This window comes from Vibrio sp. YT-18 (genome assembly GCF_033337345.1).
Taxonomy (GTDB): Bacteria; Pseudomonadota; Gammaproteobacteria; order Enterobacterales; family Vibrionaceae; genus Vibrio; species Vibrio alginolyticus.
This window is the reverse complement of sequence record NZ_JAWOQO010000003.1, coordinates 1-230,686: the sequence shown is the minus strand read 5'-3', so window position 1 is coordinate 230,686 and position 230,686 is coordinate 1. Positions and strand designations below refer to the sequence as shown.

The window sequence follows — 230,686 nt, the reverse complement described above, 5'->3', positions numbered from 1 at the left end:
ACAACCGCATTTTCTGGCGCCGAACAGACGGTCGCTTAATGGAGCACGATGATTGGAACCGTTTAAGCTCTGTCGCACTTCACCTTGGTATCGGTAAAGAAGGGCAAGAGCTGGTCTACCTCATCAACCAAACTAACGCCACAGCTCGCTTTAAGCTCCCCAATGAGCGAAAGCAAGAATGGGTGACGATCTGTGATACAAACGTACGTAATCTCAACCCAGGACATGCTGAAGGCGAAGTCTTGCTGTCACCCACCTCGATGGTGATTTTGCACTATCAACCAAACCAAAGCACACCAAAAGGTGAGCAAACGCATAGCTAAGTTATAAACGCTCCAAAAAAGGAAAGCCGATGCATCTCAGTGCTTCGGCTTTTTTGTTGGTTAGATGTGCCTAACTCATTATTCGCAAGGCGGCGCTAGGTGAATCAAAGCTAACCCACCCAGTGACGTCTCGCGGTATTTCTTGTTCATGTCTTTGCCCGTTTGATACATGGTTTCAATCACCTTATCCAACGAGATCAAACATTTACTATTACGTTTTAATGCCATGCGAGAAGCATTGATCGCTTTCATTGCACCCATTGCATTACGCTCAATACACGGTACTTGCACTAAGCCACCAATCGGGTCACACGTCATGCCTAGTGAGTGCTCCATGGCGATCTCGGCCGCAATACAAATTTGCTCATTGCTGCCACCACGCAGCGCGGTCAAGCCAGCTGCCGCCATGGAAGAAGACACGCCAACTTCGCCCTGGCAACCCACTTCGGCACCCGAGATAGACGCATTGGTTTTGTACAAAATGCCAATCGCACCGGACACAGCAAGGAAGTCTTTAAGCTGTTTAGTATCAAGCTCTTTGATGAAGCGATGGTAGTACATCAATACCGCAGGAATCACACCCGCCGCACCATTAGTTGGCGACGTTACGACTTGTCCACCAGCCGCGTTTTCTTCACTCACAGCAAAAGCAAACAGGTTAATCCAATCCATAATTTCCATTGGATCGTTTTCGATTGCTGCATTTGCTTCAAGCTTCTTCAACAAGTTTGGCGCACGGCGGGTCACGTTCAAGCCACCATCCAAGATACCTTCTGTCTCGAAACCGCGCTCCATGCAACGCGTCATCACACGCCAGATCTGTTCTGCGCGTTGATTGATGGCTTCCATATCCTGAAACGCTTGTTCGTTTTTCAGAATCATGCCGCCAAGGCTCATACCGTTATTCTCTGCCTGCGCCAACATTTCGTCCGCACTGGAGAATGGAAACTCAACTTCTACGGGAGCAGTCGCACTGCCATTTTGCAGTTCATCCGCCGTTGCGATGAAACCACCACCGATAGAGTAGTAAGTTTCAAACCCAACCTGATTGCCGTGCGCATCTAACGCAGTAATCGTCATTCCATTCTCATGCAGAGGAAGGTTCTCTTCATGGAACAACATGTCCGTTTTGTAGTTGAATTCGATTTCATGACGGCCATCGACAGACATCATGCCCTCTTCAATCGCCTTGCGCATCGCTTTATTCGCAGAAGCGATTTTGATGGTATCTGGTTTGTTACCCAACAGACCCAAAATGGTTGCACGGTCAGTATGGTGACCAATCCCTGTTAACGAGAGTGAGCCGTATAAATCGACTTGAATACGAACCACTTTTGCCAAGTTCGATTCAATCAAACGAGTGAAGTGGTAACCCGCGATCATTGGACCATTGGTGTGAGAGCTAGAAGGACCCACACCAATCTTGTAAATATCAAAGATGGACAGCATAAACTTACCTATTACGACAATGCAGCATAAAGCCAATCAGGGAGAACCATACAAGCAGCGATGGTCGCCACAGCGAACACCAACAGCCCGTAATGGCTTGCGGTTGGCTTTGCAAAAAGATGTTTTTGATTATTGGTAAAGATTTGTTGCTCGGCAGTCACAGCGCCCCAACGACGGCTCACTAACACACCAAACAAAAGGAAGACGAACGTACCAATTGGCGCAAACCACGGCCAAGCCACGTCGAGATACATCGCAGTAAACACCGCAATCACACTCATTATACTGCCAACGATCACGCCTTTCTCATTGGCTTTCGCCCAGAATAAGCCAAGCACGAATGAACCCAAACGGATACCAACGAAGATAGAAGTCAGACTAGCGATGGTTTTGAGTACCGATTCATTCGATACTGCCAGAAGAGCTGGCACTACCACCATAGCCGCAGCGAGCAAACTCATCTTTCTTGCGACTTTTTCGTAGTGCTCATCATCGGCACTTTGGCGAACGAAACGCTTGTAGATATCGAACGTCGCGACAGTCGCCATTGAGTTGTAGGTCGAATCCAAGGTCGACATTGCGGCCGCCGCCAACGCGGAAATGATCAAACCAACGACGATTGGGTTAGTGTGGTTGAAGACGAAATCCAAAATCACTTCGTTGCTGTTTTCAAACGATTGATCTTGATAGAAAACACTCAGAAGGACACCGAGTACCGCGAAGAACAAGTACACGAAAAACGCACCGTAACCACACAACAGCATCGACTTCTGCGCCGTCTTTTCACATCTCGTCGCTAACGTGCGTTGGATGATCAATTGGTTGGTGCCGTACACACTCAAATGCAAAAAGCTCACGGCAACCACGCCAGCCCAGAGTGTGGTATCCACGCCCAAATCAAAGTCTAAGTTGATGATATTCAGGTGATCACGAGAAAGGTAATCTGCCGCATTAATCTCTGTCATTAGAATGGCAAAGATAGCGATGCTGCCTGCCACCAATACTGCAGATTGCAACATATCGGTCCAGATAACCGTGGAAATCCCACCTGCATAGGTATAGCAAGCGGTGAAAATACTAATGTAGATAATAGCTTCAGAAATACTGATAGGCAGAACTTGCACTAAGATCAGCGCCACGGCATACAAAATCACACCCGCAGATATACATTGAACCACAATGAACACAATCGAGTTGATGGTTCTTGCATACACCCCAAAGCGGTGCTCAAGATATTCATAAATCGAAGTCAAGCCCAGCTTATAAAAGACAGGCACAAAGAAAATGACGGTGAAAAAGATAACGATGGGATAGTTAAGGTGAATACTCATCGCTTCCATGCCAGAGCTATAAACCCAACCAGGCATCCCTACAAACGTCATCGCACTAATGTAAGTCGCAAGTATCGAAACACCCGCCGTAAACCAGCCAAATTGCTTTCCACCCGTAGAAAAGTCGCCACCATTGCTGTAGCGCTTATTCACTAAATAGCTGATTAATATGGTGATTAACACGTATAACGCAATCACCACAAAACTTGAGTACGTAACCATTTCAGGGTTTCCATAATTCTGGGTGCTAATTATTTGTGCTTGGATATTACTTTAAAAAAGCATATCTAAACGATAATCCCGCCATAACTGTGACTATAATCACCAATATAGACGGTTATATATTCAAAAATGCCAAAAAGACCGATTTAATGAGACTCCCATCACTAAAAACCACTAATTGGGTACGCATTCATTTTAAAATTGATATTGATCACGGATCTAATGACCTTAAAAAAACTATGATTCACACCGACACGAAATCGAAGATGATCCAAATAAGATCGTGTTCTTTAAGTTTGAATTGCAACAAATCCTAAGTGAAATAGAGGTTTATCGGTCATGAATGCCAAAAGACACATGAGCGAAGTTCCTATGATTCAAAGGGTAGCTGCCTATCTAGCGATACTGGTTGGTTACTTTTTCTATTGTTATAACTTTGTAATTATTGACTACGTACGCCCATACATCGTTGAAGCGTATGATGGTATTAGCCTGTCAGACACTGCCCAGTTCTATACATGGCAGTCGGTTGGTGCACTTATCGGTGCATTGAGCTGTGCTTGGTTCGCAACAAAATTTGGTAAGAAATCCACTCTTATTACCATCACAGCCCTAAACGGTGGCGCAACGATCATCAATATGATGTTCACCGACTACACAACATGGGCAGCAATGCGTTTCATCATTGGTTTGTCACTGGGTGGTTACTTCACCGTGGCAGTAAGCCTAATGCTTGTTGGTGGTATCCCACCATTGGCAGCCGCTGTGGTCATGATCTTTGTACTACCTAGCGACAGCAAAGTGATCGCTTACGGTGAAGAAGAGCAAGCAAAAGCAGAAGAATCAAATGCACCAGCGAAAAAAGGCTCTTGGGGCGAAATGCTAAGCAAGCCTTACCGTAAGATCACACTAACGTGTCTATTACTGGCTGGCCTTAACTTCTACGGTTTCCAATTCTTTGGTGGCTTCGTAACCACATACCTACGTGATGTACGTATGTTCGACGGTGCAACCATCGGTCTCATCTTCTCTATCTCAGCGTTTGGCTCACTTTTTGGTGCGTGGTTCTGGGGTTGGGCGGCTGACAAATTCGGTCGTAAGGTGAACGCATTTGGCTTCATCCTCGCGGGCATCATGGTTTCAATCTTCTTTGTTGCACCTGGCGACATGGTGATTGGCGGCCTAAACATGCTGGCTCTACTTGGTCTGATTTACAACTTCGGTCTGTCTTCTTCTGCGGTATGGGGTGGTTACTTCTCAGAACTGTTCCCAGCACACCTACGTAGCTACGGCGCGGCGCTATTCCACGGCGGTCGTATCCTCGGTATGTGGGCACCAATGGTACTTATCTTCATCCAAGAACGTACCGACCTACAAACCGCAATGTGGGGTTCACCAATCGTATGGATCCTTGCTGGTCTTCTATGGCTATCACTGCCAGAGACACTAAAAGGCGGCGTGTTCGATAAGAGCAAAAAAGCCGAAGCAGCAAAAGCGTAACTGAATTTCAAAAACTCCGGCTGGCTCCCCGGCCGGATGAAAAAACTTAATTTCGAGTCCTGTTCCCAAAGCCGACTCGACAGCAAATAAGAGAGTTTATTATGTCTAAATATCAAGAAGCGAAACGCGTTGTACGTGAATACTTCAGCGCAATGGAAAACGCAACTCACGAGAACGTGGCAGAAGTACTAAAAGCACACACTTCAGAAGATTACCTATGGCGTGGTGTTTACCCATTCCGTGAGCAACAAGGCGCTCAAGCAGCGGCTGACGTTTTCTGGGCTCCTTTGATGAAATCAATGACTCGCATGCAGCGTCGTCAAGACATCTTCATCGGTGGTGAGAACGAAGTAACATCAGGTGAAATTTGGGTAATGAGCATGGGTCACTTCATGGGTCTATTCGACGCTGAATACCTAGGCATGCGCCCAACTGGCAAAATCATGAACATCCGCTACGCAGAATTTAACTGTGTTGAAAACGGCAAGATCACTAAGACTGGCCTATTCCTAGACCTTCTAGGTGCAATGGACCAAGCGGGTTGTTACCCACTACCACCATCAACAGGTAAGCACTTCGTATACCCTGGTCCTCGTAACCACGATGGTCTACTGTTCGAAGACGCAGCACCAGAAGAAGGCGTAGCAACACTAGCACTAGTGAACAAGATGGTTGATGACCTATCTGCACTAAACGACAGCGGCGCTATGGGTTGCCCACCAGAAGTTCTTGAGAAGAGCTGGTCTAAAGACATGATCTGGTACGGTCCATGTGGTATCGGTGCGTCTTACACAATTCCTCGTTACCAACAGCAGCACCAATTGCCGTTCCGTAACAACCTGAAAGACAAGAAGTTTAACGGCCACGTATGTCGTTTCGCAGAAGGTAACTTCTCTTGTTTCTTCGGCTGGCCAAACCTATCTAACACGCCAATCGGTGGTTTCCTAGGTATGACAGGTGGTGAAGTACGTGCAGACATGCAAGTGGTTGACGTTTACTACCGTGACGGCGACAAGCTATCTGAGAACTGGGTACTGATCGACCTTCCTTACTGGCTAAAACAGCAAGGTCTAGACGTGTTCGAGCGTACTCAACAGATCCTAAACCCTTCTCTATAAGAAGTCCTAGGGGCGGATTGTCAACCCGCCTTTATGTTGCCTGAATCCCCTCTCGGTTCAGGCGACATGCTCCCAACTCGTGCCTCAAGGATGGGGCACAACCTCAAGATAGAACCCTTATTCAAAACGGGCATGAACGCACGGTGGCTTTCTGCGCCCTGAATAATGAGATTGATGATGAAAAAGTCGACCCTTTCTGCAGTGATTTTAGCAGCGCTTACTTCTAGCTCAGCCTTTGCTGCACACACTTTTGTTAATGACGCTGGCGACAGCCTAACCATCGATGGCCGTTTCGATCTTCGCTACCAAGACCGTGGCGGTGATGACAACGGCGAATGGAACAGCGGCAGCTCACGTTTCGGTTTGAAAGGCCAAATGGGTCTGGATAACGGCTGGACTGGTTTCGGTCACGCGGAATGGGGCTACAACTCTGGCGCGAACGGCGACAACATTTACGACCGCTTGCTATACGCAGGTGTGGAACATGACAAATACGGCAAGATTGCTGCGGGTACTAAGCAATGGTCGACCTTCTACGACGTAGCATGGTACACCGATTTAGGTCGTGTATTCGGTACTCGTGGCTCAGGTGTTTACAACCTAGCTGACTGGGGTATCGCATCCGGTGCTGGTCGTGCGGAAAACTCAATTACGTACCGTAATTCAATTAATGAAAAAGTGAGCTACGGCTTTACTTACCAAACCACGCGTGAAGATGTTGCTCTAGCAAACAATGCGACAGCCTCACTGAAAAACGGCATGGGTGCGTCTATCACTTACAAACCCGTTGATGGCGTAACACTTGGTGCGGCTTACCATCAAAATGAAGTTGCTGATCTAGACGCAAGCGTGGTTGGCGTAGAAAACGGCGACAACATGCGCATCATGCTATTGGGCGCAAACTACAGCAACGGTGGCTTCTACGCGGGTGCGACTTTCCACATTGGCGAAAACTGGGAAGCCGTGAGCCAAGGCGGTACGGACGTAATGTTCGATACCCTAGGTGGTGAAATCTACACTTACTACCACTTCGACAACGGCCTACGCCCAACGTTGAACTACAACTACATGGAAGATCGTGGTGACGAGACACAAGGCTACGAGCGTAACTTGCTGATTCCTGGTCTTGAATACCACTTCCAGAAGAACAAATTCCTAGTTTGGACTGAATACCAGTTCGACCTAGGTAAAGATCAGTACGATGGCAGCAAATTCGAAAACCGTGATGATCAATTCGCGGCAGGTATTCGCTACTACTTCTGATAATACTCATCGCTCACCACCTATACCCAAGTAACCTTAAGGTGGTGAGTGATGAAGTTCTTATCAACACTAAGCAAAGTTATCTTGAAGCCAAGTAGTCATCACTTCACTAATAATTAAAGGCTGCTCAAGCGTAGATAGATGCCCACACTCAGGGATAACATGAAGCGTGACGTTTGGGATGCATCTCTCCATAAGCAGATGATTGTCTAGCGGACAAAGCTTATCTTCTTTACCTGTTATCACCAACGTAGGAGCTTGAATGTCCGCCAATAAAGGTCGAGCATCCGGGCGAGTTGCTAACGCTTTAGCATGTGCTTCAAATGCCTCCAAACCTACATTGACCGCCATGCCTTCTATACGCTCAGTTAACGCTTTGTCTTGCAAACGGCTTGGATGAATCAGCACAGGCATCAGAGTGTCAGGCGTAATGCGTTCAAACTCACCATTTAATGCCTGACTAACCAGTGCATCACGCTTTTGTGTCACCTCTGGCTTTTCATCTGCTGCATTGGTATCCATGAGGATCAAGCCTTTGACTCTGTTTGGCGCTTGACGGTACACCTCAAAGGCAAGAATCCCACCCATTGATAGGCCACCCAAGACAAACTCCTGCGGTGCGTCTTGCAACACTTTCTGCGCCAGCTGTTCCATTGACGGCAATGAGGCCAGCGTCGGGCATGAAGGCTCAACCCAACTTGGCAACGCTCGGTTGACTTCCTCAAACAATGTGCCATCACAAAGTAGTCCGGGTAGCCAAACTAACGAGGTGGGTTGCGTCATTTTATTCTCCTGCCAGCGGCTTTGGTTGATCAGACCCAAGAATGCAATACGTCAAACTATTACCACGCAAGTTCGTCAGTGAGTATGACGCACCTTCTGGAACATTCAGCACATCACCGCGCGTTAAAACAACACTCGCTTGTTCGCCTTGATGCGTGAGGACCACTTCAGTATCGCCATCAAAGTTGATAAGCACTTGTTTTTCTTCTCGGCAGTGTTGAGGAATCGAGCCACCTTCAGAAAGCTCATAAGCCATGATGCTCACTTCATCTTCACTCTTTACTTGGAAGTCATAACTCGCCAAAGGATGACCCGTTAAGGCGTATTGTTTCACGTTGCTTCCGCCGAAATCGCCTTTGATTTCACGATAATCTTTTTGCAGAGCGACAAATGGCATCATCTCTTCTGCGGTGTAGGTATCGAAGGTCGCGAGCTCTTCTTCGGTAAGCAGCGGCATCAATTCTGATTCTTGTGGCACCGGGTCGCCATTAATGGTGTCCACGAGTGTGCCATCGGCTTTGAGGTATAAACCATAACCTTGACTGTCTTTAATAACGTTTGGATGCCAAATAACGCCGCCACCTGAATCGTCGCCGCCAAGTACCGAGAACATAAAGCCGTAATCGCGGCCAACCACTTCAAATCCACGGAAGAGATTGGTTGGAATCGAGATGACGTCACCGTGAGACAACACCGACTCATGCTCTCCATCGTTCCCCCAATAAAAACGGAACTGACCTTTGAACACCAAGAAAAGCTCGGCGGTACGATGAGAGTGCAACGAATTTTTGATGCCCGGCGGTTGGCCTGCGGCACCAATGTTAAAGCCCGCCGTATCGCGAATATGAACATGCTGACGACTGCTTTCTGCCACCCCAGCACCGATAATGCAGAAGTTATCTTTCAGATCACTGCCTGGCGTGCGCGCATCAATAAACGCACTCGTACCCGGAATCAGTTCCATGTAGCGGACCAGATTATTATTCATTTTAGATTGTAGAGTCATTGTAAATCCTTGTTGTCCTTGTTTGGACCTAGCCTTTGAATTGTTAGTTACAAGCCTAAAGTTAGTTACAGACCGAAAGTGTGTTACAGACCTAAAGGTCGCCCACCATCAACCGCGATGGTATTGCCTGTCGAGAAGGTCAGAAGATCTGCCGCGGCGTACACGGCTTGAGCGACTTCTTCATCATTGGCTAAACGCTTAAGCGGTGTGGATTGTTCTTGTTGATTACGCCATGCGTCATCCAAGCCTTTGACAAACTCAGTGTCGACAAGCCCTGGAGCAACAGCCAAAACGCGAACCTCGGGAGACAGAGCGCGAGCTAAAGAACGGGTCATGTTCTCCGCGGCAGATTTACTTGCACAGTAAGCAATGTTGCTCCCCATCGCAGTCTGTGCCGCGATAGAAGTAATGTTCACCACACAACCATTGGCTTGCTTAAGCCAAGGCTCAAACGCTCGAACCATGGCAAAAGGCGCACGAACATTCACTTGGAATATTTGGTCAAACAGCTGGTCATCTAAGCTTTGCAAATCAGAGTGCGCGACGAATTTCGTCATCCCCGCACAGTTGACCAACAGATCCAGCTTGTCGCTTATTTCACTGACTTGATGTTTAAGCTGTTCAATCGCACTAGAATCTGCCACGTTCAATTTGAATGCTAGATGCTCGTTACGTGGCAGCGAGGAAAGCACATCCTCGGCCGCTTTCTGATTACTGTTGTAAGTCAGAATTACGCGATATCCCGACTCAGCTAGCTTGCGACAAATGGCGGCACCCAGTCCGCCACTGCCGCCTGTGACTAAGGCAAGTTTCGACATATTACGCCTCTTCTACTTTGCCTTTGTAACGGCGCACACGAATATCCGCTTGCTCTTTGTGGCCAGCAAAACCTTCGAGTGCACACAAGCGAGAGCAGTACTCACCGACTTTTAGCGACGCAGCTTCCGTTACACGCTGGTAAGTACAGGTCTTGATAAATTTACCTACCCAAAGACCACCGGTGTATCGCGCCGCTTTCTTCGTTGGCAGTGTATGGTTGGTACCAATACATTTATCGCCGTAAGAAACGTTGGTTTCACGACCTAGGAACAAGGCACCGTAGTTGGTCATGTTATCTAGGAAGTATTTAGGATCTTCGGTCATAACTTGAACGTGTTCAGACGCAATATCGTCTGCCACTTCCACCATTTCTTCGTAGCTATCGCATACGATCACTTGTCCGTAATCTGCCCACGCTTTACCCGCAACTTCAGCCGTAGGGAGAATGGTTAACTGACGTTCGATCTCTTTAATGGTTTCTTGCGCAAATGTTTCGCTATTGGTCAACAATACAGCGGGAGAGTTGTAACCGTGCTCAGCCTGACCAAGCAAGTCTGCCGCTGCCAATTCCGGGTCACAGCCTTTCTCATCAGCAATGACCAAGGTTTCCGTTGGCCCTGCAAACAAATCGATACCAACGCGACCAAACAACTGACGTTTTGCCTCTGCTACAAATGCGTTACCCGGCCCTACAATCATATCGACTGGCGCAATAGTCTCCGTGCCCAATGCCATAGCTCCTACCGCCTGAACACCACCGAAGCAGTAGATTTCATCCGCACCCGCCATTGCCATCGCAGCGACAATCGCGACGTTCGGCTGGCCGTTAAACGGAGGCGCACAAGCAATAACACGTTTTACGCCCGCGACTTTCGCCGTCAGTACACTCATGTGAGCGGATGCAACCAATGGGTATTTACCGCCAGGGATGTAACAACCCACGCTGTTGACTGGAATATTTTTATGCCCCAGTACCACACCAGGCATGGTTTCTACTTCGACGTCTTTCATTGAGTCACGTTGAATTTGAGCAAAGTTTCGAACTTGTTGCTGAGCGAACTCGATATCATGACGAGTCGATTCATCAAGCGCATCCACACAGGCTTGGATTTGCTCTTCTGACAGGCGGAATTGCTCCGGCGACCAGTTATCAAACTTTTCAGACAACTCACGTACAGCGCTATCACCTTTCGATTCAATATCAGCAAGAATGTTTTCAACAATCTGACGCACTTTTGCGTCGTTTGATGCTGATGCTTCTTCAGTGATTCCGTTTTTTAAAATGCGTGCCATTGGGTTTCTCCTTGAACATTGAGGCTGACGAACGGTTACTTTTATACTTTTGGATACGAATGCAAAATCAGATTAAACACTTAATTAACATTTGACAAGTTAAGTCAACAAAACACAAAAACCATCCTTAAGCCTTTGTATTAATTAATTTAAATAAATAAAAGCAAGTAATAAGGACCTTGATTGAGTTTAATTTTTAATCAAAAATGAGTTTTAGATCACATCATTTTTACTCATCATTTACATTTCTCCGTGTTAGTTTTTGCATACCTTTGCAAAGGAGATAATCATGAGCAATTTTAAGCAACGTCTGACTAAAGAAACGCTATTAGGTACATTTGTTAAAACCCCTCATCCTCACATTATCGAGGTATTGGCACTGGCAGAATTGCCTTTTGTGGTACTGGATGCAGAGCACGCACCTTTCGATCGTTCCTCGCTTGATCTGTGCATCATGGCGGCCAGAGCGAATGACCTCGCGTGCGTGGTACGAGTACAAGACAGCGCCCCTTCAACCATTTTGAACGCGCTTGACTGTGGCGCGGCGGGTGTACAAATTCCCCATGTTTGTACTGCTGAGCAAGCGACGCAACTGGCGAAAATCTGCCATTACGGCGAAGGTGGCCGAGGGTATGCTGGTTCCAGTCGAGCAGCGCAATACGCCACTAAACCCATGGTTGAACACTTAAAAGACAGCCGTGCGAATACGATTGTCATTGCACAAATTGAAGACCCTCAAGGGGTTGAAAATGTTGAAGCGATTGCCAATGTTGAAGGTATTGATGCGCTCTTCATTGGCCAAGTTGATCTCACTGTCGCTTATGGTGCTGATAGCGTTCATGATGAGAAAGTCGCACAAGCAAGTATGCGATTAATCGAAGCGGCCAGAGCCGCCAATAAACCTGTTGGCATGTTTGTCGCGACGGCTCAACAAGCTCGGGAATGGCGTGAACTCGGCGTTAGCTTCTTTTGTGTTGGGTCTGAACACAAAATGATCATTGATGGCTTCAAACAAGAGAGAAATGTGATGAATTCTTGAGTTTTCTCTGATATTTACGCCTTATCAATGTAATGCTCTAGACACAGAAATCCCCTAGCCCATACACTCAGTACGTATGAGCAGGTTCAATGGCCTTAAATAAGGAGTATCACCATTAAAGCGAAAGTAACTTCGATCGACGTCGCGAAGATGCTCGGCGTCTCTCAATCGACGGTATCTAGAGCATTCAGCCCGACTGCGAGTATTAGCGAGAAGAAACGCAAAATGGTGATGGATGCCGCAGCTAAGCTCGGATACACACCGAATGCCATCGCCCGAGGTCTGATTTCGAATCGTTCAGGCTTAGTGGCGATTGCGTTAGATAGCGAATCAAACCCAATGTACGACATGCAATCTCGTGCTTTGGCTGTCGAAATTCAAAAGCGAGGCGGACAAGTTGTGCTTTGCCCTATCGACAAGGACGACCTCGATCTCGCCATTTCACGCGCCATTGAATACCAAGTGGACGGACTCGTTATCGCCACCAGCCGTTTAACTTCACGCGCGTTTGCCCAATGCGAAAAGTTTGGCGTTCACTTAAGCTTGATCAACCGCTACGCCGAAGGCATTAATGCCAACAGCTCTGGTATTGATAACCGCTTGGCGGGCCAACAAGCAGCCGAGTATTTAACGCAGAAAGGCGCAAAACAGTGTGCTTACATCAGTGGCGATGCTGGCTCCATGACCAGTGAAGAGCGTTGGCTGGGTTTCTCTTCAAAATTGCAAGAACTCGGCTCCCCGTCACCAACCTTTATCCAAGCCAAGTACAGCTTTGAAGCAGGCTTAAAAGCGGCGAAAGCGATCTTGTCGCATACCAGTAAACCCGATGCAATTTTTTGTGCAAACGACATCCTCGCCATGGGTGTGATGGATGGCTTGCGACAAGCCGGAGCAAAGATCCCCCAAGACTTCTCTGTGATGGGTGTAGATAACATTCCGATGTCTGCATGGCCGAGCTATGATTTGACCACCATTGCTCAACCAGTCGACAAAATTGTTAAACGAGCGGTTGAAGACTTGATGAATCGAATCAACGGCAACCTGGATGCAACTGGCGAATACCTTTTCGAGCAAGGCACCTTGATCGAACGTAGTAGCACCATTTAATAAATCCATTTTTATTCATTCTTCATAAACAAAATGTCTTACTTTCAAGTAAGGCATTTTCTGTGATCGCGATTAAATTTTCACCAATCGTTATTTAATTCCTCATCAATTCATCAATTTTGTTATTGACTTGTTACTTTAATGTTTTATTTTGGATTCGTATGCAAAATGGATATGAATTGCTCAACTAATTTATAAAAACATAAAAAGTTGTGTGACTTGCCGACGAATGCCCATGGCAGGTCATACCAGAAACAAGGAAGAACGATGAAGAAAGCAATCCTTACTTCACTTACCGCACTGGGGCTTGCATTTAGCAGCATGAATACGTTTGCAAACAGTGTTATTCGTCTTGCTCATGACAGTCAAGAAACCTCTCCCGTACACAAAGCAATGCTCTATTTCGAACAAGAAGTGGAAGCTCGCTCAAACGGTGAGATAGAAGTTGAAATCTATCCGGCAAGACAACTAGGCGATGTGCGTGAGACGACTGAACTCGTACAGCAAGGCAACTTACAAATGACGTTTGGTGCGTCAGTTTTACTCTCTCCCTACGTCCCAGAGTTTAACGTGCTCGACGTGTTCTACCTTTTTGATAGCGAAGAGCAAGCACACAAAGCGCTCGACAGTGAGAAGATCGGACAACCATTGTTGAATGCTATGGAATCAAAAGGCTTTCATGGACTTGGCTTTATGGAGGTCGGCTTTCGTAGCGTGACCAACAACAAACAGCCAATTGATAGTATTGAGGACCTGAAAGGGCTAAAGATTCGCTCGGCATCTAACCCCACTCAAATAAGCGCGTGGAAATCTATTGGTACTGCGCCAACACCTCTGTCTTGGGGAGAAATTTTTACCTCGCTCCAACAAGGTCTGATTAACGCTCAAGAAAGCGGCATCTATTCAATTTATGCCGAACGCTTTTATGAAGCGCAGAAATACCTCTCTTTGACTAACCACATTTACACTAACTACGTGCTGTTCATGAACAAATCGTTTTGGGATTCACTTCCTGCAGAGCAACAGGCGCTGATCAGTGAAGTAAGCAAAGAAACCATCGCAAAACAGCGTGAGCTCGCCGCGCAGCAAAACCAAGAAGTAATCAAAGAGCTCGAAGCAAAAGGCATGACGGTTAACATCGTCCCAGACGAGGTACGCAGCATCATGAAAGAGAAAATGAATGCGGCCGTGTACCAGGACTTGCGCAGTAAAACGGGTAAAGACTTGTTTGACAACGTGATGGCCGAGATAGAACGCCTATAACTCCCACTCTTTTGCACGATCTGGCAACAGGTCGTGCTTTCTCGTTTTGGAGGTGAACATGAAGTGGTTTCGCTTACTAGACAAATACCTAGAACCAACCCTTATCGTTATCGCGATCTCAACGATGACAACTTTACTGTGCTTGCAAATCGCCCTACGCTTGTTCGATGCAACGATCGCGTGGGCAGAAGAACTGGCACGTTATTTATTCGTATGGGCGATGTACCTGAGTATCAGCTATTGTATCCGAGATGATCGACACATCCGCATTCGTGTGTTCATCGATAAACTTCCGGGCAATTGGACGCAATTCAGTTTGATTGTCTCTGATCTTATCTACCTTGCCTTTAGTGCCACTGTCGCCTGGTTTGGATTTAAGGTTATAAACCGCAGCCTGCAACTCGGTCAGATTGCACCCGCAATGGAAATTCCTATTGCGTGTTTGTATGCCTCTGTTTTAGTTTGCGCACTATTAAGCTGCGCGCGCCTAGTGACAAGCATTTATCAACGTGTGAACGCGTGCTCCACCAGCAATGAAAGAGTTCGCTTTTCTCGACAACGCTATCGCCATATCAAAGCAAAGTACCGTACTTCTAACCGACTATTGGAGTTTAACGCATGACGTCTGCACTTTTGTTTGGCAGCTTTGGTCTGCTTCTGCTCATTGGCGTTCCGGTCGGTATTGCTCTGGCGGCAGCCAGTATGGTCGCGATACTCAGTCTGCCGTTTCTTAACATCGAGTTTTTAGTCCAAGGAATGGTAACAGGGCTCGACTCTTTCCCTCTCCTCGCCGTCGTTCTATTTACCTTGGCAGGTAACCTTATGAGCCAAGGAGGGATCTCAAAACGATTATTACACGTGGCGGAGGTCTTCTTTGGCCACTTTACTGGCGGGCTTGGCATCGTGGCCATTGTGGCGTGTATGTTCTTCGCTTCCATCTCTGGTACAGGGTCTGCCACTGTTGCCGCTATCGGCCTGACGATGATTCCCTCGATGGTGAAGAAAGGCTACGACCGCAGCTTTGCGGGTGCTTTAATCGCTTCCTCCGGCGGAATTGGCGTCATTATTCCACCCTCTGTGGTGATGATCGTCTACGCGATCACAGCTGAAGTCTCGGTAACTAAAATGTTCATGGCAGGCATCATTCCTGGCTTGGTCGTCGGTATGGTATTGATCGGCTATTGTCTAATTGTCTCAAAAATGCGGGGCTACACAGGTAACGAACGCAAAGCCACTTGGTCAGAGCGTCTTGATGCACTAAAAGAAGCCAGTTGGGCAATGCTACTACCCGTAATCATTCTCGGCGGTATCTATTCCGGTATCTTCACGCCTACCGAATCCGCAGCGATTGGCGTGCTCTATGGCTTATTCTTTGGCATGTTTGTTTATAAAGAGCTCAAACCAGCGCAAGTTGTGAAAATCATTCTAGAGTCGTCACTGTTAGTTGGCGCAGTGCTCGTCATTGTGGGTGCGTCCGTGACGTTTGGCCGCATATTGACCCTAGAACGTCTACCGACCGAGATCGCTCAGTTCATTCTATCGATTACCGAAAACAAACTGCTGATACTGCTTTGCATCAATGTCCTGTTGTTGCTCGTCGGTACCTTTATGGAAACGCTGGCAGCGATTGTTATTCTCACACCAATTCTGTTACCCATTACGTCAGCACTCGGCATGGACCCCGTTCATTTTGGTATCGTGATGATCGTGAACTTGGCCATTGGCTTTGTTACGCCTCCTCTGGGTGCTAACCTGTTTATGGCAAGTCAGGTAGGAAAAGTACCGATAGAGTCGCTCTCTAAAGCCATCATGGGTTGGATTGGTGCAATGATAGTGGCCTTGATGTTGATTACCTTCATCCCTGCCATCTCGCTATCGTTACCTGCGCTTTTATCCTGATCGTTGCACTCATAGAGCGCTTATGACTGTTATAGCCACTAGATAAACACCTTTCTAGTGGCTTATTCGTTATTTACTTCCGATTTAATAAAAAAGCCTTTAAGCATTCGTATGCAAAAGGAAAATTTGAAAGATATAAGGATAATTGACACCAAAATAGCTGAATATTAGCGATAAAGTCTATTTGGGTGCCTTGATCTGCATGATTATCAGTTTTGGCTTAATCATTTGTTTCCATTCAAACAGATAAAAATAAATTAAGCGATTAAAAAACAATAAGATATTAGGAAATTCATACAAAAAACTTTGACCTCCTTTCTTATTAACACGTCTCGATAAGAGATAGCTTCCATCTCTCCTGTACTTTTTTAGTTTGTTTTCCGCTCAATTGTTAAAAGTCTGATCATCAGCACGCTATTTAAACAATCAAAAAAACAATCCGTTGACAAAATGGCAACATGATATATTTTGAATACGTAATCAAAACATAATTATTCAATTACGGAGGTGATTTATGGCCATGGTTGGCTTCGATGAAAAGTGGCGTGATTTTCCCGACTACATTCTTGGTATTACAAAAGAGATTTGGGAAGACCGAGGTTTAAACACCTTAGAACACTACTACTCTCCCGACATTGTTGTGCGTACTCCACTCTCTATCGTTCAAGGAAACGAAGGGGTGATCAGTGCAACAATGGCGACACTGGCCGAGTTTCCCGATCGCACGCTATATGGCGAAGACGTCATTTGGTCAGGCACCCCGGAACAAGGCATGCTTTCTTCTCATCGAATCATCTCTACTGCAACACACAGTGGCAACGGCTTCTATGGGCAAGCTTCGAACCGCAAGCTTCGTTTCCGTATTATCGCAGATTGCCATGCTATCAATAACCAAATCAATGACGAATGGTTGGTTCGCGATCAAGCCGATATCGCGAAACAACTGGGCATGACGTCAGAAGAGTTTGCACGCCAACAAATCGAATTTGAAGGTGGCGTGGAATCAAGCCCATTTCCGTTCACACCTGAAGTCGACATTCCTGGACCTTATTTGGGCGTAGGCAACGACAACGAATATGGTCAGCGCTACGAAGCAATTCTCAGAAGCCTTATGAATGCCGAGTTCTCTATAGTACCGAAAGAGTACGACCGCGCTTGCATCGGCGAATACACTGGCGGTCAAACTGCCCTATCACACTCGGAAGTCGATCATTTTTGGATGGCACTTCGTGCGTCTTTCCCAAATGCTCAATTTACCGTTCACCATCGTATTGGCCGAGATGACGACATGATGTCACCACGCGCTGCAATTCGATGGTCTTTGCACGGTAAGCATGAGGGATACGGGATGTTTGGTAAGCCTTCAGGAAAAGAGGTTTACATCATGGGGATCAGCCACGCTGAGTTTGGCCCTTGGGGTCTTCGTCGCGAATTCACTTTGTTTGACGAGACCGCAATCTGGAAGCAAATCCTGCTTCAGCAAGGCTAACGGCTGACTAAACACTATTTATTAAAATCACAGACAGTAAGGAAGCAATATGTCACTCAACATCATCGAACAGTTCTACCAGAACTACTTCAAAGCCGCAGACATCGAGCAAAAACAGGCCGCTCTGCAAACTTTGAACCCTGACGTAAAATGGTGCGTGGCGCACCCTGTGAACGATCTTAATGGCCCAGATGCAACCCACGAATCTTTCCTCTCACTACTTGTGAATGCTTTGCCTGATGCCGAGCGCCGACCAATGATCGTAATGCACGGCGAATACGAAGGCCGCACTTGGTACAACTCTACCGGCTACTTTATCGGTACATTTGAACAACCACTGTTTGGCATCCCAGCAACAGGGAAAACACTCTACTTGCGTTACACCGAAATGGTGTGTGTGGAGAACGACCAAATCATCGAATCTTACATGATCCCAGACTTCATCGACGCGATGAATCAAGCAGGCTGCAACCCTCTTCGTAAAAGCTTGGGTCACGATGGCTTGGTTCCTTCTCCTGCAACTTCTAACGGTATTCAACAATCTGTTGTGTCTTTGGAAGAAAGTGAAAAGAGCGCCCAGCTGGTTGAAGATATGCTGTCTTGCTTGGGTCGTTTTGATGGCAAAGATCTTTTCTCGATGGATTTAGAAAACTACTGGCACAATGACTTCATGTGGTACGGCCCAGCAGGTATTGGCACGACGCGCGGTGTCAAAGGTTTCCGTAACCACCACCAAGCGCCATTTGTGTTTGCGTTCCCAGATCGAAGTGTCGATATTGAGGTCAATTTTTTGGCCAAAAATGACTACGTATCCACAGGTGGTTGGCCACATATGCATGGTACTCACACTGGTCACAGTGGCTGGCTCGGTCTCGCCCCGACAGGAAAACACATCGAACTTCGCGTTATGGACATTTGGCGACGCGAAGGCGATTTACTGAAGGAAAACTGGGTGGCGATCGACATCGTTCATATCCTGCTGCAACTTGGCTATGACGTGTTTGCACAAATGAAAGAACAGTTAGAAGGACCTAATTATGCATGAGTTTGGCGCACTTAACTGGAGCATCCTTGGTGGATACATAGCCCTAACGCTAGTATTGGGTGCGGTGATTGGTAAGCGAGTCACTTCAGCTAGCCAATTCGCTTTGGGTGATAAGAGCATCCCTTGGTGGGCGATCGGTATTTCTGTCGTTTGTACTTACGTGAGTGCCATGTCTTTCCTTGGTGGGCCAGCTTGGTCTTACAAAGAAGGCCTGTCGGTTATCGCGATTCACCTCAATTATCCGCTGGTGATCTTCTTCATCGTGGCTGTGTTTATGCCGTTTTTCTACAACAACGGTTTAACCTCTATCTACGAGTATCAAGAACGACGCTTCGGCAAGGCTTCACGACTGACTTTGTCGTTTATCTTCCTTATCAAACAAGCATTGAGCTCGGCAGCCGTACTCTACGCGACAGCAATGATTTTAGAGTTCATTACTGGTATCGACGTGATGTACTGCATCATGATCGTCACTGCAATTGCCCTTATCTACACCGTAATGGGCGGTATCGCGGCTGTCATTTGGACCGATGTGATTCAAGCAGTAATCTTATTTATTGGCGCATTCATCATCATTGAAGCCGTTTGGAATGGCATGCCTGCTCCAATGACGGAGGTCATGGCAGAACTCAAAGCGAAAGGAATGACCGATGCCCTACAAACAAGTTTTGACCTAAGCCAAGTAACGACTGTATGGGCCGGCGTTATCGCAATGACGATGTTCCACACCACCGTGTATGGCGGTAACCAGATGATGGTACAACGTTGTATGGCCGCGAAAAACATGGGCGATGCGAAAAAGGCAATGTTGATGATGGGCTACGTGGCCTTCTTTATTTACTTTGTCTTTATCTTGCTTGGCGTCCTGTTCAACGCTTATTACGACGGTAAAGAGTTTGAAAACGGCAACACCATCATTCTTCATTATGCGAGTGAATATGGAATGCCAGGCTTGATGGGCATCATTGCCGCTGCGATTCTGGCGGCAAGTATGTCGAGTCTCGATTCCGCATTTAACTCAATGGCGACCGTTTCTGTGGCTGACTTTTACAAACGCTTCTACAAGCAAAACGAGTCGGAAGAGCATTACTTAAAGGTATCGCGTTTATTCACGGTGGCGTGGGCGATTTTGGTCATCATTCCAGCGATCATGTTTGCCACCAGCACAGGCTCGGTACTGGAAGTGCTGAGTAAGGCAGGCTCTTACTTTGTCGGTGCGAGCTTCTGTATGTTCGTCCTTGGTTTCTACTCAAAACACATTACGGAAAAAGGCTTGTTAATTGGCGTTGCTGCTAGCTTCTTGGTGATCTGGTATGTAGCCGTTGCGACCGATATTGCGTGGCCTTGGTATTGCGTGATTGGCGTCCTTGTGAATGCCGTTGTCGCTTACATTGCTAGCCTTCTCCTGACGGGTAAACAAGATGAAATGCATCTTTACACAGTGAAAGGCCAGCAAGCGGAATATGCTCGTCTAAATAAACCAATCAAGGAAGATGGTTGGTATGTCGTTCCCGGCAAAATCGATGCTCCATGTTATGGCTTACTAGTGATGTTTGTATTCTCGATCGTGATGCTTTGGGGGATCAACGCGTTTACCGACAACGCTCCTATGCTGATTAACTTTATGCGTGGCTGCTCTATTCTTGTCGCTACCGCTTGCATCGGATACATGGGGTATTCACTCCTCTCCCCGAAACGTAAAGTTGCAGTCAAACAAGCAAATTAATGTTCTTTACGTAGATACTGTACGTCCAACAAACGGACAGTATCTACGCTCTAGATCTAGTGCTAGCTCAAAGCAAATCGAATGGGTTAACCCACATTTTGCTTTTTAACACTCCAAAGCCATTATTCTACTTAGGATACCCCGTCAGAACATTTATGAATACGTACCTATTTATGCTAGTCTTATGACCTCAATTACTGGCAACTAAGTTTTATTCATGAAATCAATTAAACACGTAGTCACATCAAAAGATGTGGCAAAGATGGCAGGCGTCTCTCAATCTACTGTATCGCGCGTGTTTGTTCCGGGTAGCTCAGTATCCGAAAAGACCAAGCAAAAAGTCTTTGAAGCGGCTAAAGCCCTTAACTACCGCCCTAACGCCTTTGCACGTAGCCTGACCACAAACGAATCGAAATTGATAGGTTTGGTGTTTCCTGATGCGGATTACCCTATCCATATGAAAACACTGCAGTTAATTTCCAGTGAGTTACAGAAAAAAGGTTATTCTGCCGTATTGATTCCATGGCAAGTGGATGAAGAAGAGGGCCACTCAATCCCAAATATCTTCCAGTATCGCGTCGATGGTGTCATTGCTGCTTCCGCAACCTTCAATAAGTCCCTTTATGAAGAATGTGAAGAGTTTAATATCCCAATTGTTCAATACGCACGAGTTGTTGAAGGTACTAGGAGTAGCTACGTTATCAGTGACAACTACGAAGCAGGCCAACAAGCCGCGCAACTTCTGCACAAAAGTGGCGTGAAGAACGCGGTTTATTTGACGGGAGAAGTGCCAACCTTTACGAATGACGAACGCCAAAGCGGCTTCTGCTCTGAATTTGAAGACCTAACCGGCAAGACGCCACGCATCATTGAAGCCAGCTATGACTACGCGAGCTCACTTGATAAAGTCCGTGCCATACTGGCAGACAAAAATCGGCCTGAAGCAGTGTTCTGTGCAACCGATAACCTTGCGATGGCGGTCATGGATATCGCCCGTATAGAATGCGGGTTGAGGATTCCTCAGGACTTACAAGTCATTGGTTTTGATAATATTCCTCAGACAGAATGGTTAAGCTATCAATTAACCACGTTCCGCCAGGATTTCCGTCGCCTCGCTCGCGAGTGCGTGAAGATCATTGTTGATCAAATTAATACGAAAAACGGCAGCCTAGTAAAAATGATGGTGCCAGTGAAGTTAATCGAGCGCCAGACAACAAAAGCTTAAATAGCTATAGCCAGCCATTCGGTTGTCTTTTTTATTTGCCTCTGACTCCCAAACGGCTCATTTAGTGTTGTAAGCATTAATGAACCCATGTATATTTATGAGCTATTACACTATATGAACCAAACAAAAAAAGGCTCATAATCCTTATGACCACGTATCTTTACACTCGTTATTCGCCAAAAAATCGAGCTTACCAAGAGCACCTTAATACTCTAAAAGCTTTTGCTCCCGAAGCTCAGCATTTTGAGGATAAGGTTCGTGGTTGCATGCCTCCAACCGAGAGAGAGGCATTCTTACAACTGCTCGATTCCGTCAGAACTGGGGATACGATTGTGCTCTGGTGGCTGACCGCATTTGGTCGCGACTTTAGTCAAGCATTGAACACAATAAAAATGCTACTCGATAAAGGGGTAACATTGAAAACCGTATGTGAATCACTAACTTTTGAGCCAGGTTCTGTTCAAACTCAAACACTACTCACAGTGTTATCTGGATATGGGAAAGTGCAGACTGAACATCGCCTGTTTGCCGCAGAGCAAGGGCGACAGGCCATTAAAGAGCAGCCAGAATTATGGAAACAGAAGTTTCGCGGCCGCCCCGCAAACAAAACCAAACACCAACAGATCGCAACGTTGCTGCTAGAAGGCTACACATTGCAAAACGTAGCAGAGCAATGCGAAGTCAGTCTATCGACTGTGAAGCGGGTCAAAGCAAAGCTAAATGAAGTGGATGACGAAGGCGGCTTAAGATCACGACGCCAAAAAGGTTGTTTGAATGGAGACCAGTCATGAGTCGCCCAATCAACTCTCATACTATACTACTCGCCTGTCTTATTATTAGCGTTGGCCAGTTGAGCATGGGGCTAGTCATGCCCTCTTTGCCATGGATAGCAAAAGACTTTTCCATCTCCCTCGACCAAGCTCAACTACTTGTGAGTATTTATTTGCTCGGCTTTGGCCCCTCTCAATTTATCTACGGGCCAGTGTCAGATGCTTTAGGACGAAAAAGAGTATTACTTACCGGTTTACTCATCGCGATGTCTGGTCTGCTGATGATTATTTTCTTCAGTGACACATTTACAGGGATGGTGATGGGGCGCTTTTTACAAGGGTTAGGTACAGGATGCTGCGCGGTACTCGCGAGGGCGTCGACTCGAGATAGATTTAGCGGGGATGAACTCCCAGTGGCAATGTCTTACATCGCCATGGCGGCTTCAATCACGCCACTTATTGCACCTGTGATTGGCGGCTTTATCAACTTCCACTTCGGTTGGAGTATGGTGTTTATTTCTCTATTGGGCTATGTCTCGCTGGCCTGGGTAATCATCGCCTTTAAGTTCACAGAAACCATCACAAAACGTTCTGTCATTCCGTCACCCCGAAAAATGTTACTCCAATACAAGAGCTTACTTACGTCTCGTTACTTTATGAGTTTCGCCAGTATCAGTTGGTTAAACTTCAGCTTAATGATTACGACAGTCTCTGTGATGCCATTTATCATGCAAGATCAAATTGGCATGACCTCCGCTCAATACGCGATATGGGCGCTCATTCCCGCTTTGGGTATGTTATGTGGTACCACGATTTGTAACCGAGTAAGGCCAATTATTGGCAATAAAAAAATGCTGCTTTGCACCCCATTTCTTCACCTCGCTGCCGCAATATGGTTATTTTTCTGCCCTGTTGAGCCTCTATTTCTGATGCTAGGACAGCTATTAATGATCTTGGGTAATGGTATTGCCCTACCTTGTGCACAAGCGATGGTAATGCAACCTTATAAAAAGCAAGCAGGTGCCGCAGCGGCAATGTCTGGTGGTGGACAAATGGTCGTCTCCTCATTGGTCAGCTTAACTCTGGTGCAGCTTGGATTGAGTCAAGCATGGCATCTAGCGATCGTTATCGTAATATTTGCATCGCTTACCTTCACCAACATTCAACGTGGCTTTAGTGCAGAGCAACCTTCAGAACAATAACAACAAACATACTATTGTCCTTATAGCTACAACAAATCGTATAAATTTAAATTTAGGAAAAGTTGGCGGATACTAACATGATGTTGCATTTAAGAATGGGCGCCGTAACACTCGCCACATTGATATCCGCTGGTACTGATGCGAGCGCCAACGAGAACTGGCAGTTCGAGAGTGACAAGAATGGAATCACAATTTACTCCCGAGAACATAGTGACGGTTTAGTTGAGATCCGTGCCCGGATGTTCACACCCACCAGCTATGGTGCATTTTTAACGCTACTGGAAGACAGTGACAACATCCCGAACTGGATTGACAATGCCAGTCATAGCCGGGTTTTAAATCAGATATCGGCCACCGAGAACATCGTTTACACCCAGTTTAAAGCACCATGGCCTGCCAAAAATCGGGATATGGTCACCTACTCAAAGTACTGGGTCGATGAGCTGGGATTCACCGTAGAAATCAAAAGCGCACCTGACTCATATCTTGCTGAACAAAATGGTTATGTTCGAATTCGCTCGGTTGATGCGACTTGGGAGTTACAAAAACTCACAAACGATACAACACTCGTGGAATACAAGGCGTTTGCTGATCCCGGAGGTCTATTGCCAAACTGGCTGATCAACAAACTTTCAAAAGAAAGTGCATGGGCGACATTTGGTAACTTAAGAAAAGAGTTACCTGAATATCAGCAATACTCTCATCCTCAAATAGATGAGTAAGCGTCGCTCTTCCCACTCGCTTTTTAATGCGGTACATAATAACAAAAGGCGGCATATGCCGCCTTTTTCTACTCAATGTGTTACTGTTGTGCAACCGTTACAGGTTTAGTTGCACCACGGTAATCAAACTCAAAACCAATACCTTGGTCTGTCACGTCCATCGTCATACCACCAACAAGCTCGCCTTGTAAGCTTTTGACAACATCATCCGGAACCGGCTCCCCAGTGATTGACGACGCACTCTCTAACACTTCCAAAATACGCTCTGAATCAAAATCAAAGCTGAACAAGCCATTTGGAGAAAGTGATTGCGCCATCACTTCTTTGCTTGCTTCCGCAGCACTATCACCACTGTAAAGGGTGAAATGGTTTTCGTTTAGACGAGCAAACACGTCCACCTTCATGCCAGTATGCATTTCTAATAGGTCACTGACATTAACAGGTTGGTTATCCGGTTGAATTTGCAATTGAGCAAGTTCAGGAACGAACATTTGCGCAGTTTGAATAAGCATCATTGGATCATTGGCAGAAAGAGACAACATACCATCTAGCTGGCTAAATACTTCACCATGCTGAGCATTAGTATCTACTTTGATATCAAACATTTGCAGGCTTAAGCCTTTGAGGCCGTTAACCATGCCTGACCCCATGCTTACAGCGGCTGCTGGATTCTGGCCGCCCATCTCTTGCTGCATTTGTGTCAATAAAGAGCATTGATATTGAGGCTGGGTCAAGTCAGCCCAAATCTGACCAATCGATGGCGCTAGCGTATTAATGTCTAAACCAAGCGCCATACTAAAGAAACTCTTATCACTTTTAGACTCTGCCAATACACCACGAATCGACTTGAGCGCATCTAGAATCACTTTATTGTTGGACTCAACAACAAAAGAACCTTTAATGAACGCCTGATCGCCTTTCATCTTGTATTCTGCAAACGCGACGGACTGAGGCCAGTTTTCTGCAACTTGAGTAAGCTCAGTATGGCAGGCTGGTGAACGCATTTCCTCAATAGTTGGTTCAGGATCTATTGCATCCAACGTGCTGATTTGACGAGCAAACATATTGCCATCTTTCGTCGTCAAACCTTTAATCACTTCGCGATGATCAAAGTAACCAAAAGAGTTGTTGTTTTCACCGTATTTGGCTTGCAACGCCTCAAGGCGTCCACTGTCAGCAATATTTTGACTTGGTGCTTCAAGCCCTAATGCCATTTTAATCGGGTTTTGAACGCCCAGTTGCGGAACATCAACCGTTAACGTAAGCACGTTATCAACCACGGCTACAACCAAGCCAATACCGTCCTGCGGGTCAATTGAATCAGTCATCTCGTAACGACGATACTCGACTTCACCAAGCTTAACCAACTCATGCTTAGCGCCGCTCATCTGCTCTTCATGATCCAGTGTTTTCCATAACGCGGCAGGGTCTTCAATATCCACTTTGTACACCGGTACCATACCAATTGTGTACAACACAGGATTAATGTTTTCCCCGGTGCCCAAATAAGCTTTTAATGTTTCTGGCGACGCAGCACTCTCTAGGTATCCATCGAATAAGTTAACTGCAAACTGCTGTTGTGGAGACAGTGGTTCATCGGCAAAAAGTTCTGCAATCGAGCCTTGATTCGCCGTACCGAATGCGTTCATGTATTTATAATGGTTAAAAGGTTCAGTCTGATACGTCACCATAAGTGAATCTGCAGGAACTTGCGTTAACAGTGAGCCTGCATCACTCGCGGTAGTATTGTTTTGGTACAGGTAGCCAGCGCCCCCTGCTGCTGCGACCACTGCTGTAGCCAATAGTAGTTTTTTCACGACCAACTCCGTTGTCATAGTTATGTGTTCCTAAACGAAATGTAACGCTTAGGTTTAAAGCCAATGAATAGTGCTTTATATCAACCGCTATCATAAACAAGTTATCGATGTAATGAATGTCGGTTTGATAAATTATCCAACATTTATAAGGCAAACCGTGAAGTAAGTTGAATTGCGTGCGGATGCTATTGGCAATATTCACAATCCAATTTCTCGGATAACCGCCTTAAAAATCATAATATTCAGTTAAATGAAGCGATTTGGAGTAATTACGACCAAAATCAGCAGAATATTAAATCTTTATTGAGTCTTTTATCTAATATCTGAAAACGCCTCACGACCTGACACTTCTTTCCAATTTGCCTCTGGCAGTCCCTACTCGTTTTCCTTACATTCCTACTAACTCAGTGACGAGACGTATACCAAATACGAGCAATAGAAGACGATGAAAGACCAGTTGACGATCTCTATATCAACTATCAATGGCTCAAGACATTGGTACTTCAGTAAAAGGATGCAACGCAACATAAAAACGTTTTTCGTTTTTTTTGTTGTTGCTCTGGCCGCGACCGTAATCTTAATTCATCACTTGTACACTCGCGTTGATAATGCAGCGTTAAAACAAGCTGAATTGACAGAGCATTCACGCACCATGGGTGAAGAGCTCAGCACACTGAAAACACTTAAATCAGAGCTAGAAAATGACCTTTCAGAACGGGAAGAACGGGTACAACTTGTTTCGGAACGTTTGGGTGAATTAGAGAAAGTGCTTGGGGTTGGAGAACATACCTCGACAAATAACTTGGATGCTAGGCTCGATGCAGCGGCGATAACCTCAAACGTTCGCATGGTGTTATTAAACCAAATACCAAGTGGCTCTCCAGTCGGCAACGTACGGCTATCTTCCGGATTCGGTAAGCGTATCCATCCGGTGACAAAAGTTGCCAAAATGCATCGTGGGCTCGATTTTGCCGTAAATATCGGTACCAAAATTTATGCCCCTGCCGATGGGGTAGTGGAAGTTACCCGCCGCAGTAATAAAGGCTCTGGTAACTTCCTCAGGCTACAACATTCTTTCGGTTTTTCGAGTTCTTATTCGCACTTGAAAGCGTTCAAAGTAAAAAGTGGTCAGTTCGTCAAAAAAGGGCAGCTGATTGCAATTTCCGGCAACAGTGGGCTCTCTTCTGGCCCTCACCTGCATTACGAGGTGCGATTTGTTGGGCGAGCACTGAATCCGAAACCATTTGTCGATTGGAGCCTTAATGATTTCGAAGACATTTTTACTAAGGAGCGAAGAATACGATGGGAATCTTTAATCAAAACAGTGGAACAACGAGTAGCTCAGCAGCTTCAACTCTCATCGCCAAAGGCTGTTCTCTTAGCGGAGAACTCAAAGTAGAAAACGATGTCCAGATTGATGGCATCGTCGATGGTCAAATTAACGTGGAAGGCACTCTCGTTGTCGCAGAAAGCGGGCGAGTAAACGGTGAAATCTACGCTAAACAGCTGATCATTAATGGCATGATGGACGGAAACTGTCACGCAGAACACATTCAAGTGCTTGCCAAGGGACGCGTAAGCGGTAGGATCTGGAGCAATAACCTCAGCATTGAACCTGGTGGCAAATTCTTTGGTGAAGCAGCCGAATTACCTGAAAAGGAAGTGGTAACGTTAAAGGGTAAGGCTCAAGACAGTGCGATCACAAAAGAAAATAACACCAACAATGAAAAGCGACTTTCGCGTAAATCAGCATAAAAGCTTTGATTAAAGTGCTTAAAAAAGACGGCTTTCACGCCGTCTTTTTTATTACTATTGCCACGATTTTCGTCAGAAACTACGTGATTATTCGGCCGGATTTAAAACCATTACCGAGCGTTTTGCTTGTGGACCAAAAGCTGATTTTGCATGCGCTTTCACTTCATCTAACGTCACACTTTTAGCCACTTTCTCAACGTCAAGCAACACATCGACGCCGTAATCATGCACCAAATAACGAGTATATGCCCATGATCTCTGTGCTGGGTTGTCATCCAATCCTTGCATCGCGACTGCCAGTTGTTTCGCGGCCGTATCCACTTCTTTTTGGGTAATATTTGACGCTAAACCATCAAACACTTTGCCTAGTTTACTCTCTAAAAGTGCCACGTCTTCGGGCTCAACTTGAGACTCCAAGAGCCAATCAGAGATGGGTTCGCGATCTTGTGTCATGGTGTAAATGCTCGGGCTGTAATCAAGGCTAGACTCTTCTCGCACAATATCCAAAACACGTGCATTACTAATACGTTGCAAAATATCTTCGATAACCGTGTCTCTTGCCGTACGTTGGTAATCGCTCGTATTAGTCAAACGCATTACATACAACGATGAAGGTTCATGCCCATCCGCAACCACAGTTCGCTCCGGCACTTCCGGGTTAAACGCAACGTGATAATCAATCGAACGACTCGGTTTCATTTCGATAGAGGCCACATATTTACGCAAAAGTGGTGTAATTTCTTCCGGCTCTACGTTTGCAACAATAACCATCTTAAAACCATCATTGGTTTTGAAAAGTTGCTCATGCACCGCTAGTATCTGCTCGGAAGTCACTTGTTCAACATCATCACTGGACACTATACGATGACGACTACCCGGCAAATAAGAATTGCCGTTTGCTTTTTGAATCAGTTTTCCCATCGGTGATTCAAAAAAAGCGCCGCTCTGCTGTTTAAACTCTTGCTTCGCTGCTGCCATCTGGCGCTCGTCGACTTTAATCTCCGTCGCTAGGTTGTATAGTCCATTCAAAGCATCAGTTAGGTGCGTATTTGGCGCCGTAATTTGTGCTCCGTGACTGGTCGCATCAAGCATCGCGCCAAGCGCAATGTTGTTTTTGCGTAAGTAGCTATCTAGCTCTGAACCAGAAAATGCCCCTAACCCACTGCGTATTGCCGTTGTTGCTGCGATTTCATAAGCGGCATACAACGTCGGATCAACAGCGGCTTTACCACCTTGGCTCGCATAGTAAATATACGCTCGACCACCCGCTTTAGTATCTTTTTGGAACCACACTTCGACACCGTTTGATAGCGTATAGACTTGAAAACCACCCGCTTCCTGACGCATGCTCGTGATGCTGCCTTCCTGGGTAGGCTTTAAGAATCCATCCACTTTGTCATACATCTCTAACGGTTTTTCGCCAGTTTGAAGATAGGCACTGTTTAGAGCGGCAAATACACCATTGAACTGTTCTGACGTTTCGCTTTTCCCCAAACCAATAAAAAAGCTTGGCTGCTGAGATAACAAAGCCGCCAATTGTGTGTTAATGCTCTCTAAATTCTCGTTGTTGATGAATTCTGCCAAACTCTGGGCATAATTCTCTTTTGATTGGCTGACACTGTCTTGTCCAATTTGAAAAACACGTGCTTCTGCGTAACTGTTTGGCTTACGCTGACTCCAATCTGAATCAATATTTGCAAGTTCACCTTGCCAATTTGACATAACGCTATCTAACTCGGATTGAGTCGCACCATAATCTCTCAACGACGCCAAGGTACGAATGAAAGTCTGGTGCATTTGTTCGCGGCGATCTGGTGCAAACGAAATCCCTGCCGACATCATACGCTGATAGTTAGAGTAATAGGGCTCTGCATAAGCGTATTGAAAAGGTTCAGCGGCATCACTGAGTACACGGATCAAACGCTGTTGAATGAGTTGTGTTGCGACTTCATCACGCCACACTTCATGTTGTTGCTCAATCGTCGTGCCGCCACTTAGACCACGCTCAATCACTAAATGAAGACTTGGTGATTCCATCGTGTTACTTGGCAAGATTCTGTTTTCGTTGTTCACTCGAATATCACGGCGCTTCTCTATTACCGTATCCGAGGTACTTTCCCAGTTCGAGAACTTGCTTTTGATAATCTTGGACAGTGAATCTACGTCGATATTACCAGTCACAATCAACTCGGCATTTTGTGGCTGGTACCACTTGTCGTAAAACGCCTTTAACTTACTCGAGGAAGCGTTTTGAATCGCTTCGCGAGTACCAATTGGGTCATGTTCACCATACATAGTGCCTTCAATCGAGGCTTGGTAAGCATGCATAGAAAAGGACTTATCATCTGGATTAGCACGTCGCCATTCCCCAAGAATCACCCCTTTTTCTTTCTCTACTTGCTCAGGAGCAAACTCAAGTCCGTTACCGATATCTCTCATCCACTTCAGGGCATCTTCTAGCTTCGTATTATTCGCAAGGTCAAGTTGGTAAGACGTTTGCTGATAACTGGTAAAAGCGTTGATATCAGCGCCAAAGCTACCACCAGATTGCTCAAAAAGTTTGACAACGTCGTTACCGGTAAAATGCTCACTACCATTAAACGCCATATGCTCAACAAAGTGAGCGTAACCCTTTTGAGAAGATGTTTCTTGGAATGAGCCGATATTCATCACCAAACGGACCGAGACTTCTTGGTCTTCTGTTGGATAGAGATGGTATTTCATACCGTTCGATAACTGGTCCACGTGCCAGTTGGCGTCAGGTTGAATCGGCGTCGACTGTTGTATCAGAGCACACCCTGACACTAATAACGCGGGGACTAACAATATACTGCGCATAACGATTGCCCATAACAATGATTAAGCTAATCAATATATATCCGGTGCTATAACCTTCACATTTTTAATGGATTATCAGACACGCAAATGTGATAAAGATCACCATTTATTGAAATCAATTCTCATTTACAAAAATCGACAAATCCTTACTTTACAAATACATAAATAATATCGTTCCAAATCCTTTTGCTTATTTGGTGTAAAACTCAAATTCGCGACATGGAGTCAGTATTTATTTTGAGCAATAAAATATAATTATTGAACAGATTCGAATCTGACTTTCTGCTGCATATTCAACAGCGCAGAGAGCACTGATGAGAATAAAAACACAACAACTATTATTCAAAGATCTATTATTCGCTTTATGTTCAAAAATCTATCATTAAAAAACAAACTGGCAATCTCTGCCAGTGCCGCCATCATTCTAGGGGGAGTGCTGGTAGAGGGGCTGTCTTTTCGAGATTCATTAAATAGGCTCGATGTCGAAGTCGCACAGCGACTAGAAAGCACTAGCGCATCTTACAATCAATACGTAAAGGACTGGCTACTCTCTAAAGAGCGCGCACTAACTTCACTCTCTTCTGATTCAGAGAAACGTTCTCTGGTTACGCATTTGAAACAAGTCCGAGACTCTGGCGCGTTCGATAACGTTTTCCTCGCTTACCCGGACGGGTCACAAGACAACGCTAATGGGGTGGTTTTGCCACCAGGTAATAACGATCCTCGTAAGTGGGGCTGGTACACCAATGCAATCGCCAACCCATCGAAAGTCTTTATGGATAACCCGACCGTCGCAGCTGCCACGGGGGCTAACGTCGTGTCGCTCGGTAAAGCCCTGCAATTGCATGGTCAAACCGTCGTTCTGGGTGCTGACGTAGAGATCGGTGATATCCTGAACAGTCTCAACCAAGTGATCCTACCGGGTGAAGGTTATATGTTTATTGCCAATGAACAGGGCAATATTTTCACTCATAACAACGGTAAACTGCTGAATCAACCGGTTAGCAAGCTGGGCCTCAACAACAACGACATTACGTCTGCCGCACGTTCAGGTACAGAGCGTCGCGTCTCTATTAACGGCACCGAATATGTGATTTACGCGCGCCACATAGAGGGTACCAAGCTCACAACAGTGACGGTGTTAGATCAAAACTCGTTGGTTGCCCCACTTTACGATGCTGTTTGGGATCAGATCATCGCAACCACCATCGTCGTCGTTATCTGCGTAGCTTTGTTTAATCTGCTATGTAACATCTTGTTCCGTCCGCTCTACAACGTTTCGAATGCGCTTGCACAAATCGCAAACGGTAGCGGCGACCTAACTCAACGCATCAAAGTAGAAAACCGTGACGAAGTTGGTGAGCTGGCTGAAAACTTCAACCAGTTCGTTGAAAGTTTGCAGCAACTTATTGGTCACATTCGTCACCAAGCGGAAGAACTGAGCCAACAATCGGAGCTGAGCACGAATCGCGCGAATCAATCGGTTTCCGATCTGAACCATCAGCAACAAGAAATCACTATGGTGGCGACCGCTGTGACTGAAATGGCATCAGCAACGCAAGAGATTGCAGCACATGCAGAGCAGACGGCTAAGGCCGCTCAAGACTCTTCAGCAAGCACACAAAACGGTCATGAGTTGGTGATCAATTCCAAATCGTCCATCAATAATTTGTCTTCTGAAGTCAACCAAGCGAGCGTTGTCATCGGTGAGCTCAACCAGCACGCGCAAGACATCTCAACCGTGCTATCAACGATTCGAGACATCGCAGAGCAAACCAACTTACTGGCTCTAAATGCGGCTATTGAAGCGGCTCGTGCAGGTGAGCAAGGTCGCGGTTTTGCCGTTGTTGCAGACGAGGTTCGCGTGCTATCACAACGCACACACACCTCAACCGAAGAGATTCGCTCGACGATCGAGACCTTGCAGCAAACCACACAACGCGCAGTGACCATCATGGATACAAGCTCTCAGCTCGCGCAAGGTTCGGTGGAAGATGCTGATCGCGCAGCACTGGCTCTGGATGAAATCAACGCAGCCGTTGCGCTGATCAGCGATATGGCAACGCAAATTGCGACCGCCGCCGAAGAGCAAACGCACGTAACCAATGAAATCACGCAAAACGTCACGTCCATTAAAGATGTGACCGATCACTTGGTAGTTGGTGCCGAAGAATCGATGAATCAATCTGCTGAGCTGAAATCGCAAGCTGAGGATCTCAACTCGAAAGTAGCAACATTTAAACTGGCTTAAACGCCACGTTAAGAACGCTCTTAAAAACAACCCCCGCTAGCAACTTGTTACTAGCGGGGGTTGTTTTTAAGGAACGACGTTTTTATTGCAGATGGCTTTCGAAAGACGTAAACCTACACCGCCACACACATCGGCGTGCCTGAGATTGGGTCGTTAAATACTCTCGCTTGTAAATCAAACACCGATGACAACATGCCTTCTGTCATTACCTCTTGCGGCGTTCCCTGCGTGACTAACTGACCTTTTTCCAACACCACCAAATGATCGCAGTAACGGCACGCTTGGTTTAGATCGTGCAGCACTACCACCACAGTTTTGCCTTTGTCGTTCATCTGCCTCATGAGTTTCATCAGCTCAACTTGGTGAGAAAGATCCAAGTAAGTGGTTGGCTCATCAAGCATCACTACGTCGGTATCTTGCGCCATTACCATCGCAATCCACGCCCTTTGCCTTTGACCGCCAGACAGCGATTCAACTGGCTTGTCAGCAAACTCAATCACGCCAGTATCTTGCATTGCTTGCTCGACTAAGGTCTTGTCTTGTTGACTTAACCGGCCCCAATGAGAGAGATAAGGCGAGCGGCCATATTCGACCAGTTTTCTGACGGTAATACCTTCAGGACTGACAAGAATCTGCGGCAGCAAAGACAACGAACGCGCCAAGCGTTTATCACCGTAGCTGCTTAGTGGTTTGTCGTCATACAACACTTGGCCAGAAGCGGGTTTATTGATGCGTACCAAGGTTTTTAATAGTGTCGATTTACCGCAACCATTTGGACCAACTAGTGCGGTAATTTTACCTTGAGGAATCGACAAAGAGAGATCTGGAATGATGGTCTGTTTGCCGTACGCGACGGATAAGTTCTGCGTTCGTAACATGCTTACCAACCTCTATAACGATACAAAAGAAAAATGAAATATGGTGCGCCAATAACAGATGTCAGCACTCCCGCTGGTAGCTCAATTGGCGGCTGTAAGCCTCTCGCTAAACCATCGGCGCAAATCACCAACAAAGCGCCAAGGGTTGCAGCGGCTGGAATCAACAACTTGTGGTTGTGGCCAAACAGCAAACGCGCAAGATGCGGCGCAAGCAGGCCAACAAAGCTGATCGTGCCTGCCACAGACACACTGATACTCGCCAATAGCACGGCAGAAATCAACGCAATAATTTGGATCTGTCTTGGTTTCGTGCCAAGTGTAGTGGCGCTTTCTTCTCCCAGTCCCATAACATCTAGCCGCCAAGCCAGCCAAAACGCCAATGGTAGTAGCAGCAATAAAGCACTCCAAATAAACGGCACTTGTTGCCAGTTTCGTCCCCACAAACTGCCGGTTAGCCATACCATCGCCGTGTTGATTTCAATAGGGTGCACAATCAGAAGAAAATCGATACCGCTGGCTAAAAATGCGCTGACAGCAACACCAATCAGCGCCAAACGTGCTGGTGTTGGTTTCGACCAGTAAGCCAGCACAGCAATAAAGCCAGCAGCAAGCAAGCCTCCCGACATGGCGACCATCGGCAACATTGCCACTGGCGCATTCGGATACAGCACCAAACAAGCGGTAGCCGCCAGTCCTGCTCCGGCGCTTATCCCCATTAAATCTGGTGAGGCAAGTGGATTACGGATGACGCCTTGAACTAAAACGCCTGACAGCCCCAACCCAGCGCCCACGCCAATGGCGAGCAACATTCTCGGTAATCGATATTGGTGAATCACAAAGTCCGAGTCAGAGAAAGAAAACAGCAATGCAAAAACCTGTTGAGCCGACATGTTCGCCGCGCCAACAAACAGCGTGAGAGAAGACGCAATCAGCAACAATCCAACTAATGCAAACAGTTTGGTTTGATTCATCATGATGATTTCCTCATTGCAATCGCGATAAAGCAAGGTGTGCCCAACAGCGCGGTAATCACGCCCACTGGCGTTTCAGCCGGAAAGGCAATCGCGCGTGATAAAGCATCTGACCACGTGACCAATGCCGCGCCACACAAGGCGGAAACCGGAATGAGAATGTGATAGTTGTGACCAACAATCGGGCGTACCAAGTGCGGCACTAACAACCCGACAAAGCCAATTGGTCCAGCAATCGCTACGCTAGTTCCTGCCAACAGCACAACCGCTAAACCACTGATTAATCGCGTAAGACGAATGTTACCACCCAACCCGACAGCAACTTCGTCCCCCAACGCGAGTAAATTTAAGTTTCGCGCTAAGCCCATGGCGAGCACCAAACCTAAAGTCGCAAAAGGCCACAGTTGCTGCCACTGCTCAGAATCTACCGCGGAGAGTGAACCCGTTAACCAATGCAACACGCTGTAAGCCATGTCATCCGCCAAAATTACCGACGCACGAGTTAACCCTATCAGCAGTGCACTGATGGCAATGCCCGCTAGCACTAAACGCAATGGGTGAGAACGCGCGGAGAAAAAACCGCCCAACAACATGGCCGCACCACCACTTAGTAGCGCGCCGAGTACTGCGTTGATGATTGGGTTCAATTGACTAAAGAATGGTACGCCGATGGACGCCAAGGCCATAAAACACGCCGCACCTGCATTAATGCCGAGAATGGATGGCGACGCCAAAGGGTTACGAGTCAATCCTTGCATCAGCACTCCGGATACCGCAAGCGAAGCGCCAATTAATAACCCAGCATAGGTACGAGGCGCACGCAGCGTCGCGAGGATTTGATGCAGCATATTGCCCTCATCAAACGCAAACCAATAGCTTGTCAGATCATTAACGCTCAAAGAAAAGTTGGACCAGCCAATCATTGAGGCTGCATAGCCTGAGAGCGTACACAACGCCATAGCACAGACAAACAAGCTCGCTTTCCAATGCGATTTGCTAACCGAAGACGCGCTTTCCGAGCTTATCGCCGAACTCATGAGCGCTCCAATAACGCTTCAAGATTGCGGGCAATTTCTTCCGCAGCCAACATGCCGCGATTTAACGACCACAGTTCAGGAGATACCTCAACAAGTTGCTGTTTTTTCGCAGCGGTTAGCAGCTTAAATAATGGGTTTTTGCGCCACTCATCCACAATATTTGGTTGAGAGTAAAGTCCAACTAACAACCAATCAGGGTTGGTTCTTAGTAAAAGTTCGAAACTGGTTGGGATATACGCTTTTTGCTCAGATGGAGCCAGCGGGCTTTGGATGCCCAGCGTACTCAAAACGCCCCCAGCGTAAGAAACCGGGCTATGCAGCCACATCCCTTTGTCAGAAACCACACCAAACTGAATGGTTTCTTGTGTCGCAAAATGCTGTTTGAACTCCGCCATTGTCTGTTTGTGCTGCTCAATTCGTTGTGTCATTTTCGCTTGCTTGCCAATCGCAACCCCGATTTTCTGTGCAGATTCGAGGTTTTCTTTATACGTCTCTCCACGGCTTTTTAACAGCAAGGTTGGCGCAATTCGCTGCAAATCTTGATAAATCGCGCGATGACGTTCGGCATCGGCAATGATCAAATCCGGCTTGAGCACCGCAATCGCCTCTAAACTCGGTTGTGAACGCATGCCGACCGATTGCCAAGGTTCAATCTTGGCGCGAACAGCAGGGATGACTCGTGTGGCATCGTTGTCATCGGCGACGCCTACAGGTGAGACATCGACTGCCGCTAATGCATCGACAAACGAAAATTCTAAAACCACAATACGTTGAGGTATCGCTTCTAGCTCAAAAGTGCCTTGCTCATCTTGCACGCTGCGCACCTGAGCACTTGCGGAAAATGACATAAAAACTGAGCTCAACAGCATCAGCAAAACGGTTGAAAAGTGTTTGATCGTAAATTGTTTTTTATTTTTCATCTTGCTTTTTTCCAGTGCTAAGTGTTTTCCAGTACCTAAGATCGGCAAAGTCGCCAAGGTAAATTGGCGACTTTTCTTTTCAAACTCGGTGAACGAAACGCTTAAAACTGATAGTTCAGATCCAGTGTGTAAGAGCGTCCCGGAGCTGGGTACCGACCAACTGGGCTGGTATCAATCCCACGGAAGTAATACTCCTCGTCAAACAAGTTGTTTACTGCAACATTCATGCGTAACTTGCCTTTGTCGTCTTTGTATAAATCCGTACCTAAGTTGAAGTTCCACACCATGTAAGACGGCACTTTGCCCGTTGCACCTGTTGCGTCTTCGGCACTGGTGTTGGCGTTATCGGTATACGAATCACTGAAGTAGAAGCCCGATAGCGTGGTGTCCATGCCGTAAAACGCGTAGGTCGCATCCCAACCAAGTTGATGTTTAGAGGTGTAAGGCAGCTGGTTACCTTTATTCGCACCCTCTTCTTCAAGCGTGGCATCGAGGTAGTTGTAACTTGCGCCCAAGCTCAGAGCAGGTAGAACTTCAGGCACGTAACGAGCAGAAAGTTCTAAACCTTGGTGAAGTGTTTTTCCGATGTTATCGAAGGTCTGCGTTGAGCTTTGCCATTGCAGTTGGTCTTCAAAATCGATGCGATAAAGTGCAGCGTTAAAACTGGTCGCATCTTGGGTGTAACGCGCGCCGACTTCGTAGTTCCAAGCCAGTTCGCTCCCTTCTTCACCCAAGCCTCGGATGTAGGCAATTTGTGGCGCACGAAGTGATTTTTGCGCGTTCGCATACGTCACCCACTGATCAGTTAAGTTGTATGCCACCGTCAAACCTGGCAACCATTCCGTCACGGTGTTGTCTGCTGTTTGTTTTTTACCACGATCGGTAAACGTCATTCGAACCGACTCAACACGCAACCCAGGCGTTACCTTCAATGTATCATTGAACAAACCAATTTCGTTGCTAACGTATCCAGCAAACGCGTCCGTATCTAGATGCCAATCACGCGGAACGCTGGTTGCACCACCGGCGATTGGAGTCTGAGTGAGTTTGTAGTCAATGTCTTCATTAACATAACGGGTACCCACGATCCAGTTTTGAGTAACGGATTTACCTTCGCCAAAGTACATCGCCATTTTTGGCTCTATACCATACACGGTAAATTCACGTGGAGAGGTACGAACGTCCGTCGCTGGCAGAGCCGGATCCGCCCAATGGCCACCCGCGCTGTTAAAGCCCCACTTGAAAAGACGCTCTGACTTATGGCCAAACGTTAGCACTTCTAGCTCGGCACTGTCGGCAAATGGCAAATCGTGGATGTACTTAACACTCCAGCGCGTCGACTTACCTTCATAATCATCGTAAGGACGTTTCGATTGGTGACGATCTTGCTCGTAATCTTGTGGCGAAAGTGCGCCCGGCATTTGCGTTTCAGCATCGTAACGTTGCAGGAATGCTTGAATCTCTTGAGTGTCACTCAGTAGCCACTGTGCTTTGGCTTGGAAGTTCTTCACGTCCGTATCGGAATGTTCACGGAAGCTTTCACCTTTTAGGAAGTTACCTTCCAACTGTAGTGCAAATGTGTCGCTTAACCAGCCGCCCGTGCGTAGGTAAAAATCATTCAGCGGCGCATCACCGCCATCAAACACGGTAAGGCGGTTACTGATTTCAGTTTGCCACGTGTGTGGAATCGGTTTGGTCACTAAGTTGATCACACCACCGACGTTGTTTGGGCCGTACTGTACTGCGGCACCACCGCGTACAATGTCAATACGATCAAGCATCGACAGTGTTGCTGGGAAGATAGACTGACCAGTGTGACCATATGGCGCAAGTGTTAGCGGTACACCATCCATCAAGAACTGAGCATGACCACTACGGCTTGCTTTCAAACCACGTACGGAAATGTTAGGCAATACGCCCGTTCCGCTTTCATCCTGAACTTTAATACCCGGCACGCGCTGTAGCGCGTTATCAATCGAGCCTGCGGCGGTTTTCTCGATTTGATCGCGGGTAATGACGGTACGAGCACCTGGGTACTCTTTGACGTCTTCAATTTCAGATTTACCAATCACGCTACCAGTGACAACGACGGTTTCCATCGCGGTAGTTTGTTCTTTTTTAGCAGGAGCGGCAACCGCGCTCATGGATGTGGCAGAAGCGATTGCAATCGCAAGCACACTGTAAGTGGTAGACAAACCAGCACGTACACGCACTTTACCATCCAAATTCTGGTAAGACATTAAGGTCTCCTTTGCGAGAAATTGAGCCTCGGGCAAAACATTTCCCGTAGGCTCTCGGGGCTAAAACATCCTCAATAAGAGGCAAAAAATCGGCTAACGTGCGCCAACTACGCACAACAAGCCTAGAACTGGTATCCGTAGCTAAGCATGAACTCGGCTGGTGCGCCGTAGCCAATCTGGTTTAGGCCAGACGTGCCGTTTGTTGCGCCAAGAATGTATTTCTCATCCAAAATGTTGTAAGCGTTCGCTTGGATCTTGTGACGACCAGTGGTGTACGCCGCCATCAAATCCACCGTTGTGTAATCGCCAAGTGCGACGGCTTCGTCGTTACCTGCGTAACGGTCGCCCACGTACTTCACACCACCGCCTAAACGCCAGTTGTCATCCAATTGGTAAGTGCTCCAAAGAGAGAACAAGTGGTCTGATACATCGTTCGGCTTTTTGCCTGTGGCTTTGTCTTCCGCATCTAAGTAGCTGTAACCAACAGAGATGTCCCACTGTTTGGTGATTTGACCGCGAGCCTCTAATTCAATACCTTGGTGACGCACTTCAATTTTATCGATCACATCGCCGTCCACGTTAGTTTGTGGTTGCTCTTGATCAATCTGGAACAGTGCCGCATTCAACATTAATGCGTTATCCAAAAGGTACGCTTTCGCACCCACCTCTTTTAAGTCGGTGTGGAAGAATTCCGCCAATTTTGGATTGATGTAGATACCAGCGTACGGTAACTGCCAAGAGCGCGCTAAACTGGCGTATACGGATGTGTCGGAATTGATGCGGTATACCAAACCAGCACGGTAGCTGACTTTGTCATCATCCAATTTTTCCTTATCTGAGCCCGCTTTTTGTTGTTCGAGTTCCATCGAGTCGTAACGCACGTTACCGATCAAAGAAAGGTCACCCCACGTATAGACGTCTTGCACATACAAACCTGTCGTGGTGGTGGTATTGTCACGAAATGGCTTAAAGCCCGGATCAGGCGTTGGACCAACGACTGGGTCGTAGATATTTTGCGGAGGAAGCGTTTTGTCACTTGCCAACGTTAGGTCGATATCGATCTGGTTGAAATCTGCACCCACCATCAATTGATTGTCCCTGGTTTCCCAAACCAACTCCGATTGTAAAGTGGTCGTAGTACGTGGATCGTAACCAAAGTTGTTGACGGTTTGAGACACTTCATTACCCGTCACTTTGCCCTGACGCGTGCCTTTTTGCTCAAGTTCGATATGGTTGAACGCCGCTCGGTTGTTCCATACCCATTGATCATTCAGACGCCATTCGTAATCCACCGCAATACGGAGACTGTCTGACTCCTGATAGTCGTTTGTGCCGCCAAAGTAAGTGCTTACTGGCAAATCAACTGGCTTGCCATTTTTTGATGGCACACCACGATACGGCACTAGTTCTTGATGGGCGTATTCCACGTCAATATCAATGGTGTGACCGTCCGCTGGTAACACACGAATGGTCGGTGCAATGAAGAAATCGTTTGAATCAACATGATCAACGTACGAGTCGGCTTGACGGTATTCCAAGTTAATACGCCCGTTGACCTTATCTGTAAACGCCATTGAGCTGTCGACCTGACCAACATACTGGTTGTTGCTGCCTACACTACCGTTTACGTGAGTAAAATTCTCACCGTTAGCGCGTTTCGTCACCAAGTTGATGATGCCCCCAGCCGAACCGCGGCCATACAAAGCACCCGCAGGGCCTTTCACAATTTCAACGCGTTCAACGTTCGCTAAGCTGCGGTAAGACTGCAACGTACCGTCATCTCGCAAGCCATCACGGTACATATCGTTGAGTGAATCAAAACCACGGATCATGAACTGATCGCGGCTGCCTTCGCCCAAGGTGTTATTGACCCCGGCTACCCCATCTAGCGCATCCACTAAACGCACCGCGCCTCGGTCTTGCATTTCTGTTTTCGTTACTACGGATACCGCTTGTGGCACATCAAGCCATTCCACATCGGTTTTGGTGCCTGATTGAGGCATGTGTTCAGCATAACCTTCGTACTGATGACCGAAGACTTGAATCGTTTCAGTTGCTGATGAGGTTGAGTTCGTCTCTTCTGAAGCCACTGCGCTTGGTGCTACTAATGAAGAACCAATCGCGACCGCCAAGGGGGTCAGGGTCAATAATTTATTCATTCCATAATTCCGTTTAGTTGTTATAAAGCCAACGAATGTAAATAAGAACAAATATTATTTCTATTTGCAATATTAATTTTATGCTCTATATTTATTTACCCTAAAAACACAACTAACAACAAAAAAAACCAAATATCATAACAATAAATACTAAAACTTCTGCCCTCCGTCTCGAGAGAGGCACATTGGAAGACGACCGTGAGCGACTTTATCAACGTTAGAAGAAAATGTTAGAAAATTAGGAAAGCTCATGAAATCTACGATGATTATCGTAAGTCATGTCGTTAACGATGCAGTCACTCACGGCTTTGTGCCTGCAGCTAAAGCGATGGACCTTCACGTCGTTCTTATCACCGACCACAAGCTAAGCCATTTAGAGCTGGCGAGTCGTGATAGTCACTTTAATCCGGATACCATTCTAGAATGTGATGTCTTCAACCCATTAGAACTCATCGAAACCATCACGGAGCATGAATTAAAGCCAGACGCTATTTTCAGCAATAGTGATCACTTACAAACTTCCACCGCCATCTGCGCGCAATTTTTTGGCCTCCCATCCAAAGATTGGTCTGTCACGTTAAAGGCCAAAAACAAACACTTAACTCGACAGGTGTTAAATGAAAAATCCTTACCCAACACACAAAGCTGTTTGCTGCATCGCCATTCGAATGTGGCATTAGGCATGGCCTTCCCTGTCGTAGCAAAACCCAAAGAAGGCGTGGCAAGTTTAGATGTACAGCGCTGTGACTCCCAAAGCGAGCTCGATGCTTACTCCGAGGCGTTTTGGCAAAAGCACCCAAACACCGCCATTCTGGTGGAGCAGTTTCTTCAAGGACCGTTGGTTACGCTCGAAACTTTAGGAGACGGTAACCAACTTATCGCCGTGGGCGGTTTTGATGTGTCGCTCTCTGAGCCGCCTTACTTTATCGAAACCGCCGCAGACTGGAACGGACCAAACGGCATTGCTCACCGAGAAGCTTGCTTGGCTCAACTTAAAGCGTTCGGCGTTGGTTTTGGAGTTTGCCACAGCGAATTTATCATTACGGAAAATGGCCCGGTTCTGGTGGAAATTAACTACCGCAGTATTGGAGATGGCCGCGAATTCTTGCTCAACAATCTCGTTCACTTCGGTTGGTTTAGCACAATTTTGGGTCTGCATTTGGGCCGAAGATTGGCCGGCGATTACCAAATTCATGGGTCAGCGCACGTGCACTATGTGGTTGCGGAGCACAGTGGTGTGATTGATGGAGATTCAACCTCCTTCATCCAACACGATGACGATATCATCACTCAGCAACAGGTACTAAAAACCGCTGGAGAACACTTCCAACAGAGTTATTCCAATAAGGATTATCTCGCCCGAATTTCGATTGTCTCACCATCAGGGCGAAACCTCGACCAAGCGCTGCAGAACGCGCTTAGCAATTTCGATCTCGCTCCGACTCGTGAGGTGGCAGCATGAATGACGACGCTTTGTATCTAACGCAACGATTGATCGACACTTGCTTACGCGAAGACATGTTTGGCATTTTGTCGAAAGCCAAGTTCAGTAGCGACGCGCCAAAAGGGGGAATTGTTCCTCAAGGCGAGCAAGTCTGGCTGATATTTGCCAACTCTGATTTCACGTTGTATTTACCCGTTGCGCCAACGTATTACATGCAGCACTGGCGCTACGGTCACGCCAATGAAGAAGCACCACAAGGTTGGTGGGTGGAGAAAAATGGCCAAGTCGAACATCAACAACATTACAAAGAGTGGATTGCACTACTAACGACACTGGCGCATGACAGCTCTCACGAATTGTTGGCGGGATACCTTCAAGAACTGGAATGTGCAGAGAAACACAAAGCGCTGTGTGACCAAGCGTTTCATCATCACGCAGACCACATTTCTCAACCAATATCCGAGCTTGGTTCTTGGCATAAAAAGCTGCTGCTAGCCGACCAGATCGCTTCTTACCTTGACCATCCGTACTATCCAACTGCGCGGGCGAAGTTTGGTCTGAGCGATAAAGACCTAGCTAAGTACGCGCCCGAGTTCGCACAAAGCTTTGCTCTGCATTGGATTGCGATTGAAAAATCACTGGTAACATTAACCAGCGGACAACCTGATTGCTGGCCAACCATGGAGCAAGTGGGGCTTCCTGCTGATTTTGCACTGAGCCACGTTCTGTTCCCTGCACACCCGCTCACCCTGCGATCTTTAGAAGCCTTACCCGAAGGTGTGATAGAAGCGCCTTTAACGTATCTAGACGTGACGCCGACGCTTTCCGTTCGTACTGTGGTCGTCAACGAGGCACCGCACATTCACATCAAGGTTCCGCTGATCATGCGATCGCTAGGCACGAAAAATATTCGCTTAATCAAGCCTTCAACACTGTATGACGGCCACTGGTTTGAACGCCTACTCAGCCACCTTGAACAAACGGACGCCGATTTAAACAGTCGCTTGTTCCATTGCAACGAAAAACACGGTGGACACGTCGGCGAGGATAAGACCTTTGCGTACATCGTACGTGAGTATCCACTTATTCATTGCGAAGACAAAGCGCTAGTTCCGGTTGCCGCACTGGCAAGCCCAATGCCTGACGACCGCTTGTTTTTAGAACATTTGGCGGAGCAGTACTATCAACAAGATACGCTGGCTTGGTTCCAAGATTACGCCGACCTATTATGCCAAGTGCACCTCACCTTGTGGCTTCGTTATGGCATCGCATTGGAGTCCAACCAGCAAAACGCCATCATTGCATTTGATCAACAGGGCAAAATGACGCTCGCGATGAAAGACAACGACGCGGCGCGAATTTGGCCAGAGCGCTTCCACTTTGCAACAGAGCATGCTGCCCAAAAACACGGCGCAAAACTACTTCCAGTGGATTGCGATGAACTGCTCGATCAACGCATCAAAGTCGACAATGAATTGGCGCTCGGTCAGATGTTTACCACCATCACATTACAATTGGATATCGCAGCGATTGTAGAAGCCATGGCAGCGAAGGGCATTGCCTCTTCAGCATCGCTTTACGCCATCGTGGCCAAAAGCATTGCAGAGCAACTCAACCGATTGGAAGGCGAAGGGTTAGAGACAAAACTGGCTCGCGAGTTACTGCAAGAGGCACCTGATTTGTACGCCAAGTACTTGTTGAGCTCTGGCAGTTTGCTCTCGAAAGAAGCCTCCGGCGCGAGTGACATCAATAAGTTCTATGGTTTGTCGGCCCCGAACTTCTTACTGCTTTCTAGCGAAGAAGCGCAGCGCGCCTACTTAGAAGCCATCAAAAAAAGCGTACGTTAAACGATTATGACCAAACTCATCTACAGTGTGTTGTTGTGCCACTTTATCGCTGCGTTTGCCGCGTTAGGTATGCCGCTATTTCTACCCGTCGTGTTGCCAACGTTAGGCGCAAGCATTGATGCGGACTGGGCAGGGGTATTGTTTATCCTACCTACGTTTTGTACTGCGTTGGCAGCGCGATTTTGGGGCAACTTTGCCGATCGCTACGGTCGCCGCCGCTCACTCTTGCGTGCGCAACTTGGCCTTGCAGCAGGGTTTGCGCTGTGCGGCTTGGCAGACAACCTCGCCATGTTTGTGTTTGGTCTTATTGTTCAAGGAACCTTTGGCGGCACCATGGCCGCCTCGAACAGCTACTTATCTAGTCAAATTAAAGAAGCCAAAACACTCGGCAAGTCACTCAATAAAACCCAACTATCTGCTCGCTTGGCGCTGATCGTTGCGCCTATTGGGCTCGGCTGGAGCTTGTCAGAGACCAACCCGCTCAACGCGTACCTTTGGTTATGCGTTTTGCCTTTGATTGCGATGGGCATCACGCTAACACTGCCAGCGGATAAACCCGCCGACCAAAACCTCGAAAAGCCAAACTCAGAACCTCAGCAAGAAAAACCGGTTGCACAGAAAAACGCAATGCATGCCATTCGTTGGATCTTCTTTGCTCAATTCGGGTTTGCGTTTTCTATGGTGGTGACCTTTCCTTATTTCTCGCCGTTTGTGCAGCAATATGGCATCACTAACCACGCATGGATCGGTTTTTTGTACGCACTGCCGCATGGCGTCTATCTGTTGCTGGCAGGAAAAATTCACGTGTTGTCAGATGGGTTGAATCGCCATCAACCGCTGCGCACGTTGTGGCTTGGGTTTGCATTGCTTGCCGTGAGCTCTGCCTTGCATTTGATTGCGTCCGAAACCGCACTCATTGCTGCGAGAATTATCTTCGGCATCGCGATGGTGTGTTGTTATCACGGATTGCATCAGCATCTTGCGAGCAATCTGGATCGCAAACTCAGTGGCAAAGTATTTTCTCGCTTTGATGCCATGTCCAAATGGGGTGGCGTGGCAGCGGGATTTTGCGCTTCTTTCATTTCCAGCTTGGGGCTACTTGAGGTTCCTTTCCTACTTTCTGCGATAGTCAGCGTAATCACCTTGATCGCGCTGGTTCTCCACTCAAAATTTGGAAATCAACATGTTACAAACTCAATCCTCTCAGACTAGCGAGTTGCGCGCGCATGAGGTGCAGCTCAACCGTGAGAAAGCCCAACTCAACACGATAATGGGTGTTCTTAATTGTTACTTACGTGAATTTGCGCTACCGAATCAACAAGTGGAATGGCACTACCAATCGACATCGCTACCCCAAACGTTAAAACGCAACTATCCCGCTAAACAGCGGATAGCCGTTCATCTTTCTCAACAAAATGGCGTGTTGGTTTTGCCGATTCACTACGCGAGCAAACTGGGCAAAATCAAATTGGCAGAACTGCCTTGGGCGAAAATGCCGGGATCTGGTTGGGCGAAATTGGATGCCACGCAAACTCTTACGCTTTTGCTTAACTATCTCAAGCAGGTATTGGCTATCCCGTTTAACCATGAGCTGATCGAACAACTGGAAAATAGCGTGCTGGTTACCGAGCAGTTTCTCAACGTCGCGCCCAAATCGCATCACAACGAATTTATCGCTTCGGAACAATCTCTGATTTGGGGGCATACTTTCCATCCGACCCCGAAAAGTCGTTCGGGCGTCACCATGGATGATCTCTTAGCGTTTTCTCCAGAAGTCGGCGCGCAAGTCCCGCTGTACTGGTTTGAAGTGGATACGTCCTTACTTGATGTGCTGAGTTCCGACGGAGAAGCTAACCCTGCGCAACGCATGCTACAACAGCTCGCGCCACAACACGCCACCAGCGATGGGAAGACCCTCTACCCTTGTCATCCTTGGGAAAGCTACACCATTTTGAGCAACCCAAGCGTGAAGCGTGCCATTGAACAAGGCAAGATCACGCCACTGGGTTTAGGTGGTGAAAAGATGCAGCCGACCTCTTCAGTTCGTACTCTCTACCACCCTGACATGGACTGGTTTGCGAAATTCTCCATCAACGTACGATTAACCAATTGCGTGCGCAAAAACGCGTGGTACGAACTCGACAGCGCCGTGCAACTCACGTCGATTCTCAAACCAATTAGAGAAAACGAACAGCTGCACAACCCCGTATTTAAAGTGATGACAGAGCCTTACGCCACCACGTTGAATCTAGAAAGTGTCGCTGAGCACAACTGGGACGACAACACCAAAGCACGCGAATCGTTTGGGATTTTGTATCGCGAAAATTTCTCGCTGAGCGAAGTCGACATCTTGAAACCAACCCTCGCTGGCGCTCTGTTTGCTTACGACAAAAACGGCAACAGTTGCATTGCTCAACGCCTTAAAAACAAAGCGCGTACAACGCAAAATCGCTATTCCGACATCGCGACACTGTGGTTTGAACGCTATTTGCATTGCCTGATCCCGGGCGTGTTTAATTACTACTTCAAACACGGGGTGGCGTTTGAGCCGCATTTGCAAAACACCTTAATTGGCTTTGAGCAAGAGATACCGTGTTGTGTTTGGATTCGTGATTTGGAAGGCACTAAATTACTGCCGGAGTTCTGGCCAGCAGAAACATTAACTGACTTGTCTGAACGCGCGCGACAATCGGTTTACTACAGTCGCGAACAAGGCTGGAATCGCATCGGATACTGCACCTTTATCAACAACATCAGCGAAGCGATTTTCTTCATCGCAGAAGGTGATGAGCCACTAGAGCAAACGCTGTGGAATGCGGTGCAAAGTGCCATTGTGCGTTGGCAGTCAGTGAATGGAAAACAGCCGGAACTAGAAGCGTTGCAGAATGGCGGTCACTTCCCAAGCAAAAATAATTTCACCACGCGTTTGATGCAAAAAGCCGATAAGGAGTCGGGCTATACCCAAGTCGCTGCGCCTTGGCAGCAACACGAAAAAGGAGCGCAACATGTCTAATTCACTCTCTCTACCGACACGCGTTAGCCAGCAAATTCACACGCTCGCACAGCAGCAAAATCAACCCTTGTGCGCGTACTTGTATGATCTAAACGCCTTAGAAGAACACATCAAACAAATGCGCCACGTTTTGCCGAAAAATGTCGAGCTATTTTACGCAGCCAAAGCCAATCCATCAGGCCCGATTCTTAAAACGCTCGCGCCGTATGTCGATGGTTTTGAAGCGGCATCTGGTGGGGAGTTGGCACACCTCCACCAGCAACAACTCGATAAGCCATTGATCTTCGGCGGCCCAGGAAAAATGCCAAGTGAATTGCAACAAGCGATTGAGCTGGATGTCGATGCGATTCATGTCGAAAGCCTCACCGAGCTAAAGCGCATTGGAGCACTAACCGAGCGCCTCAACCGCCCTACTTCGATCTTTTTGCGTATGAACATCGATATTGGCGACATCACGCTCAGCAAGTTGGCGATGGGCGGCAAGCCAACTCCTTTTGGTTTGGACGAGTCCGAACTGAGTAATGCTTTGATGTTGCTGCGCGATTTCCCGCAAGTGTCACTGAAAGGTTTCCATTTTCACTTGATGTCGCATCAGCTCGATGTTGAGCGTCACTTAGCGTTAATGCAGCGCTATTTCCAAGTCGTAAAAGCGTGGCAACAGGAGTTCGAACTCGGTGAGCTAATGATCAACTTGGGCGGCGGCATGGGCATCAACTACCAAAACCCTGAGCAACACTTTCCGTGGATGGAGTTTTGCGACAAGTTGGAATTCCTCATCGCTAAAGAGCAAGCGCAAGACTGGACACTGCGTTTTGAATGCGGACGTTTCATCACGGCGGCATGCGGTTATTACGTGATGGAAGTACTGGATATTAAGCAAAATCTTGGCGAAAACTTTGTCATCGCACGCGGGGGAACTCACCACTTCCGCACGCCAGCAGCGCAGAGTCATGACCATCCATTCGTCATCCTGAAAAGCGAGCAACACCATGAGATTTCTCACCCAATTCAGCATGCACAAGCGACCTTTGTCGGCCAGCTTTGTACGCCCAAAGATGTGCTGGCACGCAATCAACACGTCGCCCATGTCGATATTGGTGATTATGTTGTGTTTACCTTAGCAGGCGCCTATGCGTGGAACATCTCCCATCAAAACTTCTTGATGCATGAACCGCCGATCTTCCACTATTTTTAAACGGCATACTTCGCTTCATTCAAGCCCCAATCATTGGGGCTTTTTTATTCCACTCGGCACAAATTCATTGCCATTAACCGCTTTGCGAAATAGCAATAATGCGTTTTATCAGCTCGTCGGGTTCCATCTTGGGATTGCGGTAAAAACGGAAGATTTCCGAGTTTATCGCTTGCTGGGCAACCGGATTGACCGCCATCGAATCAATCATACTCGGCACAGCGAGGTTGTGTTTAACGCCGTAGTGAAAGTCTTGATATGACTGGACCTGACACGGATTAAAATCGCTGATGTCGATATCGGTACGTACCGGAATCGAGCCTTTTACCTTATTGAACTTAGCTTGAAACTCGACATCTGCCAGCGCGCTTGCGGTTTGCAGAGCCGCCTCGGCAGAAAACGACTTGCTCGACATAAACACCAAGCTGTCCATGTTGTAGAGGAATACACCATCGCTGTCAGACGTTGGGTAACAGCCGACCTCTTGCGGGACTGAGACTTGATTGGCGAGCAGCTCACCTAAAATCCAATCTCCACCGATTTGAAACAGCGCTTGACCGTCGGCTAGCGCTTGGGTCGCCGTATCCCACTTACTGTCGGGTAATTGGTTGTCGATCAACAAACTCAGGCGGCGAAATTGCGTCAACGCTTGGCGCAGGGTATCACTGTCGATGCTGTCTCGCTCAAGTTTAACCATTGCATTGGTGTAGAACTCAACGCCGCCAGTGGAGATCACTAAGTTCTCGAAAAGTTGGGCGACTTGCCACGGCTGCTCACCGACCGCGATTGGCACGATGCCATTTTGCTTCGCAAGCTCCATGGCGGCGAACATTTCTTGCCAATTTTTCGGCGCGGACAGATTCAGTTGTTTAAGCAGTTTGTGGTTGACCCACAACCAGTTTAAGCGGTGCAGCGTGAGTGGCAGGGCGATATAGCCGTTTTGTGTTTTGTTGATTTCGATAGACAGTGGGTAGAGCACCTCGTCCCAGCGCTGCTCATCGGCAACCGCGTTGACGTTGTGCAAAATACCGATGGCATCCCACGCTTTAATACTTGGCCCTTCGATTTGCGCGAAGCTCGGTGGATTGCCCGCCAGCGCGCGAGCTTGCAGTACCGTCATCGCGCTGTCACCACCACCGCCTAACACCGGGCTTTGCAGCAGCTCAATATCGTGCCGTTTTAGCTGAGCTTTAAGTGTTTGCAGCGCTTGCTGCTCGCCGTCAGAAGTCCACCAATGTAAAAACTCTACCCCTTGTGGCGACTCAGCGTGAGCGACGCAAGGGGCGAGCAACAGTGGGAACAAGAATGCCAGTTTGTTCATAGTCAGTCTCTCGGGAAAGTCAGTGTGGCGCAGAGGCCGCCAAACTGAGAATGGCTCAGCGACAAACTGCCGCCGTGAGCCTTTGCAATGCTCTGTGAAATGGTTAACCCCAGCCCACTGCCTTCTTTATCATTGCTAGCGCGGAAGTATGGCTGGCAGAGCTTTTCAAGTAATAAATCGTCAACACCATCACCGTGATCTTCAATTTCAATCTGGATCGACTCTGGGCTTTCACTCAGCGTAATGTCCGCTTGATGGCCGTATTTGAGCGCGTTATCGACCAGATTCTGAATGCAGCGCTTAATCGCTAACGGTTTACCAGCAAAGTGGGTGCGGATTTCACCGTGGATGCGAATTGTGTCCGGCGCATCGGCGATATTGGAGGAAATGTGCTGAATCAGTTGGGTGAAATTGATCGGCTCGATTTCCTCGTGGATATCGGTCTCTTTAATGCATTGCAATGCGCCTTTGACCATCAAGTCTAGGTCGTTACTCAGGCGGATAAAGCGTTCTCGGTCGGCGTCGTCATCTAGCATTTCCGCCCGCAGTTTTAGGCAGGCTATTGGCGTTTTCAGATCGTGTGAAATGGCACTGAACAGCATCTCGCGGTCTTTAATATGGCTGTCGATGCGTCGATTCATTTTGTTAAACGCACGTACCGCCGCTTTCAGTTCGTTACTGCCGCGCTCAGAGACTTCGGGCACGTCTAATCGGCTCGACATCAGGGTTGCGGCTTTTGCCAGCTCTCGAATGGGTTGAATTTCTTTGCGAACGATAAACCAGGTACACAGCAACAGCATTAGCGCGGACACCAATAGCGTCAGCCATTGGCGCAGCTCAAAATAGTTAGTCTCTAGGTTGATGTAAGGCGCGGGTAGCACCGCCGCGAGATAAAACCATTCGTTCTGTGCGACTTCGACTTGCATCACCAGAATAGGCGGATTGAGGTCACCAAACGAAAGCGAATAATGCGCCCACAATAGCGGCAGTTCATCGATAGGTAGCTCGTTGTTGAATACTTTGAGTTTGTCGCGCTGGGTGAACTCCACCTCGATATTAGGAATGCCGCTCAGCTCGCTTTCTAATACCTCGCGAACTTGGTTGATGACCAACGTTTTGCGTTCGCTTTCTGGCAGTGGGTCGACGTCAATCTGGTGATTGTTGAGTGAGACGAAAAAGCGCGTGCCGCCCATGTTGCGCAGTTGATTGAGCACCAAGTGGCGATATTCAGAAGGGAGGGTTTGAAAGAAAGCGATGGTGGAAGAAGCGCTCAGTGCTAAGCTTTTGACTGTGGTGGTCAGGCCCTCTTTATCGCGTTCGCTGGCGTGTTGATACCAGATAATCCCGGATAATACCTGCGCCAGAATGATCACCAGCAACAGGAACACACTGGTGCGAACGACCAGTGATCCCGTCCAGCGTTTAATTCTCATAGTGCACGTCCGTGGTCAGCATGTAGCCTTTGTTACGCACCGTTAGGAGCAGCGAACGGTCTTTATCTTCAAGGTGATGACGCAAGCGGCTGATCTGCACGTCAATGCCGCGTTCAAACGGGTCGGCATCGCGTCCCCAGATCTCGCGCGCAATGTCATCGCGAGACAATATTGATTGCGCGTGGTTGACGAACAAACCGAGCAGCGACAAATCCGCGCCACTCAGTTGCTTGACCTCGCGGCTAGCAATGTGGGTCAGTTGCCGGGTTACGGTATCCAACAACCAATCGTCAAAACGCACTTTACGCGTCAGTTTGCTATTGGCGGTCGATTGGCTGCGTCTCAGAATGGTTTTGATGCGCGCGAGCAGTTCACGCGGGCTGAATGATTTGGTGATGTAGTCGTCAGCGCCCATTTCTAGCCCTGCGACTCGGTCGGCTTCTTCAGTGACGGCGGTCAGCATGATGATCGGGATATCGGAGTTTTTGCGCAGTTTCTGGCACAGGGTAAAGCCATCTTCACCGGGCATCATAATATCGAGGATGATCAAATCGGGATGGTGATCGTTGAGCAGCTGCCACATCACGCCGCCGTTTTCTGCGCAAAGTACTTCAAACCCAGCGCGGCCAAGGTAGTCTGACAACGCTTCGCGAAGGTCGAGGTTGTCATCGACGACCAGTATCTGCTTGTTTTCCATCCGACTTTCCCTGTGTCCGTCCCTTTGCCTGCCCCTGAGTTTGGCGCTGGCCAATATGATGCATTCTTAAACGCCCATGCACAATCGAGCTGATTACAATTTTCACTTCTCGGTGTAAGAGATTTGTAAGCGGCCACTTACAAACTGATTGCCTTTTGTAACCTTAGGCGCCGCCTTGCTCGCTATGATCATCCTGACCTTACGTGAAACAACATGACCTGAAGGAATCAGGTCCGACCACACTGGCATTCGTCAGGAGGAAACCATGTTTGCAAGTATATTTGGACAACTACAAAAAATAGGGCGGTCGTTAATGCTGCCTGTGGCGGTGTTACCGGTGGCTGGCTTGATGCTGGGTATTGGTAACGCGGGTTTTGCGTTTATTCCAGACGCGGTCAACAAAGTGATGCTCGCCGCCGGTGAAGGCGTGTTCGGCAACATGCAGTTGATGTTTTCGGTCGGTGTAGCGCTCGGGTTATCAAAAGGCAATGACGGTGCGGCTGCGCTCGCTGGCTTAGTTGGCCTAATTATTATGAACGCATCGCTCGGTATCGTGACTGGCCTGCGCGGCTTAGAAACTGACGCCACCATCATGGGCGTTGAGACGCTGCAAACCGGGGTGTTTGGCGGCATCTTTATCGGTGCGGTCGCGGCAATCATGTACAACCGCTTCTACAACATCAAACTGCCGGAATATTTGGGCTTCTTCGCGGGTAAGCGATTTGTGCCCATTGTCACGGGTTTATCGGCGATCGTCGTTGGTGCTATCCTCGCGTTTGCATGGCCACCTGTCGGACAACTTCTTGATGCATTTTCTCATTGGGCAGCGTACCAAAACCCTGTTCTCGCGTGGGCGGTTTACGGCGCGGGCGAACGTTCATTACTCCCGGTTGGTTTGCACCACATCTGGAATGCGCCGTTCTTCTTTGAAGTCGGCAGCTATGTAGACCCAGAAACCGGCAAAGAGTTTACCGGTGAGCTCACTCGCTTCTTCGCGGGCGATAAAACCGCAGGTTATCTGTCTGGTGGCTTTATGTACTCCATGTGGGCGCTACCCGCAGCGGCACTGGCGATTTACCACTGCGCGTCTCCTGAGCGCAAGAAAATCGTCGGCGGTTTGATGATGTCTGCGGCGTTGACCTCGTGGTTAACTGGTATCACTGAGCCAATCGAATTTACCTTCCTATTCGTCGCGCCAGTGCTGTACGTAATCCATATTTTCCTAACTGGTATTGCGTTTGCGATCACTGCATTTTTGGAAATAAAACACAGTACGGACTTTGCGCACGGTGCGATTCAGTTCTTCCTTTACTACCCAATGTCGACCAACGCGTGGATATTCATCATCATCGGTCCAATCTGGGCGACGCTGTACTACGGCTTGTTCCGCTTCCTAATTGTGAAGTTGGATCTAAAAACGCCGGGTCGCGAAACCGACATTGCAGAAGTGAAGATCGCCGGACAACCCGATGAAATTGCGGTGGATGTAGTAGCGGCATTGGGCGGCAAAGCCAATATTAAGTCAGTCGATGCGTGTATCACCCGTCTGCGTGTCTCGGTGAAAGACATTGCTAACGTTGATGTTGCTAAGCTAAAAGCACTTGGCGCGCGAGATGTATTAGTGATTGGCGACAGTTTACAAGCGATTTTCGGTACGCAGTCTGACTCAATTAAGTCAGAAGTGCACAGCGTACTCGCCACCTCCTGATCTTATCTACCCCCAATCTAGGTAAGATTTGCCAACCTCCTTGTGAGGTTGGCTTTTTCGTTTTTGGGGTAAAAAAAAGCGAAGCCAATAACCAGCCCTACTTCGCCGCCGCGTTGGTTAAATTGCCCAGCACGCCGCTGATTTTGTTCAATACCTCGTCGCAGCCTTCAATATGATGGCGCTGTTTTAAATACATCGGAGCGTTGTAAGCTAACCACGTTTTGCCTTCAGCATCTTCATACACCAACACTTTTTGGGGTAAATCGAGCGCCACTTCCTGCGCACAGATCATCAGTGGCGTGCCCACTTTAGGTTTTCCAAACACGATAACTTCGGTTGGTCGCAACGTCATATCAACTTTCGTGGCATTCTCTTGATGGTTAATGCGCGCAAAGACGTTCAACCCTTTTTCTTGCGCGATAGCGACAAATTTATCCGCCGTATCTTTTGTTGAATGCGTGCTCGCAACGGTTACCACGCCCTCACCAGCCAACGCACTCAATGACGTCAACGCCACTACCAACCCGATGATTACTTTTTTCATTTGTCGTCCCTTCCTCTCTCTGAGTCGAAAACTAGATATAGAAAAACCAAATATAGGAAAACTATAGAAGTCAGATTCCGCTATCGCGAATTGCACTCTACCCACTCAAGAGTCGACCGTGTAATACGGATTAATTGATTCAGATTAATAAAGCGTTAACTAGCTGAGCATCAAAAGCGTGAAATACGTAACATTTGCCGCCTATTTTAGTAAGAAAGAGAAAAGTAGTGACACGCGATCAATTTGAGTTATTAGCACCCGGTGGTGATTTAGATTCCATCAAAGCCGCCATTGCCGCTGGCGCCGATGCAATTTACTGCGGGCTCGACCGCTTTAATGCTCGTAACCGAGCGACCAACCTCACCTTAGATAACTTAAATGGCGTGTTAACGTTAGCCCATCAGCACAGCTGTAAGATTTTCCTAACGTTGAATGTGCTGATTTTAGAAAGTGAAATTCCAGCGATTGTTCGCTTACTCAGCCAACTGAACACCACCAAAATCGATGGCGTGATCGTACAAGATCTCGGTCTGGCCTACATTCTCAAACATCACTTTCCCGATTTGGATGTGCACGCTTCAACGCAACTGAACACGCATAACGAAGGTCAGATCCTCTTTCTCAACCAGCTCACCGCAAGCCGAGTAAACTTATCTCGCGAACTTAACATCAGTGAGATAAAACATCTGGCGCAATTTGGTCGCGAGCACAACGTAATGATGGAAGTGTTTGTCCACGGCTCATACTGCATCGGATTCTCCGGAATTTGCTACATCAGTTCAGCTCGCAATGGCGCATCAGGTAACCGTGGACGCTGTAGCCAACCTTGTCGCGAACAGTACGAAACGACCAAAACAGGCAACAACTACCCATTCAATATGAAAGACAACTCCGCCTTTGGGGACTTGAAAGCGCTTGCCGATGCTGGCGTGTATTCCTTAAAAGTGGAAGGACGAATCAAGAAATCGCACTACGTCTATACCGTGGTCGACAATTGGCGTCAGCAAATCGATCGCTTGTGCGAAGGTTTGGAACTCTCTGAAGACACCACAGAGTTATACACGGTGTTCAACCGTGATTTCTCCAACGCATTTTTGCAAGGCGATTTCGGCAAGGCGATGTACATCGACAACCCGCGCGACCACGCTGTAAAGCATTTTTCGAAGGTTTATCAATGCCAGTCTGCTGATGATGTACAAGCGGTGAAAAAGAAACTCTACGACGACAAAACCGCGATCATTGAGAAAGTGGCAGAGCAAACTAAGTCGTTCGATGTCACTTCGACACAAGTATCCGGCAGCAGCTTGAAAGGATCGATTGATGTGCCAACTCTGCCAACATTACCTCAACCAGAACCTCGCCAAGGTGCGCCAAAATTATCGGTTCTGATCTCGTCAGCACAAGAAGCCATGCTGTGCGAATACCGCGACATTGATGTTTACTATCAACTGCCAATGGGATTGTCTGGTGAACTGAACGCGATGATTGAGTTGTTCCAAGCCAATCCAATGCTCAAACCTTGGTTCTCAGCCATTTTGATTGGCGAAGACTATCACGCCGTGCGCGTATTTTTGGAAACCATCCAACCTGAGTTGTTGATCACCAACAACTCAGGCGTCGGCATGATCGCAAAAGAGCTCGGCTTAGGCTGGGTGGCAGGCCCACAACTGAACACGGTGAACTCATACGCGTTTAAATGCCTCCAAGACGAGTTCGCGGTAAGTGGCGCGTTTGTTTCTAACGAGCTGAATATGAAGCAGATGCGTCACATAAAGCGTCCGAAAAACATGCGCAGCTTCTACAGCATTTATCATCCAAATACCCTACTCACGAGCCGCCAATGTTTGTTCCAACAAACCGAAGGTTGCCGCAAAATTAAGGTTAACAAAGGCTGTTTGAAGCGTTGTGACAAGCGCACATCGATCATCAACCTAAAAGACAACCCGTATGTGGTGCAAAAACAAAAAGGTAGCCACAATTCAATCTACAGCGAGCACAACGTCTTAAACCTGCAAGTGATGCACGATCTGCCGCAATTGTTTACCGATGTGTTGATCGATCTGCGTGATATCCAGACCGAAACGAAAGTCTCAGCAAGCAAACCTGAGTTGATTGACGCGTTCTTAGCTCTACTTGAAGAGTACAGCGAACAAACCGTCCAAACGCTGAATGCCATGATTCAACCAACAGCCAACGCGCAGTATTTGAAGGGGTTGTAGGCGGTACTTGAAAGTTAAACAACGCATCCACTCTCAACATATCTTGAACACACACAGTGCACTGACTACAATAGCGCACTTTTTACGGAATTTAGGTCACAAACATGACAGATACAGCTAAACCAGCTCTACCAGATCGCCTAGCGGGTAACCCACGTAGCCCATTCTTCATCAAAGAATGCTTCGAGCACCAAATCGGTATTCGTATCAACGGCCAAGAGCGTACTGACGTAGAAGAATACTGCATCAGCGAAGGTTGGGTAAAAATTGCTTCTCCTAAAGCAAAAGACCGTTTCGGTAACCCAATGCTAATCAAGCTTAAAGGCGAAGTTGAAGCGTACTACGTGTAAGCTGACCACGCTTAATATCTTTGAAAGCTCGAGTCTGACTCGGGCTTTTTTAATGCCTGTCATATCCCTTCCTCATTTAATCTCTTCCCTCTTCTTTTCAGTACAAAGTAGGGTCTGTTTATCTTTCGAGATTAAGTTTTGTTCGAGGTAAAATCGTTTTAGGCGAGGCAAGGAGTGTGTAGCCTAGCATCCTAAGTAAATACTCCTTAACAAGGCATAGAACGATTTTAGCCGAACCCTTTGGGCAGCGTTTGTTGGTCATTTCTCCTGCGTTATCAGCTTTTTCATGTAGGCTAACTACACATCAAAGCTTCTGCCTTGCACAAATACCCAACAATTCGCTGCAAAAATCAGCTCGAAAGGTCAACAGACCTTAAACTCGATGTAAATCGCTGTTTTTATCTGATTGTTGTCTAAAGTTTCTAAAGAACGAACTGCAACAGCGATTGCCAAAAGAAACGACACCTTTTGAATACAGGGAGAGGAAATGGAAAGCCCACTTGTCACACTCAAACACGCCAGCAAAAGCTTTGTTGATGGCAAAGAGACACATCGCGTATTGGAAGGGGTCGACTTTACGTTGAACACAGGAGCGAGTGTTGCGCTGACAGGCGCAAGTGGCAGCGGCAAAAGTACTTTACTCAATGTCATCGCTGGCTTTGAGCCACTTTCCGAAGGTGAATTGTGGTTAGATGGTGATAACACAGCGGCTTGGAAAGACCCACAATGGAGCCGATTTCGACACCAAAAACTCGGTGTTATCTTCCAGCAATTCAACCTATTAACGCCGCTCAACGTGCAGCAAAACATCGCCTTCCCTCTGCATTTGAATCAACAGAAATGGAACGACTGGTGCGATTATTTGGTCGAGACTCTGGGCATCAGCCAACTGCTCGATAGACATATTTCTGCCCTTTCCGGCGGTCAACAGCAACGAGTCGCTATCGCACGCGCATTGGCACACAGACCTAAACTGCTACTTGCTGATGAACCCACAGGAAGCCTCGACCAAAAAGCAGGGCTAGAAGTGATGAAACTACTGAGTGAAATCACCACCCAAGGCAATACGGCAGTGCTGTTAGTCACCCACAGTCCTGACTGCGCTGAGTTTATGAAAACACGGCTGCGATTGGATAATAGTCAGCTACAAAACAGTCATCAAGTAAACAAACATGAGCTTCACCATGAAGCAAACTAAGCCATCAAACACCAGATTCACTCATACTCGACTCGCCCTGAATCTGTTTGCAGCGCACTATCGGCAGGCGCCACTGCAAGCCGCCGCGATCCTGATCGGTATCGTGCTGGCTGTAACCTTATTTGTTGCGGTGCAAGCCATCAACCTCAATGCCAAGCGCAGTTATGCGGAGTCTACCGAGCAGCTTAGTGCACAAGCTCAGAACTTAATTATTCCACCAGCAGGGCAAAACTATCTGCCCGAATCGCTCTACTTCACCCTTAGACAAAACGGACTCAGTGCAGCGCTACCTGTAATCGAAGGGCGAGTGAGAGATGAACAAGGTCGACGCTGGTCAGTGCAAGGTAGTGAGTTGATTGCCGCAATTTCCTCACGTTCGCGCTATTCGTCAGAAAACCAACAAAACGTGTCTTTGTTCGACAGTGCTTTACCTTTACCTGAGCTTTTGGCCGGTAAGCCGATCGTGATGATGAGCCAATCTCAACATCAAAACTTAGGGGAGGTACAAACCCTAACTCTGGACGACATCCCAACCCAAGTGGTGGTGCTACCTGACGAATGGCAGTTAGGTAGCCGAATGTTGATGGACATTGGTTTTGCGCAGCAACTGCTCAATAAACAAGGACAGCTCAGTTACATTGCGGTTTTCCATTCGGGTGATAAAGGGAATAAAGACACGCAAGCAAATTGGCAAAGCATCATTGGCGAGCAAGGACAATGGATTTCCAATAACCAAAGTACAGACCTTGGTTCGCTGACCGACAGCTTTCACCTCAACCTCACCGCAATGAGCTTACTTGCCTTTTTAGTCGGGCTGTTCATTGCCTACAACGGCGTAAAATACAGCTTGCTGAAACGCAATCGGCTGTTAGTGCAGATTCAACAGGCGGGCGTTGCGCCGAGCATTGTGTTCTCTGCGCTGTTAGTTGAACTCACGATTCTGGTTACCATCGGTGCTTCCCTCGGTTTTGTGTTGGGCATACAGCTCAGCCATTGGCTGCACCCGACCGTAGCACTGACTTTAGAACAACTTTACGGCGCAACACTGCTGCCCGGCACTTGGCAGTGGCAATGGTGGGCGCAAGCATTGCTGCTCACGTTAGCCGCCACCCTGTTGGCGTGTTGGCAGCACTTTAAACAGCGAGTGCGCCAGCCGCTCTCCTCTCATGGCGGATTTTATCAAGCACCTGAAGCTTCTAACGAAAACCAATTGTTCGTGATAGGTGCTGCGTTGACGACTCTCGCACTCGCAGGGTTATGGCTGAGTGAGCATCACCGCTTCACCATGGCGTGGCTCGGCGTGCTTGTGGTGTCGATTCCTTTGTACCTACCCAAAACACTCAGCGTGTTAGCCAATTGGTGTGAAAAGCGCACCAATTCCGGTTTGATGCAGTATCTGTTTGCTGAGCTGCGCGAGCTGATTTCTCCGCTTTCTCTCGCCATGATGGCGCTGCTACTCGCCGTTACTGCCAATATGGGGATGAACACGCTAGTTGGCAGCTTTGAATCCACCCTAAAACAGTGGTTAGAACAAAGGCTACACGCCGACATTTACGTCAGCCCTTCCCAAGGAGAAATCGCTGATGTAGAGCGAGCATTAGGGCAGTTCGACAAGGTTGAGACCGTCTACAAGCAATACTACGTCGACGATAATCTGCAAGGCTTACCGATTTTGCTTGGCACCAAAGACAAAGACACCTTAGAGCAAACCATGGTGTTCAAATCGCATTTGGAGAACTTCTGGCCGCGCTTTTACCAAGGTGAGTTAGTCGCTATCAGTGAGCCAACCGCGGTCAAACTGGGTTTATCACTGGGTAGCGAGCTCACGCTTGATGCCGTTCCAAATAAGAACCTACTTGTGGGCGCGGTATTCCATGATTACGGCTCACCCAACGGTGAAGTCTTATTAGCACCAAAGTTATGGCAAGAGAGCGGGTTTACCGACCTGCCAACAAGCCTTGGCATTAAAGTCTCGGGGGACCCACAAATCGTCTATGAGCAACTGCGCGAGCAATTGAATCTGCACCCAAGTCAGCTCTACGATCAGGCGCAAATCAAATCCATCGCGTTGGATATTTTCTCGCAGACCTTCGCCATTACGCGGGCTCTCAACGGCGTCACTTTGATGGTCGCGGTGATTGGTTTGTTCAGTGCTTGTTTCATGTTGCTCGACGCGCGCAAAGCCGCCATTGCAAGGCTGTATGCACTTGGCGTCAGCCGTCGTAAATTAATGACCATGGTAGTCGGACAGATCGTCGCTTTGGTCAGTTTTACTCTGGTTATTGCCCTGCCCCTCGGTGCCATGGTGGGTTATGTGCTGACAGACATCGTCACCTTGCGTGCTTTTGGTTGGAGCTTAAATTATCTGTGGAATTGGAGTGATGCCCTTAGCATTGCGGCAATCACCATCTTGGTGGCGGTGATTGCAACCTTGATTCCGCAGTGGCGATTGGTCAGCAAGCCTGTCGTATCCAGTTTGCAAAGCGAGGTGTTGTGATGGTTCGATTAGCAAGCAAACTTGCTCTACTCATAAGCAGCTTATTCCTATTCGGTTGTGAAGATGCCCAACAAAAAAATATGGGCACGCAAAATATGGGCACGTTGCTGGGAAGCGGAGATACGCAAAGCGAGAGCAAACTATTCACCCCCGTAGAAAAAGGAGTTGAACTCACCTTTCCTGCCGCTCATCAAGCGCACCCGAATTTTCGTCATGAATGGTGGTACTTAACCGCTAACTTAATTGATGAAGATGGCACTTCACTTGGCGTGCAGTGGACACAATTTCGCTTTGCTGCTGCGCCGCCAACGGGCGAAGATGACGTGAAGAAAACCGAATGGCAAACTCAACAAATCTACATGGCGCACAGCGCGGTCACGACAACCGACAAACACTACGCCGATGAAAAATGGTCGCGCGACCAAGCCTCTCTCGCTGGCGTCGACACTTCACCGTTTCGTGTTTACCTCGATGATTGGCAGTGGACTTCTTCAACCAACGACCTCTTCCCTGCCACATTGAAGGCGAACTCCGAACAGTTTGGCTATTCGCTGACGCTTACCAGCAGAGCACCTTATCAAAAGCAAGGCGAGCAAGGGTACAGCACCAAAAGTGCCGATGGACAGGTGGCTTCGTATTACTACAGCCAACCGTTTATCGATGTCTCAGGTGAAGTCACCATCGACGGCGAAACCCATCAAGTGTCGGGCAAAGGTTGGATAGATCGAGAGTGGAGCTCGCAATTCTTACTCGACTCACAACAAGGTTGGGACTGGTTTGCCCTAAGATTGAGTGACGACACTAGCTTGGTGGTGTTCCAATTGCGGGATTCCCAAAATGGACAAGCCAGTTATTCCAGCGCAAGGCTGATGCAGCAAGACGGTTCTGGCATCGCTATCTCACAAAAAGACATTCAGTTAAAGGCAACCAAGCAAACAGAAATCCAAGGGCGAAAGTATCCAACCCAGTGGCAAGTGTCGATTCCTAAGCAGCAAATCGAGCTAACCGTTTCTGCCCTCAATCCGAACTCGAAAATGCCACTTTCAGTGCCTTATTGGGAAGGCCCAGTGCGCATTAAGGGCTCTCATTCTGGGACAGGTTATATGGAACTAACGGGGTATTGAAAAGTTGAGTGATTACCCCAATTATTCAGCTAGTACAAACACAGGTAACCGAGTGATACACTGCACCTCAGTGTCATCCAATGAATGATTAAAAGGAAATGCGATGAACCCGATTATTGCGCTGCTAAAAGAGAACAACATCAGCGATGAGCAAATCAACGAGATTTTTCAGACTCTGACGCAAAACCCTCTAGCGGCAATGGCAACAATCAGCCAACTAGGTTTGCCACAAGACAAGCTACAAATGCTGATGGCGCAAGTGATGCAAAACCCTGCGCTAATTAAAGAAGCCGTAGACGAGTTGGGATTGGATTTCTCAAAGGTTGAAGAAGCAAAAGAGAAGCTTCAAAGCCAAAACCAAGGCAACTAAGTCTTAGCCATTTAGCGCTGAATATAGAAAAGGCCGTTACCCCGAACATGTGGGTTAACAGCCTTTTTTGTTAGCTAATTATTAGCGATTTAAAGACGCGAATTGTTCTGCGGTCATACCGTAGTAAAGTTTATCGTCAAAGCCTTGCTCTAGTTTGTAGTAGTCTTTCTGACGGCCTTCTTGAGTAAAACCATTTTTCTCTAACGTCTTGTAAGAACCAGCATTAGAAGCGTAGCAATCGGCACTGACTTTATGGGCGTTTAGCTCAGTAAATCCAATCTCGGTCATCATTTGGCAAGCGCGAGTCGCAACGCCTTTGCCCCATGCGCAAGTAGGTAACTGATAACCCACTTCGTAGTTGCCAGTTAAGAACATCACTGCGGTCACCGCACACATTCCCATGTACTGACCTTGTTGGTCACGAATCACGAACGTTGGGCTGTCTGGCCAAACACCTTCTTTGATCGCTTGTGCCGTATTTTCGATAATAGGGCCCAAGAAACCCTCATATAAGCTGTTGTCAGCAGGTGCGAAGAATAGATACTGATTGACCTTATCGTCGTTCAACATCTCGATAATATCTTGTAGATCAGAGCCTTGAATCAGTTGGATCGTCAAAGATTCATTAAATGGGATGGCTTCGCCTTGTTTTAGTTTTTGATATGACATGTGTTACCTCGTTATCTGCAGAAAATAGTAGCCTAGCGGATAAGAGAAAAATTGGATTTTTGCGACAACTTTCTAGCTGACTAGCAATATATTACGGCTCAAAGTCGCCATAGATATCGATGGTTAAGTCACGCTTTTTCAAGTATTTGCTTGGCGTTTTCCTTAGCTGCTGTTTGAGGGTACGAATCAAATGCGATTGGTCACTGAAACCAAATTGTTGTGAAAAACTCGCCCAATCAATCGCTTCTTGTTGCTTGTAGAGGGTCAAAATCATCTGCTCTAGGCGTGCCATTTGTTGATACTGCTTAACGCTCAACCCCACCACTTGTTTGAAACTGCGCTCAAGCGTTCTGCGAGAACAGGCGCACTGTTTGGCTATCTCATCAATATCCATCGCTAACTCAGGTGAGCGTAGTGCTTGAGCGTCCATCACAGATACCGCTTTTTGCGATGCCAAAAACGGTTTGGTACGACAAGGTTCGATATCTAACGCATCTAAATGTCCCTTGATATAGTCCAGCAAACATTGTGGTGAATCTTGCAACTCTAACTGCCATAGACCTTGTTGAAAGCGCTCATCAAACGCCGTGTTGAGCCAATCAAACCATTCGCATTGGTTAATTGCGCTAACTCGGGATGCATCACGAAACCGCGATTCAATGGCATACAAACCCTCAGGGCGAAAGGTGATACCAATACGCTTGATGGGAGCCGTATCTTCCAACAACAGCAAGTGTTCGTTAGCCGTTAATAAGTGGCAGCCTTTGCCAGCAAGCTTAGTGTCTCCCGTGTCGTAGCTGTAGCCTTGCTCTGGTGGCGTAAAGAGTAAATGAGCACGCGAGTTTGGAATAAGGTGCGGCTTGGGGTCAATGACTTCACCCTCTGGCACTTCCAAGTACCACACTTGATGAATGAGCCATTCGTACTCTGACAGAGACTGTTTCCAAGCTATCATGATTGTCCTAGTGGTTAGTAAAGATAATGAGCGCAACGTTTTTGCTTAAACATCTGCTCGTTGAGTGTGACTGATTGACGCTCATCTCGCCACGCATTTCTCACCCTGCTCCCTTGCAAGCTTGTTGGATTGCGGTAGGCTTTGAGCAGAGAAAACAAGCTGAACAGAACAAGGAAATACCACGATGCGCGTCGACTACCACCAACGACTGGTTCCTGTGATTCGTTATCTAGAACAACACTTTAATGAGCCACTCAACCTGCCAGAAGTGGCCGCGCTGGCGAACCTTTCCCCTTATCACTTTCATCGCACCTTCAAAGCCGTGCAAGGCGAGACATTAGCCGATTTCACTCGACGTTTGCGTCTAGAAGCCGCCGCCGATGACTTATTCAAATCCAAACAACCGGTATTAAACATTGCCCTAGAGTACGGATTTTCTAGCTCACAGAGCTTAGCCAAAGCCTTCAAACAACATTATGGCGTTACACCGACGGCCTTTCGTGACTGCGAAAACTACCAGCAGTTTTCTGAATTAGCACGAAACAGCAAGATTGGACACACGTTGCGCAAGAATGGAAACGAAGTAACACCAAGCGATTCATATACTGGCTCTGAACTCACCAAATGGAGCACGACAATGGAAACGCAAAACTTTGAAAAAGCAAAACTGGCTTACATTCGTGTAAACGGCCCTTACGGCCAAGGCTATGAAGAGCCATCAGGTCGCCTGTATCAATGGGCAGGAATGAAAGGTTTGGCAGGCAATACCTGCATCTTCATCTACCATGACAATCCAGAAATCACGCCAGACGAGAAGTGCCGTACTGACATCTGTCTCATGGTGCCAGAGGACACGGAAGTTCCGAGAGGTATTGAGCTGCAAGACTTCCCCGGCGGTCAGTATGCGGTGATGCGCCAACACATTACTGGCCCGAGCCAATACTCCAAAGCGTGGGATGATGTCATGAGCAAAGTGATTGAATCCGGTATTGAGAACGACGATCGTCCTTGCTTTGAGCTTTACCACAGCTTCGACCCACAAACACACCATGCAGACGTTAGCTTCTGCACTGCCATCAAATAAACCAAAAGCCTGCATCGTTGCAGGCTTTTTCATTTCTTACTCTGGTTGCTTAAATCCGTTCTTCCAAACGCTGTTTATCTTTTAATCCAATTACTTAGAACACGAATGAATACCTCAGTGTTTTCGTGATCCTACTTCGCGTTTTGACCACGCGCGTTCATTTGCTCGGCTGAGTTGGGATTCATTTCACAGATTATTCATGAAGCGAACCTAGACTGAAAAAATTCTATCGACCCCGTTCGACCTACAACGCTAGGCACAATAAAAACTAGGTACTACAGCACCTCTAGGACATTCCATGAAGAAGAACTTACTTGCCATTGCTCTTGGTAGCGTAATTGCGCTGACTGCTGCCCCATACTCTATCGCGGCTAACGATGCTGCTATCCAATCTTCCGCCGACTACTCACAGATCGTCACCAAACGTCAGGTTGTCGACCAACTGCTGAATGATGCGGTACAAGCATTCAAATCCCCTGCGCGTATCTCGCATGCGGGTTTTACCGCCAAAATGCCGAGCAACATGGAGATTGTTACCGACCGCTTACTAGAAGCCTACAAACTTGAGCCGTACCGCACTGACCTACTGATTTCTGCGGCAAACGCACAGATCTACAACAAGAATGCAGACCGCGCGATTGAACTATTTGAACAAGCTCTTTCTGTCGCACCAGACGATGTGGATTTGCACGCTTACTTAGCGGTATGGCAACGCTTTGAGGGCAACCAAGCAGAATCAGCGAAACACATGGCGACGCTCATGAAGCTCAATGCAGGTAAAGCGGCAGATATCCAACGCATCTTCGACACCGTAGACCGCGTACTTGCAACGCCACTAAAAGAGAAAGCCGATAAAGGCAAACTGGATGACAAAGGCGCTATAGTCACGTTGGGATACGCGCTGAACCCAGATGGTTCAATGCATCAAATCTTGGTTGAGCGTCTGGAAACCACGCTAGCAATGGCGAAAGCAAATCCAGACGCGTTGATCGTATTGACGGGTGGTGTACCGAAGAACCACAAAACCGAAGGCAAGTTAATGGCGGATTGGCTGATTGAAAAAGGCATCAGCAAAGATCGCATCATTGAAGAAAACTACGCCACCAGCACGGTAGGCAACGCCCTATTTAGCAGCTACGCATTGGCGCGTCATAACATTAAACACGCGACCATCATCAGCTCAGCGAGCCACGTACGCCGTGGTCAAACCTTGTTTGAAATCGCAAGCTGGCAAACTGGACCACAAGACATCACTTTTGACACTGTGAGCTACCCAGACAAGCCACTTAAAGACTTAGCCAAAGCCAGCGATAGCGAACTGCTTGGTATCTACCGCGATGCACTGCGTACTTACGGCATGTGGAGCTACCGCTCTTACCCGCTAGAGTCGCGTTAAGTATTCTCGACTCATACCAATCAAAAAAAGCCTGCGTACTTGCAGGCTTTCTTGTCTTTGTGCAGTGGTTGAAACCGCTTAAATTGCTTCGCCGTTTACCGTTACTGCCACATCAATGTTGCCACGAACTGCGTTTGAATATGGGCAAACTTGGTGTGCAATGCGCGTTAGCTCTAGCGCTTGTTCTTGTGGCATGTCTAGCTCTACCGCTAGGCTCACTGTTAGTGCAAAGCCACCGTTATCGTTAGGACCGATACCCACTTCCGCTGTCACGGGTGCGCTTTTCAGGTTTACTTTACCTTCACGCGCTACGTGCAAAATCGCGTTAGAAAAACACGCTGAATAGCCCGCGGCAAAAAGCTGTTCTGGGTTAGTTGCTGCGCCTGTTCCGCCCATTTCCTTCGGGTATGACAGCTCTAGATCGAGAAGACCGTCATCAGTTTTTACTTGACCATTACGACCAGCCAAAGCGGTAGCTTGAGTTTTGTATAGAGTAGTCATGCGAGTGTCCTTCTTAATTTAAGTTGTACGCAATTAAATTGCTTGCAATCTTATATCGAAGTAAAGATCGTTTGCAACTATATTGTGCACAATTTATTTTATAACTCTCTTTCTCTGTGATCAGGTAGGCAACGCCAATGAGCCAGTGTTACACCGACAACACCATGACCGACGACGATAAACTCTTACTCGAAAACCAAGTTTGCTTCCCGCTCTACAGCGCAGCAAATGCAGTGATCCGAGCTTACCGACCGTTGTTGGACGAGCTTGATCTGACTTATTCGCAGTACTTAGTGATGATGGTGCTGTGGGAGAAAGACGGTGCCAGCGTGAAAGAATTGGGATCTCAACTTCATTTGGACTCAGGCACACTCACACCGCTGCTTAAACGCTTAGAAGCAAAAGGCTATGTGGAGCGCGGCCGAAGTGAAACCGATGAGCGCGTTCGCGTACTCAACCTCACCGGGCAAGGTCGTGACCTTAAAGAACAAGCTAAGTCGGTGCCAAATGCCATGATGTGTAAAATCACATTAGAGCTGGATGAAATGATCATGCTGAAGAAGCTGTGCGGCAAAGTGCTCGACAATCTGAGCTAACAAGATAGAAGCATCCGCTTCACCACTTCCTATTAGAAAGAGCCTGCCGAGATGCAGGCTCCTTCGATCTTAGTTAGACGATCTACTCAAAGTAATCATCGGTATTCTCTATTGCTAATCTGCCTTCATCTTCAATAAAACCTATCAAAGCAAACTCATCTACATCGGATATGCCTATCAAGTGAAATAGGAAATGGCTATCAATAGGATAGTTACAAGCGATTTTCCTTAAACACACTCCGATGAGAATATACTTTCCGAAAGCAACAACAGCTCAGCTTAAAACATTCAAAGGAAAGTAAATTATGATTAATACTCAAATCAAACCATTTGCAGCTACAGCGTACAAAAACGGTGAATTCGTTGAAGTAACAGAACAAGACGTTCTAGGTAAATGGGCAGTATTCTTCTTCTACCCAGCAGACTTTACGTTTGTATGTCCAACAGAACTGGGCGACCTAGCAGACCACTACGAAGAGCTACAAAAACGTGGCGTAGAAGTTTACTCAGTATCAACTGACACACACTTCACTCATAAAGCATGGCACGACAGCTCAGACACAATCGGTAAGATTCAGTACTACATGCTTGGCGACCAAACAGGCAACATCACAAACAACTTCGGTGTGATGCGTGAAGGCCAAGGTCTTGCAGACCGTGCAACGTTCCTAATCGACCCAGAAGGTACTATCCAAGCAATGGAAATCACTGCTGAAGGTATCGGTCGTGACGCAGAAGACCTACTACGCAAAGTGAAAGCAGCTCAATACGTAGCAGCACACCCAGGCGAAGTTTGCCCAGCTAAATGGAAAGAAGGTGAAGAGACACTAGCTCCATCACTAGACCTAGTTGGCAAAATCTAAGCCACTGAAATTTAAGTTCTAATCAGTTCCGATTTCCTTTTTCTGATTAGAACTGAATTAGAGAGCACTTCAGGTTAGATACCTTGACGACCTTCTGCCTGATTTGCTCTCTCCCCCTCAGGTTTTATCTACAGTAACCACTTTTTATTACCTATCTGAATAAGTAGGTGTGCAGTAATTGCGTAGAAAAAATCGTTTAGAACCAGGCATAGATTTTCGATAGCTAGTTACTCTAACTACAAAATCTATAACGCAGTTATCAACGATTTTAGCTAGCAAGAATGAACAAATACTTGTTTTGATTGGTAACTATTTAATTAAGGTAGTAACAACTATGTTAGACCAAGCGATCCAACAACAACTCAAACAATATCTGGCTAATGTAAAAGAAGAAGTTCGTTTAGTGGTTAGTCTAGATGAAAGCAAAGCATCGAATGACATTTTGTCTCTAGCGAACCAAATCGCAGAGATGAGCGACCTAATCACTGTTGAACGTGACGACAACGCAAGCGCACGTAAACCAGTGATGGCGGTAACTAACCCAGCAAAAGGCACAGCACTACGCTTTGCAGGCTTGCCAATGGGTCACGAATTTACCTCTCTAGTATTGGCACTGCTTCACTCTGGCGGTCACCCAATCAAACTAGAACCAGAAGTGATTGAGCAAATCGAAGCACTAGACAAAGATCTAGACGTAGAAATCTTCATTTCACTGTCGTGTCAAAACTGTCCGGACGTGGTTCAAGCGTTCAACATGATGGCGGCGATCAACCCGAAAGTAAAAGCAACCATGATAGACGGTGGTTTGTTCCAAGATGAAGTGAAACAACGCGACATCATGGCTGTACCAAGTGTATTCGTGAACGGTGAGCTATTCGGTCAAGGCCGTATGTCTCTGACTGAAATCCTAAACAAAGTGGATGACGGCGCGAGCGAGAAAGCCGCGAAAGCACTGAGCGAAAAAGACCCATACGATGTACTTGTTGTCGGCGGTGGTCCTGGTGGTAGCGCAGCTGCTCTATACGCTGCTCGTAAAGGTATTCGCACTGGCGTTGTTGCTAAACGCTTTGGTGGTCAAGTTATGGACACCATGGCAATTGAGAACTTCATTTCGGTAAAACGCACTGAAGGTCCAAAACTGGCAACTGACCTAGCAGAACACCTAAAAGAATACGATGTAGACGTCGTGACTGAGCAACAAGCTGAGAAGCTAATGGGCGCAGCACATACAGAAGATGGTTTGATTCACATCCAACTTGAAAGCGGCGCAACGCTGAAGAGTAAGAGTGTCATCTTAAGCCCAGGTGCACGCTGGCGTGAAATGAACGTTCCGGGTGAGCAAGAGTACCGCAACAAAGGTGTCGCGTACTGTCCACACTGTGACGGTCCACTGTTCAAAGGTAAGAAAACTGCAGTTATCGGTGGTGGTAACTCAGGTATCGAAGCAGCTATCGACCTTGCTGGTATCGTAGAACACGTAACGGTTCTTGAATTCGCAGACGTACTTCGCGCAGACCAAGTGCTTATCGACAAAGCGAACTCACTACCAAACGTAGACATCATCACGATGGCGCAAACAACAGAAGTAGTGGGTGACGGTACTCGCGTAACAAGCTTGAAGTACAAAGACCGCAACACAGATGAAATCAAAGAGATTGAATTGTCAGGTATCTTTGTTCAAATCGGTCTAGTACCAAACACAGAATGGCTAAAAGATTCAGAAGTAGCCCTATCTGAGCGCGGCGAGATTGAAGTCGGTAGCCGTGGCGATACTAGCTTAGAAGGTGTGTTCGCAGCGGGTGACGCAACAACCGTTCCTTACAAGCAGATCATCATTGCGATGGGTGAAGGTGCAAAAGCAAGCTTAGGCGCATTTGACTACCTAATCCGTAAGCAAGGCTAATCTCCAAATTTCTTGGACACAAAGCGCACGGTGCTGTGTTTTCTTCCCCGGAAAACCAATCGGGGCACCGTGACAGCGATGAGTAACAAGAAATAAAATCAAAAAACCTAGAAGCCCAAAGACTTTGCCAGCAGGTACTAACTGCTGGCTTTTTTGGTTTGGGGAGAGGTGTAAGCAAATCTCTCAGCGCTCCGAGTTCAAACTGGAGGGAATGGCTCTACAATCACGGATAATTCAGTTCACTCCACCAGCATCACAACGCGCTGCGAATAGATTCTGAATACTCGCTTAGGCTCCTTCAGAATGACGCTGCTCGTTTAGCTCTCTTTCCGTCATTGCCGCGAACCTAGGTGAGGCTGGGAATCTACTCACCGTAAACTCGATCGAAAATGAGTAGCACGAACAAACAAAAGGTGAAACAAGGTTGCAAGCACCTTACCCAACATTCAACCAGCAACCCCACCTAACCTCCCCTTGTATCAAACTCCGAAGCTCTCAACACGCAGAGCTCAAAAGGGAGGAACTGGTTCTGTGCTCGCGGATAATTCAATTCACAACGCAACATAACAACACACTGAAAGTAGATTCTGAATACTCGCTTAGGCTCCTTCAGAATGACGCTGCTCGTTTAGCTCTCTTTCCGTCATTGCCGCGAACCTAGGTGAGGCTGGGAATCTACTCACCGTAAACTCGATCGAAAATGAGTAGCACGAACAAACAAAAGGTGAAACAAGGTTGCAAGCCCCTAACCCAGCTCTCAGATTCAAAGCACCAAACCCACCGAATCTCTCAATGTATCCAGATCCAAAGATATCAACCCTAAAAAATTTTAAAAAAGCCCTTTACCTCAACTTAACTTGAGGTTTTAGCATATTCATCGTTGGCTAGAAAATGACAAAAAGGAGCACATCATGATCCAACTAGAACATATTAACTTAGTCGTGAAAGATATCCCTGAAATGCTGAAGTTTTACCAAACTGCATTTCCACATTGGTACGTGCGTGATGAAGGTAAAGGCGAATGGAGTGGCAAACCAAGAAACTGGCTACATTTTGGCGACGAGTATCAATACATAGCCATGAGTGACCACGGCGAAGGAGAAAACCGCGAGTTGAGCGGGCACCAAGTTGGGCTAGCGCATTTTGCTTATGTGACCAACAACGTCGATGCAATCATCAAAAGACTAACCGATGCAGGTTATCCGATTGCCCAACCTGGCGCTGATGAACCATACCGCAAAAATGTGTATTTTATTGACCCTGCAGGTTTTGAGATTGAATTTGTTGAATACCTGGTGGATGACCCAAAACTTCGTAACCTGACAAGCTAAAAGAGATGTAAATAATAAAACGCCAGCAGATAGTGACTGCTGGCGTTTTATTTTATCTATCAGGCTTCTTTATCGCATTAGCGCTGTTTGGCGAAAACCTGAGTCCAGTAATACCCGTAACGTGCAGAGTGATTTTCGACAAGCGACGCGCCCATCTGTTCAAAATCCGCACTCATGATATTAAGGCAGTGACCTTCACTCGATAACCACGCGTTAACGACGGCGTTAATGGTGCTTTGCCCTACGGCGACATTCTCACCAATGGCGCTCCAAGCATAACCCGTTGCGTTAACTCGATCTGACATTTTGCTGCCATCAGAGCCTGTGTGGCTCATGAAATCGCTGTTCGCCATATCGCTTGAATGTCGATAAGCGGCGCTTTCCAAATCGTAGCTCCAAGTCAGGGCCCCAACAGGTGGCATGGTGGTTGCGCCACACTGTTGTGTAGTAGAGCGGGCGCTGTTGACCGCTGCAAGCATCTGCTCGGCAAATGTGCCTTGTGACGATGTGGAACCTGTGTTTTGTGAGCCGCTTTCTGCTGGGGCTGACGACTCCCCATCGCCGCCACATGCGCTGAGAAGTAGGGCCAAAGCAGGCACTAAGATCTTAGTTGGCATTGTCTTTCCTTTATGAGTGACGAAGAGCAAACTGCGCTTTTCGATAATAACGCCCAATAAACTAACAAAAACCAATAAAAGCGCCATATAGCTTAGGGGGTTTTAACCAAAGACTCACATGAAGTTTTCAATCGCCTTGGTTCGGTCGATAAATCGGCAACGTTTCAGCCCAAGTATGGAATGGCGTTTCATCCATATCTTGTATTGCTTGAGTGATAAAATCGATGAACACCCTCACTCGGGCAGGCACATATTCCCGGTTGGCATAGAGAAGATACACGCCATTTCCTGCTTGGCGCATGCTCGGAAATATCGGCACTAAACGCCCCGCTTTAAGCCAGTCTCTCGCGATAAAATGAGGGATCTGAGTCAATCCTAAGCCTTCTGCGCAAAGCTCTGCCATAGATTCACCGTCATTTACAATGTAGTTTCTTTCGGGGTCATATTCACTCGCACCGTCTGGTTCTGGCATCCGAATCGGCAACAGTTTCCCCGTTTGTTTAAAACGAAAACGAACCCAAGAATGGTCATTGAATACATCCGAGCCACTCGGAACACCATGGCGCGCTAAGTAATCCTGACTGGCACAAATGATAAAATCGATAGGGCTGAGCTGACGCACAATCAATTGACTATCGTGAACGACACCAGAGCGAATCGACACATCAATACCTTGCTCAATAATATCAACGTAGGCGTCATCGTAATGAATATCGATAGTGATGTTAGGGTAGCGGCGACAAAACTCTTTTAATAAAGGACGAATATAGAGGCGACCGTACGAGACTGGCACATTAATCTTAAGCTGCCCTGAAAGCGCATCATTGTGACTTTTTAATGAATCCTCACATGCCGCCAGCTCCTCCAGTACAAACCTAGCAGTATTTGCGTACCTACGACCAGCTTCTGTCAGGCGGCTCTGTCGCGTAGAACGTTGAAAAAGCTGTATACCCAAATCGCTTTCAAGACGATGTATGGCTTTACTCACGGTCGAAGGGTCAGTGCCATACACTTTGGCAGCCGCAGCAAAACTACCGCCATCTAAAGTGGCAATAAAAAATCGTAGGGACCGTATCTTATCCATATAACCAATGAACTCTATTCATGAATTTTATTCACTTTAGTAAAGACCAAGTGGCTCTTCAATCACTAATTAGCCTAAATATAATGAACCTCAATAACTTGATGCTCTGTTAGCGAGGAAAAAACCATGGGTAAAAACGGATTGAAGAATGCACTACAACTATTGATAGCGACACTAGTCCTATTCTTTGGGGTGCTTCAAACAGCACATGCCGCAGATAAACGAATTGGTATTCTGGTTTACGATGGCGTACTGACCTCTGATGTTACTGCGCCTTTAGAGGTTTTTGGCGTCGCAAGTCGTCTCACTTGGTTTAGTGATTATGACGTGCTCACCATTTCCGTCTCAGATCAGAAAACCATCACCACTGAAGAAGGATTAAAAATTGGTGTGGATGCTTGGATTGGTGATCTGCCGGAACTCGACGTATTGGTTTTAACATCCAGCTATGACATGGATGCACTAATCGAAAATAAAGATCTCATTCACTTTATTAAAACTACCTCAAAGGCGGCAGATTGGATGGCAAGTAATTGCTCTGGCGCGTATTTGTTAGCCGAAGCTGGCCTTTTAAACGGCAAAAAAGCAACAACTTGGGCCGGAGGTGAAAACGGCTTTCAAAGAGATTACCCAGCAGTCAAAGTACAAGTCGACCAGAATTTTGTCATTGATGATGGCGTTATCACTTCGAACGGTAGCCTAGTTAGCTATCAAGCTGCTCTTAAGCTACTTCACCTTATGACTTCAGAGTCTAAAGCTCAGGAAGTCGCAGATGCCATCCAGTACTCACGCTTTTCCAACCAACCATTTTAAGCGTGTAAGAAAGAAATCAGAGCCACCCTTCGATATTTCGAAGGTTAACTCTTCGAATTTATCTTCCTAATCGAACAACCCTTTTTATCACTGTAAAAGCGATAAAAAGGGTTGTCGTTCATCTGGCAGACACAACGTGCTCTCCAAACTTTTTATCTTAATGCTATGGAAAAACATAAACGTTACGAAGCACTGACGAAAGAGCGATACCGAGAGATCTACCGTCTCGCGTATTGGTTATGCAAAGATCACCACCTTGCTCAAGATTTAGCGCAAGAAACCTTTCTGAAAGCGTGGCGATTCTTTGATAAATTAAATGACCCCAACGCCGCGAAGTCTTGGCTCATTACTATTTTGCGTCGTGAGAATGCTCGGCGCTTTGATAGAAAACAGTACGATTTTGTCGACATTGATGAGTGTGCAATACAGACAAAAACCTACCCTGGCAGTGACTACGACATGGCCCAAGATTGGCTTCAAAAACAAATGATGATTCTCGAACCCAAATACCGAGAGCCGTTGCTCTTGAGCTTAGTGGCTGGGTTGAATCATGATGAAATTGCCCAAGCCTTGAGGCTCAACCACAACACAGTGGCGACTCGATTATTCAGAGCGCGTAATCAGATCATCGCACAGAAGGAGAGTCATTAAGACACAAAAAGTAGTCAACCATGTAAACTAACTGGCTATGCTCCGGTCTATTTCATAAGTCGTTACACAACTCGACGCTTTAACGCTTTACATCAAGCGCGACTAGATGAACACTTCTTGTCAAAGTACAATAACAGCCGACATAGAGTAGAGTCAGTAAAACATTATGAGTAACACGACGGCGAAAAAGCCGAATCCCTTATTTGAAATCCTTTTCAACGTATTTATCCCTTCCTTCATTTTGATGAAGTTTAGTGGCGATGAGCATCTAGGGACAGCAATGGCGCTGGTTGTCGCTTTGCTATTTCCTATCATTTATGGCGGTATGGACCTTGTCCGTAACAAGAAATTTAACTTTATTTCTGCTCTGGGCTTTATCAGTGTTCTACTAACTGGTGGCATCGGCTTGTTAGAGCTTGATACACGCTGGTTAGCACTAAAAGAAGCCCTGATTCCTGGCCTGATCGGTTTAGCGGTTTTGGGTTCAACGTTTACCCGCTACCCACTGATGCAGAAGTTAGTACTGAATGACACAGTGTTGAATCTCGCGTTGATTAACCAACGTTTAAAAGAAAATGGTAAAACCGATGCGTTCGAACGTTGCCTTATGTCTTCTAACTACTTGTTTGCAAGTACTTTTGCGTTCTCATCTGCAATGAACTACTTCCTTGCGACTTGGATTGTGACTAGCCCTTCTGGTACTGCTGCCTTTAACGAAGAGTTAGGGAAAATGACGCTGTACAGTTACCCAATGATTGCCATCCCAAGTATGTTGATGATGTTCGGTATTTTTTATTACATTTGGCGTCAAGTACGTGCGATGACATCGCTCGAAACAGAGCAAATCTTCCATCTAAAATAGCCCAATCATTACAAGTAAACCCATAAAAAAGGGAGGATTTTATCCTCCCTTTTCTCAACAGGCTCACTGTAATTCACAGCGTCAAAATGATTTTTCCTGACACTGCTGACAAGCGTCGCTCAACCATTTCAATCGCTGTTTGAAAGTCCTCTAACGGCAGATCATATGCAACGTTTAACTTTATGTCGCTGCTAATAAAGTGTTCTAACATTTCAGCGAACACCGTCTTTCTCCCGCCTTTACCTACCGATTCTTCCCAATACCGCAAAAAGAATGTACTAAAGTCGATGTTGTTGGCCTTCATCGATTCAAAAAACTCAGGCGTATAAGGCGTTAACGACAATGTTCCGTAGTTGATGTATTGGCCATTTTCTTTCAAGGTACGAATGAGATCCGTGCCAGCCTCACCACCTATCGCGTCCAGAGCGAGCGTTGGTTGTGGCAGTTGGCGCGTTTGCAGCTGCGCGTGTAAGTCTTGTTTTGCGTCCAACACTGGAATCGTATCGTACGGATACTCGTCTGGCTTTGAAGTCACAGCAATCAGTTTAAAACCCAGTGAATGGGCGAGCTGGGCAAATATCTTACCGATCGCTGACCCTGCTGCATTGATGATCACCACATCATCTTTGTTCAACTTAGCCACTTTAGTGGTGATCACCCACGCGGTTAGCGCGTTGATGTACAACTGGCAGGCATAGCCGTTATCCAAACTTTCAGGTAACGGAAAAAGATTCTCGGGCGAAGCATCGATGTAGTATTGCCAAGTCCCACTCATCGCCACCAACACTTTTTGCCCAACTTGAAAGCCAGTTTGACCAACAGCACTGACTTCCACCACACGCCCAACCGCTTCAAACCCCGGCACGCGAGGTGGTACGTGAACGCGGCGGTATTGCCCAACACCATGAATGGAAAGCAAGTCACTTGGGTTAATATTGGTGGCTTCCAGTCGCACCCGAACCTTGCCCTGAGCAAGCGGTTTGAGGGGCTCTTTTTCCAACGACAGCGACGTTTTGGGTTGACCAAAACAGAATTGATTCACTCGAGTATTTATCGTTGGTGCCATTGTTATTCATACCATGTAATTGAAATTCAAGAAGGAAGTTTCGTAACTTCTACTCAAAAGCATTAAGTGAAGTCGAAACTCTGTACTTCTACCTGCGCGATGCGCCGTTCACTCTAAACTGTTGTGGCGTCATATCAAAATAGGCTTTAAATGCTTTGATGTAGGATGAGTCGTTTTGATAACCCACTAGGTCTGCAATGGCTTGGATTGACAACGATTCATCTAACAAAGAAAGCGAGTAAATTAGCCGAATTTGTTGCCGCCAAAGTAGAAATGAAGTGTTGAATTCCTTGGCGAACAGCCGTGATAAAGTACGCTCAGACGCCCCAATTTTCTCCCCCCACTCTTTTAGCGAACAGCTCAACGCTGGCTCGTCAGTCAGTCGCTCGAAAATCAGTTTTAGTCGTCTGTCTTGTGGCAGCAATAACTGAAATGTCTGCACGTTGCGTTTCAAAATTTGATCATGCAGCACCGCCAGCAAATGCAGCACTTCTTCGTGGCTTGTCTCACCTTCACACTGTCTGCGGATCTCTTGTAAAAGCTCATTTAAAAACGACGTTAAAGCAATGGTTCTCACTTGTGGCTCGTACGTTGCGCCAAACTCAGGGTTGAGGTAAATACCAACAAATATCGTGTTGCTTAGAGCAATCGACTCGTGTTGAACACCCGCAGGAACAAATAACGCAGAGGTGTGCGGAACCAAATGCTGATAATGCTCCGTTTGTGTTTGCAATAACCCTTTGATAGGAAAGATGATTTGATGCCAAGTGTGTTGATGCAGCGCATCAATGTAACCTTTTGGCATGTCGATGGTTTTCACCAAAACAGGAGAATGGGGATTCGCGTCCATCATCTTATTGGAGGTGACGACGCCTGACTTCGAATCAATTTGGCGAGTTAGCATTGTTAGTTGTCTTTTCATCCCTACACCGACACAAGTTTACTAGGCTATCATGCTCCGCATCGCGAATGAAGGTAAACACTTTATCTCTCATTCAAATAATAAGGAGGTTACATGAAGAAAATCGGCGTCGTAAAAGCAGTGCTAGCAGGGAAAACCGTCCCTTATGCTCATGGTGCGCAAAGCGCAATCAACAAACAAGTGCTGCCTGAGCGCCAGCATGCAACAGAGCTCGGTTTTATCAGTGATGAGCAAGGTGATCCGCGCTTTCATGGTGGCATTCAAAAAGCGCTTCATATTTACCCAAGCGAACACTACCCAATCTGGAAACAAGAATTAGGCGAAAGACCAATTTTCCAATCCGCCGGCGGCTTTGGCGAAAACATCAGCTCCGAAAGCGTCACCGAATCCACGATTTGCTTGAAAGATAAAATTCGCATCGGCTCAACACTACTGGAAGTGTCGCAAGGTCGCATGCCTTGTTGGAAACTTAACGTACGCTTTGACCAACACGACATGGCGAGAAGACTGCAAGATACGCTTCGAACAGGCTGGTATTTCCGAGTGCTGGAAGAAGGCGATATCGGTGCAGGTGACGAGATTATTCTGTGCGAAAGACCTTATCCAGAATGGCCATTGGCTCGTATCATGGGTGCGGTTTTCACTGGCTGTTTAGATAGAAAAGAACTCACTAAGCTGTCTGAGCTGCCGTTAGTCGAGTCTTGGGGCAAGCTGGTCGAGCGCCGCCTAGAAACCGGCGAAGTTGAAGATTGGGAAATGCGCTTGGTTGGCCCAACTGTGAGTTAACACCCCAAAGTAAAATTTTAAGCCACGCTCTGAACCAACTATGCCGCCAGAGCGTGTTTTTTTGGTTTACTTCGCACTCGGGGCTGGGCGTTTCGACTTACCTTGGAACTGCTTAATGCTCTTCTTAGCATGAGTTCGGCGGTTGGCTTTTTTATCGCGTGGCGCGCGTTTGCTCTCGCCAGTTGATGGCTTATCCGTTACTGGAAAACCAACCAGATCTTGCACTAGCAATGCACGTTGAGTCAGGTGACGAATCGCGTTTAGTGCGTCCATTTCACCATGACAAACCAATGACACCGCCACACCTTGTTCGCCTGCGCGAGCGGTACGTCCTACTCGGTGAACATAAGTTTCTGCATGCATTGGCAGTTCAAAGTTGATCACTACAGGTAATTGCTCAATGTGAATGCCGCGCGCTAGTAGATCAGTGGCAATCAACACCTGAATTTGCCCAGATTTAAACTGCGCCAGTGCTTCTTCTCGCTCTGCTTGGCTCTTGTCACCATGCAGTGCATTGGTTGAGATGCCCGCTTTGTTTAGCTTTTTCGCTAAGCCATCAGCATTCTCTTTCGCACCAATAAAGACTAACGCCTGAGTCCACGCGTTTTTTTGAATCAGTTCAATCAATGCCTTGGTTTTACTGCCTTTATTGACCATGTACAACGTTTCAACGATGTCTTGATTCGTGCTGTTTTCTTGATGCGCTGCAACTTGCTTTGGTGCCTGCATAAGCAGCTTCGCTTTACCCTTCAAATCATCTGAAAACGTCGCCGAGAACATTGCGGTTTGACGCTGGTTTGAAATCAGCCCCGCAATATTTTGCACGTCAGGCCAAAAGCCCATATCCAACAGACGATCGGCCTCATCCAACACTAGGTAATGGATATTGCTTAAGTCTAAACCGTTGTTTGCCAGATCAACCAAACGACCTGTCGTCGCGACAAGGATATGAGGATTTGTCGCTAGCGCCTGCTGTTGTTGCTCTTTATCAACGCCGCCACACAAACACACTGCGTTGAGTTCAAGAACTTGACCAACTTGGTTAATTGCTTCACTCACTTGCATTGCCAGCTCACGAGTTGGCACAAGAATCAGCGCTTTTTGCTCTGGATTGACACCCAGCTTTTCCAACAAAGGCAAACCATAAGCAAGGGTTTTGCCGCTGCCTGTATTTGCCAAAGCCAATAGATCTTGACCAGCCAACAGCTCAGGAATGGCCAACGCTTGAATATCGGTCGGTTTCTTGAAGTCTTTTGGCAGTGCGTGAATCAGCTCAGAACTCAATGAGAGAGTAGAAAATGGCATTAGCGAAACCTTGTACTTTTGGTTGAAGAGGCAATAAAAACAATGAAGATGCGGTAAAACGCAGGCGCGGACTTTACCACAATCTGTTAGGTGAACCATCCTATTTTAGGCGCTTAAACCAAGCGGCGCCGATGCAAATCTTCAGAAAACAAAAAAGCGCAAAAAAGCCGTTAGTCTGTACTGCCACAGAGCTAACGGCTAAAAACCCTTGAAGAGAACGCTTCGTCAGCCTTTCACTGCGGCTGAAAAGAAATGTGCAGTTTATTAAAGCACAGCTTTACGATTCGGTAAGAACACTTCACCCAACATGCAACGAACCGAACCACCACCAATAGATTCTATGGTAGAAACGTCGAATGGCAGCAATTTACCGTGCGTTGCCAATTGCTTTCTTTGTGCAGGTGAGAATGCATCGTACGCCGATTGCGACATCGCAATCACCTTGTCGCCGTTGATCGTTTCTAGTTGCAGAATGTTACCGCAGAACTGGTTCATCTGATCAAGCGAAATTGAGATGACTTGCTTGTATTTGGCGAGTGACCTCATTACAAAACGACGCTCAAATTCTGGGATCACTTCGTCACAAATCACGCAAAACTGTTCGCCAACCGCCATCATCACATTGGTGTGATAAATCGGCGCACCAGACGGCAAACGAGTTTGGAAAGAAATCACTCGTTCATAGCCAATACGATCGGCGTAATCTTCTAAAACCAGACGATCACAACGTTGTGAGAGTGCGGCGTAGACCGTTTTATTTAGGTGGTCAAACACCATCACACCCGTGCTTTCTAAATACGCTTGCTCGTCAAGATATTCAGTTAGACTGCTGCGTCGATGAACTTCTCGCCCTGCTTGCGCTAGTGCTGCCACAAGCGCATCGGGACGTACTTCTTTTTGACGGTTTTCACAGGCCATTGGAAAGGTGTACAACGTGCCATCTGGCGTAGTGCTAAACCAATTGTTTGGAAATACCGCGTCTGGCGTCGCAACATCTGAAGTTGGATAATCAAACTCAACAACTTGAACGCCCTCTTGACGCAGCGTTGCAACCATACTCGCGAACTCGGCCATTACTCGACGTGAGACTTCTTCTTGGCTGAGTGACACTTTATGTTGGAACTCATTATCTTGTGCGGTTTCTTCATTAAAACGAAACTCTTTCGGTGGCACCATCACTACGCAGTTTGCGGTTTGGCGCTGAGCACTTTGCGTGCTTTCTTCTTTCCCATTAGCAAATTGGGTCACTGATTCGTGTAATAGCATCCAATATATTCCTTATCACTAGAATGAGGAGATTGTAAATTTATTGTTAACTTCAGTTTTGCTGTTTTGACAATTAATTTAATTGCACAAAAGTGTTTTTTGCTGCATTAAGTTTATTTTTCCCTAAATTTTATTGTCACTTTGCAGGTTTAAGATTTTATGGCACCGTGATGAACATGATAAGAATTCATCATAAGAATCAGAACCATAGACAATCACACTCATAACCAACTAGTTACATTTAAGACACAATCGGTTAGACTATTTTTTCGCCCCTCTCGTCAATCGGTCTGCTTTATCGAGGAGCAGGCAAGAAACTCTCATACACGCGGTTTCGTCCAAAGCAGCGTGAATCGATGGATTTAGCCACCCCATATGGCATTGTTTTAACTTTAGGATGAGTTATGTTTAAACGATTTGAAGGCTTTACAGAGCCGTTCCCCAAATCTACACCGGATCAGCCTCCTTCAGGGATGTTCGCTTTTCTGCGTTATTACACTCGTGGTTATGAAAAGCCTTTGATCATCATGTCTTTGATGGCCACAATTGTGGCTGTTGTTGAGGTAATGTTGTTTGGCGCCATGGGACAATTGGTTGATTGGTTGTCTACCAGCAATCCAGAAACGTTCTTACAAGACAACAAATCGGATTTGATTTTCTACGGAGCCTTATTGCTGGTTGTCATGCCTATATTGGTGATCTTGTACTCGTTGCTCGTTCATCAAACGTTATTGGGCAACTACCCAATGTCTATCCGCTGGCTTGCACACCGGTATTTGCTCAATCAAAGCTTGAACTTCTATCAAGATGATTTTGCAGGTCGAGTCGCAACGAAAGTCATGCAAACCTCATTAGCTGTGCGCGAAACCGTAATGAAAGCTATGGATGTGTTTGTTTACGTTACGGTTTACTTCACCAGCATGATCATTATGTTAGCGACGGCAGACTGGCGTTTGATGATCCCAATGATCGTCTGGTTACTCGCTTACATCGCTATCCAAATCTATTTTGTCCCTAAGCTCAAAGACGTCGCTTCAGCGCAGGCCGATGCACGTTCGACAATGACAGGGCGCATCGTCGACAGTTATACCAATATTCAAACCGTCAAACTGTTTTCTCATAGCCAGCGCGAAACCCAATATGCCGAGCAAGGCATGAAAGGATTTTTGAATACGGTCTATCGTCAAATGCGCCTAGTGACCGGCTTCGACGTCGCTGTAGAGATCTCAAACTATATTTTGGTCTTTTCCGTTGCTGCTTTATCGATTTACCTGTGGTTGGATAGTGCCATCAGCGTTGGCGCGATTGCGATTGCTGTTAGTCTTGCATTGCGCGTAAACGGTATGTCGATGTGGATTATGTGGGAAGTTGGCGCCCTCTTTGAAAACATGGGAACCGTTGTCGATGGAATGAAAACGCTTTCTAAGCCTATTGATATTAAAGATAAACCAGGCGCAAAAGACTTGGTTGTCACTGAAGGAGGCATTCACTTTGATAACGTAAGCTTCCATTACGGCGAGAACAAAGGCGTAATTAGCCATCTCGATCTCAACATCAAACCAGGAGAGAAAGTCGGCTTGGTTGGGCGCTCCGGCGCCGGGAAATCGACTTTGGTGAACTTGTTACTTCGTTTCCACGATGTCGAAGACGGCAGCATTAAGATCGATGGACAGAACATCTCAGAAGTCACACAAGACTCTTTGCGTTCAAAGATCGGTATGGTGACCCAAGATACTTCTCTGCTACACCGTTCAATTCGTGACAATATTTTGTATGGCAATCCAGATGCGACAGAAGAAGATTTGCTGAAAGCCACTAAGCAAGCGCATGCCCATGAGTTTATCGAAACTCTGACCGACCCATTTGGTAATGTCGGATACGATGCGCAAGTTGGTGAACGTGGTGTGAAACTGTCTGGCGGCCAACGTCAGCGTATCGCAATATCTCGTGTGCTACTCAAAGACGCACCATTGCTGGTATTGGATGAAGCAACATCGGCTCTGGATTCAGAAGTCGAAGCGGCGATTCAGGAAAGCTTGAATGAATTAATGCAAGGGAAAACGGTTATTGCTATCGCTCACCGATTATCGACCATCGCACAAATGGATCGCCTCATCGTGCTAGATAAAGGCAGCATCGTTGAACAAGGTTCTCATCAAGAACTCATTGCGAATAACGGCATTTACGCCCAGCTTTGGGCGCATCAAACTGGCGGATTTATCGCTGAAGAACTAGACAATCAACACGCTTCTTAACGAGTGATAAGCTCAATAAAAACGGCGCTTTAAGCGCCGTTTTTTATTTTAATCCATGGCTAGATGCTCATATAGCCATTGTGGTTTCTCATATATGAAACACTCTCCATGATAAAGCTCACACTTTTTCTGCTAATATACCGCCTCGTTGCGTATCCATTGCAATGAACACAATACAGAGTATTGAGCCGTCTTCATTTGTCATTTCACTTTTTGAGAAACAGCTATACTCAATAGATGGCTTAGTTATTATATTAACAATAAGGTAATTAGCTTATGTGTAAATGTGGTTCAATGCAGATAGTACAACTCAAACCAAGTTGGGCTGACAAGCTATTCGGCTACTCAGAAAGATGGAAATGCCAACTTTGTTGTAAGATCTACCGCATCTAAAATTAAAAATAGAATCTTAGTTTTTCTAAGAAAAAGCAGTGGCCCGACAATGATTGTCGGGTTTTGTTTTTCTGAGCATTCATTTTTTGTCCCTTCTCTACAAGATTACTCATCACGGCAAAACCTAGCATCTTAATGTGACTTAGGTATAGAATCAGGCCCACTTATTCTTTCCGATATTCATATATAACTGGTCACTATGAACAAAAGTTTGCTAACGAATGTCCTCGCTATCGCTTTGATGGCTGGAGGTCATCAATTACAAAACGACTATCTTTGGTATGCAGGGCTGTTTGCGTTCTCAGGCGCCATAACCAACTGGCTTGCCATCCATATGCTGTTTGAGAAAGTGCCTGGATTATACGGTTCTGGCGTGATCCCCGCACGATTTGAAGAGTTTAAACTGGCTATCAAAAACCTGATGATGGAACAGTTTTTTACTGAAGCGAACATTGACCGATTCTTGAATAAAGAAATGGCGGGCGGTGTGAACATCGATCTTCAACCAGTAATTGAGAAAGTAGATTTAAATCCAGCATTTGATTCCCTAGTGGAAGTAATTGAAGGCTCTCAGTTTGGTGGCATGCTAGCGATGTTTGGCGGCTCAGAAGCGCTACAACCCATGCGCCAACCTTTCGTCGAAAAGATGCAAGAATCCATCATTGAGTTGAGCAAGAGCGATAACATCAAAGAAGCACTGAAAGAGCAATTCGAATCTCCTGCAATGATGGATGAGATAAAGCAGAACATTGAAGGTATCATCGATCAACGTTTAAGCGAATTAACACCGGCATTAGTTAAAGAAATGGTGCAAAAGATGATCAAAGAACACCTTGGCTGGCTAGTCGTTTGGGGCGGTGTTTTTGGTGGTTTAATTGGCGTTATCAGTACCTTTATCGGGGCATAATCGCTCACCGATTTATTAAAAAAGGAGCTTCGGCTCCTTTTTTAATCGAGAAAAAGTAATATACCAAGCCACGCTAAATAAGGAGGCTCAACACATGCCTCGCCTAACCAAGGAGCTCGGGATTAACACCAAATCCCGTTTTATGTTCTTCTATGACCACTTCACTACGAGTTTGAATCACGCCCGGAAGCGTGCCTAACTTACTCGACATAAACTCCTGATACGCTTTCATGCTCTTAACACGAACTTTTATCATGGTATCGAAATCTCCAGAGAGCGAGTAGCACTCTTCAATTTCAGGCATCAATTCCACCGCTTTCGCAAACTTTTCAAAAATAGAAAAACTGGTTTGGTCTAAACGAATATGGATGAATACTTGCACATCCAGCCCCAACTTTTCCGCATTCAACTCTGCATGGTAACCATTGATATACCCTTCTTTTTCTAGCCGCTTTACACGGTCAGAACATGGAGAAGTCGTTAAGTTAATCAGCTTTGCTAGTTCTACAACTGGAATTCTGCCTCTCGAATGAAGCACTCTCAAAATATGTAAATCAATCCGGTCCAATTGATAACTCATTAACCCACTTCCTTGTAACCACTTAGAAAGCATCACATTAATCGTTGCTCAAACAATTGCAAACCATCAAATGCACAGCATGTGAAATTCAGCAGAGAATAACCAGAAAACAACGAAGGAGGGAAAGAGCTATGATTATTGCCGCTCACTTAGTAACCGTGATATGAAGAGAAAAAGCAACCTAGCGGCTCCCGCGGAGTCGCAAATTTGAAAGCGCATGACACGCCTGTATAGATATGTCGTTCGGGCAACGCCGCCCTATTTAGCCATTAATCATGGCTATCACTCAGAGTTAGAGTGCGGCCGATGTATGCCGTGCAGGATGTGGAACAACCTCTCCAATTGCACGATGATTACAACAACGGCAGTAGTATTGAGGCTCCATCTCGTAATAATGTTCACCTGATACAAATTTCGCCATCAGCTGTGTAAAACTCACCATTTTGCCTGTTAACGAGTCAACAGACTGAGGCTCGCAACGCTTCATAATCACTTTATGTTGCGTTGATTTTCTACAAGCTGCGCAATATATATCCGGCATTTCTCTTCTCCCTACTTTTTCGTCCTACTGACAATTGACATATTTTGTTCAAAATAATTCCACAATTAAAAAGCTCCTTTAATTTTTTGTGCCCTATCTTCAAAAAATTGAACGAAAGTATCAAAAAACTGAGACATTGGTCAGACCTCAACTTTTGTACCATCAATATGAGCAAACGTGCTTATGTGTGTAATAATACGACACATTACACATAAGCAATTGTTCGGGCTTATTATTTAGTAAGGCGCATGACAACTTTACAGCTGGCTAGATCGAGCTTTCGAGACGCCTTGTTATCTTGATTTATCTCGCAAACCAGTTGCTAGCAGCTATAGCCGTCTCATCAAGGAAGAAATGCATGACGATACAACCGACTCTTACTACCGAAAGACTCGTCCTCCGGCCATTCAATATCGATGACTGCCAACAAGTGGCTTTACTCGCTGGAGATAAGCGAATTGCCGACATGACAGCAAACATCCCTCATCCTTATGAGCGACCGATGGCGCAAGCATGGATAGATAGGCACGATCCGATGTATCAGCAGCATCAAGGCGTGGCGTACGCTATTACCTTGCGAAACACTGGTGAGTTACTTGGTGCAGTGAGTTTACCGTGTATCGAAGAGGGCTACGGTACATTAGGCTACTGGGTTGGCGTGCCACATTGGGGGAAAGGCTATGCATTCGAGGCCTCCAAAGCCTTACTCGAATTTGCTCGAATGCACTTTGAGTTAAACGGAATAACCGTGATGCATTTGGTGGACAATCAGCGTTCTAAATCGGTGATCCAAAAACTAAATATCCCTTACATCGGTGACAAAACATTGCGCATGCAAGGCAAAGAACGAAAGGTTTGTGTCTACCAACTCACGTTCGTCGCTTCTGAATAAAGTCGAGGAATATGTCGGATGATTATCCATGAAACTTCACAAAATCTGCCCAAGAACAACCCTTTCTTGCTAGGAACTGTATTGTTGTCGCTGTTCTATTTTTCCTACCTAGCAGACAAGGTCGTCGAGTTTGGACTCGTAGCACTCACAATAATAGGATTGAAACTGCTCTCAACGTACTTCACGCGCCGCGCGTTCAATCCTAAAACGCTAGATATCGATGCAAGCACCAACACCTTGAAGTACCGCCAGGGCTCAACGGTTTACTTCCGTCTACCTCTTGATGACATTGTCAAAGTCCAAATACAGAAAGAGTTCCTCTCTAGCAAAAGTTTGATGCTCTACACAGTCAACGACGCTTACCAAGTGCCGAATTCAGACAATTTCGATTCTCTACAGTTAAAGGATTTAATGAAACAACTTGAAGAGAGAATTGATGATCAATCTCGCTAAAACGAAAAGAGAAGACATTCTAGAATGTTGCCAATTTGGTCTCTAAATAGAAAGACAAAAAAGCCAGCAATAACGCTGGCTTTTCTCTGTATTAGTCTTGTGCGACTTTCACGCGAATTTTGCTTTTTTCTACGTTCGTCAAATTCAGTGCTTCAAGAGCAGAAATGGCTTCTGCTTCGTCCGGCATGATGACAAAACCGAAGCCTTTCGACAAACCCGTGTCTTGATCAAGCACTAGCGAACACAGTTCTACTTTGCCGTACGCTGAGAATAATTTGCGGATATCTTGCTCGGTCATGTGACGAGCCAAGTTTCTTACTAAAAGTTTCATAATGAACCTAGTTGGTTTGATAACGGTTCGATTCTCTCAGTTTCTCTCTGGCAAACCAAGTGAATAATATGACGGCGTTGACTAGATCATTCTAAGTACATCTGTTTAAATGATTTTCCGTTCATTTTTCACCCATAGGAGAGTCGGCATGGAAACGAAACGTCTCAAACTCATCCCTGCTTGTTTAGAACGAGCCGAAGAGGCGCATCAAGCTGTCGTTCGCAGCCAAAAGACTCTCGAAGTCTATCTGCCGTGGGTGCCTCATGTGCTGACATTAGAAGCGATGATAGAAGGGACAGAGAAAGCCATCGCAAACTTTGAAAACTTCGAAGAAGAGCTGCGTTACTACATCATTGAAAAGGAAAGCGATCGCTTACTGGGTGCGGTCGGCTTGATGATTCGAGATCCCGACGTACCATCCTTTGAGATAGGTTATTGGTTAGATGATGCTGCCGTTGGCAATGGTTATGTTGCCGAGGCTGTGCTCGAAGTTGAGCGCTATGCGTTTGATGACTTGGGTGCCAAGAGAATCGCAATTCATGCTGATAGCACCAACCAAAAGAGCCGGGCTGTAGCCGAGCGCTGTGGTTATGAGTTCGAAGGAGAGCTCAGAAACGAACGTCTTACCACATCGGGAGAGCTGAGTAACACCGTTATTTACGCCAAAATTCGTCGCGACTAACACTCCAATCTAACCGAGCAATGCTAAGCTCTGATCTCAAGCTACCACCATTAACGTTAATTAAGTTTCGGATAAAACAAAGCCCGCTAAAATAGCGGGCTTTGTGTTCATATAAGGGAAGTTACTAGTCTAGTTCAACCAGTTTTTTCTCGAACGACTGGTGTTGGTCTAACACGTCTTGCGCAGCACCGCCCGTTGCTTTACTTACCACAATGATAGCAAGCGTAGAGAAGATGATGCCCGGTACGATTTCGTACACATCAAACCAACCGCCAGTTAGCTGCTTCCAAACCACGATAGTGATACCACCAACAAGAATACCTGCTAACGCGCCGTTACGGTTCATACCGCTCCAGTAAAGGCTAAGTACAACCGCAGGACCAAATGCCGCACCAAAACCAGCCCAAGCGTAAGATACAAGACCAAGTACTGAGCTATCAGGCGTCATCGCTAGGAATAGCGCAACAAGCGAAATAACGATAACACCGATACGACCAATCATTACGATTTCTTCAGAAGACGCTTCTGGCTTGAATACTTGCTTGTAGAAATCTTCTGCAAGCGCTGAAGATGAAACAAGGAGCTGTGAGTCAGCGGTACTCATTACCGCCGCTAGGATTGCTGCTAACAACATACCCGCAACGACAGGGTGGAATACTGCGTTAACCAATAGCATGAAGATCTTCTCACCGTCCTCTAGTTGAGTACCCGGATGACCCGTAACCCAAACCAGACCAACAAGACCAACAAGCATTGCACCAACCATAGATAGTGCCGTCCAAATCACTGCGATACGACGTGCAGTCGTTAGATCTTTGTTTGAACGAGACGCTTTAAAACGCGCTAGGATGTGTGGCTGACCAAAGTAACCAAGGCCCCACGCCGCTAGAGAGATAATGGCAATCGCAGACAATGGTTCGCCTTTCGCGTCATTCCATAGCGTTGCAAGTTCTGGGTTGATGTCATGTAGATCAGAACTTAGCTGACCTAAACCACCGTCCATTACCGCTATAGGAACAATCATTAGCGCAGCCGCCATTAGCAGACCTTGCACTAAGTCAGTCCAAGATACCGCTAGGAAACCACCGAATAGTGTGTAAGAAACGACACACACCGTACCGATGATAACAGCGTAGGTATAATCTAGACCGAATACCGTCTCAAACAGTTTGCCCCCTGCGACCAAACCTGAGCTGGTGTAGAAAAGGAAAAATAGAAGAATGAAAAACGCAGAGATTGTCTGAATCAGTTTCGACTTATCGTTGAAGCGACGTGACAGGAACTCTGGCAACGTTAGCGCGTCAGTTTGGATACTGTAGGTACGGAGGCGTTTTGCACTGATGAGCCAGTTTGCCCATGTACCAAGAAGTAGACCGCCGGCTAACCAGAAGGCCTCGATACCCGCAGCGTACGCATAGCCAGGCAAGCCTAGCAGCAACCAACCACTCATGTCTGAAGCACCTGCAGATAATGCAGCAGGCCACGGACCTAGGCTACGGCCACCTAGGAAGTAGTCAGATGAATTGGAAGTCCTCTTATACGCGTAAACGCCAATAGCAACCATAATCAGTAAATACGCCACAAAAGTGGACGTGATAGCAAAGCTATTTTCTATCATTAGATAGTCCTCGTTATAATTATTTCCTTCCTTGCCTGCCCTGATATTTTACCGTCTCAGCAATACATCAGAGTATAAAAAACCAATCTGGACCGGCTCTCAGTCCAGTTACTCCAGATTGGCATTACAAGTCAGGTTAGTGAGTTTCGTTCCCCAACTCGAGTAGAGTTGCGTTACCACCCACCGCGGTAATATTTATCGTTCGAGTGCGCTCAGTAATGAAGCGCAACGAGAGATGAGGATCATGAGCCAATTTCGGTGACTCTAAATCCGTTTCAGAAACTAAGCCGACGATTGCACCGTCACGCTTAGCTAGTTGAAGATTGAGCGCATGCTCAATCTGTGAACGCCCAACATAACCCACACTACGTACATCGCTCTCAAGCAACGGGGCAGACGCATCGTACGCAACAACCTGGACTAAGTTAGATGGGAAGTTTGCCAACGCTACAGCTTGCTTAACCAATTGGTTTAGCTCTGCATTGTCACTGCAAACGACCACACTGTTGCCTGCAATTAAGGCACAGGTGATCATCGCAAAAGCACTGTATAACGCATTATCAGCAGGCTCGATGTTGTTTTCACAAATCACCAAAGCCACACCGCGTCCTGCGGCATACAGTTCGTTAGTTTCCCCTGTAGGGCCAACTAACTGGTGAGTTTCTGCAAGAAGAGCTGATGCTTGTTGCAAGTGGTAAGAAACCACCTTGGCAACGGTAGACTGCTGCCCTTCTAGTGCAGATTTAAATGCCAGAACATGCTCGCATTTGTAATCAAAATCAGTCAGATTCCACTGCTCCCACGCAGAGAATGCATCTTTAAAATAGGTGATCTGATGAACCATAATGCGACTCCTTATGCGTTTTCTGCTTGAGCAAGAAGATGTTGAGTAAAGCGGAATAGGTAGTGTGGACCACCAGCTTTCGGGCCAGTACCCGACAAGCCTTGACCACCAAACGGCTGTACACCAACCACAGCGCCAACTTGGTCTCGGTTGATGTAGCAGTTACCTACTCGAGCATGTTTCTCAATCCAACGGTACGTGGTTTCGTTACGGCTATGGATACCCATCGTCAATCCAAAACCCGTTTTGTTGATCTGCGCAACCACGTTCGGTAATTCAGACGCTTTAAAGCGAACAATGTGCAAGATTGGACCAAATTGTTCTTCTTTCAGCACATCGATGCCCGAGATTTCAAACGCACTTGGTGAGACAAAGTCACCATGCTGGCACGATTCATCCAGCTGTAGCTGAGCGACTTTAGTCTGTGTTTTGCTCATTTGCTCAAGGTGAGCAAGGAGTTTTTGTTTTGCATTGCTGTCGATAACCGGACCAACATCCGTTTTGTGTAGGTAAGGTAAACCAACATACAGCTCATTCATCGCACCTTGAATCAGGTTGATCATACGGTCTGCTACATCTTCTTGTACAAATAGAACACGAAGGGCAGAACAACGCTGACCAGCAGATGCAAACGCCGAACGAATCACATCACGCACCACCTGCTCTGGCAATGCAGTACTGTCCACGATCATTGCGTTTTGACCACCTGTTTCCGCAATAAACGGAACCGGTTTCGCGCTGCGCTCCGCAAGCGTGACGTTAATGCGTTGCGCCGTTGCCGTTGAACCAGTGAATGCCACACCAGCAATAGCATCATGAGAAGTCAGTGCATGACCGATCTCAGCGCCGCGACCAGTAAGTAACTGAATCACACCAGCAGGGAAACCCGCATCAAGCATTAATTCAATAGCGCGAGCGGCAATTAAGCTTGTTTGCTCAGCAGGTTTTGCAACCACAGTGTTACCTGCAATCAGTGCTGCCGTTACCTGACCAAGGAAGATAGCCAACGGGAAGTTCCAAGGGCTGATACACACAAACACACCAAGACCTTCACGGCTAGAAATGCGTTTCACACCGTCAAAACCTTCTAGCTCAAATGGCTGTAGGTTTTGCGCTTGTTTCGCGTAATAACGACAGAAATCCACTGCTTCACGAACTTCATCAATGCTATCGTGAATCGTTTTACCCGCTTCTTTGTGACAAATCGCCACCAGCTCAGCCAGATTTTCTTCCATTAAGTCAGCAAGCTTTTCTAAACAAGCCGCTTTTTGCTCAACAGGAACACCTTTCCAATCAGAGAAAGCACTTTGCGCCGCATCAATTGCAGCGGAAACGTGATCAAGAGTTGCAAATGCCACTTTGCCGACTTCAATTCGGCGATCGTATGGTGCGGTGATGATCTCAGCCGCATTTTCCTTGATCATGCTTTCGGCAAAGCGTTCACCATTGATCATCGGGCCTGCAACCCACTGGTTGTCCATGAAGCTTTCGACCTGAGCTTCAAATGGCTTCGCTTCACTGTCGATGTCAATGTTGACGCCATATGAGTTCTTACGCTCAGGGAAAATATCGGCAGGCAATGGAATTTTGTCGTTGTGTAGCGTGTCAAAACCCGTCAACACATCCACAGGGTGATGGGTCAACTCATAAATCGGACAACGCGCATCAACTAGACGGTGTACAAACGAGCTGTTCGCACCATTTTCAAGCAGACGACGAACCAAGTACGGAAGAAGATCAGCATGGCTACCGACAGGAGCATAAATACGTACTGGCTGACCGTACATTTTCATAACATGGTTATACAGTGAATCACCCATACCATGCAGGCGCTGGAACTCGTATTCTTTGTGCTCCGCCATGACAGCAATTGCCGTAACCGTGTGAGCATTGTGGCTTGCAAATTGTGGGTAGATATTACCGCGAACACCTTCGCTAAGTAGGAAACGAGCACAAGCTAGGTATGCAACGTCCGTCGCTTCTTTGCGAGTGTATACTGGGTAATTTGCATAACCCGCTTGTTGAGACCACTTGATTTCGCTGTCCCAGTACGCGCCTTTAACCAAACGCAGAGGAATAACGTCACCTTGCTCTTTTGCGAGTGCATTTAGCCACACCAAGACTGGTAGCGCACGTTTTGAGTAGGCTTGAATAACCAAACCAAACTTGCCCCAACCTTTCACAAGATCGCTACGGTACACTTTCTCAAATAGCTTCAGAGAAAGCTCAAGGCGATCCGCTTCTTCTGCATCGATTGTGATTGCAACGTCGACTTCAATAGCACGTTTTAGTAGTTGCATTAGTGAGTCATACAACTCTGTCATTACACGTTCTTCATTTGCGACTTCGTAGCGCGGATGTAATGCAGAAAGCTTGATGGAAATCGAAGGCGCAGGGCTGGTGTCGTTACCGTAAGTCTCGCGACCCACCGCTTCGATCGCCATTAGGTAATCTTTGAAGTACTTGTTCGCGTCCGCTGTCGTTAACGCCGCCTCACCCAACATATCAAACGAGTAGGTGAAACCTTTGTCGCGCATTGGGCGACCGTTCTTCTGCGCTTCTTCGATCGTACGACCACGAACAAACTGGTGACCCATTATCTTCATTGCCTGATACATGGCTTTACGAATCACGGGCTCAGAGAATTTATTTACCAGACGGTTTACAGCCTGACCTGGGCTCTGGGTGCCTTGCTCACCAAGACCAACCACTTTACCTGTTAGCATAAGGCCCCATGTTGATGCGTTAACAAACACAGAGTCAGAGTTTTTCAGGTGAGATTTCCAGTCTGCGACACTCAACTTATCTTTAATCAAAGAATCTGCTGTCGCGGCATCTGGGATGCGCATTAATGCTTCTGCAAGACACATCAGCAAGATACCTTCTTGAGTATCTAAGCTGTATTCCAGCAATAAAGCATCAATCATCTGGATTGACTTCTTATCGGCACGAATGGCTTCGATAAGGTGGGTCGTTTGGGTAGTGATCGCCGATTTTTCATCCTCTGTCGGCGTCGCTAGTGGCAATAGTTGCTCTAGCCATTGAGACTCGTCCACCATATATAATGGCGAGATCAGTGACCACAACTTATCAAGCGGCTGCCCGATAAATTCCGGTGTCAACACGTTCGTAGCTGTAAACATGTGTGTTCCTCAATCTCACTCCTCGAAAACCGCTTCGAGGATTATCAATGGCTGGCAGTGTATTTTGAGGCCGATAAGAATACTTGTCAAAAACTACGACATTTTTGCCAAAAACTCGCTTTTATAACAAAACATCCACATAGTCACATTCAAATAGGTAATATTTTGTGTTGTAAATTTTAATTTTTTCATTGCATTCACAACAAAATATCAAGAATATCAATAAGATTTTTGTGAAGAGCTCGTTCTAAGAGAAAATGTAGGATCAAGTGGCATATCAACCACTGCAAAGAACAGAGAATTTAAAAAAACGAGAGATAGGTCACGTGAATAAAACATAAAAAAACCATGCATAGTGCATGGCTTTATTCTAATTGATGATTATTTGACCTAAAAAACGCGTTGTTATCCAACTTGTTTTTTATAACGGGAAGGTGATATTCCCTGTAAGCGAGTAAAAGTATGAGTAAAAGTACTCTGGCTTGAGAAGCCAGTAAACTCGGCAATTTGCCCTAAAGAAAGGTGACCTTGCTCGATTAATTCACGAGCCATGTCGATTCGCTTTCCGAGAACATATTGATGAGGAGTAATCCCCATCTGCTCTTTAAACAAGCAATGGAACTGACTTTCCCCAAGAAACACTCGCCCGGCCAATTGAGCCACACTAATCTTATGACTCAGGTGCTGCTCAATGTAACGATCAATCGCCTCCAAATCAAAGCGCGACTCTTTTCGACTGGTCTCAAATGCCGAGATATGGCGCTGCATTAACGCAATCACAGTGTCGTTACACGCACGACTTAACAGCAGGTCATCCGGATGGTTTCGCATTTCCTGAACCAACATCTGTATCAGCTTCTGAATTTGACTATCTAACTGGAAGTAGACATGGTCTCTCTCCAGGTTATTGATTTTTTGAAGCATTTCAGGATCATCATTTGTCGGTTTGGGCATATTCAGCACCAAAATATCCGATTGATTGATGACGCCACCGAAAGCATGATCAGAGCATGCGGTAACCACACAACCTTGACCAGGGCCGACAAGATTACCTCGCCCGCGCACTTCAAATTCGGCTTGCCCTTTTAAACCAATCACGATCTGCGTATAAGAATGATCGTGGCAATCCATATAAGACGGAAGTGTGATCAGCTCCGCCGGCTTTGGCAGCATAATCTCTTGATATGAAAGGATTTTTTGGTTATCTGAATCACTCATTTTAAACAGTCGTCTTTACACGGTCAGCTTACGTCTTCGCATCATATACCTTCTTTGTTGGGTTGCAACTTTTACCCAACTCAATCGACAAGATCAAATCAGCATGATCAAGTTCATTTACATGATCATAGTTCCGGAACGATGATCATGCGAGGTTAATTTACGGTCAGTGAGCAACCAATTTTATTAACAAAAACGGATAGATAGGCAACACCTTACGTATACATAATCAATCAATGTAAAGATCCTTATTACCGAACAATCCGTTATTTTGTAAAACATCGTGCTCCATATTAGATAGGTCGTCCCTGAAACGGATCGAAACCCACGCTTAAGCTCAACATAGAGGGATTTCCCCCCTTACTAATATGCCTCTGATTCAATACATTAGTTATCGAGCTTTAAGATGCATACGATCTAAAGCTCTCGGTATCTCATTGATACCTCTAACTTACTTAGCAGACCCTCGCTAGGTAATTTAGAACCTCTTCTACACGTCGACAAGATTATATCTTGTGTTGCCAGCCCGTCTTCAGGCTGGCTTTTTTTTCGCTTCTCAACAATGAAAACAATGGCATAAGCTGATATCATAGCTTTTGTCTCACTGTCCCTCTCATATGCTTAGGTGCTGCTCTTTCGCTCACAAGTGATATGAAAGTCAAACACATTACAACTGAGTTGTAGGAAGCATGATCAAGGACGATACGAGTTGTAAGCCGAACATTAGGCGGACATCCGTGAGCGCACATATCTGTAATGAAACAGACCATTTTCCCAATTAAACTCTTCGTTCCATTTCGTCGTTGTCTATGACTACCTGACGAAAACATCGAACACCATGAATTTAATTGGATTGAGCGCCAATCAACGAACGTGTTCTAGCAACGTAACTGCCTACTTGGCAACATCAATACGAGCCATGTAACACGGACGTCTCTGTATTGGTAAAAGCAGTATGTAGTGAGTCCTTTTGTGAATATTTCAGTCGATACCATAGAACAATCCCTCCTTAAACAGCTACCAGGTTGTTGGGGATGCAAAGATAAAGATTCGGTATTCCTATACGTAAACCAGGAATACGCAGAACTGTTAGGGCACACATCGCCCGAGGAGTGCTTGGGTAAAACTGATTTTGATATGGCCAGCCCAACCACTGAATGCGCGCAAGAATTTCAACGCCAAGATAAACACGTTCTCGAAACTGGCGAGTCACTAAAAATTCTGGATATCCACCCTTATCCAGATGGCCGCTGGCGAGCACATATATTTACTAAAACACCGTGGCGAGATGACAAAGGCGACATCGTAGGCACCATTTTCTACGGAAGGGAACTCACCGACACCGCCGTGATTGAAGTCGGGTATTGGGTTTGTCGTGCAATCAGTACCAACCCAAATCAACAATCCATCTTTCGTTTTTCTGACTTACAACCAAAACCAGAGAAGCTCACATGCCGCGAGCAAGAAACGCTTTTCCTCTTGCTCTATGGCAAAAAGCCTCAATTTATCTCTCAGGTCATGGGCATATCAACAAAAACCGTTGAAGGTCACGTCGCACGCTTACGTAATAAGTTTGCAGCGAACAGCAAGAACGAACTAATAGATAAAGCAATGGAAGCAGGCTACGGCTCTGTTGTACCCAAAACGCTGCTTAAGCATCAATTATCGGTTGTGTTGAATGGAGAGCGATAATTCGCATCGCTTCCACCTACAAAAACACCGCCCCAATTCGGCGGTGTTTGTTTATTCATGAGGGACCATAAGCCTATGGCGCTAAACGATCAATGTCCCAACTTCCATCATGCTGGGAGAAAAGAAAACGATCGTGAAGGCGATGTTCGCCACCTTGCCAAAATTCGATGCTCTTTGGTTTTACGCGAAAGCCACCCCAAAAGGTTGGTACTGGTATTTCACCCTTAGCAAACTTCTGTTTTAGCTCTAAAAACTTACCTTCCAACACACCTCTGGCAGAAATACGGCTACTTTGTTTGCTCGCGATTGCGGCCAACTGGCTCTCTTTAGGACGAGAAGTAAAGTATTTCATATTCTCTACGGCGGTAAGCTTTTCAGCCACACCAGTAATATGAACTTGGCGCTCTAACGGGTGCCAAGGGAAGTGCAAACTAATATTGCTGTTATGCTCTAGCTGCTGGGCCTTGCGACTGCCTAGGTTGGTGTAAAACACAAAACCATCTTTGTCGACGTTTTTCAATAGAACAATGCGTTGAAACGGCATGCCATTTTCATCAACCGTTGCAACTGTCATCGCAGTCGGGTCCGTTAAACCCGCTTCAACTGCTTGCTCTAGCCACAGATTAAATTGATCAATAGGATCAGCTTTCAAATCTTTACGACGCAGCCCACCTTTGGTGTACTCACGACGAATATCAGCAAGTTCCATCTTTACTCCTTCACTCGTTTTTGTCGATTGTGCTCCCGATACTGAGGAAATACAAGGACATCATTGTGCTTGTTATCGTTGCCGCTCACAGCATCACAGTGCGTCATTTGATACCATGACACAAAAAACCAGTGAGCCGATCGTGAACTTACTCAACCCCAAAGCCCTACGTCATTTTTTACTGCTACTGTGTGCCGTCGGCATTTCAGGGCTTGCGCTTACTCATCATTACGCAACTCAATACCAACATGATCAATGGCAACAAAAGCTAGAGAGACAAGCCGCGCAAGAGTCACAAGAAGTGGACTACGAACTGGCAAAGTTTGAACAGATACCAAACCTATTAAGTCACGACCCAAGACTACTCAAAGCAGTCGAGCGCGGAACGCCCTCTCAAGAGCTCAACCTACTGTTATCAGATTGGTTGAAGCAAAGTTTGGCCGATACGATTTACGTTCATGACCGTACCGGGTTAGTCATAGCCTCAAGTAACTTTCAGCAAGAAGATACGTTTGTTGGCTCTAGCTTTAGCTATCGCCCCTATTTTAAAAATGCGCGACGCGGTGAGCCCGCTCAATACGTTGGATTAGGCGTACGCTCGAATAAACGTGGGTACTTCTTCTCATCTCCGCTGTGGGTAAATGAGGAAGTCGTTGGCGTGATCACAGTAAAAGTGAATTTGGAGCAATTAGAACAGCGCCTTTCGCAAACCACGACTGACGTACTCATTACAGATAAACACAATGTCGTGTTTATGAGCAATTTACCAGACTGGCGCTATCGTGCACTTTTCCCACTGTCATCGAGTGCAATAAATGAACTTACCGAAACGCGTCAATATGGCGATACCTTACCCGAATATTTTGGTGAGTTAACGGCACACAGTGGTGTCACGGAGTTTGATGACAATCAATTGCTTCTATCACCGAATTACCTCGCATACGCAACACACTTATTGGATAAAGGGTTTCGCGTCGTTGCCTTAATTAACCACAACAGCGTTCTTGCCGCCGTTTTACAGGCCGATATCGTCTTCCTGATCTTATATGCGCTCATTGCTCTAATTGCGTTAGCGTGGTTCCAAACCCTAGTTAACAAAGCGCGCCTTGCTCATCTCAATGTGAGCCTAGAAGAAAAAGTAGTGCAACGGACACTAGTTCTGAGTGAAGCCAACCAAAAACTACAACAGACCATCCGCCAATATGAGCAAAGCCAACAAGAGCTTAAACAAACACAACAAGAACTGACGCAAGCCGCGAAATTGGCATTGTTGGGCGAGCTATCAGCCAGTATTAATCATGAGATAAATCAGCCACTTTCCGCACTAAGAACCTATACCGAAAACTCGCAGCGTTTGTTGGCAATGGAAAAATACCCAATGGTCGCCGACAATTTGGGCAAAATGCTGACACTTAATGACACCATTTCGGAAGTCATTGCCCGCTTAAAAGTCTTTACTCGGAAAGCCACGCACGATTCACACAATGAAATCTCAGTACTGCACGACGCGGTACATACTGCCACCAGCATTTTGAGCAACAAGCTTATTAAGCAAGGAGTAACACTAAAAGTTCCGGCCATCGACTATGATGTGAAGCTGGCCATTCACAGCGTTGAATTAGAACAAGTGCTGATCAATCTCTTCCACAACGCGGCACAAGCGATGGAAAACCACTGTATCGATCCGCAAATATCCATTGCTGTTCAGTGTCATGATGACAGTTGCGACATTCTTGTTTCCGATAACGGGCCAGGGATGTCAGACGAAGCCCTAGCAAAAGTGTTCGACCCATTTTTTACGACTAAGCCGGAGGGTCTTGGATTAGGTTTAACAATCTCCAAGCGGATTATAGAGAGCTATCACGGCTCCCTCTGTGCCTATAAACATCAGAACACAGAACAACAAGCAGGAGGGATGACCTTTATCGTGACGCTACCAATAGTCAATCAGAATAAACGTACCCCAGAAGTGGAAAACGACCATGAATAACCCAGTTTTCTTTGTTGATGACGAACCACACATTCGTGATGCCGTGTCTCAAGCCCTGCTGATTGAAGGGATAGACGTCACCTGCTTACCAAACGCAGTAGAAGCCTTACGCGTAATCGACTCAAATACACCTGCGATTATCATTACCGATATCCATATGCCCGTGATGGATGGCTTGGAGTTTATGCGAACTTTGCGAAGCAAAAACGATCACTTTCAATTCATCGTACTTACTGGACATGGAGATGTGAAAACCGCGGTAGATGCGATGAAAAGCGGCGCGTACGACTTTCTAGAAAAACCGTTTTCAACGGAACAGCTCATGAAATCGCTCAACAATGCCAGCGATAAACTGAACTTGTTGCAAGAAAACATCTGGCTTAAGAAAGAGCTCGACATGCAAACTCATGTTGGTCCGAAAATGATTGGTCATAGTAAGGCCATGGTTAGTATTCGTCGCGCCTTGATCAGTGCGCCTACAAGCCAGCCGCTCATTTTTGTAGGTCAAGATGGTACGGGTCGGCGACTCGCTGCACAATTTGCCCACGACATACATGCAACACCAGATAGTGAGCTAATCGCCGCTTCTGGTGAAGACCTCTATGAGCTTTCATTAGAAGCGCTCGACAAAGCCATACACCGCTTAAGTGAAGGAAAACGCCACTGCAGTTTGTACTTACATAGCGCAGAGCATGTATCATTTGAACAATGGGAATACTTGTTCAAGCACCCGAAACTTGAACGTGTTTTTGGCGCGACCACCCAAGCCGAGCCACCTCTAAAATCCCTGGCGACTCTAATTCACTTACCGACGCTCGATGAAAGAAAGGAAGATATAGGGCCTTTATACAAGCACTTTGTGCGCCACACAGCGAGCCGATATCAGTTACAGCCGCCACATATCAGCCTAGAAGAGGTCAAACACCTCACCAGTCTCGAATGGCCAGAAAACGTTAAGCAGCTACGCCAATTTGCTGAACTTCGTGCCCTCAAGCCAGATACTTTTAGAATGGAAGATTGGAACAGTGAGAAAAGTCTTGAAATTCAGAGTATGACTCAGCGCACAGAATACTTTGAATATTGCTTGTTATTCGATGCATTGCAAAGACATCGCGGCAGACTCAAAGAGGTTCAACTAGAATTACAGGTATCACGCAAAACCTTGTACGACAAACTAAAAAAACATCAGTTGGATAAAGCCAAGTTCAAGGCGTAATAGCTATACTCCGGCGCTAATTATGCTTTTGTTTGATTTAGAAAGTGTAAGAAAGCTCATTTGAAGAGAGAATAACCCTCTTCTCATATTTTATTAGCCGAGCATGCTGACATGATCGGTTAATAATAATAAGATCAAAAAGATAATCCGTAATTATATAAGCAGGGACTGTGATGAGCCGAGATAACTACAACAAACTCAACGATGAAGAGTTGGATTTTGTTGATGACAAAACTGCAGCATTGCTCCTCAATACCCCCAACAGCGCGCGTTTTATGCTCTGGGTTATGGTGCTATTTTTCATTGCAGCAATAGGTTGGGCATCTTGGGCTGAAATCGACAAAGTCACGGTTGGTCAAGGCAAAGTGATTCCCTCCTCACAGATACAAGTAGTCCAAAACTTAGAAGGTGGCTTAGTCAAAGAAATCTTGGTCAAAGAAGGTCAGTTGGTTGAAAAAGGCCAACAGTTACTGCTTATCGACGACACCCGCTTTCGCTCGGATTTTCGTGAACGTGAGCAACAAGTTGCCAACCTTACCGCATCTGTGCTGCAACTATCCGCTTCTATTAACAGTGTTGCCGTTAATCGTGATTTTGAAACGGAAAACTGGCGTCAAAGTGTACTACTTGATTACGGTAAACTGACCTTCCCACCAACCTTGGAAGAGACTCGACCTCAACTCACACAGCGTCAAAAAGCAGAATATCGCGAAGATCTAGATAATTTACGCAACCAACTTTCTGTTATTGACCAACAAGTGCAGCAAAAGCAGCAGGACTTGGTAGAGATCCAAGCACGAGTAAGGAACTTGCGTCAAAGCTACCAATACGCGAAAAAAGAACTCGATATCACCAAACCTTTGGCAGACGAGGGCGTTGTTCCTCGTATTGAACTGCTCAAATTACAGCGCCAAGTCAACGATACCCGTCGTGAAATGACGTCCAGTGAGCTCAAGATTCCCGTATTGCAATCAGCGATTCGAGAATCCATGCTCAACCGTATTGATGTTGCACTCAAATTCCGCTCTGAACAGCAAGAGAAACTCAACAGCGCCCAAGACCAGTTATCTGCCTTGGTTGAATCAGCGGTGGGCTTGGAAGATAGAGTAAACCGAACGGTTGTGAATTCGCCAGTAACAGGCAAAATCAAAACACTGAACATCAATACTGTCGGTGGTGTTATCCAACCTGGTATGGATATCGTCGAGATCGTACCAACAGAAGACACACTATTGGTAGAGGCGAAAATTGCGCCAAAAGACATCGCATTTTTACGCCCAGATCTTCATGCTATCGTGAAGTTTACAGCTTACGACTTCACAAAGTACGGCGGTTTAGAGGGTGAGTTGGAACATATCAGCGCGGATACCACTCAAGATGAAGAAGGCAACAGCTTCTACATTGTTCGTGTACGCACCGAAAAAACAAACTTTGGTCAAGATGCAGATTTACCAATCATTCCAGGAATGACAGCATCGGTCGATATCATCACAGGGAAGCGAACCGTTTTGGAGTATCTACTTAAGCCTATCTTAAGTGCCAAAACTAACGCCTTGAAGGAGTAAACCACATTAAGATACTCGCGATAGGGAGTATTGAGCGATAAGTGATTAAATAAAAAGCACTTATTTCTCACTGACGAACTCTCTAGAAGAGTATACTTGTGATACGAGTCGAATATGCGATCCAATTTGCAGCGTAAAGTTACATTATTAATCAGCTTAAGTTGTTTGTCGTTCCAACTTGGTGCGCTGAACAGTAAAGAACAACGATGGGTCAATACGGTCACAGCGGTGTACGGCGAACGTGCGGGATTGCGCGTAAATACATGGCGAAAGAACCTCGACTTATTTAAACAATTAGAGACTCATGAACAGCTCGCTGGCGTTAACGACTTTTTTAATCAGCTGTATTTCGTTGACGACATAAAACTGTGGGGAAAGACAGATTATTGGGCTACGCCACTCGAATTTTTAGGGAGTAACGCAGGAGACTGTGAAGATTTCACTATTGCTAAGTACTTCTCTTTACTCGAGCTAGGAATACCAGATTCAAAGATGCGGTTAATATACGTAAAAGCCATCGAACTGAATCAGTTTCACATGGTATTAGCTTACTACCCTACCCCAAGTTCTGAGCCGCTCATTCTCGATAATATCAATCCTGACATTGTCCGAGCCTCTAAGCGTAGCGACTTGCTACCGATATACAGTTTTAATGGTACAAACCTGTGGTTGATGAAGTCATCTGCTAGCACTGGAGAGCTGGCAGGGAAAGCATCACGGTTGAGCCTTTGGAATGACTTACGCTCGCGCGAACGTAAGTTGCAGTTAAATAAACCTAAAATTAACTATGACGAGTGAGAAACATGACCCTATATAAGAAGCTTGTGGTGGGGATGGTTACGGTCTTTATACTCTTGTTGGCATCAGTATTCGTAATCCAATTCAACACGACTCGAGACAGCTTGGAGCAACAGCAACGTTCAGAGGTCAACAACACTATTAACACCGTAGGTTTGGCACTGGCTCCTTACCTAAAGGACAAAGATAAAGTCGCGGTTGAGTCCGTGATTAATGCTCTGTTTGACGGCAGCACCTACTCCGTTGTTCGTCTTACAGCATTAGATTCTGACTACCAGATCGTGCGTACTTACCCAGTTAAACCAAGTACGGTGCCACAATGGTTTATCGACATGAATCTATTTAAAGCGATTCACGATAAGCGTGTTGTGACCAGTGGTTGGATGCAGCTCGCCGAAGTAGAAATCATTAGCCACCCAGGCGCAGCTTACGAGCAGCTCTGGCAAGGTTTTATTGGCTTGCTGTCTGTATTCAGTGTTATTTTTCTAGCTGGTTTAGTGGCAATTTCATACATCCTACGTCGCTCGCTAAAACCATTAACGGCCATCGTAAATAAAATGCATGAAATCGCGAATAACCAATTTGGTGAACCGCTTGCTCGTCCAAGAACCAAAGATCTTATCGCGGTGGTAGATGGCATTAACATGATGTCTGCTCAAATCGAGCTATCATTCAAAGAGCAAGCCAAAGAGGCGCAACGTCTGCGTGCTCAGGCTTACCTCGATCCTATATCTAAATTGGGTAACCGCTCATTCTACATCAACCAAATCGACCAATGGCTTGCAGAGCAAACGCAAGGGGGTATCGCGCTACTCCATGCTGAATACATTGGGGACATTTACGAGACCAAAGATTACCAACGCGCAGATGCCCACGTTAAAGAACTGTCTCAACGTTTGAAAAACACCATTGATGTACCGGGTGCCACTATTGCTCGCTTGTCTAGTGATGAGTTCGGCTTGCTTTTCCCTCATATGGATGAGAGCGAGTTACGCATTTTATCGGACAGCATCGTCAATTGTGTGAACGGCCTAAATACTGACCCAACAGGCTTAGCAAAACCTAAAGCGTCACTAGGGGTTGCACACAGCAAAGATCAGAAAACGCGCTCTGAAATCCTCTCGATGGTGGACAACGCACTATCGAAAGCCAAAGCGCAACCAGACAAGCCATACGGCTTCATTGGCAGTGATACACCTTCTAGTTTGATGGGTAAACAGCAATGGAAAGCGTTGGTTGAAGAAGCCATTCATAGTGATTGGGTTAAATTCCGTTTCCAAGCTGCGAAAAACACATGGGGTAAAGTATTCCACAACGAAGTATTTTCAAGCATCGAAAAAGATGGTGAAACGTATCGTGCGAATCAATACCTATTCGCACTAGAACAGTTAGACGCCACCAACATCTTTGACCAGTATGTCATTGAATCAATGATTAAGATGCTAGAAAGTGGTGAACTTAATGACCCAGTCGCGATTAACATCGCGCAAAGCAGCTTGTCTCAACCATCGTTTATTCGCTGGACAACTAGCATGCTGGAAAAACACGCCAAAGTGGCCTCTAAGCTACACTTTGAAATTCCAGAGGAATGCTTTATCGATCAGCCTCACCACACAGCACTGTTATGTAATGCCATTCGCCAATCAGGTGCTGAGTTCGGCGTAGATAACTACGGACGTAACTTCCAATCTTTGGAATACATCCAAGAGTTCCGCCCGAACTATGTGAAGCTCGATTACCTATTCACACACAACTTGCACGACGAAAAACAGAAATTCACGCTAACGTCGATCTCTCGTACTGCCCACAACCTTGGTATTACGACTATCGCATCGCGTATCGAAACTCAAATCCAGTTGGACTTCCTCACTGAACATTTTGTTGAGGTATTCCAAGGATTCATCGTCGACAAGGAATAAAAAGGTTTATCAACGATGAAAGACCCTTTACTGAATTCGCTCATCTACGTTAGCCGTTACTATGGGTTAGCTAACTCGCCAGAAGCGCTAGTCAACGGACTACCGCTATCTGACGGTAAACTGACCCCATTTTTGCTACCAAGAGCAGCGGAAAGGGCCGGATTGGTTGCCAAGGAAAACCGCGCAGAGCTGGAGAGCATCTCTAGCCTAATTCTGCCGGCAATCTTAGTTCTTAAAGGCGGTGACTCTTGCGTTCTCAACAGCATCAATATGGAGAAACGCGAGGCCGAAGTCACCACCCTAGAAAGTGGAATGGTGCCGATCTCTATTCCATTAGAAGACCTACTTGAGCAATACACTGGTCGGTACTTTTTAGTTAAAAAGCAATTCCGTTTCGATGAGCGTTCTCCCGAAGTGCTCAAAACCAACGAAGGCCACTGGTTCTGGTCAACCTTGTGGCAGTCAAAACGCATCTACCGTGATGTTTTAATCGCATCACTTCTCATCAACCTCTTTGCGGTTGCCGCTCCGCTATTCACTCGCTTGGTGTACGACAAAGTGGTTCCGAATCTTGCGTTTGAAACCCTATGGGTACTAGCAAGCGGCATCTTTGTCGTGTTCCTGTTCGACTTCATTCTCAAGTCGCTGAGAAATTACTTCATTGATGTGGCGGGCAAGAAGTCTGACATTCTGATTTCATCCAAACTGTTCAGCAAAGTGATGGGGATTAGAATGGAATCGAAGCCGCCTTCGGTCGGTGCCTTCGCTCGCCATTTACAAGAATTCGAATCTATTCGAGAGTTTTTTACTTCAGCGACCGTCAGTGCTCTCATTGATTTGCCTTTTGCCATTTTGTTCTTAGTGATTATATGGCTAATGGCTGGCGATCTTGTGTATGTACCGATGGTGGGCGTGGTCATTTTGATTATTCACTCGCTACTGATACAAGGGCCGCTGCGCCGCTCCATTGAGGAGGGTTCACGCCTAGCATCGCAAAAATATGCCAATTTGATAGAGAGCTTGGCTGGGTTAGAAACCGTAAAAATGCTCAGTGCGCAAAGCCAATTCCAATACCGCTGGGAAGAGGCAGTTGCGCACATGGCGAACTGGAATATAAAAAGCCGCCGAATTACGGATAGCATTCAAAACGCAGCAGGTTTTGTGCAGCAAAGTAGTAACGTAGGGATGATCATCCTAGGCGTTTACTTGATTGCAGAGGGCGACTTAACCATGGGTGGTTTGATTGCCGCAACCATGCTTAGCGGCCGCGCGATTGGTCCTTTGGTTCAGTTATCCTTACTCTCTACGCGCTACAACCAAGCGAAGTCTTCTATGACAATTATCAATCAAGTCATGGAAATGCCGGATGAACAAGAAGAAGGTAAACGTTACATTCACCGTCCAATAGTACAAGGCAAAATTGAACTTGAACGCGTGACCTTCCACTACCCAGATTCACCGGTGGCGTCGATTCGAGATTTGAGCTTGACCATTAACCCAGGCGAAAAAGTAGCGATCATAGGCCGTATCGGTTCGGGTAAAACCACGTTAGAGCGTCTCATCATGGGCTTGTATCAGCCGACGGAAGGTCATGTTCGCATTGATGATACCGACATCGCACAACTGCATCATGTCGACATTCGCCGTAATATTGGTTGTGTGCCGCAAGATTCGAATCTGTTCTTTGGTTCTATCCGCGACAACATTACGCTAGGTCGCCCATTAACCGATGACCGTGACGTACTAGACGCAGCGAATCGTGCCGGTGTTACTGCGTTTACGCAATCTGACCCAGCGGGCTTAGAACGCCAAGTTGGTGAAGGCGGTGCAATGCTTTCGGGTGGTCAACGTCAAGCAGTCACGATCGCTCGTGCATTTTTGGGTCGTCCTCCTGTTCTACTCATGGATGAACCAACCAGTGCGATGGATAATCGCTCAGAGATGCACATTAAACATCAATTAGCACAGTTGAAACCTAGTGAAACGCTGATTCTGATTACGCATAAAACGTCTATGCTCGACATCGTTGATCGCGTAATTGTGATGGAGAAAGGCAGCATCATCGCAGATGGCCCTAAAGCGCAAGTGCTGAACGATTTGAAACAAGGCAAAGTGCGTGCGGTTAGCTAGCCTGAATTCACATTGATAAAAAACAAGGGCCCCGTTTAACTTGTGTTTAACGGGGCTTATTTTATTGGGAGCCCGAGATAATTAAGTTCTTCAAGCGCGACCCAAACGAGTACAAGGCCAACAATCACGAATAAAATCATAATCGCCTTTTCATCTTCTTCCATTTTTCAACGCCCTAAAAGCTATTTCAATTAATACACCTTAGGTTATCAGGACAAAAGTCATATTCAGCTCGTTTATAAGGAACTAGCGTCATAGAATGTCGGATATGGGATACAGCTCAAAGATTGCTCTTTTCAAAATCACGTCAGCTTTGGTTGAATATAAGTAATAAAGCCAAAGAGTTTGTAATACTCACTAAGTCTTTGATTAACTTATATAGCACTCTGTGGAACCTCAACACAGAGACAAATGGTGTAAAGAAAAATTGTGATTACTTACAGCAAAAAATCAGCTATAAAAGCCGCTTTCTAGATATCGTCGAGATGAAGAAATGAATGATTGGATCCAATTAGAGCAAGTGAGCCAGTATTTCACTACGGGCTCCCTCGGTTACAAACTATTGATGGGCATTTTTGTCCTGATCGCGTATCGCATCCTGAAGAGGATTGTAAATAGAGCCATCCTAAATTTGGCAACAGCGAAAGGTGTAAAAAAGGCTCGTTTGAGTTTTATTCAGCGCTGTTTCAATGTCGCGCTGCTATTTTTGACCGCCTCTATTTTTGCCATTATCACAGGTATTGGCTATGGCGATGTGTCTTTGTTCCTATCGTCCATTTTTGCCGTATTAGGTGTGGCGTTTATTGCGCAGTGGTCAATTCTGAGCAACATCACTGCCAGCTTTTTGATCTTTTTTGTCTTCCCGTACCGAGTGGGTGACCGAATTAAAGTCGTAGACAAAGATGAAGACATCTGCGGTGAGATTCAAGAAATCAGTATGTTTCACGTGTTAATTAAGCACGACAACGGAAACTTGATCACTTACCCAAACAACCAGATTTTGCAAAAAGCGGTACTAAAGCTGGCGAAAAACAAGCCAGAGCCAAGTAAAGCCAAATCTCGAATTTATACTCGCAGAAAGAAATAACCCACTAAAAAGCCGATGTATCTACATCGGCTTTTTAATATCACTTGGTAGTCACAAATAACCCAAAGTTAATGGAGAACAACAGTGAAGAGACAAAACGCATAAACTGAAAGGTCACCGCTGTATTCTTTCATGATAAACACATGACACACCGCCGAAACCAAAAGCGCCACTTTAACCAAAGTAAGCTTCTTCTTTACGAACCTTAAATAAATACAAAAAATAGAGATGGTGCAAGCAAAGAAAAAATCGTCACTAGTTCCATCTTCCTTAAAATACAAGGACATGGTTTTAGTTAGGCTTATATTTTTAGCTTCATTATGAGCCACCCACTAATATTTAGCGAGATAAGGGCATAAAAGAGGTAAAAAACAAGACTGAACGAAACAAAAAGTAGTGCATGCACTTTTTCTTCTAAGCTCTCTGGATGAACATTCATATCCACATCAAACACCCCCGCTATAAAGTGTGCAAATACCGTGGAAGAGGCTGTAGAAAGGCCTCCTACCATAATGATAATAATCCCTCGCCTTAAGAAACGATGAAATGTACTTTTCCCGCCTTGGATCAGGTCTGAGTTTACATATTTTAATCTATTTTTCCGCCTATTAATCATCACTAGCATCAGTACCTTTATCATTGTTTCCAAGAGAGTTTTCTACATCTTTAAGATCTTCCTTTAACGCTTTTATAAACGACATTCATCGTCATTGCATTCACTGTAGTTATGCCGTCGACTTACCCTATAAGAAAGCTCTTTAGATACCAATTCGTACTTTATCTATCTCAAATCTCTTCTTGACCTCAACTTAGCTTGAGGTTTTAGCCTTAGTCGCACGATTAAAAATCAACAATGAAAAAAGGAACCATTGTGTCCAAAATTGCGATTATTTATTTCTCTAAAACCGACGTTACTGGTCAGCTTGCTCGCGCGATTGCCACAGGCGTTGAACAACAAGGCATTAAGCAGCAAGATGAATGTGAAATCCTCTCTCACCGAATTGAAGGCAGTGAGATTATTGAGGGACGTTTTGTGAACCCTAAACTAATGGATGAACTTGCTGAGTGTGATGCGATTATCTTTGGCTCACCGACCTATATGGGCGGTGTAGCAGCGCAGTTTAAAGCATTTGCCGATGCAAGCAGTGAATCTTGGTATTACCAAAAATGGGCGGGCAAAATCGCGGCTGGCTTTACCAGTGGTGGAGCAATGAATGGCGACCAATCTTGCACATTACAATATCTACAAACGCTCGCTAACCAACACGGCATGATGTGGATCGGGTTGGATAAGATCAGCAATTCTGGGGAGCAAAACCTGAATCGTTATGGTGTACAAGGTGGTATTGTTGCACAAGGTGGTGAAGGTGGTCAGTTGCATGCCTCTGATGTTGCAACGGCGGAGTATCTTGGCAAACGAATCGCAATGCTAGTGGACAAGCTCTCCGCTCGCTAACAATAAAAAGAAGCCCCGTAAGACACATCTTCGGGGCTTCGTATTTATCGCTTGTTTTGAGCGCTACTTCTTGATGTAGAGATCTTTCGAGTAAATGCGCCCTTCTACGTTGTTTTTTGCAAAGCCACCCACGGTTGGACGAACCAAACGCGCTTGCATGTAATAATAGATTGGCGCAATGGGCATATCTGCCGCCAGCAACCGTTCAGCTTGGTCGTAAAATCCTTGGCGCGCTTTCTCATCGGTTGCAGCCAATGCACTGTTCATCGCATTGTCGTACGCTGCATTGCTGTAACGTGCAAAGTTACCCGAAGAACCTGAGCGAAGTAAGCTCAGGAAAGTAGACGCTTCATTGTAATCACCGCACCAGGAAGCACGCATCACATCGAAATTGCCTTGTTTACGCGCCACTAAGTACGACTTCCACTCTTGGTTTTCTAACTCCACGTTTGCACCGAGATTTTTTTGTAGCATCGACGCTATCGCAACCGCGATCGATTTGTTTGCCTCACTGGTGTTGTACAGCAATTTAAAATCGAGCGGCTTGTCTTTGCTGTAACCCGCTTCTTTTAACAACTGACGCGCTTTCTCGTCACGTTGTTGCTGACTCCACTTACTATACTCAGGGGGCGTCGCATCAAAACCGGCAGTGTACTGATGCGCAAAGGTATACGCAGGAAGGTTGCCCACTTGCGTGACACCATTCGTAATCACATCACGCATGATGGAGTACGACACCGCTTGACGCACTCGCGCATCATCAAATGGCGGACGAGTGGTATTGAACGCGTAGTAATACGTGCACAGTAATGGCACCACCGTGTAAGCCTGCTTGTAATCTTGTTTAAGCTTCTGCGCCATATGAGTCGGCACATCGGACGTGATATCCAACTCTCCTGCCGCATAACGATTGATCGACGCGTTTTGGTTTTCAAACGGAATGTAAGTCACTCTGTTTAGATGCGTATCTGCGCTGTCCCAGTAACTTGGACTCTTAACCAGTTCAATGCGCTCATTCACGACCCACTTATCCAATGTGAATGCACCGTTGCTAACAAATTGGTCTGGATCGCTCCACGGCTTGTCGCGGTTTTCCACTGTCGCTTGATGCACTGGCATCATGGACGTGTGCCCAGTCATAGCAACAAAGTACGGCACTTGACTGTCCAACTCAAAACGTAGGGTGTATTTATCCACTGCCTTGATACCGAGATCGTCCAAAGGCTTTTTGCCCTCTGCTACATCGGTGATGTTTTTGATCTTGGTGAGTTTGAGATACCAAACATTTGGAGAAGCGGTTTTCGGATCCACCGCTCGGCGCAGTGAATAGACAAAATCATCCGCTGTCACAGGCTCGCCATTCGACCATTTCGCGTCTTTGCGCAAGTGAAAAGTAAAGGTTTGGTTGTCGTTGGTTTCCCATGATTCTGCCACACCGGGAATGATGTTTCCGTCACGATCTTGAATCACAAGCCCTTCAAATAAGTCACGAATCACATGCATTTCTGGCAGACCTTCGGCTTTCGCTGGGTCAAGCGTCGCCGCCTCTGCGTCATTCGCACGTACTAAATGCTGTTCTGCGGCAAGTTGAATGCCTTTAGGTAAGGTCTCCGCAGCAACCGATGTAGCAAGAAAAGGGGTGAATAAAGAGGAAATCAGCAACGCCGTTGAATGTTTTTTAAAATCCATATCGTTTTTCGTTCTCCTAACGCGTCTTGTGAAGCAAGTGCCACAATTAACATTTCAACCGTTGACGAGTTTAAACGGTTCGGTTTAGCTAGGTTTAATTAGCTTAGATATTGATACTACTTCATCAATCAGGAGATTACGGTGAGTCTAATTCCAAGAACGGAAAGAGCGGCATTTTTAATTCGGCCAACAATATACGGTCAATCCGTGCTTGGTGCGCCATTACTGTATTTTCCGGCACAAGTCGAAAGTGCTTCGCGAGGTTTGATTTTAGCAGGCACTCACGGGGATGAGACGGCCTCGATTGCAGGTTTGTCCTGCGCGCTAAGAAGCTTGCCTGCTGAAAACTTACGACATGATGTGATTCTGTCACTGAATCCGGACGGCAACCAGCTAGGCACACGCGCAAATGCAAACCAAGTGGACCTCAATCGCGCGTTTCCAACCCAAAATTGGACTGAGCATGGCACAGTGTATCGATGGAGTTCTCACACACCCGTTCGAGACGTAAAAGTGAAAACTGGCACTAAAAACCAGCTAGAGCCAGAAGTTAGCGCATTAATTAACTTGATTGAACTGCGCAAGCCAAAGTTTGTGGTGTCGTTTCATGAACCGCTTGCGTTTGTAGATGATCCCAAACATTCCGACCTTGCCAAATGGCTCGGCGAGCAGTTCCAGCTGCCAATCGTAGACGATGTCGACTACGAAACACCCGGCTCATTCGGCACTTGGTGTAGTGAACGTGATTTACCTTGCATCACGTTGGAGTTACCGGCAATTTCTGCCGATCTCACCATTGAAAAACATCTCTCCGCTTTTATTGCTTTGCTGAGGCACGATCCGGATCTTTAGTCCACTGTTGAACAAGCGATCATGTGAGGATCTGCTTGATATCAGTACTGATATCGCTGATCAACTGACGGGCACTGTCGTCTCTTTGCTGAACCAAGATGATAAACAGCAAATCGGTGATCACGTTTTGCGCGGTGCGTGAAGCAATGGATGAGCTGCGATGTTCCGTTTCATTGGCAATCGTATCAAACGTAATATCGGCAATACCGCGCAAGCGGCTTCTCCCAGGAGCAGATAACGCAATCACCTTCGCGCCCTGCTCTTTTGCCGCTTCTGCCGCGACGAGAATTTCTTTGCGCTCACCCGAAAACGAGATTGCGATCTGAACATCTTCTGGAGAGAGCGTGCGGGCAACAGCAATCTGCACGTGGCTGTCTTGTTCAGAAAGCGCCGTAATACCAAGTTTAAGCAGTTTAAAGCTTAAATCCTTCGCGGTCAGTGCAGAGCCCCCAATCCCGACCACTTGCACTCGACGCGCTTCACTCAACCATTTCACCGCTTGGTGACACGCTTCATAAGACAGCGCATTGGTGGTTTGAAACATAGCATCTGTTTTTGCTCTCACCAGCTTTTGTGAAATAACCGCGATGGGATCGTCTGCCAAAATATCACTGTGCAGCGGTGTCGACTGCATCGCATGCTTACGGCCAATCTCTTCATTCAGAGCTAACTTAAACTCGCTGTAGCCTTTAAAGCCGATACGCTGAGTAAATTTCACAATGCTCGATTGACTCACTTTTACTTGCGCCGCAAGTTCTTGGCTAGTGAGCAGCGCGGCCTTTTCTGCGTTTTCAACAATCCAATCGCCGACCAAACGACCACTTTGCGAAAGCTGAGTACGCCTCGCGACTATCTTATTGACAACTGACACAACAAAAACCTCAAAAAATTTAAATAAATTATTCCAAAACAAAAATAATTGGAGTTTGATTTAACTACATGATTATTCTAACCAAGCCAGTTTATACCGGATGTAATGGACGTATATTTTCTCTCATTATTCCAAATTTCGCCTACACAAAGAATAACCTCAAGTGTGATTTTTATCACCAAAACAGAATATTTTATTCCATAGAATCGCCCTCAGATTGAACATTACGAAGAGTGTAAAACATGAAAATTGATTTAAGCCGATTGGTGACAGAAAGCCGTAATCCAGCCAGTGCAGAGATTGATACGCTTTCGACCATCGAGATGCTGCAAGTCATTAATGAAGAGGATCAAAAAGTCGCGCTCGCGGTCAAAGCGGTACTACCACAAATTGCAAAGACGGTTGATGCAATTACCCAAGCGTTCGCCAATGGTGGCCGTTTGGTTTACATGGGAGCTGGCACATCAGGCCGCTTAGGAATTCTTGATGCGAGCGAGTGTCCTCCAACCTACGGTACGCATCCAGATATGGTGATTGGCTTAATTGCTGGTGGACACCAAGCGATTTTGAAAGCGGTAGAAAACGCAGAAGACGACGTGAAAATGGGTCAAGACGACTTAAAAGCGCTTCACCTCACCAAGCATGACGTGGTTGTAGGCATAGCTGCAAGTGGCCGCACGCCTTATGTGCTAGGTGGTTTGGAGTACGCTAAATCCATCGGAGCTACGACCGCATCTATCGCCTGTAATCCAGAATGTGCCATGGCAAAAGCGGCCGACATCGCGATTCTGCCGATTGTTGGCGCAGAGGTCGTTACTGGATCTTCTCGCATGAAAGCCGGCACCGCACAAAAACTGGTGTTAAACATGCTCACGACAGGCGCAATGATTCGTAGCGGTAAGGTATTTGGTAACTTAATGGTGGATGTAGAGGCCACCAACGCCAAGCTCATCCAACGCCAAACCAACATTGTTGTAGAAGCAACTGGCGCATCAAAAGAAGAAGCAGAGCGAGCATTAAATGCCTGCGCTCGCCACTGCAAAACTGCCATCTTAATGATTTTGGCCGATTTGGATGCCGAACAAGCCAAATCACGCCTCGCCGCGCACAACGGTTTTATTCGCGCAGCACTAAATAATAACTAAATAATCCGAGTTCTGAAGGATAGACCCTATGGCAAAAATAACTTCAAACACAGTATCGCAGTTGCTGTCCTCAGTGGGTGGCAGCAGCAACGTAAGCAAATGTGGTAACTGTATGACGCGTTTGCGTTTATCGCTCGCCAACAATGGTTTGGCTGATCAGTCAGTTATCAAGCAAATTCCCGGCGTAATGGGTGTGGTGGAAAGCGATGAGCAGTTTCAGATCATTCTCGGTCCCGGAAAAGCTCAACAAGCGGCTGAGATGATGAATCAATTGATCGATAGCTTAACCTCTGGTGACAGTGAAGAACCAGATATGCCGCAACAAGATCTTTCTGCCGTCGCGGCCGAGCAGAAAAAACAGATGAAGAGTAAGCAAACCAGTGCGGTTCAGCGTTTTTTAAGCAAGTTTGCTACCATCTTTACGCCGTTGATCCCTGGCTTTATTGCCGCTGGTTTGTTGCTAGGTTTTGCGACGTTATTGGAACAGATGTTTGTTCTCGACCAGACACCAAGCCAGTTTATGTTGGATTTGATCGCCTACATGAAAGTCTTTGGTAAGGGTCTGTTTGCTTTCTTAAGTATTCTGATTGGTTACAACGCGCAGCAAGCGTTTGGCGGCTCTGGTGTTAATGGTGCTATTCTCGCCTCTTTGTTTGTGCTGGGTTACAACCCAGAGGCTACATCCGGCATTTACTCTGGCATGAACGAGTTTTTTGGCTTTGCGATTGATCCACGCGGCAACATTATCGGCGTACTTTTGGCAGCGATCATCGGTGCGCAAGTCGAGCGTAAGGTTCGTCAATACATGCCTGATGATCTGGACATGATCTTAACGTCCGTTATCACTCTATTGATCATGGGTGCGGTAACCTTCTTGATCATCATGCCGATCGGTGGTGAGCTATTTAAAGGGATGTCTTGGTTGTTCCTCAACTTGAACGATAACCCATTAGGCGCTGCAATCTTGGCAGGTTTGTTCTTAATTTCTGTGGTATTTGGCATCCACCAGGGTTTTGTTCCAGTGTACTTCGCATTGATGGAAGCACTGGGCTTTAACTCGCTGTTTCCTATCCTGGCGATGGCTGGTGGCGGTCAGGTTGGCGCGTCAATGGCGCTGTATTTCAAAGCCAAAAAAGACGCTCTACTGCGTATTCAAGTTAAAGGCGCTATTATTCCTGGACTTCTAGGTATTGGCGAACCATTGATTTACGGCGTGACATTACCACGCGTAAAACCATTCGTTACCGCTTGTATTGGTGGCGCTGCGGGCGGCTTCTTTATCGGCTTAGTTTCTTACCTTGGCTTGCCAGTTGGTCTTAATACGGTGTTTGGCCCGTCCGGTATCGTGGCGATTCCTCTCATGACATCAGAAAATGGCATCTTCCCGGGCATGATGGTGTTTGTTGCTGGCCTGCTTATCTCTTACATCGTTGGCTTCCTCGCGACTTACTTCTTTGGCAGCAAAGACGTCGATTTAAGCTAAATCATTCTTCCCCTATAGGAATGGACTAGCTCGCGCCCTTGGCAAACAAGGGCGCACCCTCTCTCTACTTCACGACAATTTTTCTTATTCCGCTACTCGGAAGGGGCTTTGTCGTACCTAAAACAATAGAAATGAAAGGTCGTTAATCATGAAAAAGCACATTTTGACTCTACTTATCCCAACATTGATGGCATCAAACGCAATGGCAGCGCAGCTGTATCAAGCGGAAGATGGGTCAGTTTTAAATATTTACTCTCGTCTTGGTTTCAATGTCACCAGTAAAAATGATGAGCACGGCGATACAAATGGCGAGTTTGATGGCCGTATTGGTTTAAACGGTTCACAAACCATCAACGAGTACGCGTCGATCATCGGCCAAGCGCAATACCAAGTGGGTGCTGCTGAATACGCAAACCAAGTAAACGACAAACCGTCTCTGACCGCACGTTATGTATGGGCGGGGATTGATGCGAAAGATTATGGTCGCATTACTGGTGGTCGCGTGGCATCTGGATTGATTATGTTTACCGACATTGGTGATGTGTTCGCCTCTTCCGATGTTTCTATGGCGCGCCAAGCGAATAAAGTCGACAAAACCGCGACGCAAGTTTTCCGTCAAGATGGCACGCTGCAATACCAAAACAGCCTAGGTAATTTCGATTTTTCTGTCGCGTACATTTTAGGAAACAACATTTCTGAACTCGACTACGGTTACAACACTGCACTGCGTTATACGCTAGATATGGGGAATTTGGGTACCTTGGCACCAGTGGTGGCGATGCAGAAAAATAAAGGTGATGCACGTGAAAGCAACGACACCGATTACACATTCTGGGGCGCAGGTACGCGTTACTACCTAGGTGATTTGATGTTGGGTGCGTTGTACTCGGAAGATGAACTAGAGGGCTATTACTCACAAACCAGCACCGATAAAGTGATGGAATTGACGGCGGTTTACAGTGTAAATGACAAATGGGCACTGCGTGCTGGTTATCGTTCTTTAGAAAACAGTGATGGTGACGAGCTAGAGCTGAAAGATACAACGCTAGAAGTGCAATACAAACTGACGCCTCGTTCTTCTATCTACACAAACTACGTTGATCGTAACGGCTCGCGTGGCTACAGTAATGGACAAGAAGTCTCGTTTGGCGGTGCGCACGCAGACGAAAGCTACTACCACTTAGGTCTGCGTTACGAGCTGTAAGCACGATACTTAATGTAAGTTAGCTGAATCCATGAGCTTCTTCTGTGTCCGGTCAGTAGTTATTGCCTTTAATGCTGATTTGAAGAAGCTCACCCTCGTAATATGTTTTCTTCGTTACCTGTTTTGACCAACACGCCTGCATCAGGAAAACTGGTGACAGTGTTTTCGCATTCCTTTGCTTCCTCAATTGTTGCTAAGTTTGTTGTCGCTATTCGCCGACAGAATATATGTTCCTAAAGTGATCAATGAACGCTCGCGTTCTTCTTGGTAAGTGCTCACGTTTTGGGTAAAGCAGATAAAGCGGCAAAATCGCATCCGTTTGCCAATCTGGCAGCAAACTCACGAGTTGTTCTTTTTGTGCAGGTTCGAGTTCGGCCAGCGCAAATTCATCTAACATGGCAACACCACAACCAGCCAAAGTAGCATCCAACATGGACCGGACAAGATTAAAACTCAGCGTACTTTCTAACCCAATACTGCACTGCTGCTGAGTTTGCTTATGCGTAAACATCCATTTATCTAACACCAAGTCACGACTTTTATAAAGGATGTGCTCCAAGTCGCAAAGCTCCTCTGGCGTACTTACATTTGGTTTATCAGCTAAATAAGAGCGATCGGTTTACAGTGTAAAGTGCGTAGCTGATGGCCGACGTATCCCTCTGGAAGAGTATCGGTAAAGTAGAATGCGATATCAAACCCAGCCTCAATCAAGTCGAGAGGTGTCTCTGTGAAGATCACTTCGACGCTCACTTGTGGATGTTGCAATCGAAACTCTATCAATGTTTGGCTGAGTAACGCGGCTCCGAAAGAAGCAGACGCCGCTATTCTCAATTTTCCCGATACGATCTCGTTTGCCATGACTTGCTCATTGATCTGCTCAGCGCCTTCGAGCAGTTGCTTTACCTGCTGATAAAACCGCAAACCATCGTAGGTCAAATTAAACTGGCGCGTAGTTCGCTGAATAAGCTGCACCGACAATATGTCTTCAAGCTGTTTAAGTTGCCGACTTACATGCGCATTCGAACAATTCAGTCGCTTTGCTGCGCCAGCAATACTTCGCTCCTCGCACAAAGCGACGTAAAGTGGTACGTAGCTGAGCCATTTTATTTCCATACAGTAACTCTGAATCTCTAAAATCAAACTACTGGAAATAATAGAAAGCCTCTAAACTCTGTACAACCTAAATTTGAAAGGATGAGTTATGAGTGTTTTCGACACGTGGTTAAAAGGTCAAGTCATTAAAGATCACATCACTAATCCCAATATCATCGTTGGCGATTACAGCTATTACTCGGGCTTCTATCATCAAAAAAGCTTCGAAGAGCAAGCGGTACGCTACTTGTTGGGTGACCCCGTCACACTTCAAGAATGGCAAAGTAGAGAACCCGATAGCATCGACAAATTAATCATTGGCAAGTTTTGTTCCATCGCTTCTGGAGCCACCTTCATGATGGCAGGAAATCAAGGTCATCGCATTGACTGGATTTCGACCTTCCCCTTCTCTCCTGAAGAATTTGGAGAAGGCGTGCAAGACGGTTTCGAGCGTGCCGGAGACACGGTGGTGGGGAACGATGTTTGGATTGGCAGCGAGGCGATGATCATGCCCGGAATAAACATCGGCGATGGAGCCGTCATCGGAGCACGCGCCGTAGTGACGAAAGACGTGCAACCTTATTCGGTGGTGGTTGGAAACAACCAAGTCGTACGTCAACGATTTAGCGATAAAGAGATTGAAACTCTACTCAATATCCAATGGTGGAACTGGCCAATAGAACACATTAAACAAGCAATGAAAGTAATGTGTAGCAGCCAAGTTGGTGCGCTTGCGGACTACTATCAAGAGCACATTGTCGATTTGTAGATAAAAAAGCCCACACATCTTGTTGCGACGTGTGGGCTCAGTGAGTAAGAAAGCTTAAACCGCAGCGACGTCCTCTTCTTCCAAGTTCGCCGAGACTTTAATTTCGTATTGATTGAAACGGAACGAACAACCGCCATGAGTGCGCTTTGTCGTTACTTGTTCGTCGCCAAACTGCACCGTCACGCGAGTGAAGACACGCTCTTTGGCTTCGACAATATTTTCTTCTAACGCGACTTCAAAGTCATGTTCCGTTTGTTCTAGCTTTTGCTTTATCGCTTCAAGCTGCTCGTTGTTTTGTGTTTTCATCACATCAATCTGAGCTTGTTCTTCGTCGGTACGTTCGGCTTTAGGACGTTTCTTAAATTCGAGCTCTTTACGAATCACATCCATCGTGCCTTCTTGAGCGCGTTTATATTGATCTTTGAGCTCTGCTAATCGCTCCTTAAATGCAGAATATCGCGCGAACGCTTCTACCTTAGTGGCGGTGTCGCCTTCTACGCCCAATTGTAAACACACCACTTTGTCACCGACTTTTGCATCCCCGCCGCTGAGCGTACCGTTCCTACCGTTCGCATCCAGCACCGTCAGATTGCGCCCACAAAGAATATCGTTATTCATGCTGTGCACCGCCAACTCAATATCTTCGCCGGCTTGCAAATCACAATATTGGGCGTAGCTGGCACGAATCGAACCTTTGGCTTTGACGTGACAGCTCTTTGGCTGACCATCACTCACGGTGTGGCCAATGATCCCTTTACCGACTTGGATGTCGTCTTGTGCTTGTACGTCAGCCGATTCAATGAAGCCGCCTACAGTAATAGAGCCCGTCGCTTTAACAATCATTCCGGATTCAATGTTGCCACCGATAATCACATTCCCTTTGAATTTCACGTGACCTGTATTCACGCCAACGCTATTGAGACAGAGTGCGTTATCAACTTCAATGGTTTTGTCTTTAATTAGAGGCGTACCGGATACCGATGCAATCAATAGGTTTGGGTCGTGCTTGCTTATCTCGGTGCCCTTGCCTGGCTTCATTGGGCTGTCTTTTCCAGCTTGTGGAGGAATCACTCGCCCTTGAACAGTAAAACCTGGCGTACCTTTGGTCGCAGGCGTGCGGCGCATCACCTCATCGCCTACGTCAACCGCGATAGTTTCACCGAGGTTACGTAAATCAATTTTGTCGCTAGCAGATTGGCCGTCTTTGGGTTTGAGGATGCGTTTGGTGATGTCTTTAACGAGAGGAGTAAAAAGAGCGTCTTTGCCTTTGATAGGTTGCTTACCAACCGCTACAGGTTGAGAAAAAGTTTCGCCCGGTTTGAGCTGAGTGCTGACAACCAACACTTTCTTCAAAGCCAGTTTGTTGATGCCTTTCGAAACTCGCGCTTGAGCAAGGGCTTGAACAATCTCGGGGCCACGTAAGCCTCGGCCTCCGTACGCGCCGACAACGTTCATACTGGCGAGCATGTCATTATTCGATAATTCGACCTCAACTTGCGCGTTGCGTTTTTCCGCAATGACGATGCCTTCGTAAGCTTCGGCTTTACGTTCTTTGGCGCAGTTAATGAATCTCACGACTTCCCCCTCAACAACAAACATCTTTTCAGCGTTCATTGCGGCGAGCTGCGAGTTTAATTCATTTTGATTTAGCTCACCACCGAGGTCCACTTCTCCCGGAAGACGGGCTATCACCTTGGTCTTATCTTCAGATAACTCAAGACACAGCTTCCACATATCCTTACCACTTTGCTTCCCATCAACACTTTCAGTCTACCCAAATCCGTTTTCTGAACAAACCTCGCATTTCTTATTATAAGGCTCACGTCACTAAAGAAAGTAATCCATCAATAACGGTTAAACAGATATTAAGAGAGCATTTCGATTTAACCTAAAGCTCAATCAAAATACACACTGAAATAAAAAGGAGCTGGATTTACAGTGTAAAATCAGCTCCTAATAATTTCATTTACAGTGTAAATCTCACCTTATTGTTTACAGTGTAAATCGTTCCAAATGTGCTTTACTTCGTCCCTTAGCTGCTGCTCAACTTGCTTTCTTCCAGGTAGCCCAAATTGCTGAGCACATTCAGTCCAACTACGGTTAAGAAAAAGCTTACTGATCATCAAGTCGGAAGCGGAGTTCAAACCTAAGTTAAGTAACCACTGCTGAAGCCAAGCAGACACGGACTCATAACTGTTACCACCATCAGCATAGCATTCAATTAGTAATAACTTCGCGGGATGAAGTGGACTCATTCCCAAAGGTTGCGGTAATAGAGCTCGAAAAATTGAGGCTTCTAATTTTGGATAGACGTCAGCCACATTGTTAGACAACATTTCTTCAAATAGCGCCTGAGATTCATCGACCCAAGCCGTCTGTTTGGAATCACAAGCTTTGACCATCAAGACTGAATAACAACCGCTAGCAGCATCGCGCATTGACCCTAAGCGAATTGCACGGAAGTTCGATTGTCGCCAGAAATAGACCAACTCTTCCGTCGCACCGAAACTCGTGGATAAGTAAGCAATGTGTTTAGCCGCCATTTGCTCAAGTTGCTGCAGCATTTTTTGACCGATGCCTCTTCCTTGCAATGCCGGATTAACAGCAATTCTCATGACTCGCAGCGTCGATAGCTTCGCAACATTGGGGAATCCAAGGTGGTTTGCAATCGTAACTGGGGCTAAGTGTCCTTTAGGACGACGCTTACCAAGCTGAATTTCTTCAACCAATTCGGCGTCAAGCCCACCCTCTTCGACCGCTAATATTACCCCCACAACCGCATTATCTTGCTTAGCAAAATAGAGCTGACTGTTGTCGTCTTGCAAAAGGTGAATCAAATCATTCGGCGAGGTCTGATAATGAGCATTAACCAAAAGAGCGAAGCACTCACGTAGCAAACTAGGCTGCGATATCAAATCGTCCTTATCGGCTTTAGAAAGGGAAATTGAGTCGACCTGGTTAAGTTGATGGTGCGTTAACTCCGCATCCAACAAAAACGCGTCATAGAGCCATGATTCGAGCGCATCATTCATGCTCCAGCGGATGGGCTGTGTCATGTGCCATGTTTTCATTCCCGAACGCTGTTTCTGAAGCCAATCAACAAATTTAATCGTAAAGCCCCGGCCACAACCTTCATAACCGTGAATAGTCGTAGAAAAAACGAGTCGATGATAATGTTCGGTAATGCTTTTAAGCATAGGAACTGGAATTGCAGCCGCTTCATCGACAAGTAACAAATCACATTCAGGTCGGCTCGATAGAAGTTCGTCAGGAGCAATGAATTGAATGGCTCCCTGCCCTGATTCTAATCTGTCCTTCCTAATACGCTGCGCATTAGGAAGTAACCGCAAAGCATGTTGGTAAACAGGCTCAACAGCTTTTATAGATGGTGCCGTAATTAAGATTCTAAATGGCTTCTGCTGTAATAAGTTCGCACAAGCAATACCAAGTGCGCTTGTTTTTCCACGCCCACGATCAGCGGTCAAAATTAATGGTCGCTTTCGATGTCCTGTCACCACCTTTTCAATTAGAGAAATGGCATGTTCTTGTTCCGTGTAGTGGCTTTCTTTTTCTGCTTGCTTGATGTCTGGAGCCGTTGGCAATGGTTTGTCTTGCTCAATAACAACGAGCTTCTCCCATTGTTTGTGCATCCATTGCTGAGCAAAGTTCGGAGTTTGTCGCGGCTCAGTAATGATAATAAGAAGGCCACCGCCAACCAATGTGCCAAGCGCGGCGGTAAAGCTATTTGCGTCAAAACCATTTCGAGCATCAAACAATAGAACGTCACACTCTCTGCCTAACAACATGTGCCCTTGTTTAGGCGAAACACTGTATGCGTTCTCCAAACCAAAATCGCCGACACAAAACCAACGTTGATACATCTGTGTTTTATGGAACTCTGACACCAATGCATCTTGCCAAGAAGACTCGCCTTGAATGACGATGCCGAATCTTTGGAAAGATTGGTGAGCTTGTAGTTGAAGTGATGAAAGGAAATCAGATTGTGTCTGCATTTTGTCTATCCAACGTTGAACTGACGCAATGGTATCACATCTTTAATTTGACGCTTCTCAGATATAAAAAAACCGCCCGGAGGCGGTTGATTCAATCATCTTTTGTTATTGCAGCTTGTTTTGCACAAAGGCAAGAATCTCTTCCATCAAGCTGTCGTCAACTTTCTTCAAGTTCAACGCCAGACTGCTACCTTTTCGGCTGTAGCTTGCTCGACCTTTTACTAAGTCGACTTTTTCGGTCTTCTTGCCAGGTTTTGCTGGTGCAAGCTCAGCAATCCAGTTTTCGATGCTTTCCGTGACTTCTTTTGTCAGACGAGCAACGCCTTGAGCTGTGCTTCGCTGCCATAAAAAGCCTTCGCTAGAGCGACACTTATCTAACAGCTCTTGCTGCTGCTCTGGCGTCAACGTTGAAAACTGTTTGTGCAGTTTCACAATAGTTGGACGACCAAGATCGCCGACATTGGGATACGCTTGAAGCAGTTCTAACGGTAATGCCGCCGCTTTTAAAGCGCCACTTACTAACGCTTCACTACACTGGAACATTTTCGCCAATGCTTTCTGATCTTCAGCTTCACCACTATCTAGTTTAGCCTGCATCTCTTTACCTTTTTCGTACAAAGAGAGCGGCTTGTGAGCATTTGCCACATCAGACAAAAACTTAGCATGGTCAGTATTGATGTTGTCAGCAACATAAACCAAAAAATCTTGTTCAGCGAGGATACAAGACATGCGACGACGGCTACCATCTAAAACTTCAATCTTGCCATCTTTAGTTCTACGACCCACAGCTGGATATTGTTGGCCACGCTCTTTGAGTGTGACTAAAACATCAGATAAAGCATGTTCGTTTAAGAACGATTGCTCACGAGCGTTATCAACAAACACCGTTGTTTCTGTCGCGACTTTCTCTGCAGGAATACGAACAAGTTCAAACTGAACAATATTTTCACCTGCGACAGCTAGCTCAATCGTTTGAGCTTTTTCTTTTGCCGCGGTTTGCGCCTCTTGTGGAGTCACAACACGACGTTTATTCGTTTTGCCAAATAATTTCGCGTTTAATTCAGACGTTTTCAAAGCCATTTACTTATTACCCCTGATTCAATGACGGCCAATTAGAATGCAGCACACGCTCTAATTCCAGTGCGCTTTTATGAACAGCGTCTTGTGCGGTGGCTAGCGTCTTCTTACCGCCTTCAAAATCGCTTACTGTCAGATCAAATACTGTGCTGTAGGTATCGGCACAGGTTTCAAACGCACGGCTACGAGGGATAGTAGCCATCATAACTTGGTCACCTAGAAGATAGTTCATTTCAGTTAAAACAGAAACTTGCTTCTTATTGTCGTCCTCAAACATGGTTGGCATCAAGCGAACAAACTCAAGACCATTCCAGTCTTCCGGAAACATTTCATATACCGTAGGCAAATGCTGGAAGAAGTTTACTGTTGAAGCCCAGTCCAGACGCTTAGCCGCACAAGGGATTAACAAAGCATTTGATGCATACATCGCATTCCATACTAGTGGGTCAACGTGTGGGCCGGTATCAATCATGATGATATCGAAGTCATCAGCAATTTTATCAATCAGTTGCTCTTTTAGCAGACGAACGATATCGAGTGATGGGTCTTCAGATAGCGTTTGCCATGCTTCAGCATTAAACATTGCGTCTTCTGGAAACGCTGAAATCGACTTTAAGTTCGGGTATTGCGTTGGCAGCAATACGTTTTTACGCAAAAATTCACTGTCAATTTCTACACCATCAGGCACATTACCCAACATAATGTCTACAGCAGAATAGATATTGTCATGCTCTGCCATGCTGATTTGTGGGTTGAGGAATAAACGTAGCGAGCCTTGTGGGTCTAAGTCGATTAAACAAATACGGTAGCGTTTATCCAAATTTAGCGCTAAACATGCCGCTAAATGGACCGCTGTCATTGATTTGCCTGTACCACCCTTCTGGTTCTGCACGTTAATAATCCAAGGTTTGTTACCTGAATTCTTCTTACGCTCATGAAATTTAGGCACTTCAGCCGCATCCATAAGCATATGTGCTTCTTCTAACGTAATTGAATAATGATTTGCGTTATTTTTAGTAAATTGATGACCAGCCGCTTCCATCTTACCAATCGCGTCATCGAGCTTACGACGAGTTAAACCTGAACGGGTTTCCATCATCGCCTTAGACATTGGTGGGAAGTAGTTATCGCTTCGCTCTTCTAAAACAATTTCAATACGGTCAGCTTGAACCTGCTGAGTCAGCTCCGCCAACTCAAGAAGGTTTTCAATCGTTTTTTCTCTTTTCATGCCAAATTCCGTTGGAAGGATTTATGCTTGCAATTGTACAGCAGTAAAGACCAAAAACAACAAAAAGGTGCACGAACATTTTGAATAACCATCACATAAAAAAACACTCAAATCGACGCTTTTATGATTTATGGTAAAAAACATAACTATTTTTAATTAAATAATCTTAGAATAAATGGACACCTTAAACTTAAAATTAAAAGTGTTACAGCGTCACTCATTTACAATGTAAATCAATTTTCTACCGGAACGATTATATTCTTAAGCTAAATTACGGATTATGTTAGGCCAACCTAATTTAAACAAAAAATAGAAAGCAATCTTTCAAAATGAACGCTAATAACAACCTTGATCATGTATCCGAGCCAAAAAGGGCAGTTCAAGTGATGTCCCTATGGAAGTATGATCAAGGTATGCTTATGATCATGCTTCCATGATAAAACACAAATACGAAAGCATGATCATGGAAAAATAGAGTAGACGAGGGTGTAAACACGCGGATTAAATAAGATCCATCAATCGGAAATATGATCAAGCTATAGAATCTCTCGGAAGCATGAGTTTTTGTCTCTAATTTACGGTTGAATGCAGTCAGAATGGGGGATGGAGAAGAAATTAGTGGATAGAGAAGCCGGAACAATGAAATTGTTCAAGTTACTATGATAAATCTTACTCTTATGATCATGCTTCCTAAGAATAGTCCGAAACTAGGTTTTACTGCGGAATAAGAGCTACTTGGATGCATTTTCATCACATGAGTAATTTATCATCAATATTGTCTCCAGAACGATAGCTATCTCAGCTCTTGATCATCGATCCGAGTATCAATAACATCGACAATGCTCAATAAAATTCTCATTAAGATCATTATTAAACACAGTATCTGTGGATAACCTGTAAAAACATCATGATCATCGTTTCATGACTCTTTTGATCATCTTTTCATAAACTTAATGATCATGCTTACGAGCAAATGTGATCATGCTTTCAGGCTATTGTTGATCATAGTTTCAGAATTAACATGATCATAGTTCCGACATGCATGAAAAACATCACTTTATAGAACATGCACTTAGCGGCAAAACGATAGCCAGATCATTAGATCATATAATCAATTAAGATCAGATTAATCAAAAAGATCAGTTATTTAAAAAACAATCTTTTTTCTTTATTTATGATCTGTTTTTCTTTATTCTTCGGAACCATAGCACAACTACGGCTAGTGTGATCTGGATCTAAAATGACGGCTGATGAAAAAATTCTGATTAAAGCACCTAGAAGCCATAAGGATGGCCATCTTTTTGAGGTACATGAATCCTCTGCAGATTGGGTAGAGCAGTACCAACATTTCAAAGGGGTGACCAAAAGCATCTTAGAGTTGCTTAATCTGATCTCATTGCGAGGTTTCAGCAGCAAAGATGGATTGGTTTCAACCACAGAGATTGTGGAAGCGACGGACGGACAACTCACTCGTGCAGCTCTGCAACAACGCTTACGTGCAGCAGTAAACATTGGTTTGTTTACTCAAACTCCAGTGCGGTTTGAAGAAGGACTTGCTGGTAAGACGATGTTACATAAGTTTGTTAATCCTAATCAGCTGATTTCAGTGTTGGGTGCAACAAGTCTTGTTACAGACAAAGTACGCCAAAACGAAAAGCAAAAACGTTCAAAAGCATTGGCTCAAACCCAAGTGAACAAGCGTTTGTTGAATGAACATGGGTTGAATACCCCTCCAACGATGAAAGATGAAGCCGATCAATTTGTCGTGTCTCCAACGAATTGGGCTGGGATCATTGACCAAGCACTTGCACCACCAAGAACTCGAAAAAGTTATCAGAAATCCATGGTGTCGATCTCTGGCACCAAAGCGGTTATTGAAACGCGATCATCCAAAAATATCATGACTGTGGATGATCTGATGACCTTGTTTGCTCTGTTCACGTTGACCGTGCAATACCATGATCATCACAAAGATCAGTATCAACTCGACGCAGCACACGTGCCGAACAAGACGCCGTTATACATTACTGATATTTTGTCGCTTCGAGGCAAAAAAGACAGTGGTCCAGCACGTGATTCTATTCGCGACAGCATTGATCGTATTGAGTTTACCGATTTCCAGCTGCATGAACTTACTGGTCGTTGGCTAAGTGAAAACATGCCAGAAGGATTCAAAAGTGATCGTTTTCGTTTTCTTGCTCGAACCATCACTGCGTCTGAAGAAGCGCCTGTAGAGGGAAGCGATGGTGAAATTCGTATCAAGCCAAACTTGTACATTTTGGTTTGGGAGCCTTCGTTTTATGAAGAACTATTAACGCGTGATTATTTCTTCTTGTTCCCACCAGAGATCTTGAAGCAACATACTTTGGTATTCCAACTGTATTCTTTCTTCCGTAGCCGCATGGTGCGTCGTCATACTGACTGCATGCTGCTGAGTGAATTAAACCAGAAGCTGGCACGTAACATCGAATGGCGACGATTCTCGATGGATTTGATCCGAGAGCTGAAGCGTTTATCGGATGGTAAGGGAACGGATGAGCTGTTTGTGGTGAATTTGTGGGGTTATCACCTGACGATCGAAACTATGATCGAGAATGACAAAGTGATGGACTACCAGATCGATATTAAATGCGATGTGGAAGAAGTCTTACGTTATTCACGTGCGCGAACAACCAACGCAGGAAAGCGTAACATGGCGCCTACGCTGCCAAACCCACTTCGTAATGAGATGGTTACCCGACAACAGCTTGAAGAGCTCTCAGGCATCATAGACGGCGAATTTGAGCCTATCCAACGCAAAGCGCCATCCCCAAGAGGGAATTTAGGCCGCCGTGTGAAGCAAAGAAAACACCTGGTAGAGATCAATGCAGACGAGATCACCATTACTTTATCTAAATATACCTCACCAGAGGCTCTAGAACGCAGTATAACGGCTTTATCTGCGATGACAGGGCACTCGTATGCCTCAATCAAAGAAGAGTGTTCTGATTACATAGAGAAGCTTGATTGGCTAAGGGTAGGGGATGAGCCAATTCCTTATGAGACATTAAGCAAAACCGTCGAGCTGTTTAACACTCAAAATGATATTAAGCATCTTACCATTGAGCGCTTGATTGCTGGATTAGCGGTACGTCGGAAGGTGTGCCGTCAAATCTTCGATGGCCACATGGATGAAATGGTATTCCGCGCTCTGGATGAAATGGCGATTTAAAAGCGTTGCTTGATGTGTATCAAGCAATAGGCGTGGCGTATTGATTTGAAATGTAACAATGTCTTTCGATGATAAAAAACAGACTTAACTCTAACAAATCACTGACATTAGGAGCCAAGCCTGAGACTACTATTTATCACGAATAGACAACCTTTTGTCCTTTCTGATGATTAATAGATTGGCTCATATTGTTACATTCATTCTGAATAGACTTCGCGAGTTTCTCCTCAGGAAACTCGCTTTTTTTTACCTAAAATTCCGCTAATTAAGCCTTGATCATTTTTCCGGACTAATGAGGTAAACCTTGATCATGCTTCTTGGGTTCATTCCAATGTAATGAACGCATCAACGCAACATGTGATTCGATTAAGCTATGGGCTTGTTCCTGCCACTTGTTTTGATCACACTGCTGATTACAAAACTCTAAAGCCACAACGGTGAGATGCTGAAGTCGTCTCAAACACCAATCTTTGATCAGAATATCAGTCGAGACTTGGCATGCTGCTTGTTCAAGCTTTGCACTCGTATAAAGCAAGGTTTGATATGCTTTCTGAGGGTCTTGGTACCTTGCATGTTGAAACACGCGTAAACATCCATCCAACCAGCAAGCAATCGCTTTACTTTGAAGATCACTCAATTCGGGTCCAAACACGTCATCAGGCACCTGATATAAGATCGTTTCCAATTTTTCTACTTGATCATGTTTCCGCTGTTCGTACCACATGGCGATTTGATCTTGCCAAGTACTCAAATCCATTACGCTGCCTCAGTCCATTGTTTTACATAGTGATTTGGCCCTATTTGATCAAATTCGTCGACAATTATGCTGCTACGTTGACGAATTTCATCGGCATCTATCGAATAGTTTGGCTCATTTTTCACTAAGTTACCAAAAGGTAAGTCAGGATCAGGAACGGCAGAAATCAACAGCTTAGTATAAGGATGCTGCGGATTCTTAAGTATTGAATGAGTGTCGCCCCATTCAACGATTTGCCCTTTGTACATTACTGCGGTTTCTTCCGCGATGTAGTGCGCAGTCGCCAGATCATGTGTGATGTATAAAAAACCAATTCCCAGTTCTTGCTTCATTCGTTGCATTAAATTCAACACTCCCAAGCGAATAGAAACATCCAGCATAGACGTAGGCTCATCCGCAAGAATGATTTGCGAACCTACCGCTAAAGCCCTTGCTAAGTTTACTCGCTGACGTTGCCCACCACTGAGTTCGTGAGGGAACTTATTCAATGTCTCTTCAGGTAGTTCCACCAGCTTTAGAAGCTCTTCCAAGCGGGCTGGGATGTCGCGCTCGTTTTTGACTTGTTTATGAATTTTTAAAGGACGTGTTAGGTGATGGCGAATGGTATGAGTTGGATTGAGAGAGCCAAACGGATCTTGAAACACCATTTGTACTTTACTGCGATATTCTTGTAGAGCCGATCGTGACGTGATCTCATTTATGTCAGTGCCATTGAAAAGGATCTCGCCTTCCGTTGCAGGATAGACTTTGGTTATTAAACGAGCGCAAGTACTCTTACCGCAGCCTGACTCTCCAACCAAAGCCAAGGTTTTTCCTGCGTACAGATCAAAAGTCACTCCTTGAAGCGCACGAAAGGTTTCCTCTTTCGCTAAACCACCGCCCACTTTGAATTCTTTAATCACATTTTTCATTTGGATGATAGGCTGGCTCATGGTTACGCTCCTTGTAACTCTGGTTGTTTGTGGACGTCATGGATGTTTGGGAAAGAAGCCCATAGCTTTTGCGTGTAGGGGTGTTGAGGATGATTGCGTATATCGTATGCTCGATTGACTTCGACGATTTCTCCGTGACGCATGATTGCAATTCGATCACATAGTTGGCTCATGAGTGCCAGGTCATGAGTGATAAAGAGGACTGAAAAACCGAACTCATCTCTAAGCTGATAAATTTGCTGTAAAATTTCTCTCTGTACCACTACATCTAATGCTGTTGTGGGTTCATCCATAATGATCAGTTTTGGATTTAGAGACAAAGCAATGGCTATCACCAAGCGCTGACGCATTCCTCCTGAAAATTGATGAGGATATTCTGCTAAGCGTTCTCGAGGAATATTGACCAAGTCCAACAACTTTTCTGCTCTATCTTTTGCTTGAGCGTTAGTGAGGCCTTGATGGTGTCGTAACACATCTGCAAATTGCTCTTGTATCGTTAAGACAGGGTTGAGTGAGTTCATCGCGCTCTGGAACACCATGGCGATTTCACTCCACCTTAGAGCGGTCAGTTCAGAGTCTGAGATACTAAGGATATCTTTGCCATCAAACCATATTTTACCGCCAGAAATGAACGCTGGCGGCTTATGAAGACGATTTATTGAGAATGCGATTGTGCTTTTACCACATCCAGATTCACCGGCAAGACCAAATACTTCGCCTTTGCCGATATCAAAGCTGACGGACTTTACCGCATTAAAATCACCATTATCAGTGATGTAATCGACGCACAAATCTCGGATCTGGATGACCGGGTCATTGTGGTATGCATGACTTAAGTTAATACCATCCATATAAACACCTTATCAATCTAAAAGATAATTATTATCATTATCAGGTGTGGCGGTTTTTAGAAAGTATCAAGCTATGAATCAGTGAAGTGACTCGAAAGTTAGGTGAAACAGGAAGTGGTGTAATGCGTCGTTGATAAAACTAAAGAAGAGCAGAATTGAGAGCTAGATCAGCACACTTTTCGTAGGGGGAATTACTCAAATTTAATCGTAAATTTGTCCCTTAGCAAAACTTAAATGATGAATCTATTAAGGAGTTAACGAAAGGGCGGGAGGGGTCACATTTCCCTACAGTTTTTCTTACCACCTTGTTCCGGTTTTGCTATAGATTACGCATCGAAAACATGGTGTGTTCGGAGGAAATATGTCCATTAATTCTATCGACCATGACGAGATGACCAACATCGCTCACAAATGGGAATTACCTGATGAGGAAACCGTTGTGAAGCCAGAGAAAACAGTGAAATCAGCAGAAGCCAGAAGACGCATTGAAGCGTTACGTGAGATCCGTGAAAGTGGGTTGACCATTGAAGAAGCAAGGGAGCTTGGCTTGATACACTGATCGCCTCAGGTTGGTTTAGCAACCCATAGGGTAGTCGACGGACTGCCCTTTTTATTTTTTCACTCTATTACTCTCTTATTCAAACTCTCCATTTATCTGTCTTGCGCCTCAAAAGCACGAGTTTCACACTCACGTCCCGTCCCGAAGAAGTTTGACAATCTGACCTTGTGTTACTAGATATATCAGTAGCGATATGCTTTTTGTTGATTATCGCAACCACAAAGCAAGGAGCGCAAGTATGGTTGATCAAATCCTTTTTTATGAGCCCGATGAGCCCCACGGTTTTCTCTCAAATTTTTGCCATGCCCCAGTCAATATCTCCTCCCAAACTTGGCCCACCAGCGAACATTATTACCAAGCCCAAAAGTTTCTCGATGCTCAGTTGCAAAGTAAAATTCAGCACGCAAGCACCCCTGACGAAGCGTTTGCTTTAAGCCGCAAATACGAACACTTTGTCAGAAGCGATTGGGACGATATAAAGTTGGCTGTTATGGCTTTCATCGTTAGGGAAAAGTTTCTACAAAATCCACCATTAGCGCAGCAATTAATGAGAACGGGTAACGCTTGCCTAACAGAGCATTCTCATAAAGATGCCTTTTGGGGAGACGGGGGAGATGGTAAAGGAGAAAATCATCTAGGAGAGATTCTGATGAATGTGCGGGCAGAGCTGAGACATGTTGAGCCTTACAATCTCGTGAAGTTTATCGATAAAGCCAAATTGCCCACCCAGTGGGGCACATTTATGATGTACGGCTTTATTGAAGCCGCGACAAATAAAGAGCATCTTGCTCTGGTCTATGGTGAGCCAACAAAAAGTGCAGCTCCACTTATTCGGTTGCATTCGGAGTGTCTTACCGGAGATGCTCTATTTAGCACGCGTTGTGACTGTGGTTTTCAGCTTAATAGAGCGCTACAAAACATCGTCAAAGAGGGATGTGGCGTGCTGCTTTATTTACGTCAAGAAGGGCGTGGAATCGGCTTGATTAATAAAATTCGTGCCTATCACTTACAAGATGATGGCGCAGATACCGTGGAAGCAAATGAGCGTTTAGGTTTTGCCGCTGATATGCGTGATTACGCGTTCTGTAAAGGAATGCTAGAGCATTTGGGGATTGACGCTGTGCGTCTAATGACGAATAACCCACGCAAGCTCGCCGCCTTAAAAGCGGTTGATATTAACGTCATTGAACGAGTGCCATTACAAGAAGGGAATAACCCAAGTAATCAACATTACCTGCAAACCAAGGCGAGTAAATTGGGGCACATGTTTGATCCTAAGTTTGTTAACCACACTAAGTAAGTTCTACAGATTTCTCAGAAACAAAAACGCCAACGTATCATCGTTGGCGTTTTTGTTAATGAGTTGATTCATTGATACTTTTGAATGATTTCATCAATTTCCCCTGAGGTTTTTAATTCAACGAGGCGTGTATTGATGTAATTTTGAGTTTCTGGTTGCATTTGAGGTGAAAAAGCCAGGTAGATTGAGTAGTCAGGAATAACCGAGCTGAAAGGCTGTATCTGAAAATTCTCCAACGGCAAATTGAGTCGCTTTAAGTTGTAAAGGACTCGGGATTCCATCTCGACAAAAGCTGTATCTCCAGGGGTTCGGCTTATCACTCGGTATGCGGCGTTGTAGTCTTTCACGCGCATTTCATTGACACTGCCATTTTCAAAGAACGGTGTTAAATTTGGATAATCAAACCCCAGCAGTAATACAATAGAACGGCCATGCATGGTATCCATATTTTTGAATTCTAAAGGCTTCTCGCTACTCGACACCAGTACATGTTTTACAGTGTAAATGGGCTCCTCAGATAAATTTTCCGATTGCACCTTGCCCCAGTTCGGGCTGCCATAAGTTAACCAGTTTGGCTCAGCGCCTTCTTCCAATATGGAAATCATACGTTTAAATGGATAAGTATGATAATTCACTTGGTAATCCGACTCCGCGAAGATAGCGCTGACGATATCGGTCACAATTCCGGAGTGCATTTGTCCCTGTTGTTCAATTTGAAATGGTCGAGCTTGTTCAGCAATGACGTAATAGTTCACTTGATTTGCGGTCACATGAGAACTTACAACAATTAAGCTAAAAGCCAATCTAAGTAGAAGTCTTTTCATCGTATCCTCGATTATTATTTGTGCGTAGCTATATTTAGAGTAGCGCAAGTTTATCGGAGCGGTTTCATATGGATGAAAAAGAGCGATCTCAACGTCGTTTTAGTATCGGCAACCAACTTATGTTGGCGGTATTAACGTTGAGTTTAATCTTTACGGTCATCATTTCTACAGTGAGCTTATATCGAGTTTTTCACGAAGATTTAGCCCATTTAGATGTTGAATTAAAGCAGGTTGAGTCTAGCTATTTATCGAGCTTTTCTGCGAGTTTGTGGGTAGAGGATAGGGAGCTGTTGCTGACACAAGCTCAAGGTGCAATGCGTATGCCCTCGGTGGACTACTTGCGTATTGCTAGTGAAGACGAAGTTATCATTGAATTAGGTTCGGCGCTTTCTGAGGATGTTGTCGAGAGAAGCTGGCCGATGCAGTATCGGGTCGGCGATAAAACGTATGATCTCGCGATATTAACGGTTCAATCGGATCTTAGCGCGATATATGAAGATCTTTGGCAGCAGTTCTTTTTTCTACTTACGACAGAAGCGATCAAAATTCTTGTCCTCATCATTGGTGTTCTTTGGGTGGCGTTTCGCTTGTTGGTCAATCCGTTACAATTGCTGTCTGGTGCGGTGAGCGATTTTCGTGGCGGTACAGTGCCGAGTAAAGTGACTCTCCCTAAACGATGGTGCTTTGATGAAGTGAGTGTTTTGGCAGAGAAATACAACCGAAGTGTTGAGAAAGTGAAAGAGCACCAGACTGAGTTAGAGGCTGAACGCGATAGGGCAGAAGTCGCTAATCGTAAAAAAAGTGAGTTTCTCGCCACTATGAGTCATGAGATCCGCACACCGATGAATGGCATTATTGGTGTGTCGTCGTTGCTCAATGACACCGACCTCGATCCCCAGCAAAAAGAGTTTGTAGAGATCATTGACAGTTCTTCTCACTCACTAATGACGATCATCGACGACATTTTGGACTTCTCTAAAGTTGAAGCTGGCAAAGTAGAGCTGGAATACACGAGCTATGACCTTCGCGAGCTACTTGACGATGTCATCAGTTTACATAGTGTCAAAGCCAAGCAGAAAAACTTACAGCTGCTCAGCGATATTGATCCTCACTTGCCAATGGAAGTGCAAGGTGATGCCACACGATTGAAACAAGTTCTGAACAATTTGTTGAGCAACGCGATTAAATTTACCGAGCGCGGCCATGTGAAGCTTCTTGTAGCGTTATCTCGACTTGATGGAGAGACCGCTCATATCCGGTTTCGAGTTGTGGATTCTGGTATTGGTATTGCGAAAGAGCACCAACAAGCAATCTTCGAACGCTTCCAACAAGCTGATGGTAGTACCACCAGAAAGTATGGTGGGACAGGGCTTGGTTTGGCGATAGCTGCACAGTTGGTTAACTTGATGGGAGGGGAAATACAACTAACAAGTGAGCTTGGGCTGGGAAGCTGTTTTGAATTTTCGATTCCTGTTGCTGTAATAAATGCGCAATCGACCTATACCGACCAACTTAATGTATTAGATTTCCGGAAAGCGGAAGACAACGAAATCAGCCCTCAAGATAATGATAAACCTTGGGTATTGGTTGTTGAAGATACCATCGTCAATCAGAAGGTAGTTCGCATCATGTTAGAAAAACTGGGTGTGCGAGTGAGTGTCGCCAACCATGGCGAAGAAGCATTGCAGCTGTGTGATCAGCAGCCTTTCGATTTGATTTTTATGGACTGCCAAATGCCTGTGATGGATGGGTTTATTGCTACGGAGCGAATTCGAAAAATGGGAGAGTGGGGGAAACACGTTCCAATTATTGCGCTAAGTGCCAATGTCATTAAAGAGGATCAGCAACATTGCTTCGATGTCGGGATGAACGAGTTCGTGGCTAAACCCGTTACCAAGACTCGATTACAACAAATATTCGAACAGCATTTACCAAAAGCACTGAAAATCAGCGCTGTGCCTAAATAGTTAACTTGAAATCGATCAAGTTAAGTGCGTTTCTATTCTGTAATTGTAACTCTGTGTGATATAGTGCCCGGCTAGTATTTAAAGTACCTTGAGGCTGTGAATGTCGTTTAATCTATCCCTATTGCCGCCTGACGAAAAAAACAAAATCGAACTGGATAAGCAGGCGTCGTTTTTGGTTTGGAAGCTCAGAGAGGCCAAATCTGGTCCTGAAGCAATAGAAGAACAGTTGTCCAAGATTAACGATGCTGATGAAAAGGCGTTTTTTCAGCAATCGGTCGAAAAGTACAAACGAGTAATGGGTGTCGCTTAACGCGAACCGTGGCAATGGTTCAATCCAATGCGACGAATGAGGTAACCTCCCTATTCCTTTGCTAAGCGAAATTGAAAAGGTTTCGCTTTTTGCTAAAATCCTTCGCATTAAATTTGAATTTAGAGAGACATCCCGATGGGAAGAAGTTTTGAAGTGCGCAAAGCCTCTATGGCGAAAACTGCAGGCGCGAAAATTAAAGTTTATTCCAAATACGGTAAAGAAATTTACATGTGCGCGAAAAACGGTGGTGGTGATCCAGACATGAACTTGTCTTTGAAACACCTGATCGCAAAAGCGAAAAAAGACCAAGTTCCTGCGCACGTTATCGATAAAGCGATCGACAAAGCGAACGGTGGCGGTGGTGAAGACTACACTCCAGCACGTTACGAAGGCTTCGGCCCTGGCGGTACTAGCGTTATCGTTGACTGTCTAACAGACAACGGCAACCGTACTTTCCAAGATGTACGCCAATGCTTTGTGAAAGTCGGTGCGAAAATTGGTGTTGAGGGCTCGGTTTCTCACATGTTCGATCACCAAGCGGTATTCCAGTTCAAAGGCGACGATGATGAAATCATCCTAGAAACGCTAATGATGGAAGACGTAGACGTTACTGACGTTGAGCTAGAAGACGGTGTTATCACTGTATTCGCACCTCACACAGAATTCTTCAAAACAAAAACTGCGCTTAACGGTGCATTCCCAGATCTAACGATCGATGTTGAAGAAATCACATTCGTTCCGCAAACTCATACGCCTGTATCGGGTGAAGATGCTGAGAAATTCCAGAAATTCCTAGATCTTCTAGATGACTGTGATGATGTTCAGCAGGTTTACCACAACGCAGAGCTGTAATTAATTCGCTCATATCGTTGTAAAAAGGCTTCCTTAGGGAAGCCTTTTTTGATCGCTTTTTCTCAAGCAACGCTATGCGTTACGATATTTGGAATAACACAGCGACATGATTACACCAAAACAGATACCTTGAGTTAGCATCGCCGTGCCGCCATAGCTAAAGAAGGGAAGTGGGCTACCCATTACTGGCAACAAGCCACTCACCATGCCCGTATTGATAAAAGCATACAGAAAAAAGCTCATCGCTAATGCGCCACTTACCAGCCGACTAAAAAAGTGGTCAGACTGACATGCAAGCAACATAACGCGTGCAGTAATAAACAAGTACAATGCGAGTAAGACTAAACTGCCAACAAAGCCCCATTCTTCCGCATAGGTCGAAAAAATAAAGTCCGTATGACTTTCTGGAATAAAGCCAAGTGTTCCCTGCGTTGCATTCATCCAACCTTTGCCTTTCATACCGCCTGAGCCAATCGCAATCAAAGATTGGATGATTTGGTAGCCCGAACCCAGTGGATCGGACTCAGGGTGCAAGAACTGTGTTACACGGCTCTTTTGATAGGTTTCCATAACGAAGAACCATAAAATAGGTGCTAACGTTAAAATGCTCGCAATAAACCCGCATATTATTTTCCAGCTCATGCCAGCCAAAAACAAAACGAACAATGCATAAATGACGGTAAAAACTGCACCGTCTAAATCCGGTTGTAGCGCGATTAACCCGGCAGGAATCATTGTAATAAGTAAGCAAAACGCAATTTTCCGACTGTCTGGTCGACCTCCTTCAATATGCAGCATCCAGGCGATCATGATTGGAATGGAAAGTTTGATTAGCTCAGACGGTTGAAAGCGGAAGAAGCCGATATCGAGCCAACGTTGAGAGCCATTGGTGCTATCACCAAATAAAGCGACAGCAAGTAGCAGAGCAACCGCAATAATGTAGAGATATGGAGCTGAGCGCTGATAGCTGGACGCTGGAATCGAGGACATGATCAAGATACAAACTAATGTCAGTCCGCAGCGCGCCAAATGTTTGAAGAGCATCGCCTCATTAAAGCTACTGGCACTCCAGAGAGTGAGCGAACTTAACAGCATGATCGGAATGATCGCCATTAGCAGTGGCAAATCAACTCTTGGGAAATAACGCTTATTCATTTTCAACGACCTAATAACGCACCTATTTTGAGTGCGAAAACAACTAAAACTCGAAGAGTTCAAACTATTCCGATGCTAAGAATCTCGATTTCGAAACAACAGACACCATGCAAAGGTGTGTAAGAAAGGAGAGTGCGACACTGTCTGTTATGGGTAGCTGTGGGATGGATAAATACACTAGCCTCAGATTTTAAGCCAGTGTTTTTATTGTGACTGCCGTAAAAATGTAGAGTTACGAATGAGCGGAATTGTATTTTCTGTTTAAGTGAATGTCATTCATCCTCTCTCAATACCATTCACTCTGCATAACTGCCATTGGTCGCATGCAAAAGCAGCGTGCGATCTTCTCCCTTAATCTGAAACCATCAAATCACGTTCAACTAAGGACAGTACATGATGGTTTCTCAATCTCGCTCAATCAAAGCTCTTAAACTGGCAAGTACGTTTATCGCCGCATTTGCACTTAGCAGCAATCTGGCTCTGGCTAACCCAAGCGAGCGCACACTCAGTCAATTCAACCAAGCAGCACAGGGTGACTCTGGCTTAGTTGATACTGTTTATGGCGAACTATCCAAACAACTCGAAGAGCAGGGCGCAACGCCGGTGACCTTGGTTTACTTGGGCAGTGCGGAGACGTTGCAAGGTCGTGAGGCGTTTATGCCTTGGAACAAGATGAAGTTCACCGAGCGCGGTCTTGCCACAATCCAAAAAGGCTTGGATTTAATGGCGAATCAGCCAGTACCACTGCAAGAGCAACAACGCTTACAAGGCTTGCCGGAATACCAGCTAGCTACCGCCATGGCAGCTACTACGTTTACCTCTCTGCCTGACATGTTCAATCACTTTGAGCGTGGCTACGAGCTGTACCTTTCTCTGCTCGATGAACCGAGTTTTAGCCAACAACCTTTCGCGGCAACGTCTTGGATTTATCGCTACGCCATTGAAGCTGCATTGCGTGCTGAAGATGTTCAACAAGCCAAAATATGGTTAGCGCAAATGGAGCAGTTAGGTGATAGCAATCTAGAAACGCAAACCGCGAAAGCGTTGCTAGCCAAGTATTAGGGAGGCGTCATGATCGTTTTTAATCAACTTAGCCGCGATTACGCCCTTGGTAGCCAAACCGTGCGTGCATTGCGAGACGTGTCTGGTGAAGTGTTTGCCGGCGAAATGGTGGCATTGTGCGGGCCGTCTGGCTCAGGCAAAAGCACCTTACTTAACGTGCTTGGCATGCTGGATACTCAATACCAAGGTCAGGTGACATTTGCAGGCAGCCCATACCCAACCGGACAAACGCAGGCTGCGAAAATGCGTCGTGAAAAGCTTGGCTTTGTGTTCCAAAAATTCAATCTTGTCCCTGTGATGACAGCGTTGGAGAACGTGGCGTATCCGCTGTATCTCAACGGTTTTTCAAAAGCGGAACAAACCGAGCTCGCCACACAAATGCTAGAGCACGTTGGCTTAGGCGAGTTTATTCATCACATGCCAGACAACCTATCAGGCGGTCAGCAACAGCGAGTGGCAATTGCGCGCGCTTTAGTGCACAAACCGGCGTTGGTGATTGCTGATGAGCCAACCGCAAGTCTTGATAGCCAAACTGCCAACAAGGTCATCGATATTATGAAAGGGCTCGGACACGAGCTTGGTACTACTTTTATCGTCGCCACTCACGACCCTCGTATGGCATCCCGCTGCGATCGCACCATTGAATTGGTGGACGGCAAAATTACCCAAACGCACGCAAGTGTGGAGGAGGTTTCATGGGCAAGCTAATTCCAGTTTCCGTTCGCCTTGCTTGGTTGAACCTGCAACGCAATCGCCGTCGCAGTTTATTGTCGATGTTGATCATTGCCATTGCCGTGTTTGCCTTAACCAGTGCGGGCGGTTTTGGTCTATACACCTACGACAGTTTGAAAGAATCGACAGCACGTGACACGGGGCATCTGACGTTAACCACACCGGGTTACTTCGCCAAAGAAGAAGAGATGCCGCTGAGTAACGGGTTAACTCACGCCGGCGACATCACCAAGCAATTGATTGGCTTAAACGAAGTGCGAGGCGTGCAGCCACGAGTTGAGTTCAGCGGTTTGATTTCCAACGGCAACAAGTCATCGATCTTTATCGGCATTGGTGTTAACGAACGCGAATTCGATATGAAAGGACCGTTTTTGGATGTGCGCGAAGGGCAGACGCTGTCCAACATTCATGCATCGCGTTATGACCCAGCAGAGCCAGAAGTGATGCTTGGCGTTGATTTAGCGAACAACCTAAGCGTGCACGTTGGTGATTGGATCACTTTGCTGGCGACCACAACCGACGGTGCGTTGAACGCGTATGACTTCAAAGTTCGTGGCGTCTTCTCAACTGGCGTGCCAGAGCTTGATAAACGCCAGCTTTACGTACACATCAACAGCGCGCAATCGCTGCTCGGTTCAGACAAAGTCAGCGCGTTATCGGTCTTCCTGTTCGATACCAGTTTAACTAGCCAAGTCGAGCAACAAGTAGCTTCGGTTCTTAGTAAGCAAAAGCAGAACTTGGGCGATCAAGATATTGAGATCACGCCTTGGCAAGAGCGCGCGTTCTTCTATCTCAAAGTGAAAGATTTGTACGACCGTATCTTCGGCATCATGGGTGCAGTAATGGCGTTGGTGGTCTTTGTCGCGCTGTTCAACACCATGACCATGTCGGTCACCGAGCGTACACGTGAAATCGGCACCTTGTCGGCTCTTGGTAGCTACCCTCGAGAAATCATTGCTGGGTTCTTGCGCGAAGCAGGGTTACTTGCCGTGATTGGCAGCTTAATCGGCGCTTTGTTTACTGCGTTAGTTACCGTCTTACTGATGGTCGTGGATGTGCAAATGCCGCCACCGCCAGGACGCACAGAAGGTTACCCATTAACGATTTACTTCTCTTGGGAGCTAGTAGCTATAGCAGGATTTGCAGTATTGATGATTTGTTTGGTTGCGGCGTTTTTCTCGGCACGCAAAGGGGTGAACAAGCCAATTACGGAGGCACTGATTTATGTTTAATTTCAAATCACTATTACCAATTGCATTGCTGACGGTAACTGGCGTTGCAAGCATGAATGTCAGTGCGAATGAAACAGCACTAGATGCACAGCAAGTTGCGCAATTGATTGAAAAAGCCGACAGCTACCGCTTGCAAGATGACTCCTCCAAAGTGGTGTCACTGGTGCGCTTATATCAAGACCAAGAGTTAGATAAAACCCGTCTTTACCACGTGTACACGCGTCCAAATCGTGAATCGCTGGTGGTGTTCAAATCAGCAGTCGAAGCTGGGCAAAAGATGCTGATGATGGGCGACAACTACTGGCTGCAAATGCCAAAGAGCCGCCGTCCGATTCGCATTACGCCAATGCAGAAGCTGCTTGGTGAAGCGTCTATCGGCGACATCTCAACCCTGACGTGGAGCCAAGATTATCAAGGTGAATGGAAAGCGACAGAAACTGTTTCGGTGAATGGAGAAAGTGTCGCGGCTTATCACCTTGCCTTAACCGCGAAAACCAAAGGAGCGAGTTATCAGAAGATCGACTTATGGTTGTCTGAGCAAGATGCATTTCCAATCAAAGCCGATCTCTACTTGCGCTCTGGCAAACTCGCCAAGCAAGCGCAATACGGACGTGCAACTGACAACGGTGAAGACTACGTCAGTGAGATGACCTTGCTTGATAGCATTCAACCGAGCAAAAAGACCGTTATCGAGTATCAAGAAATCGTGCCTTGGCAGTTGGATAACAAGTTCTACAACCCAAGTTATTTGCCGAAAGCCAATACGACTCAGCTTTAGCCTGAACTCCGTAAATAGATCCATGAAAACGAGCAAGGAAGTCACATGAAATCGCACCAGCCTAACGTTAACAAAAGCACCAGTTTGTTGATTGCTGCGTCGTTGTGTGTGGGCACAGCAGCCCCAGTTTTTGCCAATGATGAGCTGAGTTTTGAGTGGGATTGGGCTGTCAGCTACGAAACGGCCAAGCAGCGTGATAGCGCATTTATGCAAGCGCAGGGCAGTTCTCGTGATTCACTTAACGCACTGTTGGATGTGCAGGTGACCTATCAAAACTTCAGTGGTTTGTTTGCTCTGTACAGCCAAGGTTTGTACTTCAATCAACGAGGAGAGAGTGAGTGGTGGAGTGAAGCTGATAACCAGTTGCTGATTCGTGAGCTGGCTTGGCTAGGGGAGTGGCAAGTCGGTGATACCACTCTTGATGTGAGTTTGGGTAAGTTGCGCGTGGATTGGGGCGTGGGTTATGGCTACCGACCTTTGGACCTGTTTAAGCCTTATCGACAAAACCCGGTTGGCTTAGTCGCAGAAGAGGGGGCGGGCGTGTTTTCACTTTCACACTACGATATGGCCGGCGAGTGGACAGTTATTGCGACGGATTCAAGCTGGGGGCAACAAGACCAGAGTGCTCTTGATCAAGCCGCAGAGCAGCAAGGTGTTGGTATTCGTCGTTATGCGCTGGTGGGTGACACTGAGTATCAACTTATTGGTTATTACGATGATGTGCGCCGAGGTTTGCTTGGAGCCAGTGCCATTGCAGTGTGGGATGAATCCATCGCCATGCACGGCTCCATGCTGTGGCAAAAGCAAAGTGTCGGCTATCAGTTTCAGCAGGGTGATCTTTACCAACCCGTTTCGGTTGAGGACCAGGGCAGCGCATTCCAAGCCTTAGTTGGGGTGAATTGGGCAAACCAAGCCGGACACAACGTGATTGCCGAATATTGGTACGACAGCCGAGCATGGTCGAAAAGCGAATGGCAACAAGCAATAGAACGTGGCGAACTACTCTCTGAAACCCTTAATCCCCAAACGTCTCTACTTGCAACAAGCTACGCTCAAGGGTTTCAGCATGCCAATATCGTTCAGCATAACGTAATGCTGCACTGGAGTTGGGATGTAGAAGCATGGGCTGCATGGAACGGCAAAGCGGATATGGGCTGGCTAAGTGATGTAACCCCTACGTTGGATGTGATGTTGGCGCCACAAGATGGTGGTGTGATTGTCACGCAGTGGCTTAACTACCAATGGATTGATACCGGCGATCAAAGTGTAGAAGTGGAAGTTGCCGCACGCTTTTTAACCGGAGACGACCAATCTGCTTACGCACAAATCAATGATAAGCATATGATTGTTTTTAACATCAAAGGGAAATTCTAAATGTGTTCAGCAAAATCAGTGGTGAAAAGTGGATGGTCGCGTAGCTTATTAGTGACCACGGCATTTTGTCTCTTTATCGCAGCAATGACGCTTTCTGTTTGGGGGGGCTCATTCTACGTTCATGTTATGGTGAGTTTTGGATTTGGCTATTCGGCTATCTTCTTCTCATGGCTTGTCGACCGCCTGTTTCCTACCATTCCTCGTTTGGCGGAAGTGGCTATCTCGCTGACGGCTTGCTTATTGTTCGGTGTGGTAAACGCCCAGTTTTGGCTCGGAGAATATTTCGGCATCTCAGGTATGCTATCGGTTGGACTCATGGGGTTGTTATTCAGTGCCATGTGCTTTTTCTATTTCTACTCACGCGAGCAACATGCAATCGCTCAACGAGAGTTGGAAGCCATCAAACGCGAGAAAGCAGAGCAAGATCGTGCACTATTACTTAGTCAGCTTAAGCAGATGCAAAGCCAGATTGAGCCGCATTTTCTATTTAATACCTTGGCAAATATCAGTGCGCTCATGTCGCAAGATGTTGATAAAGCTAAGCTGATGCTAGAACAGTTAACCGCGCTGCTGCGTGCAACGCTCAAAAGCTCACGTGAAGAGCACACCACCATAGACAATGAAACGGCGTTACTTGAGGCTTACTTAGGCATCCAGCAAACTCGTTTGGGTGACCGACTCAGTTACAAGATTGAAGTGGAAGAGGGGTTAGGCAGAAGCGAGTTACCGCCGATGATGCTTCAACCCTTAATCGAAAACGCCATCATCCATGGTATTGAGCCGAAGCGAGAAGGCGGTGAAGTCCGTTTGCTGATTAAGCGCGAACAACAGAACTTGCTGATTGAAGTCAGAGACACAGGTGTTGGCTTAAATCACGTGAGTGGGCACATGGGCTCTGGCGTCGGTTTAAGTAATCTCAAGCAGCGAGTTGAAGCTTTGTTCGCAGGGCAAGGGGAGGTTTCTATCAGTGAGTCTGCTCAGGGTGGCGTTTGTGTTCGCTTGCGCTGGCCAATGGAATCGTAATCAAGGAAGAAAGGAATGAATACAGGGTTTACTGCCATTATTGCTGATGATGAACCGCTATTGAGGCGTCATCTTGATAAAAGCCTAGCTGAAGTGTGGCCAGAGCTAGAGGTGATAGCCAAAGTCGCGGATGGTGAACAAGCGTTGCAAGTCATTGAGCAAAACCAACCTGACATTGCGTTTCTTGATATTCGTATGCCAGTTCTGGATGGCATGACACTAGCGCAAAAACTCAATCAACTCGCCAATCCACCTTTGATTGTGTTTGTCACTGCGTACGATGATTACGCCATCAAAGCCTTTGAACAAAATGCCGCCGATTATTTGCTCAAGCCTATCTCGGATGAGCGCCTGCTGACGACGTGTGAAAGAGTGAAAGCACGCCTTGCTAAGCGAGAGCAAGAAAGCAGTAATGTGCAGATGAGCAGTCTGTTAGAACAGTTGCAGCAATTATCCGCGCCACAAACGCCGCAATATCTTCAGTGGATCAAAGCGACGCAAGGGGAAGATATTCATCTGATTGCTACGTCTGATGTATTGTATTTCAAAGCGGAAGAAAAATACGTTTCTGTGTATGCCCAACAAGGACAAGGCAAAGTGCAGGAGTATTTGATTCGCACCTCGTTGAAAGAGTTGATAGGGCAGCTTAACCCAGAACAGTTCTGGCAAGTACACCGTTCAAGCGTTGTGCAAGTGTGCAAAATTAGCAAAGTAAACAAAGACTTTGCTGGAAGAATGTTTGTTCACGTTGGAGAAACTAAGCTCGCTGTGAGCCGTGCATCTCAAAGTTTGTTCAAAGGGATGTAATCGCTAGAACTGCTCACTCTTTACACTGTAAACTCGCTGCTCATTTGTTTCAGCAACAAAAACAAAAAGCGCCTAAGTCATCTGACATTAGGCGCTTTTGTCGTTTTATAGCGACGATTTCTCCGAAGAGGCGAATGGGCTTATTCGCTGACTGTCACTTTCTCAATAATGATTGGATCGCATGGCACATCATCGTGACCAAGCTTAGAGGTCGTTTTCACTTTCGCGATGCGATTTACGACATCCATACCCGCGGTCACTTTACCAAACACGGCGTAGCCCCAGCCTAGGTTGGTAGTTGCAGTGTGGTCTAGGAAATCATTGTCTTCCAAGTTAATGAAGAACTGTGCCGTTGCAGAGTGCGGTGCATCGGTACGCGCCATTGCGATAGTGCCAACAAGGTTCTTTAGACCACGGTTTGCTTCGTTCGCGATTGGTCCGCGCGTTGGCTTTTCTGCCATGTCTTCGGTGTGACCGCCACCTTGAATCATAAAGCCATCGATAACGCGGTGGAAAATGGTGCCGTTGTAGAAGCCATCTTCACAGTATTTTTTGAAGTTCTTTGAGCTAACTGGCGCTCGTTCTAGGTTCAGTTCAATCTCGATGTCACCGAAATTGGTGGTCATAATAATCATCTGGTTTGCCCTTATGGGTGCTAAGTTGGCGGCATTATAGCTAAGTCGTATGAGGATAGCAGAAATAAAAACAGCGACGTTTTGGCGTCGCTGTTTGCATGGTGAATTGGTGAGGAAAGCGTTAAACCGTAAAGCGACCGACCAAGTCGTACAGCTCGTTAGCTTTGTGGTTTAGGTTGCCACTACCTGCGCGGTTTTGATTCGCAAGGTGTGCCGATTGGCTGCTTTGTTGAGAGATGACTTCGATGCGTTGTGAAATCTCTTGGCCAACTTGGCTTTGCTCTTCGGTTGCTGTTGCGATCAGGGTGTTCATGTCCATGATGTTAGCAATTGCGGCTTGGATTTCTTGCAGTGCGGCAGAGGCAGCTCGTGCTTCCTCAACCGTTGCTTCACCACGCGCTTGGCTTGAGCCCATGGCTTTCACTGCTGCATCCGAGCCAGACTTCAACTGCTCAATCATTTGGTGAATTTCGCCTGTGCTGTCTTGAGTGCGACTTGCCAGTTTACGAACCTCATCGGCAACGACTGCGAAGCCTCGACCTTGTTCGCCTGCACGGGCTGCTTCAATGGCTGCGTTTAGTGCCAATAGGTTGGTTTGCTCGGCAATGTCTTGAATCACTTCTAGCGAAGAAGAAATGTTTTGTACGTCGCTCTCTAAACGAGAAATTACCGTGCTGGCTTCCGACACCTCTAGCGCGAGCGCTTCGACGGAGTTTGCTGCGGAATCAACAATGTGTTTCGCTTGCTGTGAATTTTCATCGGCGTCTCTGGCTGATTGCGCTGCTTGGTTAGCGTTGTTTGAAATCTCGTGCGCCGTTGCTGTCATCTCGGTCATTGCCGCAGCGACCTGTTCGGTTTCTTCACGTTGACCTGAAGCTAACTCGTCCACTTGCGATGCACGCTGTGACATCTCGTTGGTCTCTGAAACCACTTCTTGTCCGACATGGCTAACACTCTTGATGATGCCTTGCAGGCTTTCAACGAAGATATTGAAGTTGCGGCTCAGCTGCGTGAACTCCGGCACGCTAGATTCTTCCATGCGCGCTGTTAAATCTGCATCGCCTTGTGCGAAAGAGTGGATTGAGGCATCAAACTGCTCAATAGGTTTCATGATGCTGCGGTTAACAAATACGGCAAAGACTGCAACTATCGCTGTTATCGAGGCACAAAACAGGGCTATCGCAGTTAGTGTGGTGTTGAGATCTTCGTGTGCGGCTTTTTCCATGTCTGCCACAATGGCGTCGATATCGTCCGTGTAGAAACCCGTTCCCAACATCAAGTCCCATTCAGGAATAAAGACTGAGTAGCTGAGTTTCGGTAGTGCTTCACTCTGACCGAGTTTCGGGAAGTAATAAGTCGTGAACTCACCAGTTTTGGCATTTTTTAGCAAATCCTGAATCAGGTAATTGCCTTTCTTGTCCTGCAAGTTATAGAAGTTTTCCCCGATGCCTTTGGTGTTTTTACCCACCACGACGCGAACGCCTTTTGAATCATAACCAAAGATGTAGCCGGATTGACCAAACTCTAGTTGTTTCAAGATAGGCAGAGCCTCTTCCAGTGGGGCATTTTGTGCGAGTAGTGGCTCGACAGCGGAACGCGCCATTTGCACGTAACTTTTGAGTTCGGCTTTTTTCATCTCCATCATTCGACTTCGAGTTTGCTCAATCTCGTGCTCGTTGTAGGCAGTGGTTTGTAGGTAGGTGAACCACATCATGCCTATTGCCATAGTTAGAATTGGAATTATTGAAAGGATATATAGTCGTTTTCTGATCGTCAGATTCATAGAGACGTCCTTCTCTCGGCGCAGCGTTACAAGTGACAAGCTGAATAAGCTTACCTGATAAAAGTGTTAATACTTATTGTTGTAATGCTTAGAGATTAACCGAGTTACTCAATCAGAAGTACTGGAAATTTGTAAATCTAGACGAAGGTCGTAGCATTTTTAAGCGGGATCACAATTAACGTGAACAAGACCCACTATTGCAACGAGAAGTCCCTGTTAACCAATATGAGACGCGATACCTATTCTTTGCGAATTTGAGGTAAAGCCAGTCAGCAACAGGTTTAACGAGGCGCCAACGCAGTGGAGCGTAGAGCCAACCGCGACCAACTAATTGCCACGCACGATGAGTCACGTCCAACCCAAGCAGAAGCTCCCCCTTTTCGTTGAGGGCGTGCAAAATGGTGTTGGCTTGTTCAGGATCGATCTGCGGATAATCTGCGAATGTATCACTATAGATATCGACGGTTTTGATGTGCTGCTTGGAATCGCGTTGTTTTAGCGCCTTCATCTCTTTGACACAAAGCGGGCAGGTTCCGTCATAAAATATGGTGAGTTTTGTCATTGCGGTCTTCTTATTTGAGATTTTCTAATCGCTTTTACGTGGCGAATTTTCTTTTGGTTCATTGTTTTGCAAGTAATGCAGCCAATTGTCGCGAATGTTGCCGTAATTGAATTGGCAGAACTCTTTGCGATCACGCAGGTAGTCTTTTTCTACTTCATCGAGTAAGGCTTTGTATTGCTCAGGATCACTACCGTACACCAAACATAACGTTGAAAAGTAACGCTGCAAATCAAAGCTGTGTTCGTCAATGTACTCGCCAAAATCGTAGTAGTCCGGTCTGTCGTCGGATTCGAATGCGAACATGTCGGCGGCGCTAATGGCCATATCTGCGCCATCTTCTAGGAAGTCAATCATTAAAATAGTGGCAAAATTATCGACCGCATCTTCTTCTTTTCCGAGAACAGGGATGCTTTGATCTTCGATGTAAGCATGTCCAGCTTCATGAAGTAAAGTGTGCAATAACGTATCTAGCGCCCCTGTTTTTGGGGATTTTCCGAAGCGTTCTTCATACTGATTATTGGAGAAGTAATTGAGCGACTCCAAATAAAAAGTGTAAGGAACGTATATTGTGTGTGTATCAGGATCATACATTGGACCATCTTCTCCGCCGTAAACCAGCGTGAGAGCTTGATCAAATGGAAAGTAGGCCTGAGACAGCTCAACAAAGATGGTGTTTACATCGCTGCTTTGAATAGATTGTTGGGCGATTTTTTCATGAGTTGTCTCTACGGGAGAATATTGAATACGAATGTTTTCAGCTGCTGTAGCTGATGAGACGACGCTGAGTAATAGTGCAGGGCAAAGCGAATGAATGTTCATGTGGGACTCTTGTTATTGAATAACTTGTATAAAAAATTATACATGTTTTTGTCTGATGCATAGTTGGGGTTGTACTCATTAGCCAAAGTCGGGACGTCGGTCTCGAAAAGCAATCATGATAACATCGCATATTTCGGCTGCTTGGTTCTCTAGGGCGTTTATCAAGACCTCCTGGATAAGAACGGCGGTGAAGTTATTAGCTATGCATCGTATTCTAAGAAGCTTACTGAGTAACTGTGCTTCGATCTTTATCTGTGAAAATGATAATAGGCAGTTAATCATTGCAAGGTTTAACTATGGGGTTGGTGAATATCACTGAATTGAAGAAAATTATCAGCGATATGTTATAATCCTGCTCCGTTGTGACGAAAACGTTTGTTGCAGCCTGAGAGTTTCCTTGGATTCGGCTCGTTTATACACCATGAGCCAGAGTTGAAAAGCTACGACAGGAACAGGCAAACCCAATTGTTTTGAACGCGCTCTCGGCGTTTAGCGGTTACAACGGGAAGGAACTTTGTTTGATAGTAATTGACACATTCTGTTTAAGTAAGGGAGCCCGAAGTGGTTCAGAAAGTGTCACCCAGAATTTACTCACAACACGACAGCCCAAGCGATAACGCACAGGTATTGCGAGGGGCCATTTGAAGGAGCTGTATCAGCTCCTTTCACATTTAAGGGCTTGCTAACAGCGTAAAAACTGACACATCGCTTAAGGAGCGCCCCTTAAACTAGCCTAAGGCGCATCTACACCAACTTTTTGAGTATTTTCGAAACAATAAAGCGAGAAAATTTGCTATTGAACGAAGGTTAAACTAACACTCATTCATTACGGAGAATGAAGAGAACAATAATAAGAGGCGATATGAATCATTTAATATCTGTAGGTGCACTGGAGTCCTTCTTGGTCGCAATTAGTGTGCTTTTCCTGGGGCATTTTATTAATGCTAAGCTACCGATTTTAAAGAAATTCAACATACCTGAGCCGATTGTAGGTGGTCTTATTGTAGCCTGCATGATTACTGCTCTTCATTTCAACGGCATCGATTTAGAGTTCGACTTGCCATTACAAAATACGTTTATGTTAATGTTTTTTGCGACAGTTGGTTTGGCCGCAAATTACACTCAGTTGATGAAAGGAGGTGCGAAGGTTTTTATCTTCTTAGCTGTCGCATCGTTTTACATCATCATACAAAACGGCGTTGGCGTTTCACTTGCGGCGGCGCTCGGTTTAGATCCTTTGATGGGGTTAATTGCTGGCTCGATTACTCTGTCTGGTGGTCATGGTACAGGTGCTGCGTGGTCACAAACCTTTCAAGACGTGTATGGATTGGATAACGTCTTAGAAATTGCAATGGCATCAGCGACTTTTGGTTTGATCATCGGCGGTATCATTGGTAGCCCTGTAGCGCAGCGCCTAGTCGAAAAGAACAGCATAGAGTCTGAGTATGGTCGTGGTGGTCGAGATGCCAAAACTCACGAGAAATTCCCGGAGTTGGTGACTTACAATGAATACGAAGAAGATAAAGTAACGGCGAAAAAAGTGGTGGAGAAACTCTTCTTCCTACTGATCTGTGTTACTGGGGCCAAGTATGTCGAGCAATGGGTAAGCACGTATGAAATCTCATGGCTGATGATTCCAGACTTCGTATATGCGCTATTCATTGGTGTGATCATTACGAATTTCTTGGAAGTGACCAAGATTCGTAAGTTAGATGCCGAAACGGTAGATATGTTAGGTACGGTATCGCTATCTCTGTTCTTAGCGATGGCTCTGATGAGCTTGAAGTTATGGAATATCTTCGATCTAGCGATTCCATTCTTGGTTATTTTAGCTGTGCAGTCTGTCGTCTTAGCAATCTTTACGTACTATGTTACGTTCAAAGTGATGGGAAGCAACTACGATGCTGCTGTTATTGCAGGGGGGCACTGCGGTTTTGGCTTGGGGGCAACCCCAACAGCCGTAATGAACATGGGTTCGATCGTTAACCGATTTGGCCCGTCGCCACAAGCATTTATGGTGGTGCCAATTGTGGGCGCTTTCTTTATCGACATCGTCAACTTAATTATCTTGCAAGGCTACATTTCATTCCTTGGTTAAAGTTAAGTGGATGAGCTCCTAGAGGCGAAATAAAACGGTCACAACACTGGTTGTGACCGTTTTTTTATGACTTGGTTTGGTCGTTTATTGAACGAAGCATTATTGGATAGTTCGGCTGAACTTGAGGCTAGCTGTCCAACCAAGAATACCAATGAAGGCGTAAATGCCAACGTTTAACCAACCCGCTTGAGGAATGGCATTGAATGGGTTTGGTGTAATAATGGCGTGCAGCGGAAGGTAAAGCACTTCGGAGAAAAACTGATCTAGCCCGTAGAAACCAAAAAGTGCGATAGGCATCCAACGCAGCGCATAAATGGCGATAAACAAAATGACCAGTGGTGAGTTCACTTTTTGTGAAATAGCCATCGCAGTTAATGCCAGCGGTAACAGCAGAATACCGGTGAACAACATTCTGATTAAAAACTCTCCCCAATGCAGCAGCACGTAACCTAACGAGGCTTGGCGGTACAATAAAGCCAATTGGTGATCAGTAGAGATGTTCAGCAACCACAACATTAAATTTGCAGCGAGTACGAGCACCGAGCAGACAAGCGGAATCACCAATAAGCCAAATCCTAGCTTCACTAAATGGGTTTTTATGTCACTGACAGGCATACTGCGCCAAAACATAATGCTGCCTTCCGCCCGTTCTTTGCGTAGCGTTCTTGGGAAGTACTGAACGGCTAACAAGATAGACAGCAGCCCTGCTCCTCCGGAAATCAACATATTGACGTCATCACCAAGCTCTTTGTGAATGTCACTGACATCGCCACCAAAGCTCATTTGGAAAAACATATTGTGTTGTAGAGTATCGTTACTCATTAAACTCACAAAGAGAATAACTCCACACGCCAACACAAACAGTGGAATACGTAAAACAAGAGGGTTTTCTAACCACTCTTTTTGCAACATCGCGACAACTGAACGCATTACGCTGCCTCCTTCTGCAATGCTAAAAATAGATCCGCTAACTTCACCCCATGGATGGAACCCATTGTTTCTGCTTGTTGGGCATACTGGGCTTTGAGTAACCATTTCGTTGAACCGAGGCCTTTTTGTGACGAGAGTGGGTTCATCGCTTCAATTTGTGTGCGGTGCTCGTCGTTGGCTTCAAGAATGAAATAGTCTTCACTGATACTGTCCATCGAGGTTTGCAGAACGGGGCGACCATGCTTAAGAATCAGAACATCTGTCAGCAAGTGCTCAATCTCTGATACTTCATGACTGGCGATGATCAACACGCGCTCGCCGTCGTGAAACCATTCCAATAAGTGACGATAAAACGTCTCGCGATACACGAGATCTAACCCGAGTGTCGGTTCATCCAATATGAGGATTTGGGTGTTGGTCGCGATCACAATCGCGAGGTGTAATTGCACCTTCATCCCTTTGGATAAAGATTTGATGCGCGCACGAGGTTTGATGTCCGTTTGACGAAGTAGCGTATCTGCTTGGGCGCGATTGAACCCTGGATGCACGCCCTCGGTATAGTTAAGCAGTTGAGCAACGGTCATCCAATCTGGCAGAACGTTGACATCCGAGATGTAGGATAAGCTCTGCATTATCTTGTCGCGTTGCATAATAGGTTCAAATCCGTTGATACGAATAGTGCCCTGATATTCATGTGCACCGAGTAGGGCATTAATAAGCGTTGATTTACCTGCGCCATTATGGCCGAGTAAGCCAAGTACTTGTCCTGCATGTAGGTCGAAACTCACTTCATGCAGTGCTTCTCCTTGTTGCTGATATTGCTTGGAGACGTTGTTTACACTGACTAATGCGCTCATTGGTCACCTTTCAAGTGTGGTTTTAGTTGTTGAATGAATTCGTCGAGTGACATATCCAGACGCTGTATTGTGTCGGCTATCTGCGGAATTTGTTGCTGAAGAAAACGTGCCTTCTCGTCTGCGAGTAATTTGAGCTTTGCTCCTGAAGCGACAAACATACCTTGACCGCGTTTTTTCTCCACTAGCCCGTCATCAACAAGCAATTGATAGCCTTTCATAACGGTGAGGTGGTTAATTTTCATATCTGCAGAGATGCTACGGACGGAGGGCAGAGCATCGCCTTCTTGCCAGACACCTTGCAGTATTTGCTGCGTGATCTGGTCTGCCAACTGTCGAAATATCGGTTGGCGATCATGCCAATTAGTCATGAGTGAATCTCTTGGTTGAGATGGTGTTATATATATGTATAACACCTAGTGCATTAGAGAGAAAGTAATAATTTAAAACCTAGTGTATCCGCCTGTCTCATTCGCTCTAAATATCCACCTATGTGGTCGTTGTTTTGAGGTTTTGTTTTATATGGAAATTAATTGCTTCTCATAAGTTGAGAAGTGTTGTTTTTCTCTTCCCATCAATACACTTATCACCTGTTCTAAATGAATATTCTCACTGAATGATAATTAGCATAATTTTAGGTCTGCCTATTTCTTACTTGATGAGAATTGATGGTCAAAGAGGCCTAGAAAACAAAAGTTTCGAGAGGCAATCTGACTGGCTTAGGCACCTATCTCACGTTGAGCGCGTGCTCAATGAATGAGAAAGAGTAGAGTAAAGAGGTCTCATGAATCAGGTAATATCTATCGGCCCACAGGAGTCGTTCCTCGTCGCAATTTGCGTGTTGTTTTTAGGGCAGTTCATCAATACCAAGTTACCAACCTTAAAAAAATTTAATATTCCAGAGCCAATTGTTGGTGGTCTAGTGGTCGCTTGCGTCATCACGACGATGCACTTAAACGGTGTGGATGTTTCCTTTGATTTACCACTGCAAAACGTCTTTATGCTGATGTTTTTTGCAACCGTTGGCTTAGCGGCAAATTACACCCAACTGATTAAAGGCGGTGCGAAGGTTTTCATCTTCCTAGTTGTGGCATCGGTCTACATTCTTATCCAAAATGCGGTCGGCGTGTCCTTAGCAACAGCGTTGGGGTTAGATCCACTCATGGGGTTGATCGCCGGATCCATTACGCTTTCTGGCGGACATGGAACTGGAGCTGCGTGGTCGCAAACTTTTCAAGAAATGTATGGTTTGCATAATGTTCTAGAGGTGGCAATGGCTTCTGCTACATTTGGCTTGGTGATGGGAGGGATTATTGGCAGCCCTGTTGCACAAAAGCTACTAAACAAACACAACTTGGAATCGGAATACGGACGCACCAATCAAAGTCATCAGAGTTTCCCTGAACTGGTGACGTACAACGAACATGAGGAAGATCGTGTCACAGCGAAAAGAGTCGTTGAAAGCTTGTCCATCATTCTACTTTGCGTGACAGGCGCGAAGTATCTCGAGAGTTGGGTAAGCAGTTTTGACATCAAGTGGTTAATGATTCCCGATTTTGTTTATGCGCTGTTTATTGGTGTTGTTATCACTAACATCATGGAAGTGACGAAGGCGCGCAAGGTTGATTTAGAAACCGTTGATATTCTTGGCACGGTTGCACTATCTCTATTTCTTGCCATGGCCTTGATGAGTTTGAAATTGTGGAATATTTTCGATCTTGCGATCCCATTCCTTATTATTCTTGCTATTCAGTCGGCAGTGTTGGCGATGTTCACTTACTACGTAACATTCCGCATGATGGGAGGCAACTACGATGCGGCGGTGATCGCTAGCGGACACTGCGGTTTTGGGTTAGGTGCTACACCGACTGCAGTCATGAATATGGGCTCCATCGTGAGTCGATATGGTCCATCACCACAAGCATTTATGGTGGTTCCAATTGTCGGTGCATTCTTCATCGACATTGTGAATTTAGTGATTTTGCAAGGATGCATCGCTTTTATTAAATAACATTCGCTTTTTTACCGAAATAACAAAGCCAGCACCTATACGCTGGCTTTGCTATTTGTAACACGAAATCTTGTTTGCCTGACTTCAAGCCGTGAAATCAATGCGTTACTATGACGACATAGTGTTCAATTTTGCAGCAGCATGAGGTACCCACATGTCTGAAAAAATATCGACGTCGGCATTAGCGAAAATGCGCAAGGTAGAAGCTAAGCTGCTGTTTGCCGATCTCAAACGTGCAGGCTACATCGTTCGCCAAGATGAAAAGTGGATTTTGACCGAAGAAGGGGCAAAGTTTGGCGGTGAGTATGTGGATCACCCTAAATTTGGCCAGTTCATCGTCTGGCCGACCAACTTACATATTGAGCTGACTCCCAGCTCAGGGAAAACATTGAGCGCGACACAACTGGGTGAAAAGCTGAAATTGAATGCGAAGCGCATGAACCAGCTTTTGAGTGAACTGGGTTGGTTGACCAAATCCGAAGAGGGATGGAGTGTCACAGAAGCTGGTGTGCGCGCTGGTGGGCAGCAAAGAACCGATAAAGAAACACAAAATACCTTTGTCGTATGGCACGATGTGGTGCTGCGTAACAAGCGTCTTAAGCAGTCTGTCATTGAGTTTTTAGGGCAAGACGCGGAGTCACATTCTACGGATAAATCGTACTCAAGCTTTCGCCAAAAATTTGAAGCCAAGCACCGAACATTAGATGGGCATTACGTACGCTCTAAGGGTGAGTTGCTCATTGACAACTGGCTGTACTTGGCTGGTGTAGTGCACGCTTATGAGCGTCAGCTGCCGATTGACCAAGATGTCACTAGCGATTTTTACTTACCAGGCGGTAAAGTCTATTTGCAATTTTGGGGAAGTGACGATGGGGAGATGGCTCAGGCCGACCGTGAGACCATTCGTACTGTTTATAAGCAGCATCATTTCAACCTTATCGAAGTCGAACCGAGTGAACTAGACAAGTTGGATGAAGTGCTTCCTAAGCGTCTTCGTCAGTTTGGTATTAAAGCTTATTAACGACTTAAGCCCCGCTGTTCAGATAAGAAAAAACCCGTGTTCAACACGGGTTTTGTATTTTTAGTGTGTTTCTAGGCTGCCATCCTATGGGTTAAAAGCCTTTGATGTTTTCTGCTTCTAGCTCAGAGAAGTACTTCACTGTCTTCACTTTCAGTTCTTGTTGAGCTGGTTCGTCGCATACGATCACCGCTTTAGGGTGAAGCTGAAGTGCAGAAACTGTCCATAGATGGTTTACACAACCTTCCACGGCTGCTTCAAGTGCCTGAGCTTTGTTATGACCAGTGACCAAGATCATCACTTCTTCTGAGTCTAGAAGCGTACCAACACCGATAGTCAGCGCGTATTTAGGCACTTGGTTGATATCGCCGTCAAAGAAGCGAGAGTTCGCAATGCGAGTGTCTTCAGTGAGGGTCTTGATGCGAGTACGAGAAGAAAGAGATGACGCTGGCTCGTTGAACGCGATGTGACCGTCGTTACCCACGCCGCCCATGAACAGGTTGATCTTGCCGTAAGACTTAATTTTGTCTTCGTAACGCTTACATTCTGCGTCGTGATCGTCTGTGTTACCGTTCAGTAGGTTGATATTTTCTTCTTGAATATCAATGTGATTAAAGAAGTTGTTGTACATGAACGAGCGGTAAGATTCTGGGTGATCCGCAGGGATGCCAATGTACTCATCCATGTTAAAAGTCACGACGTTTTTGAAGCTGACTTCGCCGGCTTGGTAAAGCTCGATTAGGGCTTTGTAGGTTGCTAGAGGAGTGCCACCAGTTGGTAGACCCAGAACGAATGGACGCTCAGCAGTAGGTTTAAAGTCGTTGATACGCTTAGCGATATGCGCAGCTGCCCACTTACCTACTTGTGCTGCTCGAGTTAACGGGATAAGTCTCATTTTGTGCCCCTAGTTATTGGAATTGACGATGTACTGAAACATTAATTCGCATTATAAAATAAGTAATGGCGAACTGCTATTGTTTTAGGTCAAAATTTTGCTTTTTCTTTAACCAATGTTGGTTTTGTCGACGATTTTTATATCTAAATGCTTTTATAAGACGATTTTTTACAAAGAAATTGCATTATGAAACTGACGAATCAATAGATAAAATTTATGATCTAAATTAAGTTCTGCCTTCGTACTTAACCTTGTTTTTTAACAACCTACAGAGTGCGAAATCGCACACGAACTTCAAATATTATGGGTTAGATATGGCATGGCGCTCATTCTTTAACCATAATTGAAATGTGTAAACCAGTGAGGAATTCGGTATGAAAAATGAGTTAGATCCGAGCAAAGTACTACAGGCTTACGAATGTGTGATGAACAACGGTACGCCAACCGAATTTGGTAAAATGTATGAAGGTGTAGAAGCGTTTTCTGACTACGATGGGTACAACGTTTTCTTGAGAGGGAATGGTGTTGAGCTAAAAATTGGCTTCCACAACACCTATCACTTGGAATATGACCAAGAGCATTTGAAAGAGAGCTTTCTGAAAAAGATTGCGACGCTCGCCAAGTAAACGGTCATCACCCAAATATTAAAAAAGCCCTTGGGAGAACGCCCCCTTGGGCTTTAGGAGAAGAAATGAACTTGTCTTGCTCGCTCAGTAAAGTCAAACGAGCTTTCGCCTACTACTAGAAAAAGGCGAGAACTAGGTTATTGGTTATTAATCGTCTTCAACCAAACTCTCTTCAATGTATTCTTCTGTGGCGTCAGGCTTGTTACGACCATTTAGCGTATGGAAGCGCTTGCGACCACGAGCAAGTTGGGTGTACTTTAGCCACGTACGCTCAAGTTTTGTTTTTGCTTTGCCCGGGTTTTCTAACACCTTGATGAAGTGTTTCTCTTCGCTGTTTTCAGGTGTTAATTCGCCTGACTCTAAGCCAAGCATTGTATCCCCATAAATTGTTAGGATTTCCTCTTCTGAAAGAGTAAAATCGCCAGACTTTGCAAAGCCGCGTGGGAATTTTACGTTATCGTAAAAACGTTTTTTGCCATGACGGAATTCAGTGTCAGACATGTCAACAGCCTCTGTAACCGTTATTGATGAATGTAGTGAACTTACGGCGAAAATTAGGCTTAAATCTAACAAAAGAAAAACAAAACTTTTTTGTCGTCATGATTTTAATTAGTTGTTAATCTGGTTTTATATTAACCAGGAGATGGTTTATGGATGTAAAAGTCTTTCGAACATTTTTAGAGCTGGCAAGAGTTCGTCACTTCGGACGTGCTGCTGAGAACCTTTATATTACCCAAGCCGCTGTGAGCGCACGTATCAAACAATTGGAAAGTTACTTCGATACGCAATTGTTTATTCGTGATCGAAATAACATAAAGTTGACCTCTGCAGGTGAGCGCTTAATCAGCTATGCCGAGGTAATGGTCACTACATTGCAACAAGCGAAGCTAGAATTATCGCTTGAAGATGGCAAAGCGCTGCAACTAACGTTAGGTGGCACGCCAAACATTTGGGACGCTTATTTACAGAATTGTTTAAGTGTCGTCACAGATTCGTTTGGTGGTTATGGCTTCATGGCAGAAGTGATGGGACGTGAGATGCTCAGTCGTAGCTTGCTAGAGCGCACGTTAGATATGGCATTTGCGTTCGATCAGATCAAAGCTGATGAGCTTAACTGTAAAAAAGTGGCAGATGTTGTTCTCGTTCTGGTATCAACTGAGAAAGATTCTTTAGATACCGTTTTCGAAAACAAATATGTGTACGTTGACTGGGGGACGCGTTTCTCCTCGGAGCATTCTGAACGTCACCCTAAGATTCCGGCTCCATATTTACGCACTTCAACAGCGCGTATCGCATTGGACTTTATTTTAGAGAAGGGTGGAGCCGCGTACTTACCAATCTCTCTCGTGGAGCCATTTATCGCTAATGGGCAGCTTCACAAGGTGTCTGGAGTAGAAGATTGGTGTCGCCCTATCTATTTGAGCTATCGTAAAGCTAGCTCGTCTGTAGACGCAATTAAGCAAGTGGAAGAAATTGTCAAAGAGATCGATCCACTGACCGCTTACAGTTTTCAGCAAATTGGTTCTGGCACTTCCGACGAATAGCGTTGAATGAAAAGTCAGAAAAACGAAAAAGCCGCCTTGAGAAATCAAGGCGGCTTTGTTTTTATCTCGATGAATCGATAGTTATGGTAAGTCAAACAACAGGGCTGTTGTGCTTTCGTTTGATGTATTGCGCAAAACAACCTTACTCTGGTGTTCAATCTTCGCGCCGTCGCCAGCCGTCAAAGTGGTATTGTCGACACTAAGGCTCCCAGTCACTTGATGGATGAATAGATTTCGGCCCGACTCAATCTCAAAGTTTAGTTCGCTACTTGGCTCAAGAATTAACTGATGCAAAGTTGCATCTTGCTTAATAAGTAGCGTGCCGTTTTCTCCAGTTGGAGTTGCGATAGTCGTTAACCCAGGATTGCGACCAAAATCTTTTTGCTGATAACCTGGTTTGGTTCCAAATGTGTTCGGTTGAATCCAAATCTGTAGAAACCGCAGCGTATCTTGGTTCGATGCATTGTACTCACTGTGGTAAATCCCTTTCCCTGCCGACATGAGTTGGAATTCACCTGCAGGTAGTGTTTTGACGTTACCTTCACTGTCTTTGTGTGCGATAACACCTTCCAACACATAGCTGATGATCTCCATATCACGGTGGCCATGTGTATCAAAACCCGCGCCAGGCTTGACTACATCGTCATTAATGACTCTCAGCTCAGAAAAGCCCATATGTTGAGGATCGTAGTAGCTACCAAAAGAAAACGTATGTTTGCTATCAAGCCAGCCAAAGTTTGCTCGACCTCGGTCTGCTGCATGTCTTACCGTAATCATAAGGCCTCCTTAAGAGAGCTTTTTGTTTAAAAAGTTATCTAACGCTGCTTTACCTGCGCCAGAGAACGCCAGGGAAACGCTTGCTGCCAGTAATGCTAAGCCAAACTCGTAACCGTTGTTTGCCATGAATAGGCCATTTTCAAAGTGGACAGAGAATATCGCTACCACCATCGTGAACGCCAAAGCAACCGCTGCTGGTCGAGTTAGCAGACCAAGTAAAATGAACAAGCCGCCAAAGAACTCTGCGCTGCCCGCAAGTAACGCCATGAGCACGCCAGGACCTAAACCGATAGATGCCATCCACTGACCTGTGCCTTCTAGCCCGTAGCCACCAAACCAGCCAAATAGTTTTTGTGCGCCGTGCGCCATAAAGATAATGCCGATTGGAACGCGAAGTGATAGTGCGCTGTAACCTGCGTTTGACGTGGTAATTTTCTGTAATAGTGCTTTCATGATTCTGTCCTCTGACTCTTTTCAATGAGTGGGAAGCGTGTGCTCCCGTGCTGTTGAGAACAGTTTAGGTAGAGGCGAACATAAAAATAACGGGAGGATTTTGATAAACTCGTTCTAAAAAATTGAATAGTTGGTTTTTATTTATTTAAATCAATGCCTTGATTTTTATATTCGAGTGTTTATTTGCAGATTATTGTCTGTTTTAAATCAAGGTCTGTCATTATTTTCGATAAACATTTTTTCTGTTAAACAAAAAAAGAGCACATGTACTGTGCTCTATTGCTTTCGCTTTTAACAAGGGAGAAAGGTGTGTTAAAGAAAACCGTCAGAGGTTCATTAAGCTCTCTAATGACTCCTCTACATTGTTGTAGTGATAAGTTCGAATATTACGTCCATCCGTCGCATTAATCTGAATTTCTGAGATCTCGTTATCTGAGTCTCGTTCGATAATTCCAATAGAATGATCTACGGATTTACTGGTAATAACCTTTTGGTTTCTTAATACAATTACGCAAGTATGTAAGTCCATGCCAATTCCCTTTAGCCGACGTTGTTGTGATGTTCTGGATCTAACTTTAGTGTACAAAAGCGCTAATGCCAATAAATCTCAATATTGAGTTCCGAAAATGGCTAATTGTGGGCGCTTAAGCAAGCTACAATAACACTATATTGAACGATGCCTATGAACAATAAATGACAAAAGGCATGAGCAAGGAAAGCACTATGTTTATTCACCCCCATACCTCACTGACCTTCGAGCAGTGTCACAAGGCGCGAGTCGCGCGAGACAGTCGTTTTGATGGGCGATTTTATGTGGCGGTAAAAACAACGGGAATCTTTTGTCGTCCGATTTGCCCGGCAAATTTGCCTAAAGAAGAAAATGTTGAGTATTTCGCTGATAAGACGCAAGCCCTTCAAGCAGGGTATCGTCCGTGTTTACGCTGTCGACCTGATAGCGCGCCTGGATCTTGGGCATGGAAAGGTGTCGAGACGACCTTTCAACGAGCGATTTCGTTAATTGATAGAGGGGAGTTGCATCACCATTCGGTGTCTGAGTTGGCTGAGCGTGTTGGGATTTCTGACCGTTACTTACGTATGTTGTTTGAGCAGTATTTAGGTATGTCACCCAAGCAGTATGCGCAATATCAGCAATTAATGTTCGCCAAACAGTTGCTTCACTCCAGCTCTATGTCGGTCACCGACGTGGGGTTTGCGTCAGGTTTTAACAGTACGCGCCGCTTTAACGATGCTTTTCAAAAGTTTCTCAAACTAACGCCTTCTCAAGTACGCCGTAAAGAGTTTGATGGTGCGGGTTGCAATCGAATTGCCTTACCTTATCGAGGTGAGTTGAATTGGTCGCACATGTTGGACTTCTATCGTTTGCGAGCGGTTGAGGGAGTTGAGCTGGTGAGTGATGAGAGTTATCAGCGCAACGTTTTTTTGGATGACAGCAAAGCCTGGTTTAAAGCGACAAAAGGTGAAGGATACTTAGAACTGGTGTTTGAAATTGAAGACGTAACGAAGCTGCAAAACTTGGTGTCTGACATTCGTCGTATGTTCGATCTTGACGCTGATATTTGTACTGTTGAGCAGCATTTGGAGTATGTTGCGCCTGGGCTCGTGTCGAGTAAAGGTATTCGTATTCCTGGTGTATGGAGTGCATGGGAAGCAGGGGTTAGAGCGATTTTAGGCCAGCAAGTGTCGGTTAAAGCTGCGATTGGTCAACTTAACTTATTGGTGGCCACACTTAGTGGAGAGTCAGAAAAACGTTTTTTCCCGACTCCCAGTGATATTGCGAACTCCGACGTGAGCTTTTTGCGCATGCCGCAAAGCCGTAAAGAGACGCTAGTGCGCTTCGCCCAGTTTATGCAGGACAACTCAGAAGCTGACCCCCAGCAGTGGCTAACTTTGAAAGGCATTGGACCTTGGACCGTCAGTTATGCTCAACTGCGAGGGCAATCTCAACCCGATTGCTTTCTAGATAAAGACTTAGTGGTGAAAAAGGCGATGCAGCGTTACCCATCACTGAATACGCACACTGCGGCCCCTTGGGGAAGCTACGCGACGTTTCACTTATGGAATCAATCATGAAAACATTTTATACCGAAATGCCGAGTCCACTAGGAACGGTGACTATCCAATCGAACGCTGAGGGCTTACTTGGCATTTGGTTTGAAACATGCACCACTAAGCCGAGTGAGCTGGGAGTGCGAGACGAGCAGCATCCGGTTTTGCGCCAAGCTGTCACCCAACTGGATGAATACTTTGCTGGTCTGCGCAACGAATTCGACTTGCCCCTTGCAGCGACAGGCACTGATTTTCAAAATCAAGTTTGGCAGGCACTAACGACCATTCCATATGGGGAAACGTGGAGCTATCAAGATCTTGCGAATGCGATAGGTAACCCTAAAGCTGTGCGTGCTGTTGGGTTAGCAAATGGGAAGAATCCGATTTCTATCGTGGTGCCTTGTCATCGCGTTATTGGCAAAAGCGGAAAACTGACTGGGTATGCAGGTGGAGTGGAGCGCAAGCAACGTTTGCTCGCGTTGGAGCAAGGTACACCGCTTTAAGTGAGGCGATTCTCATATTGGGATTAAGCGTGCTACACAGGGGGAACGATAGTGTAGAGTTTCATATTCGTTATACGAACAGAAAAAGGACAATAAGGACATGCCTTTCAAAACGGATTTTGATGCCTTCATGAGTGAGTGTTGGCAGCATCACGAGGAAAATCCCGAACAAGTTTATGCTCAGCTAGAAACGGCTCTGAGCGAGGTGGAAGACGTTACCCAAATCGAGCGAATATTCGCATTGATGCTGCATACCGCTATTGGGCATCTCCAGTGCCCAGAACAGTTTCTTACTTGCTTAGATCACTTTGATGAACGCAAGGTTGCCGAGAGTTTGGCATTTCAACGCAGTATTGCCGTTGCGCGCTATTTCGTAGATGGCACTGACAATATGGAATTATTGGAAGAGCAAGAACAACGCCGAGTTTACGCTTTGATTTCGAATGAACTTTCTGCACTTGTTCAGCTTGAACTGGCGAGTCAATGGTTGGTGAAGGCAGCGTTAGGAATGACGCCGAACGATGCAGAAGGGCCATTAGCGCGCGCTATCGCGATCACTGCGAACAACTTAGCATGTCAGTACGAAGCGCTGGCTGAGCGCACGTGCATGGAAAAATCGAAGATGTTAGAAGCAGCGACACTCGCGCTAGACTATTGGAAAGTGGCAGGGGGGTGGATGCAAGAAGAGCGCGCAGAGTATCGCTTAGCGATGAGCTTGCTTAAAGCGGATAAACCGCAAGAAGCCAAAGTGCATGCTGAGCGCTGTGAGGCTATTTGTCAGCAAAATGGTAGCGACGCGTTTGAGCTGTTCCACGCACATGACTTGTTGATGCAAGTACACTTCCATCTTAGCCAGAAATATAAAGCTAAATTGGATGAAGAGATGCAGCAGCACTGCAAAACGAGCTCGTTGACGTGATCTTAGCGTTGAATGAAAAAAGCCCCGAGCGACTGGCTGGGGGCTTTAAGGTTGTTGACTATGCAGCGATGATTATGCTGCTTGCGCTTTTGCTTGGTATCGTCCTGGTTTATGGTTCATCGCCAAAATCAAGTTCGTTGCGATGGCACCTAGAACAGATAGAGCGATAAGGTGCACATCTACAATGAACAGTGACATAACCACGATGGCACAATCTAACGCCATTTGAACTTTACCCGCTCGAACTCCAAAACGTTCCTGAAGGTACAACGCTAGAATGTTAAAGCCACCCAAACTCATTTTGTGACGGAAAATTACCAACATACCGATTCCAATCAGCCCACCACCCAAAAGTGCCGCATAGAAAGGTTCGATTCGTGAAATCTCAATCACATGATGCAGATGATCGACCGCAAAAGAGACAATCGAAACCGCAATAAAGGTATTGATAGTGAAGCGCCAACCCATGCGCATCACAGATAAAATATAAAAAGGGAGGTTAAGAGCGAAAAATATCTGACCAAAACTGAAGTCACTCACTTTGGTTAGGAAGATCGCCAAGCCAGCCGTACCGCCAGTGAGCAATCCTACTTTGCTAAAAAATATCACTCCAAGTGACACTAACGCACTGCCGAGCGTCAGAGCCAAGAGGTTCTCTCTTAGGCTATGATCTTTGTCCATAAATTAATTTCCTTGGTTTAAAAAACGCGCCGGAGATAACACGTCTCACGGACGCGATAGACAGTCGCCAAAATAGCAACTAACAAATCGGCAAATAAAATGTCGCGAAAAGTGATGGATGTCGAGTTTTTGGACGAGATTATGATGATATTAACCTGTTTAACATAATGTACACAGATAGAAAAACAACAAGGAAAAGTTATGATTAATAAAGTTGGCAACACCCAAATCAGCACATTACATCGACTGAGTTGTCACTGTGGAAAAGTTGAGCTGGAACTGGCGTTACCCAATGGTATTGAGAAGCCGAGACGGTGTGACTGTTCTATGTGTCGACGTCGTGGCGCGATTGTAGCATCTGTACCTTTGAACGGTATTCGTATTGTGCAAGGCGAAGACGTCTTGAAGCAGTATCAATTTAATACACACACTGCGAAGCACTTTTTCTGTGGCGAGTGCGGTATTTATACGCACCATCAGCGTCGTTCTGACCCGAGTGAGTATGGCTATAATGTCGGCTGCTTAGAGGGCGTCAACCCATATGAGTTGGGAGCGATTGAAGTGATGGATGGTGTTAACCATCCATCCGACCGTTAGGTTACATTGCAAGTTAAGTGACTAATTCTAGGTGTTTTTAAGTAAATAAACCGCTATTCATCCACAAGTGTACCGCAATACTGGCGGCATAACCCAAGGCGATGACGGGAGCCCACTTTAAGTGGCCAAAGAAGGTGTATTGTCCACGCGCGGCTCCCATTAAAGCGACGCCTGCCGCGGAGCCAATGGAAAGCAAACTGCCACCGACACCTGCGGTTAATGTGACCAGTAGCCAGTTGCCCATCGACATGCTTGGTTCCATGGTCAGTACAGCAAACATAACCGGAATGTTATCGACGATTGCAGATAGGACACCAACCATTACATTTGCCCAGACTGGGTTCCATTGCGTGTACATGACGTTTGAAACCAGTTCGAGGTAGCCAAGTAAACTTAAACCGCCAACACACATTACAACACCGTAGAAGAACAACAAGGTGTCCCATTCAGCTCGAGACACACGATGAAACACATCAAACGGAACCACTGAGCCTAAGCGCTTCAATGCCTGATCATCGCCATTGGCAATTGCCATAGCTGCTTTTTTTGCGAGTGAGTGTTTGAGAGTTTGGCGCAAAAAATATCCGAAAAACTGTAAGTACGCCAAGCCCATCATCATGCCCATAACGGGTGGGAAGTGCAGCACAGCATGGAAAGAGACTGCGGTGGCAATCGTCAAAATGAACAACGCGACAATACGCCTTGCCCCGCGTTTTAGCTCAACGTGTTGGTGAATCGTATTCGGTTTTGTGTTTGGAGCAAAAAGTGACATCAAAAATGCGGGAACCAAGTAGTTCACTAATGACGGTACAAACAACGGAATGAACTCAGCAAAGCTGACATGACCGGCCTGCCACACCATCAGGGTTGTAATATCACCAAATGGGCTGAATGCACCGCCAGCGTTGGCTGCGATAACAATGTTGATACAAGCAAGATTGACGAACTTAGGATTATCACCAGAGACTTTCATCACTACAGCGCACATCAAAAGGGCCGTAGTTAAGTTATCGGCAATCGGTGAAATGACAAAAGCGAGAAACCCCGTCAGCCAGAACAACTTTTTGAATCCAAAACCTTTACCAACCATCCACGCCTGTAAGGCATCGAAGAGTTTGCGTTCTTCCATTGCGTTGATGTAAGTCATCGCCACGAGCAAAAACAGCAGCAACTCGGCATATTCCAACAAGTTGTGCTCTAGTGCGGATTTGGCGATTTCAGGCTGGTTGTGCTGAGCAAAGGTGTAGCCAATCAGAATCCAAATTAACCCTGCAGCGAGCAGCACTGGCTTGGATTTTCTCATTTTCAGATACTCTTCCAACATAACCAGTATGTAAGCGATCGAAAAGATAATCAGAGCCGCGTAACCGACACCAGAATTAACAAGATTCAGTTCATTGGTTGATACAGCAAAGGTGGCGCTAGAGAACAACAAACAGCAGAAAGCCACAATTGGATAGATTGGCATAGACATTTCTCCTTTGTCTGGTTGGAGAAATATTAGCCACAAATGAATGAGTTAGTTGTGAGAGAGCTCGAATTAACAGTAGGAGTTAGGAAATGATAGTGTGCGCCACTATTTCCTGAGTGACGCAATGCTTGCTGCGCCGAATAAAACCGCAGCGGCATATAAACCGTAAGTTAACCAGTGACTAATCTCTAAAAAAGGAACGAGTCCTTGACCTGCCCACATACAGCCTCCGTTTAATGAGCAATGTTGTAATAGTCGAGCCAATTTAAAGGAAATGAACAATGTTTTTTGTGAGTGAAAGCAAATTCTGAAGGATTAGAAAGTCAAAAATTGGTCAGTGAGAGAGAAATCTCATTTTTAACTGGCTAGCTCTAACCCTTTTGAGTTAAAGCTAGCTATATCTAGAGCTGAATGCATTTAGCGTAGGAGCCATTTTTTCAACGGTGAAGCGTCGATTGCTTTCACAAGCAGTATGGTTGCAACAATCGTTGCAGGATAAATAAACACATCTTTCGCGAGGTGTTGCAGCCCGATAAATCCAGCGACATTCATCATGACAATTATGATAAGCAGATGGCTAACATATATTCCTAACACGCTAGGAGATAGTTTGAAGACCCAAGGCATGTCGCCAAAATGAGGGTGAGCCAAAAGCCACATAAAGACACCTACAGCCCAGATAACGGTACCGAATAGGAAGTCGTGCGAGTTGAAAGCGATGTCATGTTGCATCAGCCAGTAAGCTTCACCAAAATGCAGTGCCATGCCAAGAATAATGCATCGAACCGTATTGTTTCTCGACCACCGCCACTGCGCTTCTCGTGCGGAATAACCTAGAGCAACTAGCAACGTGCTGAAAAAAGGCCCGTTACGAGTAAAGAAAGGCGCTGGCAGGTCGGTAATGGTCGCGTAACTGCCAGCAAAGACCCCGTATATGTATAGCAATACTGCGGTTGGCAGTATCAGTTGCGCCATATTGATATGCACGAGAAAGGCAATTAACGCTACGGCAATGACCAGAGCCGGAATAAACCATAGATGAACGAGTCCGCCTTCGATGAGTGAATTGATCGGGGTTGACATTAAGTACCCCCAATAACCTTGCCTTTCGGCGAGATACCCTGCCTCAGCGACCGTCTGCCATTGGAATGGCATCAGTAAACTGATCATGCTCCAAATGAGCCAAACCTTCATTAACGGTTTGGCGTAGTTCTTAAGAGTATCAATAGGTGAGTGACTCAACTTCGGCTGGATTAGATAACCCGAGATGAGAAAGAACAGCGGAACAGCAAAACGAGCCAGTTGGTTGAGCATATAGCCAACCCATGGTATCCCATTCCACTGCCAGTAAGTCAGTGCCATCTGGCAATGCAAACCCACAATCGCAAGCATCGCAATGATACGTGCAAACTCTAAGCTGGCTATTTTTTGTTTCTTTGCCATTACATTGTTTACCTAAATAAAAAACTTAGGTGAAAATAGCAGGTTGTTACTGAAGTAATACGTGAAAAAGTCAACAGACTTGCGCTTACATTGAAGCTGTTTTGAAAATTAAGACTTACTTCAAACTTCTTAATTATTAACCTATTAACGCAATCAATACCTGATTCGTGAGTCGAAAATAGCACTGAATAATGGTTAGACCAGTTAACTCGAGATTGCAAAAAAGAACGATCGTGCTAAAAATAAGATTATGCAAAAAGGAAAAGTGACAAAAGAGTTTATTCTGCAGCGGGCTTTTGAGATCGCCAGCGAAGACGGATTAGAAAGTCTTACGATTGGAGAGTTAGCCAAGCAATGCGGTATGTCGAAAAGTGGTCTGTTTGCCCACTTTAATTCGAAGTTGAATTTACAGCTATCGGTGCTTGATCACGCCAATAAAGTGTTCGCTGATCGGGTTATTGAGCCTGCTCGAGAACTCGGGGATGGCAATATCGAGCGTAAAATTCGAGGGTTGCTCGACTCTTGGATGACTTGGAATCACGCATTCCAAGGAAGTTGTATGTTTCTTGACGCTTGGAATGATACGGCAGATAAAGATTGCCCGCTTCAGGCCGGACTGCGTAAATCCATAGACACTTGGCTGAGTTATTTGGAGATCCAAATAGCGAAAGGCAAAGAGAAGCAAGAATTTGCAGCAGACTTAGATACACGCCAAGCAACGTTTGATTTGTACGGTCTCTATTTGAGTGCGCATGTTTTTTACTCAATTAAAGGTGAGCAAGAAAGCTTGCGTCTGTTTTGGCAAGGGATCGACAACTTATTTTCTCGCTGGAAAGGCTAATATCGGTTATTCGCTTCCCAGATTCGTAGACATAAAATCACAAAGAGCGGCTGAGTTCGCTCTTTCTTATCAGCGTAAAAAGCACGACCGTTCTATTTTGTGCAAAGCTGATAGTTAAGGACATGATTATGAGTGAAAAAATTTACTTTAATACATCGCAACGTTTCAGTATTAAGCGCAGTTTGGTGAACATTAGTACTCGGTTACACCATACACTGGCCCCGTCACATGCAAAGAAGACCGCGCGCAAGCTTCTTCTGACACCTGCTCGTACGCAACCTAAAAATATTGAACCTCAAGGGCTTATCAAAGGTGAAATTAAAGGGCATGCAGGCATCATCAAAACCTATACTTTGGGATCTGGACCTATTTGGGTGCTAACTCATGGTTGGTCTGGAACGGCAAGTCAGTTTTATCCACTGATGGAACATATTGCGTCGAAAGGGTTTACTGCTTTGGCGTACGATCATCCGGCACATGGTGAGAGTGAGGGGCAGTATGGGCACATTCCGGGGTTTGTCAGAGGATTAGAAGATGTGTTGGATACGGTCGAGGATATTGTTGGCCTAGTTGGGCACAGCATGGGCACCGCTTCTGCTCTTGAGTGTAGGCACAGTAAGTTAGAAAACAAGCCTTTGCTGCTTATTGCTCCGGTATTAAATTACGTAGAGAACTTATTCGGTAGCATTGCACGTTCCGGTTACTCGATGAAGCTTTTTAATGCTGTGGTTTCAGAAGTTGAAGACCAATTTGGTTATCCGTTACAGTCCATTGATCCGATGAAGCGTTTGTCTGAGCGTCCGTCTCACACCATTATTATTCATGATGAGCAAGACAAGTTCACCAAATACAGTGTCTCGGCAAAAGCGGCTGAAGAGATTAAAAACGTTGAGTTAGTGACAACACAAGGTCAGGGGCATGGTCGAGTGATGAAGTGTGAGCAAGTCTTCAGTAGTTTTGACCGTTTGCTCGATAGTGCTTGGTAACCCTTACTTTTACTGATTGATTCGCTCCGTTTTGCGCTAATTCGGTTTGAAAGTAACACCTCAGACTTTTTCGTCTCTGGTGTTGCTCTCCTCGTTAAGAGGTTAAATCCAAAAAGGACAGCCGAAGCTGTCCTTTGTTTATTTAGCAGAACGTCTGCAAGGCTGAAATTAGTTACAGTTAGCTACGCCAACTTCTTTCCAAACGCCCCATTCGCCAGATTGGCTAGGATCGTCACCCTGAGTCCACCATTTCGCTTCCCACGTTTTACCTGCGTGAGTCACTTGGTTACCACCTGTGTACACTGCGCTCGCATCCCATGCGTTGTCACAAGTACCAGGGTTCGGATCGGTTGTGTGCTGTGCAACAACCACTGTCGCGCTTGCCGATGAAGACGCTTTACCGTCGCTCACACTTACAGTGAAGCTTAAGCTTGTGTCTTGCGGGTATTCCGCAGCAGTGAACGTGACTTTAGAGCCTTCAACCGTTGCATTCAGACCTTGAGGTATAGTCCAGTTGAATGTCAGGGTATCGTTGTCTGCATCGCTAGACGCAGATGCATCTACAACCACAACGTCACCAGCGTTTGCTGTTGCTGGAGCAACAACTTGCGCTACTGGCGCGTTGTTCACTGGGTCAACCACACCTGCTGGCTTCACAGTTACTACAACAAGGTCAGATGCCGTTGCACCTTCATTGTCAGACACCGTCAGCTTGAAAGTTAATTGCTCTTCAACAGTAACTTCTGCTGCATCAAAGCTTGCTTTCGCTGTGTTTGCACCTGTTAGTACCACTGCTGTGCCAGATACTTGTTCCCAAGCGTAGCTTGCGATGGTGCCGTCAGAGTCTTTTGACAGGCTGCCATCTAGAACCACATTTGCAGGACCTGTTACCGATTGATCTGCGCCAGCGGCTGCGGTTGGTTTACGGTTTGGTTGAGGAACCACACCACCAGCCATACCTTCGTGCATCGCGTTTAGAATGTCACCGTTATCCGCGTCAATTTCCCAAGAGAATAGACCAGCAAGACCAAGAGACTTCGCGTAGCTACCTTTTGCTAGCACTGAACGGTGGTCATCAAATGTGATCAACTCGCCCGTAGTACGGTTCCATACCCATGGTGCTTCTGCTTGTGCATCGTAGCCGTACTCGAAGCCGTTAATGCCAGTGTTGTTTGCACCTAACATGAATGACTTAATGCCTTTGTAGTCAATTACGCCATCTTCCCAAACACCTTGTGCTGTGCTGCCCTTCAGTTTACCTGTAGCAGTACCTGTCATTGGGTCGTTTGGATCGGTTAGCGTATCTGGAGTTACGCCTTCCCAGCCACGACCGTACATTGCTGTACCAAGTACTAGCTTGTTCGCAGGAACGCCTTGAGCAAGAAGAAGTTGGATGCCGTTATCTGCTGTGTAAGCAGGACCTTTGTACGGTTCGCCGTTCTCATCAACGCCACTACCGTCACACTGACCAGGACGCATGAATGAACCACAGTAAAGCGCAGTCTGGTGACCAGGAACGTTATTCCAACCGCCGTAGAAGTCGTAAGTCATTGCGAAGATGTAATCCATGTACTGAACTGCATCTGCGTAGTCTACGTCTTCAATCTTGTCGTAACCGACACCGATAGCGGACGTTAGCTCGTAAGTACGGCCTGTCTCAGCTTCTAATTCATCAAGCATTACGCGCAGTTCACGCATCAGTGCGATGTATGCTGGGCCATCGTTTACAGGGTCGCCCTTATCGGCTGCTGCACCGCCGCCGCCAGGGAATTCCCAGTCGATATCAACACCGTCGTAGAATTTCCAAGTTTTCAGGAACTTCTTAACTGATGCGACGAATGTGTCTCGGTTTTTCTTGTCCACGAAATCGAAGAATGGGTCAGACAGTGTCCAACCACCGATCGATGGGATGATTTTTAGATCAGGGTTACGTTGTTTCAATGCCATTAGCATTGCGTAGTTACCCTTGATAGGCGTGCTGTATTCATGACCAGCTTGTGGGAAGCTCTTCTGATAAGCAGCCCAAGGGTCATGGATAACGACTTCATAATCAGGCACACCTGTACAAGCAGTTTGTAGCGCGTTGAAACTGTTGCCGCCAACAGACTTCACAGACTCATTTGGGCCACAAATTGGGATAAAACCGTAAAGGATGTGAGTCAAGTTGTCGACCGGCATATTATCGACGGTGTAGTCACGGCCATAGATGCCCCATTCAACAAAATACGTACCCATCACGACGCTTGGATCGGTATTGTAGGTTTTGTTGTTTGGATCAACATTCATCGTTAGTGGCTTCAGGTGAGAACCATCGGTATCTGCAATCGTGATTTCAGCTGGTGCGCTTTTCGCACAACCTGTCGCATCACATGCTTCGATTTCCATTTGGTATAAGCCACCTTGGCCGTATTCAAACGAAGCTGTCGTTTGGCTACCAGTGATAGGGCCGCTTGCTACTTTTACACCATCAAAATAGACGTTGTAAGTGTCACCAGGTGTGCCACTCCACTGGTTAAATTTAACAGTAATCTTCGCTTGCTCGTGGTATTTCACCATGTCGTAGTAGCCTGACGTGGTTTCCATCGCGAGTTCAATTTTAGAAAACTGAAGGTTGTTGGAACCGTACATATCGATACTTGGTGCGGTTGGAGCCGCAACTGCAGCGCCTGATAGCGCTAAAGCAACTCCAGCTGCACATAGGTTAAATCGAATCATAACTTCTCTCTCAATCCTTGGATTCATGTTCTACCTAGAACATAGGCTGCTCTTGCACCAGATAAGATGATTGGATTTACTCCACGTGCAAAAGCATCACACTCAGCATTTCAGAGAGTTTTTTTTCGTCAAAAAAAATTAAGACGGTTTTCGAGGCACTTGAGAGAACTTAACTAAAACTCGCACTCTGTTACACAGAAAGTGTCAGACTGAGTCAATAATTTATAAAATCTCAGCAGAAACTAAAATTATTGTTTACTCAGTAACGAGTTAGTTAAATGCGATGAAGGCCTTATTTTGTTGTTTATTAAGGTTTTGTTTCATTGATATAGAAAGAGAATTGAAAGGAAAAATAGCCGTGAAGACGTATTAGTCACGGCTGAAGTGTTCACTCAACGCGGCGCGACGTTTAGAGGCTGCACCGGTTTCTGAGCCCTGAACGGTATGCTCAAATCCTTTACGAATGAATCGCTGATCTGGAATAAGAGGCTCAATACGGCGTATTTGAGGTGAAAGATGAGAGCCCGAGATCTGATACGCTGTCTTTCCTAATCCGGTATTCAACGTGATGACCTTGCCATCGAATTCAAATTCCGTCGTAATAAGTCGATGGTTTCGGTATACCCCATCTTCAGTGAAAACGAGACGTTCTGTTTGGTAGGGTGGCGCGCCAATCTCAATCCATTCGCCGTACACCTTTTCCGGATCAATGTGGTCTTGATAGGAGAGGTGGATTTGATAGCCAAAAAACGTCAACAGACCCATCCCGAAGCAGACAAATGTACTCTTGAGGATTTTGGATTGGTGGCGAGCCAAAAATGAAAGTTTTGGTTCTTGTCGTGCTTTTCGCCTTCGGCGAGTCGAGTCCGTCATAGATCTAATTTTCTCCACTTTTTTAACATGGTGGAAACCTTCCTTTTTAAAAACAAACAATCCCGCCATTGAGACGACGAAACTATGATCTAATGTCCACTTTTACATTCAGATACACATCTTATTGATGGTTTTGTTGTTTGCTCACATTCATTACTTCGCAGTTTTTCTTGATCGGTTTAGGTCGCCTGATTAATCCTCGTGAAAAGAGGTTCTCGCTCAGTAGCAAAGGATGTGCGTTATTACGTTGAGTTTAATGGCTTTCAAAGCTTGAGTAACGGAAAGAAACAAGGTAAAAAAGAGCGGACTTTTGATAAGGAAACCAATAATGAATATTAAGGAAAATAGCTATTTTGCTGGTAGTGTAAAATCACTGGGCTTTAACCAGAAAGATCAGGATGTTAGCGTTGGTGTGATGCTTCCTGGTGAGTACACGTTTGGTACTCAAGCACCAGAGCGTATGACGGTTGTAAAAGGTGCGCTTGTGGTCAAGCGTGTTGGCGAGAGCGATTGGACGACTTATCAAAGTGGTGAGTTTTTTGAAGTGGAAGGTAATTCTTCATTTGAGCTTCAAGTGAAAGAAGCGACTGCGTATTTATGTGAGTACTTCTAGCGTTCATTTGTTGCTCGTCATAAAACCACCTTCGGGTGGTTTTTTCGTCTATGTGCTTCACTTATAACGCATCTTTTTGGTTATTTGGGTATATACTTAATAAAAATGTACCCATCGACCAGGGAGGAAGTGATGGCAGTACAACGCAAGCATTCTGATCTCCCTCCTCGTTACGAGGACAAAGATCTCACCAATGAGCAAAGACAGCGCTTTACCGAAGTTGCCAATGCCGCTCATAAGAGACGTGAATTTTATCGACGTGCTCTAGGAAAGAGCTTAATGGGCAAAATGAAGGGCCGTGCGTTTAAAGATCACCCCACTCGTCAGCAAGACAAGCCGAACAGAACGTTGCAAGTAGTGTGGTTAATCGTATTCCTCGTTGTGGGGCTTTGGGTGATGCATGTGTTCGCTTAGTCATTAGCAAGCTTCTGGTACCGCTGGTGCATCAGATGTTGACTGTTCTTCCGTATTGCAGTGCTCATAAAAGGCGTACTGGTTTTTACCAGTATGTTTAGCTGCGTACATTGCTTTATCTGCACATCGAGTCAATTCAGACAAATCCTTTGCATCTTGCTTATAGATAGCAGCACCTACACTCATTGTTAACTCGTTAATCATATCGTAGCTTCGGTAACCTGTCGGAAACAGATTCACGATCCGTTTTAGGATGCTGTCGAGGTCATCTTTACTTTTTACATCGTAAAGCATGATTACAAACTCGTCGCCCGCAAATCGAGCGATGGAGTAGTCGTGTTTATCGGTTTTTCTGTCTTTGTTGCGAATGTTATTTTTTAATCGAGTTGCGAAGGCTTGAAGTACTTGGTCACCAATATCGTGCCCGTAGGTGTCGTTGATGTGCTTGAAGTTATCGATATCGAGAAAGACCAATGCGGTGATGCTGTCATCAGATGAGTGCTTGATTTTATCGAGCTTTGCGCGCGCCCAAGTCTCAAAGCTCCAGCGATTGGCAAGCCCAGTGAGCTGGTCAAAATATGCTAACTCCTCAATCCCCTCACGATACAGTGTTTGAATGTAATTGAGGACTTTCGTGTAGTAATACGAGAACGTGTGACACACAAACGCGGTCGCTATCAGGGTCAGCATCAATCTCCGCTCTATGATTTCTGTGGCTGTTGGCAGTCGATCTAAAAAAGCGACCCCAAAAAAGATCAGTAAAATGTAGGTGCCACTGAACAGCAGACCGACCTTAAACTCATTAATTAATACCAGAGTGGCGACAATAGGATATAGCCATAGCACCTTGCCTGACGGAGCGTCGTTATACAGAAGTAACAATAACCCTTCGAACATTAAGACAGCACTTAGCCATAAGTCGGCGTATTGATGGTGCCGCTGGACTTTTATTACATAACTGATTGCTAAGCATGCCAAGGCACACAAAGCATGGAAAAAGCTTAAGCCCCAGTTATTCTCAAGTGATTGAGCAATGGAACCATAAGTTAAACAGGCAGCGGCGATACTGGAGCATAAAAAGACAATTTTCTTTTTTCTTGTTGAGCGGATGTCCGCCATTTCTTCTAAGCGCGCCCCAGCCAATGTCGACATTACGTATCCTTGCTTAATTAACGTGTACGCTTATTCTAGGCGGTATTTTCGCGATAAATAGAACAACAAAGTTTCCAAATGTGATATCAGTCATTTTTAGTGCAAAGCCATCAGTGTGATTTGGTGCGAGTGTTCAAAGAGGAATGGTAGCGCATGCAGGTTTTCATGACGGTTCTTCATGGCTCTATATGGTTGGACTGATAACTCAAAGTAATGTATCTAGTTAGACGCATTACTATTGATTATCCTGATTCTGTTCGGTGCTTGTTGATTGAGAGTATTGTTCACCAATCTCTGCTCTACTTATCGTTAAGGCATATGTCGTTTCGAAAAGGCATTAGAAATATTTTTCCGAAACAGGGCGAAATATTGTTGTCGTTATGACCAATATGCGACTAGAATCCGCGCTAAATCACAACCTCATATCGAGCTTCGTTCGAGTCACTATTTTTAAACTGCTTCACAAAATTGTGAGGCAGTTTTTAGTTGTAGGAAAGGTTACAAGCATGCCTAAAAGCCAAAACATCAACCAACGAATGTCCATCGTGGCATTAGCTTGGCCAATTCTTGTCGAAATTTTGCTACGGACGGCTTTAGGAACCAGTGACGTGTTCATGCTGAGTGGCTACTCAGACAAAGCCGTATCCGCTGTTGGTGTGATCACGCAGATTACCTTCTTTTTAATCATCGTTTCGACGTTTGTCAGTAGCGGTACGGGGATTTTGATTGCCCAATACAATGGCGCTGGACGCGAGCAAGAGTCAGTGAGCGTTGGTGTTGCGAGTATTGCGTTGTCTGTGCTCGTCGGTGTGCTATTGAGTGTGATTGCCGTGCTTGGTGCGATATACCTACTCCCGTATTACGGCTTGGAAGCGCAAGTCGAGCAGTACGCTCATGAATATCTGCTGATAAGCGGTGCGATGACGTTTAACGTTACGATTGGCGTTGTTTTTACAACTATTCTGCGTAGTCATGGTTATTCACGTTCCCCAATGGTGGTGAATTTGATCTCGGGTGTGTTCAACATCATTGGTAACTATATTGCGCTTTACCAGCCATTTGGTTTACCTGTGTATGGTGTGCAAGGCGTGGCAATAGCAACCGTCGTCAGCCAAATCATCGGTACGTTAATGTTATGGTTTATTCTCGCTCGCAGTAGCATTGAACTACCAATGTCGACTATGAAACAAGTACCGGCAGAGATTTACAAAAAGATCTTAAAAATCGGCGGTATGAACGCGGGTGAAGTGCTGTCTTACAACGTGGCGCAAATCTGCATTGTGTACTTTGTGGTGCAAATGGGGACGGCATCGTTGGCGGCTTTCACTTATGCACAAAACATTGCCCGTTTCTCGTTTGCTTTCGCGTTGGCAATTGGTCAGGCAGCGCAAATTCAGACCGGTTACTACATCGGTAAAGGTTGGGTGAGTAGCATTTTAAAACGCGTACAAATCTACTTCTTAGTGGGGTTTGTGGCATCAACGGCGGCAACCACACTGATTTACCTGTTTAGAGAAGAGATTCTGCGCGTATTTACCGATCAACCAGAGATACTCGCATTGGCAGGTTCGTTAGTCATGGGCTCAATTTTGCTCGAGGCCGGACGTGTGTTTAACCTGATTTTTATCGCGGGGCTCAAAGGCGCGGGTGACATCAAGTTCCCAGTGCAAATGGGGATTTTGAGTATGTGGGGATTAGGCGTGCTTTTCTCTTACATCTTTGGCATCCACTTGGGTTATGGCGTTTTAGGGGCTTGGATGGCAATCGCACTCGATGAATGGGTACGTGGTATCATCATGGCAAGGCGTTGGCGCTCTCAGGTGTGGACCAAGTTTAAGGTGAGCTAACGGTTTTCGGTATCGCGCATCACGCTTATTCTGGTGTTAGAAAAAAAAGGCACTGATAGTCAGTGCCTTTTTGTTATTTAAACTTGGGAAGACGTTAGAATTCGCACTCAGCTTGGAACACCATGCGTTCTTTGCTGTATGGATGATCCAGCTCTAGCATCTCAGCATGCAGGTGCAAGCGATTCGCTTTTTCGCCGTATAAACCATCACCAACCATCGGCATGTTTAACCCCATGTGATGAGCACTGTGTACACGTAGTTGGTGAGTTCTCCCTGTTTTCGGATACATGTATACCTTGCTGCGTCCATCTTTGACTTCAATCAGTTGCCAGTAGGTTTCTGCATGTTTCCCGTGTTCAAAACACACCAGTTGACGTGGGCGGTCGTCGGGGTCACCACGCATTGGCAGTGAAATTTCCCCTTCAGGCTCGTTTAATACGCCTTCGAGCAGTGCCATATAACGTTTTTTTACGCCGCGAGCCATAAACTGTTTTTGCAGACTTTTGTTCGCGCGCTTGGTTAAGGCAAACACCAAAATGCCAGAGGTCGCCATGTCGAGGCGATGAATCACAAACGGCCCTTCCACATCAGGGTACATCGCTTGTAGGCGCGTATAAGCAGAGTCCTTGATAGTTTTACCAGGCACTGAAAGCAAGCCCGAGGGCTTGTTGACGACGACCATAGCGTCGTCTTGGTAGATTATCTCTAGCTCTTTGTCTTCTGCCCAATTCTCCGCCAATGGGTTAGGTTCGACGTTCAGCCCTTGCATCATATGGCCTAAAATCGGCTGACATTTGCTATTACACGATGGGTAGAATTTTTTGTGTTGGCGAACCTCAGACTTTGGCGAAACACCCCACCAAAATTCTGTCAACGCCAGCGGTTTGAATCCGTGTTTAAACGCGTATTGGAGCAGTTTTGGCGCAGCACATTCCCCCGCACCTGCTGGTGGGATTGGTTTTGTGGTGTCAGCAAAAATGTCCACCAAGTCGCGTGCTTCGCCATGGTTGTTTAGGAAGCGGTATTGTTTATGCAATTTGTGCTGCAAAGCGTTGGAGTGCGTTTTGCGCTGCTCTTTCAGGTGAGCAAGTTGCTGCTCTAACTCAGCCAATCGCGCTTCTTTGATTGCAAGCTTTTCATCCCACGCTTGCTTTAAGTATTTGAGAACGTTTTTCTCGGCGACACTTTGTTTACCCAATTCATCCAATAAGATTTTGAGGTCATCGGCATTGAGTGTTTGCTCGCCCTGTTGACGCTGTCGTTTGCGAGCGGCGCGGCCGTCAATCATCACTTGGCGTTGTGTTTGCTCTTCTTGTTGATAAGCGGCTCGGTCGGCTTGTATTTGCGCTTTAAGATCCGCCAATTCCGGATTCGCGGCACAGGTTTTGTACTCCGCATTGGCGGCGTTGATGGCATCCGTTTCTGCGCGGAAGAAGCCTTCATCGGTCAGCATGTCGTACACAGGAGGGACAAATCCTGGAATCAAGTTTTGGTCAGCAATTTTGCCAGAAAACGCACTTAAAAAGCCGAGCTCGCCTTGAGGGCTTTTTACCAGCAATACGCCAAACATTTTGCCTCGCCCCGTTTCTTCATTAACCAAACCAAAATCGTGTTCGAAGTCGGTTTGCGCTAATAAATGCTGTTGCAATTGCTTTGCGGCTATAACGCAAAGAGGATGCGGCGTGTAGTAGAACGGAAACGTAAACTGCGTTGGTAATTCATAATCAGAAGTATCAGCAGTAAAACGAGTAAAACAATGTTCAGGCGAGTGCATGGTGGGTATCCGCGCGAGTAAAAATTCGAGCGAGGATTGTACCTGTTTGAGTCAGGATTGCCATGTCGGTGTTGGCACTCGCTCTTGGATTAAGGACAAGAGCGAGTGGGGAAGAGTTTATTGCAGTTTTCGTAATGCAAGCTTCCACTGTGCTGGTTTGTCGTAGTAGGCCGAGTGCGGCAAGGTCAGGTACTCGCCATTTACTTCTGCAATCAGGGTTGGATAACCACCAACGTGCAACTGGCGCATCAATTGTCGGCTAGAGCGAATTCTCTCACCTAGTTCGGCTTCGCTTAACGTCATGTTTTGCTCCCACGCATCACTTGCTAAACCTAGCGATTCTGCAATGGCTTTGAGCGTCGATGCTTCATTCACTTTTAACCCGAGCTGATAATGCGCAGATTGGATGGCCTTTAGCATGTGCCATGGATTCAGCCCCATTTTCTTCGCACTTAAGATCGCTTGTGTTGGTAGATAAGAATCAAGAACAAACGCATCTTCGCTTTTCACGCGTTGCAGATATGCTTCACCAAACGTTGCTCCGGTTTCGGTTGCGATACGAGCGTCACTATTGATGATGTGCTGACGAAATTCAGATTCAATCGCGCGTTTCTCAATCATGCCGCCGGGATGAAGCTCTACCTTAAATTGAGAGGTGTCCATCAAGGCTTCGATGAGTGGTGATGCCCCGTAGCACCAACCACACATGGGATCGAAGAAGTAATGCACGGTTACCATGACATTTCACCAGTATGCACTTTCGCACCGATTTCTAGCGCGATTGGCAATTGAGCTTCTGGGTATTTCGCTGACATGGTGTCAATGAGTTGAACGCTGTTATTGCTGTGTTTTTTCGCTTGCTGAAAATCCTGCAAGTATTGTTGCGAGTAGCGAATGGTGTCTGCGTTCAGCTTTGTGCCTGCTTTCATGTGACCAGGGATGACCACTTGAGGTTTAAGCGCAAGCATCTCGCTAAGCTGCTGCTCCCAAGCATTGATGGCGGTTTGGTCAGCGGCATCGGCCATCCACAAATGTACGTTTGAGTACACGGCTACGTTACCTAGAATCGCTTTGTTATCTGGAATCCATAGGTAAGGGCGGTGCGCTGATGTGCCATGGTTACCACGAATTTCAATCTTATGACCTTCTAGCTCTAATGATGCTTTATCGTACGCGACAGGGATCACTGGTTTTACCGGTGCGTTTGCGCCAAGCTTTGGTCCCCAGTACGCCAGCTTTCCAGCCAGTTTCTCTTGAATAATTTTTTGAACCGCAGGCGTTGCGATGATCTGCGCATCAGGGAACTGTTGGTGTAGGGCCTCTGCGCCAAAATAGTAGTCTGGGTCCGCTTGGCTGATAAAAATGGTTTTAAGCGTTTTGCCTGAGTCCAACACTTTAGCGGCAATGCGCATCGCATCAGCTTTGGTGAAGCCAGTGTCAATGACCATGGCGTCAGTCTCACCGTATACCAAGGTTGAGTTAACGTGGAAGCTGTTACCGTCGGCGTTGTAAACCTCAAGGGTAAGGGGAGAGTAGTTTGCCGCTAGGACAGGGCTTGCCATTAAAACGGATGCAGCAATCAAAGTGAATTTTTTCATAATAAGCTCCTAAAGAATTTGGGGCCAAGCGACGATGGCTTGGGAACGGGAGCTATATTAGGAAATTGATACGCTCGGAAAAATACACAATAATGTGCATCACTATTTCTTATTTCGAGCAAATGTATGGACAGAGTAACGGCAGCAAAAGTATTTGTGGATGTGGTGTATTCGGGCAGTTTTACCGCGACCGCAGAGCGGTTAGGCATGTCTCGGCCAATGGTGACTCGTTATGTAGAGGCGATGGAGAACTGGCTGCAAACTCGTTTGTTGCACCGCACCACGCGCAAGGTGTCGCTCACCACCGCAGGGGAACGCAGCTTGCCTCAGATTGAGCGCTGGTTAAAACAGGCCGATACGTTGACGTCGAATATTGCCGTTGATGGTGAGCTGTCCGGAAAAATCCGTCTCGCGTCTAGCACTTCATTTGGGTTCTCGCAGTTGATCCCAGCAGTAAACAGTTTTATGCAAAAGCACCCCAAAGTGCATATCGACATAGATCTGCAAGATTCAGTGAGTGATCTAACCGAACAACGCATCGATCTGGCAATCCGAATTGCGTCAGATCCCGATCCTTCTTTGATTGGTAAGCCGATTGCGGTGTGTGAATCGGTGTTGGTGGCATCGCCGCAATACTTGCAAACTCACCATGCGATCGCGCATCCGAGAGATTTATCTTCACACGACTGTTTGGGTTACAAAAACTTTGAGCGTCACGTGTGGCATTTGTCTCAGGGCGACCAGTTCGAGTCGGTGGGAATTGAGTGTCGCCTAACCAGCAATGAGGCCACGGCGTTATTGCATGGCGCTTTACAAGGCATGGGTATTTCGATGTTGCCAACCTATTTGAGCAATATCTATCTGCAATCGGGTCAGCTTGAGTCGGTGTTGCCGGATTGGAAGCCAAATGATCTCAACATTTACGCGCTGTATTCATCGCGTAAACACTTGTCTCCTGCGGTGAGAGCCTTCATCGATCACAGTGAAGATTACTTTAAACTGCACCCTTGGTAATCGCGAAAGGCGTCGTCATCCCGACTTGAGATTCATACAAGATCCTGTACCTTACATGGATATATTTTCGCAGCGTCATTTAGAGTTTTAGTTAATGTCACAAGTTCGCATCAAATTTATTGCTTCCGATATGGATGGCACTTTGCTTGACCAATACGGTCGTTTGGATCCAGAGTTTTTCGACCTGTTTTTGCAACTGGAAGAGCAAGGCATTTTGTTCTCCGCTGCGTCTGGTCGTCAGTATTACAGCCTGCGAGACACGTTCGCGCCAATCAAAGATCGAGTGTTGTATGTGGCCGAAAACGGCACCTTAGTGATGTACCAAGACAAAGAGCTCTACAGTTGCACCATTCCTAAAGCGGAAGTGGCGGAGATTGTGCAAGCGGCTCGTGAAATTGACGGAGCGAACATCGTATTGTGTGGCAAGCGCTCTGCGTACATCGAAACGCATGATCAGCAATCACTGGAAGAGTTTCAAAAGTACTACCATCGCTGTGAAACGGTGACGGATTTGCTTGAAGTCGAAGACGAGTTCATCAAGGTAGCGATTTGTCACTTTGACGGTTCGGAAGAGCTCCTGTTCCCGACTATGAACGCGAAGTTTGGCGCAACGCATAAAGTTGTAGTGAGCGCAAAAATTTGGCTGGATGTGATGAATGCCGAGGCGTCTAAAGGCGCGGCCATTAAGCATCTTCAAGAGACGATGAATTTTACTCCGGCCGAAACCATGACGTTTGGTGATTACCTCAACGACCTCGAAATGCTGCAAGTCAGTGAGCATTCGTACGCGGTTGCCAACGCGCATGAAAAGATTAAGAAAATCGCTCGTTATTCTGCGCCAAGCAACCAAGAGGCTGGAGTACTCAAAGTGATTAAAGAGAAAGTGTTAGCGAAGTAACGCTCATTCTTTCGATGTTATTTTCTTCTTCACGTAAAAAGCCCCGCAGTGTATGCGGGGCTTTGTTTTTTTGGGGGGAGTAAGGTTCCCGTTTTAGCGTACGTACTTGGCGGTTGCACTGACTAAAAAGTGTTGCAATTTCCCGTCTGATTTTGGCACCCACAAGTCGTTATGATAATGGTAAATACGGCCATTGACGGTCACAGACAAGGTATTATCACCCGTTTTCTCCATGCGAATAAACTGATCCGAAGTGACCAAAAACGGCTCTTGCTCTTCAATGCTCTGGCCCGTTGCCAATACGAAGTAGCCGAATCGGTTGCCAGCATCCGGATCGGTTGAGTAGATTCGATGCCCAACTAGGCTGTAGTCGTCGTTGAGTGCCTGCTCAAGCGTTTTTTGCCCGATGGTTTCGTGCGATGGAATAAATACCCAAGCCAACACACCTGCCGCAATGACTGCCAGTAGAAGCAGTACTTGCATGAACTTTCTCATCATATATACCGTTTAACGTTGAAATTTCATTTTGTACATGCGCTTATCCGCTATGCTGATAAGAAAGTCAACATTGTCACTGTCTTTAGGGTATTGCGCTAAGCCCATGCTTGTTGAAAGTGTTGAGACTTTATCGGAGTTTAATATTTGTGCATCAAAGACGGTATTTATCTGCTCACGTACGTTCTCTTCATTGAGATGTTCACCTTCAAGGATAACCGCGAACTCATCTCCTCCCATGCGATAAACAGTAAAATCATTGAGTGTCATAGAATTAAGCCGCCTAGCGATTTCCCGCAGTACAGTGTCGCCAACTTGGTGTCCGTGTGTGTCGTTGATTTCTTTAAAACCATTTAAATCTAGAATCCAGAGAGAAAAGGGCCTTTTTTCTTGAGTAAATTTGTTTAGGGTAATGAATAGTGCATTGCGGTTCCCTAGGTTCGTCAAAGGGTCGCTGAGCGCCAATTTTCTATGAAAATGGGATTCACGATAAAAGAAATAAGTTAGAGAGATAATCGACAAAACGAACGTCGCAAACAACATATATTGTGCTTGCATTAAGCGCTGGGTTTGACCTTTTTGTGCTTCATAAGCTTTACTGCTTAGACGGAAGTTTTGATTAACGAAGTCTATTAAGCCTAAATATAGTGTTTGAGTTGAACGATAAAATGCAGCAGCAGCTTGGCTATCACCTGTTCTAGCTTCTACTAGTTGTTTTTCTAGCTCTTTGAACTCTTCAAAAAGGTTAATGAAGTAAAGGTGCATGTTGTTCCGAGAAAAGAACTTATTGGCTTTCGTGCTACTGGTCAATAAGTCAAAGCGACTCCACGCTAACTCGTATTGAAGCTCTGCACCATCAATATTCAATACGTTTTCATCTAACCGTCTGGCCTCGCCGACAAGTTCTGATAGTTCTTTGGAGAGTTGGAATAAAAACCAAGTCGCTTGTTTTTGTTCGTTATTAAAATTTTGTGAGAGTGAACGTGTTTGCTGTAAAAGCACGACATTCGCGAGAAGCAAAGAAACGGCAAACACCACCAGCAGCATTTTGCTGGTGGTAGAATATTGCAATATTCTTTGTTTCTTAGAATAGGGTTCTGATAACTTCATTCTTATTATTTTTCTTTTATTTCATTTACTTGCCATACCATTTGCGCATGATATTTATTGTAGTTTAGCTCTGGATAGAGATTGAGTGGATATATCACCCAGAAAGGGCCTTTATTCCTGACTTTTATGTAATTCTGATCTTGTTGATAAGCCAGTATTGGTTGATATCGAAGAATATCTTGTCGGGACAATGTCGAGTGATAGTCGTTTAAGCTGCTGATATCAACCTGCTCTGGTACCTTTCCATAGACGTGTGTAAGAAGCGTGCTGAGTTTAACGCCTAAAAACTCTGACGAGGCAGGAAGCCAAGGCAATGTCATCGTGTAGCTAGTGGTAGGTAAAGCTTGGATCTCTTCCAGTTCCAGTATGACACTAGGCTGCTGGCTACTACTAAATACGATCGTATTTGCAGACAAGAATGGCGCAACAAAAAACAGACCTAGCGCGACTATCTTTTTCATCATATGCCCTTTTGAGTTTTATTCTTTTTTCTTAGCTAGGACAAAGGTGCTAGCGGTAATTTATTTATAATTATAGAGCCAACCGGATGAGATTTTATAATACGTTATGTTTCAAAAATAACTGTCGGTTTACGTCACGTCAAGGTTATTAAGTTGCTTCTTAATTAAAAGCTCAGAGTATTGGGATGATGGTAGAGTTTCGTAATGATTTCGCGGTATTTAATTGGTTTTTAGTGCAACTTTGTGTCATTTTTAATAAAGATACTGTGTCGGAAATGAGAATTTAATAAGGCGAGAAATGGATGTCGAATTTGCTCTTAAGTTACATTATTTTACATATTTAAATCATCGATATTCAGATATGTATTTGTTAGTACGTAAAGAAAATAAAGTCACCTAGTTTTGGTGACTTTATTTTTTATTTCATGAGCTTACTTAAATTAACTATGCAAACAAATATTTTGCATGGAAGTTGAGGTGCTCTTCAATAAAGCTTGAGATGAAGTAATAGCTATGGTCATAGCCTGGTTGCATTCTCAAGGTTAGGTTTGAATCGTGTATTTTTGCCGCAGCAATCAGCGCTTCCGGTCTAAGCTGCTCATTTAAGAAGCCATCAGCATCACCTTGATCAACCAAAATTGGTAATGGTGATTGTTGTTGTTTTAGAAGTTCACTTGCATCGTATTGCTTCCAGCTTTCAAGCTCCTTGCCTAAGTAAGCAGTAAAGGCTTTTTGTCCCCAAGGGCATTGCATTGGGTTACTGATTGGACTGAACGCTGAAATAGAACGGTACTGTTCTGAATTTTTCAGACCAATGGTGAGCGCTCCGTGGCCGCCCATACTGTGACCGGAAATTGACTTCACGTCAGAGACTGGGAAGTTACTTTCGATGATCGCAGGCAACTCCTCAGTCACATAGTCGTACATACAGTAATGCAGTGACCAAGGTGCTTGCGTCGCATTAAGGTAAAAGCCAGCTCCTTTTCCTAGGTCATAGCTTTCGTCGTCAGCGATACCTTCGCCTCTCGGACTTGTGTCTGGTGCAATGATCGCAATGCCAAGCTCGGCCGCCATACGAAATGCGCCCGCTTTCTGCATAAAGTTCTCATCGGTACACGTTAAACCAGAGAGCCAGTATAGCGCGGGTACGGGATTTGATTTCGTTGCGTTAGGTGGCAAGAATATCGCGAAGCGCATGGTGCAGTTTAGGGCATTGGATTCGTGTGTATATTGCTTGTGCCAACCGCCAAACACTTTGGCTTGGCTTACATTTTCAATGGTCATGAATAAACTCTCTAATTAGCAGAAGGAATTCAGGCTCCCCAAAAGGAGAGCCTGAGGCAGCATTATTGATCCATATGGATAACTGTTCGGATGCTCTTACCTTCATGCATCAGATCAAACGCTTTGTTGACGTCTGCTAATCCCATTGTGTGGGTAATGAACTCCTGTAAGCCGAATTCACCAGCCATGTAACGGTTTACGATTTCTGGAAGCTCAGAGCGACCTTTAACGCCACCGAAAGCGCTGCCACGCCATACACGACCAGTTACCAGTTGGAATGGACGAGTTGAGATCTCTTGACCTGCACCAGCAACACCAATGATGACTGACTCACCCCAACCTTTGTGACAGCACTCAAGTGCTTGGCGCATCACGTTTACGTTACCGATACATTCGAATGAGTAGTCAACACCACCGTCTGTCATTTCAACAATCACTTCTTGAATTGGCTTGTCGAATTTTTGTGGGTTGATGCAATCAGTTGCACCAAGTTGTTTCGCTAGGTCGAATTTGCTTTCGTTGATGTCTACACCGATGATGCGGCTGGCACCAGCCATGCGAGCACCGATGATTGCAGAAAGACCGATACCGCCTAGACCAAAGATTGCCACTGTGTCGCCTTTTTCAACTTTAGCTGTGTTTAATACCGCACCCATACCAGTGGTTACGCCACAACCTAGAAGACAAACTTCTTCAAGTGGTGCTTCTTTGTTTACTTTCGCTAGTGAGATTTCTGGAAGAACCGTGTACTCAGAGAAAGTAGAACAACCCATGTAGTGGAAGATAGTTTCGCCGTTGATAGAGAATCGGCTTGTGCCATCTGGCATTAGGCCTTTACCTTGCGTTTCACGAACGGCCTGACATAGGTTCGTTTTGCCAGATTTACAGAACTTACACTCACCACATTCAGCAGTGTAAAGTGGGATAACGTGGTCGCCAACTTCAACGCTTGTTACGCCTTCGCCAACCATTTCAACGATGCCGCCACCTTCGTGACCAAGGATTGAAGGGAAGATACCTTCTGGATCGTCACCTGATAGTGTGAATGCGTCAGTGTGACAAACACCAGTTGCTACGATGCGTACTAGCACTTCGCCGGCTTTTGGAAGTTGTACATCAACTTCTTCCATTTTAAGCGGCTCACCTGCAGCCCAAGCGACCATTGCTTTTGATTTTATGTGAGTTTGACCAGGTTTGATTTCAAGCGACATTGGATGTTTCCTTTATATTTTCAGTATATGGAGTGACGTAATAAGCGTAGTTAAGGTTTGCTTACCGCGCTGCGTCGTTTTGTTGGTGCTCATTTTAGGTGTTTCAGTAAAAATGATAATCCGTCCATTTTGAAAATGATTTTTACATATGCGTAATAATGATAAGGTGAGCGTGTAAAAAGAGTGCGATGCCTCCTTAAAGCGGAAGGGAAATGGAAAAGGTGATTGACCTGAAGTTAGATAGAGGGGCTAAAGTAGAAAACTGTCAAACCATCAGCTAAGTAAGAGTGATTATGAATAAGACGGATCTGAGTGCCTATTTAACCAAGCTAGGCTTGCCTAGTGAATTGCCCGCCGATTTGGAGTCATTGCACAGAATTCACGTGGCGCAGCATCGTTGCCTGCCGTTTGAGAATTTTGACATCGCATTGCAGCGAGGCGTCTCTGTTGAGATTGAAGATATTATTCAAAAAACCGTGTACCACTCTCGCGGTGGTTACTGCTTTGAATTAAATGGTTTAATGCTTGATGTGCTCAACACTCTTGGGTTTGAAGCGCGAAGTTTGCTAGGGCGTGTACATGTGTCTGGTACACCAACAGGTCGTAGTCATCAAATCACGTTAGTGACGTTAGAGGAACAAACATGGATTGTCGATGTGGGTTTTGGCTCCAATACCCCTCGAGCGCCATTGCCATTTATCCTTGACCAAGTGATTCAGACGGATTTACAAACCTTCCGTTTTGTCAAAGATGCTCAGTTTGGTTATTTCCTCCAAGTGCTTTCAACCGATGGAACGGACACGTGGAACAATCTATACAGCTTTGACCTAGAGTTTGTGTTTGCTGGTGACATTGCATGTAGCAACTTCTTTACCTCGACTTCGCCTAATTCGCGTTTTACTAGCGCAAGAGTCGCTGCTAGAGCGACAGAAAGTGGGTTGGTGACGCTGCTTAACTACACACTCAGATGCGCCAATCATGAAGCGCTAACAGAAATAGAGCTAGAGCCAGGTCAAACCTACCTGGATGCGTTGAAAGAATATTTTGGCATTGAGCTTGATGCGCAATACGACGAACTTCGTCCGTTACCTGACGCGTAAAGTTTTCCCGTTTTCAAAGCGTAGCGCGACGAGAACAATGTAATCACTATTTGTCTAGAAGAGGTCGACAGGAATACAGCATGGCGAATTGGGAAGGAGTCAGCGAGTTTGTTGCCGTAGCGGAAACTAACAGCTTTACAGCTGCCGCGGCTAAACTGAAAACGTCAGTGGCACAAATCAGTCGCCGCGTATCGGCACTTGAAGAGCGCCTTGCGGTTAAGTTACTGCATCGCACGACGCGAAAAGTTTCTCTGTCTGAAGCTGGACAGCTTTATTATCAGCAGTGCAAACACTTGGTCGAAGGGCTAGAACTAGCTGAGCTTGCTGTAACGCAAATGCAAACCGAACCGCGAGGTTTGCTGCGTGTGACAGCGCCTGTGACCTATGGGGAAATGAACCTCGCACCGCTCTTGCATCAGTTTTTGGAGAAGTACCCGCGTGTGGACCTCGATTTAGTTCTGACCAATCAAAAACTGGATTTGATAGAGCAAGGGGTAGACGTGGCGATTCGTCTTGGCCGCCTGCAAGATTCCAGCATGATCGCAAAGCGTCTTTCGTCGCGTCAAAATTACGTGTGTGCTAGCCCTATGTATTTGGAGCGATTTGGCGAGCCTCACACATTATCCGAACTGGCTCGACATCAGTGCCTAGTTGGTTCGGTCGATTATTGGCATTTTAAGGAAAATAAACGCGATAAGTCTTTGCGCGTATCGGGGAGGATTAAATGCAATAGTGGTTTTGCGCTAATGGGCGCCGCCAAACGTGGTTTGGGTTTAGTGCAGTTGCCGGACTATTACGTTCAAGAAGCCCTAGATAACGGTGAGCTAGTCGAGGTGCTGACCGATTACCGAGACGACCGTGAAGGCATTTGGGCACTGTATCCACAAAGCCGAAATTTATCGCCCAAAGTGAGGTTGTTGATCGACTTTTTAGCGCAGGAACTAGCGGATTAGAGTTTTCATGAACTTTAATACAACTGAAGTTGCTAAAAGGCCCGGTGATGCCGGGCGTTTTTATTAGGATGAGAGCTGGAATCGAAAAGACATGAATCACTATTGGTTGGATTCCGCGTCTTCACGTTTAATCACTTTGTGCCCATCTTCAGACACGCCTTTTTTCCAATAGCTGCTGATGTAGATATTCTCGCGATCGACTTCTTTCTCATTGCGGAAATATTGGCGCAGCGCGCGCATTGAATCGAACTCACACGCACACCATACCGAAGCGTTACCATCTAACCACTCGAGTTCGCGAACGCTATCAGCCAAGGCTTGCCCTTCGGTTAACCAAATCAACTCCATGCCTGCTGGCGCGTGTAGGGGTTGGATGTCGTCTGGAGACATCACGCTGATCACAGCGTAGCCTTTGGCCTCTTCTGGCAGCGTACGAATTTTCGCAGAAAGTGCTGGAAGTGCTGTCATATCGGCAGCCATGAAGAACCAATCCGCCTCAGTATTTAAGTTGGAGATGCTACCTGGCCCAACAATGCTGATCGTGTCGCCTTTTTGCGCGGCCATTGCCCAACGCGCTGCAAATCCGCATTGCAGATCTTGCGTTACGTGTCGGACGAAATCCACTTCGATTGAACTGGTTTCTGGATGAAAGCGTCGAATAGTGTAGGTGCGCATGATTGGTCGGTCGTCTTCTGACAGGATGCTCAGATCCGCGCCGCCCATATCGTTAAACAGTAATTTGATGTAACTGCCTTCGCAGTCACGAGGAAAGTGGCTCAGCGCTTCACCTTGCAAGGTAATGCGCTGCATGTTTGGAGTGATGGTTTCTGTGTCTGTGACAACAAGCGTTTTAGGTTGAGGCTTCTTTTTCATTGTTACTTTACTCGATAATTATTCTCTTTCTCATTTAAAGATTATCAAGTTCCCTAACAAGAGGGTAGCGTCTTTAAACAAATTTACACTGTGAATTAACGCCAAAGCCTCAAGCAAAATGCAGTATCTGTCCTTTCCCAATTACGTAAAGTGAGTCGTTTTTTAACCCAAAATAGACTTATATCATTGGAATCGTAGACAAAAGCAACAGCGCAGCCATGCTGTAGTTGAACCCCTTAACGCGTTTATCGGTGGTCAACCAACGCTGCAATTGCATACCTGCCGCCGTCCAAAATGTTACCGATGGCAAGTTAGCTAAGCAGAAGATACCGGCGATAAAAGTCAGTTCGAGCCATGCACCGCCACTGCTGTATACCGTAATGGCCGTCAACGCCATCGACCAACCTTTTGGGTTCACCCATTGGAATGCGACAGCCCCTAAAAAAGACATTGGGCGAAAATCGTGTTTTGCTTCGGTTTTGTCGCTGGTGGCGATTTTGTACGTCAAGTACAGCAAATAACTCAAGCTCAACACTTTCAAAATGGAGTGTGTAATTGGATATGCGTGGAACAGGCTCATCAAGCCAATGCCCACCAAAATTAGCATGGCACCAAAGCCAAAGGTAATGCCCAACATATGTGGGATAGTGCGTTTAAAGCCGACATTTGCCCCTGAGGTCATCAACATAATGTTATTGGGACCCGGCGTAAAAGTGGAGACAAAAGCGAACAACGCCAAAGCGCCCAGTTGATGATATTCCATAGATTGTTCCTTGAATCAGTTCTCGATAAGTAAAGAACAACTATAAGTAGAACTGAGGTCAATATTGTGCTTTTATTTGATGATTAGAAACTAAATAAGCAATGAAACATCATCATGGATAGATTTGACGAAAGAATATTGCAAGTGCTTAAACGCGACGGAAGAATCTCCAATGTAGAGCTGTCGGAACGTGTTGGTTTATCTCCATCTGCCACCTTACGCCGAGTGCAAGATTTAGAGCGTAAAGGCGTGATCAAAGGCTACCGAGCAGTACTGGATAATCAGCAACTTGGCGTGGGTTTTGTCGCTTATGTGTCGATTGGTTTGGCCTCGCACTCTAAGCAGGCACAGCTGGGTTTCGAAGAGCATGTGCGTTTTGTAAACGAGGTGGTGGAATGTCACAACATTACGGGATCTAACGAATATCTCATACGCGTAGAGACGCAAGATCTCGCCGCTTATAAAGCGTTCCATGCTGATGTGTTGGGTGAGTGCGAACACGTCAAGTCGATCACAACGATGGTGGTGATGGACACACCAAAAGACGAGCGATAGCCAAACGAGAGTGACAGTTTTTGTGGCACATGAATTTGAAGTGACTCGAAAGAGTCAGTCGAGTATGAGAATGGTTCACAACAAATGCTGGAAAGCAGATGGCACTCTTACAATTTCCATATTTATTCTCACCTTCTAAATAATCCCATCCTGCTAGTTTTGCTTAAACCGCTTGTGTTTCAGAGCGGCGAGTCAGCAAAATTAAGGATGAACGATGAAATCACATGTAACGCTTCCTCTTTTGAGCTTAAGCGCTGTTGCCGCATTGAGCTCATTTAACGTCAACGCCCACGGCTGGGTAGAATTTCCAAGTGCTCGTCAGAATACGTGTTATTTAGACGGTGGTTTTTGGACCAACGAGATCCCTAACCAAGCGTGTAAAGCGGCTTTTGAAGAATCTGGCGCGTATCCGTTTGTGCAGCGTAGCGAAATTGCAGCAAACGTACCAAATTACCGAGATATGGAGCATGTGAAAGCCGTGGTTCGCGACGGTGAGCTATGTTCTGCTGGCGATACAGCTAAGAAAGGCTTGAACAATCCTTCTCCAAACTGGCAGCGCACCAATGTTACGCCAGATGCAAATAACCAGATTGAATTGGTGTTTTACGGCAAAGCGCCGCACAACCCATCGTACTGGGAATTCTATCTCACCAAGCCAACTTATGATGATTCAAAACCTCTTACTTGGAGTGATTTAGAGCTGATCGACACCGCAGGTGATGTGTATGTTGATGCGGAAAAACGCTACCGTATTCAGGTGACTTTCCCTGCTGATCGTTCGGGCGATGCGGTACTTTACACTCGTTGGCAGCGTATTGATGTCGCTGGGGAAGGTTTCTACAACTGTAGTGACATTACGTTAAACGGAACAGGCACGACGCCACCGACTGACCCTGTTGATCCAACCGAACCGGGCAATAATCTGACATCTCTAGGCTACTTTGTTCAGCAAGGTTTCGGACCAGTAGAAGCGGGTGACACCATCCGTTTCCGTACGTTTAATGCGACAGGCAATGAAATTGTCGATATTTCACTGCCAATCAGCGCAAACAATACGACGACTTGGGCGGCAGAAATTGCGGATCAATTTAACGCGCAGCAAACGGGCGATTGGTACGTGGGCATTTGGCATCAAGAGATGAACCACTACATGTTCGATAGTAACAACGTGAATGCGAACCAAGTATTAGCGTCAAGCGCAGACTTCAGTTATGCGTTGTCACTGATCAAAGCGGATGTACCGCCACCAGTTGAACCAACCAACTTGTGGGACAAGACGGCTGTTTACGACCAAGGTGATGTGGTGACGCACAACGGTAAAGAATGGACCGCTCAGTGGTGGACGTCTGGTGAGGAACCAGGCACAACGGGTCAATGGGGGGTATGGCGTTAAGCCAGTTATTCGGACCCTGATTAATAAAACCCTTCTCATGTGAGAAGGGTTTGTTTTTTTAGCCTAAAACGATCACTTTGGTCGAGTGGTTGTCTTGAAAATCAGAGCACATATCGTTATTCGCTTGCTCTCCACTCGCTCCAGTTGAGCATCGCGTAGTCTGCCAGTTTTAGCATCGGAATGTCTTCGTGCGTATCACCGTAGGCATAAATAGACGCAAACTCGTCGAGCGAAAACGTGGCCCTAACGCGCGAGACTTTTCTTTCTAAACTGCAATCACCTTGCTGGTAAAAGCCACTCAGTTTTGGCTGTTCTGAGATCAGTTCACTGCACAGCAAGTGGTAACCGTTCACTTCACACCAAGGCTTGAGATATGCATTGAGTGATGCCGACACCACCACAATGGTATCGCCTCTGTGTTGATGCCACGCCAACCTTTCCATCGCTTCTGGCCGTAAGTACAGCGGGATCACTTCATGGGCAAACTGAGTGCCAATCGCTTCAATTTTCTGCGTTTCTTTCCCTGAAAATGCAATAAAACTGCTGAGAGGACGCATAACACGAGCGGGTAACACTCCGAGTTTGTACAGCGCATAAAATGGCATGATAGCGACCTTTCCTACTCGTTTGCGCAGGCCATAAGCAGAATAGTGGAGGAAAAGGCTAAACATATCCTCTCGGGTGATGGTGCCATCAAAATCAAACAGTGCCAGTGACGGCTTAGTAGTATCGAGCAAATTCAGCGCCTATTTTTTGGTTTAAGATCGTTTTGTGTTTATTGATAAAACACCGCCAACCAGATGGTTTCTTGCGTTGGGTCAGTCCAGCTCACTTTGTGTTTGGTATGAGCTGGAATCGTAACGTGATCGCCTGCCTCAAGTCGTTGCACGACACCTGATTCAAAAGTCAGCTCTCCTGCTCCTTTAAGAACCAAGACCCATTCATGTTCTTCTTGATCGTACCAGCCACTTTCGGGCGAGGTTTGCCCCGTTGAGACAATGCGTTCTATACGCAGGTTTTTGTGGGTCAGCAGGTCTTCGAACACTTCCTCGTCGAGGTTATTCGGTAAGTCTTTAAACAGGTTCATGGCCTTTCCTTAAAGAATGATCAGTCCAAAAGGCGCAAGCAATTGCTCTTGTTGCCAATCACAAATTTTAACACCAAACAGAGAAACGCGGCGCACATCCAGCCCGTCTAGTTCGACATGAGTCAGATCACATTGCTCAACGTTAAAGGTTCCCCATTGTTCTGGCGAGAATTCGCAGCGAGATAAATCCGAGCCTTTGAGAGTTGCCCCTGCGAGGTTCGCACCGTTCCAACGGTTTTCAAAGAGGTCACATTTTTCTAGTAACACTCGCTCGAAGTTACAGTAGGTGAGGTTGCAGCCAGTAATAAAAGCAGAACAGAAAAACATGGTGTTACTGACGCGATTAGCAAAGTTCGCACCTTGGAAGTTTGCCCCTTTGAGATCGCACTTACGTAGCTCCAAGCCCATACAATTTGCGCCGTTAAACAGGCTCATCGCCAACATACAGTTCGTAAAGCTGGCGTCTTTTAAGTTCGCGAAGCGAAAACTACACCCTTCTAGCGCTTTGGATTCGATAAAGCGACAGTCGATGAACTTAGCATCGCGCAGATCGGCATGGTCGAAACTGCACATATAAAAGTGGCAGTTTTTAAAGGTGGCATTCTGAAAATCGTGATGAGAAAAGTTTTCTCGTTCAAAAATGAGATCGGTTTTTAACATGTCTTCTCCTTAGTTGCGAGCAGACTAGCACTCCAAGTGACTGATTTTCCAGAAAAATAACTTCTTGTATTTCAGTGTTTTACAAACCCCTCAAATCGCGATTTTAAGGGGTCAAACGAGCTTTTTAAGTGGGTTGTTTTTTGAAAATAGAAGACGTAGAGGACGAAAAAAGTTTTTGCTGGCTACGAGCCTTAACGAGAGGATTCGCATTTATGGGTATGCATGGCAACTCACACGCACAGTTTGCATTACAGAATTGTATCCTATTTGCATAATTTGTTGATCAATATGGCGTTTCTCCATACAAAAAAACTATATTTTTCACAAATTGATTTCCATCAAAATAGTAGGGTTTCTATGTGCTAGATTGCGCACAGCTCAAAAAGATATAGATACCCGTGTGCTTCAAGGCGCTGAGTTTACTTGAAATCTCAGATCAGTTAGCAGGCACCCCTTTGGGTACGACATAACGAAGCCCTACGAAAGGAAATAAAAATGAAAAAAACAATCTGCAGTCTAGCAGTGGTTGCTGCACTCGTGTCACCAAGTGTTTTCGCTCATAAACAAGGTGACTTCGTTCTTCGTGTTGGTGCGGCGTCTGTCGTTCCAAATGACAGCAGTGATAAGATTCTTGGTTCTCAAGAAGAGTTAGAAGTTGACTCAAATACGCAGCTTGGTTTGACGTTTGGCTACATGTTTACAGACAACATCAGTTTAGAGCTTCTAGCAGCAACACCATTCAGCCACGATATTTCAACAGACTTGTTAGGTCTTGGTGATATCGCGGACACCAAACACCTTCCACCAACGCTTATGGTGCAGTACTACTTTGGCGAGCCACAAAGTAAGTTCCGTCCATACGTGGGTGCAGGTCTCAACTACACCATGTTCTTTGATGAGGGCTTCAATAGCACGGGTAAAGGCGCTGGTCTTTCAGATCTTAAGTTGGATGATTCATTCGGTCTAGCAGCGAATATTGGTGTGGACTACATGATCAACGATCAATGGTTCCTCAACGCTGCTGCGTGGTACGCAAACATTGAAACAGAAGCAACTTACAAAGCAGGTGGAGAGAAGCAAAAAACCGACGTCAAAATTAACCCTTGGGTATTTATGATCAGCGGCGGTTACAAGTTCTAAGAAAAACCAGTAGTTACACGCACATTACTATTATTGGCATGACTTTGGGGGCGGTTACGGGGACTGCCCCTCTTTTTTATCCTCGTTTTGATTGCACATCATTTACTCAACTTAGCAACATGCAAAATTGGATCTTTACCTTGCAGATCATTTTATTGTCCGAAGATCGAAAAGTCCTACACTGATCACATAATTGAACAAGTGGACAATATAAATGAGCGACGACATCGCGAAGCATTCTTCCGCCAGATCTAAGCTGGTAAAAACTCTTTTCTTCACTCTCTGTGTTATTGCATTTAGTGCGATGTATTGGTCTTGGCAGTATTCTGACAGTCATCCAAGCACGGAAGATGCCTACGTTAGGGCAAAAATTTTGTCGGTAGCGCCTCAGGTAAAAGGCCAAGTGGTTTCCGCGGATGTCAAAGACTTCCAATCTGTTAACAAAGGTGACCTACTGCTGAAGATAGATTCACGCCCATATTTGTTGGCAGTGAAGCAAGCAAAAGCGGCATACCAATTGGCGGTCCAGCAACATGACGTTGCCGATAAGCAGGTAACTGAAGCTGTTGCGGGCTTAGATGCGGCGCGCTCTAACCTGATAGAAGCGCAAGTGGAGTACAAACGTACGGATTCCTTGGTGAAACGCAAACTGGCGTCGAACCAAGATTTAGATACGGCAAAAAACAAACTAGCCAATGCCCAAGCGAGCCTGGAGCAAGCGCGCGCGACGGTAGAAAAAGCCATTGCGAACCGTGGTGAAGAAGGCGCAGAGGCTGCGGTTGTTCAACAAGCGGGAGCACAGTTAGCGCAAGCAGAGCTGAACTTGAGCTACACCGACATTACGTCACCAGTGGATGGCATTGCCGGTGAGATCAATACGCACGTAGGCTCGGTCGTTAGCGTGGGTCAAACGTTGTTCCCTGTGATTTTAAAAGACAGCTATTGGGTACGCGCGAACTTTAAAGAAACCGATCTTACTCATATTAAACCTGGCATGCATGCGGATGTGGTGATTGATATGTACCCAGACGTGGTGTGGAAAGCAACGGTAGAACAACTATCGCCTGCGAGTGGTACATCGTTCTCCTTGATGCCACCAGAAAACGCAACGGGTAACTGGGTTAAAATCAAACAGCGTTTCCCTGTACGTTTGGCATTAGAAGTACCGGCCGATGCGCCGCAACTTCGCGTGGGTGCGAGCTCAGAAGTCACCATTGATTTGCAAAGTAGCGTGCAATGAGCCATCAAATTACGGCAGACAAACGGGGGATTGCCACCGTCGCCGTGATGCTTTCTGCCATCATGGTGTTAATCGATATGACCGTTGCGAACGTGTCGCTATCGCACATGATGGGCGCGTTGGGCGCAACGGCAGACCAAATTACGTGGGTGTTGACGGGTTACAGCATGGCGGAAGCGATCTTCATTCCGATGACCAGTTTCTGGGTGTCGCGTTTTGGTGAACGCAAAGTCATGTTGGTTGCTGTGATCGGTTTTGTGATTGCCAGTGCGCTTTGTGGGCAAGCACAGTCTCTTGAAGAGATGGTGCTATTTCGCATTATCCAAGGCGCTTTCGGCGCGTCGGTGATTCCATTGGCGCAGTCGACGTTAGTGCAGATTTATCCGTATGAGCAAAAAGGCAAAGCGATGGCGATTTTCTCCATCGGCATTTTGCTTGGTCCTATTTTGGGCCCAGTTGTGGGTGGTGTGATCACCGACAACATTAACTGGCGCTGGATTTTTTACATCAACTTGCCATTCGGTTTGATCTGTACCTCTTTGATTTATCGCTATATCCATATCGACAGCAAATCCAAACCTAACTTTGACTGGTGGATCATCGGTTACATGGCGTTAGGTGTGGGCGCGTTGCAGTTTGTGTTGGATAAAGGGAATGAAGACGACTGGCTCGACTCACGTATGATTCAGACGGCGATATTGCTCGCAGTCATGGGATTGGTGATGTGGATATATCGCAGTTGGAAAACCAAAAGTCCAATAGCGCCATTGTGGCTACTGAAAGACCGAAACCTTATGGTCTCGTCATTGATGATTGCCGTGGTGTCGATGGCGATGTTTGGTCTGACGACTCAACAACCAATGCTGTTGGAAAGCTTGCTGGATTATCCGGTCTCAACCACTGGCTTATTAATGGCACCTCGTGGGTTGGCGTCAGCGGCGATGTTGATTTTGGTGATTAAGCTCAATCCGCAATTCGATCCCAGAATCAAAATAGTCTTTGGCTTGAGCTGCATCGGGATTGGTAGCTATTTGATGACGCAGTACTCACTGCAGATCGATACATTTTGGATTGTGATGCCGAGTATGATTCAGGGGATGGGGCTTGGTTTAACTTTCTCGACGCTATCCACCTTGGCGTATTTAACGATTCCGAAAGAGCAATCTGTTGCGGCGGCGAGTATTTACAATCTGTTCCGTACCATTGGTAGTTCGTTTGGTATCTCTATCGCAACCACGTTCCAATATCGTGATAGTCAGCAGCAATGGCATGCGCTGGGAGAGGGTATTAATCCTTATAATCCTAACTTGCATGACTGGGCGGCCAATCAGGGGCTTTCTATTACCGACCCGGTTGCGTTAGACCAATACCAACAGATGTTGCAGCAGCAATCGCAAATGGTCGCGTTTGTGCACACCTTCCAGCTTGTGGGAGTGATGTTCTTGATCATGATGCCGATGCTGGTTTTCATTCGGTCGCGTGAATAACATGAAGTTCCGGTGAATAGTGTAAGAGAACGCCTCTCAAGTTGTGTCAGCTTGAGAGGCGTTTTTTATTGGACAGTGCCAGTGAAAGAAGGACGTTTACTCAAACGTCACTTCGTCAAAATGCGGATTGGCTTTGAGCGCGCGCATTGCGACTAATTGTTCAGTCGGGAAGGCGGTGTGCTCACCATCCATATCTAAAAACAAGCACTCTTGTCGCTGCATGTCGTAGCCTGTGTCGAACGCGTTGCCCTGATGAGCTTCACCATTTTTTAGCGTGATCTCGATAGGGAGCTTAAACATACAGGCGATTTCAATAAAATCGTATTGGCTGCAAGTCACCATAGTTTTCTCCTTTCAAACCGACGCAGTATTCAGAAGGTTTGAGAACCGCTTCCTTAAATAGAAGACGTTTGATTGAAACTGAATCTTCATCTTACACCTCATTTTGGTCACGAAATAGACATACACGCACGTTTTAATAAACCTACTGTTGAGCGTTCACAAGCGAGACAAAACTACGATATGTCTGAGACGATACTTAAGCGCACATACCTAACGAGTGAACAAAAGACACAAAAGCCAAGTTCACTGATTTCCCCTCAAACCTACCATGCGCAGTTGGCGCACCGTGTTCACCACTCGCCTCAATTTGAAAACGGCCGCGTTAAAAACGAGATGCCAAATGTCCCTAGCCCGCAATCATTCTGGCAGGTGTGTTGGAGCTATCTTGGTGGTAGAACGCCATTGAGTCCTAACGAACATTTGCCACATTTCCCAATTCAACCTACGCAGTTTGCACAGCGAAGTGAATCGATGCGCGTTACTTGGCTGGGCCATTCCACCATGCTGGTGGAGGTCGATGGCATTCGAATTCTGACCGATCCGGTATTTGATTACGCTTCTCCGTTCGTCGCAAAAGCGTGGTTTGAACGCAATATTCCCAATACCTACGCCAGAGATTGTTTGCCGATTCCTGAAATTATCGTGATTTCGCACGATCATTACGACCATTTAGAAGCATCGACCATACGTTTCTACGCTGATAAATCCGTGACGTTTTATGTGCCCTTAGGGGTTGGCAAGCATCTGATAAAGTGGGGCGTTTGCGCAGACAACATCGTGGAATTCGATTGGTGGGATAGCGTGCACTATGCCGGAATCGAACTGATTTGTACGCCTGCTAACCATAATTCGGGTCGTACTTATTTCGATAAAAACGCGACCCTGTGGGCTTCTTGGGTCATCAAAGGAAAAGAAGAGACGCTCTATTTTAGTGGCGATTCAGCTTACGATTCGCACTTTTCCGAGATCGCACTGCGATGTGGACCAATCGACATTGCCTGTTTGGAAGTGGCTGCCGATGTGAAAGGCCAAGGTTATCCGGTCGAAAACTGGGGGCACATGCAGGCTCATCATACCGTGCAAGCGTTTCGCGATTTAAATGCGAAAAAACTGTTGCCAGTACATTGGGCTACATACGAGCTGTTTACTCACCGCTGGGACGAACCGATTTTAGATTTGCTTGCCCATTGTCAAAAAGAACATATAACGCTGCTGACGCCAATGCCGGGGGAGAGTTTTTTCGTTCATAAAAAACAGATAAATAAACAATGGTGGCGAGAAAAAGAAACAGGTGAGCCAGCTAGAATTTTGACTTAATAATATGTTCTTACTTCAATAATTATTTTAGAAGTTAACCTTGTTATTTTCAGAATATAACAAGGTTTTTTTACTCGCTTACTCATCAATCACTTGAGGTTTTAACTCGACGACATTTCCTTCCGGATCATGAATATAGAGTGAGCGACCGAATCCTTGTGCGCCGTAGCGTTTCGCAAACTCTTCGGTTTCAATGCCGTTCGAACGCAGATATTCCAGTAATTCATCCTCGGAAAAAGGCGCCAATTGCAGGCAAAAATGATCAATATTACGACCATTTTGAACTGGTGGCTTTCCGCCGAGTTGACCCAATTCGCTGTCTACCGTCACTACATCAATCAATGCGTTACCTGCCCTAAGTTGAGTTAAACCAAGTTCCGTTACTTGGCGCTCGACAGGGCAGCCCAAAATGTCTCGATAGAAATGCAACATAGCATCGAGGTTACAGGTCCTTAATACAACATGATCAAGCGCTTTGATGGCGATTGGATTTTTGGTAGGCATGCTTCACTCCTTTTTGCATTGTGTTGAGGTAAGTATAAAGTGACCTTAAAAGTGGTGAGAGAAATGATCAAATTCCAGACGTTTTTTTGCTAGAGCGAGTGCAGAAACACTGCAACTTAAAGCAAACAAAAAAGGCTAGCGTATTGCTAGCCTTTTGGAATATGGATGGGGCTATTACTCGTAATCAGAAGCGTAAGTTTCTTCGTAAGAGTGTGAGTAAAGCTCGAATAGGTTACCGAATGGGTCTTCTAGGTAAACCATTTTCGCAGGCTTATTATCGTCTTCTGGGTGGTAACGCATGATGTCCATGCGAACTTTGCCACCTAGTGCTTCGGTGCGTTTGATAGCACCTTCAAAATCGTCTGTCTGCAAACAGAAATGGAAGATACCGATGCGAGAAAAATCCACTTCATGGCGCTCTTGACGCTCTTTCATTTCGAATAACTCAAGGCCGATGCCATCACTTGTCACAAGGTGCGCAATGTTGAAGCCTTTAAAGCCTTCCCCAAAGACCGCAATACACATTCTGCCAATTGCCGTTTCGCGTTCTTCAATCACTTTCGTGTTGCCCATAACGACTTTTAGACCTAGCGCTTGCGTGTAAAACTCAACCGCTTTGTCCATATCTCCGACCATAATACCGACATGATTCATTTTCATTTGTTTGCTCCCAACATGTGTGTTTGAACGTTGTCTTGTTTCGATGTGGGAGAGTATATGGCGTGATATTGATTACATTAAATTATCATAAATTATAAAAATGATAATTTTATTTAATGATGTGCGTATTGGGATTGATTTAGTGAGCTAAGGCCTCAACAGCTTGCCTCACCGAGGTGAAATGAATCTTGATAATGCACCGTTGCGCGAGGCTGAATTCATGCGATTGGATTAATGACGTAACCTCTTCTACGGACAGCGTTCGTTCTTTTGGGTGTAAAAGAGTGGTGTTCGAACCATTGTTTTTCAATTCGAACGTGTTGCCATTTGAGTCAATAACGTAATCATCTTGCCCAAAAATGAGGGCTTCGCATTCAGAGTCTAAGTCGGACTGGGAATGCGTGTAGATCAGCTCATCGTCGCCGTCTAGTTTTAGCAAGCATGGCCAGCATACTGCGTGGTCTCTCATGGTTAACTCATTATTCATTGTTATTTAGAAACTTGACCCAGGTTGTTGCAAAAACGCTAACTCTTCGGGAGTGCTCTTTCTTCCCAGTATCGCATTGCGATGAGGATAGCGCCCAAACTGGTCGATGATGGCTTTGTGTTTTAGCTCAAAATCGTAGTTATTTTCAAGCCCTGATGCGCGAAACAATTTTTCAGCTTCGACATGAATGAGGCGAGATTCGCTATGCATAAATGGCATGTACAAAAAACTTAGCTGCTCAGGCGCTAATTCTTTGTCGTGACCTAACCGAATTGCCTCTTGAGCCAATGCTAATGCGAGTGGGTCTTGTGCAAACGCTTTTGGGTTGTTGCGATACACATTACGTGAAAACTGGTCGAGGACGATGATTTCGGCCAATCGTCCTTGTGCGCTGTTACGCCAATTAAACAGTTCACAACGAGCGGCTTGTTCTAATACCGAGGCAAATCGCGATGCAATACGCTTGTCCAGTTCTGGGTTGTTTTCAAACCAATTTTGGGGCGATAGCTCCTCGAACCAAAATTTGATGACTTCTTGGTACATGGATCTTCCTTCCTATTGCATTAGCTAAAGAATAAAAAGCCAGAAGGCGAGCTCCTGGCTTTCTGCGTGTTATCGACCGTAAGTCTCTACGATGTAACGTTCAAAATCGTCACACATTTGTTCGTCAGAGATGGCGTTGCTTGCCAGCTCTTTACTGCCGTCGACGACTTTAATCGCGGCGTTCAGTGAAGCGACTGATGCTCGCTCTCGCGTCGCAAGTGAGTCGATTTTCTTCTGCTGCACTTCCCATGCCTGTTCTGGCGACAGGTTACACACGTCTGCAAGGTATTTGGCATTGAAGCCTTCGCCAGTCAGGCTGACAATGGTTTCGTTGTGCGACAAGTGATTACCTGCGTGCCAGTAGTGCTTTGCCAGCAGTGGGCCAATTTCTGGGTTATCCGTCAGGTAACCAAACTTCTCAAGGAAGTATGCACGGGTCTGATACACCGCCATGTGCGCGAGTAGATAACCTTGATACGCACAAGCTGCTTCGTCGGATAGCAAATGTGGAATCGCCATCAGTGGGCGAGGGCTGCATTCCAAACCAAGGATCTGCTTTTCACAATCGCGAGCGAGCTTAGTGATGCGCTCTGGCGTTAACTCGTCATCGCTCAATTGATACAACGCGCGCTCAAAATATGGTACAACCAAGATGCTACGTTCTTCATAAGCTTTGAATGGCTGACGGCTGTTGATCATTGCTTGAATAATCTCATCAGGAACAGAATTCCCTTCATCATCCAGTGCGTACTGTTTTAGCCAATCGGCATCGGTTAACAGGCTATCACAGAACATCGACTGAGTTTCTGCATAAGCCATTGACGTCGGCGAAAACTCCTGCGAGAAACAAGGCGCGTTCATTTTTACGTTCGCAAAGTGTGCTGCGTGGCCGCCTTCGTGGAACAGCGTGTTAATGCCATCGTAGCCACTGCCCACTTGGTCTGGTTTGGCATTACTGGTGAAGTTCACCTGCGCTGCGACCCATTCGCCTTGATTATAGAAAGAAGGGATAGGGCCGTGGCAGAACCCGTTCGGGTACTTACCTTTGCGATCTAGTAAATCCAGCGTTAGCGTCGCGCCAGAGTAATCAATATTTAGGCGACCAAATGATTCTACCCAGCGTCTCAGAGATTTTGAGAACGGCACGTATGGGTCAAGGTCACGCATAACGTTACCCGCGAATGAGTAAACAAAGTTGTAGCCTGCTAGTGCGCTTGCGCCTTTCTCTTTCGCCAAGTTTTCTAAGCTGTTTAGATGCGCATCTCGCGTGCGTTGTTCGAAATCTTCCAAAATTTCGAATAGCTGCTCAGTGCTCATCTTTTCCGTTTTTTGCACGGAGTAATCAAAGAAAGTCGCATAACCCAGTGAGCGAGCGAACTGGTTGCGCAGTTTGATCAGTTCAATAAAGCCGTTTTGCAGTAGCCATTGTTCAAGGTTCAGCAACGCTTGATGAGCCGATTGGCGAACTTCTTCATGATTGCTGGTGCGAATGGTTGAGCTTAATACTGGAAGTGAACCTTCTACTTGCTCGCCGTTCTCATCGGTAAATGTTTGTACGTGGTTCTGTTTTTTCTCGAAGAGCTCAGCTTCAAAGGCAATGAGCTGATTTTTCAACGCTTGTGCTTTTTCGCCCTCGATAGCGTGAGATTCAAACATCGCCAGCCAACCAGATAGACCCGTAATGGTTTGTTGTTTCTCTTGTGGGTCGGTAATTGAGTCCGCGGCTTCAAGCTGTTGTTTGATGGCAGTAATTTGCTCGGCGTTGCTTAAAAAGCTTGTCCATGCCGTTTGTGCTTGCGTCGAGCCATCATGGTCATCGCTGATCCCCATGTAAGTTTCCCAAAAGAAATCTTCTTTGGTGCGGTGAATCGCAAGGTAACGTTGATTGAGGTCGTTGAGGTAATCCGTTGCGGTCATTTTGATCCTTCAAATGGTTTCGTTATGTAGACAGTTGATTATTGCACGCTTGGTCGCGAGAAAGGAACGCTAATCTCATTTGTCGATTTTGCATCGCGTAAAGGTGATTTTACTATTTGTTTACATTTGGGTGAGTTAATAGGAGTTATGAGCTTGCAGTGTTAAGACTGGTATGGAGTTTACAGTTTATTAAGTAATTAATCTGCGGTGCGCTATCGATGATCCTTATCAGGTGTAATAAGATTTCCATATCGTGGCGATACAGTTGGAAACGATATGATAAATAAGACAAAAGTTACGTTATTGGCGGTAGGTACGATTTTAGTTGGATGTTCCACAGTCGCGCCACCAAGAAATGATGCGGTTGAAAGCATTCAACAAAAGTGTTCTGTGATTTTAAGCAATGATGTTGCTGGCGACCAGCGCTGGCAGACGTACAACGGCTTGCTTGTAGAATATGCCGTGCATGGCGTTAAGAGTCAGACACAACTGGAACGTTTTGAAGCGTTTGTGCAGAGAGTGCAAGATGATGAGTCTGGACAGTTAGTTACTGAGTTGATTGAGGTCACCGACTGGGGATGCTCAAACGGCAATTATCTTGAAGAGATGAGCTTGTTTATTCAAGAAGTTCAAAAGTAAAAAACCGAGCGTTAAGTCGCTCGGTTTTTCTGTTTGTGGAACGCTTTTGTGCGCTGGCTCGTCAGGACGTTTACTCCTCTGGATACTCGCCCATACCTTGCGTTTTACCTTCCGCTTTCCAATGCTCTCCAGGAGCAAATGCTTCATCGCATAAATCTACGGTGTAGCCCATTTCTGTGATTTCCTTCAAAGTGAGGTTATCAGCAATATTTGCAACTTCCCCCGATTTATTCCGTAACTCCATGTTGATCTCTCCTCTGTAGGTAGACGAGTGGCATCAATGCACAGTGAAGAATGCATTGGTAACCTTTGTTCTAAGTATATAACCCGCTGCTAAAAATGAAGGTTTAATCCACTTTTTAAATATGGGCAATTGGATAATGCTTTGAGCTGCTTCCGTTATTTAGAACCGCAGCATCGCGATAGTTTGCCATTTGTGATTTATTGAGCGATTAAACGGTCAATTTGGAAACTCGAAATGGTGATTCTCGACCACGCTTTAGCACAACAAATTGTTGATCGAACCATGTCCATCATTGGTCACAATGTGAATGTGATGAACTCGGCAGGCATCATCATTGGCAGTGGCGACCCTAAACGTGTTGGGCAAGTGCATGATGGCGCGGTACTGGCGCTGAATCATGGCGATTCGCTAGAGCTTAATGAGCAGCAATGTTTGACGTTGCAGGGTGTCAAACCCGGTATCAATATGTTGTTGAAATTACATGGCGACGTGGTCGGTATTGTTGGCGTCACAGGAGAGCCGGAGAAAATCCGAGATTTTGCAAAACTGGTTAAAATGACCGCTGAACTAACAATCGAGCAAGCTGCGCTGGTGGAAAAATTTCAGTGGGACAGACGTCATCGTGAAGAGTTTATTCTGGCTTGGATCAATGGCAAATTGACCGATGAAGAGCTGAAAGATTGGGCGATGCGTCTTTCTATCGATGTTACTCAACCACGGGTGGCAACGGTGATTGAAGTCTCGACGCCGTCGGCCTCGAAAAGCATGAAGAGTGTGCGCAATATTGTTGAGCTGCTTGAATACCCAGAGCGTAACAACCTAGTTGCGATTGTCTCAGTGAATGAAATTGTGGTGTTGAAACCGTGTCATTCCGCCAAGCAGTGGGATAGCCAAGTTGAAAGTGAGCGCATTGATAAGTTGATGTCGCGTTTAAGCGATCACGATTCGCATACGTTTCACATTGCGCTAGGGCAGCTGTTTAATGAGCCTAAAGATGTCGCGTTGTCATACCAAAGCGCGAAGCAGGTATTAGCCATTGGCAAGCAGTTCTACCCAGAGAAACGTAAGTACCTGTTCGATGAACTTCGTTTGCCTGTTTTGTTAGCGCCGTTGGCGGATATTTGGCAAGGTGAACAAATTATTGATGGTGTGAAACGGTTGAAAGAGAAAGACAAATCTGGGCAATTATTGAAAACCCTAGATGCACTGTTTGAATGCAATGGCAATGTAACAGAATGCTCTAAAATGCTGTTTATTCACCGGAACACTCTGCGCTATCGGTTAGAGAAAATCACCGAGATAACAGGGCTACCAACTACCAATTTTGTGGGGTTAGCGGAGCTTTATATTGCGACTCGGCTCTCAAAAATGTCGTGATATTGTGCATCTGCACAATACGCGTCATTTTTTGACCACATCATTTGTCACTCCGCCTAAAGGAATTCTAAAGCAAACGATTAATAATTCATGCGTCCCTACATGTTGAGTGAGCCAACACGGACACGCTCAGCAAAATAAGAATAAATGGAGTTATCATGAACCTTATATTAATCCTGCTCGGGGTGATCGCATTTATTGTGCTCACGACCACCAAATTCAAATTACATCCCTTTTTAGCGCTGATCATCGCGGCGTTCCTTGCGGCATTTGCTTACGGCTTACCGGCAGATAGCATTGCCAAAACCATTGCTTCTGGCTTTGGCGGCATCCTTGGTTACATTGGTTTGGTTATCGTTTTAGGTACTATCATTGGTGTTATTTTGGAAAAAAGTGGTGCGGCGATCACCATGGCCGATACGGTCATCAAAGTGTTGGGTGAGCGTTTCCCAACATTGACCATGAGTATCATAGGTTACATCGTTTCTGTTCCGGTATTTTGTGATTCAGGCTTTGTCATTCTGAACTCGCTCAAAGAATCACTCGCGAAGCGTTTAAAAACCTCAAGCGTTGCGATGAGTGTGGCGTTGGCAACTGGCCTATACGCAACGCACACGTTTGTGCCGCCAACTCCTGGCCCGATTGCCGCTGCGGGTAACTTAGGCCTGGAATCTAACCTTGGTTTAGTGATTGGTGTGGGTGTGTTTGTTGCAGCGGTTGCGGCGTTAGCGGGGATGTTGTGGGCGAACCGATTCCAACATGTTGAACCAGATGGCATTGAAGCCGTAGAAGAAATTCAGCAAGACTGGCAAGCACTCAAAGCGTCTTACGGCAAATTGCCAACGGCGAGCCAAGCATTCGCTCCTATTTTTGTTCCTATCTTATTGATCTGTTTTGGCTCTATCGCGAAATTCCCAAGCCTACCGCTGGGCGAAGGTTTTGTGTTTGATGTTCTGACTTTCTTAGGACAGCCACTAACGGCATTGGTGATTGGCCTGTTCCTTTCTGTTCGCCTACTCAAGTCAGACAACAAGATTGAAGAATTTGGCGAGCGAATCAGCCAAGGTATTACGGCTGCTGCGCCTATTCTTTTGATTACCGGTGCGGGTGGTGCATTTGGCGCGGTATTAAAAGCAACGCCGCTAGGTGAATACTTAGGTACGACGCTATCGGCGCTGGGCGTGGGTATTTTCATGCCATTTATCGTTGCGGCTGCGCTAAAGTCGGCGCAAGGTTCATCAACGGTTGCATTGGTGACCACATCGGCTTTGGTTGCGCCTATGCTTACGCAATTGGGGCTCGATTCAGAAATGGGCCGCGTATTAACGGTGATGGCGATCGGTGCTGGTGCGATGACGGTTTCTCATGCAAACGACAGTTTCTTCTGGGTAGTTTCGCAGTTTAGCCGCATGTCGGTGGGCTTAGCGTACCGCGCGCAAACCATGGCTACGCTCGTTCAAGGTGTCACGGCAATGGCATTGGTGTACATTTTGAGCCTCGTTCTCTTATAAGTCTCTGGAAATACGTATGAAAGTGGTAATTGCACCTGATTCATTTAAAGAAAGCTTAACCGCCAAACAAGTGAGCGAGGCGATAAAAACGGGTCTTGCTCGCGTATGGCATGATGCTGAGTTTGTTACGGTTCCGGTCGCAGACGGTGGCGAAGGCACGGTTCAATCTTTGATAGATGCAACTCAAGGCGAACAAGTCTTCACAACAGTGACTGCGCCATTAGGGAATGATGTTGAAGCGTTTTATGGCATCCTCGGCGACGGCGAAACTGCGGTTATTGAAATGGCGGAGGCCAGTGGGCTACACCTTGTGCCGAGTGACGCTCGCGACCCAAAACTGACCAGTAGCATTGGTACCGGACAGCTGATCAAACACGCGCTAGACAGAGGCATTCAACGTTTAATCATTGGTTTGGGCGGCAGCGCTACCAATGATGGTGGCGTGGGCATGTTGACCGCGTTGGGGGTGGCGTTTCTTGATGAATCTGGTCATGCAATTACCCCAAATGGAGGCGGGTTAGCGGCGCTTGCGTCCATCGATATTTCTGGTCTTGACCCTCGTTTAGCAACTTGCGAAGTGTTGGTAGCGTGCGATGTTGATAACCCACTCTGTGGTGACAAAGGCGCGTCGGCTATCTTTGGCCCGCAAAAGGGAGCGACCGTATCAGACGTTACTCTGCTCGATAACGCATTGCGCAAGTTTGGCGAGTTGACGGAACAAGCGACGGGTAAGCATGTACTGACTCGTGAAGGGGCGGGTGCTGCTGGTGGTATGGGCGCGGCCTTGCTCGGGTACACGCCAGCACGTTTGCAACCGGGAATTGAGATTGTGCTTGAAACGGTCAAACTTGCTCAGCATGTTGCGGATGCGGATATCGTATTTACAGGCGAGGGTCGAATCGATCATCAAACCGCACATGGCAAAACGCCGATGGGCGTTGCTCAGGTGGCTAAGCAGTGTAATTTACCAGTCATTGCATTAGCAGGCTGTGTGGGCGACAACTATCAGGCGGTTTATGAGTGCGGCATTGATGCGGTGTTTGCTTGTGTACCAAGGGCGATGAGCTTACCTGAGGCCATGAAAGAGGCCGACGTCAACGTTGCTAATTTAGCCGAAAACGTCGCGAGAATGTGGCAAATTAAGTCGCACTGAAGGCGATGACGATATGAAAAACTCCACCTTTGCGTGGAGTTTTTTGTTGTTACCTGTTTACGTGTGTCGGCATAAGTTCATTTAGTAAGAGCGAGTTAACAGGCATGCTTTGCTATCAATTTTGCCAGTGTTTGCATCGCGTGACTCCAATCGGTTTCATGACCAAAGTTTGCCACGCTGAGGCGCACGCAATGTCGATATTGCCCTTGAGTGCCAAATACGGTGCCGGGAAGTAGGCTGATTCTGTGCTTATTGCATGCTTGATACAACGCATAGCTGTCCGTGTCTTCGGGCAGTCGCAACCAAAGTAAGAACGAGCCTTGTACGGCGTTGATCTGGTATCGATTTTTTAGAGGTTCGTATTCATCCAAGTATTGATGAAGCATCTGTATAAATCGTCGCATGTTGTTTTGATAAACCCGACCCATTCGCGCAGTATGCGTTCGATACTTGCCTGACGTTAGAAACGTTGCCACGGCGGATTGCATCAGGTTCAAACTGCCCATGTTCTCACACAGTAGATATTGTTCAATTTGGTCTCGATATCGCCCCGCCAACATCCAACCAATTCTCAAACGCGAATCGAGCGTTTTGGATAACGAATTCACGTAAATTACGCGTTGCTTGTCATCGAGCAATCTCAAGCTTGGCAACGGCTTATCATAACTTAACCCGCCAAACACATCGTCTTCGATAATAGGAATATTGCCGGACGCCAATAGTAATTGTTGACGCTTTTCTAGCGGCATCATAGCACCAGTAGGGTTGGTGAAGTTTGGCGTTACGATGATCGCTTTTATGTCCCATGTCGCCATTGCTTTTGCTAAGGCTTCGGGGCACATACCGTCGCGTGGGCAACTCGGAATTTCCACCACTTTGAGGCCGAGTGATTCTAGCATCAATAAGTTGCCAAAATAGCAAGGGGACTCCACCGCGACGATATCGCCTTTTTGTGTCGTTGCGCGCAGCGCTAGGCTAATGGCTTGTTGCGCGCCGTGCGTCACCATGATCTCATCCAACTTGGCTGGCGTGCCCAAATCTTGTGTGATTTTCGCTAGTTGTTTGATTAAGAGGTGATCACCGGGTGGTAATTGGTAATGGCTCGGTACATGCGTTTGCTGGCGGCTGTGGCGGCCGATCTCGGCGTACAAGCTTTTGATCGCGGGGGAGTCAATGTTTGGGTGGGCAGAACCGGTAGGCAAACGCTCTTGGTATTCAGGATAAGTAAGGATTTCTTTGCAGATCGAGAGCAAATCCACGCGAGTCGGATCCGGAATTGAGCGAGAGGTCGGCAAGGCGACTTTAACTCGATAACCCGATTTGGGAACCGAGTAAACCAAGTTTTGTGCTTCCAGCTCTTGATACGCACGAATCACGGTATTTTTACTGACGTTTAATTCTTGGCTCAACGAGCGAATGGAGGGCAGTCGATCATCCGCCTGATAAACGCCATCATTGATGGCTTGTTTGAGGTGTTTTTCCACCACGAGGTACTTATTCCCTTCACCGCTTTCCAATAAATCTGTACCCATAAAAACACTTCCATCTGTCACTTTTTGAAAACACTGTACCTAATTACATTAGCAGTATCTCAAAACATAAAACAAGCGTGAGTGAGGCGATCATGTTAATCCGAGCCATCCCTTTTGTATTTGTCATCCTTTGGGCTTCTGGATTCGTTGGTGCGCGTTTTGGTTTGCAATATGCCGAGCCAGCGACACTACTTTCTATCCGTATGGCATTCAATGTCTTATTGTTTCTGGTTCTTGTGGCGGTATTGCGTAGAAGGTTGCCGACAGGAAAAGATTTTTGGCACAGCTGTGTGGTTGGGGCGTTAATCCACGGTTTCTATCTGGGCGGTACTTATTTCGCTATCGCTTTGGGTATGCCAGCGGGGTTGAGTTCGTTGCTGGTGGGCATTCAGCCGATTTTAACCGCGGCTTTGCTGGTGGCGTTTGTTCGTGAGGAATTTAAACCCTCGCAATGGCTGGGTTTGGCTCTTGGTTTTGTCGGTATCGCTATGGTGTTGATGGGCAAAATGGAGTGGCAATCCGAGCAGCACAAAGTGTTGGCCATTGGTTTGTGTTTATTGGCTTTGGTTGGTATCACGCTAGGGACGCTGTATCAGAAAAAACATTGCCAACAAGTGGATATGGTGGGTGGTGCGACGGTGCAATATTTGGCCGCGCTCGTCATGTTTCTGCCCGTTGCGATGCAGTTTGAAACCATGCAAGTGCAGTGGGAACTGGAGTTTATTTTGACTGTGTTGTGGTTGGTCGTCGTGCTCTCTTGTGTAGCTATTCTACTGCTGCTGTACATGGTTAAGAACGGTGCTGCATCGAGCGTAGCTTCTGTATTCTACCTGGTGCCGCCAACGACGGCGATTCAGGCTTGGCTCGCGTTTGGAGAGTCATTTGATTGGATGGGGATTTCTGGTTTCGTACTGGCAGCTACGGCGGTGTATTTGGTGGTTAAAAAGCCGGATCTGACGATAAAGAAATCGATTCAAACAGAATATACCTAAATTGGGTAGGGACATTTGCGTATCAGTGGGTACAATCTGCTTCATCTTAATCCGTGGAGCAGAATGATGAAGGTAAAGCCAGATCGAATGACCGCCATGCGTAGCATCATCGAGCAAGTAAAAGCGGAACTACCAATTTATGAACCAGAAACGTTTGTATGTGGACCAGAAGGGCAGTGCATTGGCTGTCCGAAGAAATTGTTGGAAATGGTCGATTCAGAAGTCACTTATTGGGAGTCAGCCATGGAGCGCGGCATTGTTCCGCAGTTCGATGAGATTCGTCGTTTTGGCAAAATGTGCACGAATGTTCGTCGTGGTCTGGTGCGAAATAATGTGCCTTTACTCAGTAACTAGAGAGTAAAAACCGTCTAATATCTGACACATAGCGTCGTTTTGTTACACTGCTCTTTGGCTGCTGTTCTCAAGTTTGAGTGGTGTTTGTCTCTTCTTACCCCTTAAGCCTTTAATCGTAAGAAATTGGCGATATATTGGCTCGGTCTCACATGGATGTGGGGCTATTGTCTTGGGCTAGTTGAGATAAGAAACGTGAAATCAAAGGGATTTACGCTGATGGAAATCACCATAGTGCTTACCACTTTGGCTTTCATCGCATTAGCTGCTTTACCAGTACTACTCGATATTCATCGCCAAGCATACGCTGCGATGCTGCACAGTTCTCAGTCTTCTTTGGGTACGGCTCTCAAATTCTTTCATGCTCAATCAGTGATTGATAACGCTTACGGCCAAGAGCACGTTCACTACATTGACCGACATGTCAAAACACGCAAAGGCATGCCAGAAGCGAGTGCCGATAGTATTCGAGCTTTGTTAGAAATCGATCTACCAGCCAGAGGTTATTCGAAAATTGACGTGCCGTGCAAAGGCAGTGATTTTTGCATCATCGGTCAGCAGCACCCAAACAGTGCTCATTTTGTCGCTATTCCTGATTATCAGTTCTTAGATAAATCGGGTGTTGATCGCGTGGTGTACATTTGGCCGCAAGGTTACACACTGGCAGAAGAAGCATGCTATTTCTACTACGTGAATCAAGCCTCTAACGATTCAATTGTTCGAGGGTATGTGACGCAAGGGTGTTAATCCCGAATAAGTGTTGCGAACAACGGTTATCGTGAGTCTACAAATCGGGGTTTTTCGAAGGGCTTTGCGCTTTATACAATACCATTTTTTGACTCATCAAGACTTTACCATTTGGCAAGGTCACTTCCCCAAGTTCCCCCTGATGTTCAAATCCAAACCGTTCATATAAAGCAATCGCTGGTGTGTTGGTTGTGTATACGTAGAGTGCGATTTGGTCGTAACCAAATTCCCAACCACGTGCGATCGCGACTGCCAATAGTTTCCGCCCCAATCCTTTGCCTCGGTAGTTTTTGTCGATGTGAATACCAAGAATACCGACGCGAAGGCGTTGCCCTCTTTCGTAACCGCACATCTCAGCTGGGTAGATTTCAACACTACCGATAAGTTTTTGGCGGTCAAACGCGACAAACTGAGGGATGGACTCGTTTTCCACACGTTGCAGGATTCTGCGAAGCGTTGCGTTATCGGGTGCAGGAGAAATCAAAAATTCCCCTTCGGAGTACACTCGATTCCACAGCGCGGTGAAGCGCGCGATATCGCTCACCTTGATGGATCTGATTTGCATTCATCTTCCTTGATTAGTGCAGGTTAGTAACGGTTAGGGGATAAGCTCAGATAAACAACGAATTTGGTTAGGAATGGCTTCGGCTGGTGCATCAGCGCCCGTTGGGTTAAACCAAATTGTGTTTACGCCCGCTTTCATCGCAGGGTAAATATCTTTGTGAGGTAAATCGCCAACCATGGTTATTCCACTCACGTTAACCCCTAACTGTTTTGCGATGGCGAGATAAAACTCAGGTTGGTGTTTAGCGATACCGAGGTTGGCAAAACAAAAATAGCCATTTAAGTATTGGTCTAAGTCGACGCGAACAAATGCACGCTGAACCTCTTCCATGTTGGAATCAGATGCACTGGTCGCAATGTAGATGGGATGATTTTGGGAAAGTATTGCCAGTGTTTTTCTGGCTTGAGGAACTGCTTCTACGTGTTCCCAATCGCACATTTTTCCTTGTGCGTGAGGGAAATCTACCATCAAGGTGTTCCCCCAATCGAAAAGATAAATCATGTTCGAATCTCCTTATCCGCACATCATATCGTCTTTTTCTAAAATCAGGGGGGTAAATTGCATCGATAAATGCGATTTAGGTGGGTTTAGCCGTGAAAAGCGCTTAATTGTCGTTATCGTTACAAATGTTTCAGCATAATGCGTGAGTTAGTTTTAAAACCTTGATTATCGTAAAAGCGCTGTGCTGGCTGATTGAATTCCATCACTTCCAATCGAACTTGTGTGGCATTGGCATCGCGCGCCCATTGCTCACAGGCTTGGAGCAGTTGGCGGCCGATTCCTTGCTGCTTTTGCGCTTCATCGACAACAATTGTTCCCACGCGACAAATTGGGTCTTTGATCAGAAAACTGACGGTGTCGTTTTGGGTGATCATCGCGGTTAAGAAGCCGAGAATTTGCTGTTCGCGTTCGGCAATCAAAAAGAGTCGCTCTTTGTTCTCTAGTGCTTGTGCAAGAAATTCACGGTCAGCTTCTGAAGGCGCAACAAAGGCTTCTGGCGCATTCGCAAAATGCAGTGAATTAATTTGAAAATTAAGCTGAAAAATTCCGTCTAAATCATCGGGAATCGCTTGTCGGATATGGACTTGCATTCTATCTGCCCCCTGCAATATCGATAAATGATCCTGTGACATAAGAGGCTTCGTCACTTAATAGCCAAGCGATCGCATTTGCCACTTCTTCTACCGTGCCACCGCGTTTAAGAGGAATTTGAGGGCTGAGTCTATCTACTCGGTTTGGTTCTCCGCCGTCGGCATGCATATCAGTGTAAATGAAACCAGGTCGAACGCCATTGACGCGAATATTGCGCTCTGCCAACTCTAGCGAGAGCCCTTTAGTTAAGGTATCCATCGCGCCTTTTGATGTGGCGTAATCGACATACTCAAATGGCGCGCCTGAGCGCGACGCTCCAGAGGAGACATTCACAATTGCACCGCCTGCACTGAATCGCTTCGCCGCTTCTCGACAGCAGAGAAAACAGCTATTCACATTGGTGTTCATTACTTTCTGAAAGCGTTCCAAGCTGATTTCTGACAAAGGCGATTGAGTAAATAGGATGCCAACGTTGTTGACCAAGTGCGTCACTGCACCAAATTCACGTTCTGTTTCATCAAACAAGGAGAGCACTTGCTTCTCATCGGCTACGTCTGCGGCGATGGCAATCGCTTTGCCACCGTTTGCTTGTATTTCTGCCACAACTTGGTCGGCGGCCTCTTGCTGAGTGCGGTAATTAACGCAAACGCGATAGCCTTGCTCGGCCAGCTTTTTCGCCGCTGCGGCTCCAATGCCTCGGCTTGCGCCGGTAATGATGACTACTTTATTCAAAATACGTCCTTATTTTTGTAGTGAGTAGATTTTATCGGCGTAGGGTTTGCCACCAATTTGGTATGCGTCTGGAATGACCTCAATGAGTTCGAAACCACATTTTATCAGGACACGTTCTGACGCAATATTGCCTTCAGTGACCGTCGCGGAAAAGTGGTTGATGTTATGTGTCGAGGTTGCCCAGTATAGAAGCGCTTGAAGAGTTTCTGTTCCAAACTGTTGGCCATGAAATTCCGGCAAAAGTAAGTAACCTACCTCTGCCTTACCGTTTTCAATAGCAAAGCCAGTGATGCCGATGGGTTGTTCAGATTGCTTATCGAGTATTACAAGGCAAAGCCAATGCTGGCAATTTGGGGTCCATGGTAATAATCGCGAAGCAAATTTTTCTCTTATTTCTGTTTCGCTGGGACGATCGAAACAGAGCGCAATAACCTCTTGTTCGGAGAGTAATCGTTGAAAGAGTTCCCAGTCACTGGCTTTGATGGGTCTTAATTGGCTTCTGTGCGTCTCGATATAAACTGACATGCGTGTCCTTACTGCATCAATGTGGAGATTCAGTCTCTCATCCTCTTATCTGTTTAATCAAATAGTTGCATTCATAAAAGTGATTTATGTGGTGAATAGTTGGCTGGGTAATGGATTATTGCCATATATTCATCTTTGAGATGCAAATAACAAAATTTCATACTTGAGGCATACAGAGCAACACGGAAATGATGTGGATCAAGAGAGGACTACCCATAAAGTAGTAATTTGCGACCTATAATTACATTTTATTTGGAAGTGTTGCTAATTATGTCAATAAAAAAACGATATGTTGCACTGCTGGTTGCTGCCGGCATTGGTGTGGGCTGGTTAACTTTGGGGGGGAGTGCGGTAGTAATGCATTACACCTCAGATACTGAATTTTGTCTCTCGTGCCACTCTATGGAAACCCCTTACAAAGAGTACCAAGGCTCAGTGCACTTCAGTAATGCGAAAGGCATTCGCGCGGAATGTTCTGACTGTCATATTCCTCAAGAACCAATGGATTACCTGATCACCAAAATTCGCGCGTCGAAAGATATCTACCATGAATTTGTGACAGGTAAGATCGACACGCCAGAGAAATATGAAGCACATCGTAAAGATATGGCTGAAACGGTATGGGCTCAGTTCCGTGAAAATGATTCAGCGACGTGTCGTTCGTGTCATGATTTCGATGCAATGGAAGAGTTTGAGCAATCACGTGATGCGGCGAAGATGCACGCTTACGCGAAAGCAAACGATCAAACGTGTATCGATTGTCATAAAGGTGTGGCGCACTTTGCACCAGAAGCAGAGCTAGACAGCAAGGCATTTGAAACGTTGATGAGCTTCACCACAAAAACATCACCTGGTGCCAAAGTCGTTTACCCTGTGACTGAAATCGCAATGGGTGAGATGGGCAAAATTAACCCAACGACGAAGTTGGAAGTAATCAGCTCTAAAGGCGACAACCGCACTGTTAAGTTGAACGCATTCCAAATGAAAGGCGCAGAGCAAGTGCTTTACATGGGAGAAGGTCAACGTGCCATCGTAGCAACGCTAACAGAGCAAGGCCAACAAGCGCTTGAAACTGGTGAATTTGAGGCAGATGTTTACGGCAACGAATGGCGCGCGGTTTCTCTAACTGGCGCTATTGATTCTCCAGTTGTTGACACGCTTGAACCAGTATGGTCATACGCAGAAGAGTTGGACAACGTTTACTGTGCAACTTGTCACGCGAAAATTCCTTCAAATCACTTCACAGTGAATGCATGGGGACCGGTAGCGAAAAGTATGGGTGATCGAACTGATATTTCAGCCGAGAACCTAGAAATTCTAACCAAGTTCTTCCAGCACCACGCGAAAGATGTGGTTGGTCACTAACGATAAATAGAAGGATAAGATTATGACTAATATGACCCGTCGCGGATTTCTAAAAGGCACTGGTATGGCGGCTGGTGCAATGGCATTCACTTCATTTGCACCTATGTCTGTTGCGTCTTCAAACCAGCGTGGCAAGGGCATTTTGACAGCGGGCCGCATGGGCCCAATGTTATGTGAAGTGAAAGATGGTAAGTTGGTTTCGACTACTAATGCTCTTCCACAAACTGTACCAAATAGTCTACAAACTACTGGGCCTGACCAAGTGCATACCAAGGCGCGTGTGAAGTACCCAATGGTACGTAAAGGCTACTTGGCAAACCCATCGTCGCCAGAAGGTGTGCGCGGTAGTGATGAGTTTGTGCGTGTGTCTTGGGATGAGGCTTACAAGCTGATCCACGAACAGCACATGCGAATTCGCAAAGAATACGGCCCGGCTTCTGTGTTTGCAGGCTCTTACGGCTGGCGTTCAAGTGGCGTGCTGCACAAAGCACAAACCTTGCTGCAACGTTACATGAGCATGGCGGGCGGCTATTCAGGCCACTTGGGTGACTACTCAACGGGGGCTGCGCAGGTCATCATGCCGCACGTTGTGGGCTCTATCGAAGTGTACGAGCAACAAACTACGTACCCAGTGGTATTAGAGCACAGCGATGTGGTTGTGCTTTGGGGCTTAAACCCGATCAACACTCTAAAAATCGCGTGGAGCTCAACAGACTGTGCTGGTCTTGAGTTCTTCCATCAATTGAAAAAATCAGGCAAGACTGTCATTGCGATTGACCCTATTCGTTCTGAAACCATCGAGTTCTTTGGTGAGAATGCGGAGTGGATTGCTCCTCACCCAATGACCGACGTGGCAATGATGATGGGCATCGCACACACCTTAGTGAAACAAGGTAAGCACGATAAAGCCTTCCTCGATAAATACACCGCAGGTTACGACAAGTTTGAAGCGTACCTGATGGGCGAAGAAGACGGCGTAGAAAAATCAGCAGAATGGGCATCACAAATCTGTGGCGTACCTGCGAAGCAACTTGAGCTACTGGCTGACATCTTCAGTAAAAACCGCACCATGCTGATGGCGGGTTGGGGCATGCAGCGCCAACAATACGGTGAGCAGCGTCACTGGATGCTGGTTACACTGGCAACGATGTTGGGTCAAATCGGTTTACCGGGCGGTGGTTTTGGTTTCTCTTACCACTACTCAAACGGTGGTAACCCTGCTCGTGATGCTGGCGTACTTCCTGCGATTTCGGCATCGCTGGGTGGCGGCTCTTCTGCGGGGAACGACTGGGCGGTGTCTGGCGCGGTGCAAAGCTTCCCTGTAGCGCGTATTGTCGAGGCGTTGGAAAACCCAGGTCAATCCTACCATCATAACGGTCATGAACTGACGTTTCCGGATATCAAGATGATTTGGTGGGCAGGTGGTGCGAACTTTACTCACCACCAAGACACCAACCGTTTGATTAAAGCGTGGCAAAAGCCTGAGCTGATCGTAATTTCAGAGCCTTACTGGACGGCGGCTGCGAAGCACGCGGACATCGTTCTGCCAATCACCACATCGTTCGAGCGTAACGACTTAACGATGACGGGTGACTACAGTAACCAACACTTGGTGCCAATGAAGCAAGTGGTTGAGCCGCAAGGTGAAGCGCGTAATGACTTCGATGTATTCGCGGACATGGCAGAGATGCTAGCTCCGGGTGGCCGTGACGTATACACCGAAGGCAAAACCGAAATGGAATGGCTGTACGGCTTCTACAAGGCGGCGCAACAAGGTGGCCGTGGCTCTCGCGTAGCAATGCCGAACTTCAGCAAGTTCTGGGAAGATAACCAACTGATCGAGATGAAGTGGAACGAGAAGAACGCACAGTTTGTTCGTTACGCAGATTTCCGTGAAGACCCGATCATGAATCCACTCGGTACACCAAGTGGTAAGATCGAAATCTTCTCGAAAACCATTGAAGGTTATCAGTTGGAAGACTGTCCTCCACATCCAACGTGGATGGCACCAACCGAGTACACGGGTACTGCGAAAGATGGCGAGTTGCAGCTAATGACCGCGCACGCAGCGCATCGTCTACACAGCCAATTCAACTACGCGAAGATTCGCGAAGAGTACGCAATTGCAAACCGTGAACCTATTTGGATTCACCCTGAAGATGCGAAAGCGCGTGGTATTAAAACGGGCGATCTAGTTCGTGCGTTTAACAACCGTGGCCAAGTATTGGTTGGTGCAGAAGTGACTGACCGAATCAAGCAAGGTTCAGTGTGTATTCATGAAGGCGGTTGGCCGGATTTGGATCCTAAAACCGGCATTTGTAAGAACGGCGGTTGTAACGTGTTAACGTTGGATATTCCGACCTCTCGACTTGCAAACGGCTGTGCGGCGAACTCGGCACTGGTTCGTATTGAAAAATACACTGGCCCAGAATTAGAACTAACAGCGTTTGAACCACCAAGAAATGGCTAGAAAAAAGTAGCGATTGAAAGCAAGAAGCCAGCGAATCGCTGGCTTCTTTTTATCTAGTCATCGTTCACATTAGCGCGAAGCGAGAGAAACAAACGGCATCTGTTTCTTAATCTGAAATGTCGGGAGTAAAGTAAATACAATCGCGACAAACAAGACCGAGCCTATTAAATCTTCAGGGCGATGCATGCCCAGCCATAAGCGGCTATATGCGACGCTCATTCCCCACATCCACAATGACAGTGCAGAGATATAGCACTTGTTCTGTAAGAACAAACCACCAAAGAAAGCCAAACAAATCGAAACGAAAATCGTATGGCCGGATGGGAAAGAATAGTCTTTCTCGCCTTGCCAATGGCGCGTTCGCCAATCACTGACGTGTTCAGAAATCTGGTTAATTACGTTGGCTTGCTGCTTTGTATCCAACTGATAAAACGTTTCTGGTGTTTCAATCAATTGTTCTGCTGCGAGCAATTCCGTGTAGGGACGCGGGCTTTCTGTCATCAGTTTTAGCCCCGTTTTGCTGGCAAAGCCAATCACAAGTAACAGCCCTAACATTGAGAGTTTTTGCATCCACTCAGTGCGATTTGGTTTAAAGTGAAATAAAGAAAGCAGTAGCAGTGTTAAGGTAATTAAAAAGCCTTTGCTGCCAGCAGAATCAGTGAGCAAAGTAAAAGTAATACCCAGACTTTCTGGCACCTGTGAGGTGAGATCGTGATAAGAGCCAAATAGCGACATTGGGATGATGCCAAGAACAAACAAGGCGAGCATCATCAATCCATATTTTTTGGTTTTCATTGAGAGCGTTTTGTTTTTATTGAGGGTTATTCAACCACGTGAAAATAAGGGGCTTATCTTACGTTATCTGGCGTGAAAAACTTATCAACGCTCTGTCAATTCGAGCGTGAAAGTGACATTGCAGCTCTTCGTTGTGAAAGGAGAGGTTGTTGAAAGTACTGAAAGGCAAACGCGCTCATCCATAAGCGCTTTGTTCAGGCGTGAGCAAGGTTAGCTCATCAACCCTAATAAATATTCCGATGCGGCTTTTGGATCTTCTGCGTGGCAAATCGCTGAAACCAAAGCTAAGCCATGAACACCAGTGGCGCTGAGTTGCGGAATGTTACTTTCGTTAATGCCGCCAATGGCAACAATCGGCAGTGAAGTCGTCTCTAACGCCATCTTCAAGCCATCAATACCCCAGAACTTCTTGGTGTTGGTTTTGGTCGGCGTCGCGAAGATTGCGCTCAAGCCGATGTAATCAATCGGAAGAGAGTCCGCTTCTGCAAGCTGCTCTTCATTTTCGATGGATAAGCCGAGGATTTTGTTTGGTCCAATCAACTCACGAGCGATAGTTGCGGGCATGTCTGATTGCCCGAGGTGAACCCCATCGGCATCAACTGCCAGTGCAACATCAACGCGGTCATTGATGATCAAAGGCACATTGGTATCTTTAAGGATGTCTTTCACGGCTTGAGCACGTTCGATAAACGCACGCACATCGCCGTGTTTTTCGCGGACTTGTACCATGGTCACGCCACCTTCCACGGCTTTTCTCACAACACGCTTTAGTGTGGCTAAATCTTGTTGGTCATCGGTGACCAAATATAAACGATAGGCGTTCATTTTGTTTCCTTTGGGCCTCTCATCTACAGGGAATGAGAGGCCGGTATTTGTTAGAGAAAGCTTAACTCACTTGGAGTTTTAGGCGTTTTGCCAGTGTTTCTTCATCCAGTTGGTAAAGCTCATCCAACAGGTTCATTTGCAGACTGCCTGGCCCTCGTGCTTGCTCAGCCGCAATTTCACCCACAACGCCCAGTACCGCCGCGGCAGCAAGTCCGGAGTGATCACCAACAGCAGCGAAAGCACCCGTCAGTGCCGTTAGTGTGCAGCCCATTCCGGTTACGTATGGCATCATCTCGTGACCGTTGTTTAGCTGCACAGTTTGCTCTTTCGTGATGATGTAATCAGTCTCGCCAGAAATCACCACACTTGCACCATACTCTGAAACTAAGAAGTTCGCTGCGCCAAGTGCTGCGTCGCTGCTGTCTAACGCATCGACCCCTTTGCTTTGTGCTTGTTCGCCAGCGAGACCGATGATTTCTGAGGCGTTACCACGAATGATCAACTTGTCGGCAAGGCGTGCGATCTCACGTGATGTCTCGGTACGTAGTGAGCTTGCTCCGCAACCGACAGGGTCGAGTACAACGATTTTACCGTTGGCATTGGCTTGCTCTACGGCATAGCTCATACGTGGTGTCCAAACGCTGTCTAGGGTACCGATGTTGATAACCAATGCGCCAGCGAACGACATTATCTCTGTCATCTCTTGTTTGGAGTGCGCCATGATTGGAGAAGCGCCGATAGCCAATAGCGCGTTTGCCGTGTTGTTCATCACCACGTAGTTAGTGATGTTGACGACTAATGGCTTTTGCTGGCGTACTGCGGTTAATGCTTGGGTGATTTGTTCAATTAACATGAGACTCTCCGATTAATCTTGCTGAGCGTTTAGACCTTGTTGCCAGAATGCCACTTCCATACGCGTTGCAGTTTTGAATACCTGAATCAGGTTTTGACCACGCTGACTATTGATATCGATTTCCGCCAATAACTGATTAAAGTGTTCTGCACCTTTTGCGACACCAGATTGGAATTCCTCACCACCGTAGAGGTTGATCCAACTTGCGTATGGGTTACCTTCGAGCACAGTGCTTTCGTCTTCAATCAGCATCTTACCGATTACGGCATAACCGATAGAGCATGGTGCTAGTGCCGCGTATAGATCAACAAGATCGCCCGTCATGCCAGCATCTAATACGTAACGGGTGTAAGCCACAGTGCCGAAATCTTCTGGCTCGTTTTCTAAGTCGGATTCTGTCAGTCCCCATTGCTCACAGTAAGTCACGTGGTGGGCGATTTCAGAATCGAGCAATGCGTGTACGCTTGGTAGGGCACGGCGCATGTCATCCAAAGTACGTGCTTTGTAGATCGCTAATGCGTAAGCTCGTGCGTACTGCTTTAGGAAAAGAAAATCCTGCTTTAGATAATGCAGAAAACAAGGCTGAGCCAGAGTGCCTTGCGCCAATTGCTGCACGAAAGCATGCTCAGTGTATTCTTGCCAATCTTGGCGGCAAGCGTCGATCAAATCTTGGTATTTCATTATGAGTATCTCGTTATCAAAAGACCCTAGGCTTAGATCCTAAGGTCAGTAGAATTAGTCAAAGCTCGGTACGTAATCTTTCGCTTTTGGCAGTGTTTCGATGATGTTTTGTGAATACATGAACTGCGCATAATCATCGTAGCGTTTCAGATCTACTGCGGATGGACGAAGAGCGAAACGAGTTAGCGTGTCGTTCCAAGCGCGTTGGTTAAGCTCGTTGTTGAGCGTGTCTGGTGAATAAGCCACGAACTCTTTCCACGACTCTTTTGGATGGTTAACGATGTAAGTGGTCGCTTGCTCTAGTGCTTTGTTGAATGCCTTGATGGCTTCTTTGTCGTAGTTTTTTGCATTGGCTACGAAGACTAACTCGTCATACGCTGGCACGCCGTGTTCTTCAGGGAAGAAGGCCTTAGCTTTATAACCTTCTAGTGCCAGTTGGTTGGTTTCGAAGTTACGTAGACCGCCCCAAATCGCATCCACCTTGCCAGACGCAAGAGACGAAGACAGCGCCCAACCTACGTTGATGATTTGTACGTCAGAAAACTTCACGTTTTCTTGCGCTAGCATGGTGCCGATTGTCGCTTCTTCGTTGCCTGCGATCGCAATACCGATCTTCTTGCCTTTCAAGTCGCCAAGGTTTTCATTCTTACCGTTGTCCAACACCATCAACGTGTTGAGTGGCGTAGCAATCAAAGTCGCAGAGCGGATTAGTGGCAAACCAGCCGCGACATCGATGGTCAGGCTTGGTTGGTAAGAGATCGCCATGTCGACTTTACCCGCCGCGACCAACTTAGGTGGTGTACTTGGATCTGCCGGCTCTTGAATGTTGACCTTCAAGCCTTGCTCTTTGAAGTAACCACGTTCTTTGGCAATCACGATAGGACCATGGTTTGGATTGACGAACCAATCCAACATCAGTGTCATCTCTTTTTCAGCGGCAAGCACGTTGGTTGATACCACTGAAGCGAGTAGAGCAGCAGCGCTCATAAGTTTGTTTTTATTCACGGGGTTCTTCCTTTTCTTTCCCAATTTTCTTTGGTTATTTTCTGTAATTATTTGCTTTCCCAAGGGATGGCTTTTTTCAATAATTTATCGGTGATGAAGTAGAGTGAGATAGACAGCACAGCGAGGATAAACAGCGCTGCAAACATCTCATCAATGATCATGCGAGCGTTGGCTTGGAGCATCAGATAACCCAAGCCTTCACTTGAACCTACCCACTCACCGACCACTGCTCCAATTGGCGCAATAACGACGGCAACACGAATGCCTGAGGCTAAAGTTGGTAGGGCGGCTGGCAATTGAATATGACGAAGTAACTGCCATTTAGACGCGCCCATGGTCTTGGCAAGGTCGAGGTAACCTGTTGGTGTATTACGTAAGCCGTCGTAGCAACATGTGGTGACGGGGAAAAAGATGATGATCGCCGCCATGACGACTTTCGATGCAATGCCGTAACCCAGCCAAAGCATGAGTACTGGCGCGATGGCGAACACAGGGATCGCTTGGCTAGCAATCAGAATGGGCAGTAACCAACGCTTCAGCGGTTCGAACATCAGCATTTGCAATGCGAACAGCAAACCCATTGATAATCCAAGCGCCAAACCAAGTAAAATCTCTTGCGCGGTAACCCAAGTATGTTTGAGCAAGACATCGTAACGAGTGACCAATCTATCCAGCACTTCAATTGGTGAAGGTAAGATGAAGCTTGGCATGTCGAATACCACAACAACCAACTGCCACAATCCCAAGATCACCGCTGTGCTAATGACCAAGCGCAGAGCCGGATGGGTCACGCGTTCTTTTTTACTAATGCGTGCCGAAACGGAGTTGTACTGAGTCATATCACTCATAGTCTTTCTCCAGTTGATCCAAAATCGCTTGTTGTAACGCCGCGCACTCTCCATCGAGAACTCGGGGCGGCTTGGAGTCTGGAACGACCAAGTGCTGAGCTTGCGCAGGTGTGCCTTGCAACACATAGAGTTGGTGAGCTAATCGCACCGCTTCTTGTGGGTCGTGGGTAATCAGAACAACCGTCTTATCTTTCAGCAATTCGGCAGACAAGGTTTGCAACTTATGACGAGTAACCGCGTCCAGTGCAGAGAAAGGCTCATCCATCAGAACTAGAGGCTTGTCTTGCATCAGAGTGCGAGCAAGGGCAACACGTTGTCTCATGCCGCCAGAGAGCTGAGCTGGCTTAGCATCCGCGTAATCGGCGAGTCCCACTTGGCTTAGTAAAGTCAGTGCACGTTGTCTATTTTGCTCTGGTGCTTGCACTTGAGAAAATCGAGAACTGAGGCAGACGTTGTCTAACACATTCAACCACGGTAGCAATAAATCCTGCTGAGCCATGTAAGCGATACGGTCATGCAGTGCAGCGCCATCCGTTGTGATGAGTTCGCCATGCCAGTCAACTTGGTCATCCAGTAGGCCAGCTAAGTAACGCAATATTGTGGTTTTCCCGCAGCCACTGCGACCAAGTAACACTGTCCATTGATTAGCAGGAATAGTCATACTCAACCCTGCTAGCGTTGGTGTTTGGCTGTCTTTGTATCGCAGACTAGCATCGGAAAGCTGAATGCCAATCGCGTTAGCGAACATAAGTATGACCCGCAAAAAAGTGGTTCACAGGGCCATGGCCTTTACCTACATCCAATTCATCAGCGTGTGCGATAGCTTGGCTGATGTACTGCTTACCCAGGTGCACCGCTTTGTGTAGGTTGTTGCCTTGGCCAAGATAAGACGCAATGGCGGAAGAAAGTGTACAGCCTGTGCCATGAGTGTTTTTGGTTGGAAATCGCTTGGCGCTAATTAACTCGGCACTGTCTTGCATGATAAGCAGATCGTTGCTGTTTTCATTTTCTTCAAGGTGACCGCCTTTGAGCAGAATAGCTTTGGCGCCAAGCGCACGAAGGTCGGTAATCATATCGTTCATTTCAGATTCTGATTGAGGCATTGGCTTACCCGTCAATGCTGCGCCTTCGGGTAGGTTAGGGGTAATGATGTCTGCGAGCGGAATCAATTCTTCTTTTAAAGTGCTGATTGCCGACTGTTCCAGTAATAGATCGCCGCTGGTGGCCACCATCACAGGGTCAATCACGAGGTGTTTTGGCTGGTATTGTTTAATTTTGTCTGCAACGACTTTGATGATGTTGGAATCTGCCAGCATGCCCACTTTGACTGCAACGATGTTGAGGTCGGTAAATACTGCATCAAGTTGGCTCTCTACATGGTCGAGAGGAATGGGGAAAATCGCAGAAACGCCTTGGGTATTTTGCGAAGTAATCGCCGTGATTACCGAGCAAGCAAAACTGCCGGTTGCGGACATCGCTTTGATGTCGGCTTGAATACCTGCACCGCCACCACTGTCTGAGCCCGCGATGGTCAATACGATAGGGGTAGGCAAGGCTGGCGTGTGATGTGAATGAGGTTGTGATTGCTGCGTCATGGTCGCTCCTACTACAAGACGTATAGGAACTGACTTTGACCGTTGCAGATAGATCGATTTTTCGATCGCTATCGCTTACCTAAGAGGGGCGACGAAAGGCAAAGTGTGCATAGTTCCCTACGTCAGTGCTAACTGAATCAGGTTCAACGGGTCTCGAATTTCGATCTCAGCCAACACTTGTCGTGTGGCCCCCCGACTATTTCGTTCGGATGATAGCAGGACCATTGCGGAAGGGATACGTTTTTTGAGCGTAATTATAATGAGTATTCAATTATGCGAGGTGAGTGATAAAGTAAGCACCTAAATGGTTTGCTGGGTGGAATTTACTAGTGCAACGCTCTGGTGAATGAGCAGAACCTGGAATATTTAATAAATAATCGTGGTCTCGTTAAGCAAGGATTAGCACAAAACAAGGTTAAAAAACTGTTAAAATTTAACGTGTTGCCAATTTAACTTTGTTGAACTTTTTCACAGTTAATTAGGAAGGCTAAGACGATCATCGAGCAAGGAGACTTCATGCTTAATTCTGTAACAGCGAAGTCAGTGATCGATCATGCGCTCTTTTTGGGGGCTGATTTCGCTGAACTATTCGTTGAACATCACCAAACCAACACTGTCCAGATCGCATCTGGTGAAGTGGATAAGGTTAACTCGGGTATCGATTTTGGTATCGGTATTCGTCTTTTTTTCGGTCATAAGGTGCTTTACGGTTACACCAACAGCACAGATGAAGCCGAACTAAAGCGCGTAACCTCGCTGCTTGCTGCAAAAGACAAGCGTGAGCAAATCGCGTCAGCGGGTTCTTTGAATTTGAACCGCTACCCAATCCAACATGGTTGCCGCATGCCGCTAGGTAAGGATGCTAACCTAGATTCAAAAATCGCGTTTCTATTGAAAGTTGACCAAGCCGCACGTGCTGAGAGTGAACATATCAGCCAGTTTATTGGCAGCGTTCTTCAGCGCGAGCAACAAGTGTCTATCTTCAACTCAGAAGGTCTACACGTTGACGATACTCGCCACTACATTCGTGTTGCTGGTAACACTGTCGCGCAAAAAGGTAATGAGCAGTCTTCTGGTATGGAAGGTCCTGGCGCTCTTGCTGGTTGGGAATTCAGTGAACAGCTTGATGCCAAAGAGCTAGGTCAAACTATCGCGCAGCAAGCGTTAGTAAAACTTGGCGCGGATGCTTGTCCATCGGGTGAAATGCCGGTGGTGATTGGTAACGGCTTTGGCGGCGTTATCTTCCATGAAGCATGTGGTCACTTGCTAGAAACCACTTCAGTTGCGAAGAAAGCATCAGTCTTCCACGACAAGATGGGCGAAATGGTTGCTCACACCGCAGTGAATGCAGTCGATGATGGCACCATGACCAACGAATGGGGCTCGATTCACATTGATGATGAAGGTATGAAGACTCAGCGCACTCAACTGATCAAAGACGGTAAGCTAACCAGCTTCATGGTCGATAAAATGGGTGGCATGAAGACAGGTTATGAGCCTACGGGTTCTGGTCGTCGTCAAAACTACAAGTTCGCACCAACCTCGCGCATGCGTAACACCTTTATCGAAGAGGGCGAGCATTCACTTAATGACATGCTTGCAGGCATTGAACGTGGTATCTATGCGAAGAAGATGGGCGGCGGCTCGGTTCAACCGGGTACGGGGGAGTTTAACTTTGCTGTTCGTGAAGCCTACCTCATTGAAAATGGCAAAATCACCAAGCCTCTGAAAACAGCAACGCTGATCAGCACGGGTCCAAAAGTGTTGAAAGAAATCAGCATGGTCGGCAAAGACATGGCGCTTGCGCCGGGCATGTGTGGTTCCGTGAGTGGTTCAGTACCAACAACTGTCGGTCAGCCAACGCTGAAAGTAGATAACATTCTGGTAGGAGGCGGTAACTAATGAGCCAAGAACAACAACTTCTTAATGCGGTTGATTACGTCCTATCAGAAGCAAAACGCCAAGGTGCAGAAGCGGACGTCATTGTAAACCGTAACAGTAGCTTTTCTTTGAAAGCGAACCAAGGAAAGCTGGATGAGTACAAAGTAAGCTCAAGCCAAGTTCTGGGTGTTCGTGTTGTGAAAGATGCGCGTGTTGCAACAAGCTATTCTGAGTCGTTAGAGCAACCAAGCTTGGATTTGATGCTGACCAACGCACTGCAAAGCGCTCGCTTTTCCAAGCAAGATGAACATCAGACGATTAGTTGCGTGAACAGTCAAATCGCGACTGATGTTGCTGAGATTGCGCAAGAAGATACAACTTCTGTTGACGAAAAAATCGAACTGTCTCTCGCTCTTGAGCAAGGCGTAGTGGCTCTGCCTCACGCCTCTAGCGCACCTTACAATGGTTACAGCGATGGCGAAACACAACTGATCATTGCCAATACTCAAGGCACATTGTGTCAACACTTCGAGCGCTCGTTCACTTGTTACGCGTATACCTTGTTTGAAAAAGACGGCAAACAGTCAATGGCGGGTAGAATGTCACTGGGTCGCCGTTTTGATGAGTTGAATCCAGCTTACTGTATCGAGGGTGGCTACAACCTTGCTCGCGATCTTCTTGAAGGCGCACCGGTTGCGACGGGTAACTACCCTGCTATCTTCCACATCAATGCGCTAGCAAGTTTATTCGGTGCTTTCGGCAGTGCTTTCTCTGGCGTAAGCGCGATGAAAGGCATTACGCCACTGGGTGACAAGCTTGGTCAACGTGTTGCGAGTGATTTAATTACCTTTACTGATACGGCTTACATGCCAAATGGTATGGCAATCGCGAGTTTTGATAGTGAAGGCTTCGCTACTCAAGATAATGTCATGATTGCTAATGGTGAGTTGAAAACCTTGCTACACAACAGCCAGACCGCAAGTTACTTGGGCGCAGTCTCGACAGCAAGTGCCGCTCGCGGTGCAAAATCGAGCCTAGACGTATCAGCGAATCACAAAGTGATTGCGACAGGCAACAGCAGTGCGTCAGAAGTAAAAGCGGGTGAGTACCTAGAGTTAGTCGAGCTTCAAGGTGTCCATTCTGGTGCGGATGCAGTGAGTGGTGATTTCTCATTTGGTGCGAGTGGCTTCTTGTGCTGTGATGGAGAGCGCGTTCAACCAGTTCGTGGGATCACGGTAGCGGGTAACTTCTACAAGATGCTGCAAGAAGTTGAGGCAGTGGGTGATACTCAGTTAATTAACGATAGCCGAACTTTCTTCTCGCCAGACGTTCGTTTTGCTCGTTTGAGCATTGGTGGTAAGTAAACTTAGCATCCCTATAGAAACAAAAAAGAGGACTCAATGGAGTCCTCTTTCATTACCTAGCAACGTGTGCGCGAATAACTAGAATTCGCGTATGTCCAACTCATTGTGGATCAATACCACACACTGAGAAGCGAAAAGCATCTTAGGACCTAAGCTGATCTTCTCTGTGCCAAGGCGCTTTAAGCTGTTAAAAGACTTTTTCGGCATCGGTATATGGTCAGTTAGCAAGAAACATGGATTTTCACCAATTTCTGCATCACGAACAAATTCGCCTTTCTTATCCAACATATATAGTTGGTGATCTTCTGCCAGCTCTTGTACTAGGCGTTCAAAGCTCACTGTACGAACGGTAATACCAGGTTCGACTTCACGAAGTTGCTCTTTACCCATACCAACCGAAGCATCCAAAGCGCGAGCCACTGCTGCAATCAAGGTTGACTCATGGAAGCCGCCAATGTTGGTGATGTCGTTGGAGCGAATAGTAATGGTGCGTGAGAAGTCTTTTGTGCTTTCCAAAACCAAGTGAACAACCACATCTTCACGGTGTGATTGAGCAACGAACATAGTGTTCATCATGGTATGAGCAAGAATCTCTGTATGCGCTTCATTACCAACACCTTCTAACAGTGCTTTGCTGGTGGTTGGCGCCGCGCGAGCTCGTAAAACAAAAGAGCGCATGAATTTAGCCTCTATATAGGAAGAGTGAATGCGCGGAAGTATATACCCAAGCAGGGAAGGGATGCGAGTTTAATAGCAAATGTGAACTTACTTACAAAGCTTCGATTGTCGTGCGGAGTGCGCTGGTTAAAATAGAGGTAACCTGTTAGGAGCGGTATATGGAAATCAAACAGATAAATAAAGACATTTATAAAAAGAAAGTAAACCTTGTGATTGGCGGTTTTGTTGCGTTGCTCGCCATCTCCTCTCTTGCCTTTAGTACCTTGTTGATTGTTTTGTTCGGTAATACAGATGTAGTACCTGAACAGTCGACGGGGAACTTTCATTGGAACTTAATTGGTGTTGTGCTTGCCTTAGCTACTTCACTGTCTTTGCTGAACCAATTCAAAACACGCCCTTATATGGAAGAAGTGTTGTATGTCTGGAAACTCAAGCAGTTGCAGAACAAGATCTTTCGCAAACTGAAAAGCATTAAAGCCGCTTCTGCTGAGCACGATGTAAAAGCGCTGACGATACTTAAGTTCTACTATACGACTCAAAGTCAGGTGTTTGAGTTAGACAACAACACATTAACGATGAGCAGTGTAAATAAAGAATTAGAGGCAATTGAGCAAATCGAAGCGGCGAAGTCACTGGAACTTGATATCACAAGCTTTGAAGAGTCTTGGATTGACACATATTGATTGCCTATTTGCTACGTTAAGTTAACAACTAAGTGTTAAAAATAAGCGTTTGAGTGAGATTTCATCACTCGACGTTTTTTTTAAAGTTTTTTTCTAAAAAAGGGTTGCCAAGAAAAATCATCTCCCTATAATGCGCCTCCGTTGTCAGGGCAAAGCGGAAACGCAAAAGCAGTTGGCAATGAGGCGAAAGAAAAGCTTCTAAAAATTAATTTGAAAAAGTGTTTGACACTGAAAATTAATTCCTTATAATACGCCTCCGCTTCGGTAGCAAAGCTTACGAAGCAAGCTCTTTAACAATATAGACCTATCAATCTGTGTGGGCACTCGTTGATGATGATCCAATTAGATACCTAGGTATCAAATTAGGTTTCAATGATACGAAGTGACCATTGAATCTTAGGATTCAGCACAGTCAATTCAAACATTACTTTATGTAATGTTCAGTATTCATTGAGCCGACAAAATCTTAAATTGAAGAGTTTGATCATGGCTCAGATTGAACGCTGGCGGCAGGCCTAACACATGCAAGTCGAGC

General features: G+C 46.1%; 209 protein-coding genes, 1 rRNA gene, 1 pseudogene and 1 riboswitch (1 of these 212 cut by a window edge). Of the genes and pseudogenes, 110 read left to right on the top strand and 101 right to left on the bottom strand.

Annotated elements, in window-relative coordinates; translation table 11 throughout:
* Window positions 1-323 carry the end of a glycogen debranching protein GlgX gene (gene glgX, locus R7M72_RS05780; protein WP_115386844.1) on the top strand. The gene continues 1,669 nt to the left of window position 1, outside the view, so only the last 323 of its 1,992 coding nucleotides appear in the window; its start codon lies off the left edge, out of view; it ends in the stop codon at window positions 321-323.
* A gap of 78 nt (window positions 324-401) precedes the next feature.
* Here glgX and R7M72_RS05775 read toward each other — a convergent pair whose 3' ends face one another.
* Window positions 402-1,772 (bottom strand): L-serine ammonia-lyase, encoded by a 1,371-nt coding sequence (locus tag R7M72_RS05775; protein WP_193837792.1) that lies wholly within the window; start codon window positions 1,770-1,772, stop codon window positions 402-404.
* A gap of 11 nt (window positions 1,773-1,783) precedes the next feature.
* Window positions 1,784-3,325, bottom strand: coding sequence for a sodium:solute symporter (locus R7M72_RS05770; RefSeq protein WP_318056103.1), 1,542 nt, complete (start codon window positions 3,323-3,325; stop codon window positions 1,784-1,786).
* A 339-nt stretch (window positions 3,326-3,664) separates the two neighbouring features.
* Between R7M72_RS05770 and R7M72_RS05765 the strand changes: the two genes are divergently transcribed.
* The 3 genes from R7M72_RS05765 to R7M72_RS05755 all read left to right on the top strand — a co-directional run bounded on the left by R7M72_RS05765 (window position 3,665) and on the right by R7M72_RS05755 (window position 7,206).
* The gene (locus R7M72_RS05765; protein WP_318056102.1) at window positions 3,665-4,825 is read left to right on the top strand and encodes an MFS transporter; all 1,161 of its coding nucleotides are present in this window, start codon (window positions 3,665-3,667) and stop codon (window positions 4,823-4,825) included.
* Between the two features lie 101 nt (window positions 4,826-4,926).
* On the top strand, window positions 4,927-5,943 hold the full coding sequence (locus R7M72_RS05760; protein WP_005374772.1) for a nuclear transport factor 2 family protein: 1,017 nt from the start codon (window positions 4,927-4,929) through the stop codon (window positions 5,941-5,943).
* A gap of 177 nt (window positions 5,944-6,120) precedes the next feature.
* The gene (locus R7M72_RS05755; protein ID WP_213880297.1) at window positions 6,121-7,206 is read left to right on the top strand and encodes a porin; all 1,086 of its coding nucleotides are present in this window, start codon (window positions 6,121-6,123) and stop codon (window positions 7,204-7,206) included.
* A 69-nt stretch (window positions 7,207-7,275) separates the two neighbouring features.
* Here the strand turns inward: R7M72_RS05755 and R7M72_RS05750 are convergent, their stop codons facing one another.
* The 4 genes from R7M72_RS05750 to hisD all read right to left on the bottom strand — a co-directional run bounded on the left by R7M72_RS05750 (window position 7,276) and on the right by hisD (window position 11,107).
* Complete coding sequence (locus R7M72_RS05750; RefSeq protein WP_064369576.1) at window positions 7,276-7,989, bottom strand: alpha/beta fold hydrolase; 714 nt, start codon at window positions 7,987-7,989, stop codon at window positions 7,276-7,278.
* 1 nt (window position 7,990) lies between these two features.
* Window positions 7,991-8,995: a cupin domain-containing protein gene (locus R7M72_RS05745; protein ID WP_238764869.1), complete on the bottom strand. Its 1,005-nt coding sequence runs from the start codon at window positions 8,993-8,995 to the stop codon at window positions 7,991-7,993.
* A gap of 83 nt (window positions 8,996-9,078) precedes the next feature.
* Window positions 9,079-9,813, bottom strand: coding sequence for an SDR family NAD(P)-dependent oxidoreductase (locus R7M72_RS05740; RefSeq protein WP_025768659.1), 735 nt, complete (start codon window positions 9,811-9,813; stop codon window positions 9,079-9,081).
* Window position 9,814: 1 nt separating this feature from the next.
* The gene (gene hisD / locus R7M72_RS05735; protein ID WP_005374756.1) at window positions 9,815-11,107 is read right to left on the bottom strand and encodes a histidinol dehydrogenase; all 1,293 of its coding nucleotides are present in this window, start codon (window positions 11,105-11,107) and stop codon (window positions 9,815-9,817) included.
* Window positions 11,108-11,396: 289 nt separating this feature from the next.
* Here hisD and R7M72_RS05730 point away from each other — a divergent pair, with 289 nt between their 5' ends.
* The 12 genes from R7M72_RS05730 (at window position 11,397) to R7M72_RS05675 (ending at window position 24,594) form a co-directional block, all read left to right on the top strand.
* Window positions 11,397-12,146, top strand: a complete 750-nt coding sequence (locus R7M72_RS05730) for an HpcH/HpaI aldolase family protein (RefSeq protein ID WP_318056101.1) — start codon at window positions 11,397-11,399, stop codon at window positions 12,144-12,146.
* A gap of 150 nt (window positions 12,147-12,296) precedes the next feature.
* Window positions 12,297-13,253 (top strand): LacI family DNA-binding transcriptional regulator, encoded by a 957-nt coding sequence (locus R7M72_RS05725; protein WP_182016038.1) that lies wholly within the window; start codon window positions 12,297-12,299, stop codon window positions 13,251-13,253.
* A 267-nt stretch (window positions 13,254-13,520) separates the two neighbouring features.
* The gene (locus R7M72_RS05720; RefSeq protein WP_182016039.1) at window positions 13,521-14,516 is read left to right on the top strand and encodes a TRAP transporter substrate-binding protein; all 996 of its coding nucleotides are present in this window, start codon (window positions 13,521-13,523) and stop codon (window positions 14,514-14,516) included.
* Window positions 14,517-14,574: 58 nt separating this feature from the next.
* On the top strand, window positions 14,575-15,138 hold the full coding sequence (locus tag R7M72_RS05715) for a TRAP transporter small permease (protein ID WP_025768663.1): 564 nt from the start codon (window positions 14,575-14,577) through the stop codon (window positions 15,136-15,138).
* The gene (locus R7M72_RS05710) at window positions 15,135-16,415 is read left to right on the top strand and encodes a TRAP transporter large permease (protein ID WP_033906641.1); all 1,281 of its coding nucleotides are present in this window, start codon (window positions 15,135-15,137) and stop codon (window positions 16,413-16,415) included. The genes R7M72_RS05715 and R7M72_RS05710 overlap by 4 nt, the downstream gene beginning before the upstream one ends.
* 514 nt (window positions 16,416-16,929) lie before the next feature.
* The gene (locus R7M72_RS05705; RefSeq protein WP_017820104.1) at window positions 16,930-17,904 is read left to right on the top strand and encodes an ester cyclase; all 975 of its coding nucleotides are present in this window, start codon (window positions 16,930-16,932) and stop codon (window positions 17,902-17,904) included.
* 49 nt (window positions 17,905-17,953) lie between these two features.
* Window positions 17,954-18,949: an ester cyclase gene (locus R7M72_RS05700; protein WP_225477277.1), complete on the top strand. Its 996-nt coding sequence runs from the start codon at window positions 17,954-17,956 to the stop codon at window positions 18,947-18,949.
* Window positions 18,942-20,675, top strand: a complete 1,734-nt coding sequence (locus R7M72_RS05695; protein ID WP_222716864.1) for a sodium:solute symporter family transporter — start codon at window positions 18,942-18,944, stop codon at window positions 20,673-20,675. The genes R7M72_RS05700 and R7M72_RS05695 overlap by 8 nt, the downstream gene beginning before the upstream one ends.
* Before the next feature lie 217 nt (window positions 20,676-20,892).
* A complete protein-coding gene (locus tag R7M72_RS05690; protein WP_017820101.1) occupies window positions 20,893-21,900 on the top strand; it encodes a LacI family DNA-binding transcriptional regulator in 1,008 nt (335 codons plus the stop codon).
* A gap of 146 nt (window positions 21,901-22,046) precedes the next feature.
* A complete protein-coding gene (locus R7M72_RS05685; protein ID WP_054576561.1) occupies window positions 22,047-22,691 on the top strand; it encodes a recombinase family protein in 645 nt (214 codons plus the stop codon).
* Window positions 22,688-23,872, top strand: coding sequence for a multidrug effflux MFS transporter (locus R7M72_RS05680; protein ID WP_054576560.1), 1,185 nt, complete (start codon window positions 22,688-22,690; stop codon window positions 23,870-23,872). The genes R7M72_RS05685 and R7M72_RS05680 overlap by 4 nt, the downstream gene beginning before the upstream one ends.
* Before the next feature lie 77 nt (window positions 23,873-23,949).
* Entirely contained in the window at window positions 23,950-24,594 is a 645-nt protein-coding gene (locus tag R7M72_RS05675; protein ID WP_104976385.1) for an START domain-containing protein, read from the top strand.
* Between the two features lie 80 nt (window positions 24,595-24,674).
* Here R7M72_RS05675 and R7M72_RS05670 read toward each other — a convergent pair whose 3' ends face one another.
* The gene (locus R7M72_RS05670; RefSeq protein WP_017634495.1) at window positions 24,675-26,429 is read right to left on the bottom strand and encodes a hypothetical protein; all 1,755 of its coding nucleotides are present in this window, start codon (window positions 26,427-26,429) and stop codon (window positions 24,675-24,677) included.
* A 427-nt stretch (window positions 26,430-26,856) separates the two neighbouring features.
* Here R7M72_RS05670 and R7M72_RS05665 point away from each other — a divergent pair, with 427 nt between their 5' ends.
* Together R7M72_RS05665 and R7M72_RS05660 are read left to right on the top strand one after the other, a co-directional pair.
* Window positions 26,857-27,810, top strand: coding sequence for a M23 family metallopeptidase (locus tag R7M72_RS05665; RefSeq protein ID WP_005374721.1), 954 nt, complete (start codon window positions 26,857-26,859; stop codon window positions 27,808-27,810).
* The gene (locus R7M72_RS05660) at window positions 27,714-28,166 is read left to right on the top strand and encodes a polymer-forming cytoskeletal protein (RefSeq protein WP_080276973.1); all 453 of its coding nucleotides are present in this window, start codon (window positions 27,714-27,716) and stop codon (window positions 28,164-28,166) included. The genes R7M72_RS05665 and R7M72_RS05660 overlap by 97 nt, the downstream gene beginning before the upstream one ends.
* An 87-nt stretch (window positions 28,167-28,253) precedes the next feature.
* Here R7M72_RS05660 and R7M72_RS05655 read toward each other — a convergent pair whose 3' ends face one another.
* Window positions 28,254-31,004, bottom strand: coding sequence for a M16 family metallopeptidase (locus R7M72_RS05655; RefSeq protein ID WP_213973068.1), 2,751 nt, complete (start codon window positions 31,002-31,004; stop codon window positions 28,254-28,256).
* 364 nt (window positions 31,005-31,368) lie between these two features.
* Between R7M72_RS05655 and R7M72_RS05650 the strand changes: the two genes are divergently transcribed.
* A complete protein-coding gene (locus tag R7M72_RS05650; protein WP_025768674.1) occupies window positions 31,369-33,255 on the top strand; it encodes a methyl-accepting chemotaxis protein in 1,887 nt (628 codons plus the stop codon).
* A 113-nt stretch (window positions 33,256-33,368) separates the two neighbouring features.
* On the opposite strand, the gene fecE is transcribed toward R7M72_RS05650, so the two are convergent.
* The 6 genes from fecE to R7M72_RS05620 all read right to left on the bottom strand — a co-directional run bounded on the left by fecE (window position 33,369) and on the right by R7M72_RS05620 (window position 41,460).
* A complete protein-coding gene (gene fecE / locus R7M72_RS05645; protein ID WP_017634499.1) occupies window positions 33,369-34,133 on the bottom strand; it encodes a Fe(3+) dicitrate ABC transporter ATP-binding protein FecE in 765 nt (254 codons plus the stop codon).
* A 2-nt stretch (window positions 34,134-34,135) separates the two neighbouring features.
* Window positions 34,136-35,107: a FecCD family ABC transporter permease gene (locus R7M72_RS05640; protein WP_318056100.1), complete on the bottom strand. Its 972-nt coding sequence runs from the start codon at window positions 35,105-35,107 to the stop codon at window positions 34,136-34,138.
* Window positions 35,104-36,063: a FecCD family ABC transporter permease gene (locus tag R7M72_RS05635; RefSeq protein ID WP_395221061.1), complete on the bottom strand. Its 960-nt coding sequence runs from the start codon at window positions 36,061-36,063 to the stop codon at window positions 35,104-35,106. Before R7M72_RS05635 ends, R7M72_RS05640 begins: the two co-directional genes overlap by 4 nt.
* A gap of 74 nt (window positions 36,064-36,137) precedes the next feature.
* A complete protein-coding gene (locus tag R7M72_RS05630; RefSeq protein ID WP_053308093.1) occupies window positions 36,138-37,061 on the bottom strand; it encodes a Fe(3+) dicitrate ABC transporter substrate-binding protein FecB in 924 nt (307 codons plus the stop codon).
* Between the two features lie 101 nt (window positions 37,062-37,162).
* A complete protein-coding gene (pvuA, locus tag R7M72_RS05625) occupies window positions 37,163-39,301 on the bottom strand; it encodes a TonB-dependent siderophore vibrioferrin receptor PvuA (protein ID WP_017634503.1) in 2,139 nt (712 codons plus the stop codon).
* Between the two features lie 122 nt (window positions 39,302-39,423).
* A complete protein-coding gene (locus tag R7M72_RS05620; RefSeq protein WP_033906633.1) occupies window positions 39,424-41,460 on the bottom strand; it encodes a TonB-dependent receptor in 2,037 nt (678 codons plus the stop codon).
* 250 nt (window positions 41,461-41,710) lie between these two features.
* Between R7M72_RS05620 and R7M72_RS05615 the strand changes: the two genes are divergently transcribed.
* From R7M72_RS05615 to R7M72_RS05595, 5 genes are read left to right on the top strand one after another with little or no spacing between them, the layout of a single operon-like run.
* On the top strand, window positions 41,711-42,922 hold the full coding sequence (locus R7M72_RS05615; protein ID WP_318056099.1) for a hypothetical protein: 1,212 nt from the start codon (window positions 41,711-41,713) through the stop codon (window positions 42,920-42,922).
* Entirely contained in the window at window positions 42,919-44,751 is a 1,833-nt protein-coding gene (locus tag R7M72_RS05610) for an IucA/IucC family protein (protein WP_285334793.1), read from the top strand. Before R7M72_RS05615 ends, R7M72_RS05610 begins: the two co-directional genes overlap by 4 nt.
* Window positions 44,752-44,757: 6 nt before the next feature.
* Complete coding sequence (locus R7M72_RS05605; RefSeq protein WP_053307987.1) at window positions 44,758-45,963, top strand: MFS transporter; 1,206 nt, start codon at window positions 44,758-44,760, stop codon at window positions 45,961-45,963.
* A complete protein-coding gene (locus tag R7M72_RS05600) occupies window positions 45,935-47,764 on the top strand; it encodes an IucA/IucC family protein (RefSeq protein WP_318056098.1) in 1,830 nt (609 codons plus the stop codon). The genes R7M72_RS05605 and R7M72_RS05600 overlap by 29 nt, the downstream gene beginning before the upstream one ends.
* Entirely contained in the window at window positions 47,757-48,959 is a 1,203-nt protein-coding gene (locus R7M72_RS05595; protein WP_213903382.1) for a type III PLP-dependent enzyme, read from the top strand. The genes R7M72_RS05600 and R7M72_RS05595 overlap by 8 nt, the downstream gene beginning before the upstream one ends.
* 73 nt (window positions 48,960-49,032) lie before the next feature.
* Here the strand turns inward: R7M72_RS05595 and R7M72_RS05590 are convergent, their stop codons facing one another.
* From R7M72_RS05590 to R7M72_RS05580, 3 genes are read right to left on the bottom strand one after another with little or no spacing between them, the layout of a single operon-like run.
* On the bottom strand, window positions 49,033-50,277 hold the full coding sequence (locus tag R7M72_RS05590; protein ID WP_318056097.1) for an ABC transporter substrate-binding protein: 1,245 nt from the start codon (window positions 50,275-50,277) through the stop codon (window positions 49,033-49,035).
* Between the two features lie 2 nt (window positions 50,278-50,279).
* The gene (locus tag R7M72_RS05585; RefSeq protein ID WP_021822097.1) at window positions 50,280-51,710 is read right to left on the bottom strand and encodes an ATP-binding protein; all 1,431 of its coding nucleotides are present in this window, start codon (window positions 51,708-51,710) and stop codon (window positions 50,280-50,282) included.
* Window positions 51,700-52,407, bottom strand: coding sequence for a response regulator (locus tag R7M72_RS05580; RefSeq protein ID WP_017634509.1), 708 nt, complete (start codon window positions 52,405-52,407; stop codon window positions 51,700-51,702). Before R7M72_RS05580 ends, R7M72_RS05585 begins: the two co-directional genes overlap by 11 nt.
* Window positions 52,408-52,672: 265 nt before the next feature.
* On the opposite strand from R7M72_RS05580, the gene ptsG reads away from it, so the two are divergent.
* The gene (ptsG, locus tag R7M72_RS05575) at window positions 52,673-54,115 is read left to right on the top strand and encodes a glucose-specific PTS transporter subunit IIBC (RefSeq protein ID WP_081008341.1); all 1,443 of its coding nucleotides are present in this window, start codon (window positions 52,673-52,675) and stop codon (window positions 54,113-54,115) included.
* 97 nt (window positions 54,116-54,212) lie between these two features.
* Here ptsG and R7M72_RS05570 read toward each other — a convergent pair whose 3' ends face one another.
* On the bottom strand, window positions 54,213-54,659 hold the full coding sequence (locus R7M72_RS05570) for a DUF302 domain-containing protein (RefSeq protein WP_054576550.1): 447 nt from the start codon (window positions 54,657-54,659) through the stop codon (window positions 54,213-54,215).
* A gap of 227 nt (window positions 54,660-54,886) precedes the next feature.
* Between R7M72_RS05570 and R7M72_RS05565 the strand changes: the two genes are divergently transcribed.
* The 6 genes from R7M72_RS05565 (at window position 54,887) to R7M72_RS05540 (ending at window position 62,417) form a co-directional block, all read left to right on the top strand.
* Window positions 54,887-56,878, top strand: coding sequence for a U32 family peptidase (locus R7M72_RS05565; protein WP_318056096.1), 1,992 nt, complete (start codon window positions 54,887-54,889; stop codon window positions 56,876-56,878).
* Between the two features lie 104 nt (window positions 56,879-56,982).
* Entirely contained in the window at window positions 56,983-57,228 is a 246-nt protein-coding gene (locus R7M72_RS05560) for a DUF3297 family protein (protein WP_005374689.1), read from the top strand.
* A 487-nt stretch (window positions 57,229-57,715) separates the two neighbouring features.
* Window positions 57,716-58,426 carry an ABC transporter ATP-binding protein gene (locus tag R7M72_RS05555; protein WP_318056095.1) on the top strand — a complete coding sequence of 237 codons (711 nt, stop codon included), beginning with the start codon at window positions 57,716-57,718 and terminating at the stop codon, window positions 58,424-58,426.
* Window positions 58,413-60,923, top strand: coding sequence for an ABC transporter permease (locus R7M72_RS05550; RefSeq protein ID WP_318056094.1), 2,511 nt, complete (start codon window positions 58,413-58,415; stop codon window positions 60,921-60,923). The genes R7M72_RS05555 and R7M72_RS05550 overlap by 14 nt, the downstream gene beginning before the upstream one ends.
* The gene (locus tag R7M72_RS05545) at window positions 60,923-62,047 is read left to right on the top strand and encodes a lipocalin-like domain-containing protein (RefSeq protein WP_318056093.1); all 1,125 of its coding nucleotides are present in this window, start codon (window positions 60,923-60,925) and stop codon (window positions 62,045-62,047) included. Before R7M72_RS05550 ends, R7M72_RS05545 begins: the two co-directional genes overlap by 1 nt.
* Before the next feature lie 103 nt (window positions 62,048-62,150).
* A complete protein-coding gene (locus tag R7M72_RS05540) occupies window positions 62,151-62,417 on the top strand; it encodes a DUF2999 family protein (protein WP_004746427.1) in 267 nt (88 codons plus the stop codon).
* 81 nt (window positions 62,418-62,498) lie between these two features.
* On the opposite strand, the gene R7M72_RS05535 is transcribed toward R7M72_RS05540, so the two are convergent.
* Window positions 62,499-63,086, bottom strand: coding sequence for a GNAT family N-acetyltransferase (locus R7M72_RS05535; protein ID WP_225477252.1), 588 nt, complete (start codon window positions 63,084-63,086; stop codon window positions 62,499-62,501).
* Window positions 63,087-63,177: 91 nt separating this feature from the next.
* The gene (locus tag R7M72_RS05530) at window positions 63,178-64,041 is read right to left on the bottom strand and encodes a helix-turn-helix transcriptional regulator (protein ID WP_318056092.1); all 864 of its coding nucleotides are present in this window, start codon (window positions 64,039-64,041) and stop codon (window positions 63,178-63,180) included.
* A 184-nt stretch (window positions 64,042-64,225) separates the two neighbouring features.
* Between R7M72_RS05530 and R7M72_RS05525 the strand changes: the two genes are divergently transcribed.
* A complete protein-coding gene (locus tag R7M72_RS05525) occupies window positions 64,226-65,125 on the top strand; it encodes an AraC family transcriptional regulator (RefSeq protein ID WP_318056091.1) in 900 nt (299 codons plus the stop codon).
* Window positions 65,126-65,423: 298 nt separating this feature from the next.
* Entirely contained in the window at window positions 65,424-66,521 is a 1,098-nt protein-coding gene (locus tag R7M72_RS05520; protein WP_318056090.1) for an ElyC/SanA/YdcF family protein, read from the top strand.
* Window positions 66,522-66,599: 78 nt separating this feature from the next.
* On the opposite strand, the gene R7M72_RS05515 is transcribed toward R7M72_RS05520, so the two are convergent.
* Entirely contained in the window at window positions 66,600-67,022 is a 423-nt protein-coding gene (locus tag R7M72_RS05515) for an organic hydroperoxide resistance protein (RefSeq protein ID WP_005374640.1), read from the bottom strand.
* Window positions 67,023-67,159: 137 nt separating this feature from the next.
* On the opposite strand from R7M72_RS05515, the gene R7M72_RS05510 reads away from it, so the two are divergent.
* The 4 genes from R7M72_RS05510 (at window position 67,160) to R7M72_RS05495 (ending at window position 71,715) form a co-directional block, all read left to right on the top strand.
* Complete coding sequence (locus R7M72_RS05510) at window positions 67,160-67,618, top strand: MarR family winged helix-turn-helix transcriptional regulator (protein WP_158173292.1); 459 nt, start codon at window positions 67,160-67,162, stop codon at window positions 67,616-67,618.
* Between the two features lie 305 nt (window positions 67,619-67,923).
* Complete coding sequence (gene ahpC / locus R7M72_RS05505) at window positions 67,924-68,481, top strand: alkyl hydroperoxide reductase subunit C (protein WP_005374632.1); 558 nt, start codon at window positions 67,924-67,926, stop codon at window positions 68,479-68,481.
* A 334-nt stretch (window positions 68,482-68,815) separates the two neighbouring features.
* Complete coding sequence (gene ahpF, locus R7M72_RS05500; RefSeq protein ID WP_158173293.1) at window positions 68,816-70,384, top strand: alkyl hydroperoxide reductase subunit F; 1,569 nt, start codon at window positions 68,816-68,818, stop codon at window positions 70,382-70,384.
* Between the two features lie 911 nt (window positions 70,385-71,295).
* Window positions 71,296-71,715 carry a VOC family protein gene (locus tag R7M72_RS05495; RefSeq protein WP_186585576.1) on the top strand — a complete coding sequence of 140 codons (420 nt, stop codon included), beginning with the start codon at window positions 71,296-71,298 and terminating at the stop codon, window positions 71,713-71,715.
* A gap of 77 nt (window positions 71,716-71,792) precedes the next feature.
* On the opposite strand, the gene R7M72_RS05490 is transcribed toward R7M72_RS05495, so the two are convergent.
* Window positions 71,793-72,332, bottom strand: a complete 540-nt coding sequence (locus R7M72_RS05490) for a CAP domain-containing protein (RefSeq protein WP_186585575.1) — start codon at window positions 72,330-72,332, stop codon at window positions 71,793-71,795.
* Window positions 72,333-72,459: 127 nt separating this feature from the next.
* The gene (locus tag R7M72_RS05485; protein ID WP_005374613.1) at window positions 72,460-73,416 is read right to left on the bottom strand and encodes a LysR family transcriptional regulator; all 957 of its coding nucleotides are present in this window, start codon (window positions 73,414-73,416) and stop codon (window positions 72,460-72,462) included.
* A gap of 126 nt (window positions 73,417-73,542) precedes the next feature.
* Here R7M72_RS05485 and R7M72_RS05480 point away from each other — a divergent pair, with 126 nt between their 5' ends.
* The 3 genes from R7M72_RS05480 to R7M72_RS05470 all read left to right on the top strand — a co-directional run bounded on the left by R7M72_RS05480 (window position 73,543) and on the right by R7M72_RS05470 (window position 75,742).
* Window positions 73,543-74,229, top strand: a complete 687-nt coding sequence (locus tag R7M72_RS05480) for a DJ-1/PfpI family protein (protein WP_005374612.1) — start codon at window positions 73,543-73,545, stop codon at window positions 74,227-74,229.
* Between the two features lie 120 nt (window positions 74,230-74,349).
* Window positions 74,350-74,880, top strand: a complete 531-nt coding sequence (locus tag R7M72_RS05475) for a sigma-70 family RNA polymerase sigma factor (RefSeq protein ID WP_258510733.1) — start codon at window positions 74,350-74,352, stop codon at window positions 74,878-74,880.
* 166 nt (window positions 74,881-75,046) lie between these two features.
* Window positions 75,047-75,742: a VC0807 family protein gene (locus R7M72_RS05470; RefSeq protein WP_005383527.1), complete on the top strand. Its 696-nt coding sequence runs from the start codon at window positions 75,047-75,049 to the stop codon at window positions 75,740-75,742.
* A gap of 73 nt (window positions 75,743-75,815) precedes the next feature.
* On the opposite strand, the gene R7M72_RS05465 is transcribed toward R7M72_RS05470, so the two are convergent.
* Together R7M72_RS05465 and R7M72_RS05460 are read right to left on the bottom strand one after the other, a co-directional pair.
* Window positions 75,816-76,808 carry a zinc-dependent alcohol dehydrogenase family protein gene (locus R7M72_RS05465; RefSeq protein ID WP_054575377.1) on the bottom strand — a complete coding sequence of 331 codons (993 nt, stop codon included), beginning with the start codon at window positions 76,806-76,808 and terminating at the stop codon, window positions 75,816-75,818.
* Between the two features lie 88 nt (window positions 76,809-76,896).
* Window positions 76,897-77,712, bottom strand: a complete 816-nt coding sequence (locus R7M72_RS05460) for an AraC family transcriptional regulator (protein WP_054575376.1) — start codon at window positions 77,710-77,712, stop codon at window positions 76,897-76,899.
* A 111-nt stretch (window positions 77,713-77,823) separates the two neighbouring features.
* On the opposite strand from R7M72_RS05460, the gene R7M72_RS05455 reads away from it, so the two are divergent.
* Entirely contained in the window at window positions 77,824-78,516 is a 693-nt protein-coding gene (locus R7M72_RS05455; RefSeq protein WP_318056089.1) for an MOSC domain-containing protein, read from the top strand.
* A gap of 66 nt (window positions 78,517-78,582) precedes the next feature.
* Here the strand turns inward: R7M72_RS05455 and R7M72_RS05450 are convergent, their stop codons facing one another.
* Both R7M72_RS05450 and R7M72_RS05445 read right to left on the bottom strand, forming a co-directional pair.
* Window positions 78,583-79,821 (bottom strand): DEAD/DEAH box helicase, encoded by a 1,239-nt coding sequence (locus tag R7M72_RS05450; RefSeq protein ID WP_054575374.1) that lies wholly within the window; start codon window positions 79,819-79,821, stop codon window positions 78,583-78,585.
* A 264-nt stretch (window positions 79,822-80,085) separates the two neighbouring features.
* Window positions 80,086-81,087: an arginine deiminase-related protein gene (locus R7M72_RS05445; RefSeq protein WP_081007960.1), complete on the bottom strand. Its 1,002-nt coding sequence runs from the start codon at window positions 81,085-81,087 to the stop codon at window positions 80,086-80,088.
* Between the two features lie 404 nt (window positions 81,088-81,491).
* Between R7M72_RS05445 and R7M72_RS05440 the strand changes: the two genes are divergently transcribed.
* Window positions 81,492-83,342, top strand: a complete 1,851-nt coding sequence (locus tag R7M72_RS05440) for an ABC transporter ATP-binding protein (protein WP_005374597.1) — start codon at window positions 81,492-81,494, stop codon at window positions 83,340-83,342.
* Between the two features lie 592 nt (window positions 83,343-83,934).
* Window positions 83,935-84,642: a DUF445 domain-containing protein gene (locus tag R7M72_RS05435; RefSeq protein ID WP_005374596.1), complete on the top strand. Its 708-nt coding sequence runs from the start codon at window positions 83,935-83,937 to the stop codon at window positions 84,640-84,642.
* Between the two features lie 103 nt (window positions 84,643-84,745).
* Here the strand turns inward: R7M72_RS05435 and R7M72_RS05430 are convergent, their stop codons facing one another.
* Together R7M72_RS05430 and R7M72_RS05425 are read right to left on the bottom strand one after the other, a co-directional pair.
* On the bottom strand, window positions 84,746-85,222 hold the full coding sequence (locus R7M72_RS05430) for an Lrp/AsnC family transcriptional regulator (protein ID WP_005374595.1): 477 nt from the start codon (window positions 85,220-85,222) through the stop codon (window positions 84,746-84,748).
* 292 nt (window positions 85,223-85,514) lie between these two features.
* Window positions 85,515-85,763, bottom strand: coding sequence for a hypothetical protein (locus R7M72_RS05425; protein WP_081007959.1), 249 nt, complete (start codon window positions 85,761-85,763; stop codon window positions 85,515-85,517).
* A gap of 358 nt (window positions 85,764-86,121) precedes the next feature.
* Between R7M72_RS05425 and R7M72_RS05420 the strand changes: the two genes are divergently transcribed.
* Window positions 86,122-86,655, top strand: a complete 534-nt coding sequence (locus tag R7M72_RS05420; RefSeq protein ID WP_054575373.1) for a GNAT family N-acetyltransferase — start codon at window positions 86,122-86,124, stop codon at window positions 86,653-86,655.
* A gap of 18 nt (window positions 86,656-86,673) precedes the next feature.
* On the top strand, window positions 86,674-87,108 hold the full coding sequence (locus R7M72_RS05415) for a hypothetical protein (protein ID WP_258481617.1): 435 nt from the start codon (window positions 86,674-86,676) through the stop codon (window positions 87,106-87,108).
* A gap of 91 nt (window positions 87,109-87,199) precedes the next feature.
* Here R7M72_RS05415 and R7M72_RS05410 read toward each other — a convergent pair whose 3' ends face one another.
* Window positions 87,200-87,439, bottom strand: a complete 240-nt coding sequence (locus R7M72_RS05410) for an RNA recognition motif domain-containing protein (RefSeq protein WP_005374587.1) — start codon at window positions 87,437-87,439, stop codon at window positions 87,200-87,202.
* Window positions 87,440-87,587: 148 nt separating this feature from the next.
* Here R7M72_RS05410 and R7M72_RS05405 point away from each other — a divergent pair, with 148 nt between their 5' ends.
* Window positions 87,588-88,121 carry a GNAT family N-acetyltransferase gene (locus R7M72_RS05405; protein WP_053350135.1) on the top strand — a complete coding sequence of 178 codons (534 nt, stop codon included), beginning with the start codon at window positions 87,588-87,590 and terminating at the stop codon, window positions 88,119-88,121.
* A 124-nt stretch (window positions 88,122-88,245) separates the two neighbouring features.
* On the opposite strand, the gene putP is transcribed toward R7M72_RS05405, so the two are convergent.
* The 4 genes from putP to R7M72_RS05385 form a co-directional block, all read right to left on the bottom strand.
* Window positions 88,246-89,739 (bottom strand): sodium/proline symporter PutP, encoded by a 1,494-nt coding sequence (putP, locus tag R7M72_RS05400; RefSeq protein ID WP_005374582.1) that lies wholly within the window; start codon window positions 89,737-89,739, stop codon window positions 88,246-88,248.
* Between the two features lie 136 nt (window positions 89,740-89,875).
* Entirely contained in the window at window positions 89,876-90,583 is a 708-nt protein-coding gene (locus R7M72_RS05395; protein WP_005392153.1) for a delta-1-pyrroline-5-carboxylate dehydrogenase, read from the bottom strand.
* An 11-nt stretch (window positions 90,584-90,594) separates the two neighbouring features.
* Window positions 90,595-93,726 carry a bifunctional proline dehydrogenase/L-glutamate gamma-semialdehyde dehydrogenase PutA gene (gene putA, locus R7M72_RS05390; protein ID WP_318056088.1) on the bottom strand — a complete coding sequence of 1,044 codons (3,132 nt, stop codon included), beginning with the start codon at window positions 93,724-93,726 and terminating at the stop codon, window positions 90,595-90,597.
* A gap of 405 nt (window positions 93,727-94,131) precedes the next feature.
* Window positions 94,132-94,944, bottom strand: a complete 813-nt coding sequence (locus tag R7M72_RS05385) for an AraC family transcriptional regulator (RefSeq protein ID WP_025768702.1) — start codon at window positions 94,942-94,944, stop codon at window positions 94,132-94,134.
* A 972-nt stretch (window positions 94,945-95,916) separates the two neighbouring features.
* Here R7M72_RS05385 and R7M72_RS05380 point away from each other — a divergent pair.
* The gene (locus tag R7M72_RS05380; RefSeq protein WP_017820063.1) at window positions 95,917-96,636 is read left to right on the top strand and encodes a PAS domain-containing protein; all 720 of its coding nucleotides are present in this window, start codon (window positions 95,917-95,919) and stop codon (window positions 96,634-96,636) included.
* Between the two features lie 73 nt (window positions 96,637-96,709).
* Here the strand turns inward: R7M72_RS05380 and pdxH are convergent, their stop codons facing one another.
* Window positions 96,710-97,345, bottom strand: coding sequence for a pyridoxamine 5'-phosphate oxidase (gene pdxH, locus R7M72_RS05375; RefSeq protein WP_005374570.1), 636 nt, complete (start codon window positions 97,343-97,345; stop codon window positions 96,710-96,712).
* Window positions 97,346-97,460: 115 nt separating this feature from the next.
* On the opposite strand from pdxH, the gene R7M72_RS05370 reads away from it, so the two are divergent.
* The 7 genes from R7M72_RS05370 to R7M72_RS05340 all read left to right on the top strand — a co-directional run bounded on the left by R7M72_RS05370 (window position 97,461) and on the right by R7M72_RS05340 (window position 108,050).
* Complete coding sequence (locus R7M72_RS05370) at window positions 97,461-99,335, top strand: ATP-binding protein (RefSeq protein WP_238764855.1); 1,875 nt, start codon at window positions 97,461-97,463, stop codon at window positions 99,333-99,335.
* On the top strand, window positions 99,328-100,551 hold the full coding sequence (locus R7M72_RS05365) for a sigma-54-dependent transcriptional regulator (protein ID WP_005383565.1): 1,224 nt from the start codon (window positions 99,328-99,330) through the stop codon (window positions 100,549-100,551). Before R7M72_RS05370 ends, R7M72_RS05365 begins: the two co-directional genes overlap by 8 nt.
* A gap of 173 nt (window positions 100,552-100,724) precedes the next feature.
* Window positions 100,725-102,116: an HlyD family type I secretion periplasmic adaptor subunit gene (locus tag R7M72_RS05360; RefSeq protein WP_005374562.1), complete on the top strand. Its 1,392-nt coding sequence runs from the start codon at window positions 100,725-100,727 to the stop codon at window positions 102,114-102,116.
* A 114-nt stretch (window positions 102,117-102,230) separates the two neighbouring features.
* The gene (locus R7M72_RS05355; RefSeq protein WP_005374561.1) at window positions 102,231-102,914 is read left to right on the top strand and encodes a transglutaminase-like cysteine peptidase; all 684 of its coding nucleotides are present in this window, start codon (window positions 102,231-102,233) and stop codon (window positions 102,912-102,914) included.
* Between the two features lie 5 nt (window positions 102,915-102,919).
* Window positions 102,920-104,833 carry an EAL domain-containing protein gene (locus R7M72_RS05350; protein ID WP_005383568.1) on the top strand — a complete coding sequence of 638 codons (1,914 nt, stop codon included), beginning with the start codon at window positions 102,920-102,922 and terminating at the stop codon, window positions 104,831-104,833.
* Window positions 104,834-104,848: 15 nt separating this feature from the next.
* Entirely contained in the window at window positions 104,849-106,963 is a 2,115-nt protein-coding gene (locus R7M72_RS05345; protein WP_005374556.1) for a type I secretion system permease/ATPase, read from the top strand.
* A 493-nt stretch (window positions 106,964-107,456) separates the two neighbouring features.
* Complete coding sequence (locus tag R7M72_RS05340; RefSeq protein ID WP_033906604.1) at window positions 107,457-108,050, top strand: mechanosensitive ion channel family protein; 594 nt, start codon at window positions 107,457-107,459, stop codon at window positions 108,048-108,050.
* 301 nt (window positions 108,051-108,351) lie between these two features.
* Here R7M72_RS05340 and R7M72_RS05335 read toward each other — a convergent pair whose 3' ends face one another.
* Window positions 108,352-108,690, bottom strand: a complete 339-nt coding sequence (locus R7M72_RS05335) for a hypothetical protein (protein WP_033907254.1) — start codon at window positions 108,688-108,690, stop codon at window positions 108,352-108,354.
* Between the two features lie 231 nt (window positions 108,691-108,921).
* Here R7M72_RS05335 and R7M72_RS05330 point away from each other — a divergent pair, with 231 nt between their 5' ends.
* The gene (locus tag R7M72_RS05330; protein WP_033907253.1) at window positions 108,922-109,506 is read left to right on the top strand and encodes a flavodoxin family protein; all 585 of its coding nucleotides are present in this window, start codon (window positions 108,922-108,924) and stop codon (window positions 109,504-109,506) included.
* A 63-nt stretch (window positions 109,507-109,569) separates the two neighbouring features.
* On the opposite strand, the gene R7M72_RS05325 is transcribed toward R7M72_RS05330, so the two are convergent.
* On the bottom strand, window positions 109,570-111,195 hold the full coding sequence (locus R7M72_RS05325; RefSeq protein WP_258686493.1) for an ABC transporter substrate-binding protein: 1,626 nt from the start codon (window positions 111,193-111,195) through the stop codon (window positions 109,570-109,572).
* 141 nt (window positions 111,196-111,336) lie between these two features.
* Here R7M72_RS05325 and mpaA point away from each other — a divergent pair, with 141 nt between their 5' ends.
* Complete coding sequence (gene mpaA / locus R7M72_RS05320) at window positions 111,337-112,047, top strand: murein tripeptide amidase MpaA (protein WP_053808187.1); 711 nt, start codon at window positions 111,337-111,339, stop codon at window positions 112,045-112,047.
* Window positions 112,048-112,066: 19 nt separating this feature from the next.
* On the opposite strand, the gene R7M72_RS05315 is transcribed toward mpaA, so the two are convergent.
* On the bottom strand, window positions 112,067-112,918 hold the full coding sequence (locus R7M72_RS05315) for a MurR/RpiR family transcriptional regulator (RefSeq protein ID WP_248380431.1): 852 nt from the start codon (window positions 112,916-112,918) through the stop codon (window positions 112,067-112,069).
* A gap of 242 nt (window positions 112,919-113,160) precedes the next feature.
* On the opposite strand from R7M72_RS05315, the gene murQ reads away from it, so the two are divergent.
* The 3 genes from murQ to R7M72_RS05300 all read left to right on the top strand — a co-directional run bounded on the left by murQ (window position 113,161) and on the right by R7M72_RS05300 (window position 116,750).
* Window positions 113,161-114,063 (top strand): N-acetylmuramic acid 6-phosphate etherase, encoded by a 903-nt coding sequence (gene murQ / locus R7M72_RS05310; RefSeq protein ID WP_188010499.1) that lies wholly within the window; start codon window positions 113,161-113,163, stop codon window positions 114,061-114,063.
* A gap of 28 nt (window positions 114,064-114,091) precedes the next feature.
* Window positions 114,092-115,546, top strand: a complete 1,455-nt coding sequence (murP, locus tag R7M72_RS05305) for a PTS N-acetylmuramic acid transporter subunit IIBC (protein ID WP_318056087.1) — start codon at window positions 114,092-114,094, stop codon at window positions 115,544-115,546.
* Window positions 115,547-115,694: 148 nt separating this feature from the next.
* A complete protein-coding gene (locus R7M72_RS05300) occupies window positions 115,695-116,750 on the top strand; it encodes a porin (protein WP_318056086.1) in 1,056 nt (351 codons plus the stop codon).
* Window positions 116,751-116,958: 208 nt separating this feature from the next.
* Here the strand turns inward: R7M72_RS05300 and R7M72_RS05295 are convergent.
* Window positions 116,959-117,863 (bottom strand): annotated as a pseudogene (locus R7M72_RS05295) (LysR substrate-binding domain-containing protein).
* An 88-nt stretch (window positions 117,864-117,951) separates the two neighbouring features.
* Here R7M72_RS05295 and catC point away from each other — a divergent pair.
* Complete coding sequence (gene catC / locus R7M72_RS05290) at window positions 117,952-118,611, top strand: type C chloramphenicol O-acetyltransferase (protein WP_318056085.1); 660 nt, start codon at window positions 117,952-117,954, stop codon at window positions 118,609-118,611.
* Window positions 118,612-118,665: 54 nt separating this feature from the next.
* On the opposite strand, the gene R7M72_RS05285 is transcribed toward catC, so the two are convergent.
* From R7M72_RS05285 to R7M72_RS05270, 4 genes are all read right to left on the bottom strand, one after another.
* The gene (locus R7M72_RS05285) at window positions 118,666-120,345 is read right to left on the bottom strand and encodes a FapA family protein (protein WP_318056084.1); all 1,680 of its coding nucleotides are present in this window, start codon (window positions 120,343-120,345) and stop codon (window positions 118,666-118,668) included.
* A 251-nt stretch (window positions 120,346-120,596) separates the two neighbouring features.
* Window positions 120,597-122,624, bottom strand: a complete 2,028-nt coding sequence (locus tag R7M72_RS05280; RefSeq protein WP_318056083.1) for a tRNA(Met) cytidine acetyltransferase TmcA — start codon at window positions 122,622-122,624, stop codon at window positions 120,597-120,599.
* A gap of 105 nt (window positions 122,625-122,729) precedes the next feature.
* Window positions 122,730-123,704 carry a ParB/RepB/Spo0J family partition protein gene (locus R7M72_RS05275; protein ID WP_006740903.1) on the bottom strand — a complete coding sequence of 325 codons (975 nt, stop codon included), beginning with the start codon at window positions 123,702-123,704 and terminating at the stop codon, window positions 122,730-122,732.
* 7 nt (window positions 123,705-123,711) lie between these two features.
* A complete protein-coding gene (locus tag R7M72_RS05270; protein WP_005374503.1) occupies window positions 123,712-124,929 on the bottom strand; it encodes an AAA family ATPase in 1,218 nt (405 codons plus the stop codon).
* 1,240 nt (window positions 124,930-126,169) lie between these two features.
* Here R7M72_RS05270 and R7M72_RS05265 point away from each other — a divergent pair.
* Window positions 126,170-128,140: a replication initiator protein RctB domain-containing protein gene (locus tag R7M72_RS05265; RefSeq protein ID WP_005392102.1), complete on the top strand. Its 1,971-nt coding sequence runs from the start codon at window positions 126,170-126,172 to the stop codon at window positions 128,138-128,140.
* A gap of 289 nt (window positions 128,141-128,429) precedes the next feature.
* On the opposite strand, the gene R7M72_RS05260 is transcribed toward R7M72_RS05265, so the two are convergent.
* The 3 genes from R7M72_RS05260 to R7M72_RS05250 are packed head-to-tail and all read right to left on the bottom strand — an operon-like array spanning window position 128,430 to window position 130,680.
* A complete protein-coding gene (locus R7M72_RS05260; RefSeq protein WP_005374501.1) occupies window positions 128,430-128,897 on the bottom strand; it encodes a hypothetical protein in 468 nt (155 codons plus the stop codon).
* The gene (locus tag R7M72_RS05255; protein WP_017821873.1) at window positions 128,897-129,829 is read right to left on the bottom strand and encodes an ATP-binding cassette domain-containing protein; all 933 of its coding nucleotides are present in this window, start codon (window positions 129,827-129,829) and stop codon (window positions 128,897-128,899) included. Before R7M72_RS05255 ends, R7M72_RS05260 begins: the two co-directional genes overlap by 1 nt.
* 2 nt (window positions 129,830-129,831) lie before the next feature.
* Window positions 129,832-130,680 (bottom strand): ABC transporter ATP-binding protein, encoded by an 849-nt coding sequence (locus R7M72_RS05250; RefSeq protein ID WP_005374497.1) that lies wholly within the window; start codon window positions 130,678-130,680, stop codon window positions 129,832-129,834.
* 361 nt (window positions 130,681-131,041) lie between these two features.
* Here R7M72_RS05250 and R7M72_RS05245 point away from each other — a divergent pair, with 361 nt between their 5' ends.
* Both R7M72_RS05245 and ribA read left to right on the top strand, forming a co-directional pair.
* Window positions 131,042-131,239: a PA3496 family putative envelope integrity protein gene (locus R7M72_RS05245; RefSeq protein ID WP_005374493.1), complete on the top strand. Its 198-nt coding sequence runs from the start codon at window positions 131,042-131,044 to the stop codon at window positions 131,237-131,239.
* A 238-nt stretch (window positions 131,240-131,477) separates the two neighbouring features.
* A complete protein-coding gene (gene ribA, locus R7M72_RS05240) occupies window positions 131,478-132,539 on the top strand; it encodes a GTP cyclohydrolase II (protein ID WP_017635221.1) in 1,062 nt (353 codons plus the stop codon).
* A 68-nt stretch (window positions 132,540-132,607) separates the two neighbouring features.
* Here the strand turns inward: ribA and R7M72_RS05235 are convergent, their stop codons facing one another.
* Window positions 132,608-133,363: a substrate-binding periplasmic protein gene (locus R7M72_RS05235; protein WP_005383196.1), complete on the bottom strand. Its 756-nt coding sequence runs from the start codon at window positions 133,361-133,363 to the stop codon at window positions 132,608-132,610.
* A gap of 68 nt (window positions 133,364-133,431) precedes the next feature.
* On the opposite strand from R7M72_RS05235, the gene R7M72_RS05230 reads away from it, so the two are divergent.
* The 3 genes from R7M72_RS05230 to R7M72_RS05220 all read left to right on the top strand — a co-directional run bounded on the left by R7M72_RS05230 (window position 133,432) and on the right by R7M72_RS05220 (window position 136,492).
* A complete protein-coding gene (locus tag R7M72_RS05230) occupies window positions 133,432-135,330 on the top strand; it encodes an ATP-binding protein (RefSeq protein ID WP_005383197.1) in 1,899 nt (632 codons plus the stop codon).
* 100 nt (window positions 135,331-135,430) lie between these two features.
* A complete protein-coding gene (locus R7M72_RS05225; RefSeq protein WP_005374484.1) occupies window positions 135,431-135,640 on the top strand; it encodes a DUF3283 family protein in 210 nt (69 codons plus the stop codon).
* Between the two features lie 135 nt (window positions 135,641-135,775).
* Window positions 135,776-136,492 (top strand): YebC/PmpR family DNA-binding transcriptional regulator, encoded by a 717-nt coding sequence (locus R7M72_RS05220; RefSeq protein ID WP_005374482.1) that lies wholly within the window; start codon window positions 135,776-135,778, stop codon window positions 136,490-136,492.
* 72 nt (window positions 136,493-136,564) lie between these two features.
* Here R7M72_RS05220 and rodA read toward each other — a convergent pair whose 3' ends face one another.
* Window positions 136,565-137,647, bottom strand: coding sequence for a rod shape-determining protein RodA (rodA, locus tag R7M72_RS05215; protein ID WP_318056082.1), 1,083 nt, complete (start codon window positions 137,645-137,647; stop codon window positions 136,565-136,567).
* Between the two features lie 393 nt (window positions 137,648-138,040).
* On the opposite strand from rodA, the gene R7M72_RS05210 reads away from it, so the two are divergent.
* The 7 genes from R7M72_RS05210 to R7M72_RS05180 are packed head-to-tail and all read left to right on the top strand — an operon-like array spanning window position 138,041 to window position 144,655.
* Window positions 138,041-138,709, top strand: a complete 669-nt coding sequence (locus R7M72_RS05210; protein WP_005383200.1) for a hypothetical protein — start codon at window positions 138,041-138,043, stop codon at window positions 138,707-138,709.
* A 9-nt stretch (window positions 138,710-138,718) separates the two neighbouring features.
* Entirely contained in the window at window positions 138,719-139,417 is a 699-nt protein-coding gene (locus tag R7M72_RS05205) for an ABC transporter ATP-binding protein (protein ID WP_315957360.1), read from the top strand.
* Window positions 139,405-140,673, top strand: a complete 1,269-nt coding sequence (locus R7M72_RS05200) for an ABC transporter permease (RefSeq protein WP_213909326.1) — start codon at window positions 139,405-139,407, stop codon at window positions 140,671-140,673. The genes R7M72_RS05205 and R7M72_RS05200 overlap by 13 nt, the downstream gene beginning before the upstream one ends.
* The gene (locus R7M72_RS05195; protein WP_065275571.1) at window positions 140,666-141,451 is read left to right on the top strand and encodes an outer membrane lipoprotein-sorting protein; all 786 of its coding nucleotides are present in this window, start codon (window positions 140,666-140,668) and stop codon (window positions 141,449-141,451) included. The genes R7M72_RS05200 and R7M72_RS05195 overlap by 8 nt, the downstream gene beginning before the upstream one ends.
* Window positions 141,452-141,496: 45 nt before the next feature.
* Window positions 141,497-142,825, top strand: a complete 1,329-nt coding sequence (locus R7M72_RS05190) for a hypothetical protein (RefSeq protein WP_318056081.1) — start codon at window positions 141,497-141,499, stop codon at window positions 142,823-142,825.
* Window positions 142,826-143,848: a sensor histidine kinase gene (locus R7M72_RS05185; protein ID WP_074051920.1), complete on the top strand. Its 1,023-nt coding sequence runs from the start codon at window positions 142,826-142,828 to the stop codon at window positions 143,846-143,848.
* A 15-nt stretch (window positions 143,849-143,863) separates the two neighbouring features.
* Complete coding sequence (locus R7M72_RS05180; RefSeq protein WP_213966443.1) at window positions 143,864-144,655, top strand: LytR/AlgR family response regulator transcription factor; 792 nt, start codon at window positions 143,864-143,866, stop codon at window positions 144,653-144,655.
* Between the two features lie 140 nt (window positions 144,656-144,795).
* Here the strand turns inward: R7M72_RS05180 and R7M72_RS05175 are convergent, their stop codons facing one another.
* From R7M72_RS05175 to R7M72_RS05160, 4 genes are all read right to left on the bottom strand, one after another.
* On the bottom strand, window positions 144,796-145,290 hold the full coding sequence (locus tag R7M72_RS05175; protein ID WP_054575272.1) for a peptidylprolyl isomerase: 495 nt from the start codon (window positions 145,288-145,290) through the stop codon (window positions 144,796-144,798).
* Window positions 145,291-145,411: 121 nt separating this feature from the next.
* Complete coding sequence (locus tag R7M72_RS05170; protein ID WP_053303981.1) at window positions 145,412-147,073, bottom strand: methyl-accepting chemotaxis protein; 1,662 nt, start codon at window positions 147,071-147,073, stop codon at window positions 145,412-145,414.
* 175 nt (window positions 147,074-147,248) lie between these two features.
* Window positions 147,249-147,635: a thiol-disulfide oxidoreductase DCC family protein gene (locus R7M72_RS05165; RefSeq protein ID WP_053303982.1), complete on the bottom strand. Its 387-nt coding sequence runs from the start codon at window positions 147,633-147,635 to the stop codon at window positions 147,249-147,251.
* Between the two features lie 24 nt (window positions 147,636-147,659).
* Window positions 147,660-148,454, bottom strand: a complete 795-nt coding sequence (locus R7M72_RS05160; RefSeq protein WP_054575271.1) for a DUF4344 domain-containing metallopeptidase — start codon at window positions 148,452-148,454, stop codon at window positions 147,660-147,662.
* A gap of 862 nt (window positions 148,455-149,316) precedes the next feature.
* Between R7M72_RS05160 and gltS (R7M72_RS05155) the strand changes: the two genes are divergently transcribed.
* Window positions 149,317-150,552, top strand: coding sequence for a sodium/glutamate symporter (gene gltS, locus R7M72_RS05155; protein ID WP_005374448.1), 1,236 nt, complete (start codon window positions 149,317-149,319; stop codon window positions 150,550-150,552).
* A gap of 99 nt (window positions 150,553-150,651) precedes the next feature.
* Here the strand turns inward: gltS (R7M72_RS05155) and R7M72_RS05150 are convergent, their stop codons facing one another.
* The 3 genes from R7M72_RS05150 to R7M72_RS05140 are packed head-to-tail and all read right to left on the bottom strand — an operon-like array spanning window position 150,652 to window position 152,707.
* A complete protein-coding gene (locus R7M72_RS05150) occupies window positions 150,652-151,482 on the bottom strand; it encodes a hypothetical protein (protein ID WP_171342396.1) in 831 nt (276 codons plus the stop codon).
* The gene (locus R7M72_RS05145; RefSeq protein ID WP_005383221.1) at window positions 151,482-152,339 is read right to left on the bottom strand and encodes an ABC transporter ATP-binding protein; all 858 of its coding nucleotides are present in this window, start codon (window positions 152,337-152,339) and stop codon (window positions 151,482-151,484) included. Before R7M72_RS05145 ends, R7M72_RS05150 begins: the two co-directional genes overlap by 1 nt.
* Window positions 152,336-152,707 (bottom strand): GntR family transcriptional regulator, encoded by a 372-nt coding sequence (locus R7M72_RS05140; protein ID WP_005374444.1) that lies wholly within the window; start codon window positions 152,705-152,707, stop codon window positions 152,336-152,338. Before R7M72_RS05140 ends, R7M72_RS05145 begins: the two co-directional genes overlap by 4 nt.
* A 413-nt stretch (window positions 152,708-153,120) precedes the next feature.
* Here R7M72_RS05140 and gltS (R7M72_RS05135) point away from each other — a divergent pair, with 413 nt between their 5' ends.
* On the top strand, window positions 153,121-154,347 hold the full coding sequence (gltS, locus tag R7M72_RS05135) for a sodium/glutamate symporter (RefSeq protein ID WP_025768732.1): 1,227 nt from the start codon (window positions 153,121-153,123) through the stop codon (window positions 154,345-154,347).
* Window positions 154,348-154,501: 154 nt separating this feature from the next.
* On the top strand, window positions 154,502-155,368 hold the full coding sequence (locus tag R7M72_RS05130) for a hypothetical protein (protein ID WP_025768733.1): 867 nt from the start codon (window positions 154,502-154,504) through the stop codon (window positions 155,366-155,368).
* A 91-nt stretch (window positions 155,369-155,459) separates the two neighbouring features.
* Here R7M72_RS05130 and nagB read toward each other — a convergent pair whose 3' ends face one another.
* A complete protein-coding gene (gene nagB / locus R7M72_RS05125; protein WP_005374441.1) occupies window positions 155,460-156,260 on the bottom strand; it encodes a glucosamine-6-phosphate deaminase in 801 nt (266 codons plus the stop codon).
* A 374-nt stretch (window positions 156,261-156,634) separates the two neighbouring features.
* Here nagB and R7M72_RS05120 point away from each other — a divergent pair, with 374 nt between their 5' ends.
* Window positions 156,635-156,886, top strand: a complete 252-nt coding sequence (locus R7M72_RS05120) for a DUF3081 domain-containing protein (RefSeq protein WP_005374440.1) — start codon at window positions 156,635-156,637, stop codon at window positions 156,884-156,886.
* Between the two features lie 147 nt (window positions 156,887-157,033).
* Here the strand turns inward: R7M72_RS05120 and R7M72_RS05115 are convergent, their stop codons facing one another.
* Window positions 157,034-157,387 (bottom strand): DUF413 domain-containing protein, encoded by a 354-nt coding sequence (locus R7M72_RS05115; protein ID WP_005374439.1) that lies wholly within the window; start codon window positions 157,385-157,387, stop codon window positions 157,034-157,036.
* A 149-nt stretch (window positions 157,388-157,536) separates the two neighbouring features.
* Here R7M72_RS05115 and R7M72_RS05110 point away from each other — a divergent pair, with 149 nt between their 5' ends.
* Complete coding sequence (locus R7M72_RS05110; protein ID WP_005374436.1) at window positions 157,537-158,430, top strand: LysR family transcriptional regulator; 894 nt, start codon at window positions 157,537-157,539, stop codon at window positions 158,428-158,430.
* A gap of 81 nt (window positions 158,431-158,511) precedes the next feature.
* Here R7M72_RS05110 and R7M72_RS05105 read toward each other — a convergent pair whose 3' ends face one another.
* From R7M72_RS05105 to R7M72_RS05095, 3 genes are all read right to left on the bottom strand, one after another.
* Window positions 158,512-159,207: a pirin family protein gene (locus R7M72_RS05105; RefSeq protein WP_005383228.1), complete on the bottom strand. Its 696-nt coding sequence runs from the start codon at window positions 159,205-159,207 to the stop codon at window positions 158,512-158,514.
* A gap of 9 nt (window positions 159,208-159,216) precedes the next feature.
* Window positions 159,217-159,660 (bottom strand): DoxX family protein, encoded by a 444-nt coding sequence (locus R7M72_RS05100; protein ID WP_005374434.1) that lies wholly within the window; start codon window positions 159,658-159,660, stop codon window positions 159,217-159,219.
* A gap of 325 nt (window positions 159,661-159,985) precedes the next feature.
* The gene (locus R7M72_RS05095; RefSeq protein WP_017633816.1) at window positions 159,986-160,189 is read right to left on the bottom strand and encodes a hypothetical protein; all 204 of its coding nucleotides are present in this window, start codon (window positions 160,187-160,189) and stop codon (window positions 159,986-159,988) included.
* Between the two features lie 194 nt (window positions 160,190-160,383).
* On the opposite strand from R7M72_RS05095, the gene R7M72_RS05090 reads away from it, so the two are divergent.
* The 3 genes from R7M72_RS05090 (at window position 160,384) to R7M72_RS05080 (ending at window position 163,149) form a co-directional block, all read left to right on the top strand.
* Window positions 160,384-161,751, top strand: a complete 1,368-nt coding sequence (locus R7M72_RS05090) for an AlkA N-terminal domain-containing protein (protein WP_064354445.1) — start codon at window positions 160,384-160,386, stop codon at window positions 161,749-161,751.
* The gene (locus R7M72_RS05085; protein ID WP_005374431.1) at window positions 161,748-162,230 is read left to right on the top strand and encodes a methylated-DNA--[protein]-cysteine S-methyltransferase; all 483 of its coding nucleotides are present in this window, start codon (window positions 161,748-161,750) and stop codon (window positions 162,228-162,230) included. Before R7M72_RS05090 ends, R7M72_RS05085 begins: the two co-directional genes overlap by 4 nt.
* A gap of 100 nt (window positions 162,231-162,330) precedes the next feature.
* Window positions 162,331-163,149 (top strand): hypothetical protein, encoded by an 819-nt coding sequence (locus R7M72_RS05080; protein WP_258676295.1) that lies wholly within the window; start codon window positions 162,331-162,333, stop codon window positions 163,147-163,149.
* A 72-nt stretch (window positions 163,150-163,221) separates the two neighbouring features.
* Here the strand turns inward: R7M72_RS05080 and R7M72_RS05075 are convergent, their stop codons facing one another.
* A complete protein-coding gene (locus R7M72_RS05075) occupies window positions 163,222-163,830 on the bottom strand; it encodes a YitT family protein (RefSeq protein ID WP_005374427.1) in 609 nt (202 codons plus the stop codon).
* Between the two features lie 201 nt (window positions 163,831-164,031).
* Here R7M72_RS05075 and R7M72_RS05070 point away from each other — a divergent pair, with 201 nt between their 5' ends.
* On the top strand, window positions 164,032-164,427 hold the full coding sequence (locus tag R7M72_RS05070; protein WP_222712179.1) for a GFA family protein: 396 nt from the start codon (window positions 164,032-164,034) through the stop codon (window positions 164,425-164,427).
* Window positions 164,428-164,464: 37 nt separating this feature from the next.
* On the opposite strand, the gene nhaD is transcribed toward R7M72_RS05070, so the two are convergent.
* Both nhaD and R7M72_RS05060 read right to left on the bottom strand, forming a co-directional pair.
* A complete protein-coding gene (gene nhaD / locus R7M72_RS05065) occupies window positions 164,465-165,895 on the bottom strand; it encodes a sodium:proton antiporter NhaD (protein ID WP_315957361.1) in 1,431 nt (476 codons plus the stop codon).
* A 420-nt stretch (window positions 165,896-166,315) separates the two neighbouring features.
* Entirely contained in the window at window positions 166,316-167,341 is a 1,026-nt protein-coding gene (locus R7M72_RS05060) for an acyltransferase (RefSeq protein ID WP_315957362.1), read from the bottom strand.
* 250 nt (window positions 167,342-167,591) lie between these two features.
* Here R7M72_RS05060 and R7M72_RS05055 point away from each other — a divergent pair, with 250 nt between their 5' ends.
* The gene (locus R7M72_RS05055) at window positions 167,592-168,182 is read left to right on the top strand and encodes a TetR/AcrR family transcriptional regulator (RefSeq protein WP_005374416.1); all 591 of its coding nucleotides are present in this window, start codon (window positions 167,592-167,594) and stop codon (window positions 168,180-168,182) included.
* Window positions 168,183-168,310: 128 nt separating this feature from the next.
* Window positions 168,311-169,168 carry an alpha/beta hydrolase gene (locus tag R7M72_RS05050; RefSeq protein WP_017633823.1) on the top strand — a complete coding sequence of 286 codons (858 nt, stop codon included), beginning with the start codon at window positions 168,311-168,313 and terminating at the stop codon, window positions 169,166-169,168.
* Between the two features lie 168 nt (window positions 169,169-169,336).
* On the opposite strand, the gene R7M72_RS05045 is transcribed toward R7M72_RS05050, so the two are convergent.
* Window positions 169,337-171,883, bottom strand: coding sequence for a glycosyl hydrolase family 18 protein (locus tag R7M72_RS05045; protein WP_169628493.1), 2,547 nt, complete (start codon window positions 171,881-171,883; stop codon window positions 169,337-169,339).
* A 369-nt stretch (window positions 171,884-172,252) separates the two neighbouring features.
* A complete protein-coding gene (locus tag R7M72_RS05040) occupies window positions 172,253-172,756 on the bottom strand; it encodes a DUF2850 domain-containing protein (RefSeq protein WP_005374408.1) in 504 nt (167 codons plus the stop codon).
* Between the two features lie 328 nt (window positions 172,757-173,084).
* Here R7M72_RS05040 and R7M72_RS05035 point away from each other — a divergent pair, with 328 nt between their 5' ends.
* Window positions 173,085-173,369, top strand: a complete 285-nt coding sequence (locus R7M72_RS05035) for a pyrimidine/purine nucleoside phosphorylase (protein WP_005383244.1) — start codon at window positions 173,085-173,087, stop codon at window positions 173,367-173,369.
* A gap of 132 nt (window positions 173,370-173,501) precedes the next feature.
* Window positions 173,502-173,783 (top strand): hypothetical protein, encoded by a 282-nt coding sequence (locus tag R7M72_RS05030; protein WP_005374405.1) that lies wholly within the window; start codon window positions 173,502-173,504, stop codon window positions 173,781-173,783.
* 3 nt (window positions 173,784-173,786) lie between these two features.
* On the opposite strand, the gene R7M72_RS05025 is transcribed toward R7M72_RS05030, so the two are convergent.
* On the bottom strand, window positions 173,787-174,935 hold the full coding sequence (locus R7M72_RS05025; protein WP_318056080.1) for a GGDEF domain-containing protein: 1,149 nt from the start codon (window positions 174,933-174,935) through the stop codon (window positions 173,787-173,789).
* A gap of 506 nt (window positions 174,936-175,441) precedes the next feature.
* On the opposite strand from R7M72_RS05025, the gene R7M72_RS05020 reads away from it, so the two are divergent.
* Complete coding sequence (locus tag R7M72_RS05020) at window positions 175,442-176,782, top strand: MATE family efflux transporter (RefSeq protein WP_065275588.1); 1,341 nt, start codon at window positions 175,442-175,444, stop codon at window positions 176,780-176,782.
* A gap of 94 nt (window positions 176,783-176,876) precedes the next feature.
* On the opposite strand, the gene R7M72_RS05015 is transcribed toward R7M72_RS05020, so the two are convergent.
* The 3 genes from R7M72_RS05015 to R7M72_RS05005 form a co-directional block, all read right to left on the bottom strand.
* Window positions 176,877-178,556: an RluA family pseudouridine synthase gene (locus R7M72_RS05015; protein ID WP_318056079.1), complete on the bottom strand. Its 1,680-nt coding sequence runs from the start codon at window positions 178,554-178,556 to the stop codon at window positions 176,877-176,879.
* A gap of 117 nt (window positions 178,557-178,673) precedes the next feature.
* Complete coding sequence (locus tag R7M72_RS05010; RefSeq protein WP_318056078.1) at window positions 178,674-179,294, bottom strand: DsbA family protein; 621 nt, start codon at window positions 179,292-179,294, stop codon at window positions 178,674-178,676.
* A complete protein-coding gene (locus R7M72_RS05005; RefSeq protein WP_318056077.1) occupies window positions 179,288-180,154 on the bottom strand; it encodes an MBL fold metallo-hydrolase in 867 nt (288 codons plus the stop codon). The genes R7M72_RS05010 and R7M72_RS05005 overlap by 7 nt, the downstream gene beginning before the upstream one ends.
* Before the next feature lie 126 nt (window positions 180,155-180,280).
* Here R7M72_RS05005 and R7M72_RS05000 point away from each other — a divergent pair, with 126 nt between their 5' ends.
* Complete coding sequence (locus R7M72_RS05000) at window positions 180,281-181,168, top strand: LysR family transcriptional regulator (RefSeq protein ID WP_140371725.1); 888 nt, start codon at window positions 180,281-180,283, stop codon at window positions 181,166-181,168.
* Between the two features lie 94 nt (window positions 181,169-181,262).
* Window positions 181,263-182,066, top strand: coding sequence for a Cof-type HAD-IIB family hydrolase (locus R7M72_RS04995; protein ID WP_043045847.1), 804 nt, complete (start codon window positions 181,263-181,265; stop codon window positions 182,064-182,066).
* Window positions 182,067-182,159: 93 nt separating this feature from the next.
* Here the strand turns inward: R7M72_RS04995 and R7M72_RS04990 are convergent, their stop codons facing one another.
* The 5 genes from R7M72_RS04990 to R7M72_RS04970 form a co-directional block, all read right to left on the bottom strand.
* Window positions 182,160-182,549 carry a hypothetical protein gene (locus R7M72_RS04990; RefSeq protein WP_005374387.1) on the bottom strand — a complete coding sequence of 130 codons (390 nt, stop codon included), beginning with the start codon at window positions 182,547-182,549 and terminating at the stop codon, window positions 182,160-182,162.
* Window positions 182,550-182,573: 24 nt separating this feature from the next.
* On the bottom strand, window positions 182,574-183,671 hold the full coding sequence (locus R7M72_RS04985) for a GGDEF domain-containing protein (RefSeq protein WP_017821028.1): 1,098 nt from the start codon (window positions 183,669-183,671) through the stop codon (window positions 182,574-182,576).
* Between the two features lie 5 nt (window positions 183,672-183,676).
* Window positions 183,677-184,132 carry a hypothetical protein gene (locus tag R7M72_RS04980; RefSeq protein WP_005374384.1) on the bottom strand — a complete coding sequence of 152 codons (456 nt, stop codon included), beginning with the start codon at window positions 184,130-184,132 and terminating at the stop codon, window positions 183,677-183,679.
* Window positions 184,133-184,576: 444 nt separating this feature from the next.
* Complete coding sequence (fghA, locus tag R7M72_RS04975) at window positions 184,577-185,416, bottom strand: S-formylglutathione hydrolase (protein ID WP_005374382.1); 840 nt, start codon at window positions 185,414-185,416, stop codon at window positions 184,577-184,579.
* A 62-nt stretch (window positions 185,417-185,478) separates the two neighbouring features.
* The gene (locus R7M72_RS04970) at window positions 185,479-186,627 is read right to left on the bottom strand and encodes an S-(hydroxymethyl)glutathione dehydrogenase/class III alcohol dehydrogenase (RefSeq protein WP_017821027.1); all 1,149 of its coding nucleotides are present in this window, start codon (window positions 186,625-186,627) and stop codon (window positions 185,479-185,481) included.
* Window positions 186,628-186,920: 293 nt separating this feature from the next.
* Between R7M72_RS04970 and R7M72_RS04965 the strand changes: the two genes are divergently transcribed.
* Entirely contained in the window at window positions 186,921-187,727 is an 807-nt protein-coding gene (locus tag R7M72_RS04965) for an arylamine N-acetyltransferase family protein (protein ID WP_213870800.1), read from the top strand.
* 80 nt (window positions 187,728-187,807) lie between these two features.
* The gene (locus R7M72_RS04960; protein WP_017633836.1) at window positions 187,808-188,680 is read left to right on the top strand and encodes a LysR family transcriptional regulator; all 873 of its coding nucleotides are present in this window, start codon (window positions 187,808-187,810) and stop codon (window positions 188,678-188,680) included.
* A 99-nt stretch (window positions 188,681-188,779) separates the two neighbouring features.
* Here R7M72_RS04960 and R7M72_RS04955 read toward each other — a convergent pair whose 3' ends face one another.
* Window positions 188,780-189,553 carry a siderophore-interacting protein gene (locus R7M72_RS04955; protein WP_318056076.1) on the bottom strand — a complete coding sequence of 258 codons (774 nt, stop codon included), beginning with the start codon at window positions 189,551-189,553 and terminating at the stop codon, window positions 188,780-188,782.
* 178 nt (window positions 189,554-189,731) lie between these two features.
* Entirely contained in the window at window positions 189,732-190,316 is a 585-nt protein-coding gene (locus R7M72_RS04950) for a LysE family translocator (RefSeq protein WP_062730858.1), read from the bottom strand.
* Between the two features lie 114 nt (window positions 190,317-190,430).
* Here R7M72_RS04950 and R7M72_RS04945 point away from each other — a divergent pair, with 114 nt between their 5' ends.
* Entirely contained in the window at window positions 190,431-190,871 is a 441-nt protein-coding gene (locus R7M72_RS04945; protein WP_005374369.1) for an Lrp/AsnC family transcriptional regulator, read from the top strand.
* A gap of 214 nt (window positions 190,872-191,085) precedes the next feature.
* On the top strand, window positions 191,086-192,264 hold the full coding sequence (locus R7M72_RS04940; RefSeq protein WP_315957368.1) for a lytic polysaccharide monooxygenase: 1,179 nt from the start codon (window positions 191,086-191,088) through the stop codon (window positions 192,262-192,264).
* 116 nt (window positions 192,265-192,380) lie between these two features.
* Here R7M72_RS04940 and R7M72_RS04935 read toward each other — a convergent pair whose 3' ends face one another.
* From R7M72_RS04935 to R7M72_RS04925, 3 genes are read right to left on the bottom strand one after another with little or no spacing between them, the layout of a single operon-like run.
* Window positions 192,381-193,001 carry an HAD-IB family hydrolase gene (locus tag R7M72_RS04935; protein ID WP_053308043.1) on the bottom strand — a complete coding sequence of 207 codons (621 nt, stop codon included), beginning with the start codon at window positions 192,999-193,001 and terminating at the stop codon, window positions 192,381-192,383.
* Between the two features lie 38 nt (window positions 193,002-193,039).
* Complete coding sequence (locus tag R7M72_RS04930; RefSeq protein WP_005383281.1) at window positions 193,040-193,351, bottom strand: cupin domain-containing protein; 312 nt, start codon at window positions 193,349-193,351, stop codon at window positions 193,040-193,042.
* Window positions 193,352-193,360: 9 nt separating this feature from the next.
* Window positions 193,361-194,011, bottom strand: a complete 651-nt coding sequence (locus R7M72_RS04925; protein WP_005460782.1) for a Qnr family pentapeptide repeat protein — start codon at window positions 194,009-194,011, stop codon at window positions 193,361-193,363.
* 495 nt (window positions 194,012-194,506) lie between these two features.
* Between R7M72_RS04925 and ompW the strand changes: the two genes are divergently transcribed.
* The 3 genes from ompW (at window position 194,507) to R7M72_RS04910 (ending at window position 197,878) form a co-directional block, all read left to right on the top strand.
* Window positions 194,507-195,151 carry an outer membrane protein OmpW gene (gene ompW / locus R7M72_RS04920; protein ID WP_005374357.1) on the top strand — a complete coding sequence of 215 codons (645 nt, stop codon included), beginning with the start codon at window positions 194,507-194,509 and terminating at the stop codon, window positions 195,149-195,151.
* Window positions 195,152-195,365: 214 nt separating this feature from the next.
* Window positions 195,366-196,391 (top strand): HlyD family secretion protein, encoded by a 1,026-nt coding sequence (locus R7M72_RS04915; RefSeq protein ID WP_005374355.1) that lies wholly within the window; start codon window positions 195,366-195,368, stop codon window positions 196,389-196,391.
* The gene (locus R7M72_RS04910; protein WP_315957369.1) at window positions 196,388-197,878 is read left to right on the top strand and encodes an MDR family MFS transporter; all 1,491 of its coding nucleotides are present in this window, start codon (window positions 196,388-196,390) and stop codon (window positions 197,876-197,878) included. Before R7M72_RS04915 ends, R7M72_RS04910 begins: the two co-directional genes overlap by 4 nt.
* 96 nt (window positions 197,879-197,974) lie before the next feature.
* On the opposite strand, the gene R7M72_RS04905 is transcribed toward R7M72_RS04910, so the two are convergent.
* Window positions 197,975-198,220, bottom strand: coding sequence for a Rho-binding antiterminator (locus tag R7M72_RS04905; RefSeq protein ID WP_047102504.1), 246 nt, complete (start codon window positions 198,218-198,220; stop codon window positions 197,975-197,977).
* 180 nt (window positions 198,221-198,400) lie between these two features.
* On the opposite strand from R7M72_RS04905, the gene R7M72_RS04900 reads away from it, so the two are divergent.
* Window positions 198,401-199,537, top strand: coding sequence for an MBL fold metallo-hydrolase (locus R7M72_RS04900; RefSeq protein WP_252094206.1), 1,137 nt, complete (start codon window positions 198,401-198,403; stop codon window positions 199,535-199,537).
* A gap of 78 nt (window positions 199,538-199,615) precedes the next feature.
* On the opposite strand, the gene R7M72_RS04895 is transcribed toward R7M72_RS04900, so the two are convergent.
* The 5 genes from R7M72_RS04895 to R7M72_RS04875 all read right to left on the bottom strand — a co-directional run bounded on the left by R7M72_RS04895 (window position 199,616) and on the right by R7M72_RS04875 (window position 203,648).
* Window positions 199,616-200,041, bottom strand: coding sequence for a VOC family protein (locus R7M72_RS04895; RefSeq protein WP_033907199.1), 426 nt, complete (start codon window positions 200,039-200,041; stop codon window positions 199,616-199,618).
* A gap of 174 nt (window positions 200,042-200,215) precedes the next feature.
* The gene (locus tag R7M72_RS04890) at window positions 200,216-200,701 is read right to left on the bottom strand and encodes a VOC family protein (protein ID WP_025768760.1); all 486 of its coding nucleotides are present in this window, start codon (window positions 200,699-200,701) and stop codon (window positions 200,216-200,218) included.
* 139 nt (window positions 200,702-200,840) lie between these two features.
* Window positions 200,841-201,170 carry a DUF4144 domain-containing protein gene (locus tag R7M72_RS04885; RefSeq protein WP_033907198.1) on the bottom strand — a complete coding sequence of 110 codons (330 nt, stop codon included), beginning with the start codon at window positions 201,168-201,170 and terminating at the stop codon, window positions 200,841-200,843.
* 24 nt (window positions 201,171-201,194) lie between these two features.
* Complete coding sequence (locus R7M72_RS04880) at window positions 201,195-201,731, bottom strand: DUF924 family protein (protein WP_256900174.1); 537 nt, start codon at window positions 201,729-201,731, stop codon at window positions 201,195-201,197.
* Between the two features lie 69 nt (window positions 201,732-201,800).
* On the bottom strand, window positions 201,801-203,648 hold the full coding sequence (locus R7M72_RS04875; RefSeq protein ID WP_258662897.1) for a M3 family metallopeptidase: 1,848 nt from the start codon (window positions 203,646-203,648) through the stop codon (window positions 201,801-201,803).
* A gap of 276 nt (window positions 203,649-203,924) precedes the next feature.
* Here R7M72_RS04875 and R7M72_RS04870 point away from each other — a divergent pair, with 276 nt between their 5' ends.
* On the top strand, window positions 203,925-204,287 hold the full coding sequence (locus tag R7M72_RS04870; protein ID WP_025768763.1) for a hypothetical protein: 363 nt from the start codon (window positions 203,925-203,927) through the stop codon (window positions 204,285-204,287).
* A gap of 70 nt (window positions 204,288-204,357) precedes the next feature.
* On the opposite strand, the gene R7M72_RS04865 is transcribed toward R7M72_RS04870, so the two are convergent.
* On the bottom strand, window positions 204,358-204,531 hold the full coding sequence (locus R7M72_RS04865; protein ID WP_005374332.1) for a hypothetical protein: 174 nt from the start codon (window positions 204,529-204,531) through the stop codon (window positions 204,358-204,360).
* Between the two features lie 234 nt (window positions 204,532-204,765).
* Between R7M72_RS04865 and R7M72_RS04860 the strand changes: the two genes are divergently transcribed.
* The 3 genes from R7M72_RS04860 to R7M72_RS04850 all read left to right on the top strand — a co-directional run bounded on the left by R7M72_RS04860 (window position 204,766) and on the right by R7M72_RS04850 (window position 208,572).
* Window positions 204,766-205,908: a sugar diacid recognition domain-containing protein gene (locus tag R7M72_RS04860; protein ID WP_005374330.1), complete on the top strand. Its 1,143-nt coding sequence runs from the start codon at window positions 204,766-204,768 to the stop codon at window positions 205,906-205,908.
* A gap of 158 nt (window positions 205,909-206,066) precedes the next feature.
* On the top strand, window positions 206,067-207,419 hold the full coding sequence (locus R7M72_RS04855) for a GntP family permease (RefSeq protein ID WP_005391886.1): 1,353 nt from the start codon (window positions 206,067-206,069) through the stop codon (window positions 207,417-207,419).
* Window positions 207,420-207,435: 16 nt separating this feature from the next.
* Window positions 207,436-208,572 carry a glycerate kinase gene (locus tag R7M72_RS04850; protein WP_042522351.1) on the top strand — a complete coding sequence of 379 codons (1,137 nt, stop codon included), beginning with the start codon at window positions 207,436-207,438 and terminating at the stop codon, window positions 208,570-208,572.
* Between the two features lie 95 nt (window positions 208,573-208,667).
* Here R7M72_RS04850 and R7M72_RS04845 read toward each other — a convergent pair whose 3' ends face one another.
* Window positions 208,668-210,104: a PLP-dependent aminotransferase family protein gene (locus tag R7M72_RS04845; RefSeq protein ID WP_176311402.1), complete on the bottom strand. Its 1,437-nt coding sequence runs from the start codon at window positions 210,102-210,104 to the stop codon at window positions 208,668-208,670.
* 92 nt (window positions 210,105-210,196) lie between these two features.
* Here R7M72_RS04845 and R7M72_RS04840 point away from each other — a divergent pair, with 92 nt between their 5' ends.
* The 3 genes from R7M72_RS04840 (at window position 210,197) to R7M72_RS04830 (ending at window position 212,194) form a co-directional block, all read left to right on the top strand.
* Entirely contained in the window at window positions 210,197-211,096 is a 900-nt protein-coding gene (locus R7M72_RS04840) for a DMT family transporter (RefSeq protein ID WP_017634359.1), read from the top strand.
* 66 nt (window positions 211,097-211,162) lie between these two features.
* Window positions 211,163-211,450: a hypothetical protein gene (locus R7M72_RS04835; RefSeq protein ID WP_005374318.1), complete on the top strand. Its 288-nt coding sequence runs from the start codon at window positions 211,163-211,165 to the stop codon at window positions 211,448-211,450.
* Window positions 211,451-211,603: 153 nt separating this feature from the next.
* The gene (locus R7M72_RS04830; RefSeq protein ID WP_225474250.1) at window positions 211,604-212,194 is read left to right on the top strand and encodes a type II secretion system protein; all 591 of its coding nucleotides are present in this window, start codon (window positions 211,604-211,606) and stop codon (window positions 212,192-212,194) included.
* A 37-nt stretch (window positions 212,195-212,231) separates the two neighbouring features.
* Here the strand turns inward: R7M72_RS04830 and R7M72_RS04825 are convergent, their stop codons facing one another.
* The 5 genes from R7M72_RS04825 to R7M72_RS04805 form a co-directional block, all read right to left on the bottom strand.
* A complete protein-coding gene (locus tag R7M72_RS04825; protein ID WP_005374314.1) occupies window positions 212,232-212,759 on the bottom strand; it encodes a GNAT family N-acetyltransferase in 528 nt (175 codons plus the stop codon).
* 33 nt (window positions 212,760-212,792) lie between these two features.
* Complete coding sequence (locus R7M72_RS04820; RefSeq protein WP_042522353.1) at window positions 212,793-213,260, bottom strand: HAD family hydrolase; 468 nt, start codon at window positions 213,258-213,260, stop codon at window positions 212,793-212,795.
* A 119-nt stretch (window positions 213,261-213,379) separates the two neighbouring features.
* The gene (locus R7M72_RS04815) at window positions 213,380-213,850 is read right to left on the bottom strand and encodes a GNAT family N-acetyltransferase (protein WP_005374310.1); all 471 of its coding nucleotides are present in this window, start codon (window positions 213,848-213,850) and stop codon (window positions 213,380-213,382) included.
* Between the two features lies 1 nt (window position 213,851).
* Window positions 213,852-214,583 (bottom strand): glucose 1-dehydrogenase, encoded by a 732-nt coding sequence (locus tag R7M72_RS04810; protein ID WP_005383319.1) that lies wholly within the window; start codon window positions 214,581-214,583, stop codon window positions 213,852-213,854.
* A gap of 9 nt (window positions 214,584-214,592) precedes the next feature.
* On the bottom strand, window positions 214,593-215,108 hold the full coding sequence (locus R7M72_RS04805; RefSeq protein ID WP_017634358.1) for a GNAT family N-acetyltransferase: 516 nt from the start codon (window positions 215,106-215,108) through the stop codon (window positions 214,593-214,595).
* A gap of 270 nt (window positions 215,109-215,378) precedes the next feature.
* Between R7M72_RS04805 and R7M72_RS04800 the strand changes: the two genes are divergently transcribed.
* Entirely contained in the window at window positions 215,379-216,473 is a 1,095-nt protein-coding gene (locus R7M72_RS04800; protein WP_318056075.1) for a NapC/NirT family cytochrome c, read from the top strand.
* A gap of 22 nt (window positions 216,474-216,495) precedes the next feature.
* Window positions 216,496-218,943 carry a trimethylamine-N-oxide reductase 2 gene (locus R7M72_RS04795; protein WP_053308056.1) on the top strand — a complete coding sequence of 816 codons (2,448 nt, stop codon included), beginning with the start codon at window positions 216,496-216,498 and terminating at the stop codon, window positions 218,941-218,943.
* Window positions 218,944-219,012: 69 nt separating this feature from the next.
* Here R7M72_RS04795 and R7M72_RS04790 read toward each other — a convergent pair whose 3' ends face one another.
* The 8 genes from R7M72_RS04790 to thiD form a co-directional block, all read right to left on the bottom strand.
* The gene (locus tag R7M72_RS04790) at window positions 219,013-219,738 is read right to left on the bottom strand and encodes a phosphatase PAP2 family protein (RefSeq protein ID WP_053308057.1); all 726 of its coding nucleotides are present in this window, start codon (window positions 219,736-219,738) and stop codon (window positions 219,013-219,015) included.
* A 210-nt stretch (window positions 219,739-219,948) separates the two neighbouring features.
* Window positions 219,949-220,563, bottom strand: coding sequence for a thiamine phosphate synthase (thiE, locus tag R7M72_RS04785; protein ID WP_005374296.1), 615 nt, complete (start codon window positions 220,561-220,563; stop codon window positions 219,949-219,951).
* A gap of 61 nt (window positions 220,564-220,624) precedes the next feature.
* The gene (gene thiM / locus R7M72_RS04780) at window positions 220,625-221,416 is read right to left on the bottom strand and encodes a hydroxyethylthiazole kinase (protein WP_158159445.1); all 792 of its coding nucleotides are present in this window, start codon (window positions 221,414-221,416) and stop codon (window positions 220,625-220,627) included.
* A gap of 12 nt (window positions 221,417-221,428) precedes the next feature.
* Window positions 221,429-222,097, bottom strand: coding sequence for a thiaminase II (tenA, locus tag R7M72_RS04775; protein WP_053304011.1), 669 nt, complete (start codon window positions 222,095-222,097; stop codon window positions 221,429-221,431).
* 54 nt (window positions 222,098-222,151) lie between these two features.
* The gene (locus R7M72_RS04770) at window positions 222,152-223,102 is read right to left on the bottom strand and encodes an ABC transporter substrate-binding protein (RefSeq protein ID WP_005374293.1); all 951 of its coding nucleotides are present in this window, start codon (window positions 223,100-223,102) and stop codon (window positions 222,152-222,154) included.
* A 47-nt stretch (window positions 223,103-223,149) separates the two neighbouring features.
* Complete coding sequence (locus R7M72_RS04765; RefSeq protein WP_009706843.1) at window positions 223,150-223,950, bottom strand: ABC transporter permease; 801 nt, start codon at window positions 223,948-223,950, stop codon at window positions 223,150-223,152.
* A complete protein-coding gene (locus R7M72_RS04760; RefSeq protein ID WP_033907185.1) occupies window positions 223,943-224,698 on the bottom strand; it encodes an ABC transporter ATP-binding protein in 756 nt (251 codons plus the stop codon). The genes R7M72_RS04765 and R7M72_RS04760 overlap by 8 nt, the downstream gene beginning before the upstream one ends.
* A complete protein-coding gene (gene thiD / locus R7M72_RS04755) occupies window positions 224,688-225,545 on the bottom strand; it encodes a bifunctional hydroxymethylpyrimidine kinase/phosphomethylpyrimidine kinase (protein WP_005383329.1) in 858 nt (285 codons plus the stop codon). The genes R7M72_RS04760 and thiD overlap by 11 nt, the downstream gene beginning before the upstream one ends.
* Window positions 225,546-225,642: 97 nt before the next feature.
* Window positions 225,643-225,750, bottom strand: a riboswitch (TPP riboswitch).
* Window positions 225,751-226,061: 311 nt separating this feature from the next.
* Here thiD and R7M72_RS04750 point away from each other — a divergent pair.
* Together R7M72_RS04750 and R7M72_RS04745 are read left to right on the top strand one after the other, a co-directional pair.
* Window positions 226,062-227,447 (top strand): TldD/PmbA family protein, encoded by a 1,386-nt coding sequence (locus R7M72_RS04750; RefSeq protein ID WP_017820998.1) that lies wholly within the window; start codon window positions 226,062-226,064, stop codon window positions 227,445-227,447.
* The gene (locus R7M72_RS04745; RefSeq protein ID WP_054575237.1) at window positions 227,447-228,790 is read left to right on the top strand and encodes a TldD/PmbA family protein; all 1,344 of its coding nucleotides are present in this window, start codon (window positions 227,447-227,449) and stop codon (window positions 228,788-228,790) included. Before R7M72_RS04750 ends, R7M72_RS04745 begins: the two co-directional genes overlap by 1 nt.
* Window positions 228,791-228,868: 78 nt before the next feature.
* On the opposite strand, the gene trmY is transcribed toward R7M72_RS04745, so the two are convergent.
* Window positions 228,869-229,468 (bottom strand): tRNA (pseudouridine(54)-N(1))-methyltransferase TrmY, encoded by a 600-nt coding sequence (trmY, locus tag R7M72_RS04740; RefSeq protein WP_017634347.1) that lies wholly within the window; start codon window positions 229,466-229,468, stop codon window positions 228,869-228,871.
* A 158-nt stretch (window positions 229,469-229,626) separates the two neighbouring features.
* Between trmY and R7M72_RS04735 the strand changes: the two genes are divergently transcribed.
* On the top strand, window positions 229,627-230,151 hold the full coding sequence (locus R7M72_RS04735; protein WP_315957373.1) for a DUF3087 domain-containing protein: 525 nt from the start codon (window positions 229,627-229,629) through the stop codon (window positions 230,149-230,151).
* Between the two features lie 468 nt (window positions 230,152-230,619).
* Window positions 230,620-230,686: ribosomal RNA gene (locus R7M72_RS04730) — 16S ribosomal RNA — on the top strand; the annotation flags it as partial.

Bases quoted from the DNA above. Each gene is read 5' to 3' on its own strand.
- murP (WP_318056087.1), top strand. From the start codon at position 114,092: ATGGCAAAAATAACTTCAAACACAGTATCGCAGTTGCTGTCCTCAGTG.
- R7M72_RS05270 (WP_005374503.1), bottom strand. From the start codon at position 124,929: ATGAAAAGAGAAAAAACGATTGAAAACCTTCTTGAGTTGGCGGAGCTG.
- R7M72_RS05550 (WP_318056094.1), top strand. From the start codon at position 58,413: ATGAAGCAAACTAAGCCATCAAACACCAGATTCACTCATACTCGACTC.
- R7M72_RS05510 (WP_158173292.1), top strand. From the start codon at position 67,160: ATGAGCCAGTGTTACACCGACAACACCATGACCGACGACGATAAACTC.
- R7M72_RS05010 (WP_318056078.1), bottom strand. From the start codon at position 179,294: ATGGTAACCGTGCATTACTTCTTCGATCCCATGTGTGGTTGGTGCTAC.
- R7M72_RS04850 (WP_042522351.1), top strand. From the start codon at position 207,436: ATGAAAGTGGTAATTGCACCTGATTCATTTAAAGAAAGCTTAACCGCC.
- R7M72_RS05415 (WP_258481617.1), top strand. From the start codon at position 86,674: ATGATTATCCATGAAACTTCACAAAATCTGCCCAAGAACAACCCTTTC.
- R7M72_RS05670 (WP_017634495.1), bottom strand. From the start codon at position 26,429: ATGACAACGGAGTTGGTCGTGAAAAAACTACTATTGGCTACAGCAGTG.
- thiE (WP_005374296.1), bottom strand. From the start codon at position 220,563: ATGAACGCCTATCGTTTATATTTGGTCACCGATGACCAACAAGATTTA.
- R7M72_RS05150 (WP_171342396.1), bottom strand. From the start codon at position 151,482: ATGCGTTCAGTTGTCGCGATGTTGCAAAAAGAGTGGTTAGAAAACCCT.
- R7M72_RS05430 (WP_005374595.1), bottom strand. From the start codon at position 85,222: ATGAGTTATCAATTGGACCGGATTGATTTACATATTTTGAGAGTGCTT.
- R7M72_RS04945 (WP_005374369.1), top strand. From the start codon at position 190,431: ATGGATAGATTTGACGAAAGAATATTGCAAGTGCTTAAACGCGACGGA.
- R7M72_RS05595 (WP_213903382.1), top strand. From the start codon at position 47,757: ATGTCTAATTCACTCTCTCTACCGACACGCGTTAGCCAGCAAATTCAC.
- R7M72_RS05055 (WP_005374416.1), top strand. From the start codon at position 167,592: ATGCAAAAAGGAAAAGTGACAAAAGAGTTTATTCTGCAGCGGGCTTTT.
- R7M72_RS05020 (WP_065275588.1), top strand. From the start codon at position 175,442: ATGCCTAAAAGCCAAAACATCAACCAACGAATGTCCATCGTGGCATTA.
- R7M72_RS05590 (WP_318056097.1), bottom strand. From the start codon at position 50,277: ATGAACAAACTGGCATTCTTGTTCCCACTGTTGCTCGCCCCTTGCGTC.
- R7M72_RS04985 (WP_017821028.1), bottom strand. From the start codon at position 183,671: ATGAAGTTATCAGAACCCTATTCTAAGAAACAAAGAATATTGCAATAT.
- R7M72_RS05160 (WP_054575271.1), bottom strand. From the start codon at position 148,454: ATGAACATTCATTCGCTTTGCCCTGCACTATTACTCAGCGTCGTCTCA.
- R7M72_RS04765 (WP_009706843.1), bottom strand. From the start codon at position 223,950: ATGAGTGATATGACTCAGTACAACTCCGTTTCGGCACGCATTAGTAAA.
- R7M72_RS05275 (WP_006740903.1), bottom strand. From the start codon at position 123,704: ATGGCTTTGAAAACGTCTGAATTAAACGCGAAATTATTTGGCAAAACG.
- R7M72_RS05225 (WP_005374484.1), top strand. From the start codon at position 135,431: ATGTCGTTTAATCTATCCCTATTGCCGCCTGACGAAAAAAACAAAATC.
- R7M72_RS05045 (WP_169628493.1), bottom strand. From the start codon at position 171,883: ATGATTCGATTTAACCTATGTGCAGCTGGAGTTGCTTTAGCGCTATCA.
- R7M72_RS05260 (WP_005374501.1), bottom strand. From the start codon at position 128,897: ATGGATTTGAGTACTTGGCAAGATCAAATCGCCATGTGGTACGAACAG.
- R7M72_RS05230 (WP_005383197.1), top strand. From the start codon at position 133,432: ATGGATGAAAAAGAGCGATCTCAACGTCGTTTTAGTATCGGCAACCAA.
- R7M72_RS04970 (WP_017821027.1), bottom strand. From the start codon at position 186,627: ATGTCGCTTGAAATCAAACCTGGTCAAACTCACATAAAATCAAAAGCA.
- R7M72_RS05690 (WP_017820101.1), top strand. From the start codon at position 20,893: ATGAAATCAATTAAACACGTAGTCACATCAAAAGATGTGGCAAAGATG.
- R7M72_RS04800 (WP_318056075.1), top strand. From the start codon at position 215,379: ATGTCAATAAAAAAACGATATGTTGCACTGCTGGTTGCTGCCGGCATT.
- R7M72_RS05715 (WP_025768663.1), top strand. From the start codon at position 14,575: ATGAAGTGGTTTCGCTTACTAGACAAATACCTAGAACCAACCCTTATC.
- R7M72_RS05760 (WP_005374772.1), top strand. From the start codon at position 4,927: ATGTCTAAATATCAAGAAGCGAAACGCGTTGTACGTGAATACTTCAGC.
- R7M72_RS05040 (WP_005374408.1), bottom strand. From the start codon at position 172,756: ATGACGGACTCGACTCGCCGAAGGCGAAAAGCACGACAAGAACCAAAA.
- R7M72_RS05520 (WP_318056090.1), top strand. From the start codon at position 65,424: ATGAAGAAGAACTTACTTGCCATTGCTCTTGGTAGCGTAATTGCGCTG.
- R7M72_RS05765 (WP_318056102.1), top strand. From the start codon at position 3,665: ATGAATGCCAAAAGACACATGAGCGAAGTTCCTATGATTCAAAGGGTA.
- R7M72_RS05490 (WP_186585575.1), bottom strand. From the start codon at position 72,332: ATGCCAACTAAGATCTTAGTGCCTGCTTTGGCCCTACTTCTCAGCGCA.
- putA (WP_318056088.1), bottom strand. From the start codon at position 93,726: ATGTTTACAGCTACGAACGTGTTGACACCGGAATTTATCGGGCAGCCG.
- R7M72_RS05635 (WP_395221061.1), bottom strand. From the start codon at position 36,063: ATGGCGTTGTGTACGCTCTCAGGCTATGCAGCCTCAATGATTGGCTGG.
- R7M72_RS04760 (WP_033907185.1), bottom strand. From the start codon at position 224,698: ATGTTCGCTAACGCGATTGGCATTCAGCTTTCCGATGCTAGTCTGCGA.
- R7M72_RS05405 (WP_053350135.1), top strand. From the start codon at position 87,588: ATGGAAACGAAACGTCTCAAACTCATCCCTGCTTGTTTAGAACGAGCC.
- R7M72_RS05440 (WP_005374597.1), top strand. From the start codon at position 81,492: ATGTTTAAACGATTTGAAGGCTTTACAGAGCCGTTCCCCAAATCTACA.
- R7M72_RS05720 (WP_182016039.1), top strand. From the start codon at position 13,521: ATGAAGAAAGCAATCCTTACTTCACTTACCGCACTGGGGCTTGCATTT.
- R7M72_RS04875 (WP_258662897.1), bottom strand. From the start codon at position 203,648: ATGACCGCAACGGATTACCTCAACGACCTCAATCAACGTTACCTTGCG.
- ompW (WP_005374357.1), top strand. From the start codon at position 194,507: ATGAAAAAAACAATCTGCAGTCTAGCAGTGGTTGCTGCACTCGTGTCA.
- R7M72_RS05655 (WP_213973068.1), bottom strand. From the start codon at position 31,004: ATGCGCAGTATATTGTTAGTCCCCGCGTTATTAGTGTCAGGGTGTGCT.
- ribA (WP_017635221.1), top strand. From the start codon at position 131,478: ATGGTTGATCAAATCCTTTTTTATGAGCCCGATGAGCCCCACGGTTTT.
- R7M72_RS04845 (WP_176311402.1), bottom strand. From the start codon at position 210,104: ATGGGTACAGATTTATTGGAAAGCGGTGAAGGGAATAAGTACCTCGTG.
- R7M72_RS05775 (WP_193837792.1), bottom strand. From the start codon at position 1,772: ATGCTGTCCATCTTTGATATTTACAAGATTGGTGTGGGTCCTTCTAGC.
- R7M72_RS05605 (WP_053307987.1), top strand. From the start codon at position 44,758: ATGACCAAACTCATCTACAGTGTGTTGTTGTGCCACTTTATCGCTGCG.
- rodA (WP_318056082.1), bottom strand. From the start codon at position 137,647: ATGAATAAGCGTTATTTCCCAAGAGTTGATTTGCCACTGCTAATGGCG.
- R7M72_RS05695 (WP_222716864.1), top strand. From the start codon at position 18,942: ATGCATGAGTTTGGCGCACTTAACTGGAGCATCCTTGGTGGATACATA.
- R7M72_RS05700 (WP_225477277.1), top strand. From the start codon at position 17,954: ATGTCACTCAACATCATCGAACAGTTCTACCAGAACTACTTCAAAGCC.
- R7M72_RS05610 (WP_285334793.1), top strand. From the start codon at position 42,919: ATGAATGACGACGCTTTGTATCTAACGCAACGATTGATCGACACTTGC.
- R7M72_RS05705 (WP_017820104.1), top strand. From the start codon at position 16,930: ATGGCCATGGTTGGCTTCGATGAAAAGTGGCGTGATTTTCCCGACTAC.
- R7M72_RS05105 (WP_005383228.1), bottom strand. From the start codon at position 159,207: ATGATTACGGTAAGACATGCAGCAGACCGAGGTCGAGCAAACTTTGGC.
- R7M72_RS05395 (WP_005392153.1), bottom strand. From the start codon at position 90,583: ATGGTTCATCAGATCACCTATTTTAAAGATGCATTCTCTGCGTGGGAG.
- R7M72_RS05355 (WP_005374561.1), top strand. From the start codon at position 102,231: ATGCGATCCAATTTGCAGCGTAAAGTTACATTATTAATCAGCTTAAGT.
- R7M72_RS05710 (WP_033906641.1), top strand. From the start codon at position 15,135: ATGACGTCTGCACTTTTGTTTGGCAGCTTTGGTCTGCTTCTGCTCATT.
- R7M72_RS05050 (WP_017633823.1), top strand. From the start codon at position 168,311: ATGAGTGAAAAAATTTACTTTAATACATCGCAACGTTTCAGTATTAAG.
- R7M72_RS05425 (WP_081007959.1), bottom strand. From the start codon at position 85,763: ATGCCGGATATATATTGCGCAGCTTGTAGAAAATCAACGCAACATAAA.
- R7M72_RS05130 (WP_025768733.1), top strand. From the start codon at position 154,502: ATGTCTGAAAAAATATCGACGTCGGCATTAGCGAAAATGCGCAAGGTA.
- R7M72_RS05640 (WP_318056100.1), bottom strand. From the start codon at position 35,107: ATGATGAATCAAACCAAACTGTTTGCATTAGTTGGATTGTTGCTGATT.
- R7M72_RS05675 (WP_104976385.1), top strand. From the start codon at position 23,950: ATGATGTTGCATTTAAGAATGGGCGCCGTAACACTCGCCACATTGATA.
- R7M72_RS05360 (WP_005374562.1), top strand. From the start codon at position 100,725: ATGAGCCGAGATAACTACAACAAACTCAACGATGAAGAGTTGGATTTT.
- R7M72_RS05480 (WP_005374612.1), top strand. From the start codon at position 73,543: ATGGGTAAAAACGGATTGAAGAATGCACTACAACTATTGATAGCGACA.
- catC (WP_318056085.1), top strand. From the start codon at position 117,952: ATGAGTGTTTTCGACACGTGGTTAAAAGGTCAAGTCATTAAAGATCAC.
- ptsG (WP_081008341.1), top strand. From the start codon at position 52,673: ATGTTTGCAAGTATATTTGGACAACTACAAAAAATAGGGCGGTCGTTA.
- R7M72_RS05100 (WP_005374434.1), bottom strand. From the start codon at position 159,660: ATGAAAGCACTATTACAGAAAATTACCACGTCAAACGCAGGTTACAGC.
- R7M72_RS04835 (WP_005374318.1), top strand. From the start codon at position 211,163: ATGAAGGTAAAGCCAGATCGAATGACCGCCATGCGTAGCATCATCGAG.
- fecE (WP_017634499.1), bottom strand. From the start codon at position 34,133: ATGTTACGAACGCAGAACTTATCCGTCGCGTACGGCAAACAGACCATC.
- pvuA (WP_017634503.1), bottom strand. From the start codon at position 39,301: ATGTCTTACCAGAATTTGGATGGTAAAGTGCGTGTACGTGCTGGTTTG.
- R7M72_RS05345 (WP_005374556.1), top strand. From the start codon at position 104,849: ATGAAAGACCCTTTACTGAATTCGCTCATCTACGTTAGCCGTTACTAT.
- R7M72_RS05650 (WP_025768674.1), top strand. From the start codon at position 31,369: ATGTTCAAAAATCTATCATTAAAAAACAAACTGGCAATCTCTGCCAGT.
- R7M72_RS05170 (WP_053303981.1), bottom strand. From the start codon at position 147,073: ATGAATCTGACGATCAGAAAACGACTATATATCCTTTCAATAATTCCA.
- R7M72_RS04860 (WP_005374330.1), top strand. From the start codon at position 204,766: ATGGTGATTCTCGACCACGCTTTAGCACAACAAATTGTTGATCGAACC.
- R7M72_RS04825 (WP_005374314.1), bottom strand. From the start codon at position 212,759: ATGCAAATCAGATCCATCAAGGTGAGCGATATCGCGCGCTTCACCGCG.
- pdxH (WP_005374570.1), bottom strand. From the start codon at position 97,345: ATGGAACTTGCTGATATTCGTCGTGAGTACACCAAAGGTGGGCTGCGT.
- R7M72_RS05070 (WP_222712179.1), top strand. From the start codon at position 164,032: ATGATTAATAAAGTTGGCAACACCCAAATCAGCACATTACATCGACTG.
- R7M72_RS04980 (WP_005374384.1), bottom strand. From the start codon at position 184,132: ATGAAAAAGATAGTCGCGCTAGGTCTGTTTTTTGTTGCGCCATTCTTG.
- R7M72_RS04870 (WP_025768763.1), top strand. From the start codon at position 203,925: ATGATAAATAAGACAAAAGTTACGTTATTGGCGGTAGGTACGATTTTA.
- putP (WP_005374582.1), bottom strand. From the start codon at position 89,739: ATGATAGAAAATAGCTTTGCTATCACGTCCACTTTTGTGGCGTATTTA.
- R7M72_RS04950 (WP_062730858.1), bottom strand. From the start codon at position 190,316: ATGGAATATCATCAACTGGGCGCTTTGGCGTTGTTCGCTTTTGTCTCC.
- R7M72_RS05450 (WP_054575374.1), bottom strand. From the start codon at position 79,821: ATGCCATTTTCTACTCTCTCATTGAGTTCTGAGCTGATTCACGCACTG.
- R7M72_RS05185 (WP_074051920.1), top strand. From the start codon at position 142,826: ATGTGTTCAGCAAAATCAGTGGTGAAAAGTGGATGGTCGCGTAGCTTA.
- R7M72_RS05465 (WP_054575377.1), bottom strand. From the start codon at position 76,808: ATGGCACCAACGATAAATACTCGAGTGAATCAATTCTGTTTTGGTCAA.
- R7M72_RS05095 (WP_017633816.1), bottom strand. From the start codon at position 160,189: ATGGACTTACATACTTGCGTAATTGTATTAAGAAACCAAAAGGTTATT.
- murQ (WP_188010499.1), top strand. From the start codon at position 113,161: ATGAAAATTGATTTAAGCCGATTGGTGACAGAAAGCCGTAATCCAGCC.
- R7M72_RS05255 (WP_017821873.1), bottom strand. From the start codon at position 129,829: ATGAGCCAGCCTATCATCCAAATGAAAAATGTGATTAAAGAATTCAAA.
- R7M72_RS05180 (WP_213966443.1), top strand. From the start codon at position 143,864: ATGAATACAGGGTTTACTGCCATTATTGCTGATGATGAACCGCTATTG.
- R7M72_RS04940 (WP_315957368.1), top strand. From the start codon at position 191,086: ATGAAATCACATGTAACGCTTCCTCTTTTGAGCTTAAGCGCTGTTGCC.
- R7M72_RS04925 (WP_005460782.1), bottom strand. From the start codon at position 194,011: ATGTTAAAAACCGATCTCATTTTTGAACGAGAAAACTTTTCTCATCAC.
- R7M72_RS05555 (WP_318056095.1), top strand. From the start codon at position 57,716: ATGGAAAGCCCACTTGTCACACTCAAACACGCCAGCAAAAGCTTTGTT.
- R7M72_RS04855 (WP_005391886.1), top strand. From the start codon at position 206,067: ATGAACCTTATATTAATCCTGCTCGGGGTGATCGCATTTATTGTGCTC.
- R7M72_RS05300 (WP_318056086.1), top strand. From the start codon at position 115,695: ATGAAAAAGCACATTTTGACTCTACTTATCCCAACATTGATGGCATCA.
- R7M72_RS04830 (WP_225474250.1), top strand. From the start codon at position 211,604: ATGTGGGGCTATTGTCTTGGGCTAGTTGAGATAAGAAACGTGAAATCA.
- R7M72_RS05600 (WP_318056098.1), top strand. From the start codon at position 45,935: ATGTTACAAACTCAATCCTCTCAGACTAGCGAGTTGCGCGCGCATGAG.
- R7M72_RS04840 (WP_017634359.1), top strand. From the start codon at position 210,197: ATGTTAATCCGAGCCATCCCTTTTGTATTTGTCATCCTTTGGGCTTCT.
- R7M72_RS04865 (WP_005374332.1), bottom strand. From the start codon at position 204,531: ATGGAGTTACGGAATAAATCGGGGGAAGTTGCAAATATTGCTGATAAC.
- R7M72_RS05080 (WP_258676295.1), top strand. From the start codon at position 162,331: ATGCCTTTCAAAACGGATTTTGATGCCTTCATGAGTGAGTGTTGGCAG.
- tenA (WP_053304011.1), bottom strand. From the start codon at position 222,097: ATGAAATACCAAGATTTGATCGACGCTTGCCGCCAAGATTGGCAAGAA.
- R7M72_RS05030 (WP_005374405.1), top strand. From the start codon at position 173,502: ATGGCAGTACAACGCAAGCATTCTGATCTCCCTCCTCGTTACGAGGAC.
- R7M72_RS05165 (WP_053303982.1), bottom strand. From the start codon at position 147,635: ATGACAAAACTCACCATATTTTATGACGGAACCTGCCCGCTTTGTGTC.
- R7M72_RS05280 (WP_318056083.1), bottom strand. From the start codon at position 122,624: ATGCAGACACAATCTGATTTCCTTTCATCACTTCAACTACAAGCTCAC.
- ahpC (WP_005374632.1), top strand. From the start codon at position 67,924: ATGATTAATACTCAAATCAAACCATTTGCAGCTACAGCGTACAAAAAC.
- R7M72_RS05585 (WP_021822097.1), bottom strand. From the start codon at position 51,710: ATGAGAATTAAACGCTGGACGGGATCACTGGTCGTTCGCACCAGTGTG.
- R7M72_RS05615 (WP_318056099.1), top strand. From the start codon at position 41,711: ATGAAATCTACGATGATTATCGTAAGTCATGTCGTTAACGATGCAGTC.
- R7M72_RS05750 (WP_064369576.1), bottom strand. From the start codon at position 7,989: ATGACGCAACCCACCTCGTTAGTTTGGCTACCCGGACTACTTTGTGAT.
- R7M72_RS05470 (WP_005383527.1), top strand. From the start codon at position 75,047: ATGAGTAACACGACGGCGAAAAAGCCGAATCCCTTATTTGAAATCCTT.
- R7M72_RS05740 (WP_025768659.1), bottom strand. From the start codon at position 9,813: ATGTCGAAACTTGCCTTAGTCACAGGCGGCAGTGGCGGACTGGGTGCC.
- R7M72_RS05205 (WP_315957360.1), top strand. From the start codon at position 138,719: ATGATCGTTTTTAATCAACTTAGCCGCGATTACGCCCTTGGTAGCCAA.
- R7M72_RS05445 (WP_081007960.1), bottom strand. From the start codon at position 81,087: ATGCTATTACACGAATCAGTGACCCAATTTGCTAATGGGAAAGAAGAA.
- R7M72_RS05075 (WP_005374427.1), bottom strand. From the start codon at position 163,830: ATGGACAAAGATCATAGCCTAAGAGAGAACCTCTTGGCTCTGACGCTC.
- R7M72_RS05365 (WP_005383565.1), top strand. From the start codon at position 99,328: ATGAATAACCCAGTTTTCTTTGTTGATGACGAACCACACATTCGTGAT.
- R7M72_RS05530 (WP_318056092.1), bottom strand. From the start codon at position 64,041: ATGATAGCTTGGAAACAGTCTCTGTCAGAGTACGAATGGCTCATTCAT.
- R7M72_RS05745 (WP_238764869.1), bottom strand. From the start codon at position 8,995: ATGACTCTACAATCTAAAATGAATAATAATCTGGTCCGCTACATGGAA.
- R7M72_RS05680 (WP_054576560.1), top strand. From the start codon at position 22,688: ATGAGTCGCCCAATCAACTCTCATACTATACTACTCGCCTGTCTTATT.
- R7M72_RS05385 (WP_025768702.1), bottom strand. From the start codon at position 94,944: ATGAGTGATTCAGATAACCAAAAAATCCTTTCATATCAAGAGATTATG.
- R7M72_RS04820 (WP_042522353.1), bottom strand. From the start codon at position 213,260: ATGATTTATCTTTTCGATTGGGGGAACACCTTGATGGTAGATTTCCCT.
- R7M72_RS04910 (WP_315957369.1), top strand. From the start codon at position 196,388: ATGAGCCATCAAATTACGGCAGACAAACGGGGGATTGCCACCGTCGCC.
- R7M72_RS05630 (WP_053308093.1), bottom strand. From the start codon at position 37,061: ATGAAAAATAAAAAACAATTTACGATCAAACACTTTTCAACCGTTTTG.
- R7M72_RS05335 (WP_033907254.1), bottom strand. From the start codon at position 108,690: ATGATAAAGGTACTGATGCTAGTGATGATTAATAGGCGGAAAAATAGA.
- ahpF (WP_158173293.1), top strand. From the start codon at position 68,816: ATGTTAGACCAAGCGATCCAACAACAACTCAAACAATATCTGGCTAAT.
- R7M72_RS05250 (WP_005374497.1), bottom strand. From the start codon at position 130,680: ATGGATGGTATTAACTTAAGTCATGCATACCACAATGACCCGGTCATC.
- R7M72_RS05000 (WP_140371725.1), top strand. From the start codon at position 180,281: ATGGACAGAGTAACGGCAGCAAAAGTATTTGTGGATGTGGTGTATTCG.
- R7M72_RS04965 (WP_213870800.1), top strand. From the start codon at position 186,921: ATGAATAAGACGGATCTGAGTGCCTATTTAACCAAGCTAGGCTTGCCT.
- R7M72_RS05485 (WP_005374613.1), bottom strand. From the start codon at position 73,416: ATGGATAAGATACGGTCCCTACGATTTTTTATTGCCACTTTAGATGGC.
- R7M72_RS05200 (WP_213909326.1), top strand. From the start codon at position 139,405: ATGGGCAAGCTAATTCCAGTTTCCGTTCGCCTTGCTTGGTTGAACCTG.
- R7M72_RS05570 (WP_054576550.1), bottom strand. From the start codon at position 54,659: ATGAAAAAAGTAATCATCGGGTTGGTAGTGGCGTTGACGTCATTGAGT.
- R7M72_RS05580 (WP_017634509.1), bottom strand. From the start codon at position 52,407: ATGGAAAACAAGCAGATACTGGTCGTCGATGACAACCTCGACCTTCGC.
- R7M72_RS05370 (WP_238764855.1), top strand. From the start codon at position 97,461: ATGACACAAAAAACCAGTGAGCCGATCGTGAACTTACTCAACCCCAAA.
- R7M72_RS04815 (WP_005374310.1), bottom strand. From the start codon at position 213,850: ATGCAAGTCCATATCCGACAAGCGATTCCCGATGATTTAGACGGAATT.
- R7M72_RS05495 (WP_186585576.1), top strand. From the start codon at position 71,296: ATGATCCAACTAGAACATATTAACTTAGTCGTGAAAGATATCCCTGAA.
- R7M72_RS05220 (WP_005374482.1), top strand. From the start codon at position 135,776: ATGGGAAGAAGTTTTGAAGTGCGCAAAGCCTCTATGGCGAAAACTGCA.
- R7M72_RS05265 (WP_005392102.1), top strand. From the start codon at position 126,170: ATGACGGCTGATGAAAAAATTCTGATTAAAGCACCTAGAAGCCATAAG.
- R7M72_RS05685 (WP_054576561.1), top strand. From the start codon at position 22,047: ATGACCACGTATCTTTACACTCGTTATTCGCCAAAAAATCGAGCTTAC.
- R7M72_RS05285 (WP_318056084.1), bottom strand. From the start codon at position 120,345: ATGTGGAAGCTGTGTCTTGAGTTATCTGAAGATAAGACCAAGGTGATA.
- R7M72_RS05340 (WP_033906604.1), top strand. From the start codon at position 107,457: ATGAATGATTGGATCCAATTAGAGCAAGTGAGCCAGTATTTCACTACG.
- R7M72_RS05730 (WP_318056101.1), top strand. From the start codon at position 11,397: ATGAGCAATTTTAAGCAACGTCTGACTAAAGAAACGCTATTAGGTACA.
- R7M72_RS05535 (WP_225477252.1), bottom strand. From the start codon at position 63,086: ATGTCATATCAAAAACTAAAACAAGGCGAAGCCATCCCATTTAATGAA.
- R7M72_RS05620 (WP_033906633.1), bottom strand. From the start codon at position 41,460: ATGAATAAATTATTGACCCTGACCCCCTTGGCGGTCGCGATTGGTTCT.
- nhaD (WP_315957361.1), bottom strand. From the start codon at position 165,895: ATGCCAATCTATCCAATTGTGGCTTTCTGCTGTTTGTTGTTCTCTAGC.
- R7M72_RS04895 (WP_033907199.1), bottom strand. From the start codon at position 200,041: ATGCCTACCAAAAATCCAATCGCCATCAAAGCGCTTGATCATGTTGTA.
- R7M72_RS05410 (WP_005374587.1), bottom strand. From the start codon at position 87,439: ATGAAACTTTTAGTAAGAAACTTGGCTCGTCACATGACCGAGCAAGAT.
- R7M72_RS04880 (WP_256900174.1), bottom strand. From the start codon at position 201,731: ATGTACCAAGAAGTCATCAAATTTTGGTTCGAGGAGCTATCGCCCCAA.
- R7M72_RS05145 (WP_005383221.1), bottom strand. From the start codon at position 152,339: ATGAGCGCATTAGTCAGTGTAAACAACGTCTCCAAGCAATATCAGCAA.
- R7M72_RS05560 (WP_005374689.1), top strand. From the start codon at position 56,983: ATGACAGATACAGCTAAACCAGCTCTACCAGATCGCCTAGCGGGTAAC.
- R7M72_RS05085 (WP_005374431.1), top strand. From the start codon at position 161,748: ATGAAAACATTTTATACCGAAATGCCGAGTCCACTAGGAACGGTGACT.
- R7M72_RS05435 (WP_005374596.1), top strand. From the start codon at position 83,935: ATGAACAAAAGTTTGCTAACGAATGTCCTCGCTATCGCTTTGATGGCT.
- R7M72_RS05090 (WP_064354445.1), top strand. From the start codon at position 160,384: ATGTTTATTCACCCCCATACCTCACTGACCTTCGAGCAGTGTCACAAG.
- R7M72_RS04930 (WP_005383281.1), bottom strand. From the start codon at position 193,351: ATGAACCTGTTTAAAGACTTACCGAATAACCTCGACGAGGAAGTGTTC.
- thiM (WP_158159445.1), bottom strand. From the start codon at position 221,416: ATGTTAATTGAACAAATCACCCAAGCATTAACCGCAGTACGCCAGCAA.
- R7M72_RS04890 (WP_025768760.1), bottom strand. From the start codon at position 200,701: ATGAAAATGAATCATGTCGGTATTATGGTCGGAGATATGGACAAAGCG.
- R7M72_RS05770 (WP_318056103.1), bottom strand. From the start codon at position 3,325: ATGGTTACGTACTCAAGTTTTGTGGTGATTGCGTTATACGTGTTAATC.
- gltS (WP_005374448.1), top strand. From the start codon at position 149,317: ATGAATCATTTAATATCTGTAGGTGCACTGGAGTCCTTCTTGGTCGCA.
- R7M72_RS05210 (WP_005383200.1), top strand. From the start codon at position 138,041: ATGATGGTTTCTCAATCTCGCTCAATCAAAGCTCTTAAACTGGCAAGT.
- R7M72_RS05115 (WP_005374439.1), bottom strand. From the start codon at position 157,387: ATGTCTGACACTGAATTCCGTCATGGCAAAAAACGTTTTTACGATAAC.
- R7M72_RS05755 (WP_213880297.1), top strand. From the start codon at position 6,121: ATGAAAAAGTCGACCCTTTCTGCAGTGATTTTAGCAGCGCTTACTTCT.
- R7M72_RS04915 (WP_005374355.1), top strand. From the start codon at position 195,366: ATGAGCGACGACATCGCGAAGCATTCTTCCGCCAGATCTAAGCTGGTA.
- R7M72_RS05120 (WP_005374440.1), top strand. From the start codon at position 156,635: ATGAAAAATGAGTTAGATCCGAGCAAAGTACTACAGGCTTACGAATGT.
- R7M72_RS04885 (WP_033907198.1), bottom strand. From the start codon at position 201,170: ATGAGAGACCACGCAGTATGCTGGCCATGCTTGCTAAAACTAGACGGC.
- R7M72_RS05140 (WP_005374444.1), bottom strand. From the start codon at position 152,707: ATGACTAATTGGCATGATCGCCAACCGATATTTCGACAGTTGGCAGAC.
- trmY (WP_017634347.1), bottom strand. From the start codon at position 229,468: ATGCGCTCTTTTGTTTTACGAGCTCGCGCGGCGCCAACCACCAGCAAA.
- R7M72_RS05325 (WP_258686493.1), bottom strand. From the start codon at position 111,195: ATGGATTTTAAAAAACATTCAACGGCGTTGCTGATTTCCTCTTTATTC.
- R7M72_RS05025 (WP_318056080.1), bottom strand. From the start codon at position 174,935: ATGTCGACATTGGCTGGGGCGCGCTTAGAAGAAATGGCGGACATCCGC.
- thiD (WP_005383329.1), bottom strand. From the start codon at position 225,545: ATGACGCAGCAATCACAACCTCATTCACATCACACGCCAGCCTTGCCT.
- R7M72_RS04795 (WP_053308056.1), top strand. From the start codon at position 216,496: ATGACTAATATGACCCGTCGCGGATTTCTAAAAGGCACTGGTATGGCG.
- R7M72_RS05665 (WP_005374721.1), top strand. From the start codon at position 26,857: ATGAAAGACCAGTTGACGATCTCTATATCAACTATCAATGGCTCAAGA.
- R7M72_RS05245 (WP_005374493.1), top strand. From the start codon at position 131,042: ATGTCCATTAATTCTATCGACCATGACGAGATGACCAACATCGCTCAC.
- R7M72_RS04750 (WP_017820998.1), top strand. From the start codon at position 226,062: ATGCTTAATTCTGTAACAGCGAAGTCAGTGATCGATCATGCGCTCTTT.
- R7M72_RS05725 (WP_182016038.1), top strand. From the start codon at position 12,297: ATGCTCGGCGTCTCTCAATCGACGGTATCTAGAGCATTCAGCCCGACT.
- R7M72_RS05190 (WP_318056081.1), top strand. From the start codon at position 141,497: ATGAAATCGCACCAGCCTAACGTTAACAAAAGCACCAGTTTGTTGATT.
- R7M72_RS05015 (WP_318056079.1), bottom strand. From the start codon at position 178,556: ATGCACTCGCCTGAACATTGTTTTACTCGTTTTACTGCTGATACTTCT.
- R7M72_RS05235 (WP_005383196.1), bottom strand. From the start codon at position 133,363: ATGAAAAGACTTCTACTTAGATTGGCTTTTAGCTTAATTGTTGTAAGT.
- R7M72_RS04955 (WP_318056076.1), bottom strand. From the start codon at position 189,553: ATGAAAAAGAAGCCTCAACCTAAAACGCTTGTTGTCACAGACACAGAA.
- R7M72_RS04990 (WP_005374387.1), bottom strand. From the start codon at position 182,549: ATGCAAGTACTGCTTCTACTGGCAGTCATTGCGGCAGGTGTGTTGGCT.
- R7M72_RS05175 (WP_054575272.1), bottom strand. From the start codon at position 145,290: ATGATTATTATGACCACCAATTTCGGTGACATCGAGATTGAACTGAAC.
- R7M72_RS04790 (WP_053308057.1), bottom strand. From the start codon at position 219,738: ATGAAAACCAAAAAATATGGATTGATGATGCTCGCCTTGTTTGTTCTT.
- R7M72_RS05545 (WP_318056093.1), top strand. From the start codon at position 60,923: ATGGTTCGATTAGCAAGCAAACTTGCTCTACTCATAAGCAGCTTATTC.
- R7M72_RS04995 (WP_043045847.1), top strand. From the start codon at position 181,263: ATGTCACAAGTTCGCATCAAATTTATTGCTTCCGATATGGATGGCACT.
- R7M72_RS05455 (WP_318056089.1), top strand. From the start codon at position 77,824: ATGAAGAAAATCGGCGTCGTAAAAGCAGTGCTAGCAGGGAAAACCGTC.
- R7M72_RS05005 (WP_318056077.1), bottom strand. From the start codon at position 180,154: ATGAAAAAATTCACTTTGATTGCTGCATCCGTTTTAATGGCAAGCCCT.
- R7M72_RS05540 (WP_004746427.1), top strand. From the start codon at position 62,151: ATGAACCCGATTATTGCGCTGCTAAAAGAGAACAACATCAGCGATGAG.
- fghA (WP_005374382.1), bottom strand. From the start codon at position 185,416: ATGACCATTGAAAATGTAAGCCAAGCCAAAGTGTTTGGCGGTTGGCAC.
- R7M72_RS04900 (WP_252094206.1), top strand. From the start codon at position 198,401: ATGTCTGAGACGATACTTAAGCGCACATACCTAACGAGTGAACAAAAG.
- R7M72_RS05525 (WP_318056091.1), top strand. From the start codon at position 64,226: ATGCGCGTCGACTACCACCAACGACTGGTTCCTGTGATTCGTTATCTA.
- R7M72_RS05060 (WP_315957362.1), bottom strand. From the start codon at position 167,341: ATGGCAAAGAAACAAAAAATAGCCAGCTTAGAGTTTGCACGTATCATT.
- R7M72_RS05350 (WP_005383568.1), top strand. From the start codon at position 102,920: ATGACCCTATATAAGAAGCTTGTGGTGGGGATGGTTACGGTCTTTATA.
- R7M72_RS04960 (WP_017633836.1), top strand. From the start codon at position 187,808: ATGGCGAATTGGGAAGGAGTCAGCGAGTTTGTTGCCGTAGCGGAAACT.
- R7M72_RS05110 (WP_005374436.1), top strand. From the start codon at position 157,537: ATGGATGTAAAAGTCTTTCGAACATTTTTAGAGCTGGCAAGAGTTCGT.
- R7M72_RS05035 (WP_005383244.1), top strand. From the start codon at position 173,085: ATGAATATTAAGGAAAATAGCTATTTTGCTGGTAGTGTAAAATCACTG.
- R7M72_RS04805 (WP_017634358.1), bottom strand. From the start codon at position 215,108: ATGTCAGTTTATATCGAGACGCACAGAAGCCAATTAAGACCCATCAAA.
- nagB (WP_005374441.1), bottom strand. From the start codon at position 156,260: ATGAGACTTATCCCGTTAACTCGAGCAGCACAAGTAGGTAAGTGGGCA.
- R7M72_RS05515 (WP_005374640.1), bottom strand. From the start codon at position 67,022: ATGACTACTCTATACAAAACTCAAGCTACCGCTTTGGCTGGTCGTAAT.
- R7M72_RS05660 (WP_080276973.1), top strand. From the start codon at position 27,714: ATGGGAATCTTTAATCAAAACAGTGGAACAACGAGTAGCTCAGCAGCT.
- hisD (WP_005374756.1), bottom strand. From the start codon at position 11,107: ATGGCACGCATTTTAAAAAACGGAATCACTGAAGAAGCATCAGCATCA.
- R7M72_RS04735 (WP_315957373.1), top strand. From the start codon at position 229,627: ATGGAAATCAAACAGATAAATAAAGACATTTATAAAAAGAAAGTAAAC.
- R7M72_RS05420 (WP_054575373.1), top strand. From the start codon at position 86,122: ATGACGATACAACCGACTCTTACTACCGAAAGACTCGTCCTCCGGCCA.
- R7M72_RS04745 (WP_054575237.1), top strand. From the start codon at position 227,447: ATGAGCCAAGAACAACAACTTCTTAATGCGGTTGATTACGTCCTATCA.
- gltS (WP_025768732.1), top strand. From the start codon at position 153,121: ATGAATCAGGTAATATCTATCGGCCCACAGGAGTCGTTCCTCGTCGCA.
- R7M72_RS04905 (WP_047102504.1), bottom strand. From the start codon at position 198,220: ATGGTGACTTGCAGCCAATACGATTTTATTGAAATCGCCTGTATGTTT.
- R7M72_RS05460 (WP_054575376.1), bottom strand. From the start codon at position 77,712: ATGCTAACTCGCCAAATTGATTCGAAGTCAGGCGTCGTCACCTCCAAT.
- R7M72_RS05195 (WP_065275571.1), top strand. From the start codon at position 140,666: ATGTTTAATTTCAAATCACTATTACCAATTGCATTGCTGACGGTAACT.